Source organism: Lentibacillus daqui, from assembly GCF_027186265.1.
Classification (GTDB): domain Bacteria; phylum Bacillota; class Bacilli; order Bacillales; family Amphibacillaceae; genus Lentibacillus_C; species Lentibacillus_C daqui.
Genome location: NZ_CP114176.1, coordinates 2,133,053 through 2,363,738 on the forward strand (window position 1 = coordinate 2,133,053; position 230,686 = coordinate 2,363,738).

The 230,686-nt window shown below is 40.3% G+C and carries 214 protein-coding genes and 7 pseudogenes (2 of these 221 cut by a window edge); 83 read left to right on the plus strand and 138 right to left on the minus strand.

Annotation, left to right across the window (positions count from 1 at the left end; all coding sequences use genetic code 11):
* The 7 genes from O2S85_RS10830 to bshC all read right to left on the minus strand — a co-directional run.
* Positions 1–427, minus strand: partial view of a UDP-N-acetylmuramoyl-L-alanyl-D-glutamate--2,6-diaminopimelate ligase gene (locus tag O2S85_RS10830; RefSeq protein WP_269409356.1) — the 5' end (the start) only. 1,040 nt of this gene lie to the left of the window's left edge; only the first 427 of its 1,467 coding nucleotides appear in the window; its start codon is at positions 425–427; the stop codon falls past the left edge of the window.
* A 208-nt stretch (positions 428–635) separates the two neighbouring features.
* Positions 636–2,579, minus strand: a complete 1,944-nt coding sequence (locus O2S85_RS10835) for a stage V sporulation protein D (RefSeq protein ID WP_269409357.1) — start codon at positions 2,577–2,579, stop codon at positions 636–638.
* A 104-nt stretch (positions 2,580–2,683) separates the two neighbouring features.
* The gene (locus O2S85_RS10840; RefSeq protein ID WP_269409358.1) at positions 2,684–4,882 is read right to left on the minus strand and encodes a penicillin-binding protein; all 2,199 of its coding nucleotides are present in this window, start codon (positions 4,880–4,882) and stop codon (positions 2,684–2,686) included.
* A gap of 111 nt (positions 4,883–4,993) precedes the next feature.
* Positions 4,994–5,362, minus strand: coding sequence for a cell division protein FtsL (gene ftsL / locus O2S85_RS10845; RefSeq protein ID WP_269409359.1), 369 nt, complete (start codon positions 5,360–5,362; stop codon positions 4,994–4,996).
* Complete coding sequence (gene rsmH, locus O2S85_RS10850; protein ID WP_269412555.1) at positions 5,359–6,339, minus strand: 16S rRNA (cytosine(1402)-N(4))-methyltransferase RsmH; 981 nt, start codon at positions 6,337–6,339, stop codon at positions 5,359–5,361. Before rsmH ends, ftsL begins: the two co-directional genes overlap by 4 nt.
* Before the next feature lie 92 nt (positions 6,340–6,431).
* Positions 6,432–6,863: a division/cell wall cluster transcriptional repressor MraZ gene (gene mraZ / locus O2S85_RS10855; RefSeq protein WP_269409360.1), complete on the minus strand. Its 432-nt coding sequence runs from the start codon at positions 6,861–6,863 to the stop codon at positions 6,432–6,434.
* Positions 6,864–7,173: 310 nt separating this feature from the next.
* On the minus strand, positions 7,174–8,799 hold the full coding sequence (gene bshC / locus O2S85_RS10860) for a bacillithiol biosynthesis cysteine-adding enzyme BshC (RefSeq protein WP_269409361.1): 1,626 nt from the start codon (positions 8,797–8,799) through the stop codon (positions 7,174–7,176).
* Between the two features lie 436 nt (positions 8,800–9,235).
* Here bshC and O2S85_RS10865 point away from each other — a divergent pair, with 436 nt between their 5' ends.
* Positions 9,236–9,715 carry an N-acetyltransferase gene (locus tag O2S85_RS10865; RefSeq protein WP_269409362.1) on the plus strand — a complete coding sequence of 160 codons (480 nt, stop codon included), beginning with the start codon at positions 9,236–9,238 and terminating at the stop codon, positions 9,713–9,715.
* Positions 9,716–9,811: 96 nt separating this feature from the next.
* Here the strand turns inward: O2S85_RS10865 and O2S85_RS10870 are convergent, their stop codons facing one another.
* The 3 genes from O2S85_RS10870 to O2S85_RS10880 all read right to left on the minus strand — a co-directional run bounded on the left by O2S85_RS10870 (position 9,812) and on the right by O2S85_RS10880 (position 11,182).
* A complete protein-coding gene (locus tag O2S85_RS10870) occupies positions 9,812–10,291 on the minus strand; it encodes an RsfA family transcriptional regulator (protein WP_269409363.1) in 480 nt (159 codons plus the stop codon).
* Positions 10,292–10,445: 154 nt separating this feature from the next.
* Positions 10,446–10,622 carry a 50S ribosomal protein L32 gene (gene rpmF, locus O2S85_RS10875; protein ID WP_269409364.1) on the minus strand — a complete coding sequence of 59 codons (177 nt, stop codon included), beginning with the start codon at positions 10,620–10,622 and terminating at the stop codon, positions 10,446–10,448.
* A 29-nt stretch (positions 10,623–10,651) separates the two neighbouring features.
* Positions 10,652–11,182, minus strand: coding sequence for a YceD family protein (locus O2S85_RS10880; protein WP_269412556.1), 531 nt, complete (start codon positions 11,180–11,182; stop codon positions 10,652–10,654).
* A 169-nt stretch (positions 11,183–11,351) separates the two neighbouring features.
* Here O2S85_RS10880 and O2S85_RS10885 point away from each other — a divergent pair, with 169 nt between their 5' ends.
* The gene (locus O2S85_RS10885) at positions 11,352–12,560 is read left to right on the plus strand and encodes a nucleotidyltransferase (protein WP_269409365.1); all 1,209 of its coding nucleotides are present in this window, start codon (positions 11,352–11,354) and stop codon (positions 12,558–12,560) included.
* A gap of 55 nt (positions 12,561–12,615) precedes the next feature.
* On the opposite strand, the gene O2S85_RS10890 is transcribed toward O2S85_RS10885, so the two are convergent.
* Positions 12,616–13,632 carry a SepM family pheromone-processing serine protease gene (locus O2S85_RS10890; protein ID WP_269409366.1) on the minus strand — a complete coding sequence of 339 codons (1,017 nt, stop codon included), beginning with the start codon at positions 13,630–13,632 and terminating at the stop codon, positions 12,616–12,618.
* Positions 13,633–13,885: 253 nt separating this feature from the next.
* On the opposite strand from O2S85_RS10890, the gene spoVV reads away from it, so the two are divergent.
* The gene (gene spoVV, locus O2S85_RS10895; RefSeq protein WP_269409367.1) at positions 13,886–15,097 is read left to right on the plus strand and encodes a dipicolinic acid transporter SpoVV; all 1,212 of its coding nucleotides are present in this window, start codon (positions 13,886–13,888) and stop codon (positions 15,095–15,097) included.
* Between the two features lie 48 nt (positions 15,098–15,145).
* Here spoVV and coaD read toward each other — a convergent pair whose 3' ends face one another.
* From coaD to O2S85_RS10930, 7 genes are all read right to left on the minus strand, one after another.
* Positions 15,146–15,628 carry a pantetheine-phosphate adenylyltransferase gene (gene coaD / locus O2S85_RS10900; protein WP_269409368.1) on the minus strand — a complete coding sequence of 161 codons (483 nt, stop codon included), beginning with the start codon at positions 15,626–15,628 and terminating at the stop codon, positions 15,146–15,148.
* A 101-nt stretch (positions 15,629–15,729) separates the two neighbouring features.
* Positions 15,730–16,284 carry a 16S rRNA (guanine(966)-N(2))-methyltransferase RsmD gene (rsmD, locus tag O2S85_RS10905; RefSeq protein ID WP_269409369.1) on the minus strand — a complete coding sequence of 185 codons (555 nt, stop codon included), beginning with the start codon at positions 16,282–16,284 and terminating at the stop codon, positions 15,730–15,732.
* A gap of 342 nt (positions 16,285–16,626) precedes the next feature.
* Positions 16,627–16,902 (minus strand): YlbG family protein, encoded by a 276-nt coding sequence (locus O2S85_RS10910; RefSeq protein WP_269409370.1) that lies wholly within the window; start codon positions 16,900–16,902, stop codon positions 16,627–16,629.
* Positions 16,903–16,960: 58 nt separating this feature from the next.
* Positions 16,961–17,395: a YlbF/YmcA family competence regulator gene (locus tag O2S85_RS10915; RefSeq protein WP_269409371.1), complete on the minus strand. Its 435-nt coding sequence runs from the start codon at positions 17,393–17,395 to the stop codon at positions 16,961–16,963.
* Positions 17,396–17,448: 53 nt separating this feature from the next.
* The gene (locus O2S85_RS10920) at positions 17,449–17,682 is read right to left on the minus strand and encodes a YlbE-like family protein (RefSeq protein ID WP_269409372.1); all 234 of its coding nucleotides are present in this window, start codon (positions 17,680–17,682) and stop codon (positions 17,449–17,451) included.
* 12 nt (positions 17,683–17,694) lie between these two features.
* Positions 17,695–18,105 carry a YlbD family protein gene (locus tag O2S85_RS10925; RefSeq protein WP_269409373.1) on the minus strand — a complete coding sequence of 137 codons (411 nt, stop codon included), beginning with the start codon at positions 18,103–18,105 and terminating at the stop codon, positions 17,695–17,697.
* Positions 18,106–18,222: 117 nt separating this feature from the next.
* Entirely contained in the window at positions 18,223–19,371 is a 1,149-nt protein-coding gene (locus O2S85_RS10930; RefSeq protein ID WP_269409374.1) for a CAP domain-containing protein, read from the minus strand.
* Positions 19,372–19,551: 180 nt separating this feature from the next.
* On the opposite strand from O2S85_RS10930, the gene O2S85_RS10935 reads away from it, so the two are divergent.
* Complete coding sequence (locus O2S85_RS10935; RefSeq protein ID WP_269409375.1) at positions 19,552–19,917, plus strand: YugN family protein; 366 nt, start codon at positions 19,552–19,554, stop codon at positions 19,915–19,917.
* A gap of 69 nt (positions 19,918–19,986) precedes the next feature.
* Here O2S85_RS10935 and O2S85_RS10940 read toward each other — a convergent pair whose 3' ends face one another.
* The 7 genes from O2S85_RS10940 to cyoE all read right to left on the minus strand — a co-directional run bounded on the left by O2S85_RS10940 (position 19,987) and on the right by cyoE (position 26,597).
* Positions 19,987–20,442, minus strand: a complete 456-nt coding sequence (locus O2S85_RS10940) for a DUF420 domain-containing protein (RefSeq protein WP_269409376.1) — start codon at positions 20,440–20,442, stop codon at positions 19,987–19,989.
* Between the two features lie 151 nt (positions 20,443–20,593).
* Entirely contained in the window at positions 20,594–21,508 is a 915-nt protein-coding gene (gene ctaG / locus O2S85_RS10945) for a cytochrome c oxidase assembly factor CtaG (protein WP_269409377.1), read from the minus strand.
* 169 nt (positions 21,509–21,677) lie between these two features.
* Entirely contained in the window at positions 21,678–21,995 is a 318-nt protein-coding gene (gene ctaF, locus O2S85_RS10950; RefSeq protein ID WP_269409378.1) for a cytochrome c oxidase subunit IVB, read from the minus strand.
* Between the two features lie 3 nt (positions 21,996–21,998).
* Positions 21,999–22,622 carry a cytochrome (ubi)quinol oxidase subunit III gene (locus tag O2S85_RS10955; RefSeq protein ID WP_269409379.1) on the minus strand — a complete coding sequence of 208 codons (624 nt, stop codon included), beginning with the start codon at positions 22,620–22,622 and terminating at the stop codon, positions 21,999–22,001.
* A gap of 1 nt (position 22,623) precedes the next feature.
* Entirely contained in the window at positions 22,624–24,474 is a 1,851-nt protein-coding gene (gene ctaD / locus O2S85_RS10960) for a cytochrome c oxidase subunit I (protein ID WP_269409380.1), read from the minus strand.
* Positions 24,475–24,528: 54 nt separating this feature from the next.
* Positions 24,529–25,581: a cytochrome c oxidase subunit II gene (coxB, locus tag O2S85_RS10965; RefSeq protein ID WP_269409381.1), complete on the minus strand. Its 1,053-nt coding sequence runs from the start codon at positions 25,579–25,581 to the stop codon at positions 24,529–24,531.
* A 74-nt stretch (positions 25,582–25,655) separates the two neighbouring features.
* Positions 25,656–26,597 carry a heme o synthase gene (gene cyoE, locus O2S85_RS10970; protein WP_439649393.1) on the minus strand — a complete coding sequence of 314 codons (942 nt, stop codon included), beginning with the start codon at positions 26,595–26,597 and terminating at the stop codon, positions 25,656–25,658.
* Between the two features lie 536 nt (positions 26,598–27,133).
* Here cyoE and O2S85_RS10975 point away from each other — a divergent pair.
* Complete coding sequence (locus tag O2S85_RS10975; protein ID WP_269409382.1) at positions 27,134–28,081, plus strand: COX15/CtaA family protein; 948 nt, start codon at positions 27,134–27,136, stop codon at positions 28,079–28,081.
* 42 nt (positions 28,082–28,123) lie between these two features.
* On the opposite strand, the gene pyc is transcribed toward O2S85_RS10975, so the two are convergent.
* The 3 genes from pyc to O2S85_RS10990 form a co-directional block, all read right to left on the minus strand.
* Positions 28,124–31,552: a pyruvate carboxylase gene (pyc, locus tag O2S85_RS10980; protein ID WP_269409383.1), complete on the minus strand. Its 3,429-nt coding sequence runs from the start codon at positions 31,550–31,552 to the stop codon at positions 28,124–28,126.
* On the minus strand, positions 31,540–32,718 hold the full coding sequence (ftsW, locus tag O2S85_RS10985) for a putative lipid II flippase FtsW (protein ID WP_269409384.1): 1,179 nt from the start codon (positions 32,716–32,718) through the stop codon (positions 31,540–31,542). The genes pyc and ftsW overlap by 13 nt, the downstream gene beginning before the upstream one ends.
* 217 nt (positions 32,719–32,935) lie before the next feature.
* Positions 32,936–33,220, minus strand: coding sequence for an Fpa/YlaN family protein (locus tag O2S85_RS10990; protein ID WP_269409385.1), 285 nt, complete (start codon positions 33,218–33,220; stop codon positions 32,936–32,938).
* 155 nt (positions 33,221–33,375) lie between these two features.
* Here O2S85_RS10990 and O2S85_RS10995 point away from each other — a divergent pair, with 155 nt between their 5' ends.
* Together O2S85_RS10995 and O2S85_RS11000 are read left to right on the plus strand one after the other, a co-directional pair.
* Complete coding sequence (locus tag O2S85_RS10995) at positions 33,376–33,861, plus strand: hypothetical protein (protein WP_269409386.1); 486 nt, start codon at positions 33,376–33,378, stop codon at positions 33,859–33,861.
* A gap of 186 nt (positions 33,862–34,047) precedes the next feature.
* The gene (locus O2S85_RS11000; protein ID WP_269409387.1) at positions 34,048–34,632 is read left to right on the plus strand and encodes a YhcN/YlaJ family sporulation lipoprotein; all 585 of its coding nucleotides are present in this window, start codon (positions 34,048–34,050) and stop codon (positions 34,630–34,632) included.
* Between the two features lie 109 nt (positions 34,633–34,741).
* Here the strand turns inward: O2S85_RS11000 and O2S85_RS11005 are convergent, their stop codons facing one another.
* Positions 34,742–35,026 carry a YbyB family protein gene (locus O2S85_RS11005; protein ID WP_269409388.1) on the minus strand — a complete coding sequence of 95 codons (285 nt, stop codon included), beginning with the start codon at positions 35,024–35,026 and terminating at the stop codon, positions 34,742–34,744.
* 227 nt (positions 35,027–35,253) lie between these two features.
* Here O2S85_RS11005 and O2S85_RS11010 point away from each other — a divergent pair, with 227 nt between their 5' ends.
* Complete coding sequence (locus tag O2S85_RS11010; protein WP_269409389.1) at positions 35,254–35,457, plus strand: YlaI family protein; 204 nt, start codon at positions 35,254–35,256, stop codon at positions 35,455–35,457.
* A gap of 56 nt (positions 35,458–35,513) precedes the next feature.
* Here O2S85_RS11010 and O2S85_RS11015 read toward each other — a convergent pair whose 3' ends face one another.
* The gene (locus tag O2S85_RS11015) at positions 35,514–35,816 is read right to left on the minus strand and encodes a YlaH-like family protein (RefSeq protein WP_269409390.1); all 303 of its coding nucleotides are present in this window, start codon (positions 35,814–35,816) and stop codon (positions 35,514–35,516) included.
* Positions 35,817–36,036: 220 nt separating this feature from the next.
* Between O2S85_RS11015 and O2S85_RS11020 the strand changes: the two genes are divergently transcribed.
* Entirely contained in the window at positions 36,037–36,213 is a 177-nt protein-coding gene (locus tag O2S85_RS11020; protein WP_269409391.1) for a DUF5325 family protein, read from the plus strand.
* Positions 36,214–36,220: 7 nt separating this feature from the next.
* On the opposite strand, the gene O2S85_RS11025 is transcribed toward O2S85_RS11020, so the two are convergent.
* Both O2S85_RS11025 and O2S85_RS11030 read right to left on the minus strand, forming a co-directional pair.
* A complete protein-coding gene (locus tag O2S85_RS11025; RefSeq protein WP_269409392.1) occupies positions 36,221–37,030 on the minus strand; it encodes an inositol monophosphatase family protein in 810 nt (269 codons plus the stop codon).
* Positions 37,031–37,185: 155 nt separating this feature from the next.
* Positions 37,186–37,377, minus strand: a complete 192-nt coding sequence (locus O2S85_RS11030; RefSeq protein WP_269409393.1) for a YkzI domain-containing protein — start codon at positions 37,375–37,377, stop codon at positions 37,186–37,188.
* Positions 37,378–37,715: 338 nt separating this feature from the next.
* Here O2S85_RS11030 and O2S85_RS11035 point away from each other — a divergent pair, with 338 nt between their 5' ends.
* The gene (locus tag O2S85_RS11035) at positions 37,716–38,342 is read left to right on the plus strand and encodes a YktB family protein (protein WP_269409394.1); all 627 of its coding nucleotides are present in this window, start codon (positions 37,716–37,718) and stop codon (positions 38,340–38,342) included.
* Between the two features lie 326 nt (positions 38,343–38,668).
* On the opposite strand, the gene O2S85_RS11040 is transcribed toward O2S85_RS11035, so the two are convergent.
* The 4 genes from O2S85_RS11040 to O2S85_RS11055 form a co-directional block, all read right to left on the minus strand.
* A complete protein-coding gene (locus tag O2S85_RS11040) occupies positions 38,669–38,944 on the minus strand; it encodes a UPF0223 family protein (RefSeq protein ID WP_269409395.1) in 276 nt (91 codons plus the stop codon).
* A gap of 15 nt (positions 38,945–38,959) precedes the next feature.
* Complete coding sequence (locus tag O2S85_RS11045) at positions 38,960–39,916, minus strand: NAD(P)H-dependent flavin oxidoreductase (RefSeq protein WP_269409396.1); 957 nt, start codon at positions 39,914–39,916, stop codon at positions 38,960–38,962.
* Positions 39,917–40,029: 113 nt separating this feature from the next.
* Positions 40,030–40,140, minus strand: a complete 111-nt coding sequence (locus O2S85_RS11050; protein ID WP_269409397.1) for a GapA-binding peptide SR1P — start codon at positions 40,138–40,140, stop codon at positions 40,030–40,032.
* Between the two features lie 140 nt (positions 40,141–40,280).
* On the minus strand, positions 40,281–41,087 hold the full coding sequence (locus O2S85_RS11055; protein ID WP_269412558.1) for a polysaccharide deacetylase family protein: 807 nt from the start codon (positions 41,085–41,087) through the stop codon (positions 40,281–40,283).
* A 365-nt stretch (positions 41,088–41,452) separates the two neighbouring features.
* Between O2S85_RS11055 and O2S85_RS11060 the strand changes: the two genes are divergently transcribed.
* Complete coding sequence (locus O2S85_RS11060; protein ID WP_269409398.1) at positions 41,453–42,997, plus strand: glycine betaine uptake BCCT transporter; 1,545 nt, start codon at positions 41,453–41,455, stop codon at positions 42,995–42,997.
* Between the two features lie 178 nt (positions 42,998–43,175).
* Here the strand turns inward: O2S85_RS11060 and lpdA are convergent, their stop codons facing one another.
* The 4 genes from lpdA to pdhA are packed head-to-tail and all read right to left on the minus strand — an operon-like array spanning position 43,176 to position 47,975.
* Positions 43,176–44,582, minus strand: a complete 1,407-nt coding sequence (gene lpdA / locus O2S85_RS11065; protein ID WP_269409399.1) for a dihydrolipoyl dehydrogenase — start codon at positions 44,580–44,582, stop codon at positions 43,176–43,178.
* A gap of 4 nt (positions 44,583–44,586) precedes the next feature.
* On the minus strand, positions 44,587–45,885 hold the full coding sequence (locus tag O2S85_RS11070) for a dihydrolipoamide acetyltransferase family protein (protein WP_269409400.1): 1,299 nt from the start codon (positions 45,883–45,885) through the stop codon (positions 44,587–44,589).
* 26 nt (positions 45,886–45,911) lie between these two features.
* Positions 45,912–46,889: an alpha-ketoacid dehydrogenase subunit beta gene (locus tag O2S85_RS11075; protein WP_269409401.1), complete on the minus strand. Its 978-nt coding sequence runs from the start codon at positions 46,887–46,889 to the stop codon at positions 45,912–45,914.
* A 3-nt stretch (positions 46,890–46,892) separates the two neighbouring features.
* Complete coding sequence (pdhA, locus tag O2S85_RS11080) at positions 46,893–47,975, minus strand: pyruvate dehydrogenase (acetyl-transferring) E1 component subunit alpha (RefSeq protein ID WP_269409402.1); 1,083 nt, start codon at positions 47,973–47,975, stop codon at positions 46,893–46,895.
* 631 nt (positions 47,976–48,606) lie between these two features.
* On the opposite strand from pdhA, the gene def reads away from it, so the two are divergent.
* From def to rnjA, 3 genes are all read left to right on the plus strand, one after another.
* Positions 48,607–49,158: a peptide deformylase gene (gene def / locus O2S85_RS11085; RefSeq protein ID WP_269409403.1), complete on the plus strand. Its 552-nt coding sequence runs from the start codon at positions 48,607–48,609 to the stop codon at positions 49,156–49,158.
* Positions 49,159–50,039: 881 nt separating this feature from the next.
* Positions 50,040–50,249 (plus strand): DNA-dependent RNA polymerase subunit epsilon, encoded by a 210-nt coding sequence (locus O2S85_RS11090; protein WP_269409404.1) that lies wholly within the window; start codon positions 50,040–50,042, stop codon positions 50,247–50,249.
* A 3-nt stretch (positions 50,250–50,252) separates the two neighbouring features.
* Complete coding sequence (gene rnjA / locus O2S85_RS11095) at positions 50,253–51,920, plus strand: ribonuclease J1 (protein WP_269409405.1); 1,668 nt, start codon at positions 50,253–50,255, stop codon at positions 51,918–51,920.
* Between the two features lie 98 nt (positions 51,921–52,018).
* On the opposite strand, the gene O2S85_RS11100 is transcribed toward rnjA, so the two are convergent.
* From O2S85_RS11100 to O2S85_RS11110, 3 genes are all read right to left on the minus strand, one after another.
* Positions 52,019–52,705 carry a potassium channel family protein gene (locus O2S85_RS11100; protein ID WP_269409406.1) on the minus strand — a complete coding sequence of 229 codons (687 nt, stop codon included), beginning with the start codon at positions 52,703–52,705 and terminating at the stop codon, positions 52,019–52,021.
* A 167-nt stretch (positions 52,706–52,872) separates the two neighbouring features.
* The gene (locus O2S85_RS11105) at positions 52,873–53,328 is read right to left on the minus strand and encodes a TlpA family protein disulfide reductase (RefSeq protein WP_269409407.1); all 456 of its coding nucleotides are present in this window, start codon (positions 53,326–53,328) and stop codon (positions 52,873–52,875) included.
* 152 nt (positions 53,329–53,480) lie between these two features.
* Positions 53,481–54,023, minus strand: a complete 543-nt coding sequence (locus O2S85_RS11110) for a peroxiredoxin (protein ID WP_269409408.1) — start codon at positions 54,021–54,023, stop codon at positions 53,481–53,483.
* 318 nt (positions 54,024–54,341) lie between these two features.
* Here O2S85_RS11110 and O2S85_RS11115 point away from each other — a divergent pair, with 318 nt between their 5' ends.
* Positions 54,342–55,181 carry a mechanosensitive ion channel family protein gene (locus O2S85_RS11115; RefSeq protein WP_269409409.1) on the plus strand — a complete coding sequence of 280 codons (840 nt, stop codon included), beginning with the start codon at positions 54,342–54,344 and terminating at the stop codon, positions 55,179–55,181.
* Positions 55,182–55,231: 50 nt separating this feature from the next.
* On the opposite strand, the gene O2S85_RS11120 is transcribed toward O2S85_RS11115, so the two are convergent.
* The 3 genes from O2S85_RS11120 to cbpB form a co-directional block, all read right to left on the minus strand.
* Positions 55,232–55,483, minus strand: coding sequence for a YkuS family protein (locus O2S85_RS11120; RefSeq protein ID WP_269409410.1), 252 nt, complete (start codon positions 55,481–55,483; stop codon positions 55,232–55,234).
* 64 nt (positions 55,484–55,547) lie between these two features.
* Positions 55,548–57,041: an MDR family MFS transporter gene (locus tag O2S85_RS11125; RefSeq protein ID WP_269409411.1), complete on the minus strand. Its 1,494-nt coding sequence runs from the start codon at positions 57,039–57,041 to the stop codon at positions 55,548–55,550.
* A 54-nt stretch (positions 57,042–57,095) separates the two neighbouring features.
* Positions 57,096–57,536 (minus strand): cyclic-di-AMP-binding protein CbpB, encoded by a 441-nt coding sequence (cbpB, locus tag O2S85_RS11130; RefSeq protein ID WP_269409412.1) that lies wholly within the window; start codon positions 57,534–57,536, stop codon positions 57,096–57,098.
* A gap of 207 nt (positions 57,537–57,743) precedes the next feature.
* Here cbpB and trhA point away from each other — a divergent pair, with 207 nt between their 5' ends.
* The 5 genes from trhA (at position 57,744) to O2S85_RS11155 (ending at position 61,248) form a co-directional block, all read left to right on the plus strand.
* Entirely contained in the window at positions 57,744–58,379 is a 636-nt protein-coding gene (trhA, locus tag O2S85_RS11135) for a PAQR family membrane homeostasis protein TrhA (RefSeq protein WP_269409413.1), read from the plus strand.
* A gap of 327 nt (positions 58,380–58,706) precedes the next feature.
* Complete coding sequence (locus O2S85_RS11140; RefSeq protein ID WP_269409414.1) at positions 58,707–59,552, plus strand: metallophosphoesterase; 846 nt, start codon at positions 58,707–58,709, stop codon at positions 59,550–59,552.
* A 137-nt stretch (positions 59,553–59,689) separates the two neighbouring features.
* Positions 59,690–60,271, plus strand: coding sequence for an SCO family protein (locus O2S85_RS11145; protein ID WP_269409415.1), 582 nt, complete (start codon positions 59,690–59,692; stop codon positions 60,269–60,271).
* Between the two features lie 127 nt (positions 60,272–60,398).
* A complete protein-coding gene (locus O2S85_RS11150) occupies positions 60,399–60,878 on the plus strand; it encodes a YkyB family protein (protein WP_269409416.1) in 480 nt (159 codons plus the stop codon).
* 148 nt (positions 60,879–61,026) lie between these two features.
* Positions 61,027–61,248 (plus strand): hypothetical protein, encoded by a 222-nt coding sequence (locus tag O2S85_RS11155; protein WP_269409417.1) that lies wholly within the window; start codon positions 61,027–61,029, stop codon positions 61,246–61,248.
* A gap of 30 nt (positions 61,249–61,278) precedes the next feature.
* Here O2S85_RS11155 and O2S85_RS11160 read toward each other — a convergent pair whose 3' ends face one another.
* Positions 61,279–61,629: a hypothetical protein gene (locus O2S85_RS11160; protein WP_269409418.1), complete on the minus strand. Its 351-nt coding sequence runs from the start codon at positions 61,627–61,629 to the stop codon at positions 61,279–61,281.
* A 283-nt stretch (positions 61,630–61,912) separates the two neighbouring features.
* Here O2S85_RS11160 and bcbE point away from each other — a divergent pair, with 283 nt between their 5' ends.
* Positions 61,913–63,121 (plus strand): bacillibactin exporter BcbE, encoded by a 1,209-nt coding sequence (gene bcbE, locus O2S85_RS11165; protein WP_269409419.1) that lies wholly within the window; start codon positions 61,913–61,915, stop codon positions 63,119–63,121.
* Between the two features lie 154 nt (positions 63,122–63,275).
* Here bcbE and O2S85_RS11170 read toward each other — a convergent pair whose 3' ends face one another.
* Together O2S85_RS11170 and O2S85_RS11175 are read right to left on the minus strand one after the other, a co-directional pair.
* Positions 63,276–63,422: an FbpB family small basic protein gene (locus tag O2S85_RS11170; protein ID WP_269409420.1), complete on the minus strand. Its 147-nt coding sequence runs from the start codon at positions 63,420–63,422 to the stop codon at positions 63,276–63,278.
* Between the two features lie 363 nt (positions 63,423–63,785).
* On the minus strand, positions 63,786–63,950 hold the full coding sequence (locus O2S85_RS11175; protein ID WP_269412559.1) for an aspartyl-phosphate phosphatase Spo0E family protein: 165 nt from the start codon (positions 63,948–63,950) through the stop codon (positions 63,786–63,788).
* Positions 63,951–64,266: 316 nt separating this feature from the next.
* On the opposite strand from O2S85_RS11175, the gene lepB reads away from it, so the two are divergent.
* Entirely contained in the window at positions 64,267–64,791 is a 525-nt protein-coding gene (gene lepB / locus O2S85_RS11180; RefSeq protein ID WP_439649394.1) for a signal peptidase I, read from the plus strand.
* Positions 64,792–65,396: 605 nt separating this feature from the next.
* Positions 65,397–65,543: a YjcZ family sporulation protein gene (locus O2S85_RS11185; protein WP_269409421.1), complete on the plus strand. Its 147-nt coding sequence runs from the start codon at positions 65,397–65,399 to the stop codon at positions 65,541–65,543.
* 191 nt (positions 65,544–65,734) lie between these two features.
* On the opposite strand, the gene rpoN is transcribed toward O2S85_RS11185, so the two are convergent.
* The 12 genes and pseudogenes from rpoN to O2S85_RS11245 form a co-directional block, all read right to left on the minus strand.
* A complete protein-coding gene (gene rpoN / locus O2S85_RS11190; protein WP_269409422.1) occupies positions 65,735–67,045 on the minus strand; it encodes an RNA polymerase factor sigma-54 in 1,311 nt (436 codons plus the stop codon).
* 229 nt (positions 67,046–67,274) lie between these two features.
* Positions 67,275–68,621 (minus strand): MFS transporter, encoded by a 1,347-nt coding sequence (locus O2S85_RS11195; protein ID WP_269409423.1) that lies wholly within the window; start codon positions 68,619–68,621, stop codon positions 67,275–67,277.
* Positions 68,622–69,055: 434 nt separating this feature from the next.
* The gene (locus O2S85_RS11200; RefSeq protein ID WP_269409424.1) at positions 69,056–70,615 is read right to left on the minus strand and encodes a class I adenylate-forming enzyme family protein; all 1,560 of its coding nucleotides are present in this window, start codon (positions 70,613–70,615) and stop codon (positions 69,056–69,058) included.
* 325 nt (positions 70,616–70,940) lie between these two features.
* Positions 70,941–72,404 (minus strand): annotated as a pseudogene (locus O2S85_RS11205) (IS1182 family transposase); the annotation flags it as partial.
* A 188-nt stretch (positions 72,405–72,592) separates the two neighbouring features.
* Positions 72,593–72,991 carry a Zn-ribbon domain-containing OB-fold protein gene (locus O2S85_RS11210; RefSeq protein WP_269409425.1) on the minus strand — a complete coding sequence of 133 codons (399 nt, stop codon included), beginning with the start codon at positions 72,989–72,991 and terminating at the stop codon, positions 72,593–72,595.
* Between the two features lie 3 nt (positions 72,992–72,994).
* Complete coding sequence (locus O2S85_RS11215; protein ID WP_269409426.1) at positions 72,995–74,134, minus strand: acetyl-CoA acetyltransferase; 1,140 nt, start codon at positions 74,132–74,134, stop codon at positions 72,995–72,997.
* Between the two features lie 104 nt (positions 74,135–74,238).
* Positions 74,239–75,404 (minus strand): annotated as a pseudogene (locus O2S85_RS11220) (acyl-CoA dehydrogenase family protein).
* A gap of 615 nt (positions 75,405–76,019) precedes the next feature.
* Positions 76,020–77,507, minus strand: a complete 1,488-nt coding sequence (locus O2S85_RS11225; protein ID WP_269409427.1) for an aldehyde dehydrogenase family protein — start codon at positions 77,505–77,507, stop codon at positions 76,020–76,022.
* A gap of 104 nt (positions 77,508–77,611) precedes the next feature.
* Complete coding sequence (gene dapA, locus O2S85_RS11230; RefSeq protein ID WP_269409428.1) at positions 77,612–78,508, minus strand: 4-hydroxy-tetrahydrodipicolinate synthase; 897 nt, start codon at positions 78,506–78,508, stop codon at positions 77,612–77,614.
* A gap of 54 nt (positions 78,509–78,562) precedes the next feature.
* Entirely contained in the window at positions 78,563–79,480 is a 918-nt protein-coding gene (locus O2S85_RS11235; protein ID WP_269409429.1) for a proline racemase family protein, read from the minus strand.
* Positions 79,481–80,518, minus strand: a complete 1,038-nt coding sequence (locus O2S85_RS11240) for a proline racemase family protein (RefSeq protein WP_269409430.1) — start codon at positions 80,516–80,518, stop codon at positions 79,481–79,483.
* Positions 80,519–81,700 (minus strand): NAD(P)/FAD-dependent oxidoreductase, encoded by a 1,182-nt coding sequence (locus O2S85_RS11245; protein ID WP_269409431.1) that lies wholly within the window; start codon positions 81,698–81,700, stop codon positions 80,519–80,521.
* Between the two features lie 154 nt (positions 81,701–81,854).
* Here O2S85_RS11245 and O2S85_RS11250 point away from each other — a divergent pair, with 154 nt between their 5' ends.
* The 5 genes from O2S85_RS11250 to nhaC all read left to right on the plus strand — a co-directional run bounded on the left by O2S85_RS11250 (position 81,855) and on the right by nhaC (position 87,346).
* Entirely contained in the window at positions 81,855–83,582 is a 1,728-nt protein-coding gene (locus O2S85_RS11250; RefSeq protein ID WP_269409432.1) for a sigma-54 interaction domain-containing protein, read from the plus strand.
* Between the two features lie 113 nt (positions 83,583–83,695).
* A complete protein-coding gene (locus tag O2S85_RS11255) occupies positions 83,696–83,968 on the plus strand; it encodes a (2Fe-2S)-binding protein (protein ID WP_269409433.1) in 273 nt (90 codons plus the stop codon).
* Positions 83,965–84,303 (plus strand): (2Fe-2S)-binding protein, encoded by a 339-nt coding sequence (locus tag O2S85_RS11260; RefSeq protein ID WP_269409434.1) that lies wholly within the window; start codon positions 83,965–83,967, stop codon positions 84,301–84,303. Before O2S85_RS11255 ends, O2S85_RS11260 begins: the two co-directional genes overlap by 4 nt.
* Positions 84,296–85,504, plus strand: coding sequence for an NAD(P)/FAD-dependent oxidoreductase (locus O2S85_RS11265; RefSeq protein WP_269409435.1), 1,209 nt, complete (start codon positions 84,296–84,298; stop codon positions 85,502–85,504). Before O2S85_RS11260 ends, O2S85_RS11265 begins: the two co-directional genes overlap by 8 nt.
* Positions 85,505–85,924: 420 nt before the next feature.
* On the plus strand, positions 85,925–87,346 hold the full coding sequence (gene nhaC / locus O2S85_RS11270) for a Na+/H+ antiporter NhaC (protein WP_269409436.1): 1,422 nt from the start codon (positions 85,925–85,927) through the stop codon (positions 87,344–87,346).
* Positions 87,347–87,781: 435 nt separating this feature from the next.
* Here nhaC and O2S85_RS11275 read toward each other — a convergent pair.
* Positions 87,782–87,971: pseudogene (locus tag O2S85_RS11275) on the minus strand (MFS transporter); the annotation flags it as partial.
* A gap of 419 nt (positions 87,972–88,390) precedes the next feature.
* Here O2S85_RS11275 and O2S85_RS11280 point away from each other — a divergent pair.
* The 3 genes from O2S85_RS11280 to O2S85_RS11290 all read left to right on the plus strand — a co-directional run bounded on the left by O2S85_RS11280 (position 88,391) and on the right by O2S85_RS11290 (position 93,700).
* Positions 88,391–90,433, plus strand: a complete 2,043-nt coding sequence (locus O2S85_RS11280) for a hydantoinase/oxoprolinase family protein (protein ID WP_269409437.1) — start codon at positions 88,391–88,393, stop codon at positions 90,431–90,433.
* Positions 90,426–92,147, plus strand: coding sequence for a hydantoinase B/oxoprolinase family protein (locus tag O2S85_RS11285; RefSeq protein ID WP_269409438.1), 1,722 nt, complete (start codon positions 90,426–90,428; stop codon positions 92,145–92,147). Before O2S85_RS11280 ends, O2S85_RS11285 begins: the two co-directional genes overlap by 8 nt.
* Positions 92,148–92,383: 236 nt before the next feature.
* Positions 92,384–93,700 carry a purine-cytosine permease family protein gene (locus O2S85_RS11290; RefSeq protein ID WP_269409439.1) on the plus strand — a complete coding sequence of 439 codons (1,317 nt, stop codon included), beginning with the start codon at positions 92,384–92,386 and terminating at the stop codon, positions 93,698–93,700.
* Between the two features lie 106 nt (positions 93,701–93,806).
* On the opposite strand, the gene O2S85_RS11295 is transcribed toward O2S85_RS11290, so the two are convergent.
* Positions 93,807–94,802 (minus strand): proline racemase family protein, encoded by a 996-nt coding sequence (locus tag O2S85_RS11295; RefSeq protein ID WP_269409440.1) that lies wholly within the window; start codon positions 94,800–94,802, stop codon positions 93,807–93,809.
* Between the two features lie 123 nt (positions 94,803–94,925).
* Between O2S85_RS11295 and O2S85_RS11300 the strand changes: the two genes are divergently transcribed.
* Both O2S85_RS11300 and O2S85_RS11305 read left to right on the plus strand, forming a co-directional pair.
* A complete protein-coding gene (locus O2S85_RS11300) occupies positions 94,926–96,032 on the plus strand; it encodes a M24 family metallopeptidase (protein WP_269409441.1) in 1,107 nt (368 codons plus the stop codon).
* A gap of 293 nt (positions 96,033–96,325) precedes the next feature.
* Positions 96,326–97,321, plus strand: a complete 996-nt coding sequence (locus tag O2S85_RS11305; RefSeq protein WP_269409442.1) for an aldo/keto reductase family protein — start codon at positions 96,326–96,328, stop codon at positions 97,319–97,321.
* A 444-nt stretch (positions 97,322–97,765) separates the two neighbouring features.
* On the opposite strand, the gene O2S85_RS11310 is transcribed toward O2S85_RS11305, so the two are convergent.
* The 14 genes and pseudogenes from O2S85_RS11310 to glgB form a co-directional block, all read right to left on the minus strand.
* Positions 97,766–99,364, minus strand: a complete 1,599-nt coding sequence (locus O2S85_RS11310) for an OPT/YSL family transporter (RefSeq protein WP_269409443.1) — start codon at positions 99,362–99,364, stop codon at positions 97,766–97,768.
* 24 nt (positions 99,365–99,388) lie between these two features.
* Positions 99,389–100,156 carry an IclR family transcriptional regulator gene (locus tag O2S85_RS11315; RefSeq protein WP_269409444.1) on the minus strand — a complete coding sequence of 256 codons (768 nt, stop codon included), beginning with the start codon at positions 100,154–100,156 and terminating at the stop codon, positions 99,389–99,391.
* A gap of 241 nt (positions 100,157–100,397) precedes the next feature.
* The gene (locus O2S85_RS11320; protein ID WP_269409445.1) at positions 100,398–102,080 is read right to left on the minus strand and encodes a hydantoinase B/oxoprolinase family protein; all 1,683 of its coding nucleotides are present in this window, start codon (positions 102,078–102,080) and stop codon (positions 100,398–100,400) included.
* On the minus strand, positions 102,070–104,130 hold the full coding sequence (locus tag O2S85_RS11325; RefSeq protein WP_269409446.1) for a hydantoinase/oxoprolinase family protein: 2,061 nt from the start codon (positions 104,128–104,130) through the stop codon (positions 102,070–102,072). The genes O2S85_RS11320 and O2S85_RS11325 overlap by 11 nt, the downstream gene beginning before the upstream one ends.
* A gap of 271 nt (positions 104,131–104,401) precedes the next feature.
* A pseudogene (locus O2S85_RS11330) lies at positions 104,402–105,749 on the minus strand (purine-cytosine permease family protein).
* A 307-nt stretch (positions 105,750–106,056) separates the two neighbouring features.
* Positions 106,057–106,374, minus strand: coding sequence for a cupin domain-containing protein (locus O2S85_RS11335; RefSeq protein ID WP_269409447.1), 318 nt, complete (start codon positions 106,372–106,374; stop codon positions 106,057–106,059).
* A gap of 21 nt (positions 106,375–106,395) precedes the next feature.
* Entirely contained in the window at positions 106,396–108,129 is a 1,734-nt protein-coding gene (locus tag O2S85_RS11340; protein ID WP_269409448.1) for a hydantoinase B/oxoprolinase family protein, read from the minus strand.
* Complete coding sequence (locus tag O2S85_RS11345; protein ID WP_269409449.1) at positions 108,130–110,175, minus strand: hydantoinase/oxoprolinase family protein; 2,046 nt, start codon at positions 110,173–110,175, stop codon at positions 108,130–108,132.
* A gap of 33 nt (positions 110,176–110,208) precedes the next feature.
* Positions 110,209–110,751, minus strand: a complete 543-nt coding sequence (locus O2S85_RS11350) for a helix-turn-helix domain-containing protein (protein WP_269409450.1) — start codon at positions 110,749–110,751, stop codon at positions 110,209–110,211.
* Positions 110,752–111,075: 324 nt separating this feature from the next.
* Positions 111,076–113,487 carry a glycogen/starch/alpha-glucan phosphorylase gene (locus tag O2S85_RS11355; protein ID WP_269409451.1) on the minus strand — a complete coding sequence of 804 codons (2,412 nt, stop codon included), beginning with the start codon at positions 113,485–113,487 and terminating at the stop codon, positions 111,076–111,078.
* Positions 113,488–113,541: 54 nt separating this feature from the next.
* On the minus strand, positions 113,542–115,011 hold the full coding sequence (gene glgA / locus O2S85_RS11360; protein ID WP_269409452.1) for a glycogen synthase GlgA: 1,470 nt from the start codon (positions 115,009–115,011) through the stop codon (positions 113,542–113,544).
* Between the two features lie 44 nt (positions 115,012–115,055).
* Positions 115,056–116,162, minus strand: coding sequence for a glucose-1-phosphate adenylyltransferase subunit GlgD (gene glgD / locus O2S85_RS11365; protein WP_269409453.1), 1,107 nt, complete (start codon positions 116,160–116,162; stop codon positions 115,056–115,058).
* A gap of 33 nt (positions 116,163–116,195) precedes the next feature.
* Positions 116,196–117,368 carry a glucose-1-phosphate adenylyltransferase gene (locus O2S85_RS11370; protein WP_439649458.1) on the minus strand — a complete coding sequence of 391 codons (1,173 nt, stop codon included), beginning with the start codon at positions 117,366–117,368 and terminating at the stop codon, positions 116,196–116,198.
* An 82-nt stretch (positions 117,369–117,450) separates the two neighbouring features.
* A complete protein-coding gene (gene glgB, locus O2S85_RS11375; protein ID WP_269409455.1) occupies positions 117,451–119,388 on the minus strand; it encodes a 1,4-alpha-glucan branching protein GlgB in 1,938 nt (645 codons plus the stop codon).
* Between the two features lie 241 nt (positions 119,389–119,629).
* Here glgB and pulA point away from each other — a divergent pair, with 241 nt between their 5' ends.
* The 6 genes from pulA to O2S85_RS11405 all read left to right on the plus strand — a co-directional run bounded on the left by pulA (position 119,630) and on the right by O2S85_RS11405 (position 127,824).
* Positions 119,630–121,753 carry a type I pullulanase gene (gene pulA, locus O2S85_RS11380; protein WP_269409456.1) on the plus strand — a complete coding sequence of 708 codons (2,124 nt, stop codon included), beginning with the start codon at positions 119,630–119,632 and terminating at the stop codon, positions 121,751–121,753.
* Between the two features lie 127 nt (positions 121,754–121,880).
* On the plus strand, positions 121,881–122,987 hold the full coding sequence (locus tag O2S85_RS11385; protein ID WP_269409457.1) for a M24 family metallopeptidase: 1,107 nt from the start codon (positions 121,881–121,883) through the stop codon (positions 122,985–122,987).
* A gap of 329 nt (positions 122,988–123,316) precedes the next feature.
* Entirely contained in the window at positions 123,317–124,012 is a 696-nt protein-coding gene (locus tag O2S85_RS11390; protein WP_269409458.1) for a response regulator transcription factor, read from the plus strand.
* Positions 124,005–125,009 (plus strand): sensor histidine kinase, encoded by a 1,005-nt coding sequence (locus O2S85_RS11395; protein WP_269409459.1) that lies wholly within the window; start codon positions 124,005–124,007, stop codon positions 125,007–125,009. Before O2S85_RS11390 ends, O2S85_RS11395 begins: the two co-directional genes overlap by 8 nt.
* Positions 125,010–125,111: 102 nt before the next feature.
* Complete coding sequence (locus tag O2S85_RS11400) at positions 125,112–125,870, plus strand: ABC transporter ATP-binding protein (protein ID WP_269409460.1); 759 nt, start codon at positions 125,112–125,114, stop codon at positions 125,868–125,870.
* Positions 125,860–127,824, plus strand: coding sequence for an ABC transporter permease (locus tag O2S85_RS11405; protein WP_269409461.1), 1,965 nt, complete (start codon positions 125,860–125,862; stop codon positions 127,822–127,824). Before O2S85_RS11400 ends, O2S85_RS11405 begins: the two co-directional genes overlap by 11 nt.
* Before the next feature lie 120 nt (positions 127,825–127,944).
* Here O2S85_RS11405 and O2S85_RS11410 read toward each other — a convergent pair whose 3' ends face one another.
* Complete coding sequence (locus O2S85_RS11410) at positions 127,945–129,309, minus strand: TrkH family potassium uptake protein (protein WP_269409462.1); 1,365 nt, start codon at positions 129,307–129,309, stop codon at positions 127,945–127,947.
* 284 nt (positions 129,310–129,593) lie between these two features.
* Here O2S85_RS11410 and O2S85_RS11415 point away from each other — a divergent pair, with 284 nt between their 5' ends.
* Positions 129,594–130,436 (plus strand): aldo/keto reductase, encoded by an 843-nt coding sequence (locus O2S85_RS11415; RefSeq protein ID WP_269409463.1) that lies wholly within the window; start codon positions 129,594–129,596, stop codon positions 130,434–130,436.
* 40 nt (positions 130,437–130,476) lie between these two features.
* On the opposite strand, the gene O2S85_RS11420 is transcribed toward O2S85_RS11415, so the two are convergent.
* The 5 genes from O2S85_RS11420 to O2S85_RS11440 form a co-directional block, all read right to left on the minus strand.
* Positions 130,477–131,517: a DUF1646 family protein gene (locus O2S85_RS11420; protein ID WP_269409464.1), complete on the minus strand. Its 1,041-nt coding sequence runs from the start codon at positions 131,515–131,517 to the stop codon at positions 130,477–130,479.
* Positions 131,518–132,034: 517 nt separating this feature from the next.
* Positions 132,035–133,051 (minus strand): NADP-dependent oxidoreductase, encoded by a 1,017-nt coding sequence (locus O2S85_RS11425; RefSeq protein WP_269409465.1) that lies wholly within the window; start codon positions 133,049–133,051, stop codon positions 132,035–132,037.
* Positions 133,052–133,277: 226 nt separating this feature from the next.
* A complete protein-coding gene (locus O2S85_RS11430) occupies positions 133,278–133,691 on the minus strand; it encodes a YwpF family protein (RefSeq protein WP_369419409.1) in 414 nt (137 codons plus the stop codon).
* Positions 133,692–133,717: 26 nt separating this feature from the next.
* Positions 133,718–134,740 carry a GTP 3',8-cyclase MoaA gene (moaA, locus tag O2S85_RS11435; RefSeq protein WP_269409466.1) on the minus strand — a complete coding sequence of 341 codons (1,023 nt, stop codon included), beginning with the start codon at positions 134,738–134,740 and terminating at the stop codon, positions 133,718–133,720.
* Entirely contained in the window at positions 134,741–136,015 is a 1,275-nt protein-coding gene (locus tag O2S85_RS11440; RefSeq protein ID WP_269409467.1) for a molybdopterin molybdotransferase MoeA, read from the minus strand. It lies immediately after the preceding gene.
* Positions 136,016–136,431: 416 nt separating this feature from the next.
* Here O2S85_RS11440 and O2S85_RS11445 point away from each other — a divergent pair, with 416 nt between their 5' ends.
* From O2S85_RS11445 to O2S85_RS11490, 10 genes and pseudogenes are all read left to right on the plus strand, one after another.
* Complete coding sequence (locus O2S85_RS11445; protein ID WP_269409468.1) at positions 136,432–136,635, plus strand: DUF1657 domain-containing protein; 204 nt, start codon at positions 136,432–136,434, stop codon at positions 136,633–136,635.
* A gap of 86 nt (positions 136,636–136,721) precedes the next feature.
* On the plus strand, positions 136,722–137,207 hold the full coding sequence (locus O2S85_RS11450; protein ID WP_269409469.1) for a hypothetical protein: 486 nt from the start codon (positions 136,722–136,724) through the stop codon (positions 137,205–137,207).
* A gap of 41 nt (positions 137,208–137,248) precedes the next feature.
* Positions 137,249–137,728 carry a stage V sporulation protein AC gene (spoVAC, locus tag O2S85_RS11455; protein WP_269409470.1) on the plus strand — a complete coding sequence of 160 codons (480 nt, stop codon included), beginning with the start codon at positions 137,249–137,251 and terminating at the stop codon, positions 137,726–137,728.
* Positions 137,728–138,744: a stage V sporulation protein AD gene (spoVAD, locus tag O2S85_RS11460; RefSeq protein ID WP_269409471.1), complete on the plus strand. Its 1,017-nt coding sequence runs from the start codon at positions 137,728–137,730 to the stop codon at positions 138,742–138,744. The genes spoVAC and spoVAD overlap by 1 nt, the downstream gene beginning before the upstream one ends.
* On the plus strand, positions 138,741–139,091 hold the full coding sequence (gene spoVAE / locus O2S85_RS11465; RefSeq protein ID WP_269409472.1) for a stage V sporulation protein AE: 351 nt from the start codon (positions 138,741–138,743) through the stop codon (positions 139,089–139,091). Before spoVAD ends, spoVAE begins: the two co-directional genes overlap by 4 nt.
* A gap of 56 nt (positions 139,092–139,147) precedes the next feature.
* On the plus strand, positions 139,148–139,351 hold the full coding sequence (locus O2S85_RS11470) for a DUF1657 domain-containing protein (RefSeq protein ID WP_269409473.1): 204 nt from the start codon (positions 139,148–139,150) through the stop codon (positions 139,349–139,351).
* A 54-nt stretch (positions 139,352–139,405) separates the two neighbouring features.
* A complete protein-coding gene (locus O2S85_RS11475; RefSeq protein ID WP_269409474.1) occupies positions 139,406–140,269 on the plus strand; it encodes a DUF421 domain-containing protein in 864 nt (287 codons plus the stop codon).
* A gap of 58 nt (positions 140,270–140,327) precedes the next feature.
* Positions 140,328–140,738, plus strand: a pseudogene (locus O2S85_RS11480) (dicarboxylate/amino acid:cation symporter); the annotation flags it as partial.
* A 207-nt stretch (positions 140,739–140,945) separates the two neighbouring features.
* Positions 140,946–141,110, plus strand: a complete 165-nt coding sequence (locus tag O2S85_RS11485) for a sporulation histidine kinase inhibitor Sda (protein WP_439649395.1) — start codon at positions 140,946–140,948, stop codon at positions 141,108–141,110.
* A 681-nt stretch (positions 141,111–141,791) separates the two neighbouring features.
* Entirely contained in the window at positions 141,792–142,319 is a 528-nt protein-coding gene (locus O2S85_RS11490; protein ID WP_269409475.1) for a hypothetical protein, read from the plus strand.
* A 180-nt stretch (positions 142,320–142,499) separates the two neighbouring features.
* Here O2S85_RS11490 and O2S85_RS11495 read toward each other — a convergent pair whose 3' ends face one another.
* From O2S85_RS11495 to O2S85_RS11520, 6 genes are all read right to left on the minus strand, one after another.
* Positions 142,500–143,483, minus strand: coding sequence for a zinc-binding dehydrogenase (locus O2S85_RS11495; protein WP_269409476.1), 984 nt, complete (start codon positions 143,481–143,483; stop codon positions 142,500–142,502).
* A 561-nt stretch (positions 143,484–144,044) separates the two neighbouring features.
* The gene (locus O2S85_RS11500) at positions 144,045–145,478 is read right to left on the minus strand and encodes a hypothetical protein (RefSeq protein ID WP_269409477.1); all 1,434 of its coding nucleotides are present in this window, start codon (positions 145,476–145,478) and stop codon (positions 144,045–144,047) included.
* 209 nt (positions 145,479–145,687) lie between these two features.
* Positions 145,688–145,840, minus strand: coding sequence for a hypothetical protein (locus O2S85_RS11505; protein ID WP_269409478.1), 153 nt, complete (start codon positions 145,838–145,840; stop codon positions 145,688–145,690).
* A 214-nt stretch (positions 145,841–146,054) separates the two neighbouring features.
* The gene (locus tag O2S85_RS11510) at positions 146,055–146,378 is read right to left on the minus strand and encodes a hypothetical protein (protein ID WP_269409479.1); all 324 of its coding nucleotides are present in this window, start codon (positions 146,376–146,378) and stop codon (positions 146,055–146,057) included.
* A gap of 24 nt (positions 146,379–146,402) precedes the next feature.
* Positions 146,403–146,858: a DUF6884 domain-containing protein gene (locus O2S85_RS11515; RefSeq protein WP_269409480.1), complete on the minus strand. Its 456-nt coding sequence runs from the start codon at positions 146,856–146,858 to the stop codon at positions 146,403–146,405.
* A 204-nt stretch (positions 146,859–147,062) separates the two neighbouring features.
* Positions 147,063–148,052 (minus strand): DUF2628 domain-containing protein, encoded by a 990-nt coding sequence (locus O2S85_RS11520; RefSeq protein WP_269409481.1) that lies wholly within the window; start codon positions 148,050–148,052, stop codon positions 147,063–147,065.
* Between the two features lie 219 nt (positions 148,053–148,271).
* Here O2S85_RS11520 and O2S85_RS11525 point away from each other — a divergent pair, with 219 nt between their 5' ends.
* The 3 genes from O2S85_RS11525 (at position 148,272) to O2S85_RS11535 (ending at position 151,267) form a co-directional block, all read left to right on the plus strand.
* A complete protein-coding gene (locus O2S85_RS11525) occupies positions 148,272–148,808 on the plus strand; it encodes a YceI family protein (protein WP_269409482.1) in 537 nt (178 codons plus the stop codon).
* A gap of 53 nt (positions 148,809–148,861) precedes the next feature.
* A complete protein-coding gene (locus O2S85_RS11530) occupies positions 148,862–149,107 on the plus strand; it encodes a hypothetical protein (protein WP_269409483.1) in 246 nt (81 codons plus the stop codon).
* A gap of 210 nt (positions 149,108–149,317) precedes the next feature.
* A complete protein-coding gene (locus tag O2S85_RS11535) occupies positions 149,318–151,267 on the plus strand; it encodes an aconitate hydratase (RefSeq protein ID WP_269409484.1) in 1,950 nt (649 codons plus the stop codon).
* Positions 151,268–151,324: 57 nt separating this feature from the next.
* On the opposite strand, the gene O2S85_RS11540 is transcribed toward O2S85_RS11535, so the two are convergent.
* The 4 genes from O2S85_RS11540 to O2S85_RS11555 all read right to left on the minus strand — a co-directional run bounded on the left by O2S85_RS11540 (position 151,325) and on the right by O2S85_RS11555 (position 154,614).
* Positions 151,325–152,203 carry a tetratricopeptide repeat protein gene (locus O2S85_RS11540; RefSeq protein ID WP_269409485.1) on the minus strand — a complete coding sequence of 293 codons (879 nt, stop codon included), beginning with the start codon at positions 152,201–152,203 and terminating at the stop codon, positions 151,325–151,327.
* 125 nt (positions 152,204–152,328) lie between these two features.
* Positions 152,329–153,672 (minus strand): RNA-guided endonuclease InsQ/TnpB family protein, encoded by a 1,344-nt coding sequence (locus O2S85_RS11545; RefSeq protein WP_269409486.1) that lies wholly within the window; start codon positions 153,670–153,672, stop codon positions 152,329–152,331.
* Entirely contained in the window at positions 153,659–154,330 is a 672-nt protein-coding gene (locus O2S85_RS11550; protein ID WP_269409487.1) for an IS607 family transposase, read from the minus strand. The genes O2S85_RS11545 and O2S85_RS11550 overlap by 14 nt, the downstream gene beginning before the upstream one ends.
* A gap of 17 nt (positions 154,331–154,347) precedes the next feature.
* Positions 154,348–154,614, minus strand: a complete 267-nt coding sequence (locus O2S85_RS11555; protein ID WP_269409488.1) for a hypothetical protein — start codon at positions 154,612–154,614, stop codon at positions 154,348–154,350.
* A gap of 172 nt (positions 154,615–154,786) precedes the next feature.
* Here O2S85_RS11555 and O2S85_RS11560 point away from each other — a divergent pair, with 172 nt between their 5' ends.
* Positions 154,787–155,143 carry a thiol-disulfide oxidoreductase DCC family protein gene (locus O2S85_RS11560; protein ID WP_269409489.1) on the plus strand — a complete coding sequence of 119 codons (357 nt, stop codon included), beginning with the start codon at positions 154,787–154,789 and terminating at the stop codon, positions 155,141–155,143.
* A 7-nt stretch (positions 155,144–155,150) separates the two neighbouring features.
* Here O2S85_RS11560 and O2S85_RS11565 read toward each other — a convergent pair whose 3' ends face one another.
* Positions 155,151–156,002, minus strand: a complete 852-nt coding sequence (locus tag O2S85_RS11565; RefSeq protein WP_269409490.1) for a VanW family protein — start codon at positions 156,000–156,002, stop codon at positions 155,151–155,153.
* 330 nt (positions 156,003–156,332) lie between these two features.
* On the minus strand, positions 156,333–157,541 hold the full coding sequence (locus tag O2S85_RS11570) for an NAD(P)/FAD-dependent oxidoreductase (protein WP_269409491.1): 1,209 nt from the start codon (positions 157,539–157,541) through the stop codon (positions 156,333–156,335).
* 396 nt (positions 157,542–157,937) lie between these two features.
* On the opposite strand from O2S85_RS11570, the gene O2S85_RS11575 reads away from it, so the two are divergent.
* A complete protein-coding gene (locus O2S85_RS11575; protein ID WP_269409492.1) occupies positions 157,938–158,612 on the plus strand; it encodes a DNA-3-methyladenine glycosylase family protein in 675 nt (224 codons plus the stop codon).
* A gap of 28 nt (positions 158,613–158,640) precedes the next feature.
* Here the strand turns inward: O2S85_RS11575 and O2S85_RS11580 are convergent, their stop codons facing one another.
* Entirely contained in the window at positions 158,641–159,342 is a 702-nt protein-coding gene (locus O2S85_RS11580) for an SDR family oxidoreductase (protein WP_269409493.1), read from the minus strand.
* Positions 159,343–159,515: 173 nt separating this feature from the next.
* On the opposite strand from O2S85_RS11580, the gene O2S85_RS11585 reads away from it, so the two are divergent.
* Both O2S85_RS11585 and O2S85_RS11590 read left to right on the plus strand, forming a co-directional pair.
* A complete protein-coding gene (locus O2S85_RS11585; RefSeq protein ID WP_269409494.1) occupies positions 159,516–159,830 on the plus strand; it encodes an ArsR/SmtB family transcription factor in 315 nt (104 codons plus the stop codon).
* Between the two features lie 20 nt (positions 159,831–159,850).
* A complete protein-coding gene (locus O2S85_RS11590; RefSeq protein WP_269409495.1) occupies positions 159,851–160,774 on the plus strand; it encodes a cation diffusion facilitator family transporter in 924 nt (307 codons plus the stop codon).
* Between the two features lie 241 nt (positions 160,775–161,015).
* Here the strand turns inward: O2S85_RS11590 and O2S85_RS11595 are convergent, their stop codons facing one another.
* From O2S85_RS11595 to O2S85_RS11605, 3 genes are all read right to left on the minus strand, one after another.
* Positions 161,016–161,651 (minus strand): YcnI family copper-binding membrane protein, encoded by a 636-nt coding sequence (locus tag O2S85_RS11595; protein ID WP_269409496.1) that lies wholly within the window; start codon positions 161,649–161,651, stop codon positions 161,016–161,018.
* Positions 161,652–161,671: 20 nt separating this feature from the next.
* Entirely contained in the window at positions 161,672–163,294 is a 1,623-nt protein-coding gene (locus tag O2S85_RS11600; RefSeq protein ID WP_269409497.1) for a copper resistance CopC/CopD family protein, read from the minus strand.
* A 211-nt stretch (positions 163,295–163,505) separates the two neighbouring features.
* Complete coding sequence (locus O2S85_RS11605) at positions 163,506–163,901, minus strand: FixH family protein (RefSeq protein ID WP_269409498.1); 396 nt, start codon at positions 163,899–163,901, stop codon at positions 163,506–163,508.
* A gap of 265 nt (positions 163,902–164,166) precedes the next feature.
* On the opposite strand from O2S85_RS11605, the gene O2S85_RS11610 reads away from it, so the two are divergent.
* Both O2S85_RS11610 and uraA read left to right on the plus strand, forming a co-directional pair.
* On the plus strand, positions 164,167–164,556 hold the full coding sequence (locus O2S85_RS11610; protein ID WP_269409499.1) for a hypothetical protein: 390 nt from the start codon (positions 164,167–164,169) through the stop codon (positions 164,554–164,556).
* 290 nt (positions 164,557–164,846) lie between these two features.
* Positions 164,847–166,127 carry a uracil permease gene (uraA, locus tag O2S85_RS11615; RefSeq protein ID WP_269409500.1) on the plus strand — a complete coding sequence of 427 codons (1,281 nt, stop codon included), beginning with the start codon at positions 164,847–164,849 and terminating at the stop codon, positions 166,125–166,127.
* Between the two features lie 241 nt (positions 166,128–166,368).
* Here uraA and O2S85_RS11620 read toward each other — a convergent pair whose 3' ends face one another.
* Both O2S85_RS11620 and O2S85_RS11625 read right to left on the minus strand, forming a co-directional pair.
* Entirely contained in the window at positions 166,369–166,926 is a 558-nt protein-coding gene (locus O2S85_RS11620; protein ID WP_269409501.1) for a cysteine hydrolase family protein, read from the minus strand.
* A 608-nt stretch (positions 166,927–167,534) separates the two neighbouring features.
* The gene (locus O2S85_RS11625) at positions 167,535–168,452 is read right to left on the minus strand and encodes an aldo/keto reductase (RefSeq protein ID WP_269409502.1); all 918 of its coding nucleotides are present in this window, start codon (positions 168,450–168,452) and stop codon (positions 167,535–167,537) included.
* 139 nt (positions 168,453–168,591) lie between these two features.
* On the opposite strand from O2S85_RS11625, the gene O2S85_RS11630 reads away from it, so the two are divergent.
* Complete coding sequence (locus O2S85_RS11630) at positions 168,592–169,209, plus strand: hypothetical protein (protein WP_269409503.1); 618 nt, start codon at positions 168,592–168,594, stop codon at positions 169,207–169,209.
* Positions 169,210–169,617: 408 nt separating this feature from the next.
* Here the strand turns inward: O2S85_RS11630 and O2S85_RS11635 are convergent, their stop codons facing one another.
* Both O2S85_RS11635 and O2S85_RS11640 read right to left on the minus strand, forming a co-directional pair.
* Complete coding sequence (locus tag O2S85_RS11635) at positions 169,618–171,228, minus strand: ABC transporter permease (protein WP_269409504.1); 1,611 nt, start codon at positions 171,226–171,228, stop codon at positions 169,618–169,620.
* Positions 171,229–171,233: 5 nt separating this feature from the next.
* A complete protein-coding gene (locus O2S85_RS11640; protein WP_269409505.1) occupies positions 171,234–172,142 on the minus strand; it encodes an ABC transporter ATP-binding protein in 909 nt (302 codons plus the stop codon).
* A 145-nt stretch (positions 172,143–172,287) separates the two neighbouring features.
* Here O2S85_RS11640 and O2S85_RS11645 point away from each other — a divergent pair, with 145 nt between their 5' ends.
* Positions 172,288–172,875 carry a TetR/AcrR family transcriptional regulator gene (locus O2S85_RS11645; RefSeq protein WP_269412563.1) on the plus strand — a complete coding sequence of 196 codons (588 nt, stop codon included), beginning with the start codon at positions 172,288–172,290 and terminating at the stop codon, positions 172,873–172,875.
* A 142-nt stretch (positions 172,876–173,017) separates the two neighbouring features.
* On the opposite strand, the gene O2S85_RS11650 is transcribed toward O2S85_RS11645, so the two are convergent.
* Positions 173,018–174,949 carry a fructose-1,6-bisphosphatase gene (locus O2S85_RS11650; RefSeq protein WP_269409506.1) on the minus strand — a complete coding sequence of 644 codons (1,932 nt, stop codon included), beginning with the start codon at positions 174,947–174,949 and terminating at the stop codon, positions 173,018–173,020.
* Positions 174,950–175,292: 343 nt separating this feature from the next.
* On the opposite strand from O2S85_RS11650, the gene O2S85_RS11655 reads away from it, so the two are divergent.
* Positions 175,293–176,984 (plus strand): thiamine pyrophosphate-binding protein, encoded by a 1,692-nt coding sequence (locus O2S85_RS11655; RefSeq protein WP_269409507.1) that lies wholly within the window; start codon positions 175,293–175,295, stop codon positions 176,982–176,984.
* Positions 176,985–177,030: 46 nt separating this feature from the next.
* Here the strand turns inward: O2S85_RS11655 and O2S85_RS11660 are convergent, their stop codons facing one another.
* The 8 genes and pseudogenes from O2S85_RS11660 to O2S85_RS11695 form a co-directional block, all read right to left on the minus strand.
* Positions 177,031–178,602, minus strand: coding sequence for an FAD-dependent oxidoreductase (locus O2S85_RS11660; protein ID WP_269409508.1), 1,572 nt, complete (start codon positions 178,600–178,602; stop codon positions 177,031–177,033).
* A 211-nt stretch (positions 178,603–178,813) separates the two neighbouring features.
* Complete coding sequence (locus tag O2S85_RS11665) at positions 178,814–179,416, minus strand: alpha/beta hydrolase (RefSeq protein ID WP_269409509.1); 603 nt, start codon at positions 179,414–179,416, stop codon at positions 178,814–178,816.
* Between the two features lie 52 nt (positions 179,417–179,468).
* Positions 179,469–180,455, minus strand: a complete 987-nt coding sequence (locus O2S85_RS11670; RefSeq protein WP_269409510.1) for a ring-cleaving dioxygenase — start codon at positions 180,453–180,455, stop codon at positions 179,469–179,471.
* Positions 180,456–180,533: 78 nt separating this feature from the next.
* Complete coding sequence (locus tag O2S85_RS11675; RefSeq protein ID WP_439649396.1) at positions 180,534–180,980, minus strand: MarR family winged helix-turn-helix transcriptional regulator; 447 nt, start codon at positions 180,978–180,980, stop codon at positions 180,534–180,536.
* A 484-nt stretch (positions 180,981–181,464) separates the two neighbouring features.
* A complete protein-coding gene (locus O2S85_RS11680) occupies positions 181,465–182,046 on the minus strand; it encodes a YdhK family protein (protein ID WP_269409512.1) in 582 nt (193 codons plus the stop codon).
* Positions 182,047–182,156: 110 nt separating this feature from the next.
* Positions 182,157–182,363, minus strand: a complete 207-nt coding sequence (gene copZ, locus O2S85_RS11685; protein ID WP_269409513.1) for a copper chaperone CopZ — start codon at positions 182,361–182,363, stop codon at positions 182,157–182,159.
* 214 nt (positions 182,364–182,577) lie between these two features.
* Positions 182,578–184,713, minus strand: a pseudogene (locus O2S85_RS11690) (type IA DNA topoisomerase).
* A gap of 286 nt (positions 184,714–184,999) precedes the next feature.
* On the minus strand, positions 185,000–186,031 hold the full coding sequence (locus O2S85_RS11695) for a S66 family peptidase (protein WP_269409514.1): 1,032 nt from the start codon (positions 186,029–186,031) through the stop codon (positions 185,000–185,002).
* A 281-nt stretch (positions 186,032–186,312) separates the two neighbouring features.
* On the opposite strand from O2S85_RS11695, the gene O2S85_RS11700 reads away from it, so the two are divergent.
* A complete protein-coding gene (locus tag O2S85_RS11700) occupies positions 186,313–187,725 on the plus strand; it encodes an MDR family MFS transporter (protein ID WP_269409515.1) in 1,413 nt (470 codons plus the stop codon).
* 161 nt (positions 187,726–187,886) lie between these two features.
* Here O2S85_RS11700 and O2S85_RS11705 read toward each other — a convergent pair whose 3' ends face one another.
* From O2S85_RS11705 to O2S85_RS11715, 3 genes are read right to left on the minus strand one after another with little or no spacing between them, the layout of a single operon-like run.
* Positions 187,887–188,063, minus strand: coding sequence for a hypothetical protein (locus O2S85_RS11705; protein ID WP_269409516.1), 177 nt, complete (start codon positions 188,061–188,063; stop codon positions 187,887–187,889).
* Positions 188,026–189,552, minus strand: a complete 1,527-nt coding sequence (gene gntK, locus O2S85_RS11710; RefSeq protein ID WP_269412564.1) for a gluconokinase — start codon at positions 189,550–189,552, stop codon at positions 188,026–188,028. Before gntK ends, O2S85_RS11705 begins: the two co-directional genes overlap by 38 nt.
* A 10-nt stretch (positions 189,553–189,562) precedes the next feature.
* Positions 189,563–189,784 (minus strand): transposase, encoded by a 222-nt coding sequence (locus O2S85_RS11715; RefSeq protein WP_269412565.1) that lies wholly within the window; start codon positions 189,782–189,784, stop codon positions 189,563–189,565.
* A 422-nt stretch (positions 189,785–190,206) separates the two neighbouring features.
* Between O2S85_RS11715 and O2S85_RS11720 the strand changes: the two genes are divergently transcribed.
* The 4 genes from O2S85_RS11720 to O2S85_RS11735 all read left to right on the plus strand — a co-directional run bounded on the left by O2S85_RS11720 (position 190,207) and on the right by O2S85_RS11735 (position 193,119).
* Positions 190,207–190,386, plus strand: coding sequence for a hypothetical protein (locus O2S85_RS11720; protein WP_269409517.1), 180 nt, complete (start codon positions 190,207–190,209; stop codon positions 190,384–190,386).
* Positions 190,387–190,869: 483 nt separating this feature from the next.
* On the plus strand, positions 190,870–191,301 hold the full coding sequence (locus O2S85_RS11725) for a MarR family winged helix-turn-helix transcriptional regulator (RefSeq protein WP_269409518.1): 432 nt from the start codon (positions 190,870–190,872) through the stop codon (positions 191,299–191,301).
* On the plus strand, positions 191,298–192,518 hold the full coding sequence (locus O2S85_RS11730) for an MFS transporter (RefSeq protein WP_269409519.1): 1,221 nt from the start codon (positions 191,298–191,300) through the stop codon (positions 192,516–192,518). The genes O2S85_RS11725 and O2S85_RS11730 overlap by 4 nt, the downstream gene beginning before the upstream one ends.
* Positions 192,519–192,792: 274 nt before the next feature.
* Positions 192,793–193,119, plus strand: a complete 327-nt coding sequence (locus tag O2S85_RS11735; RefSeq protein WP_269409520.1) for a hypothetical protein — start codon at positions 192,793–192,795, stop codon at positions 193,117–193,119.
* Positions 193,120–193,214: 95 nt separating this feature from the next.
* Here the strand turns inward: O2S85_RS11735 and dacB are convergent, their stop codons facing one another.
* From dacB to O2S85_RS11750, 3 genes are all read right to left on the minus strand, one after another.
* Positions 193,215–194,729 (minus strand): D-alanyl-D-alanine carboxypeptidase/D-alanyl-D-alanine endopeptidase, encoded by a 1,515-nt coding sequence (gene dacB / locus O2S85_RS11740; protein WP_439649459.1) that lies wholly within the window; start codon positions 194,727–194,729, stop codon positions 193,215–193,217.
* A 508-nt stretch (positions 194,730–195,237) separates the two neighbouring features.
* Complete coding sequence (locus tag O2S85_RS11745; protein WP_269409521.1) at positions 195,238–196,953, minus strand: GMC family oxidoreductase; 1,716 nt, start codon at positions 196,951–196,953, stop codon at positions 195,238–195,240.
* Positions 196,954–196,976: 23 nt separating this feature from the next.
* Positions 196,977–197,735, minus strand: a complete 759-nt coding sequence (locus O2S85_RS11750) for a gluconate 2-dehydrogenase subunit 3 family protein (RefSeq protein ID WP_269409522.1) — start codon at positions 197,733–197,735, stop codon at positions 196,977–196,979.
* Positions 197,736–197,849: 114 nt separating this feature from the next.
* On the opposite strand from O2S85_RS11750, the gene O2S85_RS11755 reads away from it, so the two are divergent.
* Together O2S85_RS11755 and O2S85_RS11760 are read left to right on the plus strand one after the other, a co-directional pair.
* Complete coding sequence (locus tag O2S85_RS11755) at positions 197,850–198,530, plus strand: hypothetical protein (protein WP_269409523.1); 681 nt, start codon at positions 197,850–197,852, stop codon at positions 198,528–198,530.
* Between the two features lie 300 nt (positions 198,531–198,830).
* Positions 198,831–200,369, plus strand: coding sequence for a multicopper oxidase family protein (locus O2S85_RS11760; protein WP_269412567.1), 1,539 nt, complete (start codon positions 198,831–198,833; stop codon positions 200,367–200,369).
* 51 nt (positions 200,370–200,420) lie between these two features.
* Here O2S85_RS11760 and O2S85_RS18800 read toward each other — a convergent pair.
* A pseudogene (locus O2S85_RS18800) lies at positions 200,421–200,516 on the minus strand (DUF4258 domain-containing protein); the annotation flags it as partial.
* 249 nt (positions 200,517–200,765) lie between these two features.
* On the opposite strand from O2S85_RS18800, the gene cypC reads away from it, so the two are divergent.
* Complete coding sequence (gene cypC, locus O2S85_RS11765) at positions 200,766–202,025, plus strand: CYP152 family fatty-acid peroxygenase CypC (protein WP_269412568.1); 1,260 nt, start codon at positions 200,766–200,768, stop codon at positions 202,023–202,025.
* A 349-nt stretch (positions 202,026–202,374) separates the two neighbouring features.
* Here the strand turns inward: cypC and O2S85_RS11770 are convergent, their stop codons facing one another.
* The 3 genes from O2S85_RS11770 to O2S85_RS11775 form a co-directional block, all read right to left on the minus strand.
* Positions 202,375–203,445: a M42 family metallopeptidase gene (locus O2S85_RS11770; protein ID WP_269409524.1), complete on the minus strand. Its 1,071-nt coding sequence runs from the start codon at positions 203,443–203,445 to the stop codon at positions 202,375–202,377.
* Between the two features lie 346 nt (positions 203,446–203,791).
* Complete coding sequence (locus O2S85_RS18805; protein ID WP_367748107.1) at positions 203,792–203,875, minus strand: putative holin-like toxin; 84 nt, start codon at positions 203,873–203,875, stop codon at positions 203,792–203,794.
* 205 nt (positions 203,876–204,080) lie between these two features.
* Positions 204,081–205,670: a long-chain-fatty-acid--CoA ligase gene (locus O2S85_RS11775; protein WP_269409525.1), complete on the minus strand. Its 1,590-nt coding sequence runs from the start codon at positions 205,668–205,670 to the stop codon at positions 204,081–204,083.
* 218 nt (positions 205,671–205,888) lie between these two features.
* Here O2S85_RS11775 and O2S85_RS11780 point away from each other — a divergent pair, with 218 nt between their 5' ends.
* Together O2S85_RS11780 and O2S85_RS11785 are read left to right on the plus strand one after the other, a co-directional pair.
* On the plus strand, positions 205,889–206,746 hold the full coding sequence (locus O2S85_RS11780; protein ID WP_269409526.1) for a DUF421 domain-containing protein: 858 nt from the start codon (positions 205,889–205,891) through the stop codon (positions 206,744–206,746).
* A gap of 35 nt (positions 206,747–206,781) precedes the next feature.
* Entirely contained in the window at positions 206,782–207,258 is a 477-nt protein-coding gene (locus tag O2S85_RS11785; RefSeq protein ID WP_269409527.1) for a hypothetical protein, read from the plus strand.
* A gap of 210 nt (positions 207,259–207,468) precedes the next feature.
* Here the strand turns inward: O2S85_RS11785 and O2S85_RS11790 are convergent, their stop codons facing one another.
* From O2S85_RS11790 to O2S85_RS11800, 3 genes are all read right to left on the minus strand, one after another.
* Entirely contained in the window at positions 207,469–207,909 is a 441-nt protein-coding gene (locus O2S85_RS11790; protein WP_269409528.1) for a VOC family protein, read from the minus strand.
* A 133-nt stretch (positions 207,910–208,042) separates the two neighbouring features.
* The gene (locus tag O2S85_RS11795; protein WP_367748082.1) at positions 208,043–208,873 is read right to left on the minus strand and encodes a DUF6597 domain-containing transcriptional factor; all 831 of its coding nucleotides are present in this window, start codon (positions 208,871–208,873) and stop codon (positions 208,043–208,045) included.
* 469 nt (positions 208,874–209,342) lie between these two features.
* Positions 209,343–210,449, minus strand: a complete 1,107-nt coding sequence (locus O2S85_RS11800) for a glycosyltransferase family 61 protein (RefSeq protein WP_269409530.1) — start codon at positions 210,447–210,449, stop codon at positions 209,343–209,345.
* 164 nt (positions 210,450–210,613) lie between these two features.
* Here O2S85_RS11800 and O2S85_RS11805 point away from each other — a divergent pair, with 164 nt between their 5' ends.
* The 3 genes from O2S85_RS11805 (at position 210,614) to O2S85_RS11815 (ending at position 213,499) form a co-directional block, all read left to right on the plus strand.
* The gene (locus tag O2S85_RS11805; protein ID WP_269409531.1) at positions 210,614–211,783 is read left to right on the plus strand and encodes a polysaccharide biosynthesis C-terminal domain-containing protein; all 1,170 of its coding nucleotides are present in this window, start codon (positions 210,614–210,616) and stop codon (positions 211,781–211,783) included.
* Entirely contained in the window at positions 211,761–212,498 is a 738-nt protein-coding gene (locus O2S85_RS11810; RefSeq protein ID WP_269409532.1) for a sulfotransferase domain-containing protein, read from the plus strand. The genes O2S85_RS11805 and O2S85_RS11810 overlap by 23 nt, the downstream gene beginning before the upstream one ends.
* A 65-nt stretch (positions 212,499–212,563) precedes the next feature.
* On the plus strand, positions 212,564–213,499 hold the full coding sequence (locus O2S85_RS11815) for a glycosyltransferase (RefSeq protein ID WP_269409533.1): 936 nt from the start codon (positions 212,564–212,566) through the stop codon (positions 213,497–213,499).
* Between the two features lie 116 nt (positions 213,500–213,615).
* Here the strand turns inward: O2S85_RS11815 and O2S85_RS11820 are convergent, their stop codons facing one another.
* The 5 genes from O2S85_RS11820 to O2S85_RS11840 form a co-directional block, all read right to left on the minus strand.
* Positions 213,616–214,623 carry a polysaccharide biosynthesis protein gene (locus tag O2S85_RS11820; RefSeq protein ID WP_269409534.1) on the minus strand — a complete coding sequence of 336 codons (1,008 nt, stop codon included), beginning with the start codon at positions 214,621–214,623 and terminating at the stop codon, positions 213,616–213,618.
* Positions 214,624–215,407: 784 nt separating this feature from the next.
* Positions 215,408–216,010, minus strand: coding sequence for an adenylyl-sulfate kinase (gene cysC / locus O2S85_RS11825; protein ID WP_269409535.1), 603 nt, complete (start codon positions 216,008–216,010; stop codon positions 215,408–215,410).
* A 12-nt stretch (positions 216,011–216,022) separates the two neighbouring features.
* The gene (locus O2S85_RS11830; protein WP_269409536.1) at positions 216,023–217,801 is read right to left on the minus strand and encodes an SLC13 family permease; all 1,779 of its coding nucleotides are present in this window, start codon (positions 217,799–217,801) and stop codon (positions 216,023–216,025) included.
* A 43-nt stretch (positions 217,802–217,844) separates the two neighbouring features.
* Positions 217,845–219,005: a sulfate adenylyltransferase gene (gene sat / locus O2S85_RS11835; protein WP_269409537.1), complete on the minus strand. Its 1,161-nt coding sequence runs from the start codon at positions 219,003–219,005 to the stop codon at positions 217,845–217,847.
* A 222-nt stretch (positions 219,006–219,227) separates the two neighbouring features.
* Positions 219,228–219,629, minus strand: a complete 402-nt coding sequence (locus tag O2S85_RS11840; protein ID WP_269412569.1) for a spore coat protein — start codon at positions 219,627–219,629, stop codon at positions 219,228–219,230.
* Between the two features lie 2 nt (positions 219,630–219,631).
* Between O2S85_RS11840 and O2S85_RS11845 the strand changes: the two genes are divergently transcribed.
* Positions 219,632–219,802, plus strand: a complete 171-nt coding sequence (locus O2S85_RS11845; RefSeq protein WP_269412645.1) for a hypothetical protein — start codon at positions 219,632–219,634, stop codon at positions 219,800–219,802.
* A 264-nt stretch (positions 219,803–220,066) separates the two neighbouring features.
* On the opposite strand, the gene O2S85_RS11850 is transcribed toward O2S85_RS11845, so the two are convergent.
* A complete protein-coding gene (locus tag O2S85_RS11850; protein WP_269409538.1) occupies positions 220,067–220,297 on the minus strand; it encodes a hypothetical protein in 231 nt (76 codons plus the stop codon).
* A 258-nt stretch (positions 220,298–220,555) separates the two neighbouring features.
* On the opposite strand from O2S85_RS11850, the gene O2S85_RS11855 reads away from it, so the two are divergent.
* Both O2S85_RS11855 and O2S85_RS11860 read left to right on the plus strand, forming a co-directional pair.
* On the plus strand, positions 220,556–220,921 hold the full coding sequence (locus O2S85_RS11855; protein ID WP_269409539.1) for a DUF2642 domain-containing protein: 366 nt from the start codon (positions 220,556–220,558) through the stop codon (positions 220,919–220,921).
* A 12-nt stretch (positions 220,922–220,933) separates the two neighbouring features.
* The gene (locus O2S85_RS11860; RefSeq protein ID WP_269409540.1) at positions 220,934–221,143 is read left to right on the plus strand and encodes a hypothetical protein; all 210 of its coding nucleotides are present in this window, start codon (positions 220,934–220,936) and stop codon (positions 221,141–221,143) included.
* A gap of 53 nt (positions 221,144–221,196) precedes the next feature.
* On the opposite strand, the gene O2S85_RS11865 is transcribed toward O2S85_RS11860, so the two are convergent.
* Positions 221,197–222,501: a glycosyltransferase family 2 protein gene (locus O2S85_RS11865; RefSeq protein ID WP_269409541.1), complete on the minus strand. Its 1,305-nt coding sequence runs from the start codon at positions 222,499–222,501 to the stop codon at positions 221,197–221,199.
* A 387-nt stretch (positions 222,502–222,888) separates the two neighbouring features.
* Here O2S85_RS11865 and O2S85_RS11870 point away from each other — a divergent pair, with 387 nt between their 5' ends.
* On the plus strand, positions 222,889–224,193 hold the full coding sequence (locus O2S85_RS11870) for a S8 family peptidase (RefSeq protein ID WP_269409542.1): 1,305 nt from the start codon (positions 222,889–222,891) through the stop codon (positions 224,191–224,193).
* A 144-nt stretch (positions 224,194–224,337) separates the two neighbouring features.
* A complete protein-coding gene (locus O2S85_RS11875) occupies positions 224,338–224,910 on the plus strand; it encodes a cupin domain-containing protein (RefSeq protein ID WP_269409543.1) in 573 nt (190 codons plus the stop codon).
* 343 nt (positions 224,911–225,253) lie between these two features.
* Here O2S85_RS11875 and O2S85_RS18810 read toward each other — a convergent pair whose 3' ends face one another.
* The 3 genes from O2S85_RS18810 to O2S85_RS11885 are packed head-to-tail and all read right to left on the minus strand — an operon-like array spanning position 225,254 to position 227,052.
* On the minus strand, positions 225,254–225,826 hold the full coding sequence (locus O2S85_RS18810; RefSeq protein WP_367748094.1) for an ornithine cyclodeaminase family protein: 573 nt from the start codon (positions 225,824–225,826) through the stop codon (positions 225,254–225,256).
* On the minus strand, positions 225,816–226,238 hold the full coding sequence (locus O2S85_RS18815; protein WP_367748097.1) for a hypothetical protein: 423 nt from the start codon (positions 226,236–226,238) through the stop codon (positions 225,816–225,818). Before O2S85_RS18815 ends, O2S85_RS18810 begins: the two co-directional genes overlap by 11 nt.
* Before the next feature lie 25 nt (positions 226,239–226,263).
* Positions 226,264–227,052 carry an HAD family hydrolase gene (locus tag O2S85_RS11885; protein ID WP_269412570.1) on the minus strand — a complete coding sequence of 263 codons (789 nt, stop codon included), beginning with the start codon at positions 227,050–227,052 and terminating at the stop codon, positions 226,264–226,266.
* A 255-nt stretch (positions 227,053–227,307) separates the two neighbouring features.
* On the opposite strand from O2S85_RS11885, the gene O2S85_RS11890 reads away from it, so the two are divergent.
* A complete protein-coding gene (locus O2S85_RS11890) occupies positions 227,308–227,625 on the plus strand; it encodes a hypothetical protein (RefSeq protein ID WP_367748100.1) in 318 nt (105 codons plus the stop codon).
* A 25-nt stretch (positions 227,626–227,650) separates the two neighbouring features.
* Here the strand turns inward: O2S85_RS11890 and O2S85_RS11895 are convergent, their stop codons facing one another.
* Both O2S85_RS11895 and O2S85_RS11900 read right to left on the minus strand, forming a co-directional pair.
* Positions 227,651–227,917, minus strand: a complete 267-nt coding sequence (locus O2S85_RS11895; protein ID WP_269409544.1) for a hypothetical protein — start codon at positions 227,915–227,917, stop codon at positions 227,651–227,653.
* A gap of 137 nt (positions 227,918–228,054) precedes the next feature.
* Positions 228,055–228,891 carry an Rpn family recombination-promoting nuclease/putative transposase gene (locus tag O2S85_RS11900; RefSeq protein ID WP_269409545.1) on the minus strand — a complete coding sequence of 279 codons (837 nt, stop codon included), beginning with the start codon at positions 228,889–228,891 and terminating at the stop codon, positions 228,055–228,057.
* Positions 228,892–229,236: 345 nt separating this feature from the next.
* Here O2S85_RS11900 and O2S85_RS11905 point away from each other — a divergent pair, with 345 nt between their 5' ends.
* Both O2S85_RS11905 and O2S85_RS11910 read left to right on the plus strand, forming a co-directional pair.
* Positions 229,237–229,590, plus strand: a complete 354-nt coding sequence (locus O2S85_RS11905; protein WP_269409546.1) for an RpnC/YadD family protein — start codon at positions 229,237–229,239, stop codon at positions 229,588–229,590.
* Positions 229,532–230,239 (plus strand): RpnC/YadD family protein, encoded by a 708-nt coding sequence (locus tag O2S85_RS11910; RefSeq protein ID WP_269409547.1) that lies wholly within the window; start codon positions 229,532–229,534, stop codon positions 230,237–230,239. Before O2S85_RS11905 ends, O2S85_RS11910 begins: the two co-directional genes overlap by 59 nt.
* A 46-nt stretch (positions 230,240–230,285) precedes the next feature.
* Here O2S85_RS11910 and O2S85_RS11915 read toward each other — a convergent pair whose 3' ends face one another.
* A protein-coding gene (locus O2S85_RS11915; RefSeq protein ID WP_269409548.1) for a 3-hydroxybutyrate dehydrogenase crosses the window boundary here: on the minus strand, positions 230,286–230,686 show its 3' portion. Its footprint extends 379 nt past the window's final position; 401 of the gene's 780 nt are visible here — the last part of the coding sequence; the start codon falls outside the window, past its right edge — the gene reads right to left on this strand; the stop codon is at positions 230,286–230,288.

Here is a 230,686-nt window from a genome sequence, read left to right on the forward strand (position 1 = left end):
CGCCGATCTTCATTTGAATCGTACCGATGACCCCGGTTTTCCTGTTAAACCGATTAAATATCGCCTCCAGCAAATAAGTGACCGTGGTTTTACCATTTGTTCCAGTAACACCGATTAGCGGGAATTTGCTGGTTGGATAATCGTAAAATTTGACTGCCAGCATTGCCAAAGCCTTTGTTGTATTTGCACACGTTATAACTGGTACCGATACTTGTAATTTCTTTTCTGCCAGGATAGCGACCGCCCCGTTTGCAATTGCCTGGTCGGCAAAATCATGACCGTCGACGGTATAACCTTTGATGCAAACAAAGAGATCACCTGGCTTCACTTCACGAGAATCCATTTCTATGCCATTGATTTCAATAGAATCGATTGTTTCGCTTGTTGCGTAAAATGGTAGTACGGCAAGCATTTTGTTTAATTTCATCGTAAACATCCTCACTGATTGAAGTATACCAACTATATGTATTCTGGAAAGTGTACAATTTTAAGAGGGTGAACCCACCCCCTTTTATAATTTACCTAAAAGTTTATTGCGCACTTTCATATGATGATTATCATTTAGCTAAAATCCATGTGCCCCTATACGGGTGCTTCCATCTTTGATAGTCTGGCTGATACCATTATAGCAAAATTTATTCTCCTGCACGATCTTTTTTGTCGGATAGGTATAGTCTGATTTTTGAGCCTTGTTCCAATTTTGTTCCCGGATCTGGTTCCTGATCGATGATATATTCGCCGGATCCGCTTGTTTCAACGGACAAATCGGTCTGATATTCCATTAGTTTGTGTTTGTCCATACCAATTAAATCAGGCACTTCCACTTTCGGCTGTTCTGGCCATACATATTCTTTATCCAATCCGCCCTCTCTTGGTTCGACCCCCATGGCACGTAAGCTATCGCCAATGATCGTTCCTACAATCGGAGCGGCTACTACCCCGCCAAACTGAACGGTACCTTTTGGATTATCAACCGCAACATAGACAACAATTTGCGGATCATCGGCCGGGGCAAATCCGATAAATGAGACAATATAGTTATTCTCCAAATATCCGCCGCCAGGTCCTACTTTTTGTGCTGTTCCAGTCTTGCCGCCGACCCGGTAGCCGTCAATGTATGCCGGTTTACCTGATCCTTTGGCAACAACACTTTCCAAGGCGCGTCGTACTTCTTTTGACGTTTCACCGGAAATGACCCGATCCTTGGTGACCGTTTCTACCTTGTCAACGACTTTTTTCGTTTTCGGATTAACCCATTCACTGGCAATATGCGGCTTGTATAGATAGCCACCATTGATTGCAGCCGAAACAGCCATCACTTGTTGAATTGGTGTCACGGATACACCTTGTCCAAATGCGGTAGTCGCAGCTTCAACCGGACCGATTTTTTCCGGGTTAAACAAAATACCATTTCCTTCCCCTTGCAAATCAATTCCTGTCTTCTTGCCAAACCCGAAATTGTCAATATAAGAGAACAGTTTTTCTTTGCCTAATTTCATGCCTAGACTAACAAACCCGGGGTTACAGGAATTCTGGACAACTTCCAGGTAGGTTTGATGGCCGTGACCACCACTTTTCCAGCAATGTAAGTGTGTTCCTTCAACCGAAATAGAACCATCATCATTAAACGTATCTTTATCCAAATCTACCTTGCCTTCCTCCAGTGCCGAGGCCAAGGTGATAATTTTGAAAGTTGAACCAGGTTCGTACGTCCTCCAAATTGGCAAGTTGCGGTCGAAAATCTCTGAATCTACCTCTTGATAATTTTCCGGGTCAAAATTTGGTCTGGAGCTCATTCCCAAAACACCGCCAGTTTTTGGGTTGACTGCAATCGCCAGTGCCCCATCCGGATTATATTTCTCGACAGCCAAATCAAGTTCCCGTTCCATAATAGTTTGTACTTTGGAATTGATGGTTGTTTTTAAATCCAAGCCATCAACTGGCGAGCGATAAATATCAGCCAGATCAGTTAGTTTTTTTCCTTTGGCATCCGAATAAAAGGATAAACTGCCTTCTTTCCCGCTAAGCATATCATCGTAATAAAGTTCCAGCCCCATTAAGCCCTGATTGTCAATCCCGGTAAAACCAAGTACATGAGATAAAGCATCTCCATTGGGGTAATGACGTTTGGAATCCTTGGCAAGATAAACGCCATCAAGCTGGAGCGTCCGTATTTCCTTTTCCTGTTCTTTGGAGATTTTCCTTCCTTCAGGGTTGATATTTACTTGTGATTTCGCCTGGGTGACATATTCATAAGCTTTATCAACCGACAAGTCCAACACAGCGGCCAATTTCTCCGCTGTTTCTTGTGGGTCTTTCACTTGTCTTGGAACCACAATGACGGAGGGGGCTGAAACATTTTCGGCTAATACATCACCGTTTTGATCAAGTATTTCTCCCCGCTCCGGTTGAAATTTGATATCTCTTGTCCATGAATTATTGGCCTTTGCCATCAACTTGTCGCCAATAATAAATTGTACATAGCCCAGCCGAATGACAATGACAGCTAGTACTAATAATCCACAAAGAAAAACAGTGACTATTCGTTTTCTGACTGTTACAGCAGATACACGTTTCATCTTTCATCCCCTTTTCATAGGCAGGCTTGTATCTACTATATGATTGGAAAAATACGAATAGAACACTGTTTACAGTTTCACACCGGGCACCCGGATATCATAACTTATGAATCATCTTCTTTTTTCTTTTCGCTTTCCTGTTTATTTTTTTCTTTGTTCGGCGTCTCGAAATTGACAGATAGTTTATCGTTTTCTTTTAACGCCTTCCCTTTCTTAATACTCTGATTCACGACATAACCATTGCCAATTGGTTCGACTTTTAAATGAAGCAAATCGGCAAATTGCATAACCTCACGCAATGACCAGCCTGTCATATCGGGCATCGTTGGTTGATCAGTTACCAGTAGAATCCGGTCATCAGGCAGCAATTTATTTCCTTCACTTACGCTTGCCTTAACGATTGTTTTTCCATTACCAATCGTTCTAACATCCAGCCCGGCATCGGTTAATTGTTTTTCAATCACCTTTGTCTTTTTGCCGGCAACATCTGGAACTGTAACCATATTAACCCGTTGATCCACTTCCTTATCTGGGTCAATATTCAAGTAACGTAAACTATTCTTCATGACATTTTTAAAAATAAATGATACTGGTGCTTCACCAGATTCATAGTTTCCATCGATGTTCAGATTTGGTTGTTTTACCGAAACATACATCATCAATTGCGGATCGTCTTTCGGAGCCATTCCTAAAAACGAAAACACATAATTTTCTGCGCCATACATATATCCGCCATTTTTGTTAGGTATTTGCGCCGTACCGGTTTTACCAGCTACAGAATAATCTTTCAACTTATAACTTTTACCTGTGCCATGTTTGTCTGTAACAACGGTCCCAAGTAAATCTCGTACATGATCGGCAGTCTCCTTGGAAATTGGCTGACCAACAACCTCGGGGGATGTTTCTTTCAGTGTATCTCCGGTTTGTGAATCGGTTATTTTGGAAATAACATACGGTTTAACCATTTTTCCATCGTTGGCTATCGCGGATGCTGCCTTCATTTGCTGAATCGGTGTCAATGTTGTCCCTTGTCCAAAGGAAGTAGTGACTTTCTCGATTGGCCAGTCGTATAAAATTTTTCCCGGTACCTCCCCAGGTAAATCAATGTCTGTCTTTTTATCAAGATCAAATGCTTTCAGATAATCCAGATAGCGATCCGGATCCATTTTTTCCCATGCCAATTTTGCCGCACCGACATTGGACGAACGTTGAAATCCTTGGTCGTATGTGATGGTCCCCCACGATTGTTTCCAGTCACGGATGGCCCGGTCCCGTTTACTAACTTTGTACTCACCTGATTCATACGATTCATCCCCGTTATAAACCCCTTCTTCAATCGCTGCTGCCCAGGTAAACATTTTCATTGTTGACCCTGGCTCGAATGGGGTCGAAATGGCATCATTATACCAATTCTTTACATCCGATGGGTTGTTCGGATTATAGCTGGGACGATTACTCATGGCAACAATCTCCCCGGTTTTCGGGTTCATGACAATAGCCGTCATTCGCTTGGGACTATATTTCTTGTCCACTTGGGTCATCACATCTTCCAGCAATGTTTGCACCTTTTGATCAATGGTTAAGTTAACATTATTGCCATCTTCCGGTTCTTTCATTACTTCTTTTGGATCCAGCAATTTAGTATTGTATTTGTCCCGTTGATACGAAATATGCCCTGCTTTTCCACCCAGGATCTTGTTCATTTGTTTTTCGATTCCAGTCATCCCGGTTATTCCGTCATCATTCTTCTTGGCAAGTCCGATAATCTGCGAGGCAAACATACCGTTTGGATAATAGCGCGTTGCTTCTTTATCAAATTTGATTCCAGGCAGATGCAATTTTTCGATTTTGTCCTTTGTCTGTTGTGATAACTGCCTGCCATCTGCACCAAACTCGACTTGGAACAACTTATCATTGTTTAATCCATCCTGCAGACGTTTTAGAAGGGATGTCTCATCTATATCCAATATAGGTGCAAGTTCTTTCGCCGTCTTTTCTGGATCAACCACGTGCATTGGATGGTCAGGATCTTTCGTATACGCCTCATCGACAATAGCATAAACGCGGAATGTTGACCGATCATAGGCAAGCGTCATTCCGTTACTGTCCATTATTTTTCCCCTGTCAGCCGGAATCGTGTATGATGACGTTCGTTTCTGCTCTGCCCATTTTTCCAATGAGACCCCATTAATCTCACCTGATGTCTGAATGTACAAAAATCTTCCGGTTACCACCAGGAAAATCGCAGTAAACAGAAGTATCAGGATTCCAGACATCAAGTGTGTTGTCTTATTCTTTTTCATTCGAAATCCACCTTGTTAGAGGATGTTTTAAAACCCTCATGTCTTCTCAGACACCCTGATAAATGCAAATGGGCTTTAGCGATTTAATTCTAGCATATCCCTTTCATTATGTTAATTGTTTAATGCACTTGCATGCTTAACCTCTGCATCCTGAATTTTTAATCCATGTTTTTTGGCAATCGAAGTAATTCGTTCCGGTCTGGATAATTCTTTCTTTTCAGAGAGCATTCCTTCATTTTTAACCTCTTTCTGCTGCACTTTGTTCTCAAGTGTTTGCAGCTCCCTATTGAGGCTATCTGTTGAGGATGAAAAAGAAACCATGTAGATCCCGGCAGCAAGTAGACATGCGCTCGCTACAGAATATAATAATTTTTCTCCTTTGGTAACCCAGCTTGTTTTACGTACGACTTTAATTTGTTTTTCTTTTGTTGTTTGTGTTTGATAAGATTGTTCCCATTTATGAGCATGATTTACACTCATGATTTCTTCCACCCTTCTCTATAAGTAAATTGATCGTTCCATGCGCTAACTTTTTCTGCGATACGTAATTTAGCTGATCGGGAACGGCGATTGGCTTGCAGTTCCTGTTCACCAGGATTGATTGGCTTTTTTGTAATTAATTTAAATGGTGCTTGATGATCTTCAGGAATTACTGGTAAATTTCTCGGTACTTCTTTAGGTGTGCTCCATTTTTTAAAAGCTTGTTTACATAGTCTATCTTCCAGTGAGTGAAAGGTAATGACGGAAATCCTGCCATGTATAGCGACAACTTGTGCCGCCTGATGCAACCCATCAAGAAATGCAGTCAGCTCATCATTTACAGCGATCCGTAATGCTTGAAATATGCGTTTTGCCGGATGTCCGCCTTTTCTGCGAGCAGCTGCCGGGATTGTGTCTTTGATAATTCCGACTAGTTGATGGGTTGTGTGGATGGGCGTTGTCTCACGATAAGACTCGATCTTTCGGGCAATTTGTTTGGCGAATTTTTCTTCACCGTAAGCAAAAAATATTTTCACTAATTGTGCATACGGCCAGGTATTGACAATGGTATAGGCACTTAACTTCTGGTCCTGGTTCATCCGCATATCCAACTCTGCATTATGCTGGTAGCTAAATCCCCTTTCCCCTCTATCAAGCTGCGGGGATGAAACACCAAGGTCAAACAAGATCCCGTCTACATGATTGATCCCAAGTTCATCAATTTTTCCCTCAAGTTGCCGAAAGTTTGCATGAACAAATTGAATCCGATCAAGGTATGGTGTCAGCCGTTTTTCCGCTGCCCGTAATGCATCTATGTCCTGGTCAAAAGCCACCAGTAACCCGTCTTTTGTCAATCTGGAGGCAATTTGTTCAGCATGTCCGCCACCACCGACTGTACAATCAACATATGTACCTTCTGGCTTGATTGATAATCCCTTTACTGCTTCCTCTTTTAATACGCTGTAATGTTTAAACATGTTGTGTTCACCTGCTTCGACAATGGTCAGAATCAAGGATTGGATTGGGAACCATTGTGTAGATTCCATCATCTGCTCCTATAAATTTGTTATTAAATATCAAAGTCCATTAAATTTTCGGCGATCTCGGCAAATGACTCCTCAGAATCATTGAAATAGTCTTCCCAGCTTTCATTTGCCCAGAATTCAATCCGGTTGGAAACGCCGATTACCACACATTCTTTATCCAATGCTGCGTAATTTCTTAATGGCTGTGGGATATTTATTCTGCCCTGTTTGTCAATTTCACATTCTACCGCCCCTGAAAAGAAGAAACGGGTAAATGCTCTAGCATCTTTTTTTGTTAGTGGGAGTTTTTTTAATTTCTCTTCAAGCAGTTTCCATTCATTCATTGGGTAAGCGAACAGGCACTTATCCAGTCCGCGTGTGATAACAAAGCTGTCCCCAAGTTCTTCACGAAATTTGGCGGGAACAATAATTCTTCCCTTTGTATCAATGTTATGTTGAAACTCACCCATGAACATATGGTTCTCCCCACTTTCATGTTTCTATCTTACCACATCCCCCCACAATTCACCACTCCATTTTTTTAAAAATTTACCTGCAGATAAAAAAAGGGATAATAGTCTCAGAAACAAATATTCTTCATGCACAAAAAAGCTGTTTTCCTTTTGCATGAACATCACACTTTCTATCCGTGATAACAATGGAGTGGGGATACTTTCCATTGTTGGTTTCACAAATAATCGTGTTGTTTCATGCTTTAGAAAACAGCTTTTTTGACTGGTGGAGGAAAGTGGGGGGATCTTTGAATCGCATCCCAACTCTCTTCCACTACAAATATATGAGATAGTGTTCTTCTGTAAATGAACAGGGAGTTTCCGTCATTTTTTCAATAAAACCACTGCCGTACCAATTCAGCCATGGCAATGGATTCCAAACGCGTTCTTGCAATCCATTATTCGGATGTAATGTCGCATGAATCACATCAAATTCATGCAGTTCCTTTGTATATTTAGCTTCCACTTCTTTACACAAGCGACTTTCCAAAAAATCAATATCGCGGAATAAATAATGTAAATTCTTATCAGTCAAATCGCCTAAATCAGCACGAATCCCACGCGATACATCCTGCAATGGTTTGTGGGCTTGTGCAATCGCTTGTTTGAGATGGTCTATCATATGTTTAATTGGTGGATCAGTCTGTGCGGCCAGCCAATTTCCGCGTGCTTCTGTAACTCCATCGTTCACAACATCGTCTGCTTTAAGACCATATTTATGCAGCAGCTTTTCTACATGTCGTTCAATGATTGTAAATGAAAGACGTGGTACAACCGGCGGCATGTTCATTTCAAACGCGCGAAATGCGGGTTTTAAGACAGACCAATAACTGACCTCACCGGGACCGCCGATAAACGCCAGCGTCGGAAAAAGCAACTCCTGCATCAACGGTCGCGTTACCACATTATTACTCAATAACTCTGGTTGCCCTTCAGCGATTTCCAACATCTCATTTGTTGTTAACGACACTTCATTCTGTTTTCCCGCCCATTCACCGGTTTCAGTTCTAGTTAGCAAAATTCGCTCCCCTTGGTAATGATAAAACAAGTGGGCATCTTCCGGCTGGACTCCCAATGAGGTAGTATATCCCAATTGCCGTAAACGCTGCTCATTTGTATATACTCCCCTGCTAATTTCCATTTGCTTGTCTACAATCGTTGTGAAGTGGTCACGCTCCAGTTTCCGTAATAACGGATGGGAGGAATCGACCAGTACCACACCCTCTTTGGAAAACAGTTCAAAAATAACTCGCGCAAAAAAGTCTACATATGTTGTCGATTGGTTTAAACAATTTGTAATGGTATCATACAATGGTTTCGTATGTTCTGTTTCCTGCAATTGGGCGAATATCTGATTTATCCACTGCTTGGCATATTCATCGTCCTTTGCGATTGCCGATACTGGCTTTTTCTGAACAACCTGTTGCATCAATTTATATTTTTTCATTTGGGGGATTTCCGGTAGAAAAATATGATTCATTTCCTCAAAGTCGTGATCCTCACCGGCAATCCAGAATACTGGTACAACGGGAACAGATAATTTTTTTTCTTGTTGACGTGCCAGCTGAATAATCGAGATTACTTTATTTATTGTATACATCGGACCGGTTAGCAACCCTGCCTGTTGACCGCCGATAACGACCACACTATTGTCTTGGCGTAATTTTTTTATATTTTGATAGGTTGATTCAGGAGCATCCCACTGTCTATTGATCGCTGTCAACGTTTCGGTTAACTGTTCTCTGTTAAAGAACCGTTCTCGTAAATCCTGCACCCTTTGTTGGTAGCTTGATTGTTGAAATGGATGATAATCAAAAAAATCCATAATTTTCGTTTCATTATTTCGATAATCGTTCATTAATTTCGATTGATGCTGTATCGGAATAGGGTTGATTCGCATTTGTTTCGTGCTCCTTTAAACATAATTGAATATTAGAGGATGTTCAAAAAGTCCGGTAAAAATGACATGCCCCTGCAAAAGGGGTATGCCGACGCCTGAGCGCAAGCCCGTTTTTAGTTGGCCTTCATTTGAAAAGCTCGTTGGCTTGCTTTTCCGCTCCTCATGTACCTTCTATGTACACTCCGGTGCTCAAAGCTACGCCGCTCAGAACTTCTCGGTCCTTTTTATCCTCCTTTTTGAACACGCACTATTATCCAATATGTATTGTACAGAAACTAACCAATAATTTCATCTCATCTGTTTAAGAAAGGCGGATGTCATAACCATACAATGGCATTTAGTTTTTTGTGTTAACCGGTTTTATTTCATTCATGACCTATTTATATTATAATGTATATATATGAAAAGTTAGTTTTTTGACAAGGGGGAAATATAAATGAGCAGTATAAAAGTGGAGAGGCTGTTAATCAATTATAAAACATTAGAGGAATTTGAAAGATTTTCAGCCTATGGCAACCAGGAACTTTCCATGTTGGAGGATCTTCGAAACAATATCGTCGAAAACAATAGTGAGTCACCATTCTACGGGATTTATTATGGCAAGTCATTAGCTGCCCGTATGAGCTTGTACAAGGTAGACAAGAAACATGACCAATATTTCGAACCTCCCCAAGACTATTTAGTTCTGTGGAAACTGGAAGTTCTGCCAGGCTATCGCGGAAAAGGACTCGGAAAAGCATTGGTCGATTTTGCGAAACAGGAAAATATGCCTATTAAAACCAATCCTCTCATCAACTCTCAAGGTTTTTGGGAAAAAATGAACTTCAAAAAGGCAAAATACGAAATGGAACGTGATTTTGGCGAGAATCCATTAATTTGGATGCCTGAAGGGGTACACGAAAAAGAATCGAGATAAGAAGCATAGAAAAAGACATGAATGATAAAAATCTGTTCATGTCTTTTTGGTTTGCCAACTATTCATTTGGAAAATGCAAGACGGCTTGATTATGACTCATGTTTCTCTTTGATTGTTTACCCAATCCCACAGCTCCCCCATTTCCTTCCATGCTTCATGATAACGCTGGTTCATTGTTTTCAATGCTTCATTTTCCTTTTTTAAATGGGCAATAATTTCTTCCTGTTCCTGGTGTGTTAGCTGATTTTCCATCGAATAATTCCTTTTCATTTTTTCAAGTAATGATATCGCTGTGTCGATCGTATCTTTTTCATTATTTTCTGATGGGTCAACAACATTCTTTTTCCTACCTGCCTGTTTACGCTCCACCTTGGCTTGCTGAATCGCATCCTGATATGATTTCCTGATGGTTGCATTCCAGCGAAATCCACAAGCTGCGGATGTGCGCGATAATTGCTTAGCCACATCCTTGAACGCCTCTAGTTGCGTTTTTCCCTCTCTAATATAACGGATCACGGTCTCGGCCAGGATAATATCTTCGTCTTTTGTCCAAGCATCCTGTCGTGTCGCCTCCATAACACCCCTCCTTCACCATTGCTATAAAAAATGTATGCAATAAATAGGAGTGATAGACTAACTATTTTTTTAACAAAGGCGCAAGCGCCCATTTGAAAGAAGGACAACCTAGACAAAAAAACAGACCACTAATGTTAGTGATCTGCTTGGCCCATTACAGGCTGCTTACAACTTCCTTACCATCATAATGCCCACATGCTTGGCAAACATGGTGTGGTTTTGTCAATTCGCCACAGTTTGAGCATTCTATCAAGCCAGGTACGTGTAATTTTTTATGAGTACGACGCTGATTTTTCACTTTTTTGGAAGTTCTTCTCTTTGGTACTGCCATGACTTACACCTCCTTCAAATAAACGAATCCTATTTTTCCTTCTCATTATCATTCAATAAGGTCTTCAGTTTTTTCAAACGCGGATCAACCGGTTTTTCTTTGTTCTCTTCCGAAATTAAAGTCCATCCTTCACCTTCTGCCGGAGCATGCTCCATGGCATCTGCATCATCGGAAAACACACGAAACGGAACCTCTAATATGATATTTTCCTTTATATACGGAGTTAAGTCAAGTATTTCTCCATCAATTGGATGAATTTCATTTTCCTCTTCTTCCTTCCCATAATATCTGGAAAGTGTAAATACTTCATCCGTTTTTATGGTAAACGGATAAGGTACATCTACCAAGGTACGTGCACAAGGAAGAATCATTGTACCCTTGATGGTAAACGTGAAAATAAGCTGTTCTCCTTGTAATGTACATTCTCCAAAGACATGTACCGAACCAATTTCGCGAATGTCGTTGTTCATTGTTTCCAATTCAGAAACATCAACCATATTGTCGAATTCAAATGGTTCATTATAAGTACCTTGTTTGATCCGACTAACTGAGAATTTCATCTTCATCACCTCGAAAGAGCAACAAAAGTAATTTTAAAAGCAAACTGGACTTTTGTCAACATATTTTCTTTACAGATCACTTATACTATCCACTAGCTTACCCATGATGCGCTTATTCATAATTTCTGCTAAACTTAATGGTAACATACTAACCATAGGAGTGGAATAGATGAAAGCATGTGGGCTGATTGTTGAATATAATCCGTTTCATAACGGGCATCAGTATCATCTGAAAGAAGGACAAAAGATCACGAATGCCGAATGTATGATCGCGGTAATGAGTGGTAATTTCTTACAACGTGGGGAACCAGCCATTATCGACAAGTTTCATCGAACAATAGCTGCAATTAATAGTGGGATTGATATTGTTGCCGAACTTCCCTATGCATTTGCCGTACAAAGCAGTGATTTATTCGCCAAGGGTTCAGTCCTGACGTTGCATGCTTTAGGAGTTGATTCCATTTGCTTTGGTAGTGAATCCGGGAATGCGGATGACTTTGTTCAAGCATATCATACACTTACCGGCAAACAAGAACGATTTGATGAAAGCCTGAAACAGCAGTTGGCAGCGGGGCTTTCTTATCCGGAAGCAAGCCGTGTAGCCTATCAAAGTATTGGTTTACAACAAACGCGGATTGATTTAACGAAGCCAAATAATATTTTAGGGTTTAGCTATGTAAAAGAAATTATGAAAAACAATTTAGCGATTCAGCCAGTAACCATCAAGCGCCGTAAAAGTGGTTACCACGATAAAGCGATTACAAGTTCAATTGCCAGTGCAACGAGTATTCGCAGACAGCTTTTTGCCAGTAACTTTACCAAAGATGTCACTAAAGCAATCCCTGAGATAACCAGAGAACAACTGATTGATTATAAAAATATAGCGACTAGCTGGCATCATTGGGAGGCTTATTTTCCATTATTGCATTATCGTGTCCTAACCATGACAGAAGAAGAATTGGCTACGATCCAAGGCGTTGATGAAGGACTGGAATACCGGCTCAAAAAAACGGCAAAAGCTGCTGTTTCTTTTGAATCATGGGTGGAGGCAATCAAAACGAAACGGTACACCTGGACAAGACTGCAGCGAATGTTCGTTCACCTGCTGACCAACACTAAAAAACACGATATGTCTGGACTTAAAAATGGTTCTTCTATTCCTTATGTTCGCCTGCTGGGTCTTACACAAACCGGCAGAAAATATTTAAACCGTATCAAAAAACAAATGGATATACCGATCTTCACCAATCTGAGTCGCCAAATGCATCCATTGCTTCATATGGAGGAAAAGGCAAGTGCCGCCTATTACAGTATACTCCCGGCAATGGTCCAGGAATCCATGCGTAATCAAGAATTGCAGCCACCAATAATGGGATAGGAAAGGGAGCTGGGAGCAACGTTGATCAAGCCTCTCCAGCTCCCTTTTCATACATCTATTTCATATTCTCTAAATACTTCAGAGCATCATCGAATGTATCCACAGGGACAATTTTCATACTGGTACCAATTTCATCCGCAGTCTTTTTCGCTACCTTATAGTTGGAATTCTTGGCTCCATGTTCATTTGGTGCAAAAAACACCTTACATCCTTCTTTATCTGCGGCAATGACTTTTTTATCAATCCCCCCGATTCTTCCAACATTTCCATCGTAATCAATTTCCCCAGTTCCAGCAATTTGGTAACCATGGGTCAAATCTTCTTTGGTTAACTGGTCATATATCTCCAGTGAGAACATAAGCCCTGCACTTGGTCCACCAATACTTCCGCTGGAAAACTTGACTTTCGGTTTAACCGTGACATTGCGGTCTGTCACCAATTGGATCCCGACACCTGGCTTATCGTCCAATTCTTTAAGGTTTTTAAGCGTAATCTCTTTCGTTAATGTTTTATCATCCCGTACCAATGTCAGTGAAATCGTATCTCCTCCATGTTTACTGGTCACATAGGAAGTCAGTTCTTCCGCTTTTTTGATACCTTTTCCGTCTATTTTGGTAATACGATCGCCCATTTTCAATTTACCATCGGCAGGTAACCCTTTCATCACCCCGGCAACATAAACGCCATTGTATGTAATATGAATTTCCTTATTCGCGGCTTTATATGCAACCACAGTGGACGCTTCCTGTGAGCTCTCCATCATTTGCAGCTGTGCGTGATAATATTCTTCTTCATCAATTCCTTTCGGTAGCACTTCTTCCAACGGTACAACCTGATTATGTGGTAATAGCTTGGCAAAAACATATTGGATTGGTGTGGCCTGCCCTCCCCTCACCGTTACCAAATGCATATCACCAGCACTTTTGTAGCCGCCTTCAACCGAAACAATTGGATTCAGGGGATCTGCCCCACCTGGTTTATAAATATAATATGGCAGCTTATACGCTGATAAAAAAAAGGCAACAGCAATTACAATAAGTAAATATAGTAAGTGGCGTTTGGTAAATTTCAAAGTATAGCTCCTTTCATAGAGGATGTTCAAAAAGCCGGGCAAAAATGACACTTTAAACACGCGCTTCATAGGATATTTCTTTTATATATATAAAAAGTGTATGGCATAAATGCCGGGGGTATACGCGTATATTGATATAGACTCGTACAAAAATGATTAAATTTTTCCCATCCTTGGACAGAAGAACTAAAAAATATTTTACTACTAATAAAAAGAGAAGTACAGAGCCAGGACTTCACTAGGGGGCTTAACATTGAAACAAATCATAAAAACACTTGTTTTGGCCGGAATTACAGGTTTTATTGCATTTGCCATATTAACGGTGCCCGATCAAGCCTCCGAGGCGAGTATTCGTGGACTAAACATATGGTGGGAAAGTGTTTTTCCAACATTATTACCATTTTTCATTATTGCTGAATTATTAATTAGTTTCGGTGTAGTTAATTTTATTGGCGTACTTTGCGAACCAATCATGCGTCCGATTTTTAATGTACCCGGAGTCGGCAGTTTTGCCTGGATCATGGGAATGGTCAGTGGTTATCCGACCGGAGCGAAAATATCAACACATTTACGGGAAGAACAACAAATTTCCCAAATTGAGGCGGAGCGGCTTGTCACCTTCACCAACGCATCCAGCCCCTTATTCATTATTGGTGTTATCGCTGGCGGACTGTTTCATGACCTGAAACTTGGTGTTCTCCTGATTACGTGTCATTATATTGGCAATGCATTAGTCGGGTTTTGCATGCGTTTTTACGGCAGGAAACGTGAAAAAGGGAAAAAAACAAACAGAAAAAATAAGGTATCCTTAAAACGCGCGCTAAAGGAAATGCATCGTACCCGTTTAAATGATCCACGTCCATTTGGACAGGTTATCGGCGATGCTGTACTCAATTCTGTGAAAACACTGGTGATGGTTGGCGGATTTATAATCTTGTTTTCTGTATTCACGAAGCTATTATTCATCCTGGGCATCTCCCCGGTTATTGCCAGCGGATTCGATTTACTTTTCAAGGCTCTCATGCTCCCGGTAGAATTAACACTGCCATTCTTATCCGGGTTATTCGAAATTACTTTAGGATCACAAATGATATCACAAATCTCGATTAATAACCTGCTCGCCCAGATGATCATTGTCAGTTTTATTCTTGGCTTTCATGGACTATCTGTACAAGCACAGGTATCCAGTATTATTGCAAAAACAGATATTCGTTTTGCCCCATATTTTTTCGCTCGTTTTCTGCACGCTATTTTCGCCAGTATCTTAACCATTATTTTATATAAACCATTGTACGTAAACCGACAAGCGTTTGAACTGGAAAGCACACCGGTTTCAGCCGATGCAACCCAAAATTTCTGGATAATGGCAAGGAATATATTAACCCATACCGGCCCAATTACCACGATCATTTTTTTAGCAATATCTGCCTTGCTTCTATACCGACGAAATATGACTAGCAAATAAGGTTAAGTAAAATAGATGCTACAGCACCAGGCTGCAGCATCTATTATTTTATACGTCGAATTTGGCTTTTAAGGCATTTTCCACGACTTTTGGCACAATGTCAGAAACATCCGCTTGATATTTCGCAACCTCCTTGACAATACTCGAACTGAGGAAAGAGTATTGATTATTGGTCATCATAAAGAATGTCTCAATGTTTTTATCCAACTTTCGGTTCATGGATGTGATTTGCAGTTCATATTCAAAATCACTGACAGCACGTAATCCACGTAAGATAACCTGGGCTTGCTGCTCTCTGGCATAATCAATTAATAATTCAGCACTTGAGTCAACAGAAACATTTGACAAATCCCTCGTGGTCTCCTGTAATAACTGGATCCGTTCGTCAACGGTAAACAATGGTGCCTTAGATTGATTATTAAATACAACGACAATCACGTGATCAAAAATTTTCGCCCCACGCTGAATGATATCCAAATGTCCATATGTAACCGGGTCAAAACTCCCCGGACAAATTGCTAACCTGCTCATTTTATCTACATCTCTCCTATTTTTTAAATGGACGCTATATGAAGAAGTAACCTCAATCTGAATGTACAACATATTAAACTTAACGTTAGCCTGCAGATTTTTTAAGTATGTTGATAAATAGTAACGCCGGTGGTTCCTCCATAGTTTTCCTGTTTCAAAATGGAGAAGTGCCGCAGATCATCTGGCATAGAAGCCACTGTATCATGCTCACAATAAATAATACCATGACCGTTTATTAACTCCAAAGATTCAATCGTATGTAGAATTCGAAAGTAGTCCGCCTTTTTGTATGGCGGGTCAATTAAAATCAAAGCAAATTGCAGCTCTCTTTTTTTGACAGCCTGTAGTGACCGATACGCATCGGCACGAAACACCTCCGCCTTTTGCTCCAATTCCATTGTCCTTAAATTTTGCCTAATGGTTTGAATCGCCTTAGGATCTTTATCAACAAAAACGGTTCTTTCCATTCCTCTGCTGAGTGCTTCAATCCCTAATGATCCGCTGCCGGCAAATAAGTCGAGACACAAACCTCCAGAAAAAAACGGGCCAATCATATGAAACACCGCTTCTTTCACCTTATCAGTAGTAGGCCTGGTAGATGTTCCCGGGACCGCTTTCAGTTGGCGACCTTTCTTCGCGCCTGCTATCACTCTCATTATTACCACCTCAAAAGCTTGTCCCCGACATTTTACCACAAAATAATCGATCAAGCGACTGTTGTTTTTTACTAGCCTTTACTAGTCTGACCCGTATTCATTTATTCGAGAAAAAATTCCCGTAACATGTATATATTTTTTCTTATCGTCCATAATAACATAACGAGACAGCTAATACTTAGCTTGGTTGTTTCAAAACACGGAGAAGACTTACATTTCCCCATAAGTTCTTCCTCCGGTTTCTCCTCTCCCTTTGCCTTTTTGTTTTCGAACAGAAAGCAAAAAGACCTGCAGAGTTTTTCTGCAGGTTTTCTTTTTGTCCGATAACCCTATGTAGGGGTCCTATATTCCCATTTTATAATCATATTCCTTTGCTTTATCAGGTTTGGCGTTTTCAAAGTTTGTCCGGATAAAGGGCTTATGCGATCGATCAATCTTTGACACAAAATTTAATTTGAGCAGTTTTTTTTCGGTATCTTCCACGTCCTCCTGGTTCACATATAAAACCGCATATTTTAATTTCTTGGAAGCATAAATAATATGTCCATACCGTTTAATCTGTCTCAAGTTTTTCATATGCTGAAACCAGACTATTATTCCTTGACGTTTTGTTTGCAAATGATAGCCCTCCCTTGCAACCTGGCTGGGCAAGTGATATTAGCTTTTGATCCAATGATCACGAAGCACGGCAACCGCATTTTCCGCCGCTACCACAGCCGCCATCACTTAATGCTGCACCATCTTTTGGCGCCTTAATATCTTTACTTACGCTTTCTGCAATATACTGACTAATCTCATCGAGCAGTTTTTGCAGGTTTCGTTCAGCAACCTTATATGCAGCAACTTTTTCATGCATATCCATTGCCCGTTTTGTTTGGCGTACCTGCTTCATTATCTGATTATAGTCAGGATGGTATCTTCCAAACCGTTGTACATCCTCATAATGGGATTTTATATTGGTAAAAGCTTGAATTAACTGCTGTGCTTCTTTATTATTTTCCATCTCATATCGGGATCGCATGTAAGCTTCCATCACATCCGATTTTAGAACTATCTGGCCAAGAGATTCAGCACGGTCAAGGATGTCTACATACTCCATCGTTCCAATCATATGAGTCACCTCCACCGCTATCATAACATGGATCGGTGGATTATTAAAGCTGGTCAATCCCTCATCGAATCGGCAAATTGCATCAGCATCCTCGCCATTTGTACGGAATCACCAACTTTTTCAAGTCGCTGCGAAAATGTTTTTCCATAAAATTGTTTAGCGGCTGTCTCCAGTTCGGACAAGTTTTTTGGATCCCTTGCAAGATACCTGTACCATATCGGATTCAGTCGGACAAAACGCAATAACTCGGGACGTGAACATAAATATTGATAACATACAGCCTGCATCTATTTCACCTCTTAATCCCGAAACCAATTATTAAATGGGCTGGATTGATTTTTAGGTTCAGGAGTTGACTTTTTATTTTCTTGAAATTGACCAATTAATTCCTGGACGGTCGCAATCGTCGAACTCAGCTGTGTCACCTGTTGTTGGACCTTATCCATATCGACCTTTTCCGCCATTTTCATTAATTGGCCAAATAGTTCAGATTGCTTTGATTTTCCTTGTTCCTCGGTACTTTTGCTATCACTTTCTTCATCCATTTCCTTGTATTGGGACCAATATGGATCGTCTTCACCAAGCAACACCCATTTTTCGTATGGTTCTTGCCAGGACTTTCCGCTTTTCCTGATGTCTTTTACTAATCCAGGATGTCTTGACAAAAAATCCTTAAATTCCCGAACCGTCGGATGTAATTTATCTTCCATTTGTTCTCACCTCATCGACAGTATCTGTTACTTATTAATTTATGACACCGCCCCAGTTTCTGTGAGAAAAAACAAAGGAGAGACCTGACGAATTTGTTCTAAGAAACAGAGTCAGATTTACGGAATCTCAATGAAATTTTGTGTGTAATACAAATGATACACGCCAACACCTAAATGCGTATAATCATCATTTAATAATGCTTTACGGTGACCTTCACTATTCAGCCAGCCTTCCATCGCGGCTGGTGCATCCGGATATTGGGCAGCGATATTTTCACCTGCAGTTGCATAATGAACTTTCTTCTCTGCCAAACGTTCCTTAAGGCCGTTGCCATTTTTACTATAATGGGAGAAATAATCATTTTTTGACATGTCCTCACTGTGAAGAAAGGCAACTTCACTGACAGTTTTATTCCACGCTACTTTTGATTTATCAAACTGACTGCGCATGACATTTGTAATATCAAAAATTTGCTGTTCCATGCCTGATTCAACCTCTTGCCATTCTTTGTCCGATAATTCCGGCACATCTGGCAATCCACCACGATATTCGATTTGGTATGCTCGTTGCTTTAATAGACTATCGGCTGTTAAAATACGAATCGAGGACAACTTATCGGTAAAGGTATCAAAATAGCACTGAACAAACAGATTATCCGCTATTTTCGCCAACGGCCGCATTTTCATATCCTCATCGTTTAAATGAAAGGTATAGCTTTTAACACCGTCTTTATATGTCATATCTTTTTTGAAGGAAAACTGCTCATTGACCGCATCATACGATTGACCAACGTAAATGGGATCGATTGATAGATCGTCTCCTGTGGCATAGACGGTAGTAACCTTATCGTCCTCAACGCCAAATTGAATATATTGATCCTGTTTATCTGTATACACCCACCAGTCGTATCCATATGCACTTTTGTCGATTCTGACGGGTTTCCCAAAGTTTTCAGTTAATTGATCCTTTGTTTTTCCGACCCATTGAAATAGATCGCCCTTTACCGTTATTTTAGACAATTTACTTTCCGGAACCGATTTTGATTTCGTCATACTCTTTTTCTGATCTAACATATTGCCCATGTCATGAACTGCTTCATCCGGGGTCAGGTCGTTTTTCGCTAACAGATAAAACCCACCCAGTGCCAGCACAAAAAGAATGATAAAAGCGATAAATGCCCGAATAAGACGCATAGCTTTGCTCCCTTCAATAATTAATATCCATTCATTATATTCCTTCGTCGACCTATTCTGCCTTGATTGCATTTTATTGCAAAGCCCACGTAAAAATGATACTTTAAATTTTAAAAACAGACTTATTATATTTAGTCCCTACAATTATAACAAACAAAATAAAAACACCGAAAAAAACCGCTTTAATTTGCAACTGACGGGATTTCGTACTATTATTGTTTTAGTGAGTGATAATTGAGTGAGGTGTAAAACATGAGATTTGAAAATACTGGAATAGAAGATGCAGTTGTTGATTTAAAACCATTGGATCACTTAATGGGAAAACATGCTTTCATTCGCGCTGGTCAATGGGATTATGAGCGTGTCACGTACGATTACAAGATTAATTCCAAGGAGAAAAATATTACATATTACATACGTATTCAAGGATACGCTCTTGAAGGGGACGTGGATCGCGGGAATGCTGTCATTAAACTAATGACCCCACTGCTTGGCAAACATTACTATCCACATGGGGTTGAGTACGGCGAAGAAGAAAATTTCCCGCAAAATCTGATTGAGCGTGCGAAGGGACTTGTTGAAAAAGTAGGACAAGAAATAGAACAATATAAAAAATAAACTGCACAAAAACATTTAAAAGGTGTGAAAGCGACCGTTGCTCTCACACCTTTTTATGTCCAGCTTTTACTAAATACCTAGTATAGCCTTAAGCATACTTGTTGTTTCTCCACCTTTATAAAATACATACAAAAGCAGGTAAACAACAACCCCGGTGATTGCTGAAAAAAACCAAATGATACTCGTAACCGGACCTATCTTTCTGTGGATACGTATTCTCCGTTTTAAGGCAAGTGTTATGGTTACAATTCCAAAAATGGCACCGACCGTTGCTAAAAATATGTGGAATATCAAAAAAATAGTATAATATATTTTAATATTTTCCGGTCCGCCAAAACTGGTATTGCCAATAAACACTGTTCTGGAAGCGTAAATAATAAAGAAAAGCAATGCGCTAATGGCCGCGGAAATCATCGTCCATTTGTGTGCCTTTCGTTTATCTTTTGCAATTAGCACCCAGCCAATCGCTACTAAAATGGCGCTTAAAACAATAAAAAACGTACTTAGTGTTGGCAAAAATGGCATTTATCTATTTCCTTTCCTACAATAAAATAAAGTGAAACTTAATCAGCAGGGGTTTCTTTATTCCCCACTTTTGTTCGTCTCCAGTAACACTTCGATAAAGTAAAAGCTGTAATCCAGTTGTTTAGATTACAGCTTTCAGCAGCATAATCGCTTACGATCTGGCACCATCCGGATGCGGGTCTGGTAATGGATCCACCTTAAGGCTTTCCCTTGTGAACCAAGAAAAGAACACCCGACCCAGAATGATTCCATAGGTGATTTCCTGCATAAGCTTCATGATAATACCACCAAGTTGCTGATCCTCCATCGTACTCATTGGCGAGAACATTTCCGGTCCCGTAATGGTAGATGTTGTTAAACCTTGCATTACATCCCCCGGAACACATAATGCCAATGCCTGCATCCATGCCCCGCTCTCTGAATAAGCAGCATACAACGGAGCATCCGCAAAAATAATAAGGACACAAGCTGGTGTAATGAGCACACCATTGGCGAAAATATAACCGATCTTGAGTATTGGAGAAAGCTTATTAAATTCTTTTAACGGTGTCAAAACCGGGAACCACACGATAAACGCTGCGACCAAAATAATCAAACCGAACACTGTATGTGCAACAGGCGATTCTTTGGAAAAATCAAAGACTGCCGGTATATGATAAAGCGAAAATAATGTATTAAACAGTAATAATGAGATGATCGGTTTGGTCAACAATTTAAGAACTGGGTGTATTACCGGTAAATGGACAAACCAATTCCAAATCCAAACTGGAATTCCCTTGATCATGAGAATCGGAAACACGAGAAAATAAATAGCCAGCTGAGCCATATGTGCCGTCAACATGATATGGGATAATAGATCAATCGGACTGCCTTTTACCACATATAAAAGCAACATGCCCACATAAAACATGATCTGCTGTTTTCCGGTTGGTTTTTCTTCCACACCAAAACGATGTCTAAAACGAATGGTTATTAAATAATAGGCCAAACAAAGTCCGACTATAAAGATCATATAATAAGGACTCCACAAGGCCCGAAAACCAAATATTTGTAGTTCCAACCACATCTTAACTCACTCCATACTAAATGGCATCTATCATTATTATAACGTATTTTAGCAAAATGAAACATATTTTGATGTGACAAAAATAGAACAAAAATGATGAAGATCAGTTCTGAGAAATCTTTTGGAAAAACAAAAGACCAGGAAATAATCCCAGTCTTTTGTTTAGCGCTCACCACCAGGTGGTTAACGCCAGGCCAGCAATTGCCAATAATGCAGCCCAAACGCCACCATAAATCATCACGGATTGCATTGTATGACCTTCTTGCTTCAGGTGCATAAAATAATAAAATTGAAAACCAACCTGAACGACCGCAAGTGTTATAAGGATGGGAATTGCAATTATCTTATCCATTCCCGTCAGAACAACAACAAAAGCAAGAATGGTAAATGCAATCATGAGCGCAAAACTGATTAATTGCTGCTGCATCTCCTCTTTATTCTTTTGTCTGCGAAACGATTCTAGTTTGGAACCAGTGTTATCTGTCATGGATTAACCCACCTTTCCCATTAGATATACTACGGTAAAAATGAAAACCCAAACAACATCAATAAAGTGCCAATACAGGCTCCAGATATAGAATTTTGGCGCATTGTACAAGTTCAATTTACGCTTGGCGTTACGTACCAACAAGGAAATGGCCCAAAACAGACCGAATATCACGTGCCCGCCATGAAAGCCCAACAGTGCATAAAACGATGAACCAAATGCTGATGAGCGGAATGAAAAGCCATAATGCGTAATATAATGGGTAAACTCGTAAAGTTCACAGCCCACAAATCCAAACCCGAGAATAATGGTAATGACAAGCCAAAGAACCATTTTTCCATAGGCATTATTTTTCATATGGTAAATCGCATAAACACTTGTAAGTGAACTTGTCAGCAACAGAACGGTCATAAGAAATACCAGCCCTAAACCAAATATGTCTTTACCGGAAGGGCCATCCGCTGTTGAATTGTGCAATGCCAAGTATGTTCCAAATAAGCAAGCAAATAGAACTGTTTCACCACCAAGGAAGAACCAAAATCCTACAGATTTATTTTTACCTTCAAGGGTGGCTTTTTCCGGCTCATGTGGCATGGTTTCCGGATTTAACGTATGATCGTGACTCATATTAATCAGCCTCCCTTTCAAGTTCTTCTTTCGTGATATGGTAACCGAGATCATCTTTCATGGATCGAACGAACATCATTGCTGCTGAAAAGGCCAAGCCTCCGATCATCACGATAAGCCATGCTTTATTGTCCGTTTGATAAATGAAACCAAAGCCGGAAATAAATAACCCCAACGAGAACAGGAATGGCAAGAATGAACCGTTCGGCATATGAATATCACCCAATGGTTCAGCTGGTGTTATTTTTCCATTGCCGTCCATTTTTTCAATCCATAACGGATCGAGTCCACGCACAAGCGGTGTTTGTTTGAAATTATAATGTGCCGGTGGTGATGCAGTTGCCCACTCCAGCGTACGTCCATCCCATGGATCGTCCGGCGCTTTTGGGCCACGGGCTGTGACAATCACATTAATGACAAACACAATAACCGCAAACGCCATAAATAAGGCACCAATGGTACTGATTAAGTTACCTGTTTCCAAATGGTCACCGGCGTGGAACACCCAATATCGGCGTGGCATACCCATTAAACCAAGGAAATGCTGGATAAAGAAAGTCAAATGGAATCCGATAAAGAATGTCCAGAATGTTAGTTTACCCAATCCTTCATGTAAAATTCGGCCAAACATTTTCGGCCACCAATAATGTAAACCAGCAAAAATACCAAAGATTGTACCTCCAACAATAACATAGTGGAAGTGTGCAACAACAAAATACGTATCATGGTATTGGTAGTCGGCGGCAACAGTTGCAACCATTACCCCGGTCATTCCACCTATAGTAAATGATGGAATAAAACCCAGTGCCCATAGCATCGCGGAATTAATCGTGATATTTCCGCCCCACAATGTGGCAAGCCAGCCAAAGATCTTGATACCGGTTGGAACAGCAATTGCCATTGTAGCCAAAGAGAAAATGGTGTTTGCTACAGGCCCTAAACCAACGGTAAACATGTGGTGAGCCCAAACCATAAAACCAAGGAACGCGATCAGTATTGTTGCAAATACCATTGCAGTATATCCGAACAAACGCTTTTTCGCAAAGGTTGAAAATACATCACTAAACACGCCGAATAACGGTAAGATCAGAATGTAAACTTCCGGATGTCCGAATACCCAGAATAAGTGTTGCCAAACAATGGTATTACCACCTAACGATACATCGAAAAACGCTGTATCGAACATACGGTCAAACATAAGCAGAAACAAGCCGACCGTTAAAGCTGGAAATGCAAACAAGATTAACACACTTGCAATAAATGCTGCCCAGGTAAACAAAGGCATCCGCATATATGTCATCCCAGGTGCCCGCATATTAACAACAGTAACAAGAAAGTTAATACCGCCGATTAATGTACCCGCACCAGCAATCTGTAACCCAATAACATAGTAATCGACACCGTGTCCGGGCGAAGTAGTTGATAACGGGGCATATCCAGTCCATCCTGAGTCAGGAGCGCCTCCCAGGAACCAACTACAGTTAAGAATCAATCCACCAAACAAAAATAACCAAAAGCCCAATGAATTTAAAAATGGAAACGCCACATCTCTTGCACCAATTTGTAGTGGAACAGCCACATTCATTAAAGCAAATATTAACGGCATAGCTGCTAGAAAGATCATCGTTGTTCCGTGCATGGTAATGAGTTCGTTATACGTACCAGCACTAACAAAATCGTTATCTGGTTTAATTAATTGAATACGAATTAACATGGCTTCGATTCCGCCGAACAGGAAGAATATACCACCGGCAATCAAATATAATTGCGCAATTTTTTTATGATCGACAGTCGTTAAATAATCCCATAATACAGCGCCAAAGCCCCTTTTTTGAGTAGCTGCAATACTCACTACTTTAACCTCCCTTATACATTTTCCATCCCTTTAAAATGTTGTCTTTATCTCTTATTCACCGGCACTTTCCGGTGTAACCTTTGAAGGTTTTAGTTCCATGAGATAATCTGCAATTTTGCTTGCTTCATCTTTTGAAAGCTCTGGATAATTACCAGACATTTTGTTTCCCGGTTTAATCGAATCAGGGTCCATAATCCAATCGACAACATTTTCTTTCGTATTGTCCAATACCCCGGCAACTTTGGTACGGTTACCGAAATCAGTCAGGTTTGGACCTACTTGAACCGGTGATGAGCCAACTGCGTGACATCCCATACAGTTGTTATCCTGGAATAATTTTTCTCCCTCTTTCGCCGTTTTACTACCGGCAACAGCATCGGGATCAACGTCCTTCATGTCACTTACCCATTGATCAAACTTATCCGGACTTACAGCAATAATTTTAAAGTCCATCAAGGAGTGGGCAGGTCCACAAAACTCAGCACATTTTCCCCAGTAAACGCCCTCTTCATTGACCTCAATATACATTGTATTTTCGTTTTCCGGGTTCACGTCCATTTTACCTGCGATACTTGGCACCCAGAAGGAGTGAATGACATCAGACGATTTCATATTCAGATATACTTTCTCGCCAGTTGGAACATATAAATCCTGACTTGTTTGAATATCTTCTCCTTTATAATTAAAATGCCACCAATATTGGTTTCCGGTAACTTCCACATTCAAGTGATCTTTTTCACCTTTTGTACTTGCCAGATCAAATGTTGCTATTGTTGTCGGAACAGCAATAATTATTAAAAGGATAATCGGGATAATCGTCCAGACCGTTTCCAATGTTCTATTCCCTTCTACCTGTTTAGGGATAAAATCTTCTTTTCCTTTTTTCTTACGGAAACGAATTAATACGGTAATATACACGATTGCAACAACCAAAAGCACCAAAGACATCACAACTGTTGTCAGGATAATTAAATGTAATGATGTCTCTGCACCATACCCTTTTGGTTTTAAGGCAGTTAAATTTTCTCTGCCACATCCCGCTAATACGAGAGCTAGTAAGCCTAACAAACTTAACGCCCTGAATTTTCCCATCCAACCTTTCATGTATTTATACCTCTCTTTCTCTTTTATTTCTTCCTTATTTAAAAATTATTTAAGGACATTATCAAAAACGTTGTTCAACTGAAGGGGAAATTAATTGTGACAATAACCATTAGTAAAAAGAGAATGGTTAAATAATTTAATGAATAAATAAACATCAAATTTGCCCACTTAAGATCGCTTTTCATAAAAAATCCACCAATACCCAGTACGAGCCAACCGACATTAAGCAATGTCGCAATCACCAAAAAGGTTGTTCCAAGTGATGATAAGTAAAATGGCAGTGGCAATAAACATGCCGTATATACAACCATTTGCCGCTTTGTAAATGCAAATCCATGAACAACCGGAAGCATTGGGACACCTGCAGCCTTATATTCTTTGCATTTTTTCATTGCCAATGCAAGAAAGTGTGGTGTTTGCCAGATAAACATAATCAAAAACAACACGATTGCTGCGATGTGAAGATCAGGATCAATAGCCGCCCAGCCAATTAATGGGGGTACTGCACCGGAAAAGCTTCCAACGACTGTGTTCAAGGTATATCTTCGTTTTGTCCACATCGTATAAAAAACGACATATACAAGCCAGCCAAACAAGGCAAACATAGCAGCCGTAAACGTTGTGAAAAGCAATAAAATAATACCGAGAGCGGTGGACATAATTCCCATTGTCAATGCCTGATTTAAGCTAATAGATCCCGTAACGGTCGGACGCGTTTTGGTCCGTGCCATGACCGGATCGATATCAACATCATACCAATTGTTCAACATACAGCCGCCGGCAATGACCAACGCGGTTCCTGCCATGGTTAACAGAAAAACGTGCCAATTACCCCAAAAGCTGGCGCCGGTAAAATGCAATGCCAGCCAAAATCCGGTAAATGTAGTAATTAAATTAGAATTGACGATACCCATTTTCGCAAGCGACTTCATATCGGAAAAAAATGTCGAATCCACATTCCCGGCGTCAGCAAGCTTCCCCATTATTTGTGAAGTTGTTGTTTCTGCTTTATTCAAATTACTATATCCCCCCTTCCGATTCCCCGCAAAAAGGCATAATTGTACATCAATACTCTTAGAGGGTGCAGCTATCGGAGCCTGTTCAAATCAGATTAATCTTCTTCTTTGAACATTCGATATCACTAATATTCCCTAAAGTATCCAAACTATTATCCTAATTGTACCATGGAATTGTATTACATTCTATCTCACTACGTGTGGTTCCTTTCATTTTTGCACTAATAAAAATGACAACTTTGTGAACGATGGGCAAAAATAATAAAAGGCATGACACCTTCATTGGTAAAAACTAACATTTATGTAACAGAACCAGGTACCGTGATGGAAATCTTAACAAATATCCCCTACAATATTTCTAGCAAACAAAGTTCTTTTTTGCAAGGTTTTTTTATTTTTCATGGTGAAAACGGTTCTATACCATGTTAAGATGACAATTATGTGTTATTTGTCGAATAAACATTGCTATCAACAGCTCTTTAGTATTACTATATTGTTATTGTATATTTTATCTGATTAAAAGCGAGGCATTATGTATGATACGAATACTAAAATGGCTATCAGTCGTTTCCGCACTTGGGATGGTCTTTGTTCTGATCGGAGGGGCTTTGGTAACAAAAACAGATTCAGGTATGGGTTGCGGTGCAAGCTGGCCATTGTGTGAAGGCAAATTCATGCCAACGGATATTACACCGGAACTTGTTATAGAGCTTAGCCATCGAATGATATCCGGTATTATGGGTGTCGTTGTGCTATTACTATCATTTTTATCATGGAAATATCTTGGGCATATTCGGGAAGTAAAATTTCTGTCGTTCATGTCCAGTTTCTTTCTGATTTTACAGGCGCTCATTGGTGCTGCTGCAGTGATCTGGAATCAATCCGACTTCGTAATGGCAGCCCATTTTGGGATTTCGCTTATTTCGTTTACGGCGATTTTTCTACTTATGTTATTAATTTTTGAGGTTGACAAAAAATTCGATACCGCCTCACTTCACATCGCCAAGCGGCACCGTATCGAAATTTACATGATTACGATTTATACGTTAATCGTCGTTTATACCGGTGCGCTTGTTCGACATACGAATGCCAGCTTAGTATGTGGGGATTGGCCTTTTTGTCGAAATGATGAACCATTGGCAGCGTTAAATTTTGTTCAATGGGTTCAAATGGGGCATCGACTGTTTGCTGGTATCTTGTTTATTTGGACAGTTGTACTATTCATTAGAGTAATCAAAAATTACCGGCAAAACCGGGTTATGTTTTGGGGTTGGGTTGCCACAATGTCATTAATCGTGTTACAGGTCTTCTTTGGAGCCATGGTCATTTTCACCCAGCTAAATTTGGGAATTTCTTTAATGCATGCGTTTGTTATATCCTTATATTTCTCCATGCTGAGTTATTTCGTGTTACTCGCCACACGATGTGCCAAATATGAGAAAGAAAATGAATCCAATATTGAAGGAGAAACAAGCAGCAGATAGTTATCTGCTGCTTGTTTGCTTGCAGGCTGAGTGACTATGTTTTTATTCAAATTCAATCAATAAGTCATTCACTGCAATCGCTTCTCCATTTTTCACGTATACATCCTTGATCACACCGGCAAATGGTGCTTGTACGGTGGTTTCCATTTTCATTGCTTCGGTAATTAATAAGTGATCACCTTTCTTCACTTTCTCACCTTTTTCGCAAACAACCTTCACAACCGTTCCAGGCATGGTTGCACCAATCTGTTTTTCATTGCCAGTATCTACTTTTTGTTTCACTGCAACCTGGGATTGGACACCTTCGTCCTTGACAACTACTTCACGTGATTGCCCATTTAATTCGAAATAGACAATCCGAGTGCCATCCGCATGCGGTTCCGAGATGGAGACTAGTTTGACAATTAACGTTTTACCTTGCTCAATTTCTACTTCAATCTCTTCACCCAAACGCATACCATAGAAAAATGTTGGGGTATCCAATACCGACATATCTCCATAATTTTGTGTAAACTTTTGGAAATCCATAAATACCTTGGGATATAATGCGTACGAAATCAAGTCAAAACTAGTCACCTGACGATCCAATGTTTTAAACAGATCGTTCCGTAATTGGACAAAGTCAACTGGTTCAAGCAACGCACCGGGTCTTTCGGTAATTGCCTTTTTACCTTTTAAAATGATCCGTTTTAATTCTTGCGGGATCCCTTGATATGGTTGGCCAATATAGCCTTGGGCAAATTCAACAACGGAATCCGGAAAGTCAATGGTTTCTCCACGTTCATAAATGTCATCTTCGGTTAAATTATTTTGTACCATGAACAATGCCATGTCACCAACAATTTTCGATGATGGTGTCACCTTAACCAGGTCGCCAAACATTTCATTTACGTTCCGGAACATGACCTTCACTTCATTCCAACGATCTTCCAGGCCAACAGCTTTTGCTTGCTGCCGTAGGTTACTATACTGACCACCAGGCATTTCATGAAAATATACTTCCGTGTGTGGTGACTTCATGCCACTTTCAAAATCATGATAATATGCTCTGACTCCCTCCCAATATTGTGACAGTTTTTCATAGGAAGCAGGGTTGATTTTTGGCTGCCGATCGGTACCTTCCAGTGCATGATAAAGGGATTGTGCACTCGGTTGCGATGTTAATCCAGCCATGGCACCGCAAGCAACATCTACCGCATCAACACCAGCGTCCGTTGCGCGTGCATAAGTGAAAATACCATTACCACTTGTGTCATGCGTGTGTAAATGGACCGGAATATCAACCGTTTCTTTTAGTGAGGAAACCAGTTGATAAGCGGCTTCCGGTTTTAATAATCCAGCCATATCCTTGATTCCTAAAATATGGGCGCCGGATGCCTCGAGTTCTTTTGCCAGATTTTTATAATACGTCAGATCATATTTCGTCCGGTTGGAATCCAGTATATCCCCGGTATAACACATCGTCGCTTCGGCAATTTTATTACTGTCACGAACTGCCTTGATTGCTGGCCGCATTCCTTCCATCCAATTTAAACTGTCAAAAATGCGGAACACATCGATCCCGGCAGATGCACTCTTGTCAACAAACTCCTGAATGACATTGTCCGGATAGTTCTTATAGCCAACTGCATTACTTGCTCGCAACAACATTTGGAACAGAACATTCGGAATTCTTTCTCTGAGTGATAATAAACGATTCCACGGATCTTCTTTCAGGAAACGATAGGAAACATCAAATGTGGCGCCACCCCACATTTCCAGTGAAAACAGTTCCGGTAAAAGTCTTGCGGTTGGTTCCGCAACTTGCAATAAGTCCTTTGTGCGTACACGGGTTGCCAATAATGACTGGTGGGCATCTCGGAAAGTTGTATCCGTATATAATACTTCTTTTTGTTCCTTTAACCAGGATGCCAAACCCTCTGGCCCGTGTTCATCCAAAATTTGTTTTGTTCCAGTTGGCATTTTTTCATTTGGATGAGTTTTCGGAACTGGTGGTTCGGGAAATACTGGTTTCTTTTTCGGCCCGTTTACAGTAGTTTTTCCAATATAGGTTAGCATTTTTGTGCCACGGTCTTTACGTTTTGGAAATACAAATAACTCTGGTGTTTGATCAATAAAGGTTGTGCTATACTCACCCGACAAGAATTGCTTATGCTGAATCACGTTTTCCAAAAACGGAATATTGGTTTTAATGCCGCGAATCCGAAATTCCCTTAGATTACGCACCATTTTTTGTGCTGCTTGTTCAAATGTTAATGCCCAGGTTGATACTTTTACGAGCAACGAATCGTAGTGCGGTGAAATGACTGCTCCCTGAAAACCGTTTCCGGCATCCAGTCGTACACCAAATCCCCCACCAGAGCGATACGCCATGATTTTACCAGTATCAGGCATAAAGTTGTTCAACGGATCCTCTGTTGTTACGCGTGCCTGGATAGCATAGCCATTGGTTTTAATGTCTCCTTGTTTCGGTATACCAATCGAACCACTATGGAGCGACTGCCCTTGTGCTACCTTGATTTGTGTCTGCACAATATCCACACCGGTAATCAATTCCGTTATGGTATGTTCTACCTGAACGCGCGGGTTCACTTCGATAAAATAAAAATCATTATCCGTCACCAAAAATTCCACGGTTCCAGCATTTAAATAATGAACATTCTTCATTAACTTGACAGCAGCTTCACAAATATCGCTTCGTAAATCGTCACCCAATGAGACACTCGGGGCAATTTCTACGACTTTTTGATGTCTGCGTTGAACAGAACAGTCACGCTCGTATAAATGGACAATACTTCCATCACGGTCGCCGATAATTTGTACTTCTATATGTTTCGGATTTTCAATTAATTTCTCCACATATACTTCATCACTGCCAAATGCGGCATTTGCTTCAGATTTGGCGCGGTCATATGCCTCTCGCAACGCATTGCTGGAACGGACAATTCGCATTCCTCGTCCTCCACCACCGAGCGATGCTTTGATAATGATTGGATAACCATACTTCTCACCAAACGCTTCAACTTCTTCAACGGACGTGACTGGTCCATCACTTCCAGGTATCACAGGTAGTCCAGCGTTAATTGCCTGCTCCCTTGCACGCACCTTATCGCCGAACATGCTTAAATGTTCACTGGTTGGCCCAATAAACGTAATACCTTCTTGTTCGCAGCGTTTGGCAAATTGAATGTTTTCGGATAAAAAACCATACCCTGGATGAATGGCATCGACGCCAACATCTTTTGCAATTTCAATAATTCCCTCGATATCCAAATAAGCATCAATCGGCTTCTTTCCCTCGCCGACCAAATAAGCTTCATCCGCTTTATACCTATGATAAGATCCAGTGTCTTCATTGGAATAAATCGCAACCGTTCGAATGTCCAATTCGGTACAGGCACGAAAAACCCGGATAGCTATTTCTCCTCGATTTGCGACTAATATTTTATTGATTTGCTTTACATCAGCCATGATCTTCCTCCTTTATCAACATTTTGTGGCATATCTTTGCTTTTTACTTGAACAGGTTGTTGTTCCTGCTTTTTTACGCTTCTAGCAATATTATTTAAAATTCCCATCGAGATCAACATGATCAACAGGGAAGAACCACCATAACTAATAAACGGCAATGGTACACCAGTAATCGGGAGTAAACCACTGATCGCTCCTAAATTGATAAATGCCTGAATGCCAATCATCGAAGAAATCCCGATGGCGAGCAGAGCACCGAAACTGTCTTTGCACTTTCTGGCAATAAATATCCCCCTTAATACAATGGTCGCCAACAAACCAATCACCAGGATGACACCGATGAATCCCAATTCTTCGGCAATGATAGCCATAATGAAATCGGTATGCGCCTCCGTCAAATAGCCAAGCTTTTGAACACTATTGCCAAGCCCTTCACCGGTCAGTCCCCCAACACCGATTGCCAAATAGGATTGAATTAGATGGTACCCTATATCATCCGGATGTTCAAAAGGTTGATAGGCTCCGGTAAACCTGCCAATTCGTACATCAGTTACCATACTTGGTACGGCAATCATAATAATCAAAAGACCGATGGCAATCAGGACAAATAAATGTTTGAATTTAATTCCGGAACTAAAAATGACCGAACAGGCAATCAAAAAGATAATTGCTGCAGTTCCAATATCCGGTTGTAAAACAATCAGACCCAATACTGCCCCAGTTAAGATTAACGGGGGCAATACTCCTCTATTAAACTCTTTAATATAGGACTGTTTTTTTGAATAAACGGAGGCCAAATACATAATTAACCCCAGTTTTGCGAATTCCGCAGGCTGCAGGCTAATGGGGCCGAAACTGAACCAGGATTGCGCATTATTTACATTTTTCCCAAAAAATAATACGGCTATCAATAAAATAAAAATAAACAACATGATTAATTTCATAAGTTTTTGATAATATTTATACGAAAATATACTACAAAATACAAAGGCAATCGTGCCAACGACAAACCATTGCAATTGTCTAAAAAGATAAAAGGTGCTTTCATGTCCTTCAACGACGGCAGTCACCATACTTGCGCTATAGATCATGACCATCCCGAAAGCACTTAGTACCAAAGGTGTAATCATCAAGGTAAAATCATTATATTTAAATAACCTTTTCATCGTACTTCTCCCTACTATGTAATTCGCGCAATTTTATCATTTTGTTTTTGATAGTATAACACAAATATTTATTCGGTGTAATTCATTTTTACCGACCAGAATCTACCAAGCTATCCTCGGTATTAACGGCAGGAAATAGTATTTTTAATAAAAAAACCTTGCCATGAACATATCGGCAAAGTTTTACTGCGGTAAGCCAAAATTATTTTGCACAAATCTACACAGATTTTTGTGCCGCTTCATGCAATATATTTAGCTGTCGTTCGAGATTCTCAAGAAGTGATTTTCCATCGTTCTCATCAATTAAATTTAGCCGCACTGCAAAATCTATTTCCCTGGACAGACCAAACATTTGTGTATCTAAAACCTCTTCATACAAGGGACACTTAGGTGTCATTAAGTTCTCAATTTGAACTTCAATTAGTTTCAAAATTTTATCAGCATCAGCCTTAAGAAGGGCATAGGCTTTTTCACGATGATTTACGGTCACCTCAGATAACAAATATATCCCCTCCACTCAGAAGACTTCCTTCTACTTATTATATTAACGGTCGTAACCATAAAATGCAAATAAAACTTAGTTTGCCTCTTTTTGATGATTTTTCTTCGTACGTCTGCTATTCTGAACAAGTACATATTTTAAAGAGGTGAATAACAATGATTGTACCGATAACAGGGAATGTCGCTTATCCCATTACATTGGATCCAACAGTCTGGATATTCGATGCACGGAAAATTTTACTGGAAGATGCCTTTGTGGAAAAAGCAAAAACCCCCGATGAGGATTTGACGGAGTTGCAAAAAGCATCAGAACGCTGGGATCGTGCAGTGTCTCCATCAAATAAAACATCTGTTAATCCTGGTATCTCACGCAAAGAGGGTGAAAGGATTTTAAAAAATTCCTATGTGATACCGATCAAAGATTTTGTTAATAATGCAGAACCAAATGAGGATGCGACAAATGCCGTATTAATAACGACAAATGCCGAAATTCGCATCGAACTGGAAGATTTCATCAACGGATTATTTTTATTTTCTTTCAATGGGAAGCCACTAAAAGATGGGCCATTGCATTTTTTCTATCATGATGGTTCCAATAAGGATAACCCGGTAAAATGTGTTACAAAAATCGTGATTGAATAGTGATCAAAAAGCTGTTTGCTAATAGGCAAGCAGCTTTTTCACATTAAATAACATATAAAATCCATGCTCTATTCGCCGCACAGTCCAGGATATACGCCGCTAAACGAGTGCCTTCGCTTTTCTTGTATAAATTTGCTTTCCAGGTTCAAAATAAGGCAACACAGTTATTTTGAAGGAGGAAAAGAGATGCTATTGCGCTTATATACATTCCTTATTGCCTGCGTTATTATCCTGGCCGGATGTCAGCAGAATGGTGAAACATCTTTACCCGAGAAAGAAAACGGAAATCAATTGACACATGTGAAAAATTCTCAACCCGTTGAAAACGACAATCTCACCAATAGCGAAATAGCTGACCATTTAGCTGATATTGCTAATACAGTTCCAAACGTAAACAGTGCCTCAGCAGTCGTTGCCGGCCCTTATGCGGTAGTTGGAATTGACGTGGATAAAGACTTGGATCGCTCCCGTGTTGGTACAATCAAATATACCGTAACAGAAGGATTAAGACATGATCCATATGGAAAAACCGCTGTTGTTGTAGCCGATGCAGATATAACGGAAAGACTGCGGAATATGAGCAATAAAATTGGCCAAGGACATCCTGTTAATGGTGTCGTTGATGAGTTATCCGCAATTGTCGGCAGGTACATGCCTGACTTTCCGGTTGATGAAGACCAGCCACAAGAACCCGACCAAAACAAAGAAGTCATCCCGAAACATAATGAAAACAAATTGAACGATATTGAGAATGATCAGGGTAATAAATAAAACGTGAAAGGATACATCAAATCAGCTTGTACGATCATTGACCGCATTTCCAGGTCAAAGCTAAAAAAGGTGCTCCCGATCAATGGAAGCACCTCAGCTTTATCCAGGTTTACTGTTCTTCGTCAGCCTTAACCTCATTGTAATAATTAACACCAAACTGCGAGCCTTCCGAAACCATCTTTGCATTTTCCAATTGAGCCAAATCTTTTTTGGCTGTTTGATCCGGGATCCCTGCTTCATCCAACGTAGAAACATCATCATTTTTAAACGTCTCCACCATGGTTTTAGCCTTATCCTGGATTTTTGCACGTTTGTCTTTATCCATTAGTAAATATCCCGCTGTACCAGCACCTGCTGCAGCCCCAATCGCCGAAATAATGTATCTCTTCTTCATATCAATCGTCCTTTCACCTTTTTGTGTAACATATACCCCTTATATTATTCATCAAACATCAAAATTGTATGCATCTTTTATCGACATGAATCCTGTGTTATAGTTAAACTGTAATGATAGTTATATTCAACCGACTTTGCATATTTTTCTACTGGATTTACAACATGAACAATATTCAGCTGAAATTTCCATATTAAACACTGACGGGTCGAATTAGAGGTGATAAAATGCAAGTGAAATGTGTCCTTTGTGACCGGGTGGAAACGATTGATGATTATTCACTCAAGGCAAAACGATTACGAAATAGAAAAACAAGCATGTATTTATGCCAGACATGCTATTGGCGGATCGACACCAAAACCAGGGAAAGACATGAAACTGGCAATTTTCATTTGTATCAGGAAAAGAAACATAAAGATAATTTGATATAAAAGCCACATCGATAACAAAAAACTCCCGGTACTTGGGAGTTTTTTGTTTTTGCCAATTATTGAGTTTTTGCTCGTCTTTTTCGTTGTTGATGCAGGCGAAATCGATAAATTCCCATAACCACCGAAATAATAATTAAACTTTCGGTCATTGGCATTCTAAAAATGCTAAAAATCGTAATTACATATGTACCAACAGCAAGCATCACATAAACAAAGGCCGTTTTTAGTGGTGGTAATTTTCGGGCAAACCCCAATTTGAATGCGATCGCACCAAAGATTAAATTTAGTACATATAAAGTCCAAAAAATATGATCAACGCCAAATGTGTCTTTAATATAGTTGAAAATAACGCTATCCATCCATATATCCCCCATTAACGTGCATGTCCACAAATCAACACTCTTTCCCTATCATACTAGAACTTTTCTACTCGTGCCAGTCTAAAATATAACGATAATCGGACATCTTGTTTATTTTGAAAAATACCAGCAAATAATTTATACTGTTAGTGTATATAGGAAAAGTTTGTCCAACAAAGAATGACTGTGATGCTACATGTCTTACACTCGGGGTGAAATCATGAAAAAAATAAATTTTCCAATGTTATTATTAGCCATTGTTGTTATTGCCATGTTTGTTGGTATGGGTGCAGCACTTTCCTACCAGAATTTCTGGCTGGTCCTGTTATTTTTTGTACTGGGATTTGCGGCAATGGAACTCGGCTTAATCATTAAACGTAAAAGAAGTGACGCATAGTCAAGCGTCACTTCTTTCCTTTAATAAGAAAGTCATCCAATATCTGCTGCCGAATTGCGGGGTTTCCAGTAAAAACGGAATTCTTTCCCAGCAAATTAACAGGGTCGCCAGTGGTAGTGGTAGTTTTGCCACCAACTTCATTCACAATGACCATTCCGGCAGCATAATCCCACGGAGAAAGGCTCAAGGTTAAATAACCATCTGTAATTCCTTCTGCCACATAGGCAAATTCCAACGCGGCTGATCCGTATGACCTGGAACCACGAACTGTTTTAACCAATTTCTGCATTTGCCGTTCGTCAACAAGTCGATTTTCGCATAGCCAAAAATGATTTAAACCAAGGATTGCTTTTTTCAATTGAACATCTTCCCTTAGGGGCGGCAATGATACATCGTTTTTGAATGCCCCCTCCCCTCGTTTGGCATGATATAAAACATCTTCCATCACATTATAGATGAGGCCAATTTCACCAATGCCCTGATGATAAATACCAACCGAAATAGCAAAATTGCGTTTCTGGTGAACAAAATTCATTGTCCCATCGATTGGATCCACAATCCAAACCGTTCCGTCCAATGAATCGTGATTATCACCATATCCTTCCTCACTAAGCAGGAAGTGATCCGGAAATGTTTCTTTGATGGCTGACGCAAAAAAACGCTCCGTTTCTTTATCCATTTGCGTCACCAAATCATTCGGGTTTGATTTGGTATCAATAATTAGCGGATCATTTATGCGTTCCCTGATTGTTTGACCCGCCTGAAGTACCCAAGCTTTTGCCTGTTCAAAAATATTCTCTCGCAACCCAAAATCCATATGCTATGTCCTCCAATGCTTAGATTAGTACCATACTATCAAATCCTGCCAATAGCGTCATTAAAAGTGCCCTGCTTAAGAATTACTTCTTTAAACGGAACAAAAAAGGACACCTATACAGAATAAGAAACATAGGCGTCAGGTCAGCTTGGGCGTTATTTATTTTCTATTTCAAGTAGTTGTCTCCGGAGTTGTTCCAATCGTTCTTTTGTTTTTATGATTTGAACAGTATCGTTCGCTTTCATCGCATCATGAAGTGTTACAAGCTCATAATCAATTTCCATACGAATGACAGGCAATTTCTCTTCGGCTTCTTTTCGTCTCAGGGCTTCCATTACGTATTTCATATACCTTCATCCCTTCAGATGACTTATGTTATACTATGACTTAAATCACTATATCGTTCAACATTTTTCCCGGGTGAATCATAAATTTAGGAGATTAATGACACTAGGCTTTTCTTAATTATTAATATTCTTATCTATTCCCAGTTTAGCCGATTTTAAACGGTATTGCTTGACTGAGGTAACGATTTACTTAATAATGATTATAATCTACTAGTGCGTGTTCAAAAGGAGGATAAAAAGGACCGAGAAGTTCTAGGCGGCGTAGCTTTGAGCAGCGGTAAAAATGGACACGCTCTACTAGGCAATAAGCATGTTTACTCGAGAAAGGATGACAGATTGTGACATTTCATGGCTTTTCATCAGCGGATTTTGCGGTTTTTTCGAATGATGGATTAGACGAACGGATGGAGGCAATACAAAACCGCATCCAGCCAAAATTTCAAGAAATCGGAAATGAACTGGTCGACTATTTGCAAGCAATACTTGGAAACGAAATGTTCTTGCATATTGCCAAACACGCCAGAAGAACCGTTAATCCCCCAGATGATACATGGTTGGCAATTGCCAATAATAAACGCGGCTATAAAAAGCATCCCCATTTTCAGGTAGGTTTATGGGATGATCGTGTTTTCGTCTGGCTTGCCTACATTTATGAATTACCAAATAAACAAGAAATGGCCGAGGTATTTTTAGATCACCAGCATGACTTGGAACACATGCTTCCAGCTGACTACAATATTTCCATGAACCATATGAAAAAGTCAGATGACCAACTAAGGGATGTTGAATTGAATGCGATTTTGGAACGATTTAAAAACGTAAAAAGTGCCGAGCTCCTGCTGGGAAAACAATTTGCCGCAAATGATCCAATTCTGGCAGATGGGGCATCGTTTTTACAGGAAATAAAGTCCATCCTGGATGTATTGGTCCCTATTTATCAGCTTTCTTTGAGAACAAAGGCGTAAGCGCCCGGTTAGCGGCGTAAAAACTGCGCCCTTGCAACACGGGTGGTTCGGCGTTGCCGCGCAAAGCGGCGTCCTTAGCCGAACATCCTTACCTACGAGATAAAGGAAACATGCCCCTGCAAAAGGGGTATGCCGACGTTGGCCGCAAAGGCCGTTCTTAGTCGGCCTTCCTTTAACTTACGAACCGATGTTGACTTATCGCAGGAAGAAACCTGAAGTTTGCTAGCCGCTGGGCGCTGGAGCCGGACGGGGCCAACACTGGCATGAGCATAATAGAGCCTGAATTTTTTTACTATTATACCCTTCGGAAAAAGGGCGGTAACTGTTTACCCGCCCTTTTGTATTGTGACGGTACCATTTGTAGCTTTTGCCTGTTTTACAACCTGGTAACTAGCATACCCGGAAGCCTTTTTAAATTCCGCAAAAAGTCTTTTTTCTTCACTTTTGGACGGAACAATCTGTTTGAATCGGTGATAGGCAAGCATGACATCCGCCGCTTTTACATTATTTTCGTATGCCTTTTCAATCATTGTAAAGAAATTGACCACATCGGTGATTTCCTCTTTTGTCCATGTTTCATCAATTGGATAATGATAATTCATGCCGCTATCCTCCATTTACCGCCATTTATTTCGAATATCCTCTGCTTCTTTCAACAGGCTTGTCACTAATTCATCCACGGTTGGAATGGTATGAATGCGTGCTGCGATTTGTCCTGCCCAGCCAAAACCGGTTGTAGCATCACCATCGTAAATATACCGTTTATTTGCTTCTCCACTAATATATGTCTTCAGATCGTCATATGTAGACTGGTTTGCCTCCAAATCAAGAATCGCATCCGTCCATTCATTTTTCAATGCTCTTGCTGGTGTACCCAGGGTGCGTTTGATAACAGTGGTTGCATTTTCGTCCGCATCGATTAGTGCCTGTTTATAGTCCGGATGGGCATCGATACATTCTTTCGTTGCGATAAACCTGGTACCCATTTCAATTCCTTCAGCTCCAAGTGCCAAGGCTGCCATCAATCCGCGGCCATCACCAATTCCACCAGAGGCAATAACGGGAATCGACACATGATCGACTACTTGCGGGGTTAATACAAGTGTACCGGTATCCCCGCGTCCCAAATGACCGCCACCTTCCTGACCAACGACCATAACAGCATCAGCACCTAATTCCTCCGCTTTTTCCGCCTGTCTTCTTGCTGCAACCAGTACCAGCTTTTTAATCGGATGTTCATTCACCATGTCCAGCACGCCTTTAGGATTCCCTCCGGTGACTGAAATAACCGGTACTTGCTCATCAATTGCAGCCTGGACCATATGTTCAAATGTGCGCCCATGCTGACCAATGGCAAAGTTAACCCCAAATGGCTTATCTGTGAGTGTTCTGACACGTTTAATTTCTGCTTTTAATTCATCTGGGTCCGCTAGACTCATGGCGGTAATCTGACCCAAGCCCCCGGCGTTGGAAACTGCAGCTGCTAAATCGGCATAGGCAAGATACGCCAGCCCCCCTTGGATAATTGGATATTTAATCTTTAATAATTCTGTTATTTTTGTGTTCCATTCCATGACTCAACTCTCCCCCATATCAACTATTTCTTTTATGCTATCATGTACTACCTTTTTATCCAACAAAAAAGACTGCCAAAAATTCTTTGACAGCCCCTTCATCTAAATCTATATTATTTATTCTTATTGTTACAATTAGGACATGTTCCATAAAGCGTTGTTACCTTCTCATCATCAAAATGTTCAATTGTTTTTTGACAATCCTGGCATATGACCGTACCCATTCGACCAGCTCCTTTTTGATTAATTGTAATATTGTAAATACATTATAGTATGACATAATTAGAATTGCAACCCCTAACAGTATATCACATTAAAAATAGGGATCTGCCCAACGTGCCTTGGAGCAAATCCCTTTATCACTTTATCTTATCAACTTTGGATCGACTATTTCATATCCCTGATCACGTAAACCGGTGACAATATCTTTAATGGCAGCAGCTGTCCATGGGCGGTCATGCATGAGTAAATTAGCGCCGTTGTTTAATAAATCAGTGTGAAGCATAATATCGGTGATTGCATCTTTTGACATGTATTCCTTATTCCAATCATAGCCATATGACCAATTCATTAATGTCATCCCTTCATCCTTGACTATCTGCTTGGAATAATCGGTATTAGCTCCGTTTGGTGCTCGAAAGAATTTTGGTTTTTCGCCAATGATTTTTTCCACCATATCATCTACCCGGACAATTTCCTCTTTTTGCTTTTCTTTGGATACATCAGGCAGTAAAGTGTGGTTATACGTATGGTTTCCAATCACGAATCCCATATCATGAATTTGTTTGAGTTCTTGTTTCTTCTCCGGGGATTTCAGAAAATGTCCATTCACAAAAAAGATCGCACTGGCATCCAATTTTTTCAATGTCTTAGCAATATCTAACGCATGTTCATCTGGAGCATCATCGAATGTTAAAAGCACTACTTTTTCATTGGCATGTTTACTGATCGGGACAACCGACCATGCATCCGAAATTTTATATTTTGGGGTTCTCGCATTTTCTGTTTTTTCCTCGTTTTTTTGTTTATCTTTCCCCTTGCCACCATCGGCCGGTGTTTTCTCTGTTTTTGTAACTGCAACATCTTCCTTATCCGATTGTTCCTTTTCGGTATGTGCGCTACATGATGCCAACAGGAAAACAAACCATGACAACAAGACAAATACCTTCATTTTTTTCACAGTTGTCCATCCCTTCGTTGTTTTAATGACCTATTTTTATTTTAACGAATATCCCAAAATCATGTATACGGAACAAAAAATTTCTGTTATCAAGAAATTTTTTGTTTGCAAATGGACAACGCCGGGTATACAGTCAACCATTGGGTCCTGTAAATCCATGACTAGATTTGTCGTATTAGCAAATAATAGAGAAAAAGTTGAGACAAAAACGAGAATATGTTTAAATACATAAATGTGCCCTTTTTATCTAGTTATAGGAAAAATCCCCTTAAACTTTTTCTAATCAAATTAAAAACGGAACAGACTTATCGAAAAGTCGGTTGTTTCCCTACTCTGTATAGAAAGGAATTATGTTTATGAAGAAAGTTACACGCGTTTTTTATATTTCGGCAGTTATCGCCATTATTTTTATCGTATGGGGAATTGTTCCTAAAGGTGTTCTCCCGCATGCGAATTTGGACAATGTGACAACCAGTATCCAAACATTTTTTGTCGATAAATTTGGCTGGTTTTATCTGCTAAGTATGACTGCATTCGTTATCTTTTCGCTCTATCTTATTTTTTCCAAGTATGGCAGGATAAAGCTTGGTAAACCAGGTGATAAACCGGAATACTCGTATATTACCTGGTTTGCCATGCTCTTTAGTGCCGGAATGGGAATTGGATTAGTCTTTTGGGGGGCTGCTGAACCAATCTCCCACTTTAATGAACCACCATATGGGGATGGACAAACTGCAGGAGCAGCCAAAACCGCTATGCAATATAGTTTTTTTCATTGGGGATTACATCCATGGGCGGTTTACGCAACACTAGGCTTGGCACTGGCTTATTTCAAATTCCGAAAACAAGCACCTGGTGTGATCAGTGCGATTTTGCAACCTGTTTTTGGGGATCGTGTAAAAGGACCGCTTGGCACATGTATTGATGTTATCGCTGTGTTTGCAACTGTTTTTGGCGTTGCCACGTCACTTGGTCAAGGTGCCATTCAAATCAGTGGAGGACTTTCCTATGTTTTCGGTCTTAATCAGACGATCACGGTGCAATTTGTAATTATCATTTTGGTCACTATTCTTTATTTAATTTCCGCAATGACCGGGTTAAATAAAGGTATCAAGTATTTAAGTAATACAAATATTATTCTTGCTATTATGCTAATGGTGTTTATGTTGTTTGTGGGGCCCACTAAATTTTTTATGGATTTCTTTACTACATCGATCGGTAGCTATGTGCAAAACTTACCAAGTATGAGCTTTCGGATGACACCATTTAATAGCGGCGGCAGTGAGTGGCTGAATAACTGGACCATGTTTTTTTGGGCATGGTGGATTGCCTGGGCACCGTTTGTAGGAATGTTTATTGCCCGGGTTTCACGTGGAAGAACCGTTCGGGAATTTGTAACTGGGGTATTACTTGTGCCGACTATTTTCAGTGCATTATGGTTTACGGTTCTTGGCGGATCCGGCATTCATTTGGAAGTGTTTGATCATGTGGACATTATGTCTTCCATTAATGATATCGGCGAAGAAGCAGCACTCTTTGCTGTATTGGAACACTTTCCACTCGGTACGATTATCTCAGTTCTCGCCATTCTGCTCATTAGTATCTTCTTTATTACATCGGCCGATTCGGCGACATTTGTACTAGGTATGCAAACTACAGGTGGTAGTCTTTATCCACCAAATATCGTGAAGCTTGTCTGGGGACTTATTCAATCAGGTGCCGCAGCCATTCTCTTATGGCAAGGCGGGTTGAATGCATTGCAAACTGCATCCATAATTGCCGCATTACCGTTTGCAATTATTATGCTCCTCGTTATCGTGTCATTGGTTAAGTCATTTAAAGAAGAAGCACGACAGTTTGAATTAAAACAAAATAAGCAACGAACGAGTAGCAGAGGTTAGCAACTAATGAGTTGCCAGGCATTCCTAATAAAAGACCCCTTGATACATTTTAAAACGTATCAAGGGGTCTTTTATTCCTGTTTATAGCGTATGTGTTGCCCGCTCACATACGAATAGGAGAGTTGTGTGACGAACACAACTCTCCTATTTGTATTTCATAATTCTATTTTAATCAGAATCACATAGTATGGATTGGCAATCCTAGTGCTTTTTCAGCTGCTTCCATCGTGATTTCACCCAAGCTTGGATGTGCATGTACCGTTAGCGCGATGTCTTCGGCGGTCATGCCTGCTTCAATGGCTAAACCAATTTCAGCGATCATGTCACTTGCATTCGGTCCCGCGATTTGTGCACCAATAACAAGTCCATCTTCTTCCCGTGTAATTAGCTTCAGGTATCCTTCACTAACATTTAATGATAGTGCCCGGCCATTCGCTGCAAATGGGAATTTTGATGCTTTCGCTTTATAGCCTGCCTCTTTAGCCGACTTTTCCGTATGTCCAACCGTTGCAAGTTCCGGGTCGGAGAAAACAACTGCCGGCATACCGATGTAGTCTACTTCCGCCTTTTCACCGCTAATAGCTTCAGCAGCAATCTTGCCTTCATAAGAAGCTTTATGTGCCAGTGGCATACCAGGTACAATATCACCAATTGCATAAATGTTAGGGATATTGGTACGGCATTGTTTATCAACTTTAATCAGGCCTTTGTCGCCTACCTCAATGCCAACTTGTTCAAGGCCAATATCTTCCGTGTTTGGTTTACGGCCGACTGTTACCAATACATAATCCGCTTCAATAGTTTCTTCTTTACCTTTTGCTTCATAGGTTACCTTGACACCATCCGCTGATTCTTCGACACCTTTGGCCATTGCCTCAGTGATAATGTTTACGCCATTCTTTTTGAGACGTTTTTTCACAATTTGTGAGGATTGCTTTTCAAATCCGTTCAGAATGTCTTTTAATCCTTCTAACACGGTAATTTCAGTGCCAAAGTTGGCATATGCTGAACCCAACTCGGTTCCGATATAGCCACCGCCAATAACTACCATTTTCTTCGGAATTTCTTTTAAGTTCAATGCACCAGTTGAATCTAACACACGATCTGAGAATTTAAAACCTGGAATCTCAATTGGTGTTGAACCGGTTGCGATAATACAATTGTTAAATTTGTACGTTTGGGACTGCTTATCGTCCATAATTTTTGCTGTATTTTCATCAACAAAATATACTTCACCTTTAACAATGTCCACTTTGTTTCCTTTCAACAAACCTTCCACACCAGATGTAAGTTTGTTAACCACGGCTCCTTTCCATTCTTGCACTTTGGAAAAGTCTACGGAAACATTTTCAGTGGATATCCCCAGTTCTTCATTACCATGTGCTTGTTCAGTCAAGTGCCCAGCTTGAATTAATGCTTTCGATGGAATACATCCGACATTCAAGCAAACACCACCTAAAGAACCTTTCTCAGCAATGGTAACCTTTTGCCCCATTTGTGCAGCACGGATGGCGGCGACATAACCGCCAGGGCCGGCTCCAACTACTAGTGTATCAACTTCTACCGGAAAATCTCCTACTACCATTGTTTTACGCCTCCATCATGATTAATTGTGGATCATTCAGCAATCGTTTAATTTGGTTCATGGCTAATTGTGCAGTTGCCCCATCAATGACGCGATGATCAAAGCTTAACGACAATGCAAGTACAGGTGCAACAACCACTTCTCCATCACGGACAACTGGTTTTTCGGCAATACGTCCAATACCCAAAATCGCTACTTCTGGCTGGTTGATTAACGGTGTAAACCATTGACCACCTGCGGAACCAATATTCGTAATGGTACTTGATGCACCCTTCATTTCGCCCGGTGTTAGTTTACCATTTCTAGCCTTATCTGCCAATTCATTTATCTCTTTGGAAATCGCAAAAATAGATTTACGATCGGCATCTTTTACCACTGGAACGAGGAGTCCTCTATCCGTGTCGGCGGCAATACCAATGTTGTAATAGTGCTTATAGATAATTTCATCCGTATCATTGTCAACAGAAGCATTTAAAATCGGATAATTCTTCATCGCAGAAACAAGTGCTTTGGCGACATACGGCAGATAGGTCAATTTGATATCCTGTTCTGCTGCAACAGCTTTAAATTTCTTACGATGTGCGACAAGTCCCGTAACATCTACATCATCCATTAATGTGACATGCGGAGCCGTTGCTTTCGTATTAACCATTGCTTTGGCGATCGTTTTACGGATTCCACTCATTTTTTCACGGGTTTCTGCATATTCTTCTGTAACAGCAGCTGTTTCGGCTGGTTTCGCTGTTTCTTGTGTTGCCTGGTTAGTTTCTTCTTCTGCTGCTGGTTGTTCACCATTCAAGTAACCATCGATGTCTTCTTTCAACACACGACCATTTTTTCCCGAGCCTTCAACGTTTTGAATGTTTACATCGTTTTCACGAGCATATTTGCGAACCGATGGCATAGCAATAACTCGTTTATTCGTATCATCGGTCTTTTGTTCTTTTTTATCTGCTTTATTGCCTTTGTCGGTGTCGTCTTGTTTTGACTCTTCTTTTGCTGCTGGGGTTTCTTCTTTCTGATCATTGTCACCTTCATCAGCACTGTCACCATCATCTTCATACCCTTCTGCATCAAAGGAAATGAGTGTATCACCGACAACAGCAACTTCACCTTCACCGACATGAATTTTTTTCACTGTCCCATCGACTGGTGATGGAATTTCAACGACCGATTTATCATTTTGTACTTCACAGAGTACATCATCTTCTTTAACTTCATCGCCATCCTTGACGAACCATTTGGCAATTTCTCCTTCATGAATACCTTCACCGATATCTGGCAATTTAAATTCATATGCCATATTTCTTCAAACCTCCCATCACGAAATTAAAAATTTATAACTTGATTTACTTTTTCGATGATATCCTTATGGTCAGGCAACCATACTTCTTCTGCCTGTGTAAAAGCATAGACGGTATCTGGTGCAGTAACCCGTAAAATTGGCGCTTCTAAATGCAAAATAGCCCGCTCCTGAATTTCCGAAATCACATGAGAAGCAACGCCTGCTTGTCGCTGTGCTTCCTGAACAAATACAACCCGGTTGGTTTTTTGTACAGACGCAATGATTGTTTCCATATCTACTGGAGAAACCGTACGTAAATCGATTACCTCAGCATCAATATCATTCTTTTCCAATTCATCTGCTGCTTTTAGCGCGGAGTGAACCATTGCACCATAAGCAATAATTGTTACATCTTTGCCTTCCCTTTTGACATCTGCCTTGCCAAGTTCAATCGTGTATTCTTCCTCCGGTACTTCATCGCGGAAAGAACGATACAGTTTCATATGCTCAAGGAACAAAACTGGATCGTTGTCACGAATAGATGCGATCAATAATCCTTTTGCTTCTTTTGGTGTCGCTGGAATAACCACTTTAATTCCCGGCTGTTGAGCGATTAAACCCTCGAGTGAATCGGCATGTAGTTCAGGTGTGTGTACGCCCCCACCAAAAGGCGCCCGAATCGTGATTGGAGCATGAAGGGTGTCACCAGAACGATAACGCAACCGAGCCATTTGTCCATTAATGGAATCCATTGCCTCATACACGAAGCCGAAGAATTGAATTTCTGGTACCGGACGATAACCTTGCAAAGCCAATCCAATAGACATACCGCCGATTCCCGATTCAGCAAGCGGTGTATCAAACACACGATCTTCACCGAATTCTTTTTGCAATCCTTCTGTAGCACGGAATACGCCGCCGTTTTGACCGACATCTTCACCATATATAAGCACGTTTTCGTCATTTTTTAGTTCTGTGCGTAAAGCATCGGTGATTGCCTGAATCATTGTCATTTGTGCCATGATTTACTTCGACTCCTTTTCTTTATATTCTTCCATTTGCTCTTGTAAATTTGCTGGAAGTTCCTCAAACATATGGGAGATGAGTTCTGTCACTTTTTGTTTTGGATAAGTGTCAGCTTTTTTAATAGCTTGTTTAATGTCATCTTTTGCCTCTTCAATGACTTTATTTTCTATTTCCTCAGACCATAGATTCTTATCTTCCAGATACTTGCGGAAACGAACAAGCGGATCTTTCTTTTCCCATTCGTTGTCGAGCTCTTCTGTACGGTAACGGGTAGGATCATCACCAGCTGTTGTATGTGGCCCAAAGCGGTAGGTTAATGTTTCAATTAACGTTGGTCCTTCCCCATTGATTGCACGTTCACGGGCATGTTTGGTTGCTGCATAAACAGCAAGTACATCCATTCCATCTACTTGAATTCCTTCAATTCCGGCAGCAACCGCTTTTTGAGCAAGCGTTTTTGCTTTAGTTTGTTTTTCCACAGGCACAGAAATGGCAAAATGGTTATTCTGCACAACGAAAATCGCTGGAGCACCAAACGCACCGGCGAAGTTAATTGCTTCGTAAAAGTCGCCTTGTGATGTACCGCCATCACCTGTGTAGGTAATTGCAACGGATTTCTTTCCACGTTTTTTCATACCAATTGCAACACCGGCAGCTTGTGTATATTGCGCACCAATTATAATTTGTGGACTTAATGCATTAAAACCTTCCGGGAACTGATTGCCATGATAATGTCCCTTAGAAAACAGGAATGCTTGATATAATGGTAAACCATGCCAAATAAGTTGTGGAACATCGCGATATCCTGGTAACAAGAAATCTCCCTTTTCCAAAGCGAAATGACTGCCTAACTGTGATGCTTCCTGTCCGGCTGTCGGTGCATAAAAGCCTAGTCTTCCTTGACGATTAAGAGCCATGGAACGCTGATCGAGGATACGGATGTAAACCATTCGGCGCATTAGTTCCTTCAAATCATCGTCTGAAAGATCCGGCATATCATCTTTATTTACTACCTTGCCATTTTCATCAAGAATCTGGAACATTTCGAACTGATTTTCAACATTCTCAAGTACGTGTTTCAAAATAGTTCACCTCTTCCTTTCTTTATACCATTTAATATTTTCATAAGTATTCTTCCCGAATTGGGAAAAAATCTGTACCATTTTTAAAGGTTGTTCAAAAAGTCCGGTTCATATGACACAAAGATTTATTGATATTCGTGTCGACATGATAACAGTTGCCTGAAACCTTAACCGATCTTTGTCCTACTTCCTCTTTTGAACTCACTTTTCCACTTTTATTCTTGTTCCCATATTTTTATTTTATTAATCACCAACCATCCATCCATGGACTGTTATATTATTTGTTCAAGAATAATTGGTACAATCATCAATCTAGTTAGAGTGTAGCTCATTTACTCTATACGGTCAATCACTTTGTTCTTATTTCAAATAATTTATTGTTGTTTTGCTGTTTTGGACAACCATCAAAGAATATAACTGTTATAGAAACAGATAAAAACTGTATCAATGTGTTATACTGAAAAATAAGACGAGCTGCACTTCATGAAGCTCGTTTTTTGTCTTTTCTTATTCCTTCGTGCCGGGACTCGTCCTTGTCTGCAGCAAATGTATGACCAAATATGCCCGGATATGATAAAATAGCATATTGATATTGTGAACTAATGATTATGCAAATGAGGAGTGTCATATCATGTTAACCATGAAAGATATAGTAAGAGAAGGTCATCCAGCTTTACGTAAAGTTTCCGAGGAAGTTGACCTGCCAGCATCCGAACAGGAACATAAAATATTGGAGGAAATGCTTGAGTTTCTTAAGAATAGTCAAGACGAAAAAGTTTGCACAAAATATGATTTGCGTCCTGGTGTCGGCCTGGCTGCTCCACAGCTTGGAATAAACAAGCGAATGATCGCCCTTCATTTTGAAGACAATAAAGGAAAATGGTATACGTACGGATTATACAACCCAAAAATTGTCAGTCATTCGGTGGAAAAGGCATATTTAACCATTGGGGAAGGATGTCTTTCCGTCGATCGTAATGTAGAGGGATATGTACCGAGATATGCACGTATTACATTAAAAGCCACTGATCTTAATGGTAAGGAAATAAAACTTCGCTTACGTGACTACGCAGCAATTGTTTTCCAACATGAGATTGATCATTTGAATGGCATTATGTTTTATGACCATATCAACAAAGAAAATCCATTTGCCAAGCCGGAAAATGCAAAGCCTGTAGATTAGAGGGACTCTTATCGCGAGAGGGAGTTCCTTTTACCCTCCATTAATTCATTCACTCAAACCATGTCTTTCTTCCCATTTAACGTTTACCCAGTATAAAAAAATATTTTTAGCAAAAAATAGGTACAAGACATGTATCGTTGAACTTCATAACTGACCTGAAGGAAACTTTTTCACATAAAATAGCGTGTTTTTATTTCATTATCTGGCAAACCGTACTATACTATAACTAAGAGGGATTGGATCGGTTGAATATGTTTTGCTTTTCTTGAGTTTTGGAAAGGAGATGCAACGTACCATGTTGAAACGCCTAAAAGAGAAGCTAAAAAAACGCTTGAAGGATTTTTTAGGCCGTGGACGTGTACCTACTACTTGTGAAGAAGACTACCAATGATGGAACCAATCGAAACCAAAACAACAGCGCTCTAGTCGGAAAATAATGTATGATTATGAATTAAAATTAGTTAGACCATATTGAATCAACCATGCTGCGGAATTAAATAAAAATGGAGCAGACAATCGAATAAACCCTTGCTTGCTATTAATAAGCGTTAAAACGGGGATAAAAAGGATCTAAGTACTTGGTCAAAGTGTGTGTTCAAAAAGGAGGATAAAAAGAACCGAGAAGTTCTAGGCGGCGTAGCTTTGAGCACCGGAGTGTACATAGAAGGTACATGAGGGGTGGAAAAGCAAGCCAACGACGAAATTCGAAGCGTCATTTTTACCGGACTTTTTGAACATCCTCTCAAAGATCCTTATATCGAAGGCCTTTTTACGGACTATTGAAATTCCTCTTATTACGCTTTGTAATGGTCTGCTGTTTTTTCTATTGCCAGCTCTCGTTGAGAATGGAAATAAAAATAGAAATTGTTAGGAGAGATGAAATGATTTTTAAAGTCTTTTATCAAGAAGATGTTACTGAAATCCCTGTCAGGGAACGAACAAAAACATTATATATCGAAGCGGATAACGAACGCCAGACACGGCAAAAACTAACTGATCGCAATATTAATATCGAACACATCCAACCTATGGATGATGCACATTTAGAATACGAAAAGCAATCCGAAGATTTTACGTTGGAGACCGTCTAAGCGATGAAATTTGTTAAAAATGATCAGACAGCAGTATTTGCCTTGGGCGGGCTGGGTGAAATCGGAAAGAACACATATGGTGTACAATTCCAGGATGAAATTATTCTGATAGATGCGGGGATTAAATTCCCTGAGGATGAATTACTTGGAATTGATTATGTTATTCCCGATTACACCTATATCGTCCAAAATCAAGACAAAATCAAGGGATTATTCATAACCCATGGTCATGAAGATCATATTGGCGGAATTCCCTTTCTATTACGTGAATTAAATGTGCCAATTTACGCCGGAAAACTTGCGATCGGTTTAATCAGAAACAAATTAGACGAGCATGGTCTATTAAGAAACGCGAAACTAAATACTATCGGGGAAGATGATGTGATCAAATTCCGCAAAACATCTGTCTCTTTTTTCCGAACCACACATAGTATTCCTGATTCATATGGTGTAGTGATCAAAACACCTTCAGGCAATATTGTCCACACCGGTGACTTTAAGTTTGATTTCACCCCTGTTGGCGAACCAGCCAATTTGGCAAAAATGGCCGAAATTGGCAGTGAAGGTGTTCTATGCTTACTTTCCGACAGTACAAATAGTGAAGTTCCCGGATTTACCATGTCAGAGCGCATTGTTGGCGAAACGATCAATGATATCTTTGATAAGACGGAAGGACGGTTAATATTCGCAACTTTTGCATCAAATATTTATCGTCTACAACAAGTAGTAGAAGGCGCAATAAAGCATAACCGAAAAATAGCTGTGTTTGGACGAAGTATGGAATCTGCCATTACAATTGGACAAGAATTGGGTTATATAAGTGCACCGAAAGATATATTTGTCGACGCCAATCAAATTAACCGACTTCCAGCCAATGAAGTGACGATTCTATGTACTGGTTCACAAGGTGAAACGATGGCTGCATTATCGCGGATTGCCAATGGTACACATCGACAAATCCAAATCATTCCTGGTGATACGGTTGTATTTTCGTCGTCTCCAATCCCCGGAAATACTATTAGTGTAAGCCGAACCATTGACAAATTATCTCGTGCAGGTGCAGAAGTTATCCATGGAAAGCTTAATAATATTCATACATCCGGCCATGGAAGCCAAGAGGAGCAGAAACTGATGCTGCGCCTTATCAAACCGAAATATTTCATGCCGATTCACGGTGAATTTCGTATGCAAAAAGAACATTCCAAACTCGCTATCGACTGTGGCATCAATCCTGCCAACATCTTCCTGATGGATAATGGTGATGTTTTGGCATTAGGGAGAGACAAAGCAACGGTTGCCGGCAAAATTCCTTCTGGCTCGATCTATATTGATGGTAGCGGAATTGGTGACATTGGCAACATTGTATTGCGAGATCGACGCATTCTTTCCGAGGAAGGACTTGTCATTGTTGTCGTCAGTATTAATATGAAGGAATTCAAGATTTCATCCGGCCCGGACATTATTTCTCGCGGATTTGTCTACATGCGGGAATCAGAAGATCTGATTAATGAGGCGCAAAAACTGGTTTCCATCCATTTGGAAAAAGTGATGGAAAGGAAAACAACACAGTGGTCTGAAATTAAAAATGAAATAACCGACACGATCGCACCGTTCCTTTATGATAAAACCAAACGCCGCCCAATGATTTTGCCAATTATTATGGAGGTATAGGCACGAAGACGGGGACAAATAAAGATTTATCGAAAAATCAGGACCTAAAATCAAAGAGGGATGTCATTATGTACTAAACATATTGGCATCCCTATTTATTATCTTTTATAAGGTTTTTCATCTTCCTCCGTCACCAGGTGTTTTTCGAAGCGGGACAGATCATTATCGGCGCCGATAACAATCAAAATATCATCAGATTCCAATTTATCCTCGGCCCGGGGTGAAACATTAATCTCTTTCCCCTTTTTAATCGCGACAACGTTACAGCCATAGTTGGCGCGAATATCCAGGTCGATAAGTGACTTGCCCAGCATTTTGGAGCCAACCTTGACCTCCACAATGCTATGATCATCGGATAGTTCCAGATAATCAAGAATATTGTTGGAAATAATATGATGGGCAATTCGTTTTCCCATGTCACGCTCCGGATGGACAACCTGATCGGCACCGATTTTATTTAAAATCTTTTCATGGTAATCATTTTGCGCTTTAACTGTAATTTTTTTAATATCAAAATCAGTGAGAACAACCGTTGTCAGGATACTTGCCTGAATATTATCCCCGATTGCCACAATCACATGATCAATATTTTTAATTCCCAAATCCTTTAATGCCTCTTCATCAGTAGAGTCAGCAATAACCGCATGGGAAGCAATATTCTTAAACTCATTCACCCGATCTTCGTCAATATCAATGGCCAGTACTTCCATTCCCTCCATGCTGAGTTCCCGACAAATACTTCCGCCAAACCGGCCAAGCCCGATAACTGCAAAGTCACGTTTCATCTTTTATCCTCCATCATCCATTCCTTACTCTTATTTATCTTACAACAGATTGCATTAGATTACGATTATTTTTTCCTTTTTCGATGTTTGGAAACCAGAACTTTCATGCATGAAAAAGAACCGTACCAAACGTGATACGGTTCTTTTCGTTAAAATATGTTACTAGCTTATTTCTTCTCGGTATTACCCAATACCCGGTTAACCCGTTTACGCAACATTTTCATGCCGCCACCACCAGCCTGGAAGTGACGCAGCTTTCCTTCCTCATCGAACACATAATAAGCTGGTACATATTGGTTTTCAAAGGCATCGGTTAATTTATGTTCATTATCCACGAAAATCGGCTGGGTAATGTGATGCTCATCCGCTACTTCTTTGATTTGATCGAGATCCAAGTCCTTTTCTGAGCGTGGCATATGAACAGCAATAACGTTCAGGTCATCTTTATATTCATCCCTAAACTCATTCACGTTTGGCATTGCTTCCTTACATAATCCGCAACTCACCGACCAAAAGTGAATCAATGTTGGTTTATTGCCAATCAGCTCGTCTTTTTGGATCGGATCACTATTAAACCATGTTGTCGCGCCTTCGAGTTCCGGCATCTGGTCTCGTAATTTCATGTTGATGTCCTCCCTTACTGGATCCGACTGTTATTTCGTTACAATATTATGCATGAAAAAGCTATTGGTGTATAACCGATGGACTCATAAAACTTGGAGCGAACGGTCTCAGCAAACTGAAACTTGAACGCTCCATTGTTCTCACGATTATTTTACAGTGTTGCCTGGCCTGGCTTCCAGTTAGCCGGGCAAAGACCACCAGTTTGCAGTGCTTGCAGTACGCGAAGTGTTTCATCCACATCACGGCCGATATTGTTATGGAAAACAGTTTGATATTGCAATTCACCTTCTGGATTGATGATGAACAAGCCGCGCAATGCAACACCTTCTTCTTCAATTAACACACCATAATCTCTTGCAACCTGATGATTATGGTCTGCAGCCAATGGGTATTGTAATTCACCTAAACCATTGTCATCACGAGATGTATTGATCCATGCTTTGTGTGTGTGGATCGTATCGCATGACACGCCAATAACTTCCGCATCAAGATCTTCAAATTCATCATAACGATCAGACATTGCCGTGATTTCTGTTGGACATACGAATGTGAAATCTTCCGGGTAGAAGAATAATACAGTCCATTTATCTTCTTTCATGATTTCTTCCAAGTTTACTTTACCAAATTCTTTATTAGGCATAACAGCATCCATTTCAAAACGTGGTGCTTGTTTACCAACCATTCTTTCTGACATATGTAATCCCTCCATTTATCGTTCGATCCGAAATAAATTATAGTGAATCCCAGATTGGAAGTCAATATTTAATAAGAATCATTCTAAACCAGATAACAACTTGTCATTTAATGGACACATTTAATCAAGGCATCTCAACATTGTTTGATACACATTATCATCATAACCATTTTTATTATCATTTAACCATTTTTTTCGACACATTTCATGTTTCATGAAAACAGGATTAGGGAATAATCTGTGTTGGAACACATCCTCTTCATACAGAGGAAGTGCAGGATATACCTGATAAAGCAAACAGTTGAAAGGAGACTACATATGAATATTTTTGAGCATGGACTCAATCTGGATGTCAGCGGTATTTTAAGCATGCTTGTACCGATTGTCATTAAGCTTGTATTATTAATTCTTGCTTATTTTATTTTTGTTCCAATCGGGAAAAAAATCATTTCCAAGACACTGAAAAAGGCTGGAAATAATGAGAAAATATCACCTGGCCGAGTCAAAACACTGGAAAAACTATTGATGAATGTGTTCGGATACGCGATGATTTTTGTGTTTATCGTTATGTTATTTGCTATCTTTAACATTCCGATCGGACCATTGCTTGCCGGTGCTGGTATCATTGGGTTGGCCGTTGGTTTTGGTGCTCAGGGACTGGTTAGTGATATTGTTACCGGGTTTTTCATCTTATTGGAACGGCAAATCGAAATTGATGATTATGTTACTGCAGGCGGATACGACGGGATCGTGGAAGAAGTGGGATTACGCACCACCAAAATTCGTGATTTTGATGGTACACTGTATTTTGTCCCGAACAGAGAAATTGTCGGAGTGGCCAATCATTCACGAGGCAACATGCGAGCCCTTGTTTATTTAACGGTAAAATACAATGAAAATTTGCATGAAGTACTCACAGTATTGGAGAAAATTTGTACAGAGTTCGCGACGGATGAACGTTTTAAAGAAGGGCCTGACGTTCTCGGTGTACAAAGTCTGGATCCAAATAATCTGGTGTTGCGTGTCGAAGGTATGACAGAAAACGGCATGCAGTGGGGTTGTGAACGGGATATGCTTAAACGAATCAAGGAAGAATTTGATCAGGCAAACCTTCAAGTCCCGTTCCCACAACAATTAAATATTGCGGAACAACAATAATAAACTCCATTCAGTGAGCGGTAAATACCCCCACTGAATGGAGTTTCTCTTTATTCCATCTCATTTAGTTTTTGTTCAACCATCTGGCAAATATCTTCTGCATTGTACCCACGAGCATCAATAACCGCTCCGGCAGTACTGGTCGTTTGCATCCCCATGACGTTCTCATCCTGGCCTGTAATCACACAGCAATCGCAATGGGCTACATCATCGTTTGTTTTTAAATCAACGACTTCATACCCCTTTTCCATTAGTGCTTCTTTGACATCGGTTAATGACTGCTCCACACCGATTCGCGCCATATATATTGCCTCCTCTATGGAAAATATCTTCCATAGGTTTCCCGACAAATAGCTAATATATGCGTTACTCTTCCTCCGTCTTTTTCGGCATAAAACAAATGATTAATAAACTCACTATCGCCAAAACCAGTAATCCAATATAAACCATATGTAAACCGGTTGTTAATCCATCTTGTAAAATTTCCCTGGTACCTGCTGGCATTGATGTATTTAAATGGGGATCAAGCAAACTGTTTACAGCGTTTACCGAAAAATGGTCACCAAGTCCCGCTTGTTCGATATATGATTTCATTTGCCCATTTAATACACCGCCCAATAGTGCAGCACCTAATGCACTGCCCAATGTACGCATAAACATATTAGCCGCAGTTGCAATTCCTCTTGTTTGCCAGTCAACCGTACTTTGGATCGCAACGATAAAAGCGGTATTGGTCATACCCATCCCAATTCCGATAAAAAACGAGCCAGTCCCTGCCCAAAACGGCCCTCGTTCAGGGGACAACATAAAAAAGATCATTCCGCCGATAATCAAAGAGACTGCACCAAGCAATGACGTATTACGATAACCAATAATCAGCAGCAGTCTCCCGGCAATGGTTGAAGCAATCGGCCAGCCAATGGACATCGTTGTCAGGGTGAACCCTGCAACCGTAGCCGATTCTCCCATTACCCCTTGCACAAAGGCAGGCAGATAGCTCGACACACCGATCATAATCATTCCGGTAGTTAGTGAGGTGATGTTGGCTGTACGAACAATCCGGTATTTCCAAATTGCAAATGGCATCATCGGATCAGCTGCCCGCCGTTCCTGTAAAATGAAACAGAAGAAGCCGATCAGTGACAGCGCAACCAACCCACCCATGATTAATGATGTCCAGGAAATACCGATCCCGCCTTCCACAAGTATAAACATCAAGGTACTCACAGCTAAAACAATCCAGAATGCTCCGGCGTAATCAATGGAACGCTTCTGTTTCTTGATATCTTCATGTAAAAAGAAGATGATTCCCAACATAGCAAGCAAACCAAGTGGAATATTCATCCAAAATACATATCGCCAGCTTAAAACATCAACAAAAAAACCGCCAAACAAAGGGCCGATCACCGCCGATATCCCCCATACACTTGATAAATAGCCCTGTATTTTGGCGCGTTCCTGTTTATTATAGATGTCCCCGACAATGGTCGTTGCAATCGGCATTAAGGCTCCGGCACCAAATCCCTGAATAAATCTGGCAATGATTAACATGGTCATGGATATACTAAATCCAGAAAGCGATGAGCCAATCAAAAACAGAATAATCCCTGCTCTAAAAATTGGTTTGCGCCCGTAAATGTCAGCCAACTTGCCGAATATCAGGACTGTTGCAGCATTTGTCAGTAAATAGGCGGAAAACACCCAGCTATATAAGGAAAAGCCACCAAGATCTGCTACAATACTTGGCATGGCTGTAGCGACAATCGTAGCCTCGATCGCTGCCAAAAACATCCCCAACATAACCGAGGCCAGGATGAGCGGACGATTCTGCATTTCCGTTTTCTTAGTATTTTGTTCCATACCATTCCCCATCTTTTGCTACTTTTTCCCTCTATCATGTCGAGAATAATCTTTTTACTTTTTAGTATAAATATCACGTTTAAGCTGTTTAAGGATCGCTCTTCTGGTTACAATACCATCAAAGTAACCTTCTTCATCTGCAACGCAAACAAACGGATAGTTAATAAGTACGTTTAAACCATCCATAAACGACATGTCTTTTTTTAGTATCGGAATTTCTGTCTTCATCAATTCGTTTACCCGCATCTCGGAAAGCTTTTCAAATTCAAATCGTTCCAATCCCAAAATTTGATTTAAAATAATAGTTTTTCCAATTGTTCCCATTAATTTATAATTTACGTCCAACACAGGCACAGCGGAATAACCCGATTTAACCAGCACCAATAATGCATGTTCCAATGGGTTATTCATTTGTACATGTGCAACTTTTTCAGATGGAATCATAATTTCGCTAATAACAATCTCTGATAATGGTTTATCTTTAATCGTGCTCATTTATTACGCCCCTTTTCATGGAAAAAATCATAAAAAATTTTATCCACAAACATAGTCTACCATACCTTTTGGGTGAAAACAGTTTCTATCCCATTTTATGGCTCAACAACCCAAACTTTTTTTGATTTATATGGCGATTTTATAAAAGATGCATATTGTAGTATACTAGGGAAGAACTGAAAAAACAAATGGATTGGGGAACAGTTCATGACGACACACACGTATACAAAGCAAGAAGAATTAGCCCACGCAGTCACACATGGAATTGGAGCATTGCTGAGTATTGCCGGTTTAGTACTGCTTATCACGTATGCATCATTAAGCGGCGGTCCGTGGCAAATTGTTTCCGTAACTATTTTTGGCGCGACCATGCTGCTCATGTATTTAACATCTACGATTGTTCACAGTCTGCCAACAGGAAAATGCAAGGATCTGTTTCAAATTTTCGACCATTCTTCCATATACCTGTTTATTGCCGGAACCTATACCCCTATATTATTGGTACTGCTCCGTAATGAAATTGGCTGGATCCTGTTTAGTACCGTTTGGGGGATAGCCATATTCGGGATTGTTTTTAAAATATTTTTTGTGAAGAAATTCCTGATTATATCCACACTGCTTTATATTGCAATGGGTTGGATGGTTGTTGTCGTATGGAATCCGCTCACAGCCACCATGCACAAAAATGGCGTCCTGTTATTGCTTGTTGGTGGTATCCTTTATTCCGTTGGCGCAATATTTTACGTATGGCGGAGTTTTCCATACCATCATGCAGTTTGGCATTTGTTCGTCATCGCTGGATCAGCTTTTCACTTTTTTTCAATATTTTATTACGTTATCTGAAAAAACGCGTGTTATCTTCGCCTAGATAGCACGTTTTTTGTGAAAAATGCACGAAAAGTAGAGCTGGCATCCCGTCCTTTTGTAAACGTTAACATCCCCTCTCATTCCATCTTATTCTTTAACAGCAAATAAGTCAAAGAATTTTCCTATCTGGTTAATCATAAAAAATCATACAAACTATCAACCTTTCCGTGCTATAATACCAGAGACGTTAAAATCCTGGTAAGTTAACTTGATACTGAACATATGATTATAAGAGGGAACTTCTCCCGATTCACTTAAACGTCAACATAAGGAAATTTTTTACGAAAGAAAGGCCTGACCTTGATGAATAGAAGATCGTTTTTAAAAAGATTGGCAGGTAGTATCCTGGCCATTTTCGGCATTGGCGGGGGGACATATTACTATGCGCGGGATATCGAACCAAAGATGCTTGATACCGATCGTGAAACAATTACATCACCTAAGATTCCGACCGCATTTGATAATTTTAAGATTGTCCAATTTTCCGATACCCACGTTGGTTTTCAATATACGCTTGATCAATTAGAGGATCTTATCATGCAAATAAATCGACAAAACCCTGACCTGATTGTGTTCACGGGTGACCTTGTCGATCGGCCGAATACGTATCAGTGGAATCAGCATTTGTCCAATATTTTAGGTTCATTATCAGCCCCAAGCGGGAAGTATTGGATATACGGAAACCACGACCATGGCGGCTACGGGACCAATATTGTGAATGATACGATGAAACAGGCTGGTTTTCAGTTATTGCAAAATCATCATGTTACACTTACTAAAGGAGACGATCAGATCGTACTTGCCGGTATCGATGATCTAATGCTGGGAAGACCTGATTTGACGGAAACATTAAATGGGGCAAATCATGATTTGTTTACTATCTTGCTTGCCCACGAACCGGATTTTGCCGATACAGCTGCAACACATCCAGTCGATATCCAACTCTCAGGCCATAGTCATGGTGGACAGGTAAGACTGCCGTTCATTGGAGATCTGTATACACCTGCTTATGCGGAAAAATATGTTCAGGGAAAATACACATTTAGTGATTTAACGCTATATGTAAGCAGAGGCCTTGGCACAACCCGTCTCCCCTATCGTTTCTTGTGCAAGCCGGAATATAATATTTATACATTAAAAAAGGCTTAAGGCACCTGTTTAATAACGTCTCACCAACCATGGTGGATAAGCAAGACTGGTAAAAACCACCTGTAACAGTTTATCCATAGTTTTTATGAAGAAAAAATGGTAAACTAAATGCAATTTTGATTACTGGAGGTACCGATATGACGAAAGGTTTAACAAGGATATTACCTCTTATTTTTATCCTGGTTCTCCTATCCGCATGTGGGGAAAAATATGAAGGTGATTTTTCCTATAAAGTGAACGACTTTTCCTTTACTGACCAGGATAATAATAAATTAAGCAAAAGTGATTTGGACGGAAAGTTTTGGGTTGCCGATTTTGTGTTTACAAATTGTGAAACTGTATGTCCGCCGATGACTGCAAATATGGCCAGATTACAGCAGCAATTGGATGATGCTGATTTGAATGATGTGCAATTGGTTTCCTTTAGTGTTGATCCAGACAACGATAAACCCGAGACATTAAAAAAGTATGCAAAAGAACGCGGGGCAATCAATTTTGATAATTGGCATTTACTTACCGGATATGATTTTGAAACGATCAAAAAAATTTCGATCAAATCGTTTAAATCCCCTGTTGATCAGATACCCGACTCCGATCAATATGCCCATACAACCCGCTTCTTCCTCGTTTCTCCTGAAGGAAATGCGATTAAGTCCTATGATGGAAGAAAACCAGGCGATATGAAAAAAATTGTTGAGGATATAAAAAGTATGCATTAAGCACGGATCTAAACTCCGTGCTTTTTTAAAAATCGCGAGTGCCTGCCTCCGATTAGTCGATACCCCTTGAAAATGGTCAGACTTTCCTGTACGATAAAGACAAGCTTATGAAAGGAGGGAAAAAAGAATGGTTGATCAATCAACCCCGTTATGTGATATTGCTAAAGCGCTTTATACCATCAATAGACATGCCAAAACGGCCCCCGAACCACAGCATTTGTATTATATTAAAAAGGAAGCCATCAAACGGCTCTTACAGGAAAAACAAGCCGTAAAAGTAGGCCTTCACTTTTCGAACCATCCGAAGTACAGCAGTCAACATTCAACATTATTGGTTAAAGTCGATGATTACTATTTTCATATACCCCCTGCAAAAGAAGACTTCCAACAGCTAAAACATCTTGGCGCACTCGATCAGGACTTTCGTAATCCACGAACAAAAATGTCACTTTCACATGCCAAAAAGATTATCTATCGCTATATTGACTGGAAGCCCAAAAACGTCACATCGGCCAACCGCAGGAAACGGTATTCTTCCTCTTACTATACCAAATCATCACTTGGACAAATGGAATGGCCCAATCGAAAAGCACACCGACATTTTTGATAAACAAAACAGATTATCTGGACAAGCAAGGATTATCTTACTCTGATGATGCTCCTTTCTACTGCGGGCAACATGGGAAAAACCATTTTCCTTAAAAAATGTTTGAATCTCTTATTTAAAAGGAATGGTTACATAAGGAGGCGTTATCATGCGAACTGAATTAAGGAATTTCCTATATGAGCTTGGAAATTACGCTGACAAAACGCACATTCTGAAGGATCATTATGAAAAATTAACCGATGAAGAAAAAACATTGGTTATGGACCTTGCTCCTGCAGATCAATTATCCCCGGAAACACAGGACAAACTTGCATTTGAATGGTTATCCGCAGTGCAGAAAAAATTAAGTGTACAAGAAAAAACACCTTAGACGAAAAGGAGGGAGTGTATGATTATCCGATCACACACTCCTTTTTTTGACCTTATTGCGAATAGCCCCACCGAGCCGGACTATAAATAAAATACAGCCAAAAACAGCCAGGCTTTGAAACCCTATTTTGAGTAAATTAGCAAAGACACCGTTCATTTGTTGGATGCTAAATAGCAGTATGCCAATCATTACAAGCAAACTGGCAATCAGGTAACTCAATACTTTGGTCGAATTGATGGCAACAAACCAATGGACAATTGGCTGGACAATATAATAGCTGACAAACATTCCGCACAATATAATAATAAAATACAATTGGTCTTCTGTTAGTCCAAGTGATAATAATTGGTTTAAATGAATCCATTTCATTCCAATCAACATAAACAGCTCCCCCCTATCCAAAAAACAATTCCGATAGCTTTTCTCAACAGTTTTGACGAATTGAAGTTGTAATATACCATATGTTATGTAAACATACAGACTATTTGTTATAGTTTAGAATGCATTGGTTTATTTGGGAGGAGCTGGTTTATCCGAACTCAAAACTAATTCATAAGGAGATCAAGGCCGTTTTTCCAATTAATCAATTATGAAAGTTTTTCCCATGTATTTTCCCTCATCCATATGAAAATACTAAGCAAAACATGATACCGGGGGGAATTCCGTGGAAGAGAAAAGGAAGTTGGATCTGTTATCCATTGCGTCGGTTCCATTAGTAATGACATTGGGAAACTCCATGTTAATTCCGTTATTGCCAGTAATGGAAGACAAGTTGAAGATTTCCTCACTGCAATCAAGTCTTATTATTACAGTTTATTCCGTTATTGCCATTATCCTGATCCCGATAACCGGCTATCTGTCTGATCGCTATGGTCGGAAAAAAGTAATCATTCCCAGCCTTATTCTTACTGCAATCGGTGGGCTCATAGCAGGACTTGCAGCCATGTTATTTGATCAATCCTACTACTGGATTTTACTTGGCCGGTTCATTCAGGGAATAGGGTCATCAGGGGCTTTTCCTGTTGTATTGCCATTGGTTGGCGATATGTTTAAGGATGATCAGCAAGTTAGTTCCAGTTTGGGACTCATCGAAACCTCGAATACGGTTGGTAAAGTTTTAAGTCCGATCCTTGGTGCCTTATTAGGGATGATTACCTGGTATGTACCACTGCTAGCCATTCCTGTATTCAGCGCCGTTTCATTAGTGCTTGTGTTCTTTTTATTAAAAGCACCGGATAAACAAGAGGAGCCGATGCCATTTGGTGAATTTCTCCAGAATGTTAAACGCATTTTATTGGAAAAAGGACGTTGGCTGTTTGCTGTTTTTGCCATTGGCTGTATTTTGATGTATGTATTGTTTGGCGTATTATTTTATTTATCTACCTTGCTGGAAGACGATTATCATATCACTGGCGTTATCAAAGGACTGATTCTTGCTGTTCCATTACTGGCGCTATCAATTGCTTCGTTTATTACTGGAAAGAAGATTGGTGAAAACAAACCATTGATGAAATGGCTATCGTTTTCTGGATGCTTATTATTATCTGTTTCTGTATTTGTCATTAGTTTCTCGGAACATGCAGATCTGCTAATTATTGGTTTGGTGTTTAGCGGCATCGGGATTGGACTTGCCCTCCCCTGTCTGGATGCCTTTATTACAAGTGGGATTGAAAAACAACAGCGGGGAACGATCAGCTCGATCTATAGCAGTATGCGCTTTATTGGTGTGGCAGTGGGCCCTCCGCTATTTGCCATGATCATCAAACTGTCCCACCAAGTACTTTTTCTTTCCACAGCAGGTATTTGCGTTGTCGCATCGATACTTGCTTTGCTATCCATTCGACCGGCAAACCAACAGCAAAAAGTAAAATAATTCAGGTTTAAGTAACAAAAAACAGGTGTGACGAAGAGGTCACACCTGTTTTTTTATTTTATACAGGAAAAAAAGGCTTTGTGTTGTTGTAGTAGTTAGAAACGACTACATCCAATAGTGAAGCACACACTTACTTCTTTTCCGGCATATATTATCATGCGTTTTTTTGTTTTGCCAAAACCAATTGCGCTTGTTTCTTTTCCAACCGTAGCTCAATTTGGTCCAATCTTTTTTCATCTTGTAATAGTTCTTGTTTGTTCTGACTGACTAGTTGTTCAAAATTCTGTGTTTTCGGTCTCATTTTTGTACACTCCTAACTTTTCGTTACTATCATTATAACATTTTCAGTTCGAAATTGTTTGAACTTTTTGTTACAATTTTAGTATTGCATACTCCGTCCTAATGGGTAAAAAATTTAATTCCCCCACATATTCATTACCGCCACGAAGTTCGTTTATTTGAATTTAAAAATCATAAGGAAATGGTTGCCTGAAGATGTTGTTGCATGGGTGAAGATTACATGAGGCTGTCATAAGTTTTATGATTTCATCTTACAACATAAATGGAAATACAAATTTGTTAAGGTTCTTTCTTGCAAGTAGAGAAATGATAGAAACAGGTACATAGTTATTCGGGAGCTCAATGTTTACGGCAGCTTTTTTCGTTAATACGTTACTTTCTCCCTTTGTTTCATTTTCTCATAAAGATTTAACAATTGATCTAATTCTTGACTGATCGTTATTGCTTCAATACTTGTAAGTCCTTTATGCATTGCTACCCTGGTCATTTCTTTTCGTAACAATTCAATATCTTTAAGTATTTTGTTCATATTATTCACTGGTAAGTGCCTCCTTCGTGGATTTGACCAACCATTCCACTTTAGCATAGTAATACAAATATTGACAAGTTTTTAGCAAATTATAATTATATCAAAGTCATTTGTCAAAAAATACGTGCTTCATGTATGATTTATTGCAGTATCCGGGCAGATTTTGACGATGTTTCGAGTCCTGCTTGTCCCAGATTAAGATACTTGGCCTTATTTCTCGTTACGTGGGTAATGTTTATGTTAACATATAAATGTGTGTTCAAAAAGCGGAAAAAAAGACCAACGAGTGATGTGCAACAAAGAAAGGATGTTTCCATTGAAAGAACCAAAAAAGAAAAAGGAATGGGCTGAATGGGTAAAAGCCATTTTTATTGCTATTATACTTGCTTTTTTACTACGAACCTTTGTCTTTGCTACTTCTATTGTAGAAGGTGAAAGCATGGTTCCCACACTGGAGGATGGCGAGCGCGTTATTTTCAGTAAAATTGGTTACCTTTTCGGCGAACCTGAACGTGGAGATATCGTCATTATAAAACGTCCTAATAAAAATTATGTCAAAAGAATTATTGCACTTCCTGATGAAACAATAGAGATGCGTGAACACCAGTTATATATTAATGGAAAAAAATTAAACAAAACATTTGTAAGTCAGGATGCCATTAATCATACTGGCAACTTCGGACCCATTAAAGTCCCGGACAACAGTTATTTCGTAATGGGTGACAATCGCGCTATAAGTATGGACAGTAGAAATGGATTGGGATTCATCAAAAGGGATACGATTATAGGCAAATCGGAATTTGTCATTTATCCATTTGATGAATGGAAAAAAACGAGGTAACCTTACCAAACGACATGGTGAAGATGCATAACCAATAGTTCACTTGAAAAGGATGATCAGAACTTGATGAGATCATCCTTTTTTTGCAATTCTGTTTAAGAAGATGTTCAAGTGCTCTTTTTAGAAAAGGAACTCCTTGCACTACTCATTGTCAAAAAGGCAGTAGCCGATATTAAGTAGCACAATTAAAAAACAGATTATCCCAAATATTGTCTCCCACATACAACGTACCCCCTCTATGTATTTAATCCCTGGACCTATTCGTAATGGTTGTTCTAATGAACCTGTCTTCCATATTAGAATACCAATTTTTCCATAAGAAATAAAGTGAAACTTCAGTGGACTGACCTTTCTCCCGCCTTCATGCTGCTGCCTCCCATGTGAGAGTTGCGATTAGCCTTTGCATATTTCTTTTTTGATTTGCGGTTGGCACTTTATTACCTTCCCTCGTTTTCCCTTAAATTATGAGCGCAGGGACTTACTACCGGTTAAAACGGTTTGAAAACAATTTCTCTATTGCGTTTTTAAGATCTAATGAAAACGTCTATACACTTTTTCCGGGGACACATATAGTATAACTGTAAAGATTCAGGAGGTGAATTACCATGTTTGGATATGGTGGCGGCTGCGGCTGTGGCTGTGGTGGTTACGGCTACGGTGGTGGTGCCGGTTATGGCGGTGGCTGTGGTTTTGCGCTAATTGTAGTTCTGTTCATCCTTCTAATTATTGTAGGAACTGCCTTCTACTGCTAGTTAAACAATTTCGCTTGTGCTGATGTTTTTAGCACAAGCATTTTGTTATTAGGGGAAGCTGAATTCATTCACTTCCCCTCCATTCTTCATACAACGATCAGAAACCGCTTGTAATTGGCGCAAAAAACGCCTACACGCATTTAATCCCACGTATACACACGAAGCAAAACAGTATTTACGAAGACCTATGATCATACCTCAATTTCTTTTCGCCTGCTTGATGACGGAATCTTAAGCTCTTCCCGATATTTCGCCACGGTTCTGCGGGAAATGGTAATTCCTTTTTTCGTTTTAAAATAATCGGCAATTTTTTGATCGGAATATGGCTTTTGCTTATTTTCTTTTCCAACCAAATCTTTTAGTAACAGTTTTACAGTTGCCTGTGAGGCGGAATCACCGTTATCAGCCGTAAGCCCGGAAGCAAATAAACGGCGAACATCATACGCCCCTTGAGGTGTCTGAATGACCTTATTCATCGTCGCACGCGAAACAGTTGATTCGTGCATGTCAATTTCCTCGGCAACATCTTTCAATGTCAACGGTTTTAATGCAGAAAATCCATGAAGCAAAAAATCATGCTGCCGTCTGATAATCACATCAACAATTTTTAAGATTGTTGAGCGGCGTTGTTCCAGACTGTTCACCAGCCATTGATAGCTTTTATACTTATTTTGCATATAACTTGCAGCTTCATTTTTGCTTGTCAGAAATTCGGCATATTGTGGATTCAAGCGAATATGTGGCAAATAACCATCATTTAAATAAACCGAAAATCCATCACCTTTTTGTTCAACCACAATATCCGGATGCAAATAATCCGCCTGGGAATTATTAATCCGTGCACATGGTTTTGGATCAAATTGTTGAATAATATCGCTCATTTGCTTCACATCTGCCAAAGAGATATTTAAATACTTGGCGATATCCTGCCATTTTTTGTTTGCCAAGTCATCCAAATACTCGGAAATCAGGCATTCCAAAACGGGCTGATCAGGATAATAATATCTGGCCTGCAAAAGTAGACATTCTTGTAAGTTTCTTGCACCAACACCAATTGGTTCCAACTGTTGCAGCAATTCTACGCCTTTATCGATAACGGTTTCACTTACAGAAATATCTTCTGCAATCTCCGCTGTATTTAAAGGCAAGTAACCATTCTCATCCAAATTTAATATCAGATAATGCAACAGGTCGCGTTCAGACTCTGTCACATCAAGCCATTGTACTTGCTCAAGCAATTGTTCACGCATGCCTTGTTCTTGTTCCGGAATAAAATCAAATGGGTTATGATCGTTATTATTGTTTACGCTGCGATACGATTTTTCAGGATATGGGTTGTCCGGAACTTTTTCCTCCAATTCAATTAAAGGGTTTTCCATCTGCTGATCCTGGATGAACTGATACAACTCATACGTGGAATATTGCAAAAGCTGTATTGCTTGCCGTAATTCAGTTGTCATCACAAGATTCAACGATTGTTTTTGTTGAAGAACAAGCTCCATCCTACTTCACTTCCTTTGTTATAGCTTTCCTCAAATCTGAATCCGCTTACATAACCATTATATTATGTTTGAACGAAATTATCGCCAATAAAATGAATTGCTTTATTATCTTCATTTTAACATATTTTAATGTAATTGTGACAAAATTATTTATGGAAACAAAATAGCAGTCTTCTATACGAATAGACAGACCGCTATTTTTATAGGACTGCAAACAAAACGAGATTGATTATTTAATTGATTCTACGGAAGACAAAGTAGTCTCGCTAGTTTCTTTATTTATTTGATGACGGAACCAAGGTCCTTTTCCCATAAACAAAAGCGGGATATATATCATTCCTGCAGTTGCGGCAACCCACATCCAAGCGCTCCAACCATATCCAGCTACGATAATTGGTGCCAGTAATGTTACAGTAAAACCAACAACTCTTACCGCAAACCCCCATAGCCCCCACGCAGAAGCTTGTAAAGATGCTTTGATGTCTTCAGCATTTTCTGAGAACAAAGCCATCCAAGGTCCATAAGCGATTCCTATAAGTCCTCCTAAAAGAGAGGTATAAATCATTAACTGTCCTTCTGGAATTGATGATCCAAAAAGCGTCGCAAAGTATACCATATAAACAACCGCTGCAATAGCCCCCACTAAAGATACAATTTTACGGAGCATTAGCCGATCGGAAATCCAACCAGCGATTAGTAATGTAAACAGGTTAAAAAGCCAAAAATACTTTGCAACGGCTGCTGCCTGTGAATTACTTAGATCAAAACCTTGTTCTAACATGGTGGCACCATAGGCTTGAATGGTTAGATATGTTGTCAAAAACAGGGAAATTCCAATACCTAATGCTAAAATATGTGGAACCGACAGCATTCCTCCCTTTTTCTGTTCTTCTGGTTCCTTTTTTTCCTTGATCTTTTTATTTATTTCCTTTGCATCTTCATTCCCCGTAATGATCTGCTCACGTAATTGCGGTGACAAATCTGAGATAAAAAACATAATAAAAATTGCCGAGGCAAGAGCAATCGACCCTTGAATGTAAAATTGGGATTCCCATGTACCAAAAATAGGAAGTGTCCAACCCGCTAATCCATTGGCAAAAAAATTGGAACCAACAGGACCAAATGTCCATAATGCATAAGCCACAGCACGCCCCATCCGTGGTGAAAAATCGCGAACCAACCCTGCCGTTGTACTAATTGATGCACCTTCTACAACGCCTAAAATAATTCGAACTAAAAGCAGCCCCAAAACCGACTGAACGAATACCATACTAAAGACAACTATTCCCGTCAAAATCAAACTCGGCACAAGGAATCTGACTCGGCCGTATCGATCAGCTAATGGTCCAAATATTAAGGCAGATGCACCGGCAAATACTACAGAAACTGCTGCAATCAATCCATAGGTTGTCAGACTCATATCAAGATCTTCCATAAGCATCGGGATGACTGGGGAAATTTGCGCCTCATACGCCGCAATAAAATTGGCGAGAATCACGATAAACAAAAACCAAGCTCTCTTTTTTCCTATGGGGTAAGTGGTAAGCTCACGTTCATAAAATAATTTTCTAGCCATTGGTTTACCTCACTTTGTTCTATTTTTTTACTAACTAATGCCTTTTTGTCAGTAAATCTCTAAATAGATATATCCATTCTCTCATAAGACATAGACACTATCTCTTCAGCTATTCAAATTCGCCACTGTCTATGAGTGATTGATACCCCTGCCTTCTCACAAATTGGTAAAGACTGAAATAACCATTTATGCTACTAGATTAATTTGATGTTTTTGTTCATCATCTATTATCTAAAACTCCTAAAAAAGCTAACTGATTTATGTTTAGAACACTTGCTATTGAACAAGACTATATCTGTACACACCCTTTTCCTTCCCAGCTATAATTTCTTTACGTTCCAGTAAAAGGTCAAGTACACTTAATTTCAAAAACAAATGTAATCACTGCTTTTTTATATCGATTAGGGTACATTTTTTTAATAATATCCAATCCACTAAACTGGAAATTTATAATCTTGATACATGTCTTTCAAACGCATTTTTAATATTTTTCCAACACCATTTCTTGGAAGTTCATTTACAAAAACTACTTGTCGGGGCGTCTTGTATTTGGCAAGGTGTATTTGACAATAATCAATCAATTCTTGCTCCGTTACTTCCACCCCGTCTTTTTTAACAACGCACGCAAGTATTTCCTCTCCCATTCGTTCAGATGGTACCCCAATGACTGCTGCTTCTGATACAGCCTCATGTTTTGTCAATAATTCTTCCAAATCACGTGGATAAATATTAAATCCCCCACGTATAATCAAATCTTTCTTTCGGTCAACAATAAATAAATAACCATCTTCATCGATCTTGGCCAAATCACCAGTATGCAGCCATCCACCTTTAAGCGCTGCTCTTGTTGCTTCCTCATTTCGGAAATAACCTGGAGTAACATTATCCCCTTGAACTAATAGTTCTCCAACTTCTCCAGGAGATAGTTCATTACCTTTCTCATCTACAATTTTAATTTTTACACCAGGTATTGGTAACCCTACTGAACCTTCCTTAATTGGCATATCTTTACGCTGACCCGCAACCCCTGGTGATGCTTCTGACAATCCATATGCATCATGTACTTCCGCATTAAATTGTTCAAGGAATTTTTTTCTCAGACTAATTGGTAATGCCGCAGATCCAGATCCGACCGTTTCCAAAGAGGACAAATCATATTTATCGGCATTTGGATTGTATACCATCGAATGAACCATAGCTGGAACCGCAGCAAAGGAGCTCACTTTAAATCGTTCAATAGCTTTAAATACTTCTTCAGCATCAAATTTAGAAAAGATGACGACTGAATTCCCTTGTATAAATAAACCATTCATTACTCCAAACCCGTAAATATGTGCCAAGGGTAAGACACCTAAAGTAGTGCCCCGTTTATCATTATCTCTCAGAGCAGCACTATTCGAAGCGCTTGCATATAAGTTCTTATGTGTAAGCATTACTCCTTTTGGCTTTCCAGTAGTTCCTGAAGTATACAGTATCACTGCTACATCACTTTCTGTTAAATCTGTCCGCCTCTCCTTATTTATATCTACATTTTTGAGTGCTTTTTGCCATTCAATAATTTCTACATCGTTCTCCTTCCCCAAATCTTCCGCGTGTGGAGCGTCAATACAAATAATTTTTGGTTTCTCCATTAAACTTAACCCATCCGTAGCCTTTACCATTTTACTTAGAAGAAATGAAGAAGTAACAATGGCCTTCGCTTCCGAGTCTTCCAAAATATAATTAATTTCCTTTTCATGAAGGCGATGCATTGCAGGAACAACTATAGCTCCTGAGCGTAAAATTCCTTGATACGAAAAAATAACCTCTGGACAGTTCGGCATACAAACCAATACCCGTTCACCTGCCCCTATTCCGAGTGAATCTATTAGACAGGAAACCTTTCTTGCCATATTCTCAGTCTCAACGTTTGTGTAAGACTTCTCCCCATAATGGAGAAGAGAATACTCACCAAATGATTTAATATTTTTTTCTAATAACTCTGTAAGAAGCATCTTGACCCTCCAATAAGTTTCCAATATTTTAATTCATTGATTGTAAACGTTTACAATATATGATTATTAAAATACTTTTAAAATAGTACTAACTGCTTCCAGAAATTTTTCTCTTATTTTCGGCAAATGAATTTGTCTTTCTTTCCGTAATAACCAGCATGATAATTAAAGTCAAACATGATGAATCCCGAGTAAAATGAACACTTTTTTACATTTCATCTACTTCACTTCCAAGTAAGTATTTAAGGAGGCTGGGACATAACTAGCCAAAAATAGTAAATAAAAAGGTTCCAAGCAAATCAAAAGTTTGCTTGGAACCTTTTTTATTGGCCTTCAGAAAGCCGAACGCTGGTTCTACATCGATTTTACGTTTTCCGTAAATTTCACCAGTTTTCTCGTCTGAAAGCTTCGCACGTACATATTCTTTTTGGGATTCCCACTTTTCATTCATGTAGACTTTTCGGTTGTTTCCTTCTTTTGCTTTCGTGCATAAATTGCGGAGTGGACAGCCCGAACAGTCCTCACATTCGTACACTTTAAATTCACGGGTGAATCCGTACCTGTCTGTTCGTTTGGAATGATGACTAAACCGTACTTTCCGTCCATTTGGGCACAGAAAAGTATCTTCCTCCTCATTATATTCCCAATTATCTACATGAAAAGCGTTGTCCTTATGCTTCTTTTTCTTCTCCTTTCGATATTGATTGTATGTAATAAGTGGCGTTCGATTTCGATTCTCGATGATATCTTCATAATTCTGTTCACTGCCATATCCGGCATCCGCGACAATGTGTTCCGGCAGTTCGAAAAAGTTTTCTTCAATCGAGTCGAGAAAAGGAATTAAAGTGCGTGTATCCGTCGGGTTTGGGAAAACATCGTAAGCGAGCGCGTATTGACCTTCCGTTGCAATCTGGACATTGTAACCAGCTTTCAATTGACCGTTCTTCATATAGTCGTCCTTCATGCGCATAAACGTCGCATCCGGATCTGTCTTTGAATAACTGTTACGGTCCCCGAATTTCTCCATATCGTTTTGGTACTTTTGCTTACGAGTGATGAAATCCATAAATTGCTTCCGGGCTTGTTTTGGAAATTTACGTTCGGAACGGATTTTCTTTCGTTCGCTACCAACCTCACAAGCTTCGATTTTTTTATCGTATTCCTCAACCTTATCATCTAACTTTTCGACTACTTCTTCCATTTCTTTGACGGAAAGTTCCTCTTCATTTTCTCGCTCTATTGCCGGGATGATCTCCTTCTCCAACAGCTCATCATACAGTTGATTGGACTTTTCGATTAGCTTATCACTATATTTTTCAACGGATTTCCGCCACACAAAGGTGAACTTATTGGCGTTCGCTTCAATTTTTGTACCATCAATAAAAATGGCTTCCTCTTCAATCACTTCCTTTTCCACGAGCTGATTTCGGAACTGGACAAAGCATTCACGCAATAACTTTTCGCTGTGTGGATTAGAACGGAATCGATTGATCGTGCGATAGCTGGGTTCATGTCCTTGAGCCAACCACATCATACGGATACTATCCTGTAATAAAGCTTCTATTTTACGACCAGAAAACACGGATTGCGTATACCCACACAAAATGATTTTCAACATCATACGAGGATGGTAGGCAGGACGCCCAGTTTGTCGTAAGAAATCCTCGAAAGCTTCTTCCGGAATACTCTCGACAAGATCATTGATCGCAAAAGCAATATCATTCTCTTTCAATTTAATTTCTAAATCTAGCGGCAAAACTACCTGATTCATGGTATAATGTTTAAACATAAGGACACCTCCATAAATTATTGTGTAGTTACTTTAATTTTATCAAAAGGTGTCCTTTTTGTTTACTAAAATAATGTCAAAAAAGGCGTGGGGCCTACACTTTTTTTAGTGTAAGCTCCTACGCCTTAATTTTTATTTACTGGAGTTTTGTCCCAGCCTCAATTTTATCCAACTTTGAAATTACGGTGTCAGACTAGTTGAAAATATGGAAGAGTGAAGTCATCGTCTATTTGTTCGAATAGCACTGTCACCTCTTTATCCACTTCGATTTGCTCTCTATCTCCTATAATACGAGTCATCATCCTTACGCCCTCATCGAGTTCAACAATACCAACAACAAATGGAACTTCTTCCTTATATGGACCAAATGCTTGGTGTACTACTGTATAGCTGTATATTTTCCCATTTCCAGTGACCTTCCTCCACTGAATTTCCTCTGAAAAACAATACGGACAAATGGAGCGCGGGTAGAAAATATTCTCCCCACATGAACCACATTGTTGTATTAATAATTCCTTGTTGTTAAGACCTTCCCAAAATGGCCGGGATTCTTCATCAGTTACTGGCTTGGAGATCTTTTGACTCATTCTTTAATCCCTCCCTAAAATAACAGTTGAAGTAGAGGATAAGACTCCTCCAGTACCGTGGACTAAGGCAATTTCTGCATTATCTACTTGACGCGCCTCGCATTCGTCTCTTAGTTGGCGTACTGCTTCAATGAGGAGAAATATTCCATACATACCAGGATGACCGTACGACAATCCACCACCATTTGTATTCATAGGGAAGTCCCCGCTGGGTGCAGTTCGCTGACCGCTTACAAAAGCTCCGCCTTCTCCAGGTTCACAAAAACCTAGAGATTCCAAAGTAAGAAGGACTGTTATTGTAAAGGAATCGTAAATTTCCGCTACATCAATCTCTGTACGTGAAACGCCAGCCATTTCAAACGCCCTTTGTCCTGATTCACGAGCGCTAGTAACCGTTAAATCAGGCATATTAACAATCGTATTATGGGAATTAGCTTCCCCGTGTCCCAAAATCCAAACAGGTCTTTTCTTCGTTCGCGCAACAACTTCTTTTGACGCGACTATGACAGCGCCGCCTCCATCAGTAACCAAACAGCAGTCTAGTAGATGAAGAGGTTCTGCAATATATCGTGAATGAAGTACATCCGAAATTTCTATCGGCTCTCTTTTATAGGCCTTCTCATTCATCGATGCCCATTTTCTCGTTGCAACAGAAACTTCTGCCAACTGTTCAGACGTTGTTCCATATTGGTGCATATGTCTTGTTGCTGCCAAGGCATATGCGCCAACAGGTGTCGGCAACCCATATGGAAGTTCATACTGTGCTGTCAAAGGTGCACGAAATGTTGAATTCATGGGATTTGTACGATTGGTACTTCCATAAGTAATTAATGCTACTTCGAATAATCCCGCCTCAATTCCCGCCACCGCATGCCCTACGTGTGCTTCGAATGAAGAGCCACCTATGTTTGTTGAATCCGTATATTTGGTATCAATGCCTAAGTACTCTGCCAGCATCAGACTAGGTGCCCAGGCCCAATTACCAGCCGTAAATAATGCATCAACATCGTCTTTTGTTAGACCGGCATCGGCTAAAGCAACTTTTGCCGCTTGTGCTTGCAGCTGCAACACATTTTTATTGGGCGTTTTACCCAAGTCTGATTCTGCAACACCAACGATTGCAGCAGTTCTATCAGATTTCATTCATATCCACCTTTCCAAAAACACACTGTATTTTTGACTATTTAAAGTATTATGAGACAAGTAACGAAATCAAATAAATCGTTTTTCTTAAAGGCGGCATGGACTTATAATAATTCCCCTACTTTTACATATCCTTTTAATAAATTTCTCGCAATGGTACGGCGTTGAATTTCATCCGTACCTTCAAAAATCCTAGTTAAACGTAATTCACGATACCATCTTTCAATTGGTAACTCTTTCGTATAACCCATTCCACCATGAATTTGCAGTACACGATCGACCACTTGATTGGCCATAATTGCTCCATTTAATTTTGCCATAGACGACTGATGACGAGCGTCAAGTCCTTTTTCGGCCATCCATGCTGCACGTAACACAATCCACTTTGCAGCTTCAATTTCCACGGCAGAATCTGCTATCATCCATTGAATGGCTTGCCTTTCTGCAATAGGTTTTCTAAATGTTTCACGCGTTTGAGAATAGTCAATGGCCATTTGCAGTAGTCTTTCAGCAGTACCCACTGCACGAGCCGGAATCATAATTCTACCATTTCCAATCCATTTCATCCCAGCTTAAACCCTTCACCTACTTCACCCAATATGTTTTTTTCAGGCACACGTACATTTTCAAAGATTAATGTCGCTGGTCCCCATTCACCCATTGTGTGAATATATTCAGAGCGCCAACCCATATCACGATCAACCAAGAAACAAGTTACCCCGCCATTTGCTCCTTTTTCTTTATCCGTTACCGCAAAAACCATGACAAAATCTGCTTCATTTCCCCCAGTAATGAATACCTTCTCTCCATTTAATATCCAGTGATCTCCATCTTTTACTGCAGGCATTTTAATACTTTTAGCATCAGAACCCGCTCCTGGTTCAGTTATCGCAAAACAGGATTTTTTTTCACCATTAATAACGGGGTACAAATATTTTTCTTTTTGTTCCTCATTACAATCGTAAAGAATGTTATCGGCGGAACCACCAAAACTGAACGGTACAAATGTACGTCCCATCTCCATAGCAATTAATGCAGACATCATTGCTCCAAGATTTGCTCCACCATACTCTTCTGGTGTATTGATTCCCCAGAAACCAATTTCTTTTGCCTTTTCCTGTAATTCTTTTACTTTTTCTTTTGTAATGCCTGGTTTTCCTTCTCTTTCATTCTTTAACACTTCTTGTTCCAACGGTTTTAATTCCTTATTAACAAAATCTCTTACTGTTTTTTGCACCATTCTTTGCTCATCTGTTAAAGTAAAGTCCATTCTATTCATCTCCTTGGTTAGATATAAATATTGGAGAACAACCTTTGACTGATAAATAAAAAGGTTAAATGTTTGGAAAGCTTTTATTATTCACATCAAACTACTGACTGTTTAGTATTAGTTGGATACTAACTAGTTGGTATCCAAATTTTAAAAATATTATATCATCTCTCAAATCAAAATGAAAGCGCTTTTAATGAATTTAATAAATTTTTTTATGCTTGACCTCTTCCTCAAAAAATTGCAGATTTTGAAATGAGCAAGCATTAAATAGGGGCGGCCGAGACATAACTAGCCCAAAATAACTTAAAAATGGTTCCGATCATCGGTTTTTGATGATCGGAACCATTTTCATTGAACGATTTTCCTTATCTATTGTTTGATTTGTGTTTATGGCGGTGTACTTCCTCAAGTTTACCGCAATAAATGCAAATCCTAATTCATTTTCTACTTTCTCTTTGCCCCCTCACGGACAGACCAGGTTTTGTCCCGGCCCCGGTATTTTTCTTGCTTTGGATTTACTTAAACGCTTATTACTTTTGTATATTTTATACGTACGCATTTTGTATCCGTTCTATTGCTTTTATTCACTAGTTAATTTCACATAGGGTCTTTTTACTTCACTCTTACCAAGACACTTTTAATTTCAGTATAATTTGCCAGACCATATTCTCCGCCCATTTCTCTACCAATACCCGATTTTTTATAGCCACCAAAAGGCATTGTTTCAAGCTCTAAGCCAAAATCATTTACCCAAACCGTACCTGCTTGCAATTTGCCAGCAATATAGTGACCTGTTCGAATATTTTCGGTCCATACACTAGCTGCTAAACCATAATCACTATCATTAGCCCGCTTGATGACCTCTTCTACGTCATCAAAGACGAACACAGCCATCACTGGTCCAAAAATCTCCTCCCTAGCAATCGTCATATCATCTTCCACATCGGCGAAGATCGTAGGCTCAACGAAATAACCTTTATCAAAAGCTTTCTTTCCGCCTGTAACCAAACGTGCTCCTTCCACTTTCCCTTTTTCAATATAATCAAGTACCCTTTTCTGCTGTTTTTCGGAAATAAGCGGTCCCATATCTGTTTCTGGATCCAGACCCGATCCTAGCTTCATAGCCTTAGCACGTTCCGCTAATGCTTCGACAACATGATCATAATGACTGCGGTGAACAAATACACGTGTCGTTGCACTACAGTTTTGACCATGATTATACATGGTCCCATTAAAAGAACCTTCAATCGCTTCCTTGAGATTTGCATCTTCTAATATGATACTGGGTGACTTTCCGCCAAGTTCCAACGTCACTCCTTTCATATCATCGGCTGCTTTTTTCATCACATTCTTCCCGGTAGCTGTTGATCCGGTGAAAGCCACTTTCGCAATATCTTTATGCGTGATAAGTGCTTCGCCTGCTACATCGCCAAACCCTGGTACAACATTGACAACACCATCCGGAAAACCCGCTTCTTTAAATAATTTTGCTGCATAAAGCAGAGATAACGGTGTATTTTCAGCTGGTTTAATAACAATGGTACATCCAACCGCCAAAGCAGACCCAAGTTTCCATCCAGCCATTGCAAGCGGATAATTCCACGGAATGACCTGGCCAACCACACCAACTGGTTCATGCACGATATAGTTCAAATAATCAGGAGATACGTTTACCGTTTTTCCCGTAATTTTCGTCGCCCATCCCGCATAATAGCGAAAATGCTCCACCGTTCCATCTACATCATCTTCCAATGCCATTTTATAAGGCTTACCGTTATCTAAGGCTTCAAGCTGTGCAAGTTCTTCTCTATGTTCTTCAAGTAAATCGGCAAACTTATAAATAAGGCGCGAGCGTTCAGCTGCTTCCATCTTTGTCCATTCTCCATAATCAAATGCCTCTTTCGCTGCACCAACAGCAGCGTCAATATCTTCTGCTTTTGCCTCACTCACCTTTGCAATGGACTCTTCCGTTGCCGGGTTGATCACATCAAATGTCTGCCCGCTGATGGACGGTACATAAGATCCGTTAATATAAAGTCCCTTTTCACCTTGTAAAAAATCTTTTACTTTTGACTTTAAAACGATTTCTTTTGTAGCCAAGGAAAAAACCTCCTCATTTCATTCATCACCAATTGTTTCTGCATCCAAGAATATTTTGGTTGCTTTGCCAGACTAATAGTTTCGCACGATAGTGAATGTTTGCATCATGATTGCTGAACTGATATTAAGTTGTTTAAGACGCTTTTTAATTTTGCTTCTTCTTCCGTCGATAAAGGAAGTCTTGGTTTACGTGACGGCCCACCGGCAAAACCTTGCAGTTCCATGGCTCGCTTTACGATTTGTACCGGCTTTCCTTCCCCCTCAAGTAAGTTGCATAACGGGAGCAAATCATCATATAATGCCCAGGCTCGATCCATGTTTTTCTCTTTCACACTATTATACAAATCAGCTGCCAAGCGTGGTACTATATTTGCTGCAACAGAAATCCAGCCAGTTGCCCCAACTAAAAACGACTCTAATGCTAAATTGTCTGCACCACAAAATGTTTTAAGAAATCCTTTTCCCTGTCTCGTAATATCCCGAACTTTACTGATATCACCACTGGATTCTTTAATGTGTGTGATATTATCAACCTTTCGTGCCACATTTAATACTGTTTCTGTCCCAATATTAATCCCGGACGTAAACGGGTTATTGTAAAGCATAACAGGAAGCGTGACAGCATCAGCAACCGCTTTAAAATGTTCATAAATCTCTTCATCTTTTGGATGGGCATAATACGAATTAATTAATAAAGCAGCATCCGCACCGACAGCTTCCGCCTGCTTGGTATATTCAATGGCAGCCGTTGTTGTTTCAGCGGCCGTTCCTACAATAACTGGAATGTCACCATTTACCTGTTCGACAGCTATTTCAGCTATCTTATAGCGTTCTTCCTTGGTCAGACTAACAAACTCCCCTGTACTCCCGTTTACTGCAATCCCCGAAACACCTTCATTTACGAAATGGTCAATGTTTTTCTTTAGGCCCTCGTAATCTACTTCAAAATCATCCGTCATCGGTGTAATTAATACGGGAAATGTTCCTTCTAACTGTTTCATGATCAAATTCCTCCTTAAGATTGTGATACTCATTTTAAATAAAACATAGCCTCATTACTTTAATAGAAATCCGTTTTTCAATGGATCATCCCTGTCATAAATAAAGTGATGCATCCCTGTCGTGAATCCTTGTGCTTGTATAGAAAACCGTTTATTCGTTTTGTCGACCAGATTTGCAACCAATACACTATCAAAAATGCTTTTATTTATCAGCTTAGTATGCTCCCCTCCAGCCTCAAGTTGTGCAGTAAAGATAGCAAACGTACTATCAATACCAGGAGAACGAACAATATTTCCGTCGGGGTCAAAGATAATCGAACGTACCTCGTTTGAGGCGGTGTCGCTTGATTGAGCTAGAATAATGCCTGATAGATCGGGATAGGTATTACCGTATTGCTGTGCAGCCTTTTTCCCCCATTTCATAATGGCTGATAAATATTCGAGTTGAATACTTGGGATTTCATCCGGTAATGCTTTTATCAAATAACGTCTGGATTCATCCACTTCCACAACACGATAGTCCGATTGATTTTCTAGCAAATGGGTGCTGCTTTCCAACGAAATGGCGTCGACTTGCTCATTCGTACATGCGGCTAGAACAGTATATATCCCGTTAACTGTTTCAATCCGATAGCAATCGTTTTCCGTTCGCGCTAAATTACCTGTCTCAATAAGGGCTGTCACCGTTGCTATTAAAGCACTATAGGAAAACACTTTTTTGCGACTATGGGCAAAAAACAGTAACCCGACATCGGCAACACTTGATGGTAAAGTGATACAACCGCGCATTCCTTGATGTCCTCGTGGCTCATTTAATAGAAAATCACATTCATCTTGATACACCGTACGCAAATAATCATGATTTGCCATGATATCTTCTTTGTCCAGTGTGATCGATGAATGGACGACAATCCGGAATGCTTCCCCTGCAACATGGGCATCAATGGTAGAAAACATCGTTGAAAAATTCATTTATACCCCCTCCTTCTCATGCATTTCCATCGGAGGTATCAACAAGAATCCTTCTTTTAGTGGATCTGTCTCATCGTAGAAAAAACGATGCATACCCATGATCCAGGCTGACCCGGTAACCTCGGGGATTACGGCGTCGCATTCCTTAACGGTTGCTAATTCTAGTATTCTAGCTTTAAAGAATGAACCGACAATACTTTCATATACAAATAACTCATCAATCTTAATTTCGCCTTTTGCAAACATAGTTGCTAATTTTGCAGAAGTTCCTGTCCCACATGGGGAACGATCAATACCTCCGGGGGGAACGACAACCGTATTTTTCAAATCTGCATCGGGATGAACCGGATCGGTATAAAATTCTATATGTGTCAGTCCACTGATAAATGGATACTCGGGATGGACAACCTCCACTGTTTCATTTATTTTATTCCGAATCGTAATCGCTTTATCAATGATGTCTGATGCGTTTTCTTTCGTTAATTCCAAACCGAGTTTTCTGGCATCAATAATCCCGTAAAAATTACCACCATAGGCGATGTCACATGTTATTCGGCCTATTGTTTCAACTTCAATGTCAATCGATTTTAATAGAAAGGCTGGGACATTATTAAATGTTACCTCCTCCGCTTTACCATTGGTTACTTTAATCGTGGTCGCCACTAAACCAGCTGGCGTATCCAGGTTGACATGGGTATATGGTTCAGTTGATTCAATTAATCCCGCTTCGACAAGTGCGGTACAGACTCCGATCGTATCGTGTCCACACATTGGCAAATACCCACCCGTTTCAATGTAAATAACACCAACATCAGCATCCGGATGACAAGGGTCAACAAGTAATGCACCCGACATGACATCATGGCCCCTTGGCTCATTCATCAAAAATTTACGAATCCAATCATAGTTTTCTTTCATGTATAACATTTTCTCCGACATGGTATTCCCTTTTAATGGTGGTAAGCCACTAATAACCGTTCTGGTAGGATTACCGCCTGTATGGGTATCTATCGTTGAAAACAGACGCTGAAAATTCATTTAGTTTGTCACCCTTTCTTTAAAGCGATCATAACGGAGTGGCTCAATTGGAATACATGTATCCTGTTCTGCAAGCATTTCCTGCATCACCTTGCCAGTAACTGCGGCAAGGCTTATGCCATCCCCCTCATGACCGGCCGCAACATAAAATCCTGGCACCTCATCAACATGGGAAATGATTGGCAAATGATCTTCTGTCCACGGTCTGAGTCCTGCATAGGTGCGAATTACAGCCATATCGGCCATTTTCGGGTAGAATCGGACTGCCCGTTTGGCGATCAGTTGTGTGACCTTTTGACTTACTTTGGTATCAAACCCATTGAATTCTCTACTTGAACCAATTAAAAAATTTTGACTTTCGGTTGGTTCAAAGACTAACGCAACGCCGTATTTTTCGGTTAACGCATCCACCTGTCTCACCCCGCCAAACTTGGAAATCAAGTAACCAAACTCCATGACCTTTCTCAAACCAACAGGCATCTGTCTGGATGCAACCATTAACTGCCCTTTTCTGGGTTTGATGGGAATCTGAATATCTACCATTTCACCGATTACCGGGGCCCAAACACCACCAGCGTTTACAACCTTATTAGCCGTAAAGTTTTGCTGATTAGTTTCAATCATGAATTCACCCGAGGCTTGTTTCGTAATGTTTTTCACTTCTGTATTGGTATGTATTTTTGCACCAAATTTCTTCGCACAATCAAACAGAGAAAACGTTAACATATATGGATTGACGGTTGAATCTGTTTTACACTCCAATCCACCATACAGGTCATCAGCAAAATATTTCGATTCATTTCGTAAATCCTCCCGATCCAGCATTCGGAAATCGAGGCCAGCTTCTTGCTGCTGATTTACCCACTTTTCCGCTGCTTCCATTTCCGCATCATTTTCACATACTAAAATACTGCCGGGATTGCGATATTCAAATGGAACATCAAGTTCTTTACTTAACGTATGTACCAGCTGTTGACTCTTTAAGGACATCTGGCTGTCAAAGCCAGGGTCCTTATCAATAGCCAGGATATTACCATCACATCTGGATGATGTGCCACTAGCCAACTCTCGCTTTTCGAGAACCGTTATATCTAAACCGGCTTTTGCACCGTAATAGGATATCGCCGCTCCCATGATCCCGCCGCCAATGACGATAATGTCTCGATGAAGTTGATTATTCATGATAGTCCTCCTCTCATCATGCTGTAAATAGTATTGCAATTTTCATGCCAAAACAAAATATAGAAATACCTCAAAATGATGTTGAACTTTTGAATGTTTTGTGTAAAAATGTTTTTAATAGTGTAAAATATTTTGTACACAAGGAAGGGATAACATGACCTTTTTACATACGGAATTAAAACAGATCATGAACGAAAATATTGTTATTATAAATGAAAAGGATGTCACACCGGCCGAAATCAAAAAAATCATGATGGTGAAAATGCCAGCAAAACCAGTCGTATTTGTTTGTTATAACGGCGCTTATCTTATAAACGTGTCAAGCCAGGAAGATCAATTGCATTATTTAGCCTGTGGAGAAATCGCTATCAATGAACCCATGCAAGATGTGATAAAGAAGCTGCAATTTAACCAAAATCTTATCGTAAAGAATGAACAAGGAATAATTGTTGGGTTGCTTGGTGCACAAGATCTTGCTAAATATCTTTTATCTGCCTTTCAATATTTGCAAGCCTTTTCATCAACAATTCTTCATACTATTGACGAATCGTGCACCGTTATCGACCAAGACCAGCGAGTTCTGTACTGGACAAAGGGTGCGGAGAAAATATTTTCGGTAAAACAAGGTGACATTATCGGCAAGCCAATTACGGAGTTTTTTAATCCAGACCGATTGGAATTATTAAATTCGTTAAAAACCGGTACATCACTTCACCACAGCCAGCACCACGCCCGAGAAGATCTAGTCGTGCTGATTAATTCCAACCCGGTTTATTTAAATGGTGAGATTGTCGGCGCCGTTGTATCAGAAACAGATATTACCAGCCAAATCCACCTTCATAATGAATTGTCCAATACTTCGGAAAAACTGTTTTCTTTAGAGCAGGAGGTCAAAAAAATCAGGCCAACCGACGACCCATTTCAGTACATTAAAGGAAACAGCACGAAATTAAAACAGACGATTAAACACACCAGAAAAGCAGCGTCGACTAACGCGAATATCCTTATTTACGGGGAAAGTGGCGTCGGAAAAGAATTATTTGCCAAAGCCGTTCACACGTTACGGGAAGATAAAAATGCATCATTTGTTGCCATTAATTGTGGTGCGATCCCCGCGGCCCTTTTTGAAAGTGAAATATTTGGTTACGAAAAAGGGGCATTCTCAGGTGCTAATCAAAAAGGCAAAAAAGGAAAGATTGAGTTAGCGAAAGATGGCACACTGTTTTTAGATGAAATTGGCGAAATGCCTTTGGAAATGCAGGTAAAGCTGCTACGTTTACTACAAGAAAGGAAATTCTATCGGGTTGGTGGCACCAAGGAAATCGAAGTAGACTTTCGAATTGTCGCAGCCACCAACCGTGACTTGAAAGAATTAGTCCAAGCCGGAAAGTTCAGAGAAGATCTGTATTATCGGTTGAATGTTGTCAGTTTAGAAATACCTCCACTGAGAATACGACCGGAAGATATCATCGAATTAACCCATTATTTTCTTTATGAAGTGTCCATTAAATATCACCGCCCTATCCATGGCATGTCACAGGCACTTATGCAGGCACTGCTACAGCACGATTGGCCGGGAAATATTCGCGAATTAAAAAATGTGGTGGAACGGCTTGTGGTATTTTCGGAAGACGGGGAAATGAAATTGGAAGATTTACCGTTTGAGACAGAGAATATTGAATTATCCCAGGCTGACCATTCATACACACCGCATTCAAATGATACCCGTTCACTGAGTGAGCGACTACAGGCGGTCGAAAAAGAGATCATTACCCATGAACTAAAAAAGGCAGACGGCAATAAGCTGCAATGTGCCAAAAACCTACAGGTAACCCGGGCAACATTATACAACCGGATAAAAAAACTTAATATAAACATGTGAAGCGAGTCATTTTGGTATGAAACTTGCATGAGTAGTTAAAAAGCACATTCAAAAAGGAGGATAAACTGGACTCTTGAACATCCTCTTAAAGAGAAAAATTGGGGTGATGCAGATTGAAAGAAACAGACATGGTTGTATGCCGTTGCGAGGAAGTAACGTATGAAATGTTAATGGAGACTGCAAAAGAATATCAATGCACCGCAAGGGAACTAAAATTACGCACAAGGGCCGGGATGGGTTACTGCGGCGGACGAACCTGCCGTTGTATGGTCGACCAAATTGCCACTTCCTTAACAGGCGAAAAGAATAATAAACAAGTTTCCTTAAAATATCAACCACCAATACGACCAATTCATTTTGGGCAACTGGGGAGAGATGAATCATGAGTGAGCGAATAACAGACCATCCAATACTAGGAAATTTATCGGAAAGAAAACAGGTTTCATTTACCTTTAATCATACCGTCTATCAAGGGTTTGAGAACGAATCTATCGCTGCTGCACTATTAGCCAATGGAATCCGAACATTGAGACATCACGAGGAAAGCGGCTCCCCCAGGGGGATCTATTGTAATATTGGCCATTGTTTCGAATGCCGGGTAACGGTGGACGGTGAGCAAGGTGTCCGTGCCTGTCTGACACCACTAAAAGAAGGAATGATTGTTGAAAGCGGTGGACAACTGCCGTCACCCGTAAAAGAATGGGGGCGTAGAAATGCATGATGTACTAATCATCGGAGCCGGTCCTGCAGGATTATCAGCTGCAGTTACATGTGCCGAAAAAGGATTGGATGTACTAGTTATTGACGAATACATGATGGCCGGTGGACGTTTGCTTGGTCAGTTATATGAAGAGCCGGATGGTAACTGGTGGAATGGTTGGGAGGAATCTAAACACCTTCATCAGCAAGCATTGGATCTTGGCATCGAATTGCGGTTACATACATCAGTCAACAATATCGAAAAATCGGCTTCAACATGGTTGGTTTATACAGAAAACGAAACGTTGCAGACAACTAATCTGCTATTGGCAACTGGTGCCGCTGAGTCTCCGGTCCCCATTCCGGGTTGGACATTACCTGGTGTAATGTCGGTTGGAGCAGCCCAGGTTATGACCAACGTCCATCGAGTCAAACCTGGCAAGCGAGGTGTTATTATTGGGGTCAATGTTCTTTCCGCTGCAATTGCCATGGAGCTGCAATTAGCTGGAATTGATGTGGCTTCTCTAGCATTACCAAGCATGAATCGAATCACAAATGATGCAGCACAGCCAAGGGAAGTGCTAGATTCATTGTTGCATGTCTCGCATATGGCCCCTTCCCCACTTGTGCGGCTTGGAAGTAAGTTTATGAAGACCGATTTCATGAAAAAACTTGGTGCCACCTTTTATCCTAAAAAAGGAGTGAAAATGTGGGATATCCCCGTTCAACTTAGAAAAGCGGTCATTGAAATATATGGTGACAAACAAGTTGAAGGTGTCACCTTGGCAACCATCGATACAAATGGCGAAGTAGTTGCTGGTAGCGAAGAACAGGTGGTAGCTGATTTTGTTTGTATAGCGGGTGGACTTTATCCACTTACTGAACTGGCCGCAGTTGCCGGGTGTCCATTTTATCTGATTGATGAACTGGGCGGCTATGTTCCATTACATAACGAACGAATGGAAACCACCCTTGATGGGTTATATGTAGCTGGAAATATTACTGGGATTGAAGGAGCCAAAGTTGCAGCAGCCCAGGGTGTAACAGCGGGATTGTCCATAGCAAAACATGGAGGCGTAACCGGATTAGATCAGGAAATAGCAGATGCTGTCCAAGCAATTGAACAAACAAGAGATAGTGCCTATATTCAGTTCCATCCTGAAGTGAAAAAAGGAAGAAGACTGATGGAAGAAGAATGGGCAAAGCAAGTAATCTATGTATAAAAAATAGCCAGTAGTAAAACTAAGAATTTACTGCTGGCTATTTTTTAACACAAATCTGAAATAAGAAGAAAAGTATTCGTTTCAAAATTTATAATTTAAAACAAAACATTAAATGTATTACCCATTGCGTTATAAACGATATATGACGTCATAAAAGCTTTAGTGGTAATCCTATAATTCGGACTAATAGTAGCTTGGCATGAATTTTGCATAAATAGGTTTAAATACATTTTAATCTACAATCTGTACAAAGTTAATTTAATGAGAAGGGGATACTTAAAACTTTTCTAACGGTTGACGGTGATTGTTGCCGTGGATTAAAAAATGTTAAAGAAGAATGGCGCGAAAACTTGCTAGAATCTATTTTTATATGCGCTTAAAGCATGATCAAATTAACAAAATTATTAAGGAGTGGTTTATTTGAAACCGCAAAACCCGAAATTGTATGAAGTGGTTATTGTATTTGTTGTTTTCCTTACAATGATGACGATTTCAGTTGCTGTTTTCAATATTTCGTTTCAAATTCCGTTACTAGCTTCATGGTTTTTATTGATTGGTTACGGATTAAAACTAAAACATAGCTATAAAGAGCTCGAAAACGCGATTTACGCCGGCATAGCAAAAGGATTTGCCGGTCCGCTTATTTTAATTACCGTTGGAGCCTTGATCGGTACTTGGATTGCAGGTGGTATCGTCCCTTCATTGGTTTATTATGGGCTGGAAATTTTAAATCCAAACGTGTTTCTAGTAGTTGCCATGATTGTATGCGCGATAACATCTATAACAACGGGGACTTCATTCGGAACAATTGGTACGACTGGAATTGCCATGATGGGCGTAGGTGCAAGTTTTGGGATCCCATTACCATTAGTAGCAGGTGCCGTCATCTCTGGAGCCTATGTTGGAGATAAATTGTCCCCCCTATCCGATACAACAGTCATGACGGCATCGCTAGCCAAGGTAGATGTTATTGAACATGTGAAGGGTATGCTTCCTGTAGGCGTGCCAACAATGATTATTACAGCACTTATCTTTACAATTGTAGGCTTTTTCTACGTAGATAAAGAAGCGGATCTAACACTTGCCGAAAATGCAGCGGCAGATTTACAGAGTGTATTTAATATCCACTGGTATAACCTACTACCTCTGGCAATTGTCATTCTATTACTTGCCTTTCGAAAGCCGCCTATTCCTGTTATTGCTTTCGGTTCCTTTTTAGGTATTATATGGGCGATCGTATTTCAAGGCATGAATTTCGTTAGTGCGATCGAATCGGCATACAGTGGGTTTACAATTGACTCAAGCTCTGATTTTCTTAATAATTTACTGAATACAGGTGGAATTGAATCCATGCTTGGCGTGATTGCCCTAGTTATATTATCGCTTGGGTTAGGTGGCTTATTGGATCAGCTAGGGATATTGAGACAAATTGCTAATATTTTTGATAAATGGGTTAAAAATAGTAATGGAAAACTAACATTCTCTACCATGTTTACAGCTTTTTTGGGTAATTTGTTCGGAAGTTCCGCGTACGTAGGGGTAATCGCAGGATCAACCGCGACAGCAAAATTATATGATGACAGAGGTATTGATCGTAGGGTGCTATCCCGAAATTCGGAAGGTGGAGGTACCGTTACAAACCCAATGATCCCCTGGACGGATGCGGGTGTATTTTTAACAACAACGCTTGGTATACCAACATTAACGTATTTACCCTTTATGTGGTACAACTTTGTCGGTGTGATCGTTACCTTTATACTTGGCTATATGGGTTGGTTTTTCTGGGATAAAAAGAATAAGACAAATGATGATAACCAGTATCAAGAACAAAAAACGTTATGAAACCTTCTGGAATATTGTAATTCTGGTTACGCTTTTAGCAGCACTCATGAAAAAACGCCACGAGTGCTGCTAAAAAATGTGCTGGCACAATTGATATTAATCCCAAAGCCCTACCTCCCCAGTATCGTTAATCCAGTTGAGGATATGTCCTGAACATACGAACACACCACTAAAATTTTCTTGGTAGAAACGGACAGCATCAGTTGTTATGGTTTTGTTAGGTATAGTTTTGTTTTCTTTATTTTTTGTTTAATTAATGGGACCGAATGTCTACCAGGTTATCCTCCACATTGTGATCCAGCTTGTCATCCGGATTACGGCTTTTTCCCCAAGGTTCATCGCTCCTACAAAGAAATATGACTATTATTATATCAAATCTGTTGCGTTGTCCCAGTATGCCCTTCCCCGGAAATTAAGTTCCAAGGCAGCTTTCAGAACATCTTCCATGGTTCGTTGAATTTTCGGTGCGATCAAAAATAATATACAACCTAAAATAGCGGAGAGACCCCCTATTACACCGAAATACAAGATTTCCCGTATCAGGTCCAACCAAACGTACAATTTGCGCATTGATACCTTGTCCAGCCGCGTTAGTTAAATACCACAGACTCATCGTTTGGAGACTAGTTTAGGTACAAAATATATGCCAAACCCGGACTTTTTCTGTATTTAATGATAATTTTAAATAACCAATCCTATCTATTTACTATCGGGTATGTATTGTGTATCCGTAACACATCGGATTTAAAAAAATTTTACAGTTAAACCAATCTTTTAAAATTATTTTACATTTTATTCGCCTATTTTGTTCGTAAATATTTTTATTAAACCCCGAAACATGTCGTTTTTTAGATGACTTTTTTGCTTGGCACAATTATTGCATATATTACAAATAGTGATTTGAACGTTGTTTGGTATTCAAATCGTTATTTGTAAAACTGAAAGCGAATTCACCAATAGGAGGTGATTTCCCTCATACTAGAGTCCAAGATTAACCTAACTATTATCCATAAAATCTTTTTTTGAAATAGGAGGAAAACAATTATGACAAGATATCGACTAGCAGCTGATATCGGGGGTACATTCACTGATGTAGTTTTATTTGATAAACAAACTGGACAATACAATACAGAAAAGGTACCGACAACACCTGAGAACTTATCTGAAGGAGTTTTAAATGGCATTTATCGAATGGTACAGGATTTTAATCAAGTTGATTTCTTTGTACATGGTACCACGGTAGGATTAAATGCCTTCCTTGAAAGAAAAGGTGTAGGTATGGCATTAATCGTTACTTCCGGATTCAAAGACCTGTATGAGATTGGACGAGCCAACCGATCGGAAATCTACAATATACAATATCGACAACCCACTCCACTCATTAAACGCCGGCACATTTTTGAGGTGGAAGAACGTGTATTAGTAGATGGTCAAATTGAAACACCACTGAATGAAGGTAGTCTGCAACAAGTAATTGATGAAATTGCTGAAAAGAATTATGACTCTGTATCAGTTTGTCTACTCCATTCGTACAAAAACCCGGAACATGAAAAATTAATTAAGAAAAAGATCAAGGAACAACTACCGGAAATATCTGTTTCATTATCTCATGAAGTAGTACGAGAATGGCGAGAATATGAAAGAACAAGCACCACTGTCATTAACGCATACATTGCACCGATTGTAGAACATTATTTGTCAAAATTTGAAAGTGAAATCGACAATAAAGGCTTGGATAGAGACTTATACATTATGCAATCCAACGGTGGCGTCATGACATCAGAAATTGCCAGGTCTAAACCGATACAAACGCTTTTATCGGGACCAGTAGGTGGAACAATGGGAGGCTTGACATTGGGTCAAAAAACCGCTAATGAAAACCTGATCTGTGTTGATATGGGCGGTACCAGTTTCGACGTTAGTATGGTCATTAATGGAGACCCGGATGTGACATCTGAAGCCGATATTGAAAAATTCCCAATACTGTCCCCGATGGTTAATATGCATACGATTGGAGCTGGTGGAGGTTCAATAGCTTGGATTGAAGGTGGTGGCTTACGTGTTGGTCCCCATAGCGCTGGTGCTACACCGGGACCCGCCTGTTACGGTAACGGTGGTACAGAAGCAACTGTTACGGATGCCAACCTTATTCTCGGGCGTATCGATGCTGATGGCTTCCTAGGTGGAAAAATAAAACTGGATTGGAATGCTGCCTATGAAGCAATTCAAAAATTAGCCATAGAACTTGACTTAAGTGTAACCGAAGTTGCTGAAGGTATTTGTGATATCGCTAACGCAAAAATGGCTGATGCGATTAGAACATTAACCGTATCAAAGGGTATCGATCCACGCGATTTCTCTCTAGTTGCATTTGGAGGAGCCGGACCAATGCATGCCATGTTGATTGCAGATCATTTAGATATCAACAAAATTTTAATCCCAACTGTTGCAGGAACCTTCTCAGCATGGGGAATGCTACAAACCGATATCCGTCATGATGATGTACGTAGTTACATTTCTTACCTGGAAAATAGTGATTTCGGTAAGATGCATGCACTATTCGGTGAAATGGAACGTGAAGCAGAGGTAATTATACAACAGCAAAACATAGAAAAAGAAAATATACAATTTACGCGTTTAGCTGATTTACGCTATGTAGGACAGGAATATACGGTAACAGTACCGTTAATAGATGGACAAATTAACGATAGTTCTATTCGGCAACTAACAGAACTATTTCATACCACCCATCAGAGAATATATGGGCACAACAATCCTGAAGGGGCTGTAGAAGTTGTCAATCTACGTATTGTAAGTTTAGGCAAATTAGAAAACGAGGAAAGTGCGCAAAGTACGAATAAACCATTAGGGACCCCTAAGCCAATTCGCAGGAAAAGGATAGTATGGAATAACCAGGAGATAGAAACACCCGTTTATTCAACAAATGATCTGAACTTTGGCCATACGATAAGTGGACCGACAATAATCGAATCTTCCACTTCAACCATTGTTGTTCCGCAACATTATCTTGTAAACGTTGACACAATGGGAAATCTTGAGGTAAATAGGAGGAATGAAAATGAATGAAACAGAAAAGAAGGCACCGATTTTTTTGGAGAATCCAATTACAACGGAAATTATTCGTAATGCTCTAATATCTGCTGCCGAGGAGATGAACGAAAGCCTGGCTCGTAGTTCCTTCTCTCCAATTATCTATGAAATGAAAGATTGTAGTGTAGGGATATATAATGAACATGCTGAATTACTCGGTCAATCATCAGGATTGCCAACTTTTTTAGGCAATCTGGATGTTTGTATAAGGGAAACTACTAATTTCATTGGTGGAAATGATAAGTACAATCCAGGAGATGTCTATATTATGAACGATTCATACCTGGCCGGGTCCCACCTAAATGACATTACAATCATTTCTCCTATATTTTTTGAAGAGGAATTAGTTGGTTTTTCAGCAACACGTGCCCACTGGTTAGATGTTGGCGCAAAAGATCCCGGTTATCCTATGGATGCAATAGAAATTTTTCAGGAAGGAGTTAGAATACCACCAACAAAAATTTATGATGCCGGCAATCCGCGTAAAGATATTATTCAGCTAATTACGATGAACAGTAGGTTAAGTGATTCAGCTTTAGGCGATATGAATGCGCAAATTGCTGCTTGCCGAACTGGGGAAAAAAGGGTATACGAAATCATCAAAAAACACGGTGTTGACACGTTTAGACGCGCAATCAAAGACATTTTTATGCAGTCGGAGATTATGGATAAAGAACAAATTACTAGTATACCTGATGGCGTATATGAAGAAAAGGGGTATTTGGACAATGATGGCGTAACGGATGATCCCGTATTGGTAAAAGTTAAATTGACGGTAGCCGGTGACCGATTAACCATTGATTTAACGGGATCCAGTGAGCAACGACAAGGTATGACCAACTGCGGTCTAGCACAAACTGTTTCCGCTTGCCGTGTAGCTTTTAAACACTTAATTGGCCCAGACTCACCTGTAACCGGTGGTAATTTTAAGACAATGGATATTATCGTTCCTAAAAAGACTATATTCAGTGCCGAAGAACCAGCAGCTTGTGGATGGTATTTCACTTCCCTTGGATTGCTAATAGATTTAATTGTAAAAGCACTATCCCCTGTGTTAAAGGAACAAAGTGCAGCAGCTCATTACGGGGATTCCATGGTAATTACCTTCGCAGGAAGAGACGAAAAATCGGATGAAACATTTTTATACGTTGAACCTACTGCCGGTGGATGGGGCGCATTTTCCGCGAACGATGGTCAATCTGGCCTAATCAATAATTCTAACGGAGATTTCAAAAACCTTCCTGTTGAAGTACTTGAAGGAAAGTACCCTTTAAAGGTCAACTCTTATTCATTAAGAAAAAATTCCGGTGGTGCTGGTAAAACTCGTGGAGGACTTGGTATTACAAGGGAATACGAAGTTCGAACCAAAGCAAATTTATCACTCTGGTTTGAACGTTCTAAAACTCCGGCCTGGGGATTGTTTGGTGGTGAAGCCGGTAAGCCTCCTAAAGTTACCATTAAGACATCGAGTGGAGAAGAAGATATGTTAAAGGTAAACGCAAAGCCCCTTGCAAAAGGAGATCGGGTTGTCGTGAAAACCGGTGGTGGAGGCGGTTTTGGAAATCCACTTGAACGCTCCCAAGAACAAGTATTGGAAGATATTATTGATGGTTACATTGACACAAATACAGCTTATAAAGAATATGGCTTTACCTATGATGCAAAAACAGAGCAAGTCCACCGGGATTAAAGTCATACCTTAATAAGAGGTATGAGATATTAACGTGAAGGAACTGGAGGGGGCTGTCACCTCCCCTAGTCCTTCACCATCTACTACGGTGCCTTGATAACCAAATTTGTTCGGATATAGAATCAGTAAACATTTTATTTCATTGATAATTAATAGATTCCAACCCTTAAGCAAGATAGAATAAATAAATTTATTCATGTTATCGTTTGCATAAAATTTATAATCTGGGAGGTTTTATGTATATGGACAACAAAAACGATTCGCCTTTGTCTTCAGTCCCAGCATCGGAACGCAACCATTGGATTGTTCCTGCTAGTATCTTTGGTGGTTTGGAATTTTCAGTACCTGTTATTATGGTTGGAGCAACATTAGCAGGAAGCTTTAGTTTATTAAATGTTTTTTGGATATTAGTCATTGGACTAGTGATTATACAATGGATCGGTAATACAATACAAGGCTATCTTGGTGCTAAAACAGGACGCCCCTCTTCCGTTATCGCAAGGTCATCCTTTGGTTCCATTCAAGCTCGATTCATAGTAGGTTTAGCTCTTGTCGTGTTAAATGTGGGCTGGTTCGGTATCAACACATCTGTGGCAGGAAATGCTCTATCAGCAGTATTTGGAATAAATTACACGGAAAACTGGTTTCTTTGGGCGATTATAACGCTTATTGCTGGATTATTATTTGCCCTTCCAGCTGTATTAGGTTACAACTCAATGAAATGGACAGATTATATTGCCGTTCCCGCGGGCATCCTCCTTATATCAGGTGGAGTTTATTATGCATTGAGGGGGGAAGGTTGGGAAAATATACTTTCATGGAATCCGGAACCTTCCATAACTTTTTTTGGAGCAATTAGCTTAGTTTTAGGGGCAAACGTAGCCCAATGGTTAATCGCTTCTGATTACACTCGATATTCAAAACCAACTTTTAGAGATCAATCTTTAATCCCGCTAGGAATTGTTGCGATTGGTATGCTTTTTTTCCTAACCGGTGCAGTAATGTCTGCAGGAGTAGGAAATCCTGATATAGTTGCTGTCATGCAAGATCTTGGTTTTCCATTTTGGGGCTTTCTTATCTTATGGATTGCACTTTGGACTAGTCAAATTGTAGCAAGCTATTCAATCGGTTTAGCAGCATCCAATATGTTAAATGTCAATACTTCTAAAGGTAGAGCAGTACTAACGGTAACCGGGTCCATTATAGGGGTTGTGCTAGCAATTGGTGGTATATTGGATTATTTCATGGACTTTTTAACCATCATGGCTGTTATTTACCCTTCGATTGCTGCAGTCATGTTTGCTGATTTCTTCTTTATTCGTAAGCAGGAATGGGTTGATAACAAAGGTTGGAATTGGATTGCAACGATTGCAATATTAGCAGGCTCACTGGTTGGATACATTACTGAATATGTTGTCCAATATGGTATTCCAGCTCTGCAGTCCTTAATCATCTCAGGTGTTGTTTATTTACTAGTCATGAAGGTAAAAGCACGTATCAAACCGGATCATTTCACAAACACAGATTATGTGGAAAAAGATTTAGTCGGATAAGCCTAGTTTTTAGTTAGAAATAGTGTTAAAATAAACTGAATAGTAAATACATTCCAGTTCGTCTTTCCCCAAGGATTTTAAAACAATTTCTTGGGGAAAAATTGTTTTAAAATCCTTCGCGCATCACATCTCTAAATTCAACTACAAAATGATGAAAACCGGTAAAATGCGCATTTCCTGCCACTTTTGGAACAATCGCATCATATTTGTCAACTTTAACCTCAGAAATTACCTTGCTTGAAAAAGTGCCGTTTGTAATACTTTCGTGAATAAAGGTTTCCTCTTTTTGTAATTTTCCTCTATTGTACAACGTTGCTATCCTTGCACTTGTTCCTGTCCCACATGGTGAACGATCTATTTGTCTGTCCGCAAAAATTGTTACATTTCGTAATGTTGCATTTTCATTCAAAGGATCATCAGAAAATATGACCCCGTATATATCTTTTAAATCTGCTTGTAGTGGATGTACCACTTTTAAATTAGATTCAATATATTCTTTGATCTTCATTCCCCAATCCTGTAGGTTATTTAAATTGTCCTTATTCACCTGTAAATTCAGTTTGACACTGTCTAGAATCGCATAAAATGCTCCGCCAAACGCAATATCAACTGTAAATTCACGGTTATCAATTTTTATCGGAAAATCTTTTTTATACACAAAAGATGGAACATTTTCGAATGAAACCTCTACTACCTCTTTTCCAACACATTTTGCATAGGCAAATACCTTTCCGGCCGGACTATCAATAATAAATTTTCGTCTATTCCCGTTTACTTGATATTTGCCAGTCTCAACTACCATCGTAACAATGGCAATAATACCGTGACCACACATAGTACTCCAGCCCTCATTGTGCATAAACAATACACCAAAGTCAGCATCATCTGTTGCTGGTGGCGTTATGATGCACCCATACATACCGTGGTGTCCCCGTGGCTCATTCATTAATGTTTTACGAATGTGATCCAAATGTTTTACACAGTATGCTCTTCGTTCCGGTTGTGTATCTCCTTTGATTTCCGGCAGACCCCCCGTTATAATTCGTAACGGTTCACCTGCTACATGTAAATCAACAGTTGAAATCAATCTGTCAAAATTCATACTGTCTCCTCCCTTCCTCCTTGATCATTTTATTGCAATTACAATGCCAATTTTTGACCTCTTCAAAACGTTACCATGGTACAAATCTTGCATGTTATACTAGAGAAAAAGGAGGATCATTTTATGTCGATTGATTATCGAGCTAGATTAGATGCATTACAGAACCATTTAAAGGAAAATAATATGGATATTGCCATGATTATGACACCGGCAAATGTATTCTATTATACCGGGTTTAATTCCGAACCTCACGAACGATTCATGGCTCTTGTAGTGGACAACCGAAAACAAGAAAATATACTATTCGTTCCAGCACTAGATAAGGAAATAGCTGCTAATGAATCATTCATTAAAAATATCGTCCCTATTTCCGATGAAGAAGATCCTTACGCGATACTTCAAGAAAAACTGGACGGGAATATCGCGCGCTTCGGACTGGAAATGAAAAAGGTTAGTATGTTCCAACACCAACGTTTAGCTTCGGTCTTCCCTGACACTACATATGAAGACATTCAGCCATTTATCAATGGTCAGCGATTGAAGAAATCAAGAAGCGAAATCGCCTATACGCAAAAGGCGATCGATATTATTGAAAAAGTCATGGCAGAAGGAATTAAAAAAGCAAAAGTCGGCATGAGCGAACTAGAATTGGCCGCTGAACTGGAATTCCTGATGAAAAAATTTGGTGCAGAAGGGCCATCATTTTCCACCATTGTATTATCAGGCGAAAAAGCTGCGTTACCACACGGAACTCCAGGCAATCGCAAGTTCCAAAACGGTGATTTCCTATTAATCGATATGGGGGTAACGATTGCGGAAGGGTATTGTTCCGATATTACCCGAACTTTTGTTATCGGTGAAGCAACGGAGAAACAAAAGGAAATATATGAGATTGTTCGAAAATCCACCCAAACAGGAGTCGATGCCGTCAAAGCTGGCGTGCCACTGAAAACGTTTGACATTGAAGCAAGAAATGTGATTGAGAACAGTGGGTATGGAGAGTATTTTAATAACCGGATCGGCCATGGTCTTGGTATTGAAGTACATGAAGAACCATCTGTTCACGAAAATAATGAACAAATTGCGGAAAGTGGATTGCTTTTTACCATTGAACCTGGTATTTATATTCCTGACTTTGGTGGCGTGCGGATTGAGGATAATGTATATATTAATGAGAATGGTGAAGGAGAATTATTGACTTCCTTTCCAAGGGAATTACAAATTTTGTAACATGCAAGCATGAAATAGCCCCTGCCTATTATTTTTACTATAGGTGGGGGTTATTTCATAATGATGTTTAATAACAATAATAACTTTCCAAATCAAATGGATATATTCTATTTACTCCACTTTAATAATTGAATTTGGCATAGTTATTGCATGTATAACAATAAAGGGGGTATATGAATAAATGTACCTAGAATTCTGGAATTAGCAAACACCAATAATGCAGTGTTGGAGCTTATTATTTTCGATCACTCCCCCAAAAAAACATAGAGAACAAATTAATTGGAGGCTTTTTGATGAAATATCAACGTTTAGGAAACAGTGGAGTAAAGGTTAGTGAGATTGGACTGGGAAGCTGGTTAACTTATGATGAATCCACCAAGCAAAACACGGCTGAGGCATGTATTCATAAGGCATATGAATTGGGAGTTAATTTTTTTGACACAGCCAATGTGTATAACCATGGTGAAGCGGAGAAAGTTGTAGGTAAAGCACTTAAAGCTTATCCGCGTGATAGCTATGTACTGGCGTCAAAGGTTTACTTTCCGATGGGAGACGGACCGAACGATCGTGGTCTTTCTCGGAAACACATAATAGAGCAATGCAATGCCAGCCTAAAACGGCTAGGTGTTGATTATCTTGATTTGTATCAATGCCACCGGTTTGATGAAGAATCACCAACAGAAGAAACATTGCTTGCGTTAAATGATCTCGTTCGCCAGGGAAAAATACTTTATTATGGTACAAGTGAATGGAGTGCAGCACAGTTGACGGAAGCTGCACATATTATAAAAGAACGGAACTTGCATCCAATTGTCTCAAATCAACCTATTTATAATATGCTTGTCCGTTATATTGAAAAAGAAGTGTTGCCGGTGAGTCGAAAGAATGGTATCGGTCAAGTGGTATTTTCACCGCTCGCACAAGGCGTTTTGTCCGGAAAATATAAGCCGGGACAAGGAGTTCCATCTGATAGCCGAGCAGCAAATGACAACAATAATTTTCACATTAAAAAGTATTTGAATGATGAGATATTGAAACGTGTTATGAAATTAGATCATATTGCTCAGGAGCTGGGTATTAAATTGTCACAGTTGGCGATAGCCTGGATTTTGCGTCAACCAGGCGTCAGCTCCGCTATTGTTGGAGCAAGTCGTCCCTCTCAGGTCGAGGAAAACGTGAGAGCTGCTGACATTAAATTGACAGATGCTGTTTTAGTTGAAGTTGAGGATGTGTTAAAAGAGATTGATCAATTTGTTCCGGATGCTGGACAGCTCGTTGATAAAGCTTAATTATATGGAAAGGCTGTCTCAGTGACAAAAACTGAAACAGCCTTTTTCGGTATAGGAAGCCATAAGGGCCTAGTTTTAGTTTCTTCCGAGTATATTAAGTATAAACAACTTCATTTGCAACATCTCCACGACACAACTTCAGATAAGGTTACAAGATATAAAGCGGAGTTAACGTTTGTTAAACGGACGCTGTTGTCACCAAGGAATGATATGCAGGAATGTGTATAGGTATATATATATATAGCTAACATTCTTTCGGGGTTTTAAGGCTTAGTTAGGAGTTACAATTGCATTATTCATTTCCCATAGTGCTAGAAATTTTATAATCAACTAGCATTAAATACCTCCGATCTATATTTTTACTATAGATTGGAGGTATTTGATGCCAATGGATTAGCACAATAAAATTGTTCTGCATTTTTTGTTTAATCCATCCCTTTTATCTTATTTACCTATCTTGATTATCGAACTTAAGAAACTATAAATCGCATCCCCTGCTATGACTCCTGCCGCCGCAATCGTCATATTTTGTTCATGTTGCGGAGATTTTTTAAGTACGATTATTCTGATAATGATACCTACTAAAACCGCCCAACCTGCAAGCGGATTGGTTAATAGCAGACCCGTGCTAAACAAAATCCCCAGCTGTTTCCCAGATCCTCCAATAAGTTGTAAAATCGCACCTGGTATAGCCCACATGATCAAATGCAGTGCAACACTATCAGATACACCTGATTGGATTGCAGCCGCATATACATGATTAATCGGAGGAACTAAACCTTGTGAGAAATAATGATTAAAGGTAAGCAGCACAATGATGGCCGCAACAGAAAATCCAACCATTGCTGCAAATAATTGATGTTTACGTCCTTCTTTTTCAAATGCTGGATCTTTGCCATTTCCCCTAAGGATATACCCGGTTTTCAAATCATAACCCATATCCGCAAATGCAACTCCCGTACACGCACTGAAACCTGCTAACATGGCTAACGCTTCGATTGGAAAACCGATTAATATGCCAATGATTAGGGTAATTAATGCTACTGCAAAAGCCGGAAACCAGCCAGCATGCATGGCAGCAATACCAACAATTAGTTCATGGGCAAATGCTGCCGCCGCTGCAAATAAAGCAAAACCAATGATCATGAAAAGTGACATATTTGTGTACAAGCCGCCTATGATGGCCATAATAATGGAAACAATCACATACGCTAAAAAACCGTAGCCAAACCCTTGGCCAATCTCCCTCGTATTTTTTGCATACGCTTTTTCTTCATTTTTGAGCTTTTTGCTTTTATTAAATATAATGAACAAAACTTGAAACAGTGCTACAATACCTGCACCAATCATAAATCCGTGCGGTATATAATAGTCATCTAAATTAATGCCTATGATTGATGGAGAATATGAGCTAACCAACAAACCCAAACCAAACATTGTAAGTGCCCAAATATTCCCAATGAAAGCAACACCGAATGCCGACATCGGTATTTTTAATATGGAGCCTACTATTCCAACACCAATCCCAGTTAGCAGATATTTGGCCCTTTTTCCTCCCTCATCACCAGCTTTAATCGCTTCCGCAGTAGCAATACCAGGAGGCCAAGCTTCTTTTGCCGGGAAAACCTTCGTGTCAAAAAACTTATACAATAACAACGCATCAACAAACATCGCCATGATGACACCAATAAAAAGAGGAATAATTAATTGATTCATTCCCAACACATATGGTATTCCAATTGGGAGAATTAAACTGCTTGCTGCCCCAAAGGTTGCTGCAGAGATAGATGTTTGTACTAAATTTTGCGAATGAATCGATTTGAACTTTACTAACTGTTGTAACGGTATTCGGGCCAAAATCATGGCAAACACAGCACCTACAATCGACGTGTTTGCTGAAATTCCTAATGACGTAATTAACTGAACACCGATTATCGCCCCAATCGCCGCTAAAAAGATGATTACTGTTAATATCGCCGGATCCTTAATGGTCGGATGCTTAATATCTGAGTGTTTAACATCTATGAATTCTTTTTCTTCCATCGCTGAACCTCCCCAGTTTCGTAGTTATTGATATTCATCAACATCTAATAGTTGAATATAGTGTTCGATTTCCGTTTTCCTCTTTGAAAGCCTGTCTAAAAAATAGCTTTTTTTATCTGGGTTTATCCGGTAAATAGGTCCCGCAACGGTTAACGATCCGAGAATTTTCTTATCCCTACCAAAGATAGGAACCCCGATACCGAAAACATCTTCTGAAAATTCCCCTTCTGAGTAACACCACCCCTGTTGTTTGATTTCCTGCAGACTGCTTAAAATTTCTTCTTTGTCTACTAAGGTTCTATCGGTAAATTTTTTTGTCCCGTTTTGAAGAATTTTCATTTGTTCTTCTAGAGGCAGGAACGCCATAATTACTTTACATGAAGCCCCGGCATAGAGAGGGGTTTTATAGCCGATGGATACGGCAAATTTAATTTGCTGAGGGCTTTCCGAAATTTCCACCGTTGTACCAGCAAAACCATCTCTCCATGTCAAAAATACAGATTCATTTGTCTCATTACTAAGCGAATTCATGATAGGAACAGCAAAGTCGGATAAATGAACCTTATGCCGAGCAGCCGATAATAAGTCAAGCATCTTTGATCCGAGTTCATACCTTTTGGTCACATGATCCTGTACCAAAAACCCTTTGCTTTCGTAAGTCTTTAATATCCGGTATAAGACGGTATGATTCATATCCATTTCCTTGGCAAGTTCTCTTAAACCCCATTCTGAATTTTGTTCAGTGAACTTACTTAATACATCTAACGCGGTTCCTAAAGTTTTTAAAGTCATACGCATCACCACTTTTCAAGGATGTTCAAAAAGTCCGATAAAAATGACACATAGGATTTCTCCCGCCTTAACGGGCGGTAAGATCCGCCACTTCAACGGTCGGGGAACTAAAGAAAATGATTAGGGATCAACTGCCCGTAAAGGTCCGATTGGTCGGCTAGTTTCTAATTCCGATGCAAAAAACAGCGCCGCCTCGAACTTCTCGGTCCTTTTTGTTCTCACTTTTTGAACACGTTTCTTATTAATCATCTTTTAACTTTACATCAAATAGTTTCTCTGCCTCTGCTTTACTAAAAAATTCATTTTTGACATCCAGTTTCACTTTTTCTTTATCTCTTAACTTAGGATCACCATAGCCTCCTCCTGAAGGTGTGACCAATTGAACAACGTCGCCTTTATTCAACCCCATTCTTGTTGACACTCCAAACGGGCCAACAACTTCTCCGTCTTTTCGATAAACCTTTATCAGGCTGGATGCACCGTCATTCCCACCGTTCATCCCCCACGGTTTAAATGAAAATCTTCCATAACTTGCCGATAGATGTTGCTTATCACTTAAAATTTCATACGATCGAACAACACCTTTACCACCAATAAATTCACCAGCGCCACTACTGTCATCACGGAAACTGTATTCCTTTACCCTTACACCATACTTTATTTCTGCTACCTCGATGGGAACATTATATGTTTCACCGTCTCCCATACAGAATTGTCCACCCTGACCGTCGTGATTATTACCTGCTCCCCAACCACCTACAGAAGGCTCTACAATAAGGAAATCATCGTTTGTATCGGGATGCACCCCTGACAATGTTACTGAACATACCGATAACAAATGACCTGCCGAAAGTCGCTCCGGTAAATACGGGGCAAGCGCTTTCCAAATAAGTTCTGAACCGCCTAATCTGGCTTCAAAATTCATCGAAACAGGAGCAGGTCTTTCCGCAGAAATAATGGATTGCTCGTCTGTGATAATTCGTAAAGGCTTAAATAGCCCTTCCGTGATATTGAATTTCGGCTGAAGGATGGCTAAAAACATCACCCTTACACTAGCAACTAATCCATAATAAGAGCAGTTTACCGGATTTGTTACTTGTGGATGCGATCCCCGGTAATCACAAATAAATTCATCATCGGTGATGGTTACTTTTACTTTGATGTTATAAGGTCCACCTTTTTTTGGATCCCCTTCAATAAAGTCTTCCGCTTCAAAGGTACCTTTAGGCAAGAGCGCTAATTCTTTGCGTGCGTATGTTTCAGAACTTTTTATTAAGTTATCAATAACATCCGTAACCGTGTCCGATCCATAACTATTGCATAATTCGTCAAATCGTTTTGCACCAGTTCTTAACGCAGCAACCTGGGCCCACATATCGCCAATTGATAATTTAGGCAGCCTTACATTTGTGGAAATAATTTTTTCAACCGCTTTATTTAACTTTCCTTTTTCAAATAATTTAACACCGGGCAGCTGGATACCTTCTTGATATATCTCAGTAGCATCATTCGTAAAAGAACCGGGATCCTTCCCGCCAACTTCCGTCCAATGTCCCTTATTGGCTGAAAAAGCAACTATCTTCCCATCAGAAAAAATCGGCATCACCAAGCCAACATCTGAGAGGTGAGAACCCCCGCCAGTATATGGGTCATTAATAATAATGATATCTCCCTCATACAAATCATCTTGGTGATCGGCTATTACCGATTTAACCATTGGACTCAACATGCCAATAAACGAGGTAACCCCATTTCCCTGGCTGACTAAATTCCCTTTTGCGTCAGTTAAACCACATGCATAATCCAGTACTTCATAAATAATCGGGCTCATTGATGTCCTTGCCAAGGCAGCAAACATTTCGTCACCAATCGATAATAATGAATCTTTTATTACCTCATTTACAAATGGGCTATTATTGTTCATAATCTTTTTCCACCTCAACCTCGATAATAATATTTCCGAATGCATCGATTTCTGCTTTTTGATTATCCAAAATTAACGTTGAAGACGTACTTTCTTCGATAATCGCCGGTCCCATTACAACATGCGATGGATCTAACAAATTTCTGCTGTGAATTGGAATTTCTATCCATCCTTGATCCCTGAAATAAACATTCCTATGTTCCAGAACGGTTTCTTCAAGTGAAGTCCCAGTTTCTTCCAATCTGCGCAATTTATGCTTTTCCACCTGGCCGAAACCTGTTAAATGAAGGTTTACTATTTCAATTTCTGCATCCGGCAGCATAAATGTATAGCTTTGTTCATGTAACTCATGAAATTTATTTTTTAAGTTTTTTATAAAATTTGCATCCCACGGATCATTCGTAATTGGAACCTTTACCGTATGCTCTTGTCCTTCATAACGAAGATCAACAAATTTATTAAAAATAACTCCCTCATTTAGAATGTTTTCTTCAGTGTATTGTTCTAGGGCTTCTTGCTCCATCTTATTCCATAGATTATTAATTTCATTGAATTCTATTCTATTTAATTTCTGTAAATAGGTTTGAATATAATCATGGCGAATGTCAGTCATAAGCATGCCCCAAGCCGAAAAGACAGACGCTGAAAAAGGTACGACAACTTTTTTCATACCCAAGTTCCTTGCAAGTTCAGCTGCATGCATCGGTCCCCCGCCACCAAAGGCAATCATCGTAAAATCAGAAGGGTTATATCCTTTCCTTACTGAAATGAGCTTTAGTGCATTTAACATATTGGAATTTGCCATCTCGATAATTCCTAATGCTGCTTCCTCTGTTGTCGTATTGAATTTATCGGCAATCACTTCTTTAATCGCGTTATTAACTTGTTGTTTGTTTACCTGGTAATCAAAGTTTTTCTCGGAAAGTCTACCAACTAATAAATTTGCATCGGTTGTAGTTGGCTGTTCTCCCCCCTGTCCATAACATACCGGACCTGGATTCGAACCAGCGGATTGTGGACCTACCTTTAAAGAACCCAATTCGTCAATCCAGGCAATTGATCCACCGCCATTTCCAATTTCCACAATATCTACTACTGGAGCCTTAATCGGATACCCCGCACTTTTTTCCGACTTTTCTATATAATAATCAGTCGTAACCCGAACTTCACCATTATTGATTAATGAACATTTTGCAGTTGTACCACCGATATCAAAAGCAATAATATTACTCTCGCCTATCATTTCTCCTAATACAGCTGCACCATAAATTCCGGCAACTGGTCCTGATTCTACCAAATTTATCGGATAGTCTTTTGCACTTTCGAAAGTAGTTACTCCCCCATTGGATTGCATGATATATTTAATGCCATCATAATGATGATCACTCAATTTATTTGATAGATTGTTAATATACGTGTTCAATATTGGCTTAACATATGAATTTAAAACGGCAGTATTCGTCCGTTCATATTCCCTCCACTCTTTAGTTATTTCACTTGATGCACTAACAGGTATGTCCGGCCAAACTTCTTGCACAATTCTGACTACCTCTTGTTCATGAATGGGATTTTTATAAGCATGTAATAAACAAATTGCTATCGCCTCAACCTTTTCCTGTTTGAAATAATCTACAATATCGATGACATCTAACTTATTTAGTGGCTGAAGAACCTCCCCTTTGTAATCCATTCTTTCCTCTACTTCTTTTCTTAAATATCGCTCAACAAAAGGTTTTGGTTTTTCATATTTAAAATTATATAAGTCTGGTCTATTGCCCCGAGCTATTTCTAATACATCTCTAGTTCCTTTTGTCGTAATTAGTCCAACTTTTGCCCCCTTTCTCTCTGTAAGTGTATTGATAACAACGGTAGACCCATGGAAAAACATATCAATAGATTCAAAACTTATACCGCTCTTCTCAATGACATCAATGATACCGTTTTCAAAGTTTGGTGGAGTGGAATGCGCTTTATCGAATCCCATATTTCCTTCATTATCAATATAAATAAGATCAGTAAAAGTACCTCCGATATCTGTAGCGACTCTCATCTATTTCTTACTCCCTTCACTAGTTGGTTCCCTATTAGAAACAATGGTTCAATTATTTATATTCTACACATTACCACATGTTTAGAAAATTTACAACATAGTTTGATAATGTAGTTGAGAAAATTGTACAAAAAAGGCCACACGATGAGCCGCCGGAGATTGTTCAGCGAAAAAAATCCCATGTCCTGTGGGTAACATCATGCAGTCTCAAAAACCCGTATAAAAGATTACCTCCAATTATACGGGTTAAATAAAACGAAAATATAAGATTTTAATTAGCCTTTTTTTCCACTTTTTCCACTTCAGAATCACCTGATCCGGTTTCTGTAAAATGATCAGGTGCTACCTTGGCTTTTATTTTCATGGCAATATAATATACAACAGCAGAAGCAATTAAGGATTGTACTGCAGGTATTCCAAAGGTTGTTACATATTGCGTGATATATCCCAATACCGTTCCGAACACCAAAGCTATAGTCGCCATCCAATTCCAGCCACGATTATCCTTCCAGGTACGTTTTCGAATAAAGAAGAAATCAGCCATCATAACGCCGGCTATTGCTGGGTATACTAATGCGGTCAGGTACAAAAAGTCCATAAAATAATCAAGTATACCTGCTAAACGCAACGACAATGGCAATAATCGTGCCACCTAATGTAAGCAGTGCTCTTCCTTTATTAGAATTGACGTTTAACATATTGGCAAGCGCCAGGCCCATACTATAATTGTTAACAAGTTGACTTGTCCATGTTGCAAACCATAAAATTAAAAATCCCCATACCGGAAACCCCAAGTTCATCATAACATTGACAATATCAGCATCCCCAACGCCAACAGACATGACCGCGCCAACGATAAATAATGGAAAACCCACTACAACAATACCGGTTGGGACCAGAATGTTATCTTTAATGGTTGGTTTGGCGTAGCGAGTGTAGTCAGAAGCAATCACCCACTGCGATACATTCGCACCGATAACAAGGCTAATGGCTGCTAAAATACCGATTGTTGGTTCTGGATTCCAATGCGAAAGTGTTTCCCATCCTGTGTTTTTTAATGCATAATAGATGCCGCCTCCAATTAAAAGCAAGCCAGCCGGAACTGCAATATAATCGGTCCATTTCATCGAACTATACCCAATAATCGATGGGATCGCAAAAAGCAACCCTGCTATAACTGTAATGAATGCCCATAATCCCCATTGTGTTGTATAATCAACACCGAACATTGCCGAAATGGCATTCCCTGCAACAGATGTCTGCACAGCCCACCAGCCAAGGGAAACAACAAAAATCGTTAAACCAACGATAAACCGGGCTTGTACCGATCCAAAACTTGTTCTGGCAATAACCGATGAAGAGCGTCCTGTTTTCGCTCCGATATACCCTTGTAACGCATTTCCAACCCATTGGATCACAAAAAGAGCCAGGATTAGGATAAAGAAAATCTCACTTAGGCCATAGCTTCCCGCTAATGTGGCCCCAACCATTAAAACAGGTATCGTAAATTCAAGACCACCAAAAATCATTGCCGGAGTTAACCAATGTTGCCGCTGATCAGTCGGAACAGCCTGAAGCACCTGATCATTTTCCATACTATTTACCTTTTTATCGTTCATCTTCACCGACTCCTTTATAGAGGATGTTCAAAAAGTCACCAAATAATAAGCGGCGAATCTCTTCGTTGGCATGCTTTTCCGCTCCCCCTGTACCTGTTTATGTACACTCCGGTGCTCAAAGCTATGCTGCCTCGACCCTATTGCTTCTAATTTGACAACTATTTGAACTTACATTTATATATTATTTTCTTGGAGTTCATCTTGGCTGTTACTTTCTCAATATTACTTTTTAATAAGGTTGAACATTCAGATAAATTCCGGTATAGTAGTAGAAAAGACAGACATCTTCTCTACTACTTAACTTTAATCATTTTGCCTTTACAAGCGTGCAAACAATCTCACAAGGTTCCTCTCCTGAATTGATTGTCCAATGTTCCTCTCCAGCAGGTATAAAGGTTGCACTCGATTCCGAAACTTGAAAAGGTTTTCCTCCACTTTCCCCCTCCATTTTTCCTTTTATAATAATGGAGTATTCATTTTCTTCATGTTTGGATAAACCTTCTTTTGGCACTCGTTCGCCGGGGAGGATTGTTACCGTACTAAATTGTACATCGACTGAATCCGTTTTCTCTTCAAATAATGCCCGTAAACCCTTACCGGCAAAACCTTTTTCCTTTACTTCCATTTCATTTCCCCTTTTCCAGTGTTACTTTCTAGCTTCTAGTTCTTGATATGCAAAGGTTGTCGGGTCAACTTCCACACCAAACAATGTTTTCGCTTCTTCCACGGTGAAATATTCATTCTTGACATCTTTCGCAACTTGTTCGGCTGGCCTTTTCAATGGATCGCCATACCCGCCACCTGTAGCAGTCATTAATTTCAATACATCATTTTTTTGCAATTTATAGCGGGGATAAACACCATAAGGACCGTCTAATTCCCCATTTGCTTTATGAATATAGAACTCATTTACGGATCCGTCTAAACCGCCACCTGTTCCCCATAAACGATACTGATTACGTCCATAGGTGATCGTAGCTTCCTGATCGTCCGACATAGCCCGATATGATCGAATAACACCCTTCCCGCCAATATACTCACCAGCACCGGCACCATCAATCCGTAAACTGTACTCATCAAGCATGACGCCATATCGGGTTTCTGCAACTTCAACTGGTACATTGTAGGTTTCTCCGTCCAATACACAGAACTGACCACTCGCTCCATCTTGACCATCTGCTCCACCCCAGCCGCCAACAGATGGTTCTACAATCAAAAATGGTTCATTCGTATCTTGATGTGATCCTGATAAGGTCACGGAACAAACGGATAACAAGTGTGCCGCCGCAAGTCGATGTGGTATGTGCGGCGCTAAAGATTTCCAAATCAAATCCGTACATCCAAGCATTGTTTCAAAATAGTTCGATGTTGGAGCAGGCCGTTCAGCCGACATAATGGATCCTTCATCTACAATGATTTTTAATGGTCTAAATACACCGTCATTTACATTTTGGTCCGGGTTGGTTATGGCAAGAAAAATGGTTCGGACTGCAGATGCCAGACCAGTAAACGAGCAATTAACAGGGCCTGGAACCTGTGGACTGCTTCCCCTAAAATCACAAATGAATTCTTCATCTGTTATCGTCACTTTCACTTGGATAGGAAAAGGACCATTGCCAATCCCGTCTGTTTCGACAAAACCTTCCGCAGTAAATGTTCCCTTTGGTAATTTTTTAAGCTCCTGTCTCGATATCGTTTCGCCATGGTCCAATTGATTCTCAATGGCTGCAAGAACCGTTTCTTTTCCATACTTGTCGCAAATTTCCTTCACCCGTCGTTCACCGGTTTTTAACGCTGCAACCTGTGCCCACATATCACCAAGCGACAAATCCGGGAAGCGAACATTTGCCTGAATAATTTCGACAAGCCCTTGATTTAGTTGACCACCATCAAATAATTTAATCGACGGGAACTGCAAACCTTCCTGAAAAATATCCCTTGAATCATTGGTGAACGAACCTGGATCTTTCCCGCCTACTTCCGTCCAGTGTGCCTTATTTGCAGAAAAGGCGATCAGTTCATCCTCATAAAATATCGGCATAACTAACCCAACATCTGATAGGTGGGAACCTCCACCACCATATGGATCATTGATCACAATAATATCTCCCGGCTTCAATTCACCTTTCTCACCATATTTTTTCAGGGTTTGCTTAACCATAAAAGATAACATCCCGATAAACCCTGTAACTCCATTACCTTGCGTCAACAACTGTCCCTTTGCATCTGTTAACCCACTTGCATAGTCCAATACTTCATATATGATTGGACTCATCGAAGTTTTCGCTAACGCAATAAACATTTCATCTCCAGTAGCAAGCAATGAGTCTTTTACAATTTCCAATGTAAATGGATCGACTTTTGTTTCATTTAACAACATTTATCTCGCCCCTGTTTCGATTATTAAGTTACCATAGTCATCCACCATCAATGTTTGCCCTTGATAAATAACGGTAACTGCTGCTTTTTCCTCAACAATTGCTGGTCCATGAATCGGTTCATTAACAGGTAACAATTCGCGTTTATAAACATCCGTTTGCATCCAGCCTTTTGGATCTTCAAAGTATACATTTCTGGTTTCAATTTTTGCATCTTCTAGTGTTGTATTACGTTCCAATTTCTGAATGACCGGCTTTTGTACTTTTCCGAAAGCAGTGACGTGTATATTTACGATTTCCGTTTCTGTATCTTCCAACCTAAACGTATAATTTTGTTCATGAAGCTGATGAAATGCTTGAATAATTGCATGCATTTGTTCATCTGTCCAATTTCCAGCTGGAACAGGTACTTTCACCGTATGTTCTTGTCCCAAGTAACGCATATCAGCAAAACGCTGGAATACAACATCGTCTTTTTGAATACCTTCATTAGTAAATTGCTCATATGCCTCGCTTTCAATCGTGTCCCATTGTGCCATCATTTCATTTAGATCCAACTCATTCATTCGCTTGATATATGTTTTGATATAATCATGACGAAGGTCACTCATTAACATGCCCCAAGCTGAGAATACTGGTGATGCGATTGGAATAACCACCTTCTTAACACCTAATTCCTTCGCAAGTGCAGGAGCATGCATGGATCCACCACCACCGAATGCGACTAAAGTGAAATCTTGCGGATTGTGGCCTTTTCTGATGGATATCAATTTTAACGCATTCAGCATATTGGAGTTTGCTATTCTTATAATGCCGAGTGCTGCTTCTTCAGCAGTCATTTCAAAATGGTTGGCAATTTTATCTTGAATAACGTCTCTAACCAAATTTAAATCTACATCATAATCGAAATTTTTGGCCGAAAGTCTGCCTGTTAATAGATTAGCATCTGTTGTCGTAGGTTCTGTACCACCCTGACCATAGGATACCGGACCGGGAACAGCTCCAGCTGACTCGGGACCAACCTTTAAGGATCCAGCTTCATCCAACCAGGCAATCGACCCCCCGCCGTTTCCTATCTCAACAATATCTACTACAGGTGCCTTAATAGGATATCCAGCATTTCGATCATTTCGTTCAATATAATAATCCGTTGATACCTTTACTTCACCATTTTCAATAAGTGAACATTTGGCTGTCGTACCACCTATATCAAATGCGATAATATTTTTCTCGTTTATCAGCTCTCCCAGCACAGCGGCACCATAAATTCCAGCAACAGGTCCAGACTCTACCATATTAATTGGTACTTTTTTAGATTCTTCAAATGTTGTCGTGCCGCCATTTGATTGCATAATAAAATTGGTACTATTTGTATTAAATTTGGTCAATTCATTATAGAGTTTATTAACGTATGTGGCGGCTGCTGGTTGTACATATGCATTTAATGCTGCTGTATTCGTTCGTTCATACTCGCGCCATTCTTTCGTTACTTCATATGAAGCACACACCGCAACTTCCGGCCATAGTTCTTTAATCATTTGTACGGTTTGTTTCTCGTGTTCCGGATTCACATAAGAATGTAAATAAGCGACTGCAATCGCTTCAACTTTTTCCTTCTTAAAGTACTCAACGATCTCTTTAATTTGTTCATTATCTAAAGGCGTTAGAACTTCACCTTTATAATTAAGGCGCTCATTGACTTCTTTTCTTAAGTGTCGCTCAATAAACGGTTCAGGTTTCTTATAGCGGATATTGAATAAATCAGGACGATTACCACGTGCTATTTCCAAAACATCCCTAAATCCTTTTGTCGTAATTAACCCTGTTTTAGCTCCTTTTCTCTCTGTTAACGCATTGATAATAACCGTTGTGCCGTGAATAAACGTGGAGATTTCTTTTTTATCAATATTGCTTTTATCAATGACATCAATAACTCCCTTTTCAAAGTTCGGCGGAGTTGTATGACTCTTGGCAACTTCAACTTGCCCGTTGTCGTCCACATATACCAAGTCTGTAAATGTTCCTCCAATATCTGTTGCTACTCTCATGTTTTCCACCCTTCCCTATAAAAATAAAATTACCTAAAATATCACTGGTGTTAAAACGCTTACTAATAGAGCTTCTTCATTCGTTGGATTTTTCCATTCATGCTCCTTTTCTGATGGGAAATGAATGGAATCACCGGAATTTAATATATATTCTTTGTCGTCAACTTTAAAAATGACCACACCTTTTACCACATAATAAAATTCTTCTCCGGGATGACTATATTTTTCTGTGTACAGCTTATTTGGAGGTATTGTAACCATCATTGGTTCCATTTTACGATCAGGAAACTTTCCCGCCAGGCGAGCATGTACGATGTCAGAACCCTCTAATTTAAATTGTTTTTGCTCCTCTTTATGCAACGCATAATTATGATTTTCGATCTCTTCAAAAAAATACGTAATGTGAATATTTAATGCGTCAGCGATTTTTTTTAAAGAGGTTATGGCAAGTGATGACGATCCCCGTTCAATTTGTGATAAGAAACTAACGGAAAGCCCAGTTTGTTCACTCAAGTCCTTCAGCGTCATTTCATTTTCCAATCTGAGATTTTTGATTTTCTTGTGAATATTTTCCATTATTTTACATTATTTTCATGTAATTAGAATTACAGTGAAATTAGAATATTTACACCTCCACTTCATTTGTTATTATACTAGCACAAATTTTATAGAATTAAAAGAAATATTTATTATTTTTTATTGTTGTTAAAAAATTTTATAAAGATACTCTTCCCAATCAAATCCATGTATTCCAACCAAAGAAACCTTGAACAGCCAGCAGCTATTCAAGGTACTTATATTTTTCTCTCGTTATTGAACATCCTCTTAAAGAAATGCCACATGATACACACTTTAGAAAAAAGCCCCACCGGTCACAAATCAACCAGTAGGGCTTTCCCATTATACCTGTTTAATCTTCCATATCTCCGCCGCATATTCTTGAATCGTTCTATCGCTGGAGAATTTTCCGGAATAGGCGATATTGGTCAGACTCATATGCAGCCATTTGAATCGATCACGGTAAACTTGTTCCACATATTCATGCATTTCCAAATACGGTTCAAAATCTTTCAAAACAAAATACGGATCATTATGATAAAGAATGTTATAGTAAATGTCTTTAAACTCCATTTCTTCAAAACCGAATCCATGATTTAACTGATCCAATATTTTTCTAACCCGTTCATCACTGTTGTATAAATCCATTGCACGATAATCGCCACGTGCATAATAATTATGCACCTCATCAGCGGTCAGACCAAAAATAAATATATTATTGTCACCGACTGCCTTTTTTATTTCCACATTCGCGCCATCCAGTGTTCCTACTGTTAGTGCACCATTCATCATCATCTTCATATTGCCCGTTCCTGACGCCTCTTTACCGGCTGTGGAAATTTGCTCGCTGATGTCTGTTGCCGGAATGATTCGTTCGGCTAGACTCACATTGTAATTCTCCAGAAAGACAACTTTCAGCTTATCCCTGATATCCGGATCATTATTAACAATGGTAGCAGTTTTGTTAATCAATTTGATAACTTCTTTAGCCAGATAATAGCCCGGTGCTGCCTTGGCACCAAAAATAAATGTCCTGGGGGTAATATCCATGTCCGGGTTTGCTTTTAATTCATTATATAAATAAAGAATGTGAAAAACCTTCAGCGTCTGCCGTTTATATTCATGGAGTCGCTTCACATGCACGTCAAAAATTGAATCCTTATCTACTGCAATGCCCGTACGTTCATATATAAGCTGCGTTAACATACGTTTGTTTTCCTGCTTGACCTGATCCACTTTTTCAAGAAACATATTATCTCGTGAATATTTAAGTAAACTAATCAACTGTTTCGGCCGTTTAACCCAATGGGATCCGATTGTCTCGGTAATCAATGCGGACAAGTTGGGATTTGCCTGCAATAGCCAGCGTCTGTGGGTAATGCCATTTGTTTTATTATTAAAACGTTCCGGAAACACCGTATAAAAATCCTTCATTACTTGGTTTTTGAGAATTTCCGTATGCAAGAAAGCCACACCGTTGACACTGAAACTGCCGACAATGGCAAGTCTGGCCATATGCACCAGTCCATCGGCGATAATTGCCATTTGCGGAATGTTGTCTCTCAATTCCTCATGATCAAACCAGATTCCCTGACAAAACCGCTCATTTATTTCCTCAATAATCATATAAATTCTTGGCATCAGCCTTTGAACCATATCCACTGGCCAGGTTTCGAATGCCTCACTTAAGGTTGTATGATTTGTGTAGGCAATCACTTTTGTAGTTACCTTCCAGGCATTGTCCCAGCTAAAGTTTTCCTGATCCATCAGAATACGCATCAATTCCGGGATGGCCAGTGTTGGATGGGTATCATTGATTTGGATGGCAACCTTTTCGGGCAAATACTTAAGTGATCGACGGTTTGTTTCCTTGTAATGCCGAATGATATTTTGCAAACTGGCTGAGACAAGGAAATATTGCTGTTTCAGGCGTAATTCCTTTCCTTCGTATTGTGAATCATCCGGGTACAGGAATCCGGAAATCTGCTCAATCGAATGCTGGTGTTCTAGTTCATCATATTCATTCTCCAGATACGCTGTTTCACCCACTGCGGGCTCAGCACTCCATAGCCTTAATGTATTAATAACCTCATTTTTATAGCCGACAATCGGAATATCGTAAGGAACGGCCAGCACCTGATCTGTATTTTCATGTTTAAACTCCAAGTTGCCGTCCGGTTTTTTAAACATGTGAACGTCACCACGGAAATGAATACAAACTGCTTCGTTCGCTTTTCTGGTTTCCCACGGATATGTATCTTTCAGCCAATTATCGGGTAATTCGACCTGATTTCCGTGGATAATGCGCTGCTCGAACAAACCAAAACGGTACCTGATGCCGTAACCGTGACCACCGTAATGAAGCGATGCCAATGAATCAAGGAAACATGCTGCAAGCCGCCCCAGGCCTCCATTACCAAGCCCTGCATCATGTTCCTGGGCATAAATATGTTCTGGATTGAGTCCAAGATTCTCTAACGCCTTATTCGCAGTATCAAGCAGTCCGCAGTTGAGAAGGTTACTCTTGAGCAGACTGCCGATGAGAAATTCCATCGATAAATAGTATACTTGTTTACACTTCTTTTTCGCATATTTTTGTTCTGTTTCCCGCCATTGTGGCATGATTTCTTCATTGACAATCTTGGTAATCGCACCATAAATCTCTTTATCTTCTGCTTCAGATATATCTTTTTCGGTTTCTTTTTTCAATTCATCCAGCAATTTTTCAGAAAATACTTTTACGGTGATTTCCATTTACGTTTTCCACTCCTTCAAGAGGATGTTACCAATCAGGAATTTAATAGCAGTTTATCCCCCACTTTTTATTCTCGAATCATCCTCAAATTCTTGACGTGAAGTATTACTGCCCGTTAATACGTGATAAAGGTTAGCATAATGATGTGCGGAATCTTTCCAGCTGAACTGGCTTTTGTTGACATTGCCAGACAATTGTTCCCATTGCTCCGGATTGTGGTAAATGTCCAGGCTGTAACGAAGCACAGCCAATAGCTCATGGGCATTGTAATTGGAAAAACTAAATCCATTTCCCTCCCCTGTCACTTCATTAAATGGCTGGATCGTATCCCGCAATCCACCGGTTTCACGGACGATTGGCACGGTTTTATACTGCAGGGATATAAGCTGTGAAAGCCCGCACGGTTCGAACTTGGATGGCATGATAAAGAAATCGGCACTGGCATACAATCTTCTTGCCAGTCCTTCGTCAAAGGTAAGCAATGTTTTCAACTTATCCGGATGACGGTCGGCCGCAGCTGCAAAATAGTCTTCAAATTCCGGATCTCCTGTTCCAAGAATAATCAGCTGAACGTCTTCTTCCAGAAATTCATCCAGTATATGTTCAAGTAAGTGCAGTCCCTTTTGTTCGACGAGCCTGGTGATGATGGTATAAACCGGCTTTTCCCCGGCAATCGGCAGGCCAAGCTTTTCCTGGAGCAGTACTTTGTTTTCCCGCTTTTTGGCTCTGGCGGATCGATAATTCACTAAAATATTTGGATCTGTCAATGGATTATATTCACGTGTATCAATCCCATTAATTACACCAGTTAAATCGTCCGCTCTTTGCTGGAGCAGCGAATGCAGTCCTTCCCCAAAGTAAGGGTCTTTGATTTCTTCTGCATAGCTTGGGCTTACCGTCGTAATTTTATCTGCGTGGAACAGACCGCTTTTCATGCAATTTAGCATACCATTCCACTCAAATCCGGCAATATGCTCACGAGGCAAGTCAAAAAAATCCCCATAAATATCAAGTGGCATGATACCCTGATATTTAATATTATGAATGGTAAAAACGGTTTTCATATGTGCTGCAGGCTGCTTGATTTTTGCCAGTGCTACAGCCGGTGCGGCCTGCCAGTCATGGGCGTGCAGAATATCCGGCTCATACTCCAGATGTTTCAAGGCCTCGATAACAGCATGGCTGAAAAAGACAAATCTCTCTCCATCATCATAATAGCCGTATATGCCTTTTCTCGTAAAATAATAATCGTTTGCCAAAAAGTAATACACTATATTTCTGTTTTTCAGCGTATAGATTTGTGCCTCTTGATTTCGCCAGCCAAACGTAACATTAACCGAGGTTTCATACACCATCTTTTCCCGCCATTGGCTGTCAATTTCATCGTACAGGGGAAGGATCACACGTACTTCCATCTGTTCATTTTTTTGCAGTGCTTGCGGCAGTGAGCCAACTACATCTGCGAGTCCTCCCGTTTTTACAAATGGCGTACATTCTGAAGCAATAAATAATACTTTTTCCATTGGTCTCACTCCTTCGCGCTAACTTTGACCATGCTGCGATCCCGTTACAGCACTCTATTTTTGGCGATTACGTACGGTTTTTCTTTGGAACCGATCAACTGCTGATTCGCTGTCACATGTACATCTTTATCAAGGATGACATTTTCCAGATGAACACCCGAGTCAATCGTACAGCGTTGCATAATAATCGAGTCTTTTACGGTTGCGCCTTCCGTAACTGAAACACCACGGAACAGTACACTGCCCTCTACATTGCCCTCAATTACACAGCCATTGGCGACAATTGACTTTTTCACCTGTGCATGTTGACGATATTTGGCAGGTGGTTCGTTACCAATTTTGGTTCGAATAAATGGTTTTTTATAAAAAAGTGCCCGATAATTATCCGCCTGAAGCAGATTCAAGTTGTGCCGGTAAAAACTTTCAATCGAATCGACAAACGCACCATATCCTTTATTTTCAAATGTTTTCACTTTCAAATCCTGCAGATTATCTTTAATCCCATGAACAAAAAAGTGATCCTTATGATGCGCAATGCATTGATCAGTCAATTCCAGCAACAATGCCTTATTAATAATATAAACGCCGGTAAACAGCTTGGAATTTTGCTTGTCATTTGTAAGGTCTTTAACCCAGCCATCCGCATCAGCCTCAATTCGGAATCGGGAATCATGTTCTTTATTCAGTTCTTCTATGTTAGTTGTAATTAATGTCACATCTGCCCCGCTTTGAAGATGTGCGATAAATGCATCGTGATAATCGGTATTTGTAATAAACTGACTGCCACTGACAAGTACATAGGATGATTTTCCACGTTCAAAATAATCTCGGTTGTTATGGAAAAAGCGCAAATCCCCTTTTGAAATATCAGACGGATCATTCCAATCCGGCGGCAGGATAAACAATCCACCATGTCTGCGTCCCACGCCCCAGTCACCACCTGATCCAAGATGATCCATCAATGAACGGTATTTGTTGGGAACGAAAATAGCAATCTCCTCTACATCCGAATTTCTCATGTTGGAAAGCGGAAAGTCGATCAAACGATATTTTCCTGCAAATGGAATAGTAGCTCCATTTCGGAAATAAGTTAATTCGTGAAAAAAGTGGTGTTCATGACCAAGATTGATAAGCCCCATCATCGTTTCCATGTGTTGCCCTCCTCCGGGTTTTTGATATGTGTATTATGAATAAAGTTCTTCTTCATCTTTCTCCAAGGTAGCTTCTATGTGCTCAAGTGAATGTTGATCAATGACGAGCGGCTCTTCATCGGCACTGATAGAAATATGTGTACCAGCCGGAATTTCCGTGTTTTCCTTGACAATCACGCGCTCCAGTGTAACGTTTTCCCCCACTGTAACTCCTGGGTGCAGAATCGATCGACATACCTTTGAACCCTTGCCTATTTTCACATTTTCAAATAAAACGGAGCTGTCAACCTTACCGCATATCCAGCAACCGGAATTAATGAGTGAATAAGTCACTTCCGCAGTTTCATCGATATACTCGGGCGGGATATTCGACTCATTGGAATAGACACGGCGATTTTTATTATTTAAGCTAAGTTGCAGATCTTCATCAAGCAGATCCATATTGGCTTCCCAGTAACTTTGAACGGTTCCGACATCTTTCCAGTAACCCGTAAATTGATAGGCATACATATGGCATTCATCACCCAACATCGCCGGGATAATGTCCTTGCCAAAATCATGACTGGAGTATTCGTTATTGGCATCTTGTTGCAGATAGGATTTCAATACTTTCCATGTGAACATATAAATTCCCATCGATGCCAGATTACTTTTGGGGTGTTCCGGTTTTTCCGCAAATTCATAAATACGTCCATTATCCAATGTGTGCAAAATACCAAACCTTGAGGCTTCTTCCCAGGCAACAGGCATGACAGAAATGGTTGCATCCGCCCCTGTACGTTTATGCTGTTCAAGAAGTTGACCATAGTCCATTTGATAAATATGATCACCAGAGATAACCAGGACATATTCCGGGTCATGCTCATCAATAAAATGAGTATTCTGATAAATGGCATCAGCAGTTCCATTATACCAGTCCCCACCATTCCTTTCTGTATAAGGGGATAGCACGGTCATGGCACCATCCATGCGATTCAAATCCCATGCCTCTCCGTTACCAATATGGCGGTTTAACTCGAGGGGAGAATATTGTGTCATCACACCGACATGCTGCATGCCGGAATTGACACAGTTACTTAATGTAAAATCAATAATCCGGTATTTCCCTCCAAATGGAACAGCCGGTTTGGCCAGATTTTTGGTTAAGGCACCAAGGCGTTTTCCCTCTCCACCAGCAAGTAGCATCCCAACACAGTTTTTCACAATTTGACGCCTCCTGATTTATATTTTGTTTCGTTCCAACATGCACCAGACCCAAGCACTTCCTTTTCGTTCCGTCCATGCACCGCTAAATGCAGTCTTTCGTTTTTCTTTTAAAAATCGCAACTCCTAAAGGGGGGATTTTAACCTTGATATGTTGCAATTCACCATGCCATTTCTCGGGGTAACTGAAATGCTTGTCTCCATTTGTTTGACCGGATCCTCCAAAGTCTACTGCATCGGAATTAAAAATTTCCTCATATATACCCGATTCAGGAACACCCACTTTATAGTCATAATGTACATTCGGTGTGAAATTGCAGACAATGATCAGTTCCTCCCGGGGATTCGAACTTCTCCTGCAAAAGGCGATGATACTTTGCTCGATGTTATGCGGATCGATCCATAAGAAACCCTCCGGACTGTGATCGAGTTCGTAAAACGCCGGATGGTCCCGATAGAAATGATTCAGCGTCTTGACGTATTGCTGCATTTGATAATGAAGCGGGAATTCCAACAAATGCCAGTCAAGTTCCTCCAGGTCTTTCCATTCGGCATATTGTGCCAGCTCCCCGCCCATAAATAACAGTTTCTTACCGGGATGTGCCATCATATAGCCGTATAACAATCGCAAATTGGCGAATTGCTGCCACTGATCACCGGGCATTTTATCGAGTAATGATTTTTTTCCATGAATAACCTCGTCATGCGAAAGCGGAAGCAGAAAGTTTTCCGAATGGGTGTACATAAACGAGAATGTCAGCTGGTTATGATGCCACTTGCGATGAACCGGATCTTTTTCCATATAATCCAGCATGTCATTCATCCAGCCCATATTCCATTTAAAGTTAAATCCGAGGCCACCTTTGTATGTTGGTGCAGTAACGAGCGGCACATCCGAACTGTCCTCGGCCATCATCAATGTATTCGGTTCATGGCTAAAAACGACTTCATTCAGCTTGCGGATAAATGCATAGGCTTCGAGATTTTCTTCTCCCCCATAGGTGTTGAAAATTTTCACCTCGTTATCGGACTTGCCAAAATTCAGATATAGCATACTGGCCACCGCATCTGTCCGTAAACCGTCTATGTGGTATTCCTCCAGCCAGAAAAGGGCATTGGAAATAAGAAAGCTTTGCACTTCCGGACGTCCATAATCAAAAGCAAGTGTCCCCCATCCCTTTTTTTCTGCTTTTTGCGGGTCGCTGTATTCATATAAAGGTTCCCCATCAAATTGCCGGAGTCCGAATGCGTCTTTGCAAAAATGGCTTGGAACCCAGTCCATAATCACCCCGATCCCATGTATATGACATTGATCAACGAAATATTTAAAATCATCGGGAGAACCGTAACGGGATGTAACTGAGAAATAGCCGGTAATCTGGTAGCCCCACGACCGATCAAAGGGATGTTCCGCAAGTGGAAGCAACTCAATATGGGTAAATCCAAGCGTTTTGACATATGGTATTAGTTCATGAGCAAGTTCCCGGTACGTATAAAATTCTTCGGCATCCTTTGTTTCCCATGGTTTTAGTTTTGTCACTTGCTTTGTCTTCCACGTTCCCAAGTGAGCTTCATAAATGGAAATTGGCGCTGTATGCGGGTTGTATGTTTTCTTTCCTTCCTGCCATTGTTGATCATTCCAATTATATGTTGAGGTTGCTGGAGTCAAAGATGCTGTTGCCGGGCGAACTTCAGCTGTCCTGGCATATGGGTCTGCTTTCATAAACGACGCTCCATTTTGTGGCTGTATTTCATATTTATATGGCGTATTTTCCGGAATACCAGTGAAAAATCCTGCCCAGACACCTTGATCGGTAATCCGTCGCAATACGTGCCGGTCGCCCTGCCAATCATTAAAGTCCCCCACAACCCGGACTTCCTTCGCGTGTGGCGCCCAAACCACAAAACGATACCCTCGCTTGTTTTCCCATAAAATTTCGCGGCAACCGAGCAACTGCTGGCTATAGTAATTTGTTCCCTGGTGAAACAGATACAGGTCTTCTTCAGAAATGGAATAGCTCATTGGTAACACCGCCTTCCTGAGCCTAAAATTGGATCAGATCATGCCCGATTACTGTTCATCATGCTTGGTTCAATTATACCATAATTTCCTTTATATTGTTCAGAATATTAGTTACAAAGTTCGACTAGTTTTGTCGATTGTTGTCGAGTCATTTTAGTTTAGCGTCCTTGCTTAAAGTTTACAGTTAAATGGGATGGACATATACTATTGATAGAGATGAATGGAAGCGGGGGTAAGGTTTGTGGTAAATGGTATGGCATGGATAGATGATGTTTTTAGAATTACGTTCACCTGTGAAAATATAGAAACATTGATTCATTCAGAGGCAGCCCCTGTTATTTACTGGCGGAAAAAAGAAAAATATTTTTCTTTAATGTTGGAAGGACCAACTCCAACTGGCGAGGCGAAGGTGAATATGGTTTTATTTGAAGCATTGCCACTGGGTGAGGAACTGGTGCTTCAATGGGGAGACGCGGAAATGCCGGTTTACCCGGGGGCGATTGTACGCACAGACTGGTTTGAACACAATTATACCGATATACATGCAAAACTTGGGGCGGACTATTCACGTAATCAGACCGCTTTTTCTGTCTGGGCCCCCACCGCAACTGTAGTAACCTTATGGCTTAAGGGTAACAGACATCCGTTAATTAGAAGTAACGCTGGTGTTTGGGAAACCGTAGTGAAAGGCGACTGGGATGGTGCGGCTTATCAATACGAAGTGACGGTAAACGGGAAGACAACCATTGTTAATGATCCCTATGCGAAGGCAATGCTTGCGAATAGCGAGAAAAGTGTCGTCATGAATATGAAAGCTGCCGAGCCAAAGAATTTCCAAACAACAAAACGGCCACCAATCAAGCAGCTTCAGGACGCGATCATTTACGAACTGCATGTCAGAGATGCAACGATCATGCATGACAGTGGTGTCCGACATAAGGGGAAATTTTTAGGGCTTACGGAAAAAAACACAACAACTTCAAAAGGTTTTTCGACAGGGCTCTCCTATATAAAGGATCTTGGTGTTACCCATGTTCAGCTAATGCCGATTAATGACTTTGCCCGTGTGGATGAATTAAATCCAAATAGTGGTTATAACTGGGGGTATGATCCACTTTATTTTCAGGTTCCCGAGGGAAGTTATGCGACCAGAGTTGATGTTCCTGAGGCAAGAGTGAAGGAATGCAAGCAAATGATTCAGGCATTTCATGAGGAAGGAATTGCTGTCATTTTTGATGTTGTCTATAATCACGTTTTTTATATGCCAACTTCACCTTTTGAACAGCTTGTACCCGGTTATTATTTCCGTTATGATGACAATGGTCATGTAAGCAACGGAACCGGTGTGGGAAATGATTTTGCATCGGAGCGGATCATGGCCCGCAAATTTATTATCGATTCTATTGATTTTTGGCTTGATGAATATAAAGTGGACGGTTTCCGGTTTGATCTAATGGGAGCACTTGATATTGATACAATGACAGAAATCCGAACACGCTGCGAACAAGAGGAGATACCGGTTATGCTGCTAGGTGAAGGCTGGACACTTCCGACCGCAATCAACCCTGACAGGCTGGCCACTTCTGTACATTCCGGGCAATTAAAAGGTGTTCGATTTTTCAATGATTTTTTCCGTGATTCATTAAAAGGAAGTTTATTCAACACAAACGATCAAGGTTTTGCCAATGGACGGGGACAATTTATCGAACGACTTCCCCACCTTGTATCTGGATCGGCACTGGAGAAGTTCGGGCAACCCTTTGTCGCTGATGTAACCCAGACGGTCAATTATGTGGAATGCCACGATAACCATACATTATGGGACCGGCTGGAACTCACCAATAGCGGGAATACGGAAACAGTGCGCCGGAAAATGCACCAGCTGGCTACCGGTGTTACCTTGCTAAGCCAGGGAGTACCCTTTCTTCATGCCGGGCAGGAATGGTTCCGGACAAAAGCTGGAGATGAAAACAGCTATCGGTCAGGAGATCACATTAACCAGCTGGATTGGCATGAACGGGAGAAACAGCAGGATAATATTTCTTATGTAAAAAAATTAATTGCACTTAGGAAGCAATATCCTGTGTTCCGATTAGTTTCCAAACAAGAGATTAACAGGCGGCTGCATATTTTGACGACACCTGCCCCGGTATTTGGCTTTACGCTGCTTGGAGATGCCCGGAATTTTTCCATCTATGTGAATCCTGATGAAGCAACGTACCAGGTGCTCCTCCCCTCAAATGGCAGGTGGCAGACCTTGGTAACCAACAACAAAGAGAAAGAAACTCAGTACATAGAGGGCGAAGTTACAACGATTGGACCCTATGAACTGATTGTTCTCATGCGGCAAGTGAAAATTGTTTAGGATTTTTGCGGATGCTCAAACTTGAGAGAACCCGCTTGAGGACGGGAGAGTTACGACAACAGAATGCTACCGTGGTATGAATCTCACATGTTATACTAGTACCTAGAGATAAAGGAGGACAATTTGTATGACAATTAACTATCAAACAAGATTGGACGCATTGCAGAATCATTTAAAAGAAAACAACATCGATGTGGCCATGATCTCCACACCGGCAAATGTATTTTACTATACCGGATTTAATTCTGAACCGCATGAACGGTTTATGGCTTTGGTAATTGACAACCTGAAACAGGAATTTATCCTTTTCGTTCCTGCATTGGATAAGGAAATCGCCGCTAATGATTCGTTTATTAAAAACATTATTCCGATTTCCGATGAAGAAGATCCGTACGCCAAACTTCAGGAAAAACTGAGCACTGAACCCTTGGTTTTCGGACTGGAAATGAAAAAGGTAAGTATGTTCCAGCACCAACGTTTGCAATCGGTTTTTTCCGAGACGACATACGAAGACATTCAACCTTTCATCAATGGACAACGATTGAAAAAATCAAGAAGTGAACTGACCTATACCCAAAAAGCGATCGATATTATTGAAAAAGTAATGGCTGAAGGAATCAAGAAAGTTAAAGTGGGCATGACTGAACTGGAATTAACCGCTGAATTGGAATTTCTCATGAAAAAATTTGGTGCTGAAGGTCCATCATTTTCAACTACTGTATTATCCGGTGAGAATTCAGCATTACCACACGGAACCCCGGGTAACCGCAAATTGCAAAATGGTGACTTCCTGTTAATTGACATGGGCGTAACGATTGCGGAAGGATATTGCTCCGATATTACCAGGACATTTGTTATCGGTGAAGCATCAGCCAAGCAAAAAGAAATTTACGAGTATGTCCGGCAATCCACTCAAGTTGGCGTCGACGCTGTCAAAGCTGGTGTGCCACTAAAAACGTTTGATATTGAAGCAAGAAACGTGATTGAAAAAAGCGGCTATGGAAAGTATTTTAATAATCGGATTGGTCATGGCCTTGGTATTGAGGTGCACGAAGAACCATCCATTCACGAAAATAATGAACAAATTGCCGAGAGCGGATATCTGTTTACCATTGAACCCGGCATTTATATCCCTGATTTTGGCGGTGTGCGAATCGAGGATAATGTATATATTAACGAAGATGGTGAAGGTGAATTATTGACTTCTTTCCCTAGAGAATTGCAGATATTGTAATTGGCAGATATTAAATGCTCCAGCCCGTTATAGTAATGGGCTGGAGCTGTTTTTTTCATATATAAAACACGCCATCTTCGCTTTCTGAATTTTGTAATATAACAGCAACTTTAAATTCTCTCCCGGCCAGAGCGGGCTGTCTCCCGAGTTAAAGTGCTTCTCTCCCGACTAAAACGTACTGTCTCCCATGTTGAGGTGATTTTCTCCCGACCAAAGCAATCCGCCTCCCGCGTAAAACCTGCAACTCCATTTCATATCACTTCTATACAATTTGACACAACTCCTGCTACAATGAAATCAAAGGATTATTCATAAAGCGGGGGATTCCATTGTTTAACATTATGCTAATTGAAGATGATACAAGCCTGTTTCAAGAAATAAAGGAACGGTTGGCAGGTTGGAATTATGCAGTACATGGCGTGCGTGACTTTAACGATATTATGCAGAATTTCACAAGTCTTAAACCGGATTTAGTAATCATTGATATTCAATTACCGAAATTCGATGGGTTCCATTGGTGCCGGATGATTCGGACGCACTCCAATGTCCCCATTATCTTTTTATCGTCACGCGACCATCCCACCGATATGGTTATGTCCATGCAGCTTGGTGCGGATGATTATGTCCAGAAACCATTCCATTTTGATGTGCTAATTGCAAAAATACAGGCAATCCTCCGTCGTGTCTATAATTACAACGCTGAACAATTGGAACTGCGCACATGGAATAACGCTACAGTTGATTATACCAAAAATACGGTTACCAACCATAAAGGTACGATTGAGTTAACGAAAAATGAAATGTACATCCTGCAATTTTTAATTGAACGTAAAAATGAGGTAGTTCCCCGGGAAGATATCATGCAAAGCCTTTGGGATGACGAACGTTTCATTAGTGACAATACCTTGACTGTAAATGTGAACCGGCTGCGAAAGCGGTTGGGTGAAATCAAATTAGGCGGCTTTATCGAGACAAAGGTTGGCCAGGGCTATAAGGCAAAAGAGGTGCCTTTTGCGAATGATTAAAAAATATCTGATCGAGCGGTGCAGCTGGATTCTCCTGTTTATTGCCTTACAGTTGCTGGCGCTGTTTATTGCCGCGATCGATCCGTCCATCTCCATCCGGTCCGTTGTCTATATCGTCTTTTTATCGACACTTATTCTGCTGATATTTGCTATCGTCCGTTATCATAAGGAAACGGCCTTTTACAAAATCTTGCAAGCATGGGATAAGGATTATGATATAACGGATATGTATAAGCCAATAAGTCCATTTGAGAAAATCGTTGCCGAACAACTCAACGAACAAACAACAGCCTATAAAAACAAAATTTCACAACAGAACACCAAACTGGAACAGGAAAAAGATGAACTGCTATCTTGGATCCATGAAGTAAAAACACCATTAACCGCAATGCAGCTCATGATTGATCGTGTAGAGGACAAAAAGGTCAAACAGCAATTAAGGTACGAATGGTTGCGTATCCACCTCCTTCTCGACCAACAGCTTCATCAAAAACGGATCCCTTATATGGAAAACGACTTGTATATCGAACAAACGAAACTGGAGCCCCTGCTTTTTCAGGAAATCAAAGCATTACAGTCTTGGTGCATGCGCAAAGGGATTGGCTTTGATGTTTCCTTACAAGCAGAAGAGGTATTAACGGATGCGAAATGGTTTGCCTTTATCATCCGACAGCTGCTGACTAATGCTATTAAATATACACAAAACGATGATATAACAATAACAAGTTACCTGAAACAATCCCAAGCCATGCTCACTATTCGGGATCATGGAAGAGGGATTGATCGCAAGGACCTACCACGTATTTTTGATCGCGGCTTCACATCCACTACGGTCCATTATGATACAGCTTCTTCCGGTATGGGGCTTTATTTGGTTAATAACGCTTTAAAGCCGCTACACATCAAGATCGACGTCCAGTCCAAAGTCGGTGAAGGCACCAGTTTTACCTTAACGTTCCCGAGCAAAAATGATTTTGTGGCTATTACTGGCATGTGACGAGAATGTCACATGCCTTTTTGAATTGTTCGGGGAATCAAAGGAAAAAAGAACGGCAATTCCTTATCATAGATTCAGGCAGATAAAAGGAGTGAACAAGTAATGATGTTACAAGCAACCAAAATTCATAAAAGCTATGGAAACAAATTTAATAAACAGGAAGTCTTAAAAGGTATTGATATCAACGTAGAAAAAGGAGAATTTGTAAGTATCATGGGCGCATCCGGATCGGGGAAAACAACGCTTTTAAACGTCCTTTCCTCGATTGACCGGGTGAGTCAGGGAAACATTGTCATTCAAGGCCAGGAACTAACCACCATGAAGGATAAACAGCTTGCCACATTTCGAAAAAATCATTTGGGCTTTATCTTTCAGGAATATAATCTGCTGGATACGCTGACCGTGAAAGAGAATATTCTCCTGCCACTGTCAATTAATAACGTATCGAAAAAAGCAGCAAACCAAACATTTGAGCAAGTGGCAAAGGAACTGGGCATTTACGATATCAAGGGCAAATATCCAAACGAACTATCGGGCGGGCAAAAACAGCGTACATCGGCAGCCCGCGCGTTCATCCATGAACCAAGCATCATTTTTGCTGATGAACCGACCGGTGCGCTGGATTCCAAATCAGCATCGGATTTATTAAACAAACTGAACCATTTAAATGAGACCCGGGAAGCCACTATTGTGATGGTTACCCATGATCCGGTCGCAGCCAGCTATTCGGAACGGGTGATTTTTATCAAGGATGGTTCCTTCTATACGCAAATCTATAAAGGGGATGGAACAAGAGAGACCTTTTTGAAAGATATTATGAAAACACAGGGCGTCCTGGGTGGTGTGCACGATGAGCATTAATCGATTAATCTGGCAAAGTTTAAAGAAAAATATTCGTAACTATTACTTATATGTTTTTGCACTCGTTTTTAGTGTGGCACTGTATTTTTCTTTTGTCACCTTACAATATGATCCAGCAATGGAGGACCCGTCCAGTTCTGTAAAAGGGTCAGCAGGTCTTTATGCCGGATCCGTTTTATTAATTGCCATAGTTACTGTGTTTCTATTATATGCAAACACCTTATTCATCAAACGCAGAAGTAAAGAGATTGGCTTATTCCAGCTGATCGGTATGACCAAGGGAAAAGTTTTTCGCATTCTGAGTCTGGAAAACCTTACGCTGTATATTGGATCGATTGTCATTGGGATCTTTTTCGGATTTGCCGTGTCAAAACTCATGAAGATGGTGTTCTTTAAAATCACCGGGATCAATCAGGTTGCAACACTCGGATTTTCCGCGAAGGCGATGTTCCAGACGCTGCTTGTGTTTTTCGTGATCTATTTGTTTATTATGCTGATGAACTATTTGTTTATTAAGAGGCAGAGCGTGCTTTCCCTATTTCAGGCAAGGTCCAAAACGGAAAACAATGTAAAGAAACTGTCAGTTGTCCAGATCCTGATTGGTATTTTTGGAATCGGACTGATTATTCTGGGCTATTATTTATCTACCATTTTGTTTGACAGTGACACCATGAATTCAGGCACTTTGTTTCTGCTCATGATCAGTATCCTGGGTTCGGTAATTATTGGGACGTACCTGTTCTTTAAAGGATCAGTAAGCTTTATCCTGCAGCTGATTCGCAAAAGCAAGGCAGGGTATTTATCGATTAACGATGTACTATCGTTATCATCGATTATGTTCCGCATGAAATCCAATGCGCTGCTTTTGACGGTAATTACCACCGTTTCCGCACTGGCGATCGGATTATTATCACTAACCTATATATCCTATTATTCAGCGGAAAAGTTAGCACAGCAAATGGTACCAAATGATTTTTCCATTCCGAGTCAGGAAGACGCAGATCGTTTCACAAAAGAACTGGATCAAAAAAACATAGCTTACAAGAAAAACAAAATTGATTTCATCACGGTAAGTGCTGACTTAACCAAGGCATTACAGTTGGCTCCGGATAATTCTTATATCGACCCCAAGGATAACGAAATGACCGTCATCAGTGATCAATCAACAAAGAAGATTAACGTTTCGCCTGATGAGACAGTCCTTACAGGTACCAGTGATGTTACGGCACAGATGATTTCCTTAAAAGACAAAGGAAAACTGACACTTTCGAATACCAAGGATACCTTTGATGTCTACTATTCGGAAGTACAAAATCAGGCCATTCTACCAATGGTCTTCTCTTTCGGCGGGCCCGTTGCAGTTGTAGATGATAGTGTCTACCAACAATTGGAACAAAATTTGGACAAAGATATCCAAAGCACTTTTGGCAGCACCTATGTTGGCATTGATGTTGTGGACGGGAAAGCGTTGCAGCAAGCTAACAACATTTTCGAGCAGATGAATCTTGATGAACAAGATGCAGATGCATCCGGTTATGGCTCCCGCTCCCAGTCAAAGGCTACGGCAGAGCAAAAACAGGCTACCGGACTGACCATGTTCATCGTCGGCTTTCTCGGATTAACCTTTTTGATTACATCTGGGTGTATTTTGTACTTTAAACAGATGGATGAGAGTGATGAGGAAAAGTCAACGTACACCATTTTACGCAAACTTGGCTTTACACAGAGCGATTTAATCCGCGGCATTTGGTATAAACAGCTGTTTAACTTTGGTATTCCTTTAGTACTTGGGCTGTTACACAGTTATTTTGCTGTCAAATCGGGCTGGTTCCTGTTTGGTACAGAAATGGCTACTCCAACAGTAATTGTCATGGCCATTTATACCGTTCTGTACTCGATTTTCGGTATCTTATCGGTACTTTATTATAAGCGAGTTATTCAAGAAGCCTTATGAGGAGACAGACCCCCGCGGCTTTAAATCGTTAAAGTGGCGGGGAATCTAACTCTATTGATGTAAGCGATACGGATTACCCACTTGTTAGCTCCATTTCAAATTCAGCAGCAATACCTATAATCACCCAATAATAATCCTTTCCTTAGGATAATGGTAATTCCCCGGACTTTTCTTCTTCTTAAACGTCAGCAAAAAGGTAATAATTCCAATCCTGCCAATGAACATGAGGATCATCAAAACAATCTTGCTTATGACAGTCAATTTTCCAGTAATACCAAGTGACAGTCCGACCGTTCCAAAGGCCGAGGTAACTTCAAATAAAAGTGTTGAAGTGGAAAATGGCTCCAAAACAGACAGTAGCAGCACTGAACCATAAACAAAAATGATCGCCATTAATGTTACGGTGACCGCTTTTTGCAAGTCTTCTTCGTGAATTTCACGTCTGAACAAACGAATATTTTTGCCGCCACGGGCAAATGTAATCAGAAAAATAATCACCAGGGCAAATGTGGTCGTCCGAATTCCTCCACCTGAACTGCTTGGCGAGGCACCAATAAACATTAAAAATGACATGAACAGCTGATTTGGTTCCGTCAATTGGCTGACATCAAGCGTAGACAGCCCGGCACTCCTGGTTGTCACCGATTGAAATAGAGCATAAAACAATACCTGATGCCATGATTTACCACTAAAATAACCGTTTAAATCAAACAAAGCAATAAAAATCGTCCCGATAACAACTAAACTAAAAAATGTAATAGTCGTTACTTTAGTAAACAGGGAAAAACGAAACCGACGATGATTGCCCGACCTGGAAAACAAATATTCCTTTGTCTCCACTAAAACCGGATAACCGATAGCCCCAAAAATAATCAACAATATATTAATAAACTGGATAAAATAATCGTCTTTAAACAGGATGAGCGAATTCCCGGTAATATCAAAACCACCATTGGTTATAGCGCTAATCACCCCGAAAAAACCGTTTAAATACGCTTCTTCAGCAGTTGGAAAGTATTGCAAAAAATATGTTCCCATTATGATAAACCCGATAAATTCAATCGTTAAAATTACTAATAAAATTTGTTTAATTAAACGAACCATTCCTTCAAAAGTTGTCTGATTCTGATCCGTCATTATTAATCGACGTTCTTTCAATCCGATTTTTTTACCTAATAACAACCAGATGGAAGTTCCTATTGCCATCACCCCTACCCCGCCCAATTGCAAGATCAGGCAAAGCAGAATATATCCAGTTGTACTAAAGGTGTCGGCAATACTAACCGTTGTCAGTCCCGTCACACTCAGCGCACTCACTGCCGTAAACAAAATATCGATAAACGGTACGTGAACACCATCCCTGTGTGCTACCGGCAATGCAAGCAAGAGTGTGGATACGATAACAGCAAGGAGATAAAAAAGCAGGATTAATTGTACGGGTGATAATCGATTCATTAGTCGGATCAATGGCTGCTTGGAAAACATGTTCTGCCCCTCCTAAAAAATATAACCTCATTATAACAGGCAGGATTCATTAATAGTACTACTTTTTTGGGGCTGACCCTTGGTGGATAGGTTAGATAGAAGCAGTAAATCCTGATTTAAAGGTTTCGGATCGTATTCTATTCAACTTGGACTTATTCTTTTCATTTCGGACCGTATTATGTTCAATTTGGACTGTATTTCTGATTCGGAAAGTTTTTTCAACATGGATGATTGCGTCAGGTCTGACTCCATATGTTATCATAGATTAAAAGGAGTGATTCATAATGAATAAATCAATTCCGGAGATCACACTTAATGACGGTCTCACATTACCAGTTATTGGCCTTGGTACATACAAACTAAATGGAAATGAGGGCGCCAATGCGATAAGCAGTGCAATCGATATGGGATACCGCCTGCTTGATTCAGCGTATAATTATGAAAATGAAGGAACGCTGGGTGAAGCTGTCCGGCGCAGTTCTGTTCCAAGAGAAGAATTACGAATTACATCCAAATTACCTGGCCGTTATCACAGCTATGACAAAGCCGTTACTACCATTCAAGAATCTTTGTATCGGGCAAATCTGGACTATTATGATCTTTATCTTATACACTGGCCCAATCCGAAACAAGATATTTATGTAGAGGCCTGGCAAGCACTTATTGATGCGAAAAAATGGGGCTTGATTCGGTCAATTGGTGTTTGTAATTTCTTGCCGGAACACATTGTACGTTTGGAAAAGGAGACTGGTGTCAAACCAAGCATGAACCAAATTGAATTACACCCATTTTTCAACCAGGAAAAACAACGACAATGGCATGAGGAAAATGACGTGAAGACCGAATCTTGGAGTCCATTGGCCCGAGCAAATGAAGTCTTGCAAAATGACAGGATCCAAGCGATTGCCAACAAACATCAAAAAACAGTTTCCCAAGTGATTTTACGCTGGCATTATCAACTTGGCACCATCCCTATTCCGAAATCGGCATCACCGGCAAGACAACGTGAAAACATTTCAATTTTTGATTTTTCGCTGGATGAAACGGACATGAACGACATTGCAGCATTAACACTACCCGATGGCAGGATGAACGATCAGGATCCTGCAGTATATGAGGAATTTTAAAAACAAAGCGCACCAATTAACAGGTGCGCGCTTTGTTTTTCTAAAATATAAGAATGACAACAAAATAGACGACCATTGCCACCAATCCAACCGGTAAAGCAAATTTTGCATATTGTTTACTGGTAATATCAAGCTTTCCGGCGGCGATAATGTTCGGGATATTTCCCGGGATAAGCATTCCTCCACTCACAAGCAGTCCCAATAACATATCTCTAATGGTTGTACTATCCATGGAAGGGCTAATTTCAGCAGCAGCAAGTGTCGCATTATCCAGTACTGCAGAGATCATGTTAATCCAATACAATATCAACGGATTCAAATCGAGCAAATACCGCTCAATTAACGGCTCGAACCCGGCACCAAGAAACGTTAACGCCATAACAAATAAATATATTTTTAAGCTGCGAATAATAATTTCGCCATATGATTCTGTCTCTGAATTATTGGGCGCCTTCTCTTTCGAACTTTGCTGCGACAGTATTTCCTGTGATTCTTCCCTTGATTTCACAAACATCGCTGCAAGTATACCAAAAATAATTACCCCAGGAATAACATAGATACCAACTAATTTTAAAAGGTAAAAAAAGTCTTCATTCAATTTATTGACCACAACGGTTGAAAGCGGTTCGCCAAGCGGTGTGAGAACAGCCCCCAAACCAATTGCAAAACAAGCCAGCACAACTAAACGGATTTCTGATTCTTTATCCAATCGCAGGACACCGACAATGGCAACTAAAATAATTGCCGCAATAATTGCCGTAATCAAGCTGGAGATAAGTCCAAGAATAATGACAAACAAAGCAATGAATACGCGATACGGGATTGCCCTGCTCATGCCGAGTACTCCTTTTTCAATCGGTGTCTGGAACCATCTAAACAATAAACCGGCGACAAGTACTGCCAGGGTAATATTAATCGGATGCACCAATGCCTCTTTGATTAAAGGCCAATCCAATACCTGACTGACCAGTACCGATAAAACACCCATGATAAACAAAAACATTTCCAAATTCTTTTCAACAAACTTTGTAAACGGCAACAATAATACAAGAAGTAAAATAATGATTAAACCAACGATCAAAATACATTCCTCCTAAAATGTCTAAAGTCTTTTTTGGTACATAAAACCGAGATCCCTGCTTTAGCTGTTTTTTACTTTTATTCAATTTAGAACGTGGACAGATCGCGGTAGTTCTTACACAAACATCCACCGCTTCTTCCCGCCACAAAGTCTGATATGTATTTGGCTCGTTTTCTTCAGTTTCACTGCTTCAAAGGTAGAAATATGTTATCAGCCAAATAGTATCATGACTCCAAATTACCTTATTATCATGTATGTATTTCACCTCGCTTTATAAAATAAAAAGGAGCCCGTCACTCAGGGTATACGTATCCCTTTGGTGACAGACTCCTCCAAAAAATTAAATTACATATTCAATATTGTTAAATATTCTTCCTGCTTTATAGCATAACAGAGAATATTTGGCATGACAACAAAAAATTTTTAAAACCGAGCATTTTTTCATATACATTAACCAACGTTTGAACTAGTGTTGTGTTTAGTAAATGAATCCGGGTTTATTCAGATGTGAACCAACTTAATCATTATCCGCCACTTTCACTAACTGCTTACCAATATTCTCCCCGGAAAACAGTCCAAGAAAAGCATCTGGAATCGAACGAAATCCTTCGTGAATCGTTTCTTTAAACTTTAAATCCCCTTTGCTAACGGCTTCACTAAGCACTTGATATGCTTCACTATAATGCTCCGAAAAATCACCAACAAGGAGTCCTTGCATTTTCGCCCGGGATTTAATTAAATATTGCTGCACCCGCAGTCCCATATCTTTTTCCCCTTTTTTCAAATTATAAGAAGAAATGGAACCACATACTGGTATGCGGGCGAACGTATTTAATTGTGGCCAAACGGCGTCGGATATTTCGCCACCAACATTTTCATAATAAACATCAATCCCGTTTGGACAGGCAGCCTTTAATTGTTTGTAGACGTCTCCCTTCTTGTATTCCACCGCTGCATCATAGCCAAGTGTTCCGGTGATATATTCTGCTTTTTCAGGGGAACCGACAATTCCAACCACTCGTGCGCCAGCGCTTTTCGCCAATTGACCGGCAACTTGACCAACTGCTCCAGCTGCTCCAGAGACAACAACTGTTTCACCCTGCTTCGGCTCACCAATGTGCATCATACCGAAATAAGCAGTCAAAGCGGGCATACCTAATACGCTTAGTGCATTACTTGGTTCCAGCCCATTTAATTCGACCTTTCGAACACTATCAGCATTTGCAACATTGTATTCCTGAAAATCAAGTGTGCCTGTTACAATATCTCCCGGCTCAAACTGATTATCGTTTGTTTCAACTACTTGTGCTACAATTGCCCCCTTTAACGGTGCGCCAACGTCAAATGGTTTGGCATAGGAAGGTGCATCCGACATTCTTCCCCGCATATATGGATCAACCGATACATACAACGTTTTTAATAAAACCTCCTTGTCCCCCGGTGTTGGAACATCTATTTCCTTAAATTGAAAAGTATCATCATTTGGTAATCCATTTGGTCGTTCGCGAAGAATTAGTTGTTGTTGTTTCATCATTTATTGCCTCCTGTCATTTTTCATCATCTTAACTGTATTCCCATCTTGTGAAAAATAAAACATTATCAGTGGATGCAACTTCCCCCAGAAAAATCAGGGATGGTGCAATCGACCCGCTATCTTTGTCTAACTTAAAAAAGCTGATCCCCTTTAAAGGAACCAGCCGCTGTCTAAATAGACTTTTGTTTTTCTTGACAACCCCATCACTGAAATTAGATGACACACCCTATATCATTTCCTTAAATTTATTAATCAACGATTCCCCCTGATATCCTTCCTCAACCAGCTTGCGTAACAGTGCATTAACTTTACTCTTCTGCTGGTCAATAATAGTGCCAAGAAATAACACATTGGTATTGGAACCAATCTCATTGATGCCTACAATCGATGTAATAAAGGTCGCTGGTGCATTACTCTCCTTGGTGATTTTTACCTGCAACATAACCTCATCTCCCCTATTTGCCAAATCCTCAAAAAAGGCTTGATAGGAACGGTCCAAATAGGCCTCAATCACCCAGTGGTCATAGTCATCTTCCTTATTGATAATTAATCCATCTATTAAAGGGATTTCATGCAAGATGATATCTTCTTCAACAGTTTCAAGAGTCTCCAATTTCCTCAATTTGAATGTTTTCATCATCCACCACCTTCCTTTATTCGATTGTGCTAACCGCCAATATATGACATTTCGATTTTCTTGCGGTTTTCATGTTTCCGTTCAGCTCGTTCATCCGAATAACGATCCGTTCTGCGTTTCCATAAACCGGTTAAATTCGTCTGAAGTTCTTCATCTGTTATACCATCACGCAACCGTCCCCGCAAATCATAGCCGGATGAGGCAAAGAGACAGGTATATAATTTCCCATCCGCAGACAAACGAATGCGTGTGCACGTGCCACAAAAAGAATCCGTTACCGATGATATCACACCAATCTCACCTTCCCCATCTTGATAACGAAACCGGGAAGCTACCTCACCATAATAATTTTCCTCCGCCGCTTCAATTGGCATTTCCTCGTGAATCCGGTCAATAATCTGCTTTTTGGAAATAACATGATTCATATCCCAGCCATTGTGGTTTCCTACATCCATAAATTCGATATAGCGTAAAATAATGTCCTTTCCTTTAAAATAACGTGCCATAGGCAAAATCTGGCTTTCATTCATTCCTTTTTTCACGACCATATTCACTTTCACTTTTAGTCCCGCCTGTTTTGCTGCTTCAATTCCACGCAAAACGGGGCGAATCGGAACACCCCGGCCATTAATTTTTGTAAATACATCATCCTCAATCGCATCCAAACTGATATTGACCCGCTTTAATCCCGCTTCCTTCAATTTTGTCGCACGTTTTGGCAACAGAACGGCATTTGTGGTAAGTGCAATGTCGTCAATACCGGGAATTTCCGTTAATTTGGCGATGAGTTGATCCAGATTTTTGCGTAGTAATGGTTCGCCCCCTGTTATCCGGATTTTCTCAACCCCCAACTTTGCAAATGTTTTAGCCACCCGGATAATTTCTTCAAAACTTAACAGCTCGCTCTCAGGCAGAAACGGATAATCATCACCAAAAATCTCCTTGGGCATGCAATACGTACAGCGAAAATTGCATTTATCAATAACGGAAATGCGCAAATCTCTAAGCGACCTTCCAAATATGTCGGTGATTGGTGTAACCTCTTTCACCATTTATAACACTCCTTTAAAATTCTGCTGCCCATCTTCATTATCCAACAGTAACGCATCGACAGTGGATCCCGCGGTGAACCCCCTTGATCCCCCAGGCAAAACCATTAAAGCATTGGTGTAAGCCAGTGAGGTCACAACGTTGGATTTATCGATTCCGGCTGGTTTTATGCCGATATGTCCATTATCATACGTGATGTAACTGCGAACAAATCGGGTAAACGGGTTCGGTTTTGGAAAATCATCTTGTAATGTTGCTTTTACCCGTTTTAAGAATGGTTGCTTGTTAAATAAATAATGCTGAATAATCGGTCTTGTGTATAATTCAAAGCCAACATAGCAAGCAGATGGATTCCCTGATAACCCAAATAATAACTGGTCTCCTTTTACCGCAACCGTTGTCACACTTCCCGGCCGCATGGCAATTTTATTAAACAGCACTTCAGCACCCAACTTCTCGTAAATTGCCGGCATTAAATCGAAATCGCCAACGGAAACACCACCTGTTGTAATCAGAATATCGACTTGATCCAATGCCTTTCGAATGGTTTCATAACTGGAATCAAATTCATCAGCAAGTTTGCCAAAATAATGGCCTGTGGCACCTGCCCGTTTAATTTGTGACATGATCATATATGCATTGGAGTTACGAATCTTTCCCGGTTGTAATTCCTCATCAACGTCCAACAGTTCTGTTCCTGTAGCTATTACGCCGACAACAGGCTTTTTCGCAACTTGAACCTCACTATAACCAAATGTTGCAAGCACCGCTTTCATTCCCGGGTTAATGATTGCGCCAGCCTCAACTAGCACATCTTCTTTGGAAACCTCCGAGCCTTCTGGAATGATATTTGTTCCCGCCTCCAATTTACGTTTCATCGCCATTAAGTTTTTCCCGTCCCGTTCATACTCCTGGCAAACTTCAAACATGGCCACACAATCAGCACCATCAGGTATTTTTGCCCCGGTCATGATGCGAGTTGCCTGCTGTTTTTCCAATGTTTTCGTTGGCACTTGGCCAGCACCAATATGTTCTACTACTGCAAATTCCACCTGATGATCCCTTGACGCATCATTTGTATCTGCTGAGCGCAGTGCAAATCCATCGTATGGTGATTTATCAAATGGTGGAACCGGATGTTTCGCCACGATCGGTTCCGCCAATCTTCTCCCATCACAATTTTCAATGGAAACTGTTTCTGCTTCCCCTTGTTTTTTGTATTGCATAACCTTCGCCACTGCATCTGCCACTGGAATAGGTTTTCTTCTCTCCACCATTATATCAAACCTCTCTGCCAAATTTACCTAAGTTTAGTGTAACAAAAATAGACTGAATTGAATAACGATCCATTCGTAACGTTTAGCGGGATGGTTTTCCCACTGACATCAATTTTAATGCTTTTTACCTCATGAAAATGTGAGAGAGATCACAATAATGTACGAAAAATATAGATGAATGAACATTTTAGCCAAAAGTCCATGACAGTTCCCGCCAATTATCGGCGATTTTTGACCACTTACGGCGGTTGTCACATGTTTTACGGCGATTCCCATATTATGGGGCAAATTCAGTAGTAAAGCGGTTGCCCCTTTTTTGCAATTTTACATTTTCCGGAAAAAAATAAAGCGTATATTTCATCCGAAAAAAACAATCATAACTAGTGACGGTTGTCAAAAACAAAGGAGGAATTCACGTGACTGTTGCAACTCAAGTTAAACAAACATTAGCCGGATTAAAAAGTGCTCAAGCCAGCTTTGAGCAATTTGCCTTGCAAACCGAAAATAAACAAGCAAAACAATTGTATCAAAATGCTGCACAACAAACAGAAACCCTTTTACAAACAATTGAACCAAGAATGCAACAAATTGAGCAGGAAGAACCACAATATAAACAATAAGCACAAAACGACAGGTACCCTTTTAAAGGGCGCTTCGTTCTGGGGCTGGCAACCATCAGCCCCGGTTTTACATAAGGGGTGATGAGATGAAAATCAAACAAAACGTTGCGGTTCCTGCCCTCCTCTTTCTTATTTTATTCGGATGTTCGGCAAATAACGGTACGAATCCAGGTTCCCAATCGGCTGATAATGACAATCACGTGGAGTTTACCAAGTTTGATAAAACCGCCTCTGACGATTTTATCGATCAAGATGCAGCAAATGAGGCAAAAAAGGTATTAAGTAAATTTGAAGATATTAAAGCCATTAAAGCTGTTAATACAAAAAAATACCTATTAGTTGCGGTTCAAGTGCACCATAACAAGCGTTTTCAACTGGATGACCTGGAAAAAAAATATTCCAAAGTACTAAAGAAAAAATTCCCGAAATACCAAACGAAATTATCAACCGATCAAAAACTTTGGGTCGAATTAAATGAGCTGGAGCAAGCTATTAATGATAACAAAATCTCCAATAATAAATTGGAAAAGCAAGTGAAGCACATGATTAAACTAAGTAAGGAACAAACCTGATTAAGCAAGTTTAGATCTTATTTGGAAGAGAGTGATGGACGATGGCTGATAATAAAAAGAAAAATTTGCCTCCGGAAGCACAAAGATACCAAGCTATGCAAAAAAAACAGGAAACAAAACGACCAGTCTTTAAGAATTGTATCAAGGCCTTTCTCATTGGTGGCCTCATTTGTTTGATTGGACAATTTATTTCCATGTTTTATATTTATTATTTTGATTTCACGGAGCAAACAGCTGGCAATCCAACAACTGCTACCTTAATATTCATTACCATGTTATTAACTGGATTTGGTATTTATGATCGGATTGGCCAATTTGCTGGCGCAGGTGCTGCCGTTCCGGTTACTGGATTCGGAAATTCGGTTATTTCTGCGGCTATTGAGCATCGTCCGGAAGGGTTTGTGCTTGGCGTTGGCGGCAACATGTTTAAACTGGCTGGTTCAGTCATTGCGATCGGGGTATTTTCTGCATTTATCATCGCATTAATTAAAACGATTCTTATACAATGGGGTTGGTTATAATGCTTACTGGTCACAGAACCTGGATATTTGAAAATAAACCGGTCATTCTGTCTACTGGAACGGTCGGTGGTCCCTTTGAAGCGAAGGGAAAAATTCCAAAAGACTTTGATTTGCTCCATGAAGACACATGGTTAAAACAAAAGTCCTTTGAACTTGCACAGCAGAAAATGCTTGAGGAAGCATGCCAGTTTGCCATTGAAAATAGTCCTATCCAAAAAGAACAAGTTGATTTTTTTGTGAGTGGTGATTTAATCAACCAAATTACCCCAACCAGTTTTGCTGCCAAAACCCTGGGCAGTGCTTACTTCGGTTTATTTAATGCTTGTGCTACATCAATGGAAAGTCTGGCCTTATCGGCATTCCTTATTAATGGTCATGGAGCAAACTACATTATGAGCGGAACTGCTAGTCACAATTCAGCAACCGAAAGACAGTTCCGTTACCCGACTGAATACGGAGGGCAAAAACCGCCAACAGCACAATGGACGGTTACCGGTGCCGGTGTTGCACTGGTTGCAAAAAGTGGCGATGGTCCAAAAGTTACCACAGCAACCATTGGCAAAGTCGTTGATATGGGAATGACCGATCCATTCAATATGGGTGGTGCCATGGCTCCCGCTGCGGTCGATACAATTATCACACATTTAAAAGAACGAGATGTTGATCCTTCTTATTACGATTTGATTATAACCGGAGATTTAGGGTATGTTGGCAGGAAGGCATCATTGGATTTATTCAAGAAGTCCGGGATTCATTTGGATGAAAAAAAATACGTCGATTGCGGATTAACCATTTATCGGGAGGATCAGCCGGTACAATCCGGTGGTAGTGGTGCAGCCTGTTCATCGGTTGGTACATACGGGCATTTTATGAACCGTATGCGCCGTGGCGAAATTCAACGCATGCTGGTCGTGGCTACAGGTGCCTTGCATTCTCCAGTAAGTGTACAGCAAAAAAAGTCAATCCCTTGTATCGCCCATGCAGTATCCATTGAAACCGGGGGTGATGAATCATGATCTTTCTTTGGGCATTCATAATCGGTGGTGCGTTTTGTGTTATCGGGCAAATTATGATGGATGTTTTCAAACTATCACCTGGCCATACATTAAGTATTATGGTCGTGATCGGCGCCCTGCTGGATGGGTTTGGTTTATATGAGCCGTTAATCAATTTTGCTGGAGCCGGGGCTACTGTACCAATTACCAGCTTTGGTAACTCCCTTGTTCATGGCGCGATGGCTGAAGGAGAAGCTCATGGCATCGTTGGTGTACTGACCGGAATGTTTGAGGTAACCAGTTCCGGTATTTCCGCCGCCATCGTTTTCGGAGTACTCGGCGCGATTATCTTTAAGCCAAAAGGGTAACACAAAGGCTAAAAGTGCCCGGTTAGCGGCAAATTTCTGATGGAAGGATGAGTAAAATGACGATTGGTTCACAGGTGAAAAGCTGTTTTTCATCCATAAAAAGCGCAGAAGCTACCTTGGATTTGTTAGCCAACAAAACAATGGATCAGGAAGCAAAAGAAGTATTTGAAAACACCAGGAAAATAGTTGATGAAGTAAAAGTTGACCTACAGCAACAAGTAATTCGATTAGCAAAGGAAGAACCACAGTATAAATCCTGAAATTCAATTAGGTTTTTTCGAATTACATTTTTGCTTTAGAAAGGAACATGAACTATGCCTTTACCAGACCCACTAGAGGTTATTGTCAGGACATTAATCACGATTGTTGCTCTTTTTCTCATCACAAAGGGCCTAGGGAAAAAACAACTGGCAGAGATGAACGTATTTGAATATATCACCGGTATCGTTATCGGGGACATTATTGCCGTCCATGCCACGGAACTAGATTCCAGTCTTATTTATGGCGGGATCTCTGCTTTATTATGGTTTATTATTCCTTGGAGTATTGAATACTTTTCCATGAAAAGCAAGAAATTACGCAACATTGTTCAAGGTAAAAGTACTGTTCTCATTCAAGATGGTAAAATAATGGAAGATAATTTGAAGAAAGAACGGTTTACCATTGATGATCTGCAAGAAAGCCTGCGCGATAAAAATGTTTTTCGCGCTGCAGATGTTGAATTTGCCGTACTTGAACCATCCGGAACGTTAAGTGTTTTGCCTAAAAAAGAAAACCGGCCGTTAACAGCAAAATATCTCGGATTAAAGGTTCCACCAGATAAACAACCGGAAACCGTCATTATGGATGGCAAGGTTCTACATGAGCCATTGGCAAACCTTTCGTTAAATGTAAACTGGCTGGAAACAGAACTGGATAAGCTAAATGTCAGTATTGAAAATGTTTTTCTCGGTGAGGTGGATAGTGATGGCCAACTGACGGTTGATTTATATGATGACAAAATTGCTGTCCCTAGCCCAAGTGAGAAGCCATTACTGCTGGCAACGCTAAAAAAATGTCAGGCCGATTTGGAACTCTTTGCTTTGGGAACGGAGAATAAAGAAGCAAAACAATTGTACCAAAAAAACAGCAAAAAACTCACAAAAGCAATTACCGATATTACACCTTACCTGAATTAGGATGAATGAGGACTGCGGGTTGCAGGTCAATTCGATGTTGCAACTCAGACGTTACTTTAACCTGGAAGCAGCCAAGAGAATTGGCGTTCCAAAAGATATCCGTGAAACCGTGTTACCGCTTGGTGCAACCATTCATATGGACGGTTCCTGCCTGGCAGCCATGTTAAAAATCGCATTTATTTTTGGTGTATTTAATAAAAACTTTTCCGGATTGGACACCTATTTAATCGCAATCGGTATTTGTTTGCTTTCCGGGATCGTAATGAGTGGTATCCCGGGCGGCGGCTTTATGGGTGAATTAATGATCGTTACCTTATATGGCCTGCCAATTGAGGCACTGCCGATTATTTCAGCTATTGGTGTTATTGTTGATCCCCCAGCAACGATGATTAATGTTACTGGTGACGCAGTTTCCGGTATGCTTGTAAGTCGTCAGTTGGAAGGTAAAGACTGGATGGATCGGAAATAGAGTGAATTGTCTGGCACCCTATCATGGTATGGGGTGCCATTTTTTGTTAAAAATAGTCGTTTGATTTGGCTTCAGTTAAGTTAGTAGGTATACTTTAATAACCCGCTTTTCATAAACGAACTGATATGCTATAATAACAAAAAGAACATGTGTTTTAATTTTTAGACCCTTCCAAACGAGAAATAAGGGTTAGGAGGCTCCAGTAGAGTGAGTAATTTTAAAAATATGTCGGACGATTTGTTGATAGAGACTTTTGAAAAAGCGATGGAATTAAATTTGGACGAGGATTTTTGCAATTTAATCGAAAAAGAAATGGATGACCGTGGATTAGTGATTCAGTATAACACAGAAAAGCAAAAACAAAACAACTAACCGGAATGAAAAGGATTCATTCCGGCTTTACACGCTGGACAAGGATAAGGGCGGACAGTAAGTGTTTTTGTTAATTAGTAAGAAAGTATAAAAACCCGCTTTTTTCTGCTCTTGCCGGGATAAGCACCATCCTGCTCCAGCACCTTTGTTCATAATAACTAACTTCCCTGCGATTCCTTGTATTATAGGTGCTCCCTTCCCACATCCTTTTTTTCCTGGTTGACAACCCATAGTATCCACCTAATCTCCTTATCGGATAATTCTCGACCTAATTTTTCCTTAAATTCATTGACTAGCATATGAAAACGATCCAAATTGAATTGCCCCCCTGTTGCAAAATCTTTATGATGCTACTTCATTTTACCAGTTTATTCCCCAAAAAAATATAGGAGAATTACCCTTCATGTAATGGTAATTCTCCATGAATATTTTACAACAATATCCATATTCATCATCTTTTTGTGGAATATTTCATAAAGTACAAGGATATTGGCTACAATAATACAACCTTATGATCGATGAAAGTGGAATGGAATATAGGGCCAATGATAATTTTCTGACGTTTAAAATGGTGGCTGTTAGTGATTCATCCATCATTTGCGCATTGTTTAGTTCGTTATCCACGATAGGACGCGTGCATCACCTTAATACCTAAATATCAAGAAAGATAGAAGGTTGGAAATGGGAAAAAAAGAAAACTATAAATCGCCGGTCGCTGCCTTACTTTGGTCATTAGCCTTACCCGGATTTGGGCAATTATACAATAAAGATTATTTTTTGGGGATTGTGTTAATGGTCTGGGAGATCGTTTTAAATCTTCAATCCCATTTGAATGTAGCAATCCTCTACACGTTAAGAGGCGATTTTCATCTTGCTGACCGGCCGATCGATTTTGAATGGGGACTATTTTACCCATCCATTTTTTGCTATTCATTATGGCAGGCATATAACCAGGCTCATGCGATTAATCGACGGATCCAGCAAAAAGAAAATTCACAGCAGGTATATTTGACAGGCTTTTTTTTCGGCATGGTGACAGGAATGAATTTTGGGATAGCCTGGCATGGCGGGTTCCTCGCTACATATTCACCCATTTTCAAAACCCCGGTTTACAGTGGCATAACATTGGGACTGATTGGGGCTGTGATCGGCCATCTGTTGGAACTTCTGTGCAAACGTTTACGGTCTTACAGCAGAACAAAGGGATGAGACCCTGAAATTTTGTCTGGCGATTGGCCTATCCCAAGGTTTCTGGCAGGATAAATCAGTGGGCTAGCGTTTATTCATCGTACGCGGTAATACATCAGCAATTTCCATTTTTTGGTCAAATAAAAAGAGGATGCCCGTGTCAAGCGCAAGCATGGGACATCCCTAGTGCAAACTTATCTATTATTCCTTTATTCGTACGGCTACTTTACCAAATTGCCTGCCCTGCTCGAGGTAATTCATTGCTTCCTTGGCGTCATCCAAGGCAAAGGTCCGGTCTACCACGGGATGAATTTGATGTTTTTCTATAAACGCAAGCATATCCCGAAGTTCTTCCCTGCTCCCCATGGTGGAACCAATGAATTGATATTGACCGTAGAAAAAGTCACGTAAATTCAAGTTGACCGTATCCTCTGTTGAAGAGCCAAAGACAACGATGCGGCCACCCTTTTTCAAGATTTCCAGTGATCGGTTAAAGGTTGCTGCACCAACACTGTCGATGACCAGATCGATGGTTTCATTTTTCAATTCTTTCGCCCAGTCGCTGGCAGTATCAAGGGCAATATCTGCACCCAGCTTTTTCGCAGCCTCCCGTTTTTCTTCACTGCGGGAGGTAACAATCACACGTGCTCCCAGTGCCTTGGCAAAAGAAATCAGATATGTCGCAACACCGCTTCCGGCTCCAGGAATAAACACCGTCTGTCCCGCTTTTAATTCTCCTTTGGTAAACATCGCCCGGTATCCAGTTAAAGCTGACAGCGCTAAAACACCCGCTTCTTCCCACGTCAGGTGCTGTGGCATTTTTTCCACTTGATCTGCTGAAAGAACAATCTTCTCCGCAAACGTCCCATTGTCAGGCATGCCCAAAATATCAAATGATGCTGGTGGGGCAACACTATTTTCGTTCCATCGTAGCGACGGATTAATAATTACTTCATCACCCTGAGCAAATTGCGTTACACCAGTGCCGACTGATTCAATGGTACCTGCACCATCGGAACCAAGTACCAAGGCATCCGTTTCCTGCCCCCGGCGTGTTGGAATAAATAAATCGCGGTGGTTTAATCCGGCAACCTTAAGCCGTACGATTACCTCCCCGGCACCCGCCTGTGGTTCAGTAATATCTCTAACTGCCAAATCTCCATGTTGATGAACAAAAGCCTTCATTGCAATCAACCCTTCCGTGTATATGTATTAAAAATTGTTACTAGTTTTTTCCCAGCATCGCGAACAAAATCGATTATAAGTGCGTGTTCAAAAAGGAGGATAAAAAGGACCGAGAAGTTCTAGGCGGCGTAGCTTTGAGCACCGGAGTGTACATAAAAGGTACATGAGGAGCGGAAAAGCAAGCCAACGAGCTTCAAAGGAAGGCCGACTAAAAACGGGCTTTGCGCCCAACGTCGGCATACCCCTTTTGAAGGGGCATGTCATTTTTACCGGACTTTTTGAACATCCTCTATAAGCAGCAGCCTCGCTGGGTAACGCTTTATTTATGATAATGTTCGCATATGTAAATGGTATTTATCAAGTAATCGGATCGCTTTTCTGAATATAATTGTGGGTTGGAAGTATGCCTCATAGAGAGAATGCCACAACGATGTTGACGTTACACCCGTTTTGGTTGATATGACTGTTCCCAAGAAATTGATGGATGTTTCCTGGCGGTTTATCAATCGGGTTATCACCAATTTCGATAAAATGCAGGGACAAAGGAACCACCCTCTGTCCCTACAGCAGGAGTATTGCAACTATGGTAGAGATGACGAGTCCGAGCATAACTGGCAAGAAGTTTTTACGAACGAGGTCCATGACGGATACACCACAAAATCCGGCAATGGCAATGAGTGAGGACCAGGCAACAATTGTTCCGCCACCAGTCCAAATAGCCCCCATTTGGCCGATAGCTGCAAGTGTGCTGGCATCCAATCCATCTTGTTGTAATGAAGCGGCTAGTGCACCTGTTAATGGCAACCCAGAAAAGCCAGAACCATCCAGTCCGGTAATAATCCCGATAATTAAGACACTAAATGCTGCAAGTAACGCACTATGCGGCAGGAATTCCTGTGTTGACTGCACAAGGTCGAATAAAAATGATGGTGGGTTTTTCTCGATTCCCAAAATACTTCCAGCAAAATCCGCACTACCAAGGAAGAAAAATCCCGCAATCGGAATAACCGGGCCCATCGCCTTAAACGCAAACACAAAACCATCTGTTATGTGATTACTAATATAATCCAATGCATGTTGTCTTCCAAAGGCGACTGTTGACAACAGCAATAATATAACAGCCACACCACCGATAAAAGCTGCCCCATCACCACCTTCAAATCCGCTCATTCTGCCTGAAGAAAGCTTCGTGAAGACCATATAAATGACGACACAAATCAATGCCAACGGAACAAGCACAGCAAAAATTTTACTCCACGCTGATAAATGTGTTGCATGCGGTTTATTCGTTGATTCCGTATCTATTTGTAATGCTTCCAGTTCTTTTTCAATACATTTTTGATCAAATTTATTATCCTGATTACGCATGTGTTTACGGTGGAGGAAATAGACGGTGACAATAGCAATTCCACCAGTTATTAGTGATAATATCAATGCCTGATCCGCTACAATACCTGTTTCAATTCCAGCTGATTTTGCAGATAAGCCCGGTGCCACCTGTACAATGTAATCAGACGAAAGTGCCATCCCCTGGCCAGCTAACGCAATCGCAACCGCGGCTGTCATGGCAGGCAACCCTGCTCGAACGGCTGCCGGAACAAGTAAAGCACAAATAAGCGGAACGGCTGGTGTTGGCCAGAAGAACAAGGAAATAACATAAGTGATGGCGACCAGAACAAAATAGGATACATGCCCATTAACCATCATCTTTTGAATCGGTTGCACCATCCGGCGATCCGCACCAAGATCATGCAACGAATGCAACAATGCGATCATAAACGTGATGATCAGGAAAATGTTAAACAATTCTTTAGCAGCAACCAGGTTCGCATGAAAGATGGCTGTAAATCCGTCAATGACATTCCCCTTATACACGAAGGCAACGATAAATGTCCCCAGTAAAGTCGGCAACACAACGCCACGTTTGAAAATCATGGTCAAAATAATTAATAACGTAAAGGTCCCATATAACCAATGCGATATTGTCAGCCCCATTGAACCCTTCCTTTCTCACTACATGTGCTATAGCCTATGCAGCAAAGCACATACAGGTGAGAAAAGCGAGATATGGAGATGGTCCAAAACTACCGCCAGCCCGCAACCCGAACCGTATCTACTTAAACACTCAGATGAACATTTAACGGCGATTTTGTGCCATTTGTCGGCGATTTCAATTCATCATACGGCGATTCTCACTTAATTCCTCAACCCACCTCGTCGTTTTCTTTGGATTTTTCCGATTTTTCAGCACATGAATAACATAATAATTTCCCGTCTATTTGTTCTCCATCAAAAAATCCATTCTCACCATATACGTTTTTCCCACATGATTGACATGATCCAATGAGTTCGCGCACGATTTACCCACCCCATCTATATTGTTCGTACCTCCTCTACTATAACAAATAATGGGAATATTATCATAACATCTGAACAATTCTTTTAAAGAAAAACCAAACTGCCTATACAGCGGTGAAACCATCATGACTTGCTTCTTGTTCACTACTCATCGGCAAGAACAATCATCCTAAGATGGGAAAACCCGTCAGCATAAAAACTAACAGGTTTTTCTCATTGATAAGTATTTTTAACTGGTAAAATTCCATTCGTGATTTTGGCGATGATGATGTTGAAAAAGACCACACCGAAAACCACAACCATAATAGCACTGATAAACTGTAAAATAATGCTGACAATATCATTTGGAATGATATCCATTACCAAATTCATCCAATAATATAAGAAAACACCACCAATTCCTACCAAAAGGATAAACGTCAGTACCACACCACTTATCTGTTTAACCGTCAGTTTATGCCATACCTCCTTGTGCTTTAAGGCCGCATAGACTGAATATACAATTAAAACAATCACCAACATTGCTGTACGATTCATATGCTAATTCTCCTTGCTATTTTGCTAGTGAATGGGTATCCCCTCTTGAATGGCTCGCTTTAAACCTTGCTGCATGTACCCGATCCCTTTATATTGTAATAGTGGAAACGTTGCGGGAAACGAGGCACCAAAACTTGCCTCAATCACTTTTTTGTATTTTTTCCCTGTTAAAACAATTAATTCATCATATTGATCCAGCTTTTTCATTTTCACCTGTGCTTGTAAACGTTGGGTGGAGATGATTTCGTCACTCTTTTGATTAAACGTTACATCATAAGGGCCGTCGACGATGTCATCCGGGAATAAAAATCCGTGCTTAGCCGATAAAACGACCCAATCATTGGTAAAAATTTCGGCATACCGGCGACACAATGTGTGAAATGTCCCCACGTATGCTTCTTTCGCTGTAACCGCACCAAGTTCCGGATGTTTATCCCAAACTTTCTTGATCCCACACGGAATAATACTTAATTGTTTCATAGCCATCCCTCGATTTTTTCTTGTCGTCCATGAAATTATAAAGTGAAACTTCAATCAGTGAAGGTTTTCTTTATCTCCTCACTTTTCATTCCCGGATTACCCTTAATTTCTTGAAGTGGGTATTACCGCCAGTTAATGCGGAAAATTTTTTGATTGTGGATAATTGGACAATGAGGATAAACCACGTCCGAACCGTCTTTGCGCTTACAACACATATCCTGGTTCATCCTGTTCGGGTACATATTCCCCATTCAAACCATTACGGAGGATATAGTCCAAAAAATCGTTCGTTTCCAACAAAGACAGTTCCTCATTATCTACTATAACGCGCTCAATACGAAATGCTTTGTCATCTTTTTCAGCAGCAAAGTCAATTTGAATCTCATGTCGCTCATTATCCATTTGTTTTTCCCCATTGTACCTCACAACGGCAGTATCGGAATCATCTGCCACTTCTTCCCATGAACCATGCTCAAATAGATCAGCAAATAATTCATCAACCGTTTTATCCGGTAATTCGTCAAAGGTACCATGTTGAATACTGCTAACTATATCAACCTGCTGAGGAATAAAGGATGTCGGGACGCCATAGACAAGTATCATTATCATAATCGCCAATAAAACACCTAAGAAGCTGGTTCCACCTTTTTGCTTCAACGCTGCCTGCTTTATTTCTGATGGCTGCTCTTTATCCCGAATTATGGAAATCTGTTTCATTGTATGTTTCCGATAAAGGTGGTTTCCATAAAGACCCAGAATCACCATCACGGCAAGGTTAATCTTATAATCAACTGGATCGTAAAATAATCCCGTAGTTTCCGTGGTATACTCATAACCTGCTAGATACAGAATAAAATCAATTGCTAAGAAAATAAGCGCAATCACAAATATTTCACGGTACATTTTTCGGTAGCCCAGCCAGAAAATGCTTAAGAAAAAAGCCGCAAAATTCCGGGAGAAAGAATTACCTTTGTCTTGCATTTGCTTCCATTTACCTGAATAAAAGGGATAATTACTTCCTACAAAATTTTGAACGTCCACTTTCCATAACTGCGAATCATTATTTTCCGTGCTATCTTGTGCTGCATCTGCAGGTGTAACTGTCGCCGCAAGCGAATCCTGTTTTTTTTGGCCGCAATTCGCACAAAAATTTGCATCTCGATCCAGCTCCGTGCCACAATTCGTACAATACACGAAAACCCTCCCTTTCCTTTTTTAACCACCGATAAGCAACCAATCAATCATATTATAGCATTTCCTGATACCATTTTACGATCACAATCTGTTTTTGTTTAAGGGACAGACTTATGTGGAAAAACTAATAGATAAGTTGACAATATTAATTTATCATTTTATACTTGGTGTTGAAAAGTAACCGATGTATTAAAAATCACTTAACCAGGAGGAATACAAATGGCAAAAACAAAATGGACAGTTGATCTAGCGCATAGTTCGTTGGAGTTTGTTGTCAAACACATGATGATTTCGAAAGCAAAAGGGGCATTCAACGAGTTCGAAGCAAACATAGTAGCAGATCCGGAAGATTTGACCGATGCAGAAATCGAATTTACCATTGATGTCAACAGCATTGATACGCGCCAACCCGACCGCGATGATCATTTGCGATCAGCCGATTTCTTTGATGTGGAAAATCACCCTAAAATGACATTCAAAGCTACCGACATCACTAAAAAGTCGGAAAATGAATATGACGTCACAGGTGATTTTACAATTCGTGGCACAACCAAACCAGTAACATTTTCCGTCGAATATGAAGGTCAGCACAAAGATCCGATGAGTGGTGATACAGTTGCCGGTTTTAGTGGAACAACTAAAATAAGCCGAAAAGATTTTGGTTTAACCTGGAACGTCGCCCTGGAAACCGGCGGAGTTCTCGTTGGTGACGAGGTAAAAATCAACATAGAAATCGAAGCACATCAAGCAGAATAAGCGTAGCACAGAGCCGGCCAGCCCGAAAGCGGTACACAAGGGCGGCTCTTCCCTTGCCCAAGCGGGACACAGAGACGGTTCCTTCGTCCCACCAAAAAATGGGAATCGCTGATAGAACACATGAAACCGCTGATAGAAGTGAAATAATCGCTGATAGAACACGCAAAACCGCTGATACAAGTGCAAAAGTCGCTGATAGAACAAACAAAACCGCTGATAAAAAACGCTATACAGCATCAGCGGCTCTACACTACTCCCGCCAACAAGGACAGGAAATTTACTTTCCTGTCCTTGTTTAATCTTTAATTATTCATTCAGACAATCCCCCAGTACTATACATAAGTAATGGGACGTTTGAAAAGCAGATATTTAAGGAATACACACAATAGAATGGTTGTACAAGAAAGCAAGCGTGCCAGTTAAATGATACCGGCTAAGAATGCCACGTCCTGTACGCTAGCCGCTAGGTGCTGAAGCTAACAAACAGATATAGAAGGAGGAACATGATCATGGGATTGAATGTTGCACAAAAATTAATCCGGGATCATCTCGTTTCCGGAACGATGAACAAAGGAGAAGAAATCGGACTGAAAATCGATCAAACGTTAACCCAGGATGCCACAGGGACAATGGTGATGCTGGAACTGGAAGCGATGGGACTCGATTATGCCAAAACAGAAGCATCTGCACAATATGTGGACCATAACCTCATCCAGGTCGACAACAAGAATCCGGATGACCACCTGTTTTTGGAAAGTGCCGCTCAACGATTCGGACTGCATTATAGTCGGCCAGGCAATGGTGTCAGCCACCCTGTCCATATGCAGCGATTGGCAAAGCCCGGAAAAACATTGTTAGGATCGGATAGTCACACATGTGCCAATGGTTCGATGGGGATGCTTGCCATGGGTGCTGGTGGAATCGATGTAGCCATGGCCATAGCTGGAGAACCAATCTACATTAAAATGCCGGAAATCTTTGGGGTGAAGCTTACTGGAGAACTTCCAGATTGGGTTAGCGCCAAGGATGTCATTCTGGAAATGCTGCGACGCTATGATGTCAAAGGCGGCGTAGGGAAAATTATTGAATATTATGGTCCCGGGTTAAAGCACTTAACCGCTATGGATCGTCACGTTATTGCCAATATGGGTGCAGAACTTGGCGCAACCGCAACAGTATTCCCATCTGATGAGGCGGTAAGAGATTTTTTAAAAGCGCAAAATCGGGAAGATGATTGGATCGAGTTATCCGCAGACTCGGATGCTACTTACGACTTGGAGGATACAATTGATCTTTCCAAATTGGAGCCAATGGTGGCCAAACCGTCAAGTCCTGGAAACGTTGTAAAAGTTAGTGAATTAGAAGAAACACCGATATATCAAGCCTATATTGGTTCCTCGGCAAATCCGGGTTATCGTGATTTTGCCATCGCAGCTGAAATGGTTAAAGGAAGAAAAATTGCACCGGGGTTATCATTTGATATTAACCCAACATCAAGACAAATGCTAACAAATTTAGTGCAAGAACTGCATATTGCCAGCCTGCTGAAATCCGGTGCCCGTCTCCATCAAGCTGGCTGTAATGGCTGCATTGGCATGGGGCAGGCACCCGCTTCCGGTCGCAACAGTCTGCGTACGACACCACGAAATTTCCCGGGGCGTTCTGGAACCAAAGAGGACAGTGTTTACCTGGCAAGTCCTGAAACAGCGGCAGCATCGGCATTAACAGGAAAAATCACCGATCCCAGAACACTGAAGATACCCTATCCAAAAGTTACCGAGCCAACATCAGGTAACGTTGATGACCGGTTAATGGAAAAACCGCTGCCATATGCTGAGGCGCAAAAGGTCTCTCTTGTGAAGGGTCCAAACATTGTTTCGATTCCGGAAATGGATCAACTTCCTGATACACTAGAATTGCCGGTCTTATTACATGTCGGGGACAATATTTCCACAGACGAAATACTTGCTGGTGGGGCGCGGGTATTACCATTTCGGAGTAATTTACCGGAAATCAGTAAATTTACGTATGAACAAATCGATCCAACCTATTATGACCGCAGCATGAAAGTTAGAGAAAAAGGTGGCCATGCGATCGTTGGCGGCTACAACTACGGGCAAGGCTCAAGCCGTGAACACGCCGCACTCGCACCACGATATTTGGGACTGCATGCGGTTATCGCCAAAGACTATGCCCGGATTCACTGGCAAAATCTTGTTAACTTTGGTGTATTGCCACTTACTTTTTCGAGTGTTGCAGACTATGATCGTCTTGCACAAGGTGATGTGCTTGAATTCACCAATTTACGGGACACGATTCAAAAGCAACAGGAATTTGAAGTGTCCGTAAAAGGCAGGAATGACAAAATCAAGGTACAGCATTCCTTATCCAAACGGCAGGTGAATATTCTCTTGCAAGGCGGACTCATCAACTGGATTCGGATGAAACAGCAATCTTAAAACGAAAAGCTGGCAGCCATGAAGGGGGCCAGCTTTTCTATCTTTGCACTTTGAAATTTAGCTATTGATCATTTTTACATATTTCTCTTCTATTTTGTGCTTCTTCTTTGTGTCGTTTGTTGCATCAAAAAATGCAATAACATCAGCATACGCATTTTCCAGCAATTCACGGTCACCAGTTTTCTCCAATTGTTCAATAGCCCGTTCATAATTAACCCCCGCACGATGTTTATCAGCTTTGGTCTTATGTTCCAGACAGTAAGCATACTGCATATATACCATTCCCAGTTTACGAACCGATTTATCATGTGATTTTTTGTACATGTCAATCGCTTGTTCATAATAAGGAACAGCTTCATCGAGCAATGATTGGTCAAAGTGATAGAAAGCCATTTCAATTAACGTCTCCGCATGAACAATGGTGCCCGCCAGTTTGGAGTCGGCAATCAGTGGCAGCACTTCCTGCAAATAGCGGTATGCTTGTTCATCATCATCCCGGGTCCCATGAATCTTGGCCAGACTAACCATGCTATTAATTTTCATTTCGAGATGATCATCGGCTAAGTCCACTGCCTTTTGCAAATACATGATTGCCGGGGCATGTTCATTTTTTGCAGAATACAACATCCCGATTTTAAAATGTAAATACAGAATCATATACTGGTCGCGAATATCGTCTTCCTGAAAATAGGTCAACCCCTGTTTGTAATACTTAATTGCTCTGGTGAATTTCTCCAGCTTCTCTTCTGATTCACCTAGTACTAAATAACCACGGGCAAGTTTCATCCGATCCGGTTCTTCTTCATCCTCCATCCGCTTCACTGCTTCAGATAAAATTCTCCTGGCCAGTTTATAATCACACATAAAGGCAAGTTCTCCATATATGACAAGTTCACTCCCCGACAAATCATTTGCTGACGCATACAATTTGTTCATGATGACAGACGCCTGCTTATACTCCGCACTCCTTTGTCTATTTTAACCTAACCGAAATTAAGTCTAAAATTAATCAAAGACCTCTTCTCTGTTACCAAGAAGAATGTTTGTTTCAACCCTCGGATTTACTTCCCGAGGCCAGCAGATGGGGTCAAACCACAAGCAATCTTTGCCTGTTTAAAATCCCACCACACTGTATACATAGGGGATTCCACACCTATGTAGCCTGCGCGAGGCAATATCTTTTTGGCTTTCTTTCCGATATTAACTGTACTGTTGATATCCCTTGAAAGCATGGTACCACAGTTTACACATGTAAAGCTGCGAATAGATGGATCTTTTTTCTCCTTATTACCGCAGACACAACAGGTTTTGGTTGTATCCCGTTCATCAATCTTTTGATAATATTTACCGCTTTTTGCCTGCACCCAGTTCAAAATACTCCTGAATTTACCGACTGGTGTTTGATTTAACATGGCCCTTCTCATCGTCCCGTACTTTGCCACATCGGGAGTTGGAGTATAATCACCAATGTAAATGGCATCGTAACGCTTGGAAAAATAATGCGCATAGCTAAATAACAGCGTCTTCATTTGTTCTCGACGTTTTAATTGCGCCTTTTCCAAAGCATGATTGAGTCTCTTCCAACGTTTGCTTGGCTCAAAATACGTAACATTTGGGGTGCATACCAGTTTATTAAACTTTTCACATTTGTCCCGTTTTGATTTGATTTCATCGATTCGTTTATCCCAATACTTCAACAGTGCATTCATCGATTTCAATTCATATGATTTTCCATCACTGCCTAATCCCACCGCCAGATTCTTATGGTTGGGATCAAATACAATAAACGATTGTTCCTTCACCTTGGTGATTTCCTTGGCATCTTCTATTGTAAAAATGGCATAATACGAATCCAGATCCTTTGTGATGCGAAGGGTTTTGATTCTCTCCGTTTCGCTTAGTTCTACCGCTTCCACAAGTCCAACTTTGATTTTGATGGTCTTCTTAGCCTTTTTATCTTTTTTCTTTAATTCCTTATGTTTTTCATCTGTTAACTTGCCAAAACTTAAGGAAAGCAGATTGGTATCTAATAATTTAAAACCCTTTTTTGGTTCATCATAATATAGCGAAAACCACTTCTTTTTCCATGAACGATATTTTGGTTTCTCATTCATTAATTTTGGATCAAAAAATCGTTCATAGGCATCTTTTAACCGTAATGCCGTATTTTTCAATGGGGAGGAATGGACTTTAAACAAAAATGGGTTTTCCCCTTTTATTTTCGGTACTTCATTCCTCAGGTTTCTGCCGGAAAGCAGTTTTTTCTTTTTTCCATTGCGATAGTCTTCCTCCACCGCATCCAGCAATTGATTGTACAGCCAGTTGCACATTCTGGATTGAGAATCGAGTAACTGCTTGTTTTCCTTTGTAACCACCAATCGTACCTTTTTATTATACGTAAGCATGGCCGTTGTCCTCAATGACCTGTTTCACCGCTTGTTGCAGTTTCTTTCGCTTGTGACTTCTGCTTCCATACAAGCGGCTGCTGAAGACAGTAATAATGGAAAGCATATCCTCGACTAACTCCTGCTCATATGTTTTATCCTCTGTATGGTTGACGATTTCAATTTTCACATGATGGAAGGCACATATTTGTTCCAACAATTCATAGCCAAAACGTAGTAACCTATCCTTGTAGTTGACGACAACTTTCTCCACCTGATTGCTTTGCACCAGCCGGATTAATTCCTTTAGCCCCTTCTTATCGTCATTCAAACCACTACCCAGATCTTTTATAATACGAAACTGATATCCATTTGCCGAACAATACTGCGAAACGGTATGGACCTGCCTTTTTAACTCTTCCTTTTGGTCCGATGATGAGACACGGCAATACCCAATAACAATTTTGTCTTGAAGTGGTTTCAAATCACGCTTGATAGCACTAAGGTCTTCTACAGCATATCTTCTATGGCCACCGGTGGTTCGAGAGGATGTTATCTCCCCCTCTTTCTCCCACCTTCTTAATGTAGTGGGATGAACACCAAGTATGCTGGATGCTTCATCGATGGTATACATTTTAGCGATCCTCCTTATTTTATTTCTACTTACAAGGTTCGACATAAAATGCAAGAATCCTGCTAAAAAGTAATTAATTTTAAATAATTTAGATTAAACTGTTTTGGAACCCCTATTTGTGCATGACTGACCGCTTCTATCAACAATAACAACTGGACAAGTTGCGGGTCATCACCATATTTTTCCCGGTACTCAGCTGATTTTGCCAACACGTTGGGAAAATGGTCTTGTTTAATTTCCTTAAGAAGTGTCAGCAGATCGGCCTGATTGGTTTCATTTTTTACTTGCTCAAACTGTTCTTCCAAATTTAAAATATCCATATTTGCCATGGCGATATCTCCTATCCGTTACGTAAAAGTTTCCTATCTTTATTGTAACGTAAAATGTCGACTTATTACTCCTATCACCATTATTGTCATGAAATACTCAAGAATTAACTTCATCGTCAAACAGGAGATCCATGTTATAATGAAATAGAAGTAGAGATAGGAGGAATATACCATGGTCATTTATTACGATAGTTTTTGTCCGATGTGTACGAACAGCTCCATTCTTTGGAAAAAATTAGACCTGCATCATCGCCTAACCTTTTTCTCATTTCGTGATTTAGAAAACTATCCGCAAGCAATGGAAGAAAAATTGCATGTGAAGCATGATGGAAAATGGTTTGCCGGATATAACGCCCTTATTCAAATCGTCAAACAGCTGCCATTATTATGGATCATGCTTCCTGCCATGTATTTATTGAAGTGGATTGGGCTTGGGGACTTTCTCTATCAAAAAATTGCTAAAAACAGAAAGCTCATTCCTGTCAACCAATGCCGTGACGAATCATGTCCAATTCCGGATAGAAAATAATTTATGTTTATTGTTTAGGCGTATCCGCAGAATAAACCTGAATCGCCATCTGCCCGTCAATTGCCCTGGCTCTAATCAAAATTGGTTGATGGGATTTATTGGCAAACACAAAATCAGGTCCATACCAACTGACTGTCGCATCCCGTCCAGGCGGAACATATGGCACACTTCTACTGTGAGAATAGCGCTCTACAATCTCAATACCATTAATATCAACCGCATTATATAATGTCGAGGATACTTGGCAAATACCCCCACCAATATCTTCAGCCAATTCACCCTTTACAATCACTGGGGCACGCATATACCCTTTTTCTTTTGTCCGCTTGCCAACCACTTTGTTAAACGAAAAAGTCTCATCCGGAAGCAAAACATAATTATTAATCGCTTCAGCAGCCAACGCAATATTATGAGAACGCTCTTTATTGCTTTCCTGAAACCGTGTCACATAACTGCCAACTTTCTTTTCCCGGATGGTCGATAACAATTCACTATCCACTTTTGGGTATACCAGCCTTTTGGGAATCTCCAATGTGGTTGGCTTTCCCTCATAAAAAAACGCACGAAATTGCCGATTAAATTTTTCTCGATCCAGTACATACCCCGGCTTTTCCGGAATAATTTCGCCCCGATCATTAATCATTGCGTCAACGGGTTCCTTATCAATCTTTTGTGCAATCGTATCAAATAATCGATCCAGCTTTTTCTGTTCAATAAATGGTCCGTCCATAAAAGGAAACGAATAGTGATCCCGTGAGATAGTTGTTGAAATTTTATCATGATCGGTTACCGTTAATTCATTTGCCATAACGGTTATTGGTGTAAATACGAACAGTAAGGAAAATATAATTGATTTCATCGTTCAGCCTCCTGTACGTAGTATGGAGCAAAACGGGGTTTTCATGAGAGAATATTGGGATATAAAAGCAAAAAAGCCCCTCAACCATTCAGTCAAGGAGCTTTTTTAAATGATGTTTTGATGTTTTATTAACGGAAATCACGTGAATCTTCCATGCAACGGCTTGCACATGCATATCCAATGATTGAAGCAATTGCCGCTAAAAGAAAATATAATGTACCTTTTTTCATGCTCATGAGCCTCCTATTTTCTTCATAAAGTGAAACTTCATTCAGTGGTGGTTCCTTTTCTCCCCCACTGGGCTTTTATATTCTTATTGGCTTTTTACGACTAAAACGGACGCACTTTACCTTTTTTAAGCAACAATTTTGGACCGCCTTGCAAGAACAAAGAGCGGTTATCGATTACTTTTTTCATCGTAGCTGCTGATTTGCCGTATAATTTTGTACCAGAAAAGACAGTTCCCATCGCATCTTTTACGCCAAGTGATGCAACCGTACCTTTATCATCAAAGACAAAGTTTGTTAATGGTTGATGATGCAGAAGTGCTGCAATATTATCAGCACAAGTTGTGGCATGCTGCATTGCTGCCTGGGCAGTTGGCGGGAATGGACGACCTTCTTTTTCATTCATTACCCATGCACAGTCACCAAGAATGAAAATGTTATCCTCACCAGGTGCACGCAAATCACCATTAACCGTAACTTTTCCTTTCGTTAATTCAAAACCGGATTTTTTAAGAACTGGGTTACCTGTTACACCACCAGTCCAAACGATGGTACCTGCTTTAATTTCCTCATTATCATCACCAACAACAAAGCAATTCTTTTTACACTCTTTAATTGGTGCACCTTCCCGGAATTCTACCCCGCGTTCCTGCAAGGATTGTTTCGCATAGGCAACCAAGTCTTTATCGAAACCAGGCAGGATCGATGGTGCCGCCTCTACATTGATGATGCGTACTTTACTACGATCGATATCATATTTTTTGCATAGTTGCGGAACACGCTCAGCCAATTCCCCAACATATTCGATACCGGTGAATCCACCACCGCCGACAAGAATGGTTAAACTGTCGTCGTTTTTTTCTCCATTATTTTTATATTGCGCGAACTGATATTCCATATGGTCGCGGATTAACTGACAGGAGTCAATGTCCTGAATAAAGAAGGCATTTTTTTCCATACCTTTAATTCCGAATGTGTTCGTAACGAAACCAAGGGAAATGACTAAGTAATCATAGGAAATCTCACTATTTTCCAGGACAACCAGATTATCGTCTTTTTTCACTTCAACAACGTTATCATAAATCAAACGAACGCGATTTGGATTTATAACATCGCTGATCATGAAACGAGCCTGGTTATGATTAATCGTACCCGCTGCTACCTCATGTAACCAAGTAGTTTCATAATGATAATTGTGTTTATTGACAAGGATAATCTCTGCCTCATCTGCCCCAAGTTTTTGTGTTAATTTTTTTGTTGTCATCATGCCGGCATAGCCTGCACCAAGAACAACAATTTTTGGTTTGTTCATAAACTTGTCCACCTTTCATTTTTTGTAGCTGCAATAGAACATATAATTACAATCTATTTATGTAACAATACATCCATCATATCAAAAATTTTATAATTAGGCTAATGAAATTATATGCTAACTACAAAGGCGGAAGCGCCCGGTTAGCAACGTACAAACTGGAGCACTTCACAATGAGATAAAGGAAACACGGTGAGCTGAAAGCGAGCCGATGTTGACTTATCGTAGTGGAGAAGTGTGAAGTTTGCTAGTTGCTGGGCGCTGTAGCCAGACGAGGCCTGCCTTGGCATGAGCAGGATAGGGGCTAGATTTTATACATTTGCACCCTTGAATAAGGGAAAGTTTGCTATTTTAATTACACCAATAGTTTCAATTTATACCAATTTCGCGAGGTGGATGATGGAAAAATTATATATTAAAACGGATGATCCAGCGGTTGTTCCATTAAGCCAACAAGATCCTATCATGGGGAAATTAATTTCGATTATCGGCAACTTGGAAATCGCATTACGTCCAAACTATTTTCATTCGTTAGTCAGATCCATGATTGGCCAACAAATCTCCGTTGCGGCGGCAAGTGCCATTTATAACCGACTTGATACGCTCATGGAGCATGACATTACCGCTGAAAAATTATTGCTGGCAGATGATCAATCATTAAGTGAGATTGGATTATCCGCACGTAAGGTACTGTATTTGCGTGATCTTGCTGAAAAAGTGTCCAGTAACGTACTAAACCTCGAAGTGCTGGATGGACTGGATAATAATGAAGTGATCAAGCAACTTACCAGTATCAAAGGCATTGGCAAATGGACAGCGGAAATGTTTTTAATTTTTTCGCTCCGCCGAATGGACGTGCTATCACTCGATGACATCGGGATTCAGCGTGGAGCTAAATGGCTGTATCAGGTAGATAAGTCATACCGCCGGCAAATTTTAATCGATAAGGCTAGTTTGTGGGATCCACACTTTTCGATTGCCTCTTTTTATTTGTGGGAAGTCGTGCATCTAAACTTTGAAAAGCTCTATTCATCAATTGACGATATTGGAGATAGTCACCCGCCGCTTTAATGCGGTTAAAGCAGCGGTGATCTCCATTTTAAACAGGGCGGACGGTTATTTCATTCACATTAACATATGCCGGCTGTGTCACCGCATACACAATTGCCCGGGCAATATCCTCAGGCTTCAGTGGCTTGCGATCAGATGGAGCATCAGAGGAAATTTCTGTATCGACCATTCCAGGAGAAATATTCGTTACGCGCACACCGGTCCGAGCCAATTCCTTTTCCATACTCATGGACAATGCCCGCACAGCATACTTGGTGGCACTATATACCGCACTCGTTTTGGCGATTTCATGACCGGAAACGGAGCAAATATTGACAATATGTCCGGCTGAACGCTCCAACATACTTGGTAAGGCTGCATGAACGCCGTAAAGTACCCCCTTAATATTTACATCGATCATCGTTTCCCAAGCTTTGACATCACCTGAACGTATGCTTGAGGAAAGAACCGCTCCAGCATTATTAACGTAAATATCAACTTGTCCAAATTTTTCAACTGCCGCTTGAACCAAAGCATCGACATCACTTTGTTTGGATACATCCGTCACTACTGAAATGGCTTGTCCATCGCCCTTATCGTTGATTAATTTGGCGATATGATCCAACCTATCTTTTCGTCTGGCAGCTAGCACAACATTTACCCCTTCTCCGGCCAAATACTGCGCGGTCATTGCCCCAATCCCACTACTTGCACCTGTTACAATTGCCGTTTTCCCTGTAATATTTTCCATTTATGAAAACCTCCTTTTTTAGGATCAGTCCCCACCTCCCCCATGTATTAGAGAAGTAAAGATCTGATCCCAATTATGTTATTTTCTTTTGACAAAGGGAAGTAACTTGCATACAATATTAGTATATGAAAATATATACATGTATTGATTATCAATCGAAATGGGGTATCAGGATGGAAAAACAGGAAAAAGCGTACACGGATCTTGATGAAGAAACACTTTTCGTCGTCTCACAAACTTTTAAGGCTTTAGGAGATCCAACGAGAATTCGAATTCTGCATTTGCTGTTTCATAAAGCGTGTTCAGTTAACGAAATTGCCAAGAACCTGCATCTGAGGCAATCAACCGTATCCCATCAATTACGTTTTTTGAAAAATTTACGGCTTGTGACATACCGACGGGAAGGAACGACATTGTATTATTCGCCTGATGATGAACATGTAATGGATATGCTGAAACAAACCATTGAACATGCTTGTCATAGCTAGTTTGGATGGGAGGCTTTTAGATGGGACACGATCACGGTCATGATCATACACATGGCGCTAATAAAAAGGCTTTAACAATTAGTTTCATCATCACAACGACCTATATGATTATCGAAGCGATCGGCGGATTTTTCACCAATAGTCTCGCTTTATTATCAGACGCCGGACATATGCTGAGCGATTCAATCTCATTAGGTGTTGGTGTACTTGCTTTCATTATGGGTGAAAAAATGGCCAATCACAGTAAAACGTATGGCTATAAACGATTTGAAATCCTGGCTGCCCTATTTAATGGAATTACATTGGTTATCATCGCCGGTTATGTGCTTTACGAGGGTATTCAGCGGTTTACTTCACCTGCAACGGTTGCCTCAACGGGGATGTTAATCATTGCTACCATCGGGTTGCTTGTCAATGTTACAGTTGCCTGGATATTAATGCGTGGGGACACGGAAGAAAATTTAAACTTACGCGCAGCATTTCTGCATGTTCTTGGCGATATGTTAGGATCAATCGGTGCAATCCTCGCAGCACTTTTGATCATGCTCTTTCAATGGGAGTGGGCCGATCCGCTTGCTAGTATGATTGTAGCAGTACTTATTCTGATCAGCGGTTTTCGTGTTGCCAAAGATGCCATTCATGTGCTGATGGAAGGTACTCCAAAAAGTATTGTACTTGATGATATCATTGCAACCATTGAGAGTGTTTCCGGCATCGAAAGCATTCATGATTTGCACGTATGGAGCATTACCAGTGGACAAAACGCTTTATCCTGTCACGCTGTCGTTGATGATAAGTTAACGATTCATGACAGTCAAGCTTTATTACGAACCATTGAACATAAGCTGGCACACAAAGGGATTGGTCATGTTACCATTCAAATGGAAAATATCAGTCACCCACATAACAACACGTTAATGTGCCAGCAACAGGATGAGCATTAAAAAGGAGCATCCCCATTACTGAAGGGATGCTCCTTTTTCGATTCTATCGTTTGGGCGTGACTTTCTTGGACTTTCGGAAATTTCTCTTGCGTCAGTATGATTCCCTATTTTGATTAGCGCCACCCGGAACATTTACTATATTCTAGTGATGATTTTCGTCCCGCTCGTTTGACTTTTCCTCGGTCTCGATCAACTTTCGCGTCCGGCTCGATCAACTTGCATCATACCCGATAGAACTACTTTATGCCCGTTTCCGAAATAAGCTTATCAGTGCTAACAAAATCGCTACTACTGATAAAATCACAGGTAACCAGCTGCTCGTACCGGATCCGGATGTTTGCTGGTCGTCAGCTGTTTCATGAGCCGTATCGGTCCCGGCTGTATTGTTCCCATGTGGTGAAACTGCATCTCCTTTGACTACCTTGGTTACAGAAGCCGGTTCATCTGCATCAGGTGCGCCATTCCATTCCACAACCGATCCATCATCATATGTCTGATACGCTTTCCAGCTGAATTCTCCGGGTTCACTCGGGTTGGCCGCAATAAATGGAAACTCGATGAATTCATTTGGTCCGATTCCTTTATCCGCTGCTGTCCAGGTCACCGATGTAATCATATCATTATCATCTTTTTTTAATTGGTAGTCCCAATCTTCCATCGGCTGAACAGAAATAAGATTGATTCCATCCGGGACCTCCAGCTCTACTTTTGTTGTATGAGCATCCTTTTCTACCGGAATCCGTACTGTATATTTTTCGTATGCATTTGTAGAACTTTCGCTTGGGTGCACCGTGACATGGGCTTCAGCGATTGGTGCTATAGCCAACAGGAAAATTACCGCCATAACAGGAATAGTCCATATCGTCTTGTTTTTCATGTAAAAAATCTCCCTTCTTTTCAACTATTGCCATTTCCCGCAATAAAAATATCATCCGTCCATTCTTTTTCCTCTCCATCGGGATATGAAGCAACGATATTAAGGCGCCAGGTTCCTGACATGGAGAACGGTAATGTCACAAAGTAATCACCGGACTTTCCTTTTTTCGCCGGGAACGGACCAGCTTTCATCCCATGATCCGGCATCGAAATTGCAATATTTATTTTTTCAGGCTTCTTTCCGTCTACATTGCCAATGCTGGCTGTCAAGATTTGTTCGCCACGCTGGAGCTTATCAATGTGGATTTGTGCCTCTACTTGATCTGCAGTTAACGTGCTATCATATGATTTGACCGCGACCGGATAGGCGGTTTGACTCATCCACACACCCAATAAGATGACAGCCAAACCAATTATCCATTCCACACGAACGACCTTTTTTGTCGTAAAGCTCCCCCGCTTTTTCCATGTTAACGTTTGGAATAATGCCAAACCCAGCATAACAATAGTGAAAATAACTTTTAGGAGCAACAACGTACTCCAGCCCATCCAATCAGTAATCACCGCCGTCCAGCCTGTTTGAAGAAAGACCATGATGATCCCGGATAAAACGACCAACCCGGATGCAACCATCATCTTATATACAAAAAAAGGTCTGAATTCCTTCCATGAAACATCTGTAGCCTGTTTTCGATGCCAATGGATAAGTAGAATCACATAACCGAGTGCACCAAGCCATAAAGCAATGGATAACTGGTGAATGATCCGGGGTATGACGGCAAGATAGGGGTTTTCGATTCCCCATACATGCCCTCCAAAGGCTGGAATAACAGCTAACGCGAACCACATAAATAAATACCAGCCATTAACCATTCCCGGAATACATAACAAAACAAGGAAAAATAGTTGGGTAAATAGCATAAGTACAAAAGGAAATTCCGTTAATATATCCCATCTTCCGTTAAATACCATTTGCACCAAACCCGGCGGAAGCTCCAGTGCATAAGTAATGAGTTCTCCAATTGTTGCCAGAACAAGCAAAATCATTGCGATAGTTCTGCCCCGTCCAAATAAACTGGTAAGACCAGGAAAACCTTGCCTTTCTGCCAGCCAGCCAAACCAGAATAGGCCAGCTCCAAGTAACAGCAAACCCTGTGCGATCGTCCGGGAAACAATCAGTGATGCCTGTCCCCCATTACCTGCAACAGATTTAACACCGCCTTCTGTCGCCTTCCCAACCGCAAAAACGTAGGAACCACTAACCGGATGGCCGTCCAGTGATACGACGCTCCATTTTACTGTATATGTACCTTCTTTTAATTTTGGCAGGGAAAATTCCAGAAGTGGAGCTCTCACTGATCCACCCCCATCCGGATTTCCGTTAAACACCGGTTTTGCATTCCAATCATAGATGGTAACTGTTGCTAAATCCTGTTCAACTGGCTCATTAAAACGCAATTTCAAGGTCGGTGGGGAATCCTCAGTAACTACCTTCTCCGCTGGCGTTGTTTCCAGTAAAGTAGAATGTGCCTCTGCGGCGGGGGTGTAAAGAAAGGCAAGTCCAAAGGCAAATAAAAGTACGATAAGCATGGCACAACGGTTCATCACCTTCTTATGAAACAAATAAGTTCCTGTATGATTCAATCAGACTCACCTTCCTTCCCTATTCTCGATCAACTTTCGCGCTGTCTCGATCGACTTTCTCGCAGTCTCGATCAACTTTCTCGCAATCTTGATCAACTTCCGCATACTCTCGATCAACTTTCTCGCACTCTCGATCAACTTTCCCGCACTCTCGATCAACTTTCTCGCCACATAACCTGTCCTTCACCAGATAAATTTCATCAATTGAGCTCTATTTCTTTTCAATCGTGATTGATTTTTTCGGCATCGTATGCAAACCTTCCGCGTCGACATGGGAATACATTTCAAAAACACCTTCATGATCAAACGTTACCTTTTTGGAATATGTTCCATCGTTATTATTGTCTGCGTCCACTTTGGTGCTATTATCTTCATCGCCTTTTTCCCAATATTCAAAAACAACATCATCTGCATTTTCAACCTCGTCCCCACCATAGGTTACTGTTGCTTGCAATTTTACTGGTTCTCCCACTTTTGCCGTTTCCGGAACCGCGAAATCAACATCAAGCATTTTTACCTCGTCCGAATCACTGTTATTATCATCATTGCCACACGCTGTCAGTACAGCCATGGTCAACAGTACGATCGCTAAAACATACTTTTTCATTTTAATTCCCCCCATGAAGCCAATTCTTTCATAAAGCCAAACAAACGTTAACATAAATGTACCAATAACGTATCGTTTAAGCAATGGAGATTGTGTGAACACGGGGCTATTCAAAGGAATTACAGGGTATGTACAGATTAGCTAGCTTTGAAATAAAGTTTTGATCAAATTTATCTTTAAATCTATTAACAACTAATTTCAAGTCATATTCCTCGCCTTTTTGCAATATGATTCACTATCAACTGTTTTTGTAGGGAGTGATAGTATGACTGATCAATCATTAATAACCCAGGAAACTTTGGCCAAATACTATAAACTTAATAGAAAGAAGAAGGAAATTGAAAAAGAAATGAATCAGCTGAAAAACTTATTTAACACGTACTTTGATCAACAGGTAGGCGCCAATACAAAGGGGGAAATTACCGATGGCGGTTACAAACTGCAACGACAAATTCGGACAACTGAAAAATTCAATGAGCAAATGACCGTTGACCGGCTGGAGGATTTAAAGCTGAATGATTTGATTAAAGTCGTGAAAAAACCGGACAAGGAAAAAATAAATTCGGCGATTAGTTTGGGATTATTGGACGAAAAGGATCTGGACGACTGTAGAGATACGACCTATACAGCGGCGATTACGGTTAGGGAAGTGTAAGAGAAGCGAATAGAAAAATGTAAATCTTCCAACCACAATTGTCCGGAAAAACAATTGACACATCACCAATATCCTGCAATAATAAATGCAACAAGTTTACACGGTTACCTTTAATTCAGTCCTGTGAGGCTGGCAAGGTGAACAGATACAAGTCTGTTATTGTGATAAAATATGAGAGCCATCTCTTTATTTCATCTTCCTAAAAACACCTTGCCATACATAGGCAGGGTGTTTTTTCGTCATCACACAATCAAAGCAACCGTAGTTCAAATTAAAAGGGAGAATAAGAAATGGCACATAAAGAAATCCAGGTTCATGAACGTTTACCTATCTTGCAAAGCTTACCATTAGGAATTCAGCATTTATTCGCTATGTTTGGCTCCAATGTCTTGGTACCGGTACTATTCGGCATTGACCCGGCAACCATTCTATTAATGAATGGCGTTGGCACGATTATCTATCTATTGATTACCAAAGGAAAGATCCCTGCTTACCTTGGATCCAGTTTTGCATTTATATCCCCTGCCTTCGTTATTTTAAACCAGTATGCAGGTATATCCGGATATGGTTATGTGCTTGGCGGTTTCCTCGTAGTTGGTATCATCCTCTGTGTGGTCGGCGGGATCGTCAAACTCATAGGCACAGCATGGATTGATATTATTTTTCCACCAGCCGCAATGGGTGCGATTGTTGCGGTGATTGGGCTGGAATTGGTCCCGACTGCAACGGAAATGGCTGGCTGGATTGCCCCGGCGGACGCTGATGCTGACTGGGCGATGGATCCGAAAGTTGCCCTTGTTGCATTGTTAACCCTGTTAATCACCATTATCTGTTGGGTTACATTGCGAGGCTTCTTAAAGATTATTCCGATTCTGATTGGTATTATCATCGGCTACATGATTGCCTATGCTTTTGGATTGGTCGATTTTACAAAAGTGCAGGAAGCTGCCTGGATCACGATGCCAACATTTTATCAAATGAAAATCGACTGGTCGGCAATTCTTGTTATTTTACCTGCCGCTCTGGTTATCATCCCAGAGCATATCGGCCATTTGTTTGTAACAGGTAATATTGTTAAAAGTGATCTAACGAAAGATCCCGGGCTCGATCGGTCATTATTCGGAAACGGGATTTCAACAATTGTTTCCAGTTTTATCGGTTCTACACCAAACACAACTTATGGAGAAAATATCGGTGTACTCGCGATTACCAGAGTATACTCGACCTGGATTATTGGGCTGGCTGCGATATTTTCTATTATTCTATCGTTTTGTGGTAAATTGGCCGCCCTTATCTCATCGATTCCGTCACCAGTAATGGGTGGGATTTCGCTACTATTATTTGGAATCATTGCCGCGAGTGGGATTCGCATGCTGGTAGAGGCAAAAGTGGATTATAGCCGCTCACAAAATTTAATCCTTACCTGTGTGGTTCTTGTCATCGGCATTAGTGGTGCTACCGTAAAGCTTGGCTCTGTCGAATTAACGGGTATGGGGCTGGCAACGATCGTAGCAATTATTCTTGGTTTGTTCTTTAAATTGCTGGACGTGTTGAAACTATCGAATGAATGATACAGAAAGAATTGTACATGGTTTACAGTTCACCAAGGAAAGATTTGAAAAGTTGTATCAATGTTTAAGATTAACATCTAGCCGCATTTTCTCTTTGAAAAAAATGCGGCTGTTTTTAAAAATAGTTTTGTCTTTTTATAATTACAAAGCTGACTGTAAATGTATCGGTGATTTTTTAACTTTGCCTCTTTTAAATTTTCATGATTCACGTTTGATTGGGAATTCACGGGCTGATTAACATTTATCGATAATCGTTATGGTTGGGTTGAAACAAATCATCACTAGCATCCCTGACCACTGAAAAATGCTCCACGTTGTAGTGCCCGTGAAGAATTTCATTATGATGGCTGATGATCTGTTCGGCAGTCAAACTTTGGGAATCTGTCGTTGAATGCCCATCACCTACCAGGGTCACATCAAAACCATTCACGGTTGCTGTTCTGACTGCCGTATCAATACAGTGCTCAGTTTTACAGCCCATAACTACGAGATGTTCGGCACTATTATCTTTTAAATAATCCAGTAATGAAGTGCCATGAAACGAATTCGTCGCCTCTTTATCAAACACGATTGACGTCCGGGGAGTATCGATATCTTGATGGATTTCGAATCCTTTACCTTTGCCTTCAGCAACATCCTTATCTCTAACGAAAACAACTAAACAATCTGATGCCAGAGCCTTTTTTATCACTCTATTAATGTTCTCCAACAGCATTGCCTTATTGAAAACGCCCTTCTCGTTAACATTACCATTAATTAATTCCTGCTGTGCATCGATGACCAACAATGCTTGATTCATTTGAAAACCCCTTTTTCATCATATTTATTACGCACTCAATTTTCTCCCCCGATTCCAGATGCATGATGTTACTTTAATAACTTATTCGTTATCAGACCTTCCCCCGGTATCTCTATAAATTTCCTGTTATCTGGTTGGCACGGCAATTATCAATTAGTCAGGGAAGAAACAGGAAAATCCGATGCAGTGGAAAACAACTATCCCATTATTAATTGGGGATCTTCATCCATTACCTCCAAGCTGTTAAAATCTTTGAGTATTTACATGTTTTGGATGCCCTGCGCTACCTTTTATTAGGTTTCGGATAGTATTCTGTTCAACTTGGACAGCATTTTTTAATTTCAGCTAGTAATCTATTCAACCCGGACAGTATTTTTTGACTTATCCCGTATTTTTCCTTTCAATCGGGCGTTATAACCCTTCTCTCGGCCGATTACTCGCTGTTTTCCTTTCAAATCTACCGTGACAGCTCTTCTCTCGGTCGATTCCCAACAGTATTTCCTAAATGACTCAGGCTCGGAGATAAGAATATTATTACAGACCGTTACGCACAATAAGAAGCCCATTTTTGATAGAGTTTAATCAAAAACGGGCTTTTTTCATAAACCCTAAGGCAAAACATTTCCTGCTGCACGATACAGTTCATACCATTCTTCCCTTGTCAGGTTAACATCAGAAGCTTTTGCGATGTCTTGTAAACGTTTCGGATTCATTGTCCCGACAACCGGTTGGATGCTGGCTGGATGCCGCAAGATCCATGCAATCGCAATCGCGGAATCCGTTACCCCCTTTTTCTCAGCGAGTTCTTGCAGTTTCGCATTGACTTTCGGAAACGCCTCATTGCCAACAAAGGTTCCTTCGATCATTCCGTGCTGAAACGGGGACCATGCCTGGATCGTGATATCATGTAGGCGACAATAATCGAGAACACTGCCTTCCCTGACAATCGCCGGATCGTGCTGCATGTTCACATGAAGTCCCGCATCTATCATCGGCGTATGTACAATACTTAATTGCAACTGGTTTACGATAATATCTTCCTTCAGCTCTTTTCTCAATAGTTCCATTTGCATCGGGTTCTGGTTGCTGACTCCGAAATAGCGAACCTTCCCGCTTTCCTTTAACGCAGAAAAAGCCTCAGCCAACTCTTCCGGTTCAACAAGAGCATCCGGGCGATGAAGCAGCAGACTGTCGATATAATCGGTTTTTAAGCGCCGGAGACTACCTTCAACAGATTCGAGAATATGTTTTTTGGAAAAATCAAAAAAGCCGTCGCGAATCCCACATTTCGTCTGTAGCTTCATTTTTTCCCGAACATCGTCATTCATATCAATCGCTTCCGAAAATACTTCTTCTGACTCTCCTCCGCCATAAATATCAGCATGGTCAAATAAATCGATCCCTACATCCATGGCATTTTCAATCACATAGGATGCCTCTTTTTTACTGAGTTCATGCATACGCATACAACCTAAGGAAATTTCGCCAACCTCTAAGGCACTGTTACCTAATTTGATCTTTTTCAAAAAAGCACCTCTTTTCGTCTGAATAATTATATAGTAACATGTTTTCTTTATATGGACGAATGCCTCAACTCACGAAATTTGTAACAAAAACAAGCACTAGGTGAATAAAATGGGCAGTATCTGAGAAAGGAGGATGGGCATGACTTATTACAATAATGAACAATCGTTTATGGAGAACCGTCAGAATGGTCCTTGGGTGTGTTTCCCTGTACAGGGTCAAGAAGGTACGCAACAAAACGGTGGAGGGTTGGAAGGTACAATTAATATGTCGGATGGTTCTCAACAATCAGTTGTTTGCTTTCCTTCACAACCACAAGCTGGTGATCAAGGACAAGGCGGTGGCAGCCAAGGACAACAAGAAGGTAACCAGGGGCAAGGCGGCATCCCAATACCGTTTGGTCCAGGCGGATCTCAAGGGCAGCAAGGTGGCGGTCAAAACCAAGGTGGTATGCCAACACTTCCAGGTATATTTGGACCAGGGGGAGGTCAGGAACAACAAGAAGGCGGCCAGGGGCAAGGCGGCATGCCGATACCGTTTGGACCAGGTGGATCTCAGGGGCAACAAGGTGGCGGTCAGGAACAAGGCGGTACACCTATGTTTCCAGGCATATTCGGACCCGGGGGAGGGCAAGGACAACAAGGTGGCGGCGGCCGAGAACAGGGCGGCACACCTATCCCACCGTACATGTTTGGCTATCCCCAAGCAACTATTCCCTATTATATGTGGACCCCGGTTAGATATGGATATTACTGGTAATGCATTGCCCAAATTGAAAATACTGTAAAAGCAGCCGGATCGGTGATGACCCGGCTTTCTTACTGCTTACCAGGAAATTTAAAAATTAAATGCTTGTGGATAACTTTGTAATCAGGATGAGCCCCGTCCGGCTCCAGCGCCCAGCAGCTAGTGTGCTTCCTTCACCTTCGTACGATAAGTCAACATCGACTCGGGGTAAAGGAAGGCCGACTAAAAACGGCCTTTGCGGCCAACGTCGGCATACCCCTTTTGCAGGAGCATGTTTCCTTTATCTCCTACGGTTCAGTCCAGCACATACGCTGCTAACCGGGCGCTTACGCCTTTGTTCTTTTTTACAAGGTCTCCATTAATCAAATAATATCTATCAATCCGTTAATGAGCGATCAGCTTTTTCCAAACATCCAAAAACTATCCAACAATATCACGCTTATTATAACCCATCGATCCAATGATAGTTAATACAATAGAACTCAACGTTAAACCCATCAACGCCAGAAAATTCATATCATCGACGGGAATTTGCGGGATATATGCAAAAACGGAAATATGATTCATCCACTCCGGAAAATCAAGCAATTCACCAAGATAGATGACAATGAAACAATAGACTACATAAAGCCAAATCAATTCAGCATATTTCGGGATGATCCCGATTAAAACAATAACAAGGCCAACCACAGTCCATATCGCCGGTAAATAAACATAGGCGGATGCAAAAGTTGTACCAAAAGATAAACCTTCATCCATCACCACTACGCCAGCCGACCATAATCCTAATGCAACAAGTGATTGCATGGTAAAACTAACTGCAACCGCCAGCAAACAATACGTTCCCAACACACGCGTTCGAGATACCGCACGACTATATATATTTTCTGTGAGATTCCTGGTTTCCTCTCCTTTTAATCTTAATCCTACCATTATGACGGGAATGAGGCTTATCAATGACATAATTGCCATTAATAATGTGATAAACTGTTCAGTCATCGTAGCATCTGACTTCATGTCTACAAATGCCTGCACCAGTTCGATATCGGAAAAATATGTCTCCAAATCACCCAATATCGCTCCAAAAGATGCACTGAGCGCCAACAGCCCAATTGACCAAGCGATGATATTTGTACGCTGTAACCTTAGCGTAAGGCCGATTGGTGTTTGTAAAAAAGCTGAGGCATGCGTTTTACCTTTTCGTGCCGATATAAATCCCGACCCTAAATCACGAATGGCATGTAAGCAGAAGGCAACCACTCCAAACACGATGGCAAATATGAATAACAATATAACCGGTAACCAATCATTATCGCTGAAAACGTCAGACCTGACAGTCCAGCCAAGTGGTGATATCCATGACAGTGTATCACTGCTTACATCTCCTATTGCGCGAACAAGGTAAGCTATTATTAAAACCATGAAAGCACACATCGTGGTTCCTCTTGAAGTTTCTGAGGTTTGGGCAAACACTGCAGTAAAGGCAGCAAACAGAAGTCCTGTTGCACCCAAAATGAAACCATACAAGAAACAACCTTCAATATTCATACCCTCTATCCCTAGCGATGCTAAACCAATCCCTGTCAAAATCGCCAGTAAAACATTGGTTGCTACGACGCCAATCATTACTGCGCTTAAACTGGATAGGCGGCCAACTGGTAGAGCCCGAATCATTTCCAAACGACCATCCTCTTCATCGCCACGGGTAGCACGTGTTACAATTAAAATATTCATGATAGCAACTGCAATTGCTGTAAAAAGTAACATTTCATTGGCAAACATCGCACCGATTGAATGTAAATAATCCTCCATGTCATAACCCGGTCCGAGCATCGACACCATTGCTGGATTATCCATTGTTAGAAAAATAGCTTGCCTTGATTGCTCATCCTTGTAAATGCTTTGATAAGCAGCGGCAACCGACAAGGTAATTCCTATCAGGCTAATGAGCCAAATAAGAATTTTAACCCGTAGTTGTTTAAAAATGAATACGGTTAATTGCTGTGTTCCGTTAAAATAACACTTGTTCATAATGACTACCCCTCCACTCTGGCATTGATGTGCGGAGTTTCCTGATAATGCCGCATAAATAAATCCTCTAATGTTGGTGGGGCGCTTTCTAATTTTAAAATACCAAATTTGCTAATGTACCGGATTATTGCATCCATTTCCTCTGTATCCACTTGAAATGTAATCTCTGAATCTTTCTCTTGCAAATGATGAATCCCCTTTTGTTCAGTAAGAGAGGCAATTGGTTCTTTTGTTTTTATCGTTAAATTGGTACGGGTTAAATGTCTCAGTTCATCCAATGTTCCTGTTTCAACCATCTTACCTTGGCGAATAATCCCTACCCGGTCGCATAATTTTTCTACCTCCGATAAAATATGACTGGAAAGCAGTACACTTTTACCTGCTTTTTTGGCATCTAATACACATTCCTGGAAGATATTTTCCATCAAGGGGTCGAGCCCTGAAGTTGGCTCATCTAAAATATAAAAATCCGCATCCAATGCGAATGCAGCTATTAAGGCAACCTTTTGTCTATTCCCTTTCGAATACGCCCTGCACTTTTTCGTTGGATCAAAATCAAACTTCCTTATTAAGTTTTGCCGTTTTTTATGATCGGTACCTCCATTCATTTTGATAAAAAGATCAATCACTTCCCCACCCGTAAGATTCGGCCATAGATTCACATCACCTGGCACGTAAGCAATACGCTTATGAATATCAACCGCATCGTTCCAAACATCTTTACCAAAAATTGTAGCCTTTCCCTGTGTGGCCTTTAACATACCCAGTAATATTCGAATGGTTGTTGATTTCCCTGCTCCATTCGGCCCTATAAAACCATACACCTCCCCCTCATTCACCTCCATACTTACACCATCCAATGCAGTAAACTTGCCGAACCTTTTTGATAAATGACTTGCTTTTAAAATAGGCATATTTCTTTCTCCCACCCTCAATTATGAAATATTTTGATCTATATAGTTCATAATATACAAAAACAATCTTCTTGGCAACAGTTTATGAACTATTTTTGTTGTTTTATTACATAAATTTTATTAAACTTACATTGAGGTGAATGAAGTGGATGGTTTTGAAAAACGCAGAATACAAAAGAAAAACGATATATTAAAGGCGGCATTAGCCTTATTTATGGAATACGGTATACAAAAGGTATCGATTGCCGAGATAGCCAACAAGGCACATGTATCTCAAGTCACTATCTATAATTACTTTGAAAGCAAAGATAATTTGGTTCGTTTCGTCTTTAAGTTTTATGTCGATCAAGTATGGGATGAACAGAAACAATTCCTGAACAGTGACCTTCCATTTAATGAAAAAATAAAAAAGATTATATTTGAAAAAAGTATGGCAACCAAACAGATGAGTGAACGGTTTTTTCAAGATTTTATGAAAGATTACGCCAGCGGACAAAGCTATGTTGAAGAAATATACAAGAATGAAGCACTGCCGCTCCTTATTCAATTTTTCGATGAAGGAAGGAAACAGGGCTATATTGATTCATCAATTTCAAATGAATCAATCTTATTTTATATGCAGATGTTTCAGGAGTACCTACAACGTGAGGAGGTTGCTAAAATGGCGCTTCCCATAGCAGAGGATCTTACCAAGCTATTCTTTTACGGCATCGTTGGAAAAGGAGAAGATTAGGAACAGTTGCGTGTAGTCCTGTATTTTTTGTGCAAATGGCATTGGATATTCCAGAAACTTGTCCCCTTACTTAACATGCAAGATAACCCAGAAAATAACAGCAAAAACAAGCCAGATGAAATTTTCACCCGGCTTGTTTCTATTAATTAATATAACGGTAAGCCATAAGTTCATGAAGCATTTCAATTTCCTCTTGGAGCTTGGCACCAATGTTTGTTTCCCTAACTTTTTTCCGTTCCAATTCTTTATCCACAACCCGGCGGACAGATAAAACATCTGCACCATTTAATAATACATCCGCTTTAGAATTAAAGTGCTGATGTGCAACCAGCTGCATGCCGAAAGAGTTGTACAATAACGTATACCCAGCGATTCCGGTAGTTGATTGATATGCTTTTGAAAAACCGCCATCAATGACAATCATTTTTCCATTCGCCTTGATTGGATCTTCCCCATCGATTTCCTTTACCGGTGTGTGTCCGTTAATAATATGACCCTGGCTTGGATCCAGATCGAATTCCTTAAGCACTTTCTTGCACATATCGATGTCTTCCCGTAAGTAATAATATGGATTTTTCTTTTCTTTATGCGATGCTTTATCTTTAATAAAATAGCGCTCGAATGTGGTCATTGCCCGTTTGCCAAATAATGAGGAATATTCTCCTGTCCACAAATACCAAACCATATCAGTAGCAAGATCATCCGTTGTTTCTTTATCCGCAAAGGCTTGCCGCAAATATTTTTCAAACTGATCAAGTAGTTCACGGCCTTTATAGGATTGTCCTTCAATCTCCATTTCTTCCATATTCCCTTTTTCATCAACGGGAATACAGCCATGAATCAAGAGATTTCCATTATATTTTAAATAAAGACTGCCTTTTTTCATTAAAAAGTTCATATGTCTCTTGAGCTTCTCTGATTGCTGAACAGAAAGTAAAAGCTTATTGATTACTTCCTCTTCCTCCTTGAGCAGCTTTGCTGGATTTGCTGGATCGATCGTGGAGAAGCATGTATTCTCTAATGGATAGGTTTTTCCATAGATTGTCACTTCCTCGTTCTCATAATCCACTTTTTCCAATACTAATCTTTCTTCCATATTAAAAAAGGACCGTCGTTTAATAATCGGGCTTTCCAGTTTGAATTGAATAATAGCAATTGCTTGATGAATTTTTGTAATTTGTCTCATTTCCTGCTCTGAAATTTCCTTATCCGAATGCTTCTTTGGTCGAAAAGCAGGATTATCATCATAATATTTTTCGGCCAGGTTCAGTAATGGGCGCAGATTAATCCCATAAGCATCCTCAATAATATTCAAATTATCATAGCGGGCACAAATCCGCAGAATATTTGCAAGGCATACTTTTGAACCGGCATATGCTCCAATCCATAGGACATCGTGATTTCCCCATTGAATATCGACAGAATGATATTGAATTAATGTCTCCATAATTTTATCCGGTTCCGGCCCACGATCATAAATATCACCGACAACATGCAAATGATCAACAACGAGGCGCTGAGTTGTATACGATAAGCCAATAATTAATTTATCTGCCTGTCCGAGGGAAATAATTTGTTGAACAATTTTTTCATAATATGTTTTCTTGTTGTTATACTCATTACTTTTATAAAGCAGCTCCTCGATAATATACACGAACTGTTTTGGTAACGCCTTACGAAGCTTGGAGCGAGTATATTTAGAGGAGGCATAGGAAATTAAATCAATCATTTGCTGAATTTTAGCTGTATACCATTCATTTAACTCTGCTTTGGAATTGTATTGATTGATAATCAGCTTTAATTTCTCCTCGGGATAGTAGACAAGGGTTACAAATTCTGTAATCTCTTCTTCTGACAAACTATTTTGAAAAATATCCGTTATTTTTTCTCTTACCTTACCCGAACCATTACGTAAAACATGCTGAAATGCTTGGTACTCCCCATGCAAGTCACTGACAAAATGCTCTGTACCTTTGGGCAACTCGAGAATGGATTCTAAATTAATTATTTCTGTTACTACTTTTTCTTCGCTATCGAATTTCTCTGATAATAAATCCAGGTACTTCGTATTCAACCGTCCATATCCCCCTTTAATTATGTCACATTACTTTTTAATTAGTATAACACTTTTGTCGGCATTTTGCAGTAGATTTTTTGTGGATAGCTCCACCTGTTTATCATAGTCTTTTATATACGCACGCTCAGAGGCCGGGGGTTACCAACTAGTTAAATACGTGGCAAAATTTATCGGCGGTTTTCTGACTCTTTACGGCGATTTCTGCACTTTTATCATCTGTTCCCAAAATATAGTAGGATAAGGTGCCTGTCCCCCTTGTCCTATCCCACAGAAGAAGTATATAATTTCCATCTTCCTACACAATAAAGGTGACAATTATCCTATAGAAGGAATGATGAGCATGACAGATGAATTGAGCAGTAATAGGAATGTTGCCCAGCATTTGATTCAGCAACTTACGCAATGGGGTGTCAAACGAATTTATGGTGTAATTGGTGACGGCATTCTATTTTTATTGGACGAATTGGGAAATCAGCAGAACATTCAATACGTTGCTTGCAGGCATGAAATGAACGCAGCATTGATGGCCAGTGCGGAGGCCAAACTAACAGGAAAAATGTCGGTATGCACTGCAACTTCTGGCCCCGGTATTACCGTGCTGCTTAATGGGTTGGCTGATGCTTGGCGGGATAAGGCTCCTGTTCTAGTGATCACCGGGCAAGTACAACGGACACAAATTGGTACGGGGGCTGTCCAGGATATTAATCAGCAGCAGTTGATCGCACCGCTTGCTGAGTATTCTTCCCTGGTCACGGATAGCCATTCCTTTCCTAAACTACTAAATATCGCCATGAAAACAGCACTTGGTAAAGGCGGTGTGGCACATCTATCTGTACCGAAAGATATTTGGACATTGCCTGTGAATGGCGATTTTTATCCGCTGCCAACAAAAACATTACCACAACCCCAACCAATGGATATCCAGCGGGTGGCGAATGCTATTAACAAAGCACAACGCCCCATCATTCTTGCTGGTCGCGGCATTCAGTACGCGCAGACAGAGGCTATTGGATTTGCGGAGAAACTACAGGCTCCGATAATGGTAACGATGCCGGCAAAACCATTTATCGCGAATGACCACCCACTTTTTCTGGGAGGTTTGGGCCAGGCTGGAACAGATATTTCAAGAGAATTGCTGGAACAGGCAGATTTGTGTGTGATTCTTGGGGCGACCTGGTGGCCGCATGATTATATTCCAGCTTCCATCCCAATCATACAATTGGATGCCACACCGGAAAACATTGGACGCAGTCACCCAGTCAAAGATTCATTAGCCGGTGATCTGGCGCAGATTATTCCCACATTAACGGAACAAATCGAAACGAATACCAATCAAGCCTATGTTCAAGAAATTCAGGAAAAAAAGCAACGTTGGAATCAGCAAATTCAATCAGAAATCAAGGAAGAATCAGATCAGATTTCCCCTGCCCGTGTTTTTGCCGAACTGGGTCAGTGCATCCATCCGGGAGCGGTAATGGCTGTAGATACAGGGGATCATACACTTTGGCTGGAACGGATTTTCCAATACCGTGGACAGGAATTGCTCGTTTCCGGTACATGGCGCACACTTGGTTTTGCATTGCCAGCGGGTATTGCAGCACAATTGGAGCACCCCGAGCGCCAAGTGGTTTGTATCGCCGGCGATGGTGGTGTTGCCCATTCAATCATTGATTTGATTACAGCGGTTACCTATAAACTTCCACTAACATTGATTATCATCAATAATCATGCCTATTTTATGGAAACGAGCCGTATGGTTGTTGAAGAGCTGAACAAGGATGGATCACAAATACCGAATCCGGATTATGCAGCAATGGCAAAATCAATGGGTGCAGAAGGAGAACGGGTAGAAAAAAATGAGGAGCTGGTTCCGGCCCTTCATCGCGCATTACAATCCAAGCAGACGTCAGTTGTTGACATTCACTGCAGCGCTTCTATCCTACCTCATACGAAGATTTTAAAAGGAATGAATACGCTCAATCGGTGGGATGAGCCCATGCCTGAAGATTTCCCTAATCATGTAAAAAAATAATCATACAAAAAAACCTTCCAAAATAAGGAGGTTTTTTTGTATGCAATCAATAGCCTGAGTCCTCTGAAGTAAGATTATCGATCATATAATAATCATATTGCTTAAGTGGTGTTTCCGCGGGACCTTCGACAACTTCTCCAGTATACGTAAATCTCGAACCATGACATGGGCAATCCCACGTCCGTTCGGCATCGTTCCATTCTACCTCACACCCAACATGGGTACAGGTTGTATCAACGACATAAACGTTTCCTTGTTCATCTTTATAGGCACCTTTTCTTTCCCCTTTTACGGTGATAGCCGCTCCTTCACCATTGGATAAGTCGCGAATCTTTTTGTCTGGGATGCCCAGTTTACCTTTGATTAAATGACCGGCAACCTTCGCATTATCAACTAAAAAGTTTTTCAGGCTTGGATCGGCATGAAAGCGTGATGGTGTATATAAGTCGTGATAAGGATTCTCTTTGCCCATCACCGTGTCTTTTAACAGTAATGCGGCAGCAGTTCCATTGGACATACCCCACTTCCTATAACCTGTCGCAACCAAAACATTCGGCTGATCAGACGTTACATTGCCGATATAAGGAACTTTATCCAAGGTGACAAGATCCTGTGCCGACCAGCGATAAACAATTTCATCCAGTCCAAATTGTTGTTGGCCAAAATCTTCCAAGGCCTGGTAATGTTTCATCGTATCCTCATCTTTACCGGTTCGATGACTTTCCCCGACAATCAGTATCATATCCTCCCCGTCTATTTTGACAGAACGAAGGGAGCGGGTTGGCTTACCGGCACTAATATACATGCCACCGGGAAACTCCTTCTTCGGTTTGGCCGCCAAAATATAGGAACGATCCGCATACATTCTGGCGGAATAAAACCCTGCTCCTTCATAAAATGGAAAGTGTGAACAAGCCAGTACATAATCCGCTGCGACCTCCTGCCCATCCCGTGTCAAAACTTTGGTTTGTTTGCCCGTCTCCACATTTACCGCTGTCGTATGCTCAAAAATGTGTCCACCCTTTTCTTTGATGACATTAACAAGGTGGGTAAGATATTTTATCGGATGAAACTGTGCCTGATTTTTCATCACCAGCCCATTTTCCACCTCTATATCAACAGGAATGGTCTCAATCAGCTCGCCATCAATCCCAAGCTTTTCATAGGCCTTTGCCTCTTTTTCCAGTTTGTTTGCATATTCATCCGTAGTGGCGTACATATAGGCATCCTGTTTGCTAAAGCCACAATCAATGTGCTGTTGCTCCACCGTTTCTTGAATAAATTGAAGTGCCTCTATATTGGCTTGATAATACTTTTTTGCCTTTTCTTTACCAATATTTTGGATCAATTCATCGTAAATGATATCATGTTGGGCCGTGATTTTCGCGGTGGTATGTCCGGTAGTTCCGTGTAATAATTTATCAGCCTCAAGGAGCGCAACCTTGTAACCTTCATTAATGAGCAGATAGGCGGACGTGATCCCAGTGATCCCTCCCCCAACAATGACCACATCAACCTGCATATTTTCCTCCAAACGAGGGAACTTTGGCAAATCAATTGCATCTGTCCAATAGGATCTGGACGTCTCTGGTATTTTCCCATTTTCATTTCCCGGCATAAAAATTCCTCCTAGTATGTTTATACGGTTAGGTTTTCCCTTGAACAAGGTGCTATACATAGGAGTAAAAAACAAGAATGATGCCAGAGAATTCTACAATATACTGATTTCATATTTCTTGTTTTCGAGATATTAGAAATGATTCTGGTATCAATTTTTGTGATTCCCTTCCTTATCATTTTCCACCACTTATTTTATACAAGGTGATTAATTAAACATGCTTATACCACGCACTCGCAGCCTCCACTTCATTTAAAGTCAACTGATGTCCGCCATTTTTCCAATGAAGTTCTACCTTGGCACCTGCACCTGCCAACAAGGATTTCAATTCCTCCGCTTCCTGTGGCGGGACAATAGGATCATGGGTACCAGCAGCAATAAATACGTTTTTATCTGATAAATCTGGTAACTGCATACCTTTCCTTGGAACCATGGGATGATGTAAAATTGCTCCCGACAATGCATCCCGATCATGGAACAGTAAACTTGCTGCGATATTAGCACCATTGGAATACCCTAATGCAAGAATATGGCCACGGTCAAATGCATAGTTCTCAGCCGCTTCATCCAGAAATTCATTTAATTCTTTTGTACGGAATACTAAATCTTCTTCATCAAATACACCTTCAGCCAATCTCTTGAAAAAGCGTGGCATTCTATTTTCAAGGACATTTCCCCTTACACTTAAAATATTGGCATCTGGATCAATTTTATCTGCAAGAGGCAGAAGGTCATGTTCGGTGCCTCCAGTACCATGCAACAATAGCAATGTCGGTTTTGATGGATCATTTCCTTCTTTAAAAATATGTTTCATCCATTTCACTCCTCTCTATTTAACCCCGATTGGGATCTGTCATCCGATTATTTTAGTCCTCATATTCTTTGACAAATTCCTTTGTACTTCTAACTGTGTTAATGAGACGAACCAACTTTTCAATTTCATCGCGCTTTGATTCAAAGAACGGTGGTAATGACAATTTTTCTCCAAGTGTTTCGTACGGTTCGTCACCCATAAACCCAGGACCATCTGTCGCAATTTCAAACAAGATTTGCGGATACACATTTGTATACAATGATCCAAAATAATACCGTTCTACATAACCAGAGTTTGGCAAACGGAATGACTGCATTCGCTTCATCCATTCATCCAGTCCTGTACGGTCATTCACACGGAAGGCTGCATGGTGAACCGTTCCATAACCCTGCTGTGCACGTGGCAGAACAGCATTATACTCCACAATAACCTGTGCACCATTTCCGCCTTCCCCTACTTCGAATAAATGGAACGAACCCTCTTTGGCAACTTCCTTAAACAATAAAACTTTCTCCATTAATTCTTTAAAGTAATCTATATTATCGACACGGACAACAATGGGTCCTAATCCCGTAATCGCAAATTCTAAAGGAATGGGGCCTTTTTGCCATGGCGTTCCTGCTGCGACACCTTTATTGTTTTCATCAGAGATTAACTGATATTGTTGGTCATCAAAGTCGACAAATGAAAGTGTCTTTTTCCCAAACTGCTCTTTTATCCCCGTGTGTTTTACTTGAAGACGATCAAAACGTTTCACCCAATAATCCAGGGCTTGATCGTTCGGCACACGGAAGGATGTTTTGGCAATCTCATTTGTACCATGAACCCCTTTTGGAATGCCCGGAAAATCAAAAAACGTCATGTCTGTTCCCGCGCTCCCTTTGTCATCCGCAAAAAACAAATGATACGTTTGAATATCGTCCTGATTTACTGTTTTTTTAACTAGTCGCATTCCTAAAACATACGTAAAGAATTCATAGTTTTTTTCTGCACTGCTTGTAATTGCTGTTACGTGATGTATACCTTTTAAATTTTCCATAATGAAATCCTCCAATGCTTATTTAAAAAAATTCTTATTTCATATATTATGAATTCGAGATAGTTGGGTGTAATAAAATTATAAATTCTGTGCATGATATCCTAACTTTTTTAGTTGTTCAATCATCACCTTTTTTTCATTACTATCCAAGCCCGCACAGATTTCATTTAGAGCCAATTGATGCTTAGGAAAAACATCATCCATTAACTCAGTACCGGCTGTTGTGATTGCCGCATACGTGACACGTCGATCCTTGGGACAAGGTTTTCTTTTTAATAAATTTTTCTTCTCCAGCTTATCTACTACATACGTAATACTGCTACTCGCAATCAATACCTTTTCACCAATTTTTTGGATTGGCTGTTCGCCTTTACTGTAAATGAGCTCAAGTACAGCAAATTCAGTCGGGTTTAATCCCAAACATTTTATATCTTCTTCGACACGCTTGTTTATTGATTCCAAAGCCCGGGTCAAAACAACAAATAGCTTCAAAGACAATTCTTCCTCTTGTTGAATCTTATCCACACATACCATTCCTTCCCTTATTTATCTCGAATTCGAAGCAATTATATGGCCAATCAGTTGATTTGTCAACAGCCTCTTACCAGGTTTTGTATAAAGTGAAATGGTAACCTTTCAAGCTGATCCAGGACAGGTTATTCCTATTCGCCATTTCGATGAAAAGAAATAACTGTTATACGGGCAGAACAAAAAATAATCCCTCATGCGCTTTAGCGGGCCTTGAGGGATTATTTTCACCTTCTGCCTAGCCCCTCTTGCTGGGGTTTGGTCTTATTGTAGCCGCGCCATGTTGGAAGCATGGTGCGGTTTTTCATAATATATGACTTTCTAATTACTGTATACCACAATATTGATATTTGTACACTCCATATTTATTCCTCCGAAACCCAATTGATGTTACTTGCTGTGTTGCCTTACATCATAGTCTTCACATCCACAGCAGGAGGCATTTCTCGTCCTATAAGAATGCTTATCGTTCCCTATGAATTTATTTCACCGGTGAAAGTTCTTCTTCCGTCACCCATTTATGATTTTCCACTTCCTTACCAGTCTCCGTATCCGTGTAGCTCACCATATAAACGGTTGTTTGTTCTGCTGAATCAATCGTAGCGGTGGCGCCATCCATTCCTTCCATATGATCGGCAGTTAATTCTACTTCATCTCCAGCTTCAAATGGCTCTTTTCCGGCATTTTTAATCTCTTCATGAATAACCCATTTATGATTCTCTACTGGCTCTCCACCAGTCGTGGGGGTATAAGAAACGGCATAAACAGTTGTCTCAAATGCCCCAGTGGCACCATCCATTCCTTTCATGTGGTCCGCATACATAACTGCTTGACTCCCGACTGGGTAGGTTGGGTTTTCTGCAACAGTTAAATCTTCCGGAACTTCACCTGAACTTGAATGATCCATACCGGAATGGTCCATTTCTTCTTCCATGGAATCAGACTTTCCTTTATTCATATCTGCATTATCTTCGGGTGACGTTTCATCATTTCCTGTACAAGCCGCCAAAACAAAAACCATCATTAAAGAAACTAACCCAATGAGTAATTTTTTTATTTTCATTATCACTTACCTCCACCTGAATAAATTCCTACCATGGCTTATTTTTTATCATGCCTTCAATCTTTTACATATAAGTACTGATTTCCGTATACCAGCTTTTCATTCTTATATTAGGCTACAACATCATAGCCTTGTTCTTCAATAACTTCTTTCATGGCATCAACATTAACGCTTGAATCATCAAAGACAACATCCACACTGCCCGCTTCCAAATTAACTTCAGCTGCCGATACACCAGCCAATTTATGTACTGCACCCTCAACTGACATGTTGCAATGACCGCATGACATACCTTGAACATTTAACGTTTTCTTCAACTTTTTCCCTCCCTTTTTAACCTCCTTAACCTCCTCTATCCTACCATACCCCTGTTAGGTATTGTCAAGTTTAAATATTATACTGCCTTTTACAATGCATGTGCTCATGTAACTTTCCGGAAGCAAAATGTTCGGTACTAATTATGACAAGCATAAACCCAGGAGATGATGCTGTCCCCTGGGGTACCCTTTGAAATGTGTTTTTATCACTCGGCTACTTCCCAAAATCCATTTTCCAACTATAATACGCCTTATCCGGGTTTTTCTCATACTGCAAATAGGCGTTAAATTTATTGCCCTTTTTACTTGTTAAGCCTTTGACATAGGCGCGTTTATTTTTCAATAATTGCTTGACCATCGTCTTAGTTGCTCGTTTTTTCATCGTTTACAAGTACTTATCATCCTTCCAGATGACAAACTTGCAACCGTTTTTCCAATTACTGCAGCCAAATCCTTTTTTGCCCTCAATGACTTTCCCACCGCATTCCGGGCATGTGCCCAATACTTCCAGCGTTTTCGATGGGGATGACACTTCATGAATCACCACATCTTGATCCGCTTTAATGGTTGCGACCGATTTGTTAGTAAATCCAAAAATAACCTGCAAGAATTCCTGTTTCTTCATCTTGCCTTTTTGAATATCTGCAAGTGCCATTTCCAGCCGTCCGGTAAATTCCAGATCAAACAAATCTTTTACCGGAAATGTTTCAACAAGCTTTCGTCCCAGTTCCGTGCATGAAAGGTTTTTTCCCTTCCCGGAAATATAGCCAACATCCTTTAATTTTTTAATGGTTTCCGCCCTGGTTGCTGGGGTTCCAATGCTAAATCCGGTTAAAATTTGTTCCACTTCTTCGTCCCGATAATTTTTCCCGCACGTTTCCATGACCCGCAATAGTGTTTTTTCTGTGTGTTGTTTCGGCGGTTTGGTCACATGCGAAGTAACCTTGGATTCTAGTAAACTAACTTGCTCACCTGCTGTAACATTTGGCAATAGATTCTCCTTGGATTGAATGCTTTCAACCTTTTTCCAACCTTCCACAAGTTGAACCCTTCCTTTGGATGCAAAATACCCTTTTGTCGCCTCGATTTTGGTCGCCAGTTTCGTTTCTTCATATTCCGCCACCGGCATAAATTGCATGATAAAGTGATTTTTAATGGCTGTGTACACGATTTGTTCATCACCAGACAGCCGTTTTGGTTTCACATAAGTCGGTGTAATCGCACTATGACTTTCCACTTTGGCATTGTTAAAAACCCGCTTCGATTTGTGGAACTTTATCTCGTCTTTATAGGGCAGATCCTCGGCTAACGTTTTCAGAACCTTGGCTGTTTTGCCGACTAGACTTTCCTCCAATGCAACACTCGATGTTCGTGGATAGGTAATATATTTCTTTTCATATAAGGTTTGAGCAACTTTTAACACCTTATCCGATGTCCAGCCCTTGAATTTATTGGTGATATACCCTTGTAAATTGGACAGGTTAAATAAGAGCGGGGCAAATTCCTTTTTCTTTTCTACTTGTTTGTCGGTGATTGTCCCTTGTTTTTCCTGAATCTGCTGGCGGACTTGCTCAAGATACGTTTTATCCTTGAATTTTTCTTGTTTTTCCTCGATATATGTACCTTCGTATGATTGATTGCTGACAGTTTGGAATGTCGCAGTTAGTTTAAAATAATCCTCGGGTTTAAAGGTTTCAATTTCCTTGTCGCGATCATAAATAATTTTCAATGTCGGCAATAACACTCGACCAATATTGAGCGCCTTTCCCCTTCCCTTTTGATATTTTAGTGTAGCAACGGAGGTCAAATTAATACCAATCACCCAATCCGCCCATTGTCGGGATACGCCAGCATCTTGTAATGGGCGCATGGTTTTATTCGGTTGCAAATTTTCAAGTCCTTGAAGTACTTCATCGAGTGTCCATTCATTTAATAATAGACGGTATACAGGCTTTTGTGGTTTGGCCCGGTAAATAATACTATCACCAATTAGCTGCCCTTCCCAATCATAGTCACAGGCGGAAACGATCCTATTGACATCGGTTCGCTGCATTAACCGGTGAATCACCTTCAGTTGTTTGGCTGCCCCTGGATCTGCCTGCTCTCTGTTTCTTGGATTTCCCTTCACCTTATACTTAAAATTTTCCGGGATAAACGGAAAATTCTCCAGCTTCCAGCGCGCCATTTTACTGTCATAGTCTTTCGCATCATAGAGTTGAACCAGGTGACCAAACGCCCAGGTAATAATATAATTTGTTCCTTGATAATATCCATCCTGTTTATGCTTTATGTTTAAGGCATCTGCAATGTTTTTTGCTACGGATGGTTTTTCTGCTAAAACTAATGTCAGTCCCAATTTTTCGTTAATCTCCTTTATTATATAAGGTAATAGTATTGATCGACTTTTTTAAGGTTGAACAAGCACTTGGGATTTTTAATAATCATAAATCTCCTCTTCCAATGTACAGTAGTTTGCTGATCATTTTTCGTACTCTTCCCTTTGGTGCTTAACCCCAATAAAACAATCCAGCCAAATAATTATTTATCTCTCTTTTTCATTGTTTATAACTTTGGTTTCAGACAATGGAGGATGCTTTTCCTTCATATCCTGTTGCTGTGATCTTCAATAAGCTACCCTATTCAACGCCATTTTCCAAAATCGAAAAAGTCTTCATGCTACAATTAATTTCTGCGATCGCACCATATGGTAATATAAACTTTGGCTCCGTATGACCGAAATTCAAGTTATAAAGAATCGGCAAATTTTCCAAATCATACTCTCTCATAACCTGTATAATGACCCCTTTATACGCTTCATAATATTGTTCATCCTGAGGCTTTCCAAATATAATTCCACTTACCACCTGCAAAATGCCTTGTGCAGCATAGTTTCGTAACCACCTTTTTATAAAGCCGGGATCCGGTTTTTCCTCCGAGGTTTCAAAGAAAATGATACTTTTCTTCCAGTATGATAGTTCAGGCCAAATTTCTGTTCCTTTCGCGAATTCTAAAGTCTCGATACAACCACCTATTAACCTTCCTTGCACAACTTTAGAACCTTGAAGCACCTCATAACCTGAATTTTGTTGCATTGTACGCCGTTTGTATTTATTCACTTCATCCCATTCCAAAAACTCGCTTGTCCACTTTTTAGCCGGTTGAATGTCACCTATGATCTCATTTGAAAAAAGTGTCCATCTTATCATTTCAACCGTATATGAATCCATCTCAACATTTTCAGCAAAATCTGTCAAAACCGCAGGGCCGTAAAAAGATGAAACACCCGCCTTGTGACAAAACAAATGAGAAATCGTAACATCGCTATACCCCATAAAAATCTTCGGGTTATCACGAATCACATCAAAATCAATATAAGGAAGCAATCGAATACTATCCTCACCGCCAATATTTGCAATGATTCCTTTAATGCTCTTATCCTTAAAGGCCGTCATCAAATCCTCTGCGCGTAACTGTGGGTTTTCATAGAGGTAATTTGATCCCTTTAAGCTATTTGGCATTGGAACAACCTCAAGACCAAAAACGGTTTCCAATCTTTTAACACCTTGATCATAGCGCCATCTAATATTTGAATCACCAGCCCCGCCCGAAGAAGGGCTTACTGTTGCTATTCTATCCCCTGATCTTAATTTTTCTGGTTTTATTAACAACCGGGATCACCTCTCTGGAATTTTCCTAATGTACATATTCTCTATTTTAACTTATCGCTACTTAACAAATACGACAGATGTTAGGATTTTTCTTCTTTATTAATCAATTTTGCAGGATTATGTTCCCCATAAATTGTTGTTGAGCCAAAAGTTTCTAACAAATAAAATAAATATCATTTTTTAACGAAGCAAAACAAAACATCTAATTCGACATGCTCAAACTTTTTCTGTAGTATTATTTGTATTCTATTAATCTTAAAAGGAAGTGGGGGCACCGAGAATTGCAATCTTTTAATAAAAAGTCAATCATTATCCTACTCCTTGCAGGTGGATTCATTTCTATTTTAAATCAAACCACGATGATTACAGCTATTCCACCAATTATGAACGAAATGCATGTGAGTGCCAACACCGGTCAATGGCTGACTACCGTTTTTATGCTTGTCAACGGCGTGATGATTCCTGTCACGGCGTTTTTGATTGAACGGTTCACAACGAGACAGCTATTTATCACCGCAATGAGTGTGTTTGCTGTTGGAACAGCGTTTTCCGCCATCGCCCCGAATTTTGGTACGCTATTGTTGGGCCGAATTATTCAATCCACTGGTGCGGGGGTTATCATGCCGCTAATGCAAACCGTATTTTTGTTGATTTTCCCTGTCAAGAGTCGCGGGGTGGCAATGGGGCTCGTGGGGCTAGTGATTTCTTTCGCTCCTGCGATTGGTCCCGCTTTGTCCGGCTGGATCATTACGAATATTTCCTGGCGGGCTATATTCCTTATTATACTGCCAATTGCCATCATTGAGATATTGGTTGCTACCAAAGTCATGAAAAATGTGACGGAGTTGACGTATCCGAAACTTGACATGTTATCGATTATCTTGTCATCCTTTGGTTTTGGCGGATTTTTATATGGCTTTACGAGCGCGGGCAACAATGGATGGGGGAGTATCATCACCATTACCACTCTAGTTGTTGGTGCAGCAGCATTGGTTCTTTTCATTATCCGTCAATTGCGTATGAAAGTTCCTATGCTGGAATTCCGGGTGTTTAAAAACTTTATTTTCACATTGTCTGTGATTCTCCCCATGATCGCATTTATGGGACTGATCGGTGCCGAGACATTAATTCCGCTCTATATGCAAAACATGCGTGACTTTACGGCAATGGAAGCAGGTATCGCCATCTTGCCAGGCGCACTCGTGAATGGGATGATGTCTCCGATTACAGGTCTCATATTTGACCGGTTCGGAGCGAGATGGTTATCGGTCATCGGGTTCACGATTATTACGGTTACCACCTTTGCCTTTTCCAATCTGAGTGTTGAAACGTCCATGTTCATGGTCATGTTGTTGTACGCCATTCGGATGTTCGGTATCTCCATGGTTATGATGCCTGCAACGACAGCCGGATTAAACCAGCTTCCAAAAGAACTGATTCCGCATGGTACGGCGATGACCAATACCATGCGCCAGGTTGCAGCATCGATTGGAACAGCTATTGTGATTACAGTCATGACCACAACGGGTGCAGCGGCCGAACATAAACCGAATATACCATACCCAATGATTCATGGCGTAAATGTCGCCTTTATGATCATTACAGTACTCTCTGCAATTGGTATCGTGCTAAGCTTCTTCATCAAGAAAGGCAATACGTCCGTTGAGGAGCAATCTCGAGTTCCAGATGAATAATAACCGGGAAGTTGCTGGGGCGTTTCATGAAGAAGGTAATTCGCCAAAAGGGTAGAATAATGAGGGGAGGAACAAGGAGTTATCGGTGCTGATAAGCTAATTGTTCCTTCTCCCAACCCCCCTTGTCCACATATTTATTTTCCGGCATATTTTTTAGGTCGTTAAAGACTTTTTTCCCCATCCAAAGGTTCTTCTCCGTTATTGATTTGCGCCTCTACTTGCGCTAACTTTTCGTATAATTCCAACTTTGTCAAGGATTTTTCATTGGTTTCCATGCTCGTGACAACTATACTCCCATCATCAATATTTTTCCTTTTGATATGCTGCCAGTTTTTCATATTCTGATTCCAAAACGCGGGAAATGCTAATAAAAATGGGCATGAGTTTTCTATATGCTTTAACATGTTCCGGATTTGGTTGATGTTTATAGGTTGCACCAACAAGTTCTTCTACCACATCAAATGAATCAATTTTACCCTGTGCGTACAACCCTAACAGGCATGCGCCCAAACAAGAAGACTCGTAACTTTCCGGAATAATGACATTTTGGTCAAAAATATCTGCCATCATTTGCCGCCATGTTTTTGATCTGGCAAACCCACCTGTTGCTTTGATCGCCGTCACTGGTGTATCCATCACTTCCACCAAGGCCAGGAACACAGAATATAAATTAAAGATAACCCCTTCCAAAGCTGCTCTTACCATATGTTCTTTCTGATGATTCAGGGTTAGGCCAATAAATGAACCGCGTACATCCGCATTCCATAATGGTGCCCTTTCGCCTGCTAAGAACGGATGGAAAAGTAAGCCGTTTGCCCCTGGTTCCACGCGATCGGCAATTCTCGTTAACACTTCATACGAGTCGACACCAAGTCGTTTCGCAGTCTCCACCTCACTTGCAGCAAATTCATCACGGATCCATCGCAATACCATCCCGCCATTGTTAACCGGTCCACCAATAACCCAGTGGTCTTCCGTTAAGGCATAACAAAAAATACGCCCCTTTTCATCGGTATGCGGTTTGGGGATAACGGTACGAATTGCGCCACTTGTCCCGATCGTTACGGCAACCTCGCCTTTTTTGATGGAATTTACACCAATATTTGACAGCACCCCATCACTTGCCCCAATGACAAATGGCGTTTCTGGAAGAATCCCCATTTCCTCTGCGAACAGTTTGTGGCAACCGGTCATTATTTCTTTTGTAGACACAAGTCGTGACAGTTTATCCTCTGAAATACCGGCAACCTCAAGCGCCTGTTGATCCCATTTCAGCGCTTTCAGATTCATTAACCCCATCGCAGACGCAATCGAATAATCAACCACGTAATCGCCAAATAATTGATAGAAGATATACTCCTTGATGCCGATATACTTTTTCGTTTGTTTGGCCAGGTCAGGTTGATCATGTTCCATCCAGGCAATTTTACAAAGCGGCGACATTGGATGAATCGGCGTACCGGTTCGCCTGTAAATATCCTTGCCGTTTAAATCTTCCTTGATTTTTGTGGCCCAATGTGCACTTCGATTATCTGCCCAGGTAATACATGGAGTTAAAGGTTGATCATTTTTGTCCATGGCAATGATACTGTGCATCGCGCTGCTGAATGAGATAAAAGATAAATTTTCCGGGTCTATTTCGGCATTTTTCATCACGTTGCGGATGGATAAAAGCACCGCCTGAAAAATTTCTTCCGGATCCTGTTCAGCAGTTGCTATATCAGGTGTAGACAATGTATAGCCATTATTTTCGTTCGCGACAATTTCCCCTGTTTCCCGGTATAAAACCGCCTTTGTACTTGTTGTACCGATATCTACCCCGATCATGTATTTATGTTTATTCATAAGACTCCCTCACTTTTCGCATCATTTCCTTACTGTTCCACAGCTTTTCTATCTTATTTTTATTGGTTACCATACGACGGATGTCAAGATCCTCCACAGCAATAATGGAATAGTCTTTTGCCAAATGGTAACTTAATTTATGTAAAAAATCTCTTCTTTGGTTTGCTACCTTTTCATGAATGGAACGGACCTTGATGACTTGTTTTACATATATGCAAGTATACTATTTCATACATCATTAGGCGAATTTTTCATTAGTTTCACGGAAAATCCTTACTGATATTAACAAAGCTTGAGTATTGAATTGTTTGAAAAACTTATATATTGATCGGGTGCGGGTGGATATGAACTGGATAATCAGAAAATCGATCACGCGGGTAGGGGCTTCGACCGAATAATGGTTAACATCGACCGTGTGGGCTGCTATATCGACCAAATAAACGGGGATTTCGACCTGGTGAATCGCTATATCGTCCAGAAAAACCGGAACATCAACCGAACGGGCTACTATATTGACCCAAAAATGATAATATCGACCGGGGTAGAAGATTTTTTAATGTGGGTAACAATATAATCTCTATGTCATAATTTGATTGTTTACAACAAAGAATAAAAACACGATTGGAGGGATAAGTATTGGATAAAAAAATGAATAAAAAGAACGGACAAACTCGAATAGATCATGATGTTGTTGCACCGGGAATCGATGAAGAAGATTCGTATGGCGAAGATGCTACTCGATCAGAAGTCGAACATAGCGATTCAACAAAAGTCACCAGGCTGATTTATGATGAATATGATCCGAGTGAACCATAATTACTTAACACATGGTCGGAATGGAGGGGTCTCCTTTTGAAAGACCCTTCCAATTTTTATGTGAACTTTTGCATTGTCGTACCTTTCTATTGCAACCCGATTTTTTTCTCTCCTATCCGCCTCACCTTCCTTTCTTTTAAACATGACGGCTATACTCTCAACTTTTTCTCGGATTTTTTCCTTTCCTATCCCTGCTCTCGGCTGATTCTTCGTGTTTTTTCATTGCAATCGACCGTGATAACCCTTTTTTTAAAAAGATTTTCCATATTTTCCAGTCATCTATTAAACGCATTCGCTCGGTTTATCACCTGTAAATAGATGAAATTGACGCTTGGAGGCTACCACCCTTCCATTGATTTTAAATAAGCGTACTTTCCTTAATAAAATCAGAATTTACTCCCCTCTTTACAAATCAATGTAAAAGGCGTAATATAAGCTAGGTTAAATTATTTACCTAGGTAAGTATTATACAGGAGTGAGGTTATGAACAGTAATATGAATCGCGATTTATTTCACTTATTAAACCAGCGCTACCGTTACATTGCCAAAGAAATGAATAACCTGCTGCGTGAATATGGCTTATATGCATCCCAGTGGTCGATTATTTACTGTCTTGAAAAATTTGGTTCGATGACACAAACAGAAATCTGGAAATATTTAAATGTTGAGGCACCGACCGTTACGAGAACAATTACACGATTGGAAAATAACGGCTGGATCATTCGTACACAGGGTAACGACAAACGTGAACGTGTTATTGCACTAACAAGTGATGCCAAAGATAAATTTGCGACCATCCATCAGAAAATGGATCGGTTGGAAGAGAGCATGCTGGCTAGTTTTACATCGGAAGAAAAAGCGGATTTACAACAACTATTATTAAAAATAAATGCTACAGGAGAGGAATTGGATTGAATAAAAATTATCAGGAACCAATTTGGACAAAAAGTTTTATTGGAATTTCCGTAACCCAGTTTATGGTATACTTGACGTTTTATGCCTTGTTAACAACCTTGCCAATCTTCGTCATTAAACAACTGGGTGGAACGAATGCACAGGGTGGACTAGCAGTCACATTAATGCTGATAACCGCCATCATTGTGCGACCATTCTCGGCCAAATTTTTGGATTGGGTTGGAAAGAAAAAAGGGCTCATTATTTGTGTAGCCATCTATACTGCAACAACGTTTGTTTACATCTGGACAGATCAATTCATGCCATTAATGTTATTGCGACTTTTTCACGGAATTTCATTTGGGGTGATTTCAACCGCAACCGGAGCAATAGCAGCCGATGTTATTCCGGAAAAACGTCGCGGGGAAGGACTTGGTTATTTTGCCATGGCAATGAATCTGGCAGTTGTTGCTGGTCCATTCATTAGTTTAACTTTACTGCAATTTGTATCGTTTCAAGTACTGTTTACAACACTTAGCATACTAATGATTGGCGGTATCGTCTGTTCCCTGGTAGTCCATGTTGCGCAAAATACGAATACACAACAGGAACAAGTTAACAAAAAGTTTTCGTTGCACGATATGATTGAATTAAAAGCACTACCAATTTCATTAATATGCAGTTTGGCGTCTCTGGCATATGCAAGTGTGCTTTCCTTTGTTTCTGTTTATTCGGAGTCTATTGGGCTTGCATCTGTTTCGAGCTATTTCTTTTTAGTGTTCGCGATTGTCATGATCATATCGCGGCCATATTTCGGCCCATTATTTGATACGAAGGGACCTAAATATGTGATTCTGCCATGTCTATTGCTTTTCGCGGTTGGTCTTGCTGCATTAAGTATTACACACAACGGCTGGATGCTGCTTTTATCAGCGGCTTTAACCGGGCTTGGTTATGGAACCATCCTGCCAAGTTTTCAAACGATGGCGATTCAAGCAGCACCGAGTCACCGAAGCAGCCATGCAACAGCAACATTTTTCATGGTGTATGATACCGGAATCGCGGTTGGATCATTTATCTGGGGCTTTGTCGTAAGTGGTTTCGGATTCCCAAGTCTATATTTGTTATGTGCCCTATTAGTTGTTGTTACCACGATCTTATTTATGGTTCATCAATCATGGCAGCATAAGCATCATACGCCGCAAAGCAATGAATTATCTGCCAACACGAGTAGCTGATATGCACGACCATTCCTGCCAACTTTGCTGCTAAACTTTTTACACTAAACTGGGTGTAAAAAGTTTATCGGCGGTTTTGGTGCTTTTATCAGCGACCTTTACTATTTTTACGGCGATTTGGCACAATTTATCGGCGATTTTTCCACTTTTATCGGCGGTTTACTTTTTCCAGACAGCAGTTGTGAGTCTTTTTTTGATAAATATACATAACTAGCGCAAATTCGTAAACCATAGTAACTGTGAGCATCTGCTCTAAAAAATCGTGGGAGGTTTTATGATGGCAAATCAAAATCAAAACCAGAATCAACAGCAAAATCAACAGCAGGCGCAGCAAGCACTGCAACAGGCTCAACAAGCGCAACAAGCAGTGCAGCAGGCACAATCTAGTGCAAATCCGCAGCAAGTGCAACAAGCACAACAACAGTTGCAGCAAGCCCAGCAACAACTACAAAATGCACAAGCTAATGCCGGTGCCCAGCAAAACACACAATTGCAGCAGGCACAACAGCAAGTGCAACAAGCATTGCAACAAGTACAACAGTCACAGCAGCCGCAATCGCAGGCTACTCAGCAACAAAATAACAATAATAGTTTCCAATAAGCTTGGGGAACTATCGAAAAGCGTAGTTGCTTGTTACGAATCAGCAAAAAAAGGGAATCGCACTGATTCCCTTTTTTTGCTGTCTATTTGTAGATTCAACCATGATCAAAAATAATTTGTACCAACTTATCCTCTATCTCCGGCCCTTCTTCCTCATCCAGCAAATTATTCAACATAATGGAAAAGATAAGTTTATCACCAGCTTTTGTTTCCATATATCCTGATAATGTGCTTACTCCATCAATCGTTCCCGTTTTAGCACGTACCTTCCCCTGTAAATCTTTCATCCGCTCACGTAATGTGCCACCCGTCATTTTTTCTTTTTCACCGGCAACTGGTAGCGCATTTAAATAGGAAGAAAACCAATCCTTATTTTGCACCTGATATAGTAATTTCGTAATTTCATGAGGCTGGATCAAATCAACGTGGGAGATTCCTGAACCATCATGGATAATCATAGAATCTTTATCTAAACCAAAATCGTCCAGCTCTTTTCCCATCACCTCCAGCCCATTCTCCCAGCTGCCTTCCCGTTTCTTTTTCTTCCCCATTTCCTTTACAAGTACCTCTGCATGCGTATTATTGCTCAATTTCATAAACGGAACAAGCAAATCCGACAGTGGCATGGATTGGCGGGAAAAAAGCTTCTTCGTCTTGGCAGGCGTTTTACCGCTCTTTACCTCTCCTGTCCAGGAAATATCATTCTTTTCCAATGCCTGCTGAAACAAATTCAATGCATAGTCCGTTGGCTCCCAAACTGCCATCCATTCACGGACATCAGCGGATCCAACAGGAATGGTTCCGTTGATGATAATCGTATTCGATCCATGTTCCCGTTCAACGGTAATATCCGCTTCCTCCCCGGCAGCAACCGTTTCTGCCTTATTGACAATTTGTACGTAATCGGTCGCGGGTTTGATTGAAAATGTCGGCTTCACACCAACAGCACTGCCCGGACGAACATTAACAATCACAGTTCCGGCATCATAATCCTTGTCCGGCGAAACAGTTAACGCTGATATTTGGGCACCGTAGTAATACTGTTCATCATTCCAAATTAAATCCGGAGAGAGACGGTCATCATCATACCATGAATCATCACCAATAATATCGCCTTCAATGGTTTCGATCCCCCTATTCTTTATTTTTTTGGCAAACGTCCCGAAGTCGTCAGGAAGTAGGGTTGGATCCCCTTTTCCCTTTAAATAAAGATTGCCTTGAAGTTTGTTTCCTTTCTCCGTACCATCTGTTCGCAACTCAGTGGGAAAAGTATAATCATCGCCTAGTGTAGAAAGAGCGGATGCGGCTGTTAAGAGTTTCAGATTGGATGCCGGTCGTAATCTTGTATCTCCCAAATGCTCGTACAAAATGTTGCCCGTGTCAGCGGAACGAATGCTTATGCCAACGAGCGCGCCGTCCAGGAGGGGTTCCTGTTGAATCAATTTGTCTAACGGCTTTTTCAAGGAACTTGTTTCGTCCGATCGGGTTTGTTGTTTCATTACACGCATCTCCTTTGCCTTCGATACAAATTCTTCATCATAGTTTGAAGATATCGGTGATGCAAGCATGACTAAAGCCAGAAGCACAAGCCCACAAACACCAAATTTCATATATCGCACGTTTTCACCTCATCATATTTACCTGCTATGAAGTATTTCCACATTCGTTGGTCAAATTCCTCTTTTATATACTGGGATCCGTATTTTTAAAATGGATGAAACGAATTGTGGTCAAACGACTACCTGAAACAATCGTGATCAGGCAATGAAAATAATTAATGTAGCAAAGGAGGTTAGTGAAATGACTTCGGGATTTGAACGACATTTGGATTTGATTGAAAAAAGAGATGAGGAAACTGGAGAAAAAATAGGAGAGAAGAAAAAACAATTGAAGTAACCAAAAACCTGATAAAGGACGGGATAAGTATCGAATTAATTGCTAAACACACCGGACTGAATGAAAGTGAAATCAAAGAAATTGGAAGGTAAATATTTACTTCCGCCTTCTATTTTGAAGGCGGAAGTTACCACAAACCAAAGATAATCATAAATGTGCTCTGCTCTATAAAATTACTGAGGTGTAGTCTAAATTAAAACCCAATCGGTACCCCTGTCAGGTTTAAACAAGCATACCACCATTCTTATTATACTTCAGGATACCTTCTGAAGCCCGGTAAGCCATTGCACCAACCGTCCCTGTCGGATTGTAGCCACTGTTATGGGCAAATGCCGATGCGCCAACCACAAACACGTTATCCATGTCCCACATTTGTGAGTAATTGTTCACTGCAGATGAGTCAGGGTCAGCACCCATGATGACACCGCCTGTATTGTGAGTGGATTGATACGTTGTGATATCATATGGTCCCAATTCATCCATGGAATCAATCTGATCGGCACCCATTTCTTTTAAAATCTCGCTAGCCTTACTAGCAGTAAACTTGGCCAATTCGCTGTCTTGATCCTCAAAATCAAAAGTCATACGGATGAGCGGATCACCAAACGTGTCTTTGTACGTTGGATCGAGATCAAGATAGTGATGTTTGTAAGGCATACTCGCACCCATTGCCCCGACTGATAACGTCTTGTTCACATACTCAAGCGAATTTTTCTTAAAATCTGCCCCCCAGGTCGGAGAGCCCTTTGGAATTGGATTGTTCTCGATTGGTCTCGCCCCGGGTTGGGTTAGTGCAAGGTAGCCGCCATGAATAAAATTCAAATCGGAATGATCAAAATTATCCCCATTAAAATCATCAATAGCCATACCCAGAGCACCAGCACCAGCAAAGTTATTAAATTCCTGATCTTTAAAAAAACCGGTAGCTGCACCCTTAATAACTTGATAGGCGTAGTTTTTTCCAATTACACCGTTTCCTGTCGCGGGATCATAGGGACGACCTACTTTTGAGTTAAGCAACAATTTTACATTATTAAACACATAGGAGGTTACCACAACAATATCTGCCGGCTGTTCAATCTCTTCACCTGTTGTCGTATCGGTATAAAGCACTCCTGTTGCTTTCCCGCCCTTATGTACAATCCGTCGTACCCAGGAATGTGTCCGTAAGTCAAATTTTCCTGTTTTATTGGCAACTGGAATAACCGTTACAACCGGATCAGCCTTTGCCCCATATTCACAGCCGAACCGCTCACAAAAAGAACAGTATTGACATGCAGACCGGGCAATGCCATCCGGGTTCGTATAGTTTTCCGACAAATTCGCCGATGGGATCGTATACGGATGGTATTTTAAATTTTCGGTAGCCTTTTTAAATAAGTCCATTTGCTTGGAATGCTTCATAGGTCCGGTTGGATATTTATCCGAACGTTTTCCTCCTAATGGATTTTCTTCACCGGAAATACCAGCCATCTTCTCGAATTGATCAAAATAGGGCTCGAGTTCATCATAGGTAATCCCCCAATCTTGAATCGTCATATCGGCCGGAATTTTGTCCTTTCCATAGCGATCAATTGTTTTACTGCGGATTTCGAAATCATACGGCAGAAAACGAAAAGCTTGTCCATTCCAATGCACGCCTGCCCCGCCAAGTCCTTCCCCTAATAGAAACGAGCCATATTGTCGCATCGGCAAGGCACGCATTTTTTCATTACTTCTGAATGTTAAGGTTTCCTTGGATAAATCCTGCATTAATTCTTTGCGAACGGCATAACGTAATTCATCATGCACCATATAATAATCTTCTGTATGTCGCTCTTCACCCTTTTCAAGGCCAACAACCTGAAGACCTTTTTTAGTTAACTCAGAGGCAATAATCCCGCCGCCCCAGCCAACTCCAACAATAACAACATCTGTTTTTGGCATCTTTTTCGCCATATTTAGCCACCTCTTCTCTTCTATTACATATGATCGCGGAGACTGCTTGGCTCGATTTTCTGAAAATCTTTTTCAATGACATCCATGTAACCCATTTGATCCCCTGGGTAGTTTCGCATTCGCCACGCATCCATATTAATATTTCCACCATAAAGGGGATCACTGTATAATCCCTCTAATGTCATACTCCTTAATAATTCAAAAAATCCACTTGGTGAAACCGTGCTTAATTTTATCTTGTCTCCTTCAAAGCCCTGTAACATTTTATCCATTTGTTCATCGGTCAGGTCTTTAAACTTTTTTTTGTGTTTTTGTTGGCTTTGGTTGTCCAGTTCACGCAAACCAATCCGGAATATTTCCCGGCGTTTCAGTCGGCCTTGATACCCTTGAACCTTCTCACCATGATAAAACGGTGGCTCCATATAATCCCTGGCATTAAAACCATATGAACCAGCCAATTGATGATCAATATAGTACGGCACGCCAAGATCTTTTGCACCCGGCCCGCGATCATCCTTTGGAAAGATCCGTTCGGTTGCAGCTTCAACTGTTTGAAACTCGGCTTTCGTTAAATACATTAAGGCGTGATTATAATTTTTTCCTTTTTGGTTTGCCGTTTGGTTTTTCACTTGGTTTCTATCATTATCAGTTGTACCCCATGGGATCAGACTGCCGACGACGCCGCCAACGGCCAGTCCACCAACAGCTATCCCGGAATTGCGTAAAAACTTTCTCCTTGATACATCTTTTTCCTGTTGGTCCTGATTATTGTCATCTGCCAATTAAAAAACCTCCTTCCCGTTTATTCGTGCTTATTATGTCACCATAATTAACCACTCATGCATGAAAAAAAACGGGGCATGATAAGTGAAACTATAAACATGGAGGTGTAGTGGATGAAAACAGTTTGGAAAGGACCCATACTGATGCTTTTTCTTGGTATGATCCTTATTGTTTCTGCGTGTCAGAACGATCAGGGAGCTGCCGATGCCAATGAGTTGCAAGATGGAAAAACCATGGACGTTGCCGATCATCATCAAGGAGATGTAAATAACCCAGATATTATCCCCAGTGAGATTAGTGATAAGACAAGTACAACCAATCGGGATGGCACGACTTACTCGGGAATGGGAAACAGCATTTATGGTTCAATCGGAAGTTCCGGAATTCATGAAGGTGGTGTGTCATCGTATTTTGAATCCATTTTAAAAGGACAAGGTATTACCGGTGTGAAAGTATTCGTAATTGATGATTCCGTCGTCTTGGCAAGAAATACGAAAGAAACAACGAGCCATGAGTACGACCACACGCAAAACGACGTGTTAAGCGGCACCAGGGGGATGTCTGGTCATGGAGAGCCACCAGCAGGAGTAAACAAAGATCGGGATAAAAGCTACGATAATCTTGATCAAGCCAAGGAAGAGATCAACGACATGTTTAATGGAGATGTGAAGATCCTGACAGTGACCAACCCAAAAGCAGTTGATCTGATTAATCGCATCAAAGATGATATTCAGTCATCATCTTTTTCGACCGCTTCCAAAGATGTACTAACCTTATTGGAAATGGCGAAATAATGGAAATAACGGGGTCAGTCCTACACCGCATTAGTGGAGAACTGGCCCTAAAATATTTCAAACCTTATTACAACTGCCCTTACCATTTTCATCCATGATTCATTTACTATTATATAGGATGTTCAAAAAGTCCGGTAAAAATGACACTTCGAATTTCGTCGTTGGCTTGCTTTTCCGCTCCTCATGTACCTTTTTTGTACACTCCGGTGCTCAAAGCTACGCCGCCTAGAACTTCTCGGTCCTTTTTATCCTCCTTTTTGAACACGCACATATATATATCTAATCATGGAGATGAATCGTATGGACCTTGAGAAATTCGTTGATTCCCTCCCAATTATGAAAAAAATAAAACCCGACAAGAAATACAAAAATGGGGATTATTATGAAGTACGAATGGAGGAATTCACGCAAAAACTGCATCGGGACTTAGCGCCGACACGCCTCTGGGGCTATAACAGCCAGTTTCCGGGCCCTTTGTTTGATGTGAATCAAGGAGAACCAATTCATGTCAAATGGATGAATAATCTGCCGAGTAAACATATTCTACCTATCGATAAGTCAATTCATGAAGTGGCACACGAACCTGAAGTGCGCACCGTTGTCCATCTACATGGTAGTGAAACTGAATCAGACAGTGACGGCTATCCGGAAGCATGGTTTACCAGAGGATACAGGGAAGTAGGATCTTTTTTTGAACGCAGGGTTTACTTTTACCCAAATCAACAGCGTAGTTCAACATTATGGTATCATGATCATGCCATAGGAATTACCAGATTGAATGTGTATGCCGGACTTGCTGGTATGTACATCATTCGTGATAAAAAAGAAAAATCACTAAATCTGCCAAAAGGAGAATTTGAAATTCCACTCATCGTTCAAGATCGATCATTCAATGATGATGGCTCCCTATTTTATCCAAGCCAACCTGCCGATCCTGCAGAAAACTTACCCAATCCATCAGTTACTCCTTTCTTTTTGGGCGATACCATCCTAGTGAATGGAAAGATCTGGCCATATTTGGAAGTGGAACCGCGCAAATACCGTTTTCGCCTTTTAAATGCATCAAACACACGGGCATATCAATTCTATCTTGATTCTGGTCATCCTTTTTATCAAATTGGCTCGGATGGGGGATTGATGCAAAAAACAGTTAAACTGAACAAAATCGTGTTGGAACCGGCAGAACGGGTAGATTTTATTATTGATTTTTCCAAACTCAAAGGAGAAACTGTTACGTTAAAGAATGATCTTGGACCAAATGCAAATCCGGATGACCAAACGGATGATATCATGCAATTTAAAGTAACGAAAAAACTTTCCCAAAAAGACACAAGCAGACTTCCACGTTATCTAACCACCATTCCTTCGTTAAAACAGAATAAAATCGCGACCATCCGCAATTTAAAACTTGTTGGCGCAACGGATGAATATGGTCGCCCACTACTTTTACTTGATCATAAAAAATGGATGGATCCGACGACGGAAAAACCACAATTAGGAACCACCGAAATTTGGTCACTGATAAATATTACCGGTTTTACCCATCCGATTCACATTCACCTGGTTTCCTTTCAAATACTGGATCGTCAGCCGTTTGATCTGGATCTTTATAATGAAAATGGGCAAATTCGCTACACTGGACCAGCTACAGCACCAGCGCCAAACGAACGTGGATGGAAAGACACTGTAGCAGCACCTTCCGCCCAAATAACAAGAGTCATTGCCCGTTTTGCCCCCTATACCGGAAATTATGTCTGGCACTGTCACATACTCGAGCATGAGGATTATGATATGATGCGGCCATTTACGGTGATCGAACCGGATGATAAGCAGGAATAGCGTCTGAATACTGCATGGTAGATGCGGATTCAGACGCTTTTTTTTATCAAAAACCGTATGCAAAGATTGCGCTTCAATATAACTTAATATTAAGCAACTGTGTCCTCTTGGGTCAGTCGGATAGTCTTCAATTATTTCTCCTTCAATTCATAATCATTTTTTCAACATCAATATCTCGTTCATCACATTTCTCTAAAGCATGGCCGCTAAACCACCACTTACCTGTTATTATATTCGAACCATTTTAAAACGATAGTTATTTCTAGCTAGATGGAAACCAAAGATTTTATATAACAGAATGCACAAGGACTGAACCTTTTTAGAGAATAAACTGCAAACATTAACAAATGATAAAATCGTTATCATAAAATAAACGGAGCTGATTTTATGTCAAATATGCCAAACCCTAATCAAATACCGCGAGAAGAAGGAATTGACCATACCGTAACGCTCATGCGTGAAGGATATATGTACATTTCAAATCGATGTCACAGTTTCCATTCCAATATTTTTGCAACCCGATTGTTTGGAAAAGAAGCCATCTGTATGCGTGGAAAAGCGGCTGCTACACTGTTTTATGACACCAGCAAATTTAAAAGGCAAGGTGCAGTCCCAAAACGGGTAATAAAATCATTTTTTGGTCAAAAGGGGGTTCAGACATTGGATGGACCGACCCATAAACATCGTAAAGAAATGTTTATGTCGATGATGTCCAAAGAGAACCTGAAAAAGCTTTATGATATCACACAACAACAATGGGATGCAGCTGTCAACAAATGGGAACATATGGATGAGGTTAAACTTTATGAGGAAGTTCAGGAAATAATGTGCCGGATCGCCTGCGAATGGGCGGGTGTACCAATACAAGAAGATGAAGTGAAGAATCGGGCAAAAGAACTTGGAGCATTATTCGAGTCAGCAACTGCAGTGGGCCCGGCATATTGGCTGGCGAGAAATGCAAGGAATAATTTGGATACGTGGATAGGAGAAATCATTGAACAAGTTCGTGATGGACAAATAAAAGTTCCTGAAAATACTGTACTGCACACATTTGCCTGGCATCGCGATTTACAAGGAAATCTTTTGAATACACAGACTGCTGCGGTGGAAGTGCTTAATATTTTAAGACCGATTGTGGCGATTTCCATATTCATCAATTTCCTTGCACTGGCGGTCTACCATTATCCGGAGAAAAGAGCGAAACTTGAATCCGGTGATGACAAATACTTTGAGATGTTTGTTCAGGAAGTTCGACGCTATTATCCGTTTTTTCCATTTATTGCTGCGCTTGTAAAAGAGGATTTCACATGGAATGGGTATGATTTTAAAGCGGGAACACTTACTGTACTAGACCTTTATGGAACCAATCATGATCCTGACATTTGGGAAAACCCCGATACTTTTTCTCCAGATCGATTTGCCAATTGGGAAGGAAGCCCGTTTGGATTCATTCCACAAGGGGGCGGAGACTATTGGATGGGACATCGCTGTGCTGGTGAATGGGTTACCATTGAAGTCATGAAAGCGATCCTTGATTGTCTGGTGAATCGCATGGATTATGAGATTCCCGAACAGGATTTAAGTTACAGCATGGTTAGTATGCCAAGCATTCCCCATAGTAAGGTAGTGATTAAAAACGTTAAGCGAACAATGTAAATTTGCTAAAGATATAGTTGAACTGTCCCTTTGAAAGTCAGCAATGAATCAGCCGAGACTGTACTTCTCTCGGTTGATTCCTCTCAATTTTTTCCTATTTTTAACTCTACCTCTTGAAACATGTCCATGTTCAGAAATTAGAATAAAGGCTGTTTTGTTAATGTTGATTTTTTATGCGCGATTGATTGATTTTCACGCACTCTCGTCCATTTTCCTGCATTCCCGATCAACTTCTGCGCACTCTCGATCGACTTTCACGCATTCTCGATCAACTTCCGCATGCACTCGATTGATTTCACCCATTATGATAACAAAACCTGACTCAACTTGGCCAGGTTTTGCTTGGATGTTATTGGTAATTAATTATCGATCTAAACGTATCTGTATCAAGCCGTTTGATAACTTCCACAAGCAGCTTGACGCCATTTTCAATATCTTGTTTGCTTGCCAGAGAAACATGGCTGTGCATATAGCGGATCGGCGCACCAATGACGATGGTAGGGACTCCTTCTTTATACATGTGAACTTTCCCGGCATCGGTTCCACCACCGGTTATGACTTCAATTTGATATGGGATATGATGTGTTTTTGCTGTGTCGATGACCAAATCACGAAAACGCGTATTTGGAATCATAGAGGCATCAAGAAATGTAACAAGCGGCCCTTTTTGTAATGCCGGATGTTCGACATCGCCACTGGCTGTTCCAGGGGTATCCTGGGAGACACCGACATCAAGTACAATTGCAATGTCAGGATCAACTGCATATGGCGATGTTTCCGCTCCTCTTAATCCTACTTCTTCCTGAACATTCGCACCTGCAAAAAGCGTATTCGGATGATCCGTACTATTTAATCGTTTTGCCGTCTCTACAGCCATATAACAGCCAATCCGATTATCAAGTGCCTTTGCCAGAATGGTATCATCGTCAGGCATTACTTCATAAGGGCAAATGGGAACAATCGGATCACCAACACAAATGCCCCATTTTTCAACCTCGTCTCTGCTATGTCCCCCAACATCAATATACATTTCCCGGATCGGATATACTTTTTTCCTTTCTTCCGGTTGCAGTAAATGCGGTGGCTTGGAACCAATGACACCAGTAAATTTTTTCTTTTCGGTTATGACAGTGACCCGTTGTGCGAGCAATACTTGATCCCACCAGCCGCCTAGTGGTGTAAAGCGAAGAAAACCATCCTTGGTAATACCTGTGACCATGAAACCAACCTCGTCCATATGACCTGCAAGCATGACACGCGGTCCCTTAGTGCTTCCCGGTTTTTCCCCAAAAATACTTCCCGTATGATCGTACAGCACCTTATCACATGTTTGAGCAAGTTCCTCTTTCATAATCTGCCTTACCTCATTTTCATAGCCAGATGTACTTTGTGCTTGTGTTAGTGCCTTTAATAATTCCATGTCTTCACCTTTTCATTTTTATTTTAAGTTCTAGTATGGAGGAAGAGACGTGAATTATGCGTTTATAAAGTATTTTGGACAATCATAGGATTCGTTAATATTAATTACTAATTCCTTCAGCTAGTTTACCTGTAATAAGTTAGATCTACCCACCAAATCAAATAATTAGATGTTTTCAAATTCATTTTTTGTGGTATAATTAACATAGGAACAGAAATTGATCATAAAATAGTAAAAACCGAAGATATGTCAGTATCTTCGGCAGCAATGTCGCTCCCCTTCAAGAGGGGTCGGCGCTGGTAAAGGAAAATAGACCTCACCGTTGTCCGATAAACTCAGTAGAGGTCTATTTTTTGCGGTCAATGATATTCACAACAAGTGTTGCAAATGCAATCATTAAAACCATAGCCTCGAATGGAGACATAGGCATCACCTCCAATCGCTATAGCTTATCGTACGACACTATAAACGACGAAAGTGCGCCGACCCCCATGAGAAAAAACGACTATTACATGTATTTATTACAAGCTATCAATCTATTATTTTAACGTTTAAACAAATTAATATTTTTCTACAAAAAAACGTCCAAAAACCAGACAATACGGTTTCCGGACGTTTTTCAGTTACTATCACAACTAATTTACTTTCTTTGTCCCTTTCCAATACTGATCGCGTAACCGGAATTTTTGCAGTTTTCCTGTTGCTGTTTTTGGTAATTCATCGACAAACTCAACTGACTTAGGTGCTTTAAAATGAGCCAGGCTAGATCGGCAAAAGTCAATAATTTCAGTCTCCGTAACGTTCGCCCCCGGTTGAAGAACGATGATTGCCTTTGGTACCTCACCCCATTTTTCATCCGGTATCGCGATTACTGCCGTCTCCATCACATCTGGATGTTTATATAACACGCCCTCTACCTCTGTTGAAGAAATGTTTTCACCACCAGAAATAATTAAATCTTTTGCCCGATCACGGATTTCGACATACCCGTCTGGATAAGTTACGGCCAAATCACCGGTGTGAAACCAGCCATTCTTTATTGCTGCCTCAGTCATTTCCGGATCTTTATAATATCCATCCATGACGACGTTTCCGCGGGTGATGATTTCACCAAGTTCTTCCCCATCCCAGGCAACCTCATCGCCATCTGGACGAATAACCTTGGTCTCCCCATTAAATGCCAACTCAATCCCTTGGCGTGCCTTTATGGCAGCTTGTTCATCAGCTGACTTGGTATCAAATTCTTTTCTCCACTCGCAATACAGAATAAATGGAGATGTTTCGGTCAATCCGTATACATGAATCATGTTTAAGCCTAAAATTTCCTGGGCTTTATGAATTAATGCCGCAGCGGGTGGGGCTCCAGCTGTTCCCATACGAGGATTGGTGGTGATATTTGTTTCCTTTGCGTTTGGATCATTGACCAGCATATTAATAACTGTCGGTGCACCGCACAATAAGGTAATACCCTGTTCAGCAAACAAATCAATAACTCGTGGTGGATCCACTTTTCGCAAACAAACATGGGTACCACCCGCAGCTGTAATCGCCCAGACCCCGCCCCAGCCGTTTGCATGAAACATTGGTAATGTATGAAGATAAACATCATCATTACTGACCCCAAGATGGTACATAAAATCGGCTGCATTCAGGTAGTTCGCCCGATGTGTCAACATAACTCCTTTTGGTTTGGACGTTGTTCCGCTCGTATAGTTCAACGTAAGCAGTTGATTTTCATCAATTTCCACCTCGGGAAGGGTTTTATCTGGCGCATGCTGCAGAAATCTTTCATAGTCTATGCCGGTCAAAGTTGTTTCCTGTCCATCTACTGCTACGATAATAACTTGTTCCAAGGAAAGTCTGTCAATGATTTGCTCAATCGGGCCGGTAAATTCCTCATCCACAATTAACATTTTCGCATCACTATGACCAATAATATACTCGAGATCTTCCGCATTCAGCCGATAATTAAGCGGTACCATTGCCGCGCCTAGCTGACAAATACCATAAAAACACTCCAACATGTAATGGGTATTTGGCAACATGACAGCTACATGATCCCCATTTCTTACCCCCGAGGCAAATAACGCCCTGGAGAGTTTGTCTGTCCGTTCACCAAATTCCTGATAAGTAAATTGTTTGTCCTCATCAATAACAGCGACCTTTTGCGGATAATACTTTACTGCCCTGCGTTTCCAATCTAATGGGGTTAGCGGAGAAAACATTGGAACCAGCTCCCTTTATGATAGTTATAAGACTAATACTTGTCATAATAATAGCCTATTCAGTCTTTTCTTACAAGTATGAAATTACCGGGAATCTGATTTGCGACTTGGATAAAAATACGTTCTTTCTACAAACTAAAAAAACCATGGAGATAATAAGATGCTTAGGAATCCAGAATCTCCTGAACATGCATCAAAATTGGAAGGATAGGATTAGAATGCCAGGTTGGGTTGAACTTATATTAAGAATGTTTACTTCTCTTATTGTGCTCTTTTTTATGGTGAAATGGCTTGCCAAGAAACAGATTTCGCAAATGAACGTATTTGAATATATTTTCGGAATCGTAATGGGAGGAGTTGTTGCCATTCATGGAAGTATGTTAAAAAGCCCGCTTATTTATGGGATTATCGCTATGACAATGTTGTTTTTGTTTGCTTTAGCAATTGAATTCCTTTCCCTGAAAAGTAAAACCTTTCGCGATTTTGTTCAGGGAAAGAGTTCGGTTCTTATAAAGGATGGAAAAGTTATGGAAGATAGCCTCAAAAAATCAGGTTACTCCACAGATGACTTACTGGCTGATTTACGTGGGAAAAATATTTTTCAAGTATCGGATGTTGAATTTGCAGTATTAGAACCCAATGGGCTTGTTAATGTCTTACCAAAAAAGGAAAACCAGTCTTTAACGGCAAAGGATTTAGGGATCAAGCTTGCACCACAAAAAGAGCCACAAACCGTCATTATGGATGGAAACATGCTCCTTGAACCGTTGACAAATCTTTCGCTTAATCAAAATTGGTTGGAAACAGAGTTGGACAAATTGAATGTTAGTATTGAAAATGTTTTTTTGGGACAGGTAGACAGCGATGGCCAATTAACAGTTGATTTATACGATGATCGTCTAAATGTACCAAGCCCAACAGAAAAACCATTGCTCTTGGCCAACATGAAAAAATGCCAGGCTGATTTGGAATTGTTTGCATCGCTTACCGAAAATACAGAGGCCAAACAAATGTATCGGGATAACAGTATAAAATTACAGCATGCAGTTGAAATCGTGACGCCATATCTCAAGTAACGTCAAACATCGTGAAACGGAAAGGACGGATAAGCATGATTAAAAATTCCATACGAATCTTTATTGTTATAAGTGCCATTGGGTCGATCATTTTTCTTCCCAAAAAATCGTTCCTGAAGTATTTGCCTGTATCCCTATTTTCTTCAGTCATTACACTTAGTGAAATATTGTACTTCACGATTCATAAACTATGGAAAGTAAAAGGAAGCCCAAGTGTTATGATGTGTAATGCTGCCGTTTTGGTTGTGGGACCATATTTTTTAGCAAGTTTATGGGTATTTCATTTATCAAAGGGTAAATTCCTTAAATATTTTCTGATCAATGGCATTGCAGATTTCATTTTTGCGTTCCCTTTAGTGGTCCTATTCAGGAAATTGAATTTCTTTAAATTAAAAGTTAGTTCGTTTCAATTTTTTAAAATGATCTTTATGGATGCGATTGTAATTTATACATTTCAAAAGTTTTATGAAATGGTCAAGACCCATCAGAAAACGGGCAACCAACAAGGATAAACGTATTCATATTTGATGATCGTATTTCTTGACTTTCTGGGTTTAAGCTTAAAATATTAGATCAAAAACAGTAAATCAACCCCTTTGGAAAAAACTTTTCCAAAGGGGTGAAACCTCCATCTTTTTTTGTTTTTAAACCCTTAGCATTCCTAATTCTTTGAAATAGCCCGATAGTTGGAAGTCGCTGATCCTGCAAACAGCATTAGTTTGCTACATTTCCTTAAGTGATACGTCCTCTATGTGAGTCGCCACCCACCAAATATGCCCAAAAGGATCTATCAGTCCTCCTCTTCGATCACCTTCAGGTTGGTTGTCTACGGGCACCAATTCCTTTGCACCTGCATCAATAGCTTGTGCAAAAAGTGCATCCGCGTCCTCAACATAAAGAAAAATATGCATCGTGGCTCCTCCAAGAGACTGTGGGCTGCGCATAATCGAATACTCTGGAAACTCATCTACAATCATGATCTGCGAATCCCTGATCTTTATCTCCGCATGCTGAATCCTTCCACTGTTGTCAGCTAGGCGCACCAATTCAGTGGCTCCAAATGCCTTTTTATAAAACGCTATTGCCTCTGTTGCATCCTTAATAATTACATAAGGTGTTACAGTGTGATGACCTCTTGGGATTGGGTTTGTTTCAGGTGTCATCCTGTCTCGCCTCCATAGCTTCAAATTTTTGATGCATTAGTGCCAAAGTGCCTCAGACTGAAAACTTGGTAACTATGCATCAACTTTATTTTAGTGATATCCGAATTCGTTGTATTGTAAAAAAATGAACCTATTAACCAAGCGGTACGTGATTTTGTTGTTTACCTTGACGAGAGTGGTAGGTTGTTGGACTAAGGCCAGAAAAAGATCGAAAATCATGGATAAAATGTGCCTGATCGTAATAACCACATGATAAAGCAATATCTGTCCAATCGACCTGCTCCCCACCTTTAATGGACCGAAGCACATTCTGAAAGCGCTGGACACGGCAAAATTGTTTGGGGGTCAATCCGACTTCTTCCTTAAATACTTGAATAAACCGCCGTGAGCTCAAGCTGATTTGTTCAGTCACATCAGCAATTTTTACTGATGAGGGGGAAAGCTGAAATTTCTTTAGCGCGAAAACAACTGCTGGATGAGGTGCTGAAGCTTTTGTAATCATTTCCATTAAGTATTGTTGTAGTATTTGGAATTTGATGGTGGGGGTTTCAGCTTCAATGAGCTGTTCTCGTATTTCGGCCGCTTTTGACCCCAAAATTGCGTCCAACGATACGTGGTCATTACGCAATTCATCAGCCGGTAACCTAACAAATGGGAATGTACCACCAGGCTTAAAATGTACCCCCATTGTTGACGCTTGACATGCTGTGTCGATAACTGCAACACTTGAATGCGGGCCGGAGATTAAGCTTCCACGAAAACTTTTGAATCTCACATGATTTTTTTGGTCGTATACCTTAATCGAGTCTTCCTTAAGATTGATAACCAATCCCATCGAGCCATCCGGAAGGACACGCTCCATTTCATGAGGCGGGTGGTAACCTTGATATAACCAAAAAATATTTATAAAGGTCGACAATGGTGGCTGAGGCTGGCATGTACGAAAAAGAGATATGACGATCACCGCCTTTTAATTTTAATATACCGTATTCTTTAGTTTACGCCAATAAACAAAACTTTTAAATCTTTTTTGTGTTCAATTGTGGTATTAGTGCATTTTACAATGTAGTAATAACCTTGCCCACTTTGGGATTCGGGAGACCTTATTCCACAAAATGCCAATGGGATAACCTTATACCAATATCCTTTTCTGGTACAATCTTTTATCATTTTACACTTGACTTATTACCACAAGTCTTTACAATAGCGATATTGTCTTTCGTTCATATGGAAAGACCTCCCTATACGTAATAGCATTATTCATTGCTACATTTTATTTAAAATTCAAATGATTCCCCTGTGCCAGTGACAGGGATATAGTTTAAAAGACATTAGAACATTTTTTATACTTCTCCCTCTATATATGCGGCTTTCTTCTTTTAGCTTTACTTGGATAATTCCTTGGCACAAAATATAATTTTCAAGGTATTTTATTAATTTATCCCCTCATTCTCAAGAATCTCTGATATCTTTTTTACATCAACCACAAGGTTTTGGATAACTTCGTGCGCTTTGGAACCGGGGTTTGCGGTCCTGCACTTCACAAAATGGTAGTCCAAACCTACATACTGTCCAATTTTCATGAATTCGTCCGACGTTGATGTAAATAACTGAATGATTTTCGTTCCCGGCTGACAGAACATAATATTTGCAAGCCCTGCACCATTCGGACTTAAGATCACTTTGGCTGAAGAAAAAATATCAATTTGTTCCTGTACGGTTAGTGCACTTAAAGTCACTTTTTTGAATCCTTTTTTGGTCAAAAGTTCCATGAGTGTATTTTCATTGGCAACCTTTCTCCACGAGGCATCGTCCCGACCAATATAGATACGTTCAGAGTCACTTGAATCCAAATGAGATTTGGATTTTAATTTAAGTAATGAGTCTCGTAGAAATTCAACTGTCCATTTCACACATGTTCCCGCGTTAAAAGGAACGGATGGTAATATCAAATTTTCGGCTTTCAGGTGCTTTCCAGGAGTAAGCTGCAAGATTTTATTCCAAGGGATGTCAAGCATTTTAACCGTTTCCCGCTGAAATGGTAATGTCAGAGGAGGAAGGACATATTTATCAATCTTAAAGCCACTAAGCTGCAACAAATGGTACCGCCCTAACACATCGTGTAACCAATGCCAATAATTAGAGTGACCAGCCCAGGCTAAAACACCCAAATTTCCATGGTAAGCGGTGGCGGAAGGGATTTTATCAAATGCAGCCTTTTCAAAATATCTCCAATATAAATGAAAGACCATATCCTGCAAACACTTGTGATCAGGTGTCAAAGCATAAACTATGCCCTCTCCTTTATCACACATCCATATACTTCCGTTTTTTATCATCGAAACATACGATTTACCAAACTTATCATTCTCCCCAAACCTTGGTGGTTGTACCCAATCAACCCATTGCGGCGGATCTCCTTTTGGTAGCCTGTATTTCACAGTTTCATTTGTATAAAATTCCTTATATACATCGTGTATATCCGATTTTGGAGTAGTATTTTCAATCCAATCTTTCGTATGAATATATATATCTGTCATAGATATGCATCCCCTTTTCAATAAACAACATTGGCCTATGCCCTATTCTTGCACATATCTTTGAGTACTCCATAATATGTAGAAAAGTCATCAACAGTGTTAAACTATTGTCTTAATACACCAACCGATAAACGCATGACGAATAAGAACGGGGGAATCATTAAGTGACAAACGTACTAGTAACCGGTGCAGGTGGATTTATTGGTAAAAATCTTATTGATAGACTGCACAGGAAAAAAGGGGTCTTTGTCAAACAATACCACCGTGAAGATGACCCATCACTACTGTATAGGTATTTAAACGATTCAGATATTATCTATCATCTGGCGGGGGTGAACAGACCACAATACAATGCGGAATTTGCGAGGGTTAATAGAGGGCTTACTGAACGAATCGTCAACTATTTAAAAAAGAATCAAAAGACGCCGAAAATCGTTTTTTCTTCCTCCACACAAGCAGCATTTGATACACCCTATGGTTTAAGTAAAAAAGCTGCTGAAGAAGTGCTTAAAAATTATAGTAATGAGACCGGTGCAGAAATACACATTTACCGTTTGCCAGGTGTCTTTGGCAAGTGGTGTAAACCGCATTATAACTCCGTTGTTGCTACTTTTTGCAAAGAAATTTCTAACGATAAAGCAATCGAGATCCATGATGCGGACAAAATGCTTGAACTTGTATATATTGACGATGTAGTAAACCATTTTATGGATTGTCTTGACCGGAAAGAGACGGAAGGGAAATTCTATTATCCTATCAATCAAATTTTCCAAACAACTGTAGGAGAACTGGCTCGTAAGATCTACGAAATAAAGGAAATAAGAAAATCACTAATCATACCTGACCTGTCCGACAGATTTACGAAATACTTATATACGACCTATCTATCTTATTTAGATGAGAATAATTTTTCATATAATTTGCCGACACACCAAGATGAAAGAGGAAGCCTAGTTGAGTTAATCAAATCTCACCAGGTAGGGCAAGTCTTTATGTCAACATCACGAAAAGGTGTCACAAGAGGGAATCATTATCATCATACAAAAGTAGAGAAATTTTGTGTCATTAAAGGTGCAGCAAACATTAAATTAAGAAAGATCGATTCCGAAGAACTGATTACCTATAGAGTAACAGACCAAAATATTGAAATAGTAGATATCCCTCCAGGTTATACCCATTCGATTGAAAACGTAACAGATGATGAAATGATTGTTTTATTTTGGGCCAATGAACTTTTTGATCCGGATAATCCGGATACCATTCCGTTGAAAGTCCAGCCGGACGAAGCTAATAATAGAAAGGATGAAAATTGTGTCAACAGACAAGACATATAAATTTAAAGAAGACGATATTTGCCTTGTAGCCTACCCTAAATCCGGGAACAATTTCTTACTATTTCTTGTTGCCATGTTATTATATCGAAAAAAAATAGATTGGGCCACAAAAGGAGCAATGATTCAAAACGTTTCAAAGGAACCAATCGAAAACTTGCCATCCCCGCATCTTGTATGGAGTCATAATCGTTACGACCCGTCCTATCCCAAAGTTATTTACCTGGTAAGGGATCCAAGAGATATTGTTATATCCTATTATCATCATTTTCAGAAGTATTATCGTGAAAGTCGTGATTTTGATGAATTTTTCCAAGCGTTTATGGAAGGAAAAATTTGGCCTGGAATGTGGGATACGAATATAGAAAGCTGGCTTGACAATCAGGAAAAGGTTAAAAACGGTTTTCTGCTCGTCAAATATGAGGATCTTCTTCAAAACACCTCTAAAGAAGCAAAAAGAATTATAAATTTCTTAAACTTAGACCGGTCAGAACAAGAAATCAATGAAGCAGTCAATTGGGCCTCTTTCGATAATATGAAAGCATTGGAGCAGAAACAACATACCCATTTAAACGGCTATTCACCGTTAGTAAATCAAACTATGCCTTTTGTAAGAGAAGGCAAGGCGAATAAATGGAAATCTGTATTGAGCCAAGCGCAGCAGCAACAAATGAATCAAGCATTTCATAAGACCTTAACAAGGTTAGGCTATAAATAAAGCACTCACTTTAAAAGCCCTCTGTCATGGAGGGCGTTTTTTCTTTCGGGAAGGTGTGAAAAACGATGTTAAAATTATTACTAATTGCGGCCGATACTTCTCATTTTACCAATAATAATTATTACTATTTAGAGAAAGAATTAGCAGAAATAACGATGCTAATGATTTATCGAAAATCCGGTCCTATAAAGAAAATATTACGAAGGATTACTGAAGAACCGGATTACATTTTAATAGTGAATGATGTTGGTAAAACTTTTGACCCTGTCGTCACCGGTTTATCCAATATCAGCATACCTGTAGGGCTGATGGTAAACGACGCACACCGGTTTGTGGAACAGCGAAAGAGGTATATAACGCATAATCATATCCGGACATTTTTTGTCATATGCCGGCATAATTTTTACAACTATTATCCCCTTCAAAGGCATGATCAGGTATTCTTTCTCCCGCAATTCGCGAATACCTCAATCTTTAAAGATTACGATGGAGAAAAAACGATCGATTTAATGATGCTAGGAGAGGTTTCTTTGCCGCATATATATCCATTAAGAGAAAAAATTCTACAGCATTATACAAATGACCCAGGATTTTTTAACCGCCCTCATCCGGGATGGAGAGATTTTACAAGGGAACAGGAAGAAAAAGCATTAATCGGTGAAAACTATGCTAGAACCATTAATCAGGCGAAACTATTTTTTGCATGCGGTTCTATTCGTCAAGTTGTAACATTTAAATATTTTGAAGTGCCAGCGTGTCACACACTATTAATGGCTCCTGATTTACCGGAGCTTGAGGAGATTGGCTTGATTGCAGGCAAGCATTTTGTAGATATAAACGAGGACAACTTTTCAGAAAAGGCAGCGTACTATCTAAAAAATGCGAAAGAGCGAGAACTGATAACCGAAGAGGGGTATCGATTCGTTCATGACCATCATTCAACTGCTCATCGGGCCAAACAATTAGTCAAGCAGATACAGCGTGTTTTAACCCACATATAACGGTCAGTAACCACAGCTAACTACACCTAAATATCCCTTACCACTTGTACAGTGATAAGGGATATTTTTAAGGGGCGTTTATCTTAGACCATCCTTTTGCGTTACTCCACCGAATATCAATTAAAAAGAGCTTGTGATGTGATAAAATTTGCTTTCATAAGAATTTGTTCAATTTCACTATATGTCATTAATTCATCATTGGACTGATAACGTTTGAAGATGACCTTTGGTAAATTCCCATACCTTCTCTTTACCTCTTCTGAAGCATTGTCAGGTAAAATAACATAGTAATTTTTATCAAATTTATAAGTGTTACGAGATTCGGCATTTGATACTAACATTTCATGAAGTTTCTCACCTGGACGAATCCCAATCTCATTTATAACAATGTCTTTTACTGCAAAATGCCTTTCCAGGACATAAATTAAATCGATAATCCTGCATGCTTTCATTTTCATGACAAATATTTCGCCGCCAATCGCTTGTTCAGATGCATATAACAGCAAATCAATGGCTTGAGAAACTGTCAAGAAGAATCGTGTCATTTCCCTGGATGTAAGAGGAACTGTATGATGATTTGCAATTTGTTCTTGGAAAAACGGGATGACACTGCCATTTGTTCCAATAACATTACCACCGCGGATACAGACAAAATGTGTATGACTGCTTAATTGATTCGCCTGAATGATTAATTTTTCACCAATCGCTTTCGTAAGTCCATAGAAATTGATTGGTTCGACAGCTTTATCTGTAGACACATCAATGACTTTTTTTACCTTTTGATTTAAACTTGCTTTGATTATATTCTGCGTACCATATACATTGGTCTTTAACGCTTCCGAAGGCTGGTCTTCACATATAGGAACATGTTTTAGCGCCGAAAGATGGAATATATAATCGACATTTTTTACCGCTTCGTTTACTGCTTCAAAATCTCTTACATCACCAATCACAAATTTTAAATAAGGATTATCCGAAAAAGCCCTTTTCATTTTAACCTGTGCAAATTCATTACGTGAGAAGATTCTTATTTCCTTTGGTTGCAATGGAAGCAGCTTTTTTACTAGTTCATGTCCCCAGGAACCTGTCCCCCCGGTAATCAATATAATCGTGTTTTGAAACACATGTATACACCTCCCTACAGCGATAATGCCTATTGTTTATATCATCATCAAAATAGATACAGTCGAACAGAGCTGATGGCTTGGATGGTAGGAATTCTACTGAATGGTTACACTCCAATTTATGAAAAAAATAGCAAACTGTACATGATATAGGTTTAAATAAAGGCAAAAAAGGCGGTTTGTTCGCGTCCAGATTTATTGGGGCGGTGAAGCCTGGTCACTAAGATCTGCTATAGGAGAAAATTTTGGGAAAGGACCTTGTTGAGAGACGCTAAGAATTGTGAAAAATAACTCTCACTTTGCATCTATAGCGATTCCATCTCAATCTATAGCGGAATTCCGACTATCTGCAGCGCATAACAGCTTTTGGTTGAGCGTTCTACTCATAAATGGATTTAACAGCTCCGCTTTGAACGTTACATCCAATTGCATGCATAAAGTGAAACTTCATTCAGTGGAGGTTTCCTTTCCTTACCCACTGAAACGCCCATGGCTCCGCATTCGCGTAGCCACCAACTATCATGAAAACAGTCTCTAAACACAGAAAAGTCTAAAGCCATAGAATCTTGTCTATAAAACCCATCTTATCTTAATAATCGGTGTATCTATGATGTGTTAGTTGAACAGAATCAGGAATTTACGGGCTGTTTATCCCCTACCTTCTAAGTTTTTAGTTACTCTCACTTATAGAGGTGGGGGTATTACAGCCCGTTAATGCGTGATAAAAAAGGGGACAAAGCACTTTGCCTCTTAAAAATATTCGACTTTCCTCTACCAAAAACCATTATTTCAAGTATCCCTTCGCTTTCAAATAGGACAAAATCGTCTCTACAGACTCCCCGACACACTGCACATCGGTATCCACCGTGATTTCCGGGTCCACAGGTGCCTCATACGGCGCATCAATCCCTGTAAACCCTTTAATCTCACCGGTGCGTACCTTCTTATACAGTCCCTTTGGATCACGTGATTCACATGTTTCTATACTCGCATCAACAAACACCTCGATAAATTCACCCTCGTCCAGCAATTCACGTATTTCATCACGGTCTTTTCGATATGGTGAAATGAAAGCGGACAATGTAACCAATCCAGCATCAACCATCAGCTTGGATACTTCCCCAATGCGACGGATGTTTTCTTTCCGGTCTTTAGGACTAAAACCAAGATTTTTATTCAGACCATGGCGGATATTGTCCCCATCCAGACGATACGTTCGGACACCCATGTGATGCAGTTCTTTTTCCAGCTCAACCGAAATAGTCGATTTACCTGAACCAGACAGGCCTGTAAACCACACCACGGCGCTATTATGATTATTCAATTGTCTCCGATGTTCCTTCGTTATTTTCGAATGATGCCATTTAATATTTTCTGTTTCTGCCATAGACGTTCCCTCCTAAAACCACACATAATAAATGATCAAAACAGACGTCACCATCACTAACAGACTAAGCGGAAGCCCGACTTTTACGTAATCCATAAACTTGTAGCCGCCAGGGCCATATACAATCAAATTCGTCTGATAACCGATTGGTGTAATAAAACTTGCTGAAGCGGCTATTGTAATGAGGACAGCTATTCCTGTCGGCTCGACAGCAAGCGTCTGTGCCATTTCAATTCCGATTGGAAGCATCATGACGGCTGCAGCACTGTTGGTGACAATTTCCGTAAACACATTTGTCAGAATATAGATTATAAACAAAGTGGCCACTAATCCTAATAGATCACCAAAATCCAACAAACCATTCGCAACCCATTCCGCCAGACCCGTTTTTCTTATGGCAGCACCAATCCCGAGCGAACTGGCAATCAATAATAAAACATTGAAGTGAACATATTTCTTGGCTTCCTGAGGTGTAATAATTTTCGCAGTCAAAAATACCAAGACTGTTAGTGCTAACGCTTTAAACATACTAAGCCAGCCCAGTGTCACTGTCACAATCATCGCAAGCAGCATGATGATCGAAAACCAGCCTTTCTTGGTGCTTCGATTCAGGGCAGCTGGTGTATCCAATGACGATACGACAAAAAAGTCATTTGATTGTTGATATTTTTCAACAAAGTCCGTACCCGCCACAAGCAATAATGAATCCCCAGGCTTTAAAACGATATCCCCGACCTTGCTCTTGATCCGCTCATTATTCCGGTGTACCGCAATGACACCTGCATCATACCGTGAACGGAACTGCGATTGTTTAATTGACTTGGATAAAAGAGACGACTGATCTGACACGACGGCATCCACTAATTTGGTTGATCCATCCTTCAGATCATCGAGATCAATGTTCGTCCCCGTTTCCAATTTCAGACCTTTCATCTTCTGCAAATCAGCAATGGTTGAAATCAATCCGGTAAAAATTAGCCGGTCACCACTTTGAATCACCGTAGTTGACCTGACCGGCGAAATCCGTTCATCGCCGCGGATAATCTCAATTAGATAAAGACCTTTCAAATCTCGCAAACCAGCTTGCCACACACTCTTGTCAAGATGTCCGAAGTCTTGTGTCACTAGCATTTCAGCAATGTATTCTTTGAAATCCTCCTTTATCCGCTGGCCAAAGCCTTTGTTATCCGGTAATAATTTATATCCAATTGTAAATAAATAAATGAGTCCAATTATTGCAACCGGAATACCAACGATAGCTAATGTAAATAATGAAAAACCTTCCAGTCCAAAGTCCAGCATCAAACCATGAACGACAAGATTTGTGGACGTTCCTATTAATGTAATCATCCCACCCAAAATCGTAGCGTATGATAATGGGATCAAAAATTTGGAAGGTGCGATCCCACGGTCTTCACACCATTTTTTTATAATTGGGGTAAACGTCACAACAATCGGTGTATTGTTTAAAAAGGCTGAAAGTGCAGATATCGGTACAAAAAAGCGCAGCATCGAACTTGTGTGGGTACGACTGTTCTGAAGCCATTTTTTCATCAGTTGATCGATCAAACCACTTTTCTGTATAGCCCCTGCAACGATAAACAATAATGCAACCGTTAGCATACCTTCGTTGGAAAAACCGTTCAATGCCTCATCAATCGTCAAAACGCCTGAAAGTAACAAAATAACTAATACTGAAAAAATGACCATGTCAGGCCGGGCTACTTCAAAAATCAGCGCGGCAAACATGGTCAGCAGTAACATTAGCACAAACATCATTTCAAAGGTCATGGGGTATCAGATCTCCTTTTAATGCGTGTACAAAAAGGAAAATTCAGGTTCTGTTCTTTCCTTGCATTCCTTTGATTAGCACATCAGCAACTTCCGGACGTGAAAATTCTTTTGGTGGGCGTTTGCCGTTACGAAGCAGTTCACGTACCTTTGTACCGCTTAAGTGGACATGATTTTCCTTGTCGTGTGGACATGTTTTCGCGGATGCCATATTTTCACAGACTTTACAGTAAAACGCATGTTCAAATTTAAAAATCTGAATGCCGAGTTCTTCTTCATATTGTGCGATCAACTCTTGCGCTTCATATGTCCCATAGTAGTCTCCAACACCAGCATGATCACGTCCGACAATAAAATGAGTGCAGCCATAGTTTTTTCGCACAATCGCATGCAAAATCGCTTCTTTCGGTCCCGCATAGCGCATGGCCGCTGGATAGATGACAAGACGCACACGATCTTTCACATAATAGTTTTCTAAAATTGTTTTGTAGCTTTCCATCCGAACATCCGCTGGAATATCATCAGATTTCGTTTCACCAACAAGTGGGTTCAACAACAAGCCATCCACCGACTCAAGTGCTGTCTTTTGAATATGCTCATGCGCGCGATGAACCGGGTTTCGTGTCTGAAAGCCAACGATTGTTTTCCAGCCCAGGTCTTCAAACATCCGCCGTGTTTCAGTCGGATCCATGTAATACGCTAAAAATTGACTGTGATCTGGGCGATTAAGCAGCGTAATCTCCCCGCCAAGATTGATATTTCCAGCCTCATAGACTTTCTTCACCCCGGGATGTGCCGCATTAGTTGTGCCATAGACATTTTCCGCTTCCTTCTTTTTATCATATGCATATTTCTCGGCCAGGGTGATAGTTCCATAGATGACCCCATCTCTTCCTTTAAGGGCAATTTGGTCACCAATTTGAAGGTTTTTAGCCTCTTTTTCGGTTGTCGGCAATGTAATCGGGATGCTCCAGATTGTTCCATCCACAAGACGTGCATTTTTAATGACATTCTCATAATCATTCTGCACCATAAATCCTGTCAGTGGACTAAAACCACCTATCCCTATTAGTTCCATATCTGAAATCACCCAGGAACTTACAGTTATAGACTGAAGCGTTTCGGCATGCTTGATCGCTTCATCTCGTTTCTGCCCAGTTAATTCTCGGCTGATTAATTTTCCGCCATGTGGTTGATTGACCATACGTTAACCCCCTTGTAAATTTTATTTTCGATACACTAACATATTGGATAAAGACAAAAGTTGGAACTAACCATTCCTTTTACTAAAAATCTAGGGAGATATAATAGAAAAGCGTAGATAACTCCAATCAGCTTAAAAAAGCTGTGTTAAAGTTTTCTACGCTTAATTTCTATTTAAAAAGTGAGTAAACTGGGTTTTGCGGTTAACCCTCTTACATACTACTTAAAGTACTTCCAATCGAACAACTAATGCAATTAACACTTGCAATAGGATTTGGGCATTAACGGCAATATCCGTATCGGTCGTTGTAACATTTACACCACGTGAATTTTCAATATAAAGCTGTTGTTTGTTTACCTGACTGGATTTTAATTTAGCGAATAGATCTTGGGTAATTTCATCCTCGGTACTGCTATCTGCAATAGAAATGCTAATTACTAAAGCAATTGCAGCCTGAAGGGCAACTTGAATGTTAACAGCGGCTTGAGTATCGGTCGACTTCACATCTATATCGCATGAGTCTTTAATAACGATACACTCATCGGACTGTTGAACGTTTTTCACTTGTGAATTCTGTTCTTGATCAACAGTGCTATCACCAGTGCAATTCATAGGATGATCCATGGTTGGGTCTAGTGCACTCCACTTATGGCATGGTTCTTGCTTATGGCATGGTTCTTGCTTATGACATGATTCCTGTTTACAACATGACTCTTGGCATGGATCATGTTTGCAATGCGAAACCGATTGTTGACATTGACTATCACAAAGACCTATTTTATTACCATGATTTCTAGCTCTGTTCCTTGCTAGTAAAAAATTTTGTTGATTCCTCATTACTTCTCTCCTCCTTCTTGCGGTTTACTTTATGTTATGTACTATGTCTCAAATAGTAAGGGTGGTTGTCTTATCATAAAAACCTATTTTTTAATATATGTATGATAAACTACCCTACCCAATAGGCAAACAATACCCCGGATATTTACCATCCAGGGTATTACAATTTCTTGATACAGGATAGTATTTAGCAAAAGAAAGCCTATTTGCAGATTTCCAAAAGGCTAATCTCTTTCTTCTTTCTGGTTCCCTTCTTTTTGATCCTCTTCATTCTTTTGAACTCGTGTGAGGTCATCGACACTTTGCTTTAGAACTTCAACCAAATTCTTTATTCTTTCCTTATCTTCAGCATCCAGTTTACCAGCATCTAATTTGGCTCCGTGTTTTTTTAAAGTGTGATCCACGAGCAAATCGATAATCTGGTTGGAGAAGTTTTCATAATTATTACCGCTCACTGCTACACCTCCAAGCTTACTTTTATATACTATATTCACCCTGGTATTAGGTTGTATCAATCATCGTCTAATTCAACGAATTTTGTTCACCTATTTCTAAGTAGGTAATAAACTTCAAACAAAAACTAGTTACGCATCTATGTTTATAGGATAGTTGTGGAATTTTGCTATTAAGGGAACTAAACGCCCTTACAGATGGACAGCATCAGAATATAGTAAATTGAGATAGATATTATATTACAGAAAGGATGGATACTGATGGCACTTACAGATCGTCAGAGGGATCTACTGAATTACCTTAACCAACTATCCCAGAGTCTTGCCAACAGTGGATTAAATAATGATTTCTCATTAAATTTACCAGGACTAAATGTTGATTTTGATGTCGATGTTGGAAGGAACAGATCGGGTGGCGGAACATCTCCAACTCCACCAAATACTCCCAAAACGATGCGCGACGTATTAATTAACGCAATCAATGAACAGGTACAAATAACTACACCTTTTGATACCGTAACAGGTACGCTCATAGCAGTGAAGAATGACTATGTCGTATTAGTGGAAAACACTGGAGAACAAACACTAGTCCGTATAGATAAAATCGAATTCGTCAGTGAGATATAAGGAGGGATACAAATGTTTCAAGACACATTTGCGGCCGAATTAGCAAATAGAGCCGGCTCAAGAGTTGAAGTGGCTACGGATAATAATCTAATTGATGGAATACTGTCAACGGTGACTGCAGAATTAGTTCTCGTAATTGAAGTTAGTACTGGTTATCAAAATACCAAGGTATATATATCCTTAAGTTCGATCAACTTTATTCGTTTTCCTGTAGCTGCCTAACGAAACAAAAGCCAGTAAAAACAGGGGTTAACCTTATTTTTTACTGGCATTTTCTATTTATCGCCCCTATCTTCTCCGGTAGACCACGTTCGGATAAAATCTTGCCATTTTGTATGATGCTGCTTTGTAATACTATATGAATGCTCACGTATATTGTAAACTGTAAAATCCCGATAACAAAATCGAGAATGTCGTATTAATCTTCCCAGGACACTTACATCTTCATATAGCCTCCCATCCGCAAATGCAATTACCGGAAATCCACCATACTTTTTCAATAATGATGTCCGATATATCCTTGGTCCCAAGGGAAAATGATAGTTTTCAAGTTGTTCCCAGCCATCTACTGGAACACCATGTGAAACCGTTTTAAAGTGAACATCGGCATCCTCGCCCATCTGTTTCCATCTTCGTAAATTGCCATAAAGCACTGATATATCTTCAGTTAGCTCCGATAAATATTGTTTTATTACCTTTATCGCATCGGGATCAAGCCAGTCGTCACCATCCAGTTCGAGTACAAAATCAGTCTTGAGATGTGGCAGTAATTCATTTAAGGCCCTTGCTTTTCCTCCGTTTGTTTTATGAAATACCTTTACCCGCTCTTCCTTGTTCCATCGTTCAAGTAGTTTATTGGAGTGATCTGTTGACCCATCATCAATCACGAGTACCTCCTCTGGTTGTTCGATTTGTAACAGGCATGAGGCAACAGCAGTACCGACGTATTTTTCCATGTTATAATTTGACATCATCACGGAGATGGTCGGAGAGTTTGCGGTATTCTTTGTTTGCCGATATTTATGCATCATTTTTTGCTTTTCTATTGTATTTGCTGATTTATTTTTCCTTACCTGTTTAACAAGTCCCTCCCTCCAAATAACAACTTGCTCATCCACCTTGGACAGCCAAGCGGGTAATATCGCCTCCTTGAATGGCAGATGATGTCTGGAGAAAAATGGTTCTTTTTGAAGTAGTTCCTTATGAATCAGCAGCGCTCGGGGTACAATGATATTACCGTGATGATAAATGCGTGTTCCTAACACTTGTTTTGTCCGAGGAAGATGAAGTGCATTATCTTTTAAGCTTGGTAGGAGGTAATCAGTATGTTGAAGGAATAACAAATAGGGAGTCATTAATCGATCAACCATGTCATTCAAAGTTACTCCTAAGTCTTGATGGGTAATCATAATAAACTGAATTCGATCATCTTCCCCATACCGATTGAATAACATTGTTCCATGCTCCTGAAAGACGAGAATTGATTTTAATCTGGTGGCTAACTGATCTAAGGAGACAAGTGCTTTGTCCAGTGCCGATTGATCAGTATAATGAATCAAAATGGCTGTTATATCCTGCACAGGTGTGCCCCCTTTCGCATCATGTTTACACTACTATATGTGTATACACTTTAGGTAATCAATATTATTGTATAGTACTGCTTAACACGATGTTCATAATCTAATTAGGATATTTGTCTTAACGTGACAAAGATCTGTATACCATATTTTCACTATTTTATAATCCTATTTAGTTTAAAGGTAACATGTGTTTTCTAAAAAATTGGTAATTTCGGCATATTGCATAACCTGTACAGGCCTGCTAAGCTATAATCAATAAGTAATCCCCCTACCAACAAGGATAATGATACCTGTTCTCTTTTAAACGTAGATTAGCAGGGGATCACTATTTTGTTCAAATTGTTTCAGCACCAGATTTTTACTCTAAAATCATAAGGAGGAAACAAAATGAATAACAGGAAAAAGAAATGGTTCGAGACATGTGGCCGCAAATTGGATCCTGGTTTAGTGGAACAATTACACAACAAAGCCAAGGTAAAGCTGGAAGAAACGGGTGATGAAGGTATTCCGGTAATTGTTTATTTGAATCGGCAATCGGAATTGGATTCCAAGCACGACTTTGTGCAAACCTGTCATGCCGAAGCTAACAACATCATAGATAACGAACTTGGACTGGATGACACGTTAAGCGGTCAACTGACACCAAAGATGATCAAAAAAATGAAAGATCATGGGGCAGTTGACCGTATTTTTTATGATCGGAAAGTAACTGCATTGCTGGACGTTGCTACACTGGGAATTGGCGCGAAACATGTACAAGAAGAGCTCGGGCTGACTGGCAAAGGTGTGACAGTCGCAGTCATTGACACGGGCATTTTCCCTCATGAGGACTTAACAACACCTGATAACCGAATTGTGGCCTTCAAAGATTTTGTCCAGGATCAAACAGAAGCCTATGATGATAATGGACATGGAACACATTGTGCCGGAGATGTCGCTGGTAATGGGCATCAATCAAATGGTGAATATATTGGACCCGCGCCAGAAACTTCCTTAATCGGTGTCAAGGTGCTGGATCAGGATGGTAGCGGCCGATTGTCTACCATTATGAAAGGAATTGCCTGGTGCATCAATCATAAGAAAGAATATGATATTCGTGTCATCTCCCTTTCCCTTGGTGCCGAGGCATTCGAATCATACCGTGATGATCCATTGGCACAGGCAGCCGAAAAAGCCTGGCATCATGGCATTGTTGTTTGTGCCGCCGCTGGAAATGATGGTCCATCACGTCAAACGATTTCTACACCGGCGATTGATCCATTTATCATTACGGTCGGTTCCGCGGATGATCAAAATACGCCAACTCGATCAGACGATAGCATTGCCGACTATTCCAGCCGTGGGCCGACCATTGATTCGCTGGTCAAACCGGATATTTATTCACCTGGAACGAATATTATTTCCTTACTGGCACCTGATTCCACTTTGGCCGAACAAATGCCGGGAAAAATTGTTGGTGAGCATTATTTGGAATTATCTGGGACGTCCATGGCAACCCCGATTTGCGCAGGCGTTGTGGCCTTGATGCTGGAGGTGAATCCTGATCTTAGCCCAAATGACGTTAAAAGCATTCTGCAGACAACCGCTCCAGCAACCCTCGACGATCTTTGGGGCTACATCGACGCCAAAAGCGCTGTCGCCATGGCTAAGGAATATGCCGAACATCAACTTGCAGTTAGTGAAGTACAATAGCATATTTTAACAAAGGCCTTCCTTATGGGAGGTCTTTGTTATTTTTTTATAATGGAGGATGCTTTTCAGGCACTCACCCATAAAAATTCCATGCATATCTTATATAGACGAATGTAAGTTGATCCTGAATGGAGGACGATAACAATGGCTGTTTCCAATATGGATTTTACAGCTTCAACGGCTCAGTATTCGTATGATTTAAGCAATAACCCACTGTTTGAAAAAGATAGTAAAAATTATATTAATGCGCTGGGTGCAAATCGATTAAATACGATCGGGAATATATATTTACTGGATATTTTCCTAACAAAAGGCAACACGATCGAGCCACATTATCATCCAAATGCATCCGAGCTCACATACTGTATTACAGGTTCAGCGAAAATTTCCTTGATGAACTCATTTAATAATAAACTGATTGAAGTCGATCTCATGCCTGGGAAAGTTGCCAGCATTCCCCAAGGATGGTGGCATTATGCGGAGGCAACAGATGATGAAACCCACTTACTCGCTATTCACGACACACCAATGCTGCAAACTGTCTTCGGATCTGACATATTACGTTTAACTCCACCAGAAGTTCTCGCCCATACCTACTGCCTCAATGAAAACAAAGTCAAAGACACCCTGGCACCAATCAACGGGACTGTCATCATTGGCCCATCCGAAGACTGCTCGCAAAATAACCGCTTCCCAGGTTTTCACTATACCAGATAATTAGGGGCCAGGGTTAGCAGGGCTACCGAAAATATCGAGTCGCCATGGACAGTTCGATTGATTTTTGCGCATGTTCGATCGACTTTACCGCCTGACTCGATCGACTTTCCTACGCGCTCGTTCGACTTTGCGTCTGACTCGATCAACTTTCATCCGTGCTCGATCGACTTTGCGCCTGACTCGATCAACTTTTATCCGTGCTCGATCGACTTTGCGCCTGACTCGATCAACTTTCATCCGTGCTCGATCGACTTTGCGCCTGACTCGATCAACTTTCATCCAAATCAATCATTCTATAAACACACGTATTTTTTCGATATCCCTGCCCGCTCCTTTTTTCAAATCAAACTTCAATATCATGACCCAACCCCAGCTGTTTTGCTTTCTGATAAATACCTTTTGCCACAACAAGGTCAAAATAGGCTGCCCCGACCGATTTAAAAAAGGTTATTTCCTTGTCCGAATCACGCACGATGGTGTCATCCATGCTTAATTGACTAAGTCCACCATAAAGATCTTCAAAGCGCCATTCCCCACTTTTATTGGCATAGATTAGTTCCCCCGCCTCTTCCTTTGCACTTTGTACATCATCCACAACAATTTTCCCTGACTTTTTAATGGTCAATAAATCAACCTCACGCATTGTTGGTAAGTATGAGCCAACGCCATTAATATGTGTACCGTCTTGCAAATCATTTCCATCGAAAACGGGATCATTGGACCTGGTGCTGCAGCAAACGATATCGGCGGTTTCAACCACTTTATTCACTTGATCTGCTACCATAATTTCTGCTTCCACACCAAAATCAAGCAGCCTTTGTCTAAAATGTACTGCCTTTTCCATGGTTCGATTAAATAAATGGATCGTTTTAATTTTGCGTACTTCCAATACACCCAGAACCTGTTCAAATGCCATGGCGCCGGTTCCAATCACCCCCCAATGTTTTAGAACCAGTACGCGCCAGCTTTTTGGTTCCTATGGCACTTAATGCTCCAGTACGCAATCGGGTTAGATAGGAAGCATTCATCATACATAAGTGTTCGCCGGTTGCCGCATCTGTCAGCAGCAGTATTCCCTGAGTCGTTGGCTTTCCCTGTTTCGGATTCTCAGGAAAAATGGTGACGACTTTCACGGAAGCAACGTCCTGATTTAGGTCGGCGCTTGGCATATATAAAGAAGAAGCCTGGTGTTTCGGTATAACAATAACAGTGCGGTGCGGGCTTTCAATTAATCCCTTGCTTTTGGAAATAAGTCCTTGCTGTAAATCGGCAATCGTATCTTTCATACCATAATTGTCTTGAATAACCTTCTCATTGAGAATAAGCATACCAATCGTCCTTTTGGCGTAATTATCATTCCTGCAGTTTGGTTACAATCGGCAAAATCTCCGTTAATTCCTTTATTTCATACGTTGGGTTTACATCCCTTGGTGTTTGTCCGCGACGATTCAACCAGATGGAATCAACTCCTGCTCGGGAAGCTCCAAGTATGTCGGTCATCAGGTTATCTCCGACCATGATCGCCTCATCGTTTGCAACACCCAAACGCTCCAACGCATAATCAAAAATTCCTGGATCCGGTTTCCCTTTCCCGAAATCCCCCGACACCACAATCTGATCAAAATACGTAGCCAATTTTGGGGTTAGATCAAGCTTCGTATGTTGTAAGTCCGGGGAACCATTGGTTAGCATTAATAATTGAAATTTTCCTTGCAGCTGATTAAGCACTGTAAAAGTATCATCATAAACAAATGGCATTTTTTTGCGCATCTTTGGAAATGTTTCCCCGAGATATTCCCCCAGCTCCTCATCATCAATCCCTATATCCTGCAGCCCTCTTGTCCATGCAGCCGTCCGATATGTCGGTGCAATCGCCTTTAATTTTTGAAATGTTTCTCCCTCATCGCAAAAGTTCCCCCAAAGTCCCTCAAATGGGCTGATACCAATGTCCTCCGCGAAATCATATGTATCGTAGGAAGCAAACAACGCGCGGGCACTTCTTTTCACTTTTTCTTCCAGCTGACCGGGGTCAATATGATATTTATCTTCCGCTAGTTTACATGTCGCCCGGAATGCTTCATTGACACTTTTGTCGTCCCATAATAATGTATCATCCAAATCAAATAAAATTGCCTTTAGCATAAAAAACGCCCCTTTCACCTCTATCATTACATAATTCGCCATGGATTCCCCCAATTCCTTTTTTGTTTTATAAAACAATTCATGAAATGGCTTTCACGGTAATAAAATGAAAGAAATCCACATAGGAGGTGAAAAGTATGGCCTATGAAATTTATGGACCATTTCGCATCAAAGAAGATACCGTAAATACTGCCAATGTTCTCGGGTTAAAAGGTTTTTAAAAACGATCACATCTTCATTTTTGCTAATGAAAGTATGAGAGATGATTTAAAGAACCGAATTGATGCACATGTAGTAAATAACCATACTACAAATCATGATGACCTTTCCTTTGCCAACAAGATGAAGAATCTTTTCTCCGGCGACTCCAACCCTTCAAAAGATATGAAAGAAAAACTAGGCAGCCTGGGTGTCACAGATAAACAGATTGAGAGGTATATGTCAGATATTGCATCCGGTGACATTATAATCGTAGTGAATAATCAAAAACGAGTGGGAACTGATGCGGCTGACAGCACGATTAGGTTGAGATCGCCGATTATTAAAAGGCTGCCCATGATCACGATTTTTTGACCTTTTGGAGCAGCCTGTTGTCATTTTAACTTAATTCGGAAGGGTCTATTCCGGTCATTTTTTTAATATCTTCATCCGTAACACCATGTTTTCTCATTGCTTCTACTATTTCTTTTTGCCCTTCTTTTTTTCCTTCTCTTTTTCCTTCTTCTTTCCCTTCATCTCTTGCTCCGCGCATACGGGTTATTTCGTCATTTATTTCTCTTTCCCTGGCATCATATGCTTCTTTGAGGTCTTTATCAAGGTTAAGTGCAAATAGCTTTTCTTCTGCTTCAGCGATATTTTTATCCAATGCAGCTACCTCCTCTAAAAGCATTTTGTCTTCACTTTTTTAAAAAGTCAACCAGCGGTGCATTTACTATTGTGATAAAATAAGAAGCTGCTCCAAATGTTCACGATTTTAACCTCTTGGAGCAGCCTTTTGTCATTTTAACTTAATTCGGAAGGGTCTATTCCGGTCATTTTTTTAATATCTTCATCCGTAACACCATGTTTTCTCATTGCTTCTACTATTTCTTTTTGCCCTTCTCTTTTTCCTTCTTTTTTTCCTTCTCTTTTTCCTTCTTCTTTCCCTTCATCTCTTGCTCCGCGCATACGGGTTATTTCGTCATTTATTTCTCTTTCCCTGGCATCATATGCTTCTTTGAGGTTTTTATCAAGGTTAAGCGCAAATAGCTTTTCTTCTGCTTCAGCGATATTTTTATCCAATGCAGCTACCTCCTCTAAAAGCATTTTGTCTTCACTTTTTAAAAAGATCAACCAGCGGTGCAGAGGATTTTTAAGGTCTATGTTTTCTATCAATTTCATGAATTTTAATGTCTCAATGAAATGGATCTCCAATTTATTGGTCAAAAGTTTTTTTGTCTTTCTGTTTAATAGTTGATAACAAGAGTGAAAATCAGCTTCATTATTAACATTATATCCCAAAAGACTTATGGAAACTGTCCTTGTTAACTCCTTATAATCCCTGCTTTTCTTAAATCCGGCAGTAAATAATTTTGACCAATAATACAAAATCCTCTCACTTATATTATACTGATTTGCAAGCTGGACCTCAATATTTATTTTTTCACCCAAATCAGTGTAGGCTTTAATATCCAGTATACCCAGTTTGTCATCTTTTGTTACGGGTAACACCTCATTTTCTGCAAGCCTTATACTGGAAATTTCAAAATCCAATATGGCGTTCAAAAGAGACTTTAATAGCACTTCATCGGTGAATATTGTTTTAAACGCTACGTCATTCAATGGATTCAATCTTTCCATGCATATCCTCTCCCGTTTTCGTTTATATGTCCGACATTGTTAGATCATCTAGCCTAGGCAATCACGGGTAAAATATCCACAAAAACGTAAACTCCCATTTCCCTTCCTCCCACCCAAATTGTTTTGTTTCAATAATGGTAAAATTTAACTAGATTTCCCTTGCTCAATTGAGGTTATTCGTGGCGTAATGTAGGAATATGTCGTGTGGTTAGGTCTATTATACCAATAATGAGCCATTATGCAACTGACTAATTTAAAAATTTAAATAACTATTGATGAGAAACGTTTGTTCGTATATAATAGGATTAACTTCATCATTAGGCAATGCAAAAAGGATGTGGTAAAATGATGGCAAATGATATCGTACTCGAGGAAAAAGAATCTTATCATGAGAGCCCGCCAGATTATGATGGACTATGGAAAAAGTTGATTGAGCAATTGTTCGAGGAATTCATGGAATTTTTTGCACCTGATTTGTACCCGGAAATTGACTTTACCAAAGCGCCGGATTTTTTGAAGCAGGAATTTCATAGGATGATTATTGATAGTTTAGAGGGGCGAAATTATACCGACCAACTTGTTCAAGTAACATTAAAAAATGGGAAAGATAAGTGGATTCTAATCCATATTGAGGTTCAAGATGAGGAAAGTGAACAATTCACAAAGCGTATGTTTCGTTATTTTTTACCGTATTTATGACAAACATGGCGAAGAGATATATGCTATTGCCCTTCTAACATCGGAGCAGGAATCACAATACCGTGATCATTTTTATTATTCTTTTTACAGTACAAAGCTTCATTACGCTTACAATACTTACAAATTTCGTGATCACAGTATAGAAGAACTTGAACAGTCAACCAATCCACTTGCAGCTGCAGTGATTGCTGTCAAATATGCCAATGAACACAAGAACGACCCGAATGAAAAATTTAATTTTAAACAGGAGCTAATGACACAAATTATAAACCAATTTTCAAATGAACAGGAAAAACCACGTTTGTATTTGTATGCTTTATTTTACTTCATCGATTATTTGCTTAAAATACCCAAAGATCTTCAACAAAAATTGGAACATAACATTACTGATTTTGTGGAAAAGGAGGAGATTGAGAATATGCAAGCCGGGAATATGGAAGCTTCACCAACACTAGCAGCGATCTTTAAGGAATATGAGAGACTTGGCCTTGAAAAAGGAATGGAAAAGGGTATGGAAGAAGGCGTTAAAAAGGAACGAAAAGACATCGCAAAAAAATTAATACATGATGGCTTTTCCGATGAAAAAATCATGGAATTAACCGAACTATCCCTTGAAGAAATCGAATCGTTAAAAAAATCACTTGACTAATTAATGGTAAACGAAGCTGGCAGTAAATCCAGCTTGTTTACCAAAACTATTGCGCCGTATATCCGCCATCCAACAACACTGCCTGGCCTGTCACCCCTTTTGCCTTATCACTGGCCAGGTACAATGCGTAGTCGGCAATTTCCTGTACATCAAGCAGGCGTTTTTGCGGAATTAACGGATAAAGGACTTCCTCCAAGACCTTTTCAACCGAAACATTTCGGCTGGCTGCTAAATCTTCCATTTGGTTTCTGACAAGCGGTGTATCAACATAGCCGGGACATATGGCATTAACAGTTATGCCGTCCTCCGCTCCCTCTAATGCAGCTACTTTTGTTAACCCAATCAAACCATGCTTGGCACTGTTATAGGCAGCTTTACCAGCAAAACCAATGACACCATTAATCGATGCCATATTTATAATTCGTCCGTATCCTTGTTTTTTCATAA

Bases quoted from the DNA above. Each gene is read 5' to 3' on its own strand.
- mraZ (WP_269409360.1), bottom strand. From the start codon at position 6,863: ATGTTCATGGGTGAGTTTCAACATAACATTGATACAAAGGGAAGAATT.
- O2S85_RS11125 (WP_269409411.1), bottom strand. From the start codon at position 57,041: ATGGAACAAAATACTAAGAAAACGGAAATGCAGAATCGTCCGCTCATC.
- O2S85_RS11405 (WP_269409461.1), top strand. From the start codon at position 125,860: ATGAGCATTAATCGATTAATCTGGCAAAGTTTAAAGAAAAATATTCGT.
- O2S85_RS10885 (WP_269409365.1), top strand. From the start codon at position 11,352: ATGAAAGCATGTGGGCTGATTGTTGAATATAATCCGTTTCATAACGGG.
- O2S85_RS11075 (WP_269409401.1), bottom strand. From the start codon at position 46,889: ATGGCACAAATGACAATGATTCAGGCAATCACCGATGCTTTACGCACA.
- O2S85_RS11145 (WP_269409415.1), top strand. From the start codon at position 59,690: ATGACGAAAGGTTTAACAAGGATATTACCTCTTATTTTTATCCTGGTT.
- O2S85_RS11510 (WP_269409479.1), bottom strand. From the start codon at position 146,378: ATGAATCGTACAGCAATGTTGGTGATTGTTTTAATTGTATATTCAGTC.
- O2S85_RS10940 (WP_269409376.1), bottom strand. From the start codon at position 20,442: ATGCCATTTTTGCCAACACTAAGTACGTTTTTTATTGTTTTAAGCGCC.
- O2S85_RS10840 (WP_269409358.1), bottom strand. From the start codon at position 4,882: ATGAAAAAGAATAAGACAACACACTTGATGTCTGGAATCCTGATACTT.
- O2S85_RS11015 (WP_269409390.1), bottom strand. From the start codon at position 35,816: ATGGATAGCGTTATTTTCAACTATATTAAAGACACATTTGGCGTTGAT.
- trhA (WP_269409413.1), top strand. From the start codon at position 57,744: ATGACGACACACACGTATACAAAGCAAGAAGAATTAGCCCACGCAGTC.
- pyc (WP_269409383.1), bottom strand. From the start codon at position 31,552: ATGGCTGATGTAAAGCAAATCAATAAAATATTAGTCGCAAATCGAGGA.
- O2S85_RS11705 (WP_269409516.1), bottom strand. From the start codon at position 188,063: ATGAAAAACTGGCAGCATATCAAAAGGAAAAATATTGATGATGGGAGT.
- def (WP_269409403.1), top strand. From the start codon at position 48,607: ATGTTAACCATGAAAGATATAGTAAGAGAAGGTCATCCAGCTTTACGT.
- O2S85_RS10925 (WP_269409373.1), bottom strand. From the start codon at position 18,105: ATGGAAGATAAATTACATCCGACGGTTCGGGAATTTAAGGATTTTTTG.
- O2S85_RS11495 (WP_269409476.1), bottom strand. From the start codon at position 143,483: ATGAAGGCTTTTGTTCATCAACATGGAGATTTGGCAGTTAGAGATATT.
- O2S85_RS11350 (WP_269409450.1), bottom strand. From the start codon at position 110,751: ATGGAAAATATTCACAAGAAAATCAAAAATCTCAGATTGGAAAATGAA.
- O2S85_RS11355 (WP_269409451.1), bottom strand. From the start codon at position 113,487: ATGGAAATCACCGTAAAAGTATTTTCTGAAAAATTGCTGGATGAATTG.
- O2S85_RS11770 (WP_269409524.1), bottom strand. From the start codon at position 203,445: ATGGAATTATTAAAGGCACTAACACAAGCACAAAGTACATCTGGCTAT.
- O2S85_RS11545 (WP_269409486.1), bottom strand. From the start codon at position 153,672: ATGCTTACGTATAATAAAAAGGTACGATTGGTGGTTACAAAGGAAAAC.
- O2S85_RS11175 (WP_269412559.1), bottom strand. From the start codon at position 63,950: ATGAACAAAATACTTAAAGATATTGAATTGTTACGAAAAGAAATGACC.
- O2S85_RS11885 (WP_269412570.1), bottom strand. From the start codon at position 227,052: ATGCTAAAGGCAATTTTATTTGATTTGGATGATACATTATTATGGGAC.
- O2S85_RS10915 (WP_269409371.1), bottom strand. From the start codon at position 17,395: ATGATTGGAACGATGGAGTATGTAGACATCCTTGACCGTGCTGAATCT.
- O2S85_RS11440 (WP_269409467.1), bottom strand. From the start codon at position 136,015: ATGGTGGAGAGAAGAAAACCTATTCCAGTGGCAGATGCAGTGGCGAAG.
- cypC (WP_269412568.1), top strand. From the start codon at position 200,766: ATGCCAAACCCTAATCAAATACCGCGAGAAGAAGGAATTGACCATACC.
- gntK (WP_269412564.1), bottom strand. From the start codon at position 189,552: ATGATCGGGGTAGATATCGGTACAACAAGTACAAAGGCGGTTTTATAC.
- O2S85_RS18810 (WP_367748094.1), bottom strand. From the start codon at position 225,826: ATGGCATTTGAACAGGTTCTGGGTGTATTGGAAGTACGCAAAATTAAA.
- O2S85_RS11830 (WP_269409536.1), bottom strand. From the start codon at position 217,801: ATGACCTTTGAAATGATGTTTGTGCTAATGTTACTGCTGACCATGTTT.
- O2S85_RS11325 (WP_269409446.1), bottom strand. From the start codon at position 104,130: ATGAGAGTCGCTACAGATATCGGAGGTACTTTTACTGATCTTATTTAT.
- rsmD (WP_269409369.1), bottom strand. From the start codon at position 16,284: ATGAGAGTGATAGCAGGCGCGAAGAAAGGTCGCCAACTGAAAGCGGTC.
- O2S85_RS11020 (WP_269409391.1), top strand. From the start codon at position 36,037: ATGAAAAAAATAAATTTTCCAATGTTATTATTAGCCATTGTTGTTATT.
- glgA (WP_269409452.1), bottom strand. From the start codon at position 115,011: ATGGAAAAAGTATTATTTATTGCTTCAGAATGTACGCCATTTGTAAAA.
- O2S85_RS11100 (WP_269409406.1), bottom strand. From the start codon at position 52,705: ATGAAACGTGACTTTGCAGTTATCGGGCTTGGCCGGTTTGGCGGAAGT.
- O2S85_RS11120 (WP_269409410.1), bottom strand. From the start codon at position 55,483: ATGGCGCGAATCGGTGTGGAGCAGTCATTAACCGATGTCAAAGAAGCA.
- O2S85_RS11235 (WP_269409429.1), bottom strand. From the start codon at position 79,480: ATGAATTTTTCAACGATGTTTTCTACCATTGATGCCCATGTTGCAGGG.
- O2S85_RS11725 (WP_269409518.1), top strand. From the start codon at position 190,870: ATGAACAGTAATATGAATCGCGATTTATTTCACTTATTAAACCAGCGC.
- O2S85_RS11150 (WP_269409416.1), top strand. From the start codon at position 60,399: ATGGTTGATCAATCAACCCCGTTATGTGATATTGCTAAAGCGCTTTAT.
- O2S85_RS11500 (WP_269409477.1), bottom strand. From the start codon at position 145,478: ATGGGGCTGACAATATCGCATTGGTTATATGGGACCTTTACGTTATTA.
- O2S85_RS11060 (WP_269409398.1), top strand. From the start codon at position 41,453: ATGAAGAAAGTTACACGCGTTTTTTATATTTCGGCAGTTATCGCCATT.
- O2S85_RS11560 (WP_269409489.1), top strand. From the start codon at position 154,787: ATGGTCATTTATTACGATAGTTTTTGTCCGATGTGTACGAACAGCTCC.
- O2S85_RS11195 (WP_269409423.1), bottom strand. From the start codon at position 68,621: ATGGCTAGAAAATTATTTTATGAACGTGAGCTTACCACTTACCCCATA.
- O2S85_RS11785 (WP_269409527.1), top strand. From the start codon at position 206,782: ATGATTAAAAATTCCATACGAATCTTTATTGTTATAAGTGCCATTGGG.
- O2S85_RS11345 (WP_269409449.1), bottom strand. From the start codon at position 110,175: ATGAGAGTAGCAACAGATATTGGAGGAACATTTACAGACTTGGTATAT.
- coaD (WP_269409368.1), bottom strand. From the start codon at position 15,628: ATGAGCAGGTTAGCAATTTGTCCGGGGAGTTTTGACCCGGTTACATAT.
- O2S85_RS11655 (WP_269409507.1), top strand. From the start codon at position 175,293: ATGACAGATGAATTGAGCAGTAATAGGAATGTTGCCCAGCATTTGATT.
- O2S85_RS11210 (WP_269409425.1), bottom strand. From the start codon at position 72,991: ATGAGTCAAAAGATCTCCAAGCCAGTAACTGATGAAGAATCCCGGCCA.
- O2S85_RS11665 (WP_269409509.1), bottom strand. From the start codon at position 179,416: ATGAAACATATTTTTAAAGAAGGAAATGATCCATCAAAACCGACATTG.
- O2S85_RS11410 (WP_269409462.1), bottom strand. From the start codon at position 129,309: ATGTTTTCCAAGCAGCCATTGATCCGACTAATGAATCGATTATCACCC.
- O2S85_RS11555 (WP_269409488.1), bottom strand. From the start codon at position 154,614: ATGGCAAATATGGATATTTTAAATTTGGAAGAACAGTTTGAGCAAGTA.
- O2S85_RS11855 (WP_269409539.1), top strand. From the start codon at position 220,556: ATGGCACTTACAGATCGTCAGAGGGATCTACTGAATTACCTTAACCAA.
- O2S85_RS11590 (WP_269409495.1), top strand. From the start codon at position 159,851: ATGGGACACGATCACGGTCATGATCATACACATGGCGCTAATAAAAAG.
- O2S85_RS11010 (WP_269409389.1), top strand. From the start codon at position 35,254: ATGCAAGTGAAATGTGTCCTTTGTGACCGGGTGGAAACGATTGATGAT.
- O2S85_RS10955 (WP_269409379.1), bottom strand. From the start codon at position 22,622: ATGAGTCACGATCATACGTTAAATCCGGAAACCATGCCACATGAGCCG.
- rpmF (WP_269409364.1), bottom strand. From the start codon at position 10,622: ATGGCAGTACCAAAGAGAAGAACTTCCAAAAAAGTGAAAAATCAGCGT.
- lpdA (WP_269409399.1), bottom strand. From the start codon at position 44,582: ATGGTAGTAGGAGATTTTCCGGTAGAAGTTGATACACTAGTAGTTGGA.
- O2S85_RS11305 (WP_269409442.1), top strand. From the start codon at position 96,326: ATGAAATATCAACGTTTAGGAAACAGTGGAGTAAAGGTTAGTGAGATT.
- O2S85_RS11090 (WP_269409404.1), top strand. From the start codon at position 50,040: ATGATTTTTAAAGTCTTTTATCAAGAAGATGTTACTGAAATCCCTGTC.
- O2S85_RS11515 (WP_269409480.1), bottom strand. From the start codon at position 146,858: ATGAAACAATTAAGTATTATTCCGTGTGGGATCAAGAAAGTTTGGGAT.
- O2S85_RS11430 (WP_369419409.1), bottom strand. From the start codon at position 133,691: ATGATGAAAACATTCAAATTGAGGAAATTGGAGACTCTTGAAACTGTT.
- O2S85_RS11050 (WP_269409397.1), bottom strand. From the start codon at position 40,140: ATGGGTACGGTCATATGCCAGGATTGTCAAAAAACAATTGAACATTTT.
- O2S85_RS11905 (WP_269409546.1), top strand. From the start codon at position 229,237: ATGATGGCAAATGATATCGTACTCGAGGAAAAAGAATCTTATCATGAG.
- O2S85_RS11260 (WP_269409434.1), top strand. From the start codon at position 83,965: ATGAGTGAGCGAATAACAGACCATCCAATACTAGGAAATTTATCGGAA.
- cysC (WP_269409535.1), bottom strand. From the start codon at position 216,010: ATGGCAGAAACAGAAAATATTAAATGGCATCATTCGAAAATAACGAAG.
- cbpB (WP_269409412.1), bottom strand. From the start codon at position 57,536: ATGAGCACGATTAAAGATAAACCATTATCAGAGATTGTTATTAGCGAA.
- O2S85_RS11680 (WP_269409512.1), bottom strand. From the start codon at position 182,046: ATGAAAATAAAAAAATTACTCATTGGGTTAGTTTCTTTAATGATGGTT.
- rpoN (WP_269409422.1), bottom strand. From the start codon at position 67,045: ATGGAGCTTGTTCTTCAACAAAAACAATCGTTGAATCTTGTGATGACA.
- moaA (WP_269409466.1), bottom strand. From the start codon at position 134,740: ATGGTGAAAGAGGTTACACCAATCACCGACATATTTGGAAGGTCGCTT.
- O2S85_RS11395 (WP_269409459.1), top strand. From the start codon at position 124,005: ATGATTAAAAAATATCTGATCGAGCGGTGCAGCTGGATTCTCCTGTTT.
- O2S85_RS11340 (WP_269409448.1), bottom strand. From the start codon at position 108,129: ATGTTGTTAAATGAAACAAAAGTCGATCCATTTACATTGGAAATTGTA.
- O2S85_RS11045 (WP_269409396.1), bottom strand. From the start codon at position 39,916: ATGGAATGGAACACAAAAATAACAGAATTATTAAAGATTAAATATCCA.
- O2S85_RS11470 (WP_269409473.1), top strand. From the start codon at position 139,148: ATGACGATTGGTTCACAGGTGAAAAGCTGTTTTTCATCCATAAAAAGC.
- O2S85_RS11660 (WP_269409508.1), bottom strand. From the start codon at position 178,602: ATGCCGGGAAATGAAAATGGGAAAATACCAGAGACGTCCAGATCCTAT.
- O2S85_RS11580 (WP_269409493.1), bottom strand. From the start codon at position 159,342: ATGGAAAATATTACAGGGAAAACGGCAATTGTAACAGGTGCAAGTAGT.
- O2S85_RS11070 (WP_269409400.1), bottom strand. From the start codon at position 45,885: ATGGCATATGAATTTAAATTGCCAGATATCGGTGAAGGTATTCATGAA.
- O2S85_RS11535 (WP_269409484.1), top strand. From the start codon at position 149,318: ATGGGATTGAATGTTGCACAAAAATTAATCCGGGATCATCTCGTTTCC.
- coxB (WP_269409381.1), bottom strand. From the start codon at position 25,581: ATGAAAGGTTGGATGGGAAAATTCAGGGCGTTAAGTTTGTTAGGCTTA.
- O2S85_RS11285 (WP_269409438.1), top strand. From the start codon at position 90,426: ATGAATGAAACAGAAAAGAAGGCACCGATTTTTTTGGAGAATCCAATT.
- bshC (WP_269409361.1), bottom strand. From the start codon at position 8,799: ATGCGAATCAACCCTATTCCGATACAGCATCAATCGAAATTAATGAAC.
- O2S85_RS10870 (WP_269409363.1), bottom strand. From the start codon at position 10,291: ATGGAGGCGACACGACAGGATGCTTGGACAAAAGACGAAGATATTATC.
- O2S85_RS11170 (WP_269409420.1), bottom strand. From the start codon at position 63,422: ATGAGACCGAAAACACAGAATTTTGAACAACTAGTCAGTCAGAACAAA.
- O2S85_RS11775 (WP_269409525.1), bottom strand. From the start codon at position 205,670: ATGTTTTCTCCGCTAACCCCATTAGATTGGAAACGCAGGGCAGTAAAG.
- ftsL (WP_269409359.1), bottom strand. From the start codon at position 5,362: ATGAGTGTAAATCATGCTCATAAATGGGAACAATCTTATCAAACACAA.
- O2S85_RS11910 (WP_269409547.1), top strand. From the start codon at position 229,532: ATGAGGAAAGTGAACAATTCACAAAGCGTATGTTTCGTTATTTTTTAC.
- O2S85_RS11310 (WP_269409443.1), bottom strand. From the start codon at position 99,364: ATGGAAGAAAAAGAATTCATAGATGTTAAACACTCAGATATTAAGCAT.
- O2S85_RS11565 (WP_269409490.1), bottom strand. From the start codon at position 156,002: ATGAAATCAATTATATTTTCCTTACTGTTCGTATTTACACCAATAACC.
- O2S85_RS11005 (WP_269409388.1), bottom strand. From the start codon at position 35,026: ATGAAGAAGAGATACATTATTTCGGCGATTGGGGCTGCAGCAGGTGCT.
- O2S85_RS11200 (WP_269409424.1), bottom strand. From the start codon at position 70,615: ATGCTTCTTACAGAGTTATTAGAAAAAAATATTAAATCATTTGGTGAG.
- O2S85_RS11295 (WP_269409440.1), bottom strand. From the start codon at position 94,802: ATGAATTTTGACAGATTGATTTCAACTGTTGATTTACATGTAGCAGGT.
- O2S85_RS11400 (WP_269409460.1), top strand. From the start codon at position 125,112: ATGATGTTACAAGCAACCAAAATTCATAAAAGCTATGGAAACAAATTT.
- O2S85_RS11870 (WP_269409542.1), top strand. From the start codon at position 222,889: ATGAATAACAGGAAAAAGAAATGGTTCGAGACATGTGGCCGCAAATTG.
- O2S85_RS11670 (WP_269409510.1), bottom strand. From the start codon at position 180,455: ATGGAAAATTTAAAAGGTATACATCACGTAACAGCAATTACAAGCAGT.
- O2S85_RS18815 (WP_367748097.1), bottom strand. From the start codon at position 226,238: ATGCTTATTCTCAATGAGAAGGTTATTCAAGACAATTATGGTATGAAA.
- O2S85_RS11055 (WP_269412558.1), bottom strand. From the start codon at position 41,087: ATGAAGGTATTTGTCTTGTTGTCATGGTTTGTTTTCCTGTTGGCATCA.
- O2S85_RS11490 (WP_269409475.1), top strand. From the start codon at position 141,792: ATGGGAAAAAAAGAAAACTATAAATCGCCGGTCGCTGCCTTACTTTGG.
- O2S85_RS11185 (WP_269409421.1), top strand. From the start codon at position 65,397: ATGTTTGGATATGGTGGCGGCTGCGGCTGTGGCTGTGGTGGTTACGGC.
- O2S85_RS11875 (WP_269409543.1), top strand. From the start codon at position 224,338: ATGGCTGTTTCCAATATGGATTTTACAGCTTCAACGGCTCAGTATTCG.
- O2S85_RS11245 (WP_269409431.1), bottom strand. From the start codon at position 81,700: ATGAATAATCAACTTCATCGAGACATTATCGTCATTGGCGGCGGGATC.
- O2S85_RS10930 (WP_269409374.1), bottom strand. From the start codon at position 19,371: ATGCAATCAAGGCAGAATAGGTCGACGAAGGAATATAATGAATGGATA.
- O2S85_RS10975 (WP_269409382.1), top strand. From the start codon at position 27,134: ATGATACGAATACTAAAATGGCTATCAGTCGTTTCCGCACTTGGGATG.
- O2S85_RS11780 (WP_269409526.1), top strand. From the start codon at position 205,889: ATGCCAGGTTGGGTTGAACTTATATTAAGAATGTTTACTTCTCTTATT.
- O2S85_RS11790 (WP_269409528.1), bottom strand. From the start codon at position 207,909: ATGACACCTGAAACAAACCCAATCCCAAGAGGTCATCACACTGTAACA.
- O2S85_RS11475 (WP_269409474.1), top strand. From the start codon at position 139,406: ATGCCTTTACCAGACCCACTAGAGGTTATTGTCAGGACATTAATCACG.
- O2S85_RS11800 (WP_269409530.1), bottom strand. From the start codon at position 210,449: ATGACAGATATATATATTCATACGAAAGATTGGATTGAAAATACTACT.
- spoVAD (WP_269409471.1), top strand. From the start codon at position 137,728: ATGCTTACTGGTCACAGAACCTGGATATTTGAAAATAAACCGGTCATT.
- O2S85_RS11105 (WP_269409407.1), bottom strand. From the start codon at position 53,328: ATGAAATTACGAGACCAGATGCCGGAACTCGAAGGCGCGACAACATGG.
- spoVAC (WP_269409470.1), top strand. From the start codon at position 137,249: ATGGCTGATAATAAAAAGAAAAATTTGCCTCCGGAAGCACAAAGATAC.
- O2S85_RS11140 (WP_269409414.1), top strand. From the start codon at position 58,707: ATGAATAGAAGATCGTTTTTAAAAAGATTGGCAGGTAGTATCCTGGCC.
- O2S85_RS11300 (WP_269409441.1), top strand. From the start codon at position 94,926: ATGTCGATTGATTATCGAGCTAGATTAGATGCATTACAGAACCATTTA.
- O2S85_RS11610 (WP_269409499.1), top strand. From the start codon at position 164,167: ATGACTGATCAATCATTAATAACCCAGGAAACTTTGGCCAAATACTAT.
- O2S85_RS11110 (WP_269409408.1), bottom strand. From the start codon at position 54,023: ATGTCAGAAAGAATGGTTGGTAAACAAGCACCACGTTTTGAAATGGAT.
- O2S85_RS18805 (WP_367748107.1), bottom strand. From the start codon at position 203,875: ATGCCTATGTCTCCATTCGAGGCTATGGTTTTAATGATTGCATTTGCA.
- O2S85_RS11745 (WP_269409521.1), bottom strand. From the start codon at position 196,953: ATGGCGAAAAAGATGCCAAAAACAGATGTTGTTATTGTTGGAGTTGGC.
- O2S85_RS10835 (WP_269409357.1), bottom strand. From the start codon at position 2,579: ATGAAACGTGTATCTGCTGTAACAGTCAGAAAACGAATAGTCACTGTT.
- O2S85_RS11215 (WP_269409426.1), bottom strand. From the start codon at position 74,134: ATGAAATCTGATAGAACTGCTGCAATCGTTGGTGTTGCAGAATCAGAC.
- O2S85_RS10920 (WP_269409372.1), bottom strand. From the start codon at position 17,682: ATGCAGGCTGTATGTTATCAATATTTATGTTCACGTCCCGAGTTATTG.
- O2S85_RS11115 (WP_269409409.1), top strand. From the start codon at position 54,342: ATGAATATTTTTGAGCATGGACTCAATCTGGATGTCAGCGGTATTTTA.
- ctaG (WP_269409377.1), bottom strand. From the start codon at position 21,508: ATGTGGTTGGAACTACAAATATTTGGTTTTCGGGCCTTGTGGAGTCCT.
- O2S85_RS11550 (WP_269409487.1), bottom strand. From the start codon at position 154,330: ATGTCGAACCTTGTAAGTAGAAATAAAATAAGGAGGATCGCTAAAATG.
- O2S85_RS11815 (WP_269409533.1), top strand. From the start codon at position 212,564: ATGTTAAAATTATTACTAATTGCGGCCGATACTTCTCATTTTACCAAT.
- O2S85_RS11335 (WP_269409447.1), bottom strand. From the start codon at position 106,374: ATGGAAGTAAAGGAAAAAGGTTTTGCCGGTAAGGGTTTACGGGCATTA.
- O2S85_RS11620 (WP_269409501.1), bottom strand. From the start codon at position 166,926: ATGAATCAAGCATTGTTGGTCATCGATGCACAGCAGGAATTAATTAAT.
- O2S85_RS11575 (WP_269409492.1), top strand. From the start codon at position 157,938: ATGATGGAAAAATTATATATTAAAACGGATGATCCAGCGGTTGTTCCA.
- O2S85_RS10880 (WP_269412556.1), bottom strand. From the start codon at position 11,182: ATGAAATTCTCAGTTAGTCGGATCAAACAAGGTACTTATAATGAACCA.
- O2S85_RS11160 (WP_269409418.1), bottom strand. From the start codon at position 61,629: ATGTTGATTGGAATGAAATGGATTCATTTAAACCAATTATTATCACTT.
- O2S85_RS11415 (WP_269409463.1), top strand. From the start codon at position 129,594: ATGAATAAATCAATTCCGGAGATCACACTTAATGACGGTCTCACATTA.
- uraA (WP_269409500.1), top strand. From the start codon at position 164,847: ATGGCACATAAAGAAATCCAGGTTCATGAACGTTTACCTATCTTGCAA.
- O2S85_RS10935 (WP_269409375.1), top strand. From the start codon at position 19,552: ATGAGATTTGAAAATACTGGAATAGAAGATGCAGTTGTTGATTTAAAA.
- O2S85_RS11735 (WP_269409520.1), top strand. From the start codon at position 192,793: ATGATGGCAAATCAAAATCAAAACCAGAATCAACAGCAAAATCAACAG.
- O2S85_RS11265 (WP_269409435.1), top strand. From the start codon at position 84,296: ATGCATGATGTACTAATCATCGGAGCCGGTCCTGCAGGATTATCAGCT.
- O2S85_RS11890 (WP_367748100.1), top strand. From the start codon at position 227,308: ATGAGAGATGATTTAAAGAACCGAATTGATGCACATGTAGTAAATAAC.
- rsmH (WP_269412555.1), bottom strand. From the start codon at position 6,339: ATGTTTAAACATTACAGCGTATTAAAAGAGGAAGCAGTAAAGGGATTA.
- O2S85_RS11860 (WP_269409540.1), top strand. From the start codon at position 220,934: ATGTTTCAAGACACATTTGCGGCCGAATTAGCAAATAGAGCCGGCTCA.
- O2S85_RS11840 (WP_269412569.1), bottom strand. From the start codon at position 219,629: ATGGATCATCCTATGAATTGCACTGGTGATAGCACTGTTGATCAAGAA.
- glgD (WP_269409453.1), bottom strand. From the start codon at position 116,162: ATGGAAACGATGATGGGGCTTATCAATCTTGGTCATGAACACCACTTT.
- O2S85_RS11385 (WP_269409457.1), top strand. From the start codon at position 121,881: ATGACAATTAACTATCAAACAAGATTGGACGCATTGCAGAATCATTTA.
- dapA (WP_269409428.1), bottom strand. From the start codon at position 78,508: ATGAAACAGTTAGAAGGAACATTTCCCGTATTAATTACACCGATGACG.
- O2S85_RS11155 (WP_269409417.1), top strand. From the start codon at position 61,027: ATGCGAACTGAATTAAGGAATTTCCTATATGAGCTTGGAAATTACGCT.
- O2S85_RS11755 (WP_269409523.1), top strand. From the start codon at position 197,850: ATGAAAACAGTTTGGAAAGGACCCATACTGATGCTTTTTCTTGGTATG.
- ftsW (WP_269409384.1), bottom strand. From the start codon at position 32,718: ATGAAAAGGTTATTTAAATATAATGATTTTACCTTGATGATTACACCT.
- O2S85_RS11240 (WP_269409430.1), bottom strand. From the start codon at position 80,518: ATGAATTTTCAGCGTCTGTTTTCAACGATAGATACCCATACAGGCGGT.
- O2S85_RS11030 (WP_269409393.1), bottom strand. From the start codon at position 37,377: ATGAAATACGTAATGGAAGCCCTGAGACGAAAAGAAGCCGAAGAGAAA.
- O2S85_RS11605 (WP_269409498.1), bottom strand. From the start codon at position 163,901: ATGAAAAAGTATGTTTTAGCGATCGTACTGTTGACCATGGCTGTACTG.
- glgB (WP_269409455.1), bottom strand. From the start codon at position 119,388: ATGAGCTATTCCATTTCTGAAGAAGACCTGTATCTGTTTCACCAGGGA.
- O2S85_RS11425 (WP_269409465.1), bottom strand. From the start codon at position 133,051: ATGATGAAACAACAACAACTAATTCTTCGCGAACGACCAAATGGATTA.
- O2S85_RS11000 (WP_269409387.1), top strand. From the start codon at position 34,048: ATGCTATTGCGCTTATATACATTCCTTATTGCCTGCGTTATTATCCTG.
- O2S85_RS11280 (WP_269409437.1), top strand. From the start codon at position 88,391: ATGACAAGATATCGACTAGCAGCTGATATCGGGGGTACATTCACTGAT.
- O2S85_RS11540 (WP_269409485.1), bottom strand. From the start codon at position 152,203: ATGAACAAATTGTATGCGTCAGCAAATGATTTGTCGGGGAGTGAACTT.
- O2S85_RS11595 (WP_269409496.1), bottom strand. From the start codon at position 161,651: ATGAAAAACAAGACGATATGGACTATTCCTGTTATGGCGGTAATTTTC.
- O2S85_RS11760 (WP_269412567.1), top strand. From the start codon at position 198,831: ATGGACCTTGAGAAATTCGTTGATTCCCTCCCAATTATGAAAAAAATA.
- O2S85_RS11320 (WP_269409445.1), bottom strand. From the start codon at position 102,080: ATGAACAATAATAGCCCATTTGTAAATGAGGTAATAAAAGATTCATTA.
- O2S85_RS11630 (WP_269409503.1), top strand. From the start codon at position 168,592: ATGACTTATTACAATAATGAACAATCGTTTATGGAGAACCGTCAGAAT.
- sat (WP_269409537.1), bottom strand. From the start codon at position 219,005: ATGGTCAATCAACCACATGGCGGAAAATTAATCAGCCGAGAATTAACT.
- O2S85_RS10865 (WP_269409362.1), top strand. From the start codon at position 9,236: ATGAGCAGTATAAAAGTGGAGAGGCTGTTAATCAATTATAAAACATTA.
- O2S85_RS11315 (WP_269409444.1), bottom strand. From the start codon at position 100,156: ATGACTTTAAAAACTTTAGGAACCGCGTTAGATGTATTAAGTAAGTTC.
- O2S85_RS11570 (WP_269409491.1), bottom strand. From the start codon at position 157,541: ATGAACAAACCAAAAATTGTTGTTCTTGGTGCAGGCTATGCCGGCATG.
- O2S85_RS11040 (WP_269409395.1), bottom strand. From the start codon at position 38,944: ATGAATTATCATTATCCAATTGATGAAACATGGACAAAAGAGGAAATC.
- O2S85_RS11025 (WP_269409392.1), bottom strand. From the start codon at position 37,030: ATGGATTTTGGGTTGCGAGAGAATATTTTTGAACAGGCAAAAGCTTGG.
- O2S85_RS11640 (WP_269409505.1), bottom strand. From the start codon at position 172,142: ATGCCTATTTTAAAAGCAAGTCATTTATCAAAAAGGTTCGGCAAGTTT.
- O2S85_RS11290 (WP_269409439.1), top strand. From the start codon at position 92,384: ATGTATATGGACAACAAAAACGATTCGCCTTTGTCTTCAGTCCCAGCA.
- dacB (WP_439649459.1), bottom strand. From the start codon at position 194,729: ATGAAATTTGGTGTTTGTGGGCTTGTGCTTCTGGCTTTAGTCATGCTT.
- O2S85_RS11635 (WP_269409504.1), bottom strand. From the start codon at position 171,228: ATGAACAAGTGTTATTTTAACGGAACACAGCAATTAACCGTATTCATT.
- O2S85_RS11900 (WP_269409545.1), bottom strand. From the start codon at position 228,891: ATGGAAAGATTGAATCCATTGAATGACGTAGCGTTTAAAACAATATTC.
- O2S85_RS11250 (WP_269409432.1), top strand. From the start codon at position 81,855: ATGACCTTTTTACATACGGAATTAAAACAGATCATGAACGAAAATATT.
- O2S85_RS10995 (WP_269409386.1), top strand. From the start codon at position 33,376: ATGATTGTACCGATAACAGGGAATGTCGCTTATCCCATTACATTGGAT.
- O2S85_RS11525 (WP_269409482.1), top strand. From the start codon at position 148,272: ATGGCAAAAACAAAATGGACAGTTGATCTAGCGCATAGTTCGTTGGAG.
- O2S85_RS11450 (WP_269409469.1), top strand. From the start codon at position 136,722: ATGAAAATCAAACAAAACGTTGCGGTTCCTGCCCTCCTCTTTCTTATT.
- O2S85_RS11585 (WP_269409494.1), top strand. From the start codon at position 159,516: ATGGAAAAACAGGAAAAAGCGTACACGGATCTTGATGAAGAAACACTT.
- ctaF (WP_269409378.1), bottom strand. From the start codon at position 21,995: ATGACAGATAACACTGGTTCCAAACTAGAATCGTTTCGCAGACAAAAG.
- spoVAE (WP_269409472.1), top strand. From the start codon at position 138,741: ATGATCTTTCTTTGGGCATTCATAATCGGTGGTGCGTTTTGTGTTATC.
- rnjA (WP_269409405.1), top strand. From the start codon at position 50,253: ATGAAATTTGTTAAAAATGATCAGACAGCAGTATTTGCCTTGGGCGGG.